We start from the raw sequence: 219224 nt of genomic DNA, 5'->3' as shown, positions 1-219224 counted from the left end.
CAGTCGGCTCGCGAGCGCGCGCACCAGCTTGTCGCAGAAGTCGGCCTGCGCGAGCTTGAGCATGTTGCCCACGCCCAGGTAGTGGATGTGGCTGCGCTCGATCTGGCTGAGCTCCTGCTCGAAGCCGCTGAGGTCGGGCTCGGCCGGCGCCTGCAGGGTGAAGCCCTGCTCGGCATTGAGCTGGCGGAAGGTGGCATGCAGCATCGACTGGATCTCGGCCGTGGTCGCCTGCACCTCGCGCAGGTTGTTGCGCAGCGAATCGAAGGTCTCACCGTACACCTTGCGCACGTTGAACTTGACGCCGGGCCGCTTGAGCGCGGCCGACAGCCGCACCATGTCGGCCTTGAGCGCCGTGCGGCCCAGCACCGCGTAGACCTCGCGCAGCAGCTTGCCCTGCACCGAGCGCAGCGCCAGGATGCGCGCGTTGCTGCCCTCGAACTCGTTCTGTTCCTGGTCGATGCGCGCGCGCATGTGCCGGATCACCGACACGTTCTTGCCGCGCAGCCCCTGCAGCTCGAGCGCCTGCTCGGCCAGGTCGCGCTGGCGCACCTTGAGGATGCGCTCGGCCTCGGTCCGCAGCGCGGCCATGCCGGCATCGACGGCCAGCCGCAGCATGGTCTCGCGCTTGCCGAGCACGCCCTGGCCCAGCAAGGCCTCGAGCGCGGGCAGGCGGCTGGCCTCGAGCAGCCGCGCGTCGCGATGCACCTTGGCCTGCAGTCCCTTCTGCGCCGACACCGGCAGCACCTGCGCGAGCGGCACGTCGAGGTGCTTGGCGGCGACCTGGCGCTGCTGCTCGATCTGCTGCTCGATCTGCGCGTGGGTGCTCAGCGTGTCCCACAGGGTGTCGATCTTGTTGAGCACCACGAAGCGCGTGTCGCTGCCCTCGTTCTCGGTCACCAGGTGCTCGCGCCAGATCGACAGGTCGGAGCGGGTGACGCCGGTTTCGGCGCCGAGGATGAAGACCACCGCATGCGCCTGCGGGATCAGGCTCACCGTCAGTTCGGGCTCGGCGCCGATCGCGTTGAGACCCGGGGTGTCGAGGATCACCAGCCCCTGCTCGAGCAGCGGATGCGGCATGTTCAGCACGGCATGGCGCCAGCGCGGGATCTCGACCCGGCCCTCGGCGTCCTGCACCGGGTTGTCGTCGGGCGTTTCCTCGTTCCAGAAGCCCAGCGCGCGCGCCTCGTCCTGCGAGACCCAGCGCACCTCGGCCACCTTGGCCATGGCCTGGGCCAGCCGCTCGGCATCGCCGACGTCGATCGCGATCTCGGTCCAGCGCGCGGGCTGGTCGCGCCAGTAGGCGAGCGAATGCGGCTCCAGGCGGGTTTCGATCGGCAGCAGGCGCAGCTTGGGCGCCAGCGTGGCGTCGTAGCCGAGCTCGGTCGGACACATGGTGGTGCGGCCGGCGCTCGCCGGCATGATGCGCCGCCCGTAGCCGGCGAAGAAGATCGCGTTGATCAGCTCCGACTTGCCGCGCGAGAACTCGGCCACGAAGGCCACCATGACCTTGCTGGTGCGGATCTGCGATTCGAGCCCGCGCAGCCGCTCGGCCACCGCCTGGTCGAGCAGCTCGTTCTCGGTCAGCCAGCGGGACAGCCACTGCAAGCGGTGGGCGAAGTTGCTCCGCCACGCACCGTGCTGGTCGAGTTGTTGGTTGAAGGAGCGGCTCAAGGTGGAAATGTAAAAACTTTCTTACAAATATAACATCGCAATCTGAAAACCGGGTGACCCGCGTGCATTGACCTGCGGCCGGGCTGCGGCACTGCGCCCCTTCATCCGGGCTACTTCTGGCACACCGGACAGTAATAGGTCGAGCGCTGCCCCTGGCGCAGCAGCCGGATCGGCGTGCCGCAGACCCTGCACGGTTCGCCGGCGCGGCCGTAGACCGTGGCCTCGAGCTGGAAGTAGCCGTTCTGGCCGTCGATGGAGAAGTCGCGCAAGGTACTGCCGCCCTTCTCGACCGCCCGCGCCAGGATCTCCTTGACCGCGGCATGCAGCCGCGCGGCGCGCGGCCGGCTGATGCGCGCGGCCGACAGCGTGGGACGGATGCCGGCCTGGAACAACGCCTCCGAGGCGTAGATGTTGCCCACGCCCACCACCACGTCGCCCGCGAGCAGCACCTGCTTGATCGCGGTGCGGCGCTTGCGCAGGCCGGCATGGAAGGCATCGAGGTCGAAGGCCTCGCCCAGCGGCTCCATGCCCAGGCCGCCGAGCAGCTTGATCGCCCAGGGCGCGGCCTCGTCGTCGACGTAGACCACGGCGCCGAAGCGGCGCGGATCGTTGAGCCGCAGCGTGCCGCGGTCGGTGACCAGGTCGAAGTGATCGTGCGCACCGGGCTCGGGCAAGGCGGCATCGAAGCGCAGGCTGCCCGACATGCCCAGGTGCAGCAGCAGCAGGCCTACGTCGAGATCGATCAGCAAATACTTGCCGCGCCGGCGCACCTCGCGCACGCGGCGGCCCACCAGCAGCTCGGGCGCCACCATCAGCGCCCAGCGCAATGGCTTGCCGATGCGCACCGCGTCGATGCGCGCGCCGGCGATGCGGTCGGCGATTCCGCGCCGCGTGACTTCGACTTCGGGTAGCTCGGGCATGAGGCTCCAACAACTGCGTGACACGAAGCCCCACGCGGTGCTCGTTCAAATGCATGGATTATTATGGTTCGATGATTCCATCGCCCCGCCGACACCGCCTTGCGGCGGCCGCGTCACTCGTGCTCCTGGCCTGCGCCGCCCACGTCCACGCGCAGTCCTCCGACCCCGCCGCGCCGGACAGCCCGGCCCCCATCATCGAACGCAGCGCGCCGCCCAAGCCGGCAACGCCCGCGAGCCCGCAGCCCGCCAAGCCACCCGCGCGCACGACGCCCGCGAAGCCTGCTGCAGCGGCCGCCGCGGCCGATCCCGCGCCGCAGCCCTCGGCCCTGAGCGCCGACATGTTCTACGAGATCCTCATGGGCGAGCTCAGCGCGCGCTCGGGCGATCCCGGCTCGGGTTACCAGTACGTGCTCGATGCGGCGCGCAGGCTGCGCGACGGCAGGCTGTTCCAGCGCGCGATCGAGATCGCGCTGCAATCGCGCTCGGGCGATGCCGCCCTTGCCGCGGCACGCGCATGGCAGGACACGGTGCCCAATTCGCGCGACGCGCGCCGCTTCGAGCTGCAGATCCTGATCCTGCTCAACCGCATCGGCGACACCACCGAACTGCTGCGCGCCGAGATCGCGGCCAGCCCGCAGGTCGAGCGGCCGCTCCTGATGGCCGTGATCGCGCGCAACTACTCGCGCGCCACCGACAAGAAGCTCGCCGCCTCGGTGGTCGAGCAGGCGCTGGCCGACGAGCTCAAGAATCCCGCGACGGCGGGCATGGCCTGGGCCACGGTGGGCCGGCTGCGCCTCAATGCCGGCGACAACGCGGGCGCGCTCGAGGCCGCGCGCAAGGGCCAGCAGGCCGATCCGGCCTCCGATGCGCCGCCTGCGCTCGCGCTCGAACTCATCGATCCGGGCCAGCCGCTGGCCGAGCCGATCGTCACGCGCTACCTGGCCGGCAATCCGAAGGCTTCGCCCGAGCTGCGCGTGGCCTATTCGCGCGTGCTGGTCGAGAACCGCCGCTACGCCGACGCCTCGAGCCAGCTGCAGTCGCTGACCGTTGCGCGCCCCGAACTCGCCGAACCCTGGCTGCTGCTCGGCAGCCTGCAGGCCCAGGCACGCCAGGACGCCGCGGCCGAGACCTCGCTCAAGCGCTACCTCGAGCTGACCAGCAGCCAGCCGGCCCCCGCGCAGGCCGAGGCCGTCGACCGCAACCGCGGCGTGACGCAGGCCTACCTGCTGCTGTCGCAACTGGCCGAGCGGCGCAAGGATTTCACCGGCGCCGAACGCTGGCTCGCGCGCATCGACAACACCGACGACCTGGTGATCGCGCAGACCCGCCGTGCCGGCCTGCTGGCGCGCCAGGGCAAGCTGCCGCAGGCGCGCGAGATCGTGCGCGGCCTGCCCGAGCGCACGCCCGAGGACAAGAAGCAGAAGTTCCTGGCCGAGGTGCAGCTGCTGCGCGATGCCAAGCAGTTCCAGGCCGCCTACGACATGCTGGCCCAGGCCTCGGCCGCCGCACCCGACGACACCGACCTCGTCTATGACCAGGCCATGATGGCCGAGAAGCTCGACCGCCTCGACGAGATGGAACGGCTGCTGCGCCGGCTGATGCAGCTCAAGCCCGAGAACCAGAACGCCTACAACGCCCTCGGCTACTCGTTCGCCGATCGCAAGATCCGGCTCGAGGAAGCCCGCACGCTGATCCAGAAGGCCGTGCAGCTCGCGCCCGAAGACCCGTTCATCGCCGACAGCCTGGGCTGGGTCGAGTTCAGGCTCGGCAACACCGCCGAGGCCATCCGCATCCTCGAGGCCGCCTACAAGACGCGCCCCGATCCGGAGATCGGTGCCCACTTCGGCGAAGTGCTGTGGAGCATCGGCCAGAAGGAGCGCGCGGTCACGATCTGGAAGGAAGCGCTGCTGAGCGACGCCGACAACGAGACCCTGCAGGAAACGCTCAAGCGCCTGCGGGTCAAGCCTTGATGGTGGCGCTCGCAGCCCCCGACGGCCGCCGGCGCCTGCTGCTGACGGCACTCGCGGCTTTCTCGGTGACGGGATGCGCGCAGTTCACGGGCGGCTCGAAAGCCTCCGCGCCGCGCGCCACGAACGCCTGGAGCGGCCGCATGTCGCTGCGCGTGGACAGCGAGCCGGTGCAGACCTTCTCGGCCCTGTTCGAGCTGCGCGGCTCGCCCGAGGCCGGCGAGCTCTCGCTCACCACGCCGATCGGCAGCACGCTGGCCCAGTTGCACTGGTCGCCGGGCGAAGCCCTGCTCAAGAACGGCAACGACACCCGCCGCTATGCCTCGCTCGACGCGCTGATCGAGGCCGCCACCGGCGCCGCGATCCCGGTCGCCGCGCTGTTCGGCTGGCTCGACGGGCGCAACGACCCCGTGCCCGGCTGGCGCCCCGACCTCGGCCAGCTCGCGAGCGGCCGGCTGCAGGCCGTGCGCGAAACGCCGGCGCCGCGGGCCGACCTGCGCATCGTGTTCGAGCGCATGCCGGCGTCATGAAGGCGATCTACGACCTTCCCGCGCCGGCCAAGCTCAACCTCTTCCTTCACGTCACCGGCCGGCGCGAAGACGGCTACCACCTGCTGCAGTCGGTCTTCATGCTGATCGACTGGTGCGACACGCTCCACGTCGAGCTGCGCGGCGATGGCCAGCTGAGCCGCGAGGACCTGACCGTGCCGCTGCCGGCCGACGACCTCGTGCTGCGCGCCGCGCGCGCGCTGCAGGCCCATGCGGCGCCGGGCCAGGGCGCGCACATCGGCGTCGCCAAGCAGGTGCCCGCGCAGGCCGGCATGGGCGGCGGCTCGTCCGATGCCGCGACCTGCCTGCTGGCGCTCAACCGGCTCTGGAACCTGCGGCTGCCGCTCGCGGAACTCGCGCGCATCGGCCTGTCGCTGGGCGCCGACGTGCCTTTCTTCCTCTCGGGCCACAACGCCTGGGTCGAAGGCATCGGCGAGAAAATCCGCCCGATCGAACTGCCGTCGGCACGCTTCGTGGTGGTCAAACCACCCGAGGGACTCGATACCCGTTTAATTTTTTCTGCGGATGATCTGCAACGGGCCAGTCCTGTTGCTATAATCACGGGCTTTGCTGCAGTACGCGAACAGCACGACGATCAAAACCCCTTACGCCTCGGCGAGGAAGTTTTCGATTTCGGCCACAACGACCTGCAGCCGGTTGCCCAGCGGCTCTGTCCCGCGATCACCGAAGCCATCGATTGGCTCGGCGCTCGAGGACTTCAAGCCAGGATGACCGGCTCCGGAAGTTCGGTGTTCGCCAGAATGCAGCAGGAACCGCAAAACGCGGAACTGCTTTCGGACCCCACGGGCTGGCAGGTTCGCCAATGCAACAATCTGGCTGCTCATCCACTCCGGGGTTGGGCAGACTGAGAAACTGATCGGAGCGCCCAGGCGTTTCGATGCGACATATATCGGTAGGCGGTGCAAACCGTCGACCTGTGTAGGGGAGTCGCCAAGCTGGTTAAGGCACTGGATTTTGATTCCAGCATGCAAAGGTTCGAATCCTTTCTCCCCTGCCAAATCTTTCAGACACTACGGCCCGCGGGCCGTAGTTTCTTTTTGAAGCCGCGGTCCCTGGACCCGGCACTTCGTTTGCGGCCGACCCGCTGCAATAATCGGCGGCCCCAGGGTCGCCAGGACTCGTAACTCTTTGGCGGCTTTCCCAAGCCAAATCGCTCAGCCGGGACGCGCTCATGCAGGCTCACCATCCTGATTTCATGGTTTTCACCGGCAATGCCAATCCGGGCCTTGCCGCAGAAATCGCGAGCAACCTGGGCACCACCCTCGGTGCCGCCCGCGTCGGCCGCTTCTCCGACGGTGAAGTCACCGTCGAGATCAACCAGAACGTCCGGGCACGCGATGTGTTCGTGGTGCAGTCCACCTGCGCCCCGACCAACGAGAACCTGATGGAACTGCTGATCATGGTCGACGCGCTCAAGCGCGCCTCGGCCGAACGCATCAGCGCCGTGATCCCCTATTTCGGCTATGCCCGCCAGGACCGCCGCCCGCGCTCGAGCCGCGTGCCGATCTCGGCCAAGGTCGTGGCCAACCTGCTGGAAACCGTGGGTGTCGAGCGCGTGCTCACCATGGACCTGCACGCCGACCAGATCCAGGGCTTCTTCGACATTCCGGTCGACAACATCTACGCCTCGCCGGTGCTGCTGGGCGACCTGCGCGCCAAGAACTACGAAGACCTGATCGTGGTCTCGCCCGACGTCGGCGGCGTGGTCCGTGCCCGCGCGCTGGCCAAGCAACTGAATTGCGACCTCGCGATCATCGACAAGCGCCGCCCCAAGGCCAACGTCAGCGAAGTCATGAACGTGATCGGCGAGATCGACGGCCGCAACTGCGTGATCATGGACGACATGATCGACACGGCCGGCACGCTGGTCAAAGCAGCCGAGGTGCTGAAGGAACGCGGCGCCAAGAGCGTCTACGCCTACTGCACGCACCCGATCTTCTCGGGTCCCGCGATCGAACGCCTCAGCAAGGGCACGGCCCTCGACGAAGTGGTCGTGACCAACACCATTCCCCTTTCCGACAGCGCCAACGCCTGCGGAAAGATTCGCCAGCTCTCCGTGGCACCGCTGATCGCCGAGACGATCCAGCGCATTGCCAAGGGCGAGTCGGTGATGAGTTTGTTCTCGGACCAGGACAATCTCTTCTGAGATTGCGCTCCTGCCGTTCGGGCAAAAAGCCGGCTTCCCCGATCGGGAAGTCATTTTGAAACCGGCGCCGCACTGGTCGCGGTCGGCGCTCAAGAAGCGAAATGGCCGTCGTGCCTTCGCTCCAAGGAGTTAACCATGAAATTCGTCGCTTACGAGCGCGCCAAGCAGGGCACGGGTGCGAGCCGCCGTCTCCGCATTTCGGGCAAGACGCCCGGTATCGTCTACGGTGGCGAAGGCCAGCCGCAACTGATCGAGCTCGATCACAACGCGCTGTGGCACGCCCTGAAGAAGGAAGCCTTCCACGCCTCCGTCCTCGAGATGGAACTCGGCGGCAGCGTGAGCAAGGTGCTGCTGCGCGACGTGCAGTACCACCCGTTCCGCCAGCTGGTCCAGCACATCGACTTCCAACGCGTCGATGCCAAGACCCGCCTGCACATGAAGGTGCCGCTGCACTTCAAGGGCGAGGAAGAGTCCGATGCCGTCAAGCTCGACCACAACCTCGTGAACCACGTGATGACCGAACTCGAAGTCAGCTGCCTGCCCAGCGACCTGCCCGAGTTCATCGAGATCGACCTCTCGGGTCTGAAGAAGAACGCCACGCTGCACGTCAACGACATCAAGCTGCCCAAGGGCGTGAAGTTCGTGAGCCATGGCAAGACCAACCCGGTCGTGGTCTCGGCCGTGCCGCCGCTGGTCGCCGAAGAGCCGGCACCCGCCGCCGAAGGCGCCGAAGCAGCTCCCGCAGCGGCTCCTGCCAAGAAGTCCGGCAAGAAGTAATTCTTCTCGGCTTCGCGCTGCAAACCAAAGGCCCGCCTCGCGCGGGCCTTTTGCATTGCGCGACCGCCCGATAATCCCGCCCCATGATCAAACTGTTCGTCGGCCTCGGCAATCCCGGGCCTGAATACGAAGCCACGCGCCACAACGCCGGCTTCTGGTGGATCGACGCCCTCGCGCGCGACTGGAAGCTCAACCTCGTGCCCGAGCGCAGCTACCACGGCCTCGCGGCGCGCGCCAACATCGGTGGTCAGAGCATCTGGCTGCTCGAGCCGCAGACCTTCATGAACCTCTCGGGCAAGTCGGTCGCCGCGCTTGCGCGCTTCTTCAAGATCGCGCCCGAGGAGATCCTCGTGGCGCACGACGAGCTCGACGTGGTGCCCGGCCAGGCCAAGCTCAAGTTCGGCGGCAGCCATGCGGGCCACAACGGCCTGCGCGACATCCATGCGCAGCTCGGCACCGGCGATTACTGGCGGCTGCGCCTGGGCATCGGCCATCCCGGCGTGAAGTCGGAGGTGATCAACTGGGTGCTCAAGAAGCCGCTGAAGGAACAGCGCGATGCGATCGACGACGCGATCGTGCGCAGCCTGCATGCCCTGCCCGCGCTGCTCGCGGGCGAAATGGAAAAAGCCACGGCCACCATCCACACGAGCAAACCGCCCCGGCCCAAGCCGCCGCGGCGCGAGCCTGGCGACGGCAGCGCGCCCGCCGCACCCTAGCCAGCGTTCATCGCGGGAAGCGCCGACAGAGCGCGAAGCAAGAGGGAGAGAAGAACGATGTCGACAACGAGGGAGAGAAGAAGAAGCACGCACGGCATGCACCGGACCATCGTCGCGAGCGCGATGGCCATCGGCGCCTGTGCGCTGACGAGCGCATTCGCGCAGCAGCCGGGCACGTCGACCTGGCGCTGCGGCAACAGCTACAGCGACCGCCCGTGCGCGGGCGGAACGACGGTGAAGGTGGACGACGCGCGCAGCGACGACGACCGCCGGGCCGCCGACGAAGCCACGCAGCGCAACGCGAAGCTCGCCGACCGGCTCGAGCGCACGCGACTGTCCGAGGAGAAGCAGGCGCACCAGCGCGACCAGAGCGCTGCGCAGGAGGCCCATCGCGCGGCGCTCGCGCAACGCAGGCTCGAAGCCCAGGAGCGCCTCGAGAAGATGCGCGCCGCCAAGCTCGCGGCCGAGCCGCGCAAGGCCACGGCGAGTTACGGAGAGAGACCGGGATCGAAGCCTGGCGAGGACGGCGGCGCGAAGAAGAAGCGCCGCAAGCCCGCGGCCTCAGACGCCGGCTGAGGGCGCGGACGGAGGCTGCGGCAGCGCGGCCTTCGTTGCCGTGAGACGCTCGTACTTCTGCAGCAGCGTCTCGCGGCTTTCCACGTGGGCCGGATTGATCGGGATGCAGGCCACGGGGCAGATCTGCACGCACTGCGGCTCATCGAAGTGGCCCACGCATTCGGTGCACTTGTGCGGATCGATCTCGTAGATCGCCTCGCCCATGTAGATCGCATCGTTCGGGCACTCCGGCTCGCAGACATCGCAGTTGATGCATTCGTCGGTGATCATGAGGGCCATGCCGCGATTATCCCCGCAGGCGGAGTCCCCGGCGGCAACGTGGGAGAGCGATCCCCTCGGGGATCCGGTGCTACGGCACGCTTGTTGCAGTTGTCGGGTTATGCTGCGCCCCGCCCCATGAGCCTCTTCTTAATCAAGCGCCTTGCCACGCTGATCGGCACGCTGATCGGCGCCTCCATCATCGTCTTCCTGGTCCTGGAGATCCTGCCCGGCAATGCCGCGCAGATGCTCATGGGCCCGGACGCCGCCCCCGAAGCCGTCGCCGCCCTGGCCACCAAGCTCGGCCTCGACCAACCCGCCTGGACCCGCTACTGGCACTGGATCGCGGGCCTGCTCACCGGCGACCTCGGCGACTCCTACGCCTACAGCTCCCCCGTGCTCGACCTCATCCTCGAGCGCCTCGCACTCACCGTCCCCCTGGCCCTCTTGGCCATGGCCTTCACCACCGTGCTCGCCCTGCTCGTGGGCGTCACCGCCGCCGCGCGCCACAACAAGCTCGGCGACGTCGGCCTCATGGGCCTCACCCAGGTCGGCATCGCCATCCCCAACTTCTGGTTCGCCATCCTGCTGATCCTCGTCTTCTCCGTGCAGCTGCAGTGGTTCTCCGCCGGTGGCTTCGACGGCTGGGGCGAAGGTGTCTTCGCCGGTTTGAAGTCGCTGCTGCTGCCCGCCCTGTCCCTGGCCGTCGTGCAGGCCGCCATCCTCGCGCGCATCACCCGCTCGGCCGTGCTCGAGGTCATGCGCGAGGACTTCGTGCGCACCGCGCGCGCCAAGGGCGTGACCCAGCGCGCCGTGCTCTGGACCCACGTGCTGCGCAACGCCCTGATCCCCGTCATCACCGTCATGGGCATGCAGTTCTCCGAGCTGCTCGCCGGCACCATCGTGGTGGAGAACGTGTTCTACCTGCCGGGCCTGGGCCGCCTGATCTTCCAGGCCATCAGCAACCGCGACCTCATCGTCGTGCGCAACTGCGTCATGCTGCTCGCAGCCATGGTCGTCATCGTCAACTTCGTGGTCGACGTGCTCTATGCCGTCATCGACCCGCGCATCAAGGCGAGCGACATATGAGCGCCACTCCCGCCTCCCTGGCCGCGCCTTCGGCCGCCGCCCTCAAGCTGCCCGGCTTCTGGCAGCGCGCGCGCCATCACCGCAGCTTCGTCATCGGCGGCGTGCTCGCCGCCCTGCTGCTGCTCGCGGCCCTGGTCTCCTACCTCTGGACGCCCTACTCGCCCTACGCCATGGACATGGCCAACAAGATGCAGGCGCCCTCGGCCAGCCACTGGCTGGGCACCGACGCCTTCGGGCGCGACGTGGCCTCGCTGCTGCTGGTGGGCGCCCGCGCCTCCATCCTGGTGGGCGTCATCGCCGTGGGCATCGGCCTGGTGGTCGGCACCGCCCTGGGCCTGCTGGCCGCGGCCAAGCGTGGCTGGGTGGAAGAAGCCATCATGCGTTTCTCCGACTTCTCGCTGGCCTTCCCCGCCATCCTCTCGGCCATCATGATGACGGCCGTCTTCGGCGCGGGCATCGTCAACGCCATCATCGCCATCGGCATCTACAACATCCCCACCTTCGCGCGCATCACACGCGCCTCGGCCAACGCCATCTGGTCGCGCGAGTACGTGGCCGCCGCGCGTGCCTGCGGCAAGGGATCATTCGCCATCACCATGCAGCACGTGCTGCCCAACATCTCGGCGGTGCTGATCGTGCAGATCACCATCCGCTTCGCCATCGCGATCCTGGCCGAGGCCGCCCTCTCCTACCTCGGCCTGGGCACGCAGCCGCCGCAACCGTCCTGGGGCCGCATGCTCAGCGAGGCGCAGACCCTGATGTTCCAGCAGCCCCTCTTGGCCGTCTTCCCGGGCATGGCCATCGCGCTGGCGGTGCTGGGCCTGAACCTCTTGGGCGACGGCCTGCGCGACCTGCTCGATCCGCGCCTGGCGCGTGCGAGGTGAGCGACATGGCCACCAACAATCCCATGCCCCTCCTCGAAGTCGACAACCTCCACATCGGCCTGCAGACCCAGCGCGGCCCCGCCCAGGCCGTGCGCGGCGTCTCCTTCTCGCTCGAGCGCGGCCAGACCCTCGGCATCGTGGGCGAGTCGGGCTGCGGCAAGTCCATCACGGTCATGTCCCTCATGGGCCTCTTGCCCGCCACCGCCAAGGTCACCGGCAGCATCCGCCTGGACGGCCAGGAGCTCATCGGGCAGCCCGAGTCGGCCCTGTGCCGGATCCGCGGCAACCGCATCGGCATGATCTTCCAGGAGCCGATGACGGCCCTGAACCCGGTCCACACCATCGCGCGCCAGGTCGGCGAGCCGCTGCGGCTGCACCGTGGGCTGACAGCGAAGCAGGCCCGCGCCGAGGCGCTGAACCTGCTGCAGCGCGTGGGCATTCCCGACGCGGCCTCGCGCCTGGATGCCTATCCGCACCAGTTCTCGGGCGGCCAGAGGCAGCGCATCGGCATCGCCATGGCGCTGGCCTGCGGGCCGGATCTCTTGATCGCCGACGAGCCCACCACCGCCCTGGACGTGACGATCCAGAAGCAGGTGCTCGACCTGATCCAGAACCTGGTGGCCGAGATGGGCATGGCGCTGATCCTGATCTCGCACGACTTGGGCGTGATCGCCAACAGCGTGCAGCGCATGCTCGTGATGTACGGCGGCAGCGTGGTGGAGAGCGGGCCGACGCGCGCACTCTTCGCGAACCGGGCCCATCCTTACACCAAGGGGCTGTTCGCGGCGCGGCCGGTGATCGGGGCGCCGAAGGGCCAGCGGCTGGCGACGATTCGCGGCAGCGTGCCCGAACTGGTGGACCTGCCTCCTGGCTGTCCGTTCGCGGGGCGCTGCAGCTACACGGTCGATGCCTGCCAGTCGACGCGGCCGCCGGCGGTGATGCTGCCAGATGACCATGCGGTGCGCTGCATCCGACTCGACGAGATCGAAGCGGAGGCCGTGGCATGAGCACGACCACCACCAACACACCGCTGCTGCAAGTCACCGACCTCGTGCGCCACTACGCGCTGCCGCGCGAGAAGCTGCTGGGCCCACCGCCCACGGTCAAGGCCCTCAATGGCGTGAGCTTCGAGGTGCAGGCCGGGCGCAGCGTGGGGATCGTCGGGGAGTCCGGGTCGGGCAAGTCGACCATCGCGCGGCTCGTGATGGCGCTGGACAAGCCCACCTCGGGCAGCGTGAAGCTCGAAGGGCGTGAGTTGCATTCCTTGAGCAAGGACGAACTTCGCACGGCCCGGCGCGACTTCCAGATGGTCTTCCAGGACCCCTACGGCTCCCTCGACCCGCGCCAGACGGTCGCGCGCATCGTGGCCGAGCCGCTCGAAGCGTTGGCCCAGGTCTCGAAGAAGGAGCAGCGCGAGCGCGCCGCCGAGTCCCTCGCCGCCGTGGGCCTGCGCCCCACCGACCTCGACAAGTACCCACACGAGTTCTCGGGCGGCCAGCGCCAGCGCATCGCGATCGCCCGCGCCCTGATCACCCGCCCCAAGCTCATCGTCGCCGACGAGCCGGTGAGCGCCCTGGACGTCTCCGTGCAGGCCCAGGTGCTCAACCTCATGCAGGACCTGCAGCAGCAGTTCGGCATCAGCTACCTGCTCATCAGCCACGACCTCGCCGTCGTCAACCACCTGTGCGACGAAGTCTGCGTGGTCTTCAAGGGGCAGATCGTCGAGCGCGGCACGCCGCAGGAGCTCTTCGCCAACGCCCAGCATCCCTACACGCGCACACTGCTCGGCGCCGTGCTGCAGGCACCGGGGCACTGAGCGCGCCCGTCATGCAACCAGGGCATAAGCATCTGGTTGCGCACCGGGCCTCTCCTCGCGGATGATGCGGCGCGCCCGGAGGGCGCATGCCCCCTGTCACCGCTCAAAGGACCGCCCGCCCATGCTTCACAGACGCACCCTCCTCGCCACCGGCGCCGCCGCGCTCGCGCCCCTCGTGCTGCCGACCGGCGCCCTCGCGCAGGCGCGCCGCAAGGACACGCTGGTGCTCGGCCTCACGCTCGAACCCACGGGCCTCGATCCCACGGCCAAGGCCGGCGCCGAGATCGCCGAGGTGGTGCTCTACAACGTGTTCGAGACGCTGACCAAGATCAACTCCGATGGCAGCGTCACGCCCCTCCTGGCCGAGAGCTGGGAGGTCTCGCCCGACCTGCGCACCTACACCTTCAGGCTCAGGCGCGGCGTGAAGTTCCAGAACGGCGAGGCGTTCGACGCGAACACGGTCAAGTTCTCGTTCGACCGCGCCTCGGCCGCCAACAGCACCAACAAGGACAAGCGCTTCTTCGCCAACTTCACGACCCAGGCGCTCGACGCGAACACGGTGGTGCTGATCGCCAAGGAGATCGAGCCCGACCTGCTGTTCCAGCTCGGCCAGGCCTCGGCGATCGTGGTCGAGCCCAAGTCGGCCGAGGGCAATGCCACCAGGCCCGTGGGCACCGGCCCCTACCGGCTCGAGAACTGGGCCAAGGGCTCATCGATCGTGCTCGCGAAGTGGGACGGCTACCGCCATGCCGATGCGGTGCAGATCCGTCGCGCGAGCTTCCGCTTCGTCTCGGAGCCGGCCGCGCAGACCACCGCGCTGCTGTCGAACGACATCGACCTGTTCCCGCATGCCTCGGTCTCGCGCAGCCTCTCGCAGTTCCAGAACGACAAGCGCTTCCAGATCCTGTTCAACGCCTCGCGCGGCAAGTCCATCCTCGCGATCAACAACAAGCGCAAGCCGCTCGACGACGTGCGCGTGCGCCGCGCGATCGCGGCCGCGATCGACCGCAAAGCGGTGATCGACGCGGCCGTCGACGGCCGCGGTATCCCGATCGGCAGCCACTACGTGCCGACCGCGCCGGGCTACGTCGACACCACCGGCATCAATCCCTACGACCCCGCGAAGGCCAAGCGCCTGCTGGCCGAGGCCGGCGTGAAGCTGCCGCTGCAGCTCGACCTGGTGTTGCCGCCCCCGCCCTATGCGCGCCAGGGCGGCGAGCTGATCGCCGCGCAGCTCGCGCAGGTCGGCATCGTCGCGAAGATCCAGAACGTGGAGTGGGCGCAGTGGATCAGCGGCACCTATGGCAACAAGAACTACGACCTGTCGGTGATCCTGCATGTCGAGCCCTTCGACCTCGTGAACTACACGCGACCCGAGTACTACTGGGGCTACCAGTCGGCGAAGTTCAACGAGGTGTTCGAGAACGCGCGCAACGCGCCGCGCGAGGCCGACCGCCTGCGCCTGCTGGGCGAGGCGCAGCGCATCCTGGCCGAGGACTCGGCCAACGTGTTCCTCTACCAGCCGCAGCTCATCACCATCGCCGCGCGCGGGCTGCGCGGCCTGTGGAAGGACGCGCCGATCTTCGCCAACGACATCGCCGCGATGTCCTGGGCGTGAGTGGCCGCTGACCTTTCGCGGCGCCCCGCATCCGGGAACCTCCCGAGGAAAAAGCGCCGCGCCGCGGCATCGGCGGCGAGCGCGCTGCGCGAGAATGCTTTTGGCTGCACGGCGTGGCATCTTTCCTGCTGCGCTGCTGGTCTTTCGCGGCATCGCGCCTTGATTCGGGGCGCCCTGCCCCTGGGCGCAGCCCTTTGCCTTTCCAGACGTTTTTCCGGAGATCACCACGTATGTTGAACCGTCGCACCCTCCTCACCACCGCTGGCGCCACCGTGGCCCTGGCCACACCGCTGGCCGGCCTGGCCCAGGGACGGAAGGACGCCATCGTGATCGGCATGGCGCTCGAGCCGCCGGGCCTCGATCCGACCGCGGGCGCCGCGGCCGCGATCGCCGAGGTGGTGCAGTACAACATCCTCGAGACGCTGACCAAGATCAATGCCGACGGCAGCGTCACGCCGCTGTTGGCCGAGAGCTGGGAAGTCTCGCCCGACCTCAAGACCTACACCTTCAAGCTGCGCCGCGGCGTGAAGTTCCAGAACGGCGAGCCCTTCAACGCGGCCACGGTCAAGTTCTCGTTCGACCGCGCCGGTTCGGACAAGAGCACCAACAAGGACAAGCGCACCTTCGCCAACCTCAGCACGCAGGCGACCGACGACTACACGGTGGTCGTGATCAACAAGGAGATCGACCCCGACCTGCCCTTCGTGCTGGGCCAGGCCACCGCGGTGATCGTCGAGCCCAAGAGCGCCGACGGCAACGCCACCAAGCCCGTGGGCACCGGCCCCTACAAGCTCGACAACTGGGTCAAGGGTTCCTCGATCACGTTGAGCAAGTGGGACGGCTTCCGCAACCCCGGCAGCGCGAAGATCAACAAGGCGACCTTCCGCTTCATCTCCGACACCGCGGCCCAGGCTGCGGCCATGCTCTCGGGCGACGTCGACATGTTCCCGCGCATCGGCACGCGCGTGGTGCCGCAGTTCAAGGCCAACCCGCAGTTCCAGACCATCCTGGCCGGCTCGCGCGCCAAGACCATCCTCGCGATCAACAACCGCAAGAAGCCGCTCGACGACGTGCGCGTGCGCCGCGCGATCCTCGCGGCCATCGACCGCAAGGCCGTCATCGAGGGCGCGGCCGACGGCTTCGGCGTGCCGATCGGCAGCCACTACGTGCCCGGCGCGGCCGGCTATGTCGACACCACCGGCATCAACCCCTTCGACATCGAGAAGGCCAAGAAGCTGCTGGCCGAGGCCGGGGTGAAGACCCCGCTCGAGCTCAAGCTGACCCTGCCGCCGCCGCCGTACGCGCGCCAGGGCGGCGAGGTGATCGTGGCCCAGCTCGCAAAGATCGGCATCGTGGCGAAGGTGCAGAACGTCGAGTGGGCGCAATGGCTCAGCGGCACCTACGGCAACAAGGACTACGACCTGTCGATCGTCTCGCACGTCGAGCCCTTCGACCTCGGCAACTACGCCAAGTCGGACTACTACTGGGGCTACCAGTCGAAGGCCTTCGACACGCTGTTCGACAAGATCAAGACCACCGCCAACACCGCCGAGCGCAACAAGCTGCTGGGCGACGCGCAGAAGATGCTGGCCACCGACGCGGCCAACGGCTTCCTCTACCAGCCGCAGTTCCCGACCGTGGCGAAGAAGAACGTCAAGGGCATCTGGAAGGAAAACCCGATCTTCGTGAACGACCTGTCGGCCCTGTCCTGGGGTTGACGACGAGCCTCCTCCGAGCGCGGCGGTAGCACCCGCCGCGCAACGCAGCGCCCCTCGTGCACGGGGCGCCAGCAAGGAACTCACCCCAGCTGCACAGCCAGCATCTCCCGCACCCGCGCCACGAATTCCGTCTCCCCCCTGCGCCCCGGCAGGAACTGGAAGGCCACGCGCGGCAAAGCCGGCAATCCATGCGGCGCCGCCAGCCGCGCCACCCCCTCGCCGATCGCCGACTCGTTGAGACAGGCCACCCCGAGCCCCGCCGCCAATGCCGATTGCAGCCCCGCCACGCCCGAGGCCACGTGCGCGAGCACGTAGGGCACATGCCGGCGCCGCAGCAACGCCACCGTGAACTGGTGCAGCGAGCAGGTGTCGGGCAGCACCAGCAGCCGCACCGGCTCGCCGCGCACCACCCGCATGCCGGCCGCGCCCAGCCAGGCCAGCGATTCGCGCCGCAGCACCGCCGGACTGCCCGGCGGCGGCGTCGACACGCCCGCGATGTGCATCGCCAGCGCCACGTCGAAATCGCCGCGCGCATAGGCCGCGCGCAGCTCGTCGCTCTTGAGGATGCTCACGTGCAGCCGCACGCGCGGATGGCCCTGCGCGAGCCGCGACAGCAATTGCGTCAGGTCGCCCGGGCGGAAGTAGTCGGTGACCGCGAGCCGCAGCTCGCCCGCCAGCGTCTCGCCATGCAGGTCGCGGAAGGCCTCGTCGCTGAGCGCCAGAATGCGCCGCGCATGCACCAGCAGCCGCGCGCCGGCCTCGGTCGGCGACACCCCGGCCTTGCTGCGCGTGAGCAGCGACTGGCCCGCGCGCTCCTCGAGCTTGCGCATCTGCTCGCTGACCGAGGACTGCGAGAGGAAGACCCGCGGTGCCGCGGCCGTGAGGCTGCCCGCGTCGACCACCGCCACCAGCGTTCGCAGCTGTTCCAGATCGAATCCCTGCATGGCTCACCCATCCGATATTCCGATGGTTTTCATCATATCTTCCCGCTTTTCCGATGACGAGGCGCTGCCCACAATCACCCCATCGACCACCCAAACCTTCCAAGGAGTCCGCCATGCCCCACATCGTCGTCCACCTCTCCGGCCAACCCGATGCCGACCTCACGCGCCAGACCGTCGACGCCGTCGCCGAGCTCACCCAGAGCGTGCTCGGCAAGCAGTTGCCGGTGATCGCCATCACCGTGCAGTACATCGCCGCCGAGACCTGGTTCATCGGCGGCCAGTCGCTGGCCGCGCTCGGGAAGTCGGCCTTCCACCTCGACATCAGCATCACCGACGAGACCAACACCAAGGCCGAGAAGGCGCGCTACCTGCGCGAGGTCCATGCGGCCATGGCCAGGCTGCGGCCGAACCTGCACGAGGTCTCGTACATCCACGTGATCGACGCGCGCGGCGCGGCCTACGGCTACGGCGGCAAGACCCAGGAGTACCGGCACCAGCAGGCCGGCGTCTGAAGACGGCGCGTTGAAGCCGCCGCGGGGGCATGGCACGATGCGCCATGCCTTCCGCCAGCCCCACGTCGAACACCGTCCGCCACGCCGACAGCCTCGGCAATCCCCTCACCCTCGACCACGCCACCAGCCTGCCGCTGGTCGACGATTTCGTCATGGGCTTCATCTCGAGCGAGGCCCGCGCCGTCAACCTGCTCGCCGCCACCGAACACGACGCGAGCCCCATCGTGCAGGCCTACGGCGCCACGCTGCACCTGTTCGCCGAATCGCGCGAGGCCGTGGCCAATGCGCGTCCCTTCCTCGCCAGGGCGCGCGAGCAGGCCGCGCGCGCCACACCGCGCGAGCAGCGCTACATCGCCGCCATCGAGGCCTGGGCCGACGGCGACATCGCGCGCGCCATCGCGCTGCATGGCGAACAGGCGCGCGAGCATCCGCGCGACCTGGTGTCGCTCAAGCTCGGCCAGTACCACTGCTTCAACACCGGCGACTGCCCCGGCATGCTGCGGCTCGCGCTCGCCGTGCTGCCGCATGCGGCCGAGGTGCCCTACGTGCACGGCATGGCCGCCTTCGGCTACGAGCAGTGCCACCTGATGCGCGAGGCCGAGGCCAGCGCGCGCCATGCGATCGCCCTGTGCCGCAAGGAGCCCTGGGCCCACCATGCGCTCGCGCACGTGATGCTCACCGAGGGCCGGCTCGCCGAAGGCCTGGCCTTCATGGAGAGCGTGAGCGACACCTGGGTCGGCCTCAACTCCTTCATGGTCACGCACAACTGGTGGCATGTGGCGCTGTTCCTCATCGACCTGGGCCGCGGCGACGAGGCGCTCGCGGTCCACGACCGCCACGCCTGGGGCGTGGTCAAGGAGTATTCGCAGGACCAGATCGGCGCCGTCTCACTGCTCGCGCGGCTCGAGCTCGCGGGCGTCGACGTCGGCGATCGCTGGGACGACGTGGCGACGCACCTGCTGCAGCGCCAGGCCGACCATGTGCTGCCCTTCCTCGACCTGCAGTACCTCTACGGCCTGGCGCGCGCGGGCCGGCCCGAGGCCGACACGCTGCTGGCCAACATCGAGGCCTTCGCGCCGCATGCGCCGGCCTCGACGCGCGCGGCTTGGCAGCGCGTGTGCGTGCCGGCCGCGCACGGCCTGCGCGCCCATGCGCGCGGCGACCTGGCCGCGGCGATCGACGGCCTCGGCACCGCGCTGCCGCGCATGATCGAGATCGGCGGCAGCCATGCGCAGCGCGACCTGTTCGAGCAGGTCTACCTCGACGCGCTGGTGCGCAGCGGCACCGAGGCCACGCTGACCGGCGCGCAGGGCATCCTGCAGCAGCAGCTCAACGGCCAGCCCGAATCGCTGCGGCTGCGCCGGCAGGCGGCCGAGGTCTACCGCCAACTGGGCCTGCCGGAGATCGCCGCGCGCTCATAAGTTCAGGACATGGGGCGTGCCGCAAAAGGAATTGGCGGCATGCGCGGGGCGACTCCACACTGGCTGGCGTTTCCACCCGTGCCCACATCGCCCCATGAAGACCTCCCTCATCGCCCTGGCCGCGCTCGCCTTCCTCGCACCCTCGCTCCACGCCCAGCCGGCCGACGCCCCGATCGAGCTCGACCTGCTGCTGCGCGGCGGCACCGTCTACACCGGCGACGATGACCGGCCCGTGGTCGGCGACGTCGGCATCGCGGGCGACCGCATCGTGTTCGCGGGCCGCGCGATGCCCGAGCAGTTCAAGGCGAAGCGCACCATCGACGCCACCGGCATGGTGGTGGCGCCGGGCTTCATCGACGCCCACACGCATGCCGACACCGACCTGCATTCGAACGATGCGCGCAAGCGCCTCAACATCCCGTTCCTGACCCAGGGCGTGACCACCGCCGTGATCGGCAACGACGGCTTCGGCGGCTGGGACATCGCCGCCCAGGCGCAGCGGCTGCGCGCCGTGCCGGTGGGCACCAACGTCGCGATGTACGTCGGCTTCGGGCCGGTGCGCACCAGCCAGCTCGGCGAGGCCAACCGCCAGCCCACGCCCGAGCAGCTCGAGGCCATGGGCCGCCACGTGAGCCAGGCCATGTGCGAGGGCGCGCTGGGCCTGTCGACCGGGCTCTTCTATCCGCCGCAGAACTTCTCGAAGACCGAGGAGGTGATCGCGCTCGCGAAGGTGGCGGCGCGCCACGGCGGGCTCTACGACAGCCACATCCGCGACGAGTCCATGTACAACATCGGGCTCAAGGGCTCGATCGACGAGGTGATCCGCATCGGCCACGAGGCCAAGCTGCCGGTGCACGTGGCGCACATCAAGGCGCTCGGCGTCGACGTGCAGGGCCAGAGCGGCGACATCATCGAGCGCATCGAACGCGAGCGCGCGAAAGGCCTGGACATCACGGCCGACCACTACCCGTGGACCGCCTCGAGCACGCGCTTCTCGGCCGCGCTGATCCCGCCCTGGGCCATCGATGGCGGCCGCGCCGCGCTGCTGCAGCGCTTCGACGATGCCGCGGTGCAGGAGCGGCTGCGCGGCGGCATGCGCGAGAACCTTCGGCTGCGCGGCGGGCCCGACGCGATCCTGTTCTCGGCCGGCAGCACGAAGTACGTGGGCAAGACGCTGGCGCAGGTCGCGAAGGACACGAACGCCGACCCGGTCGACGCCGCCATCGCGGTGCTGCGCGACGGCGACCTGATGATCGCCTCGTTCAACCAGAGCGACGACGACGTGCGCGCCTTCATGAAGCGGCCCTGGGTCATGACCTCGTCGGATTCCTCGCAGGGCCATCCGCGCGCCTACGGCACCTTCGCGCGCAAGTACGAGCAGTACGTGGTGAAGGAACACGCGATCTCGCTCGCGCAGTTCGTCCGCAGCAGTTCCTCGCTCACGGCCGACACGCTGGGGCTGGTGCAACGCGGCCACCTGCGGCCCGGCTACTACGCCGACGTGGTGGTGTTCGATCCCGCGCGCTTCGCCGCGCGTGCCACCTACACGCAGCCGACGCTGCTGTCGGAGGGCGTGCGCACGGTGCTGGTGAACGGCCAGCTCGCGGTGGACCAGGGCCAGCCGACGGGCGTCGGCGCGGGCCGGCCGCTGCTGCGCACGCCGAAGGCGGGCAGTTGCGGCTGAGCCGTTTCAGTCCTTGCGCTGCAGGTGCCGCGTCTGGTCGTAGGTCGGCTGCGGCGGCAGGTCGGCCAGGTGCCGCGTGTCGGCCCACTCGACGATCTCGATCGCCTCGGGCGCCGCGGGATCGGCGATGCGGATGCGGTTGAAGCCCGCGTTGGGAATCTCGCTGCGGCGCGGGCCGCTGAGGCTCAGGCCGTGCGCGGTGCGCCACACCATGTCGAGCACGCCGCCGTGCGTGACCACGATCAGGTGCTGCCCGCGGTGCGCGCCGGCGATGGTGCCGAGCGCCGCGACGATGCGCGCATGGAACTCGCGCGGCGTCTCGCCCTCGGGCATGGCGTGGTCCTCGCGGAACTCCAGCCACTCTTCCCAGGCGCGCGGATGCAGGGACTGGATCTCCTCGGAACGCATGCCCTCGGCGATGCCGAAGAACTGCTCGCGCAGCGAGGCCGTGGTGGCGATCGGCAGCGAAAGCTGCGAGGCGCCCGGCGCCGCCGTCTGCTGCGCGCGCAGCAGGTCGCTGCTGATCACGTGCCGCACCGCGGTTTCCTGCGCCAGCCGCAGCCCGATGCGGCGCGCCTGCTCGTGGCCCATGTCGTTGAGCGGCACGTCGGCGTGGCCCTGGAAGCGCAGCTCGCGGTTCCAGGCGGTCTCGCCGTGGCGGATGAGGATGATGTCGGTGGTGGTGTCGGGTTTGGGCGTGGGCATCGACCGCCATTGTCCCACCACCGGCACCCGCGCAGGGTGCGCTTTCAGGCCAAGGCCAGCGGCAGTGCACCCAGTCGCAGCGCCGGCGAGGGCGTGAGCAGCGAGAGCACCCAGGCGATCGTGAAGCCGCCGACGATCGCGCAGACCACCACCACCGCGGTGTAGGGCAGCGCGCGGTCGGCCGGGCACTTCATCAGCACCGGCAGGCCGAGGTAGATCAGGTAGATGCCGTAGAGGCCGCACAGCGCGCCCAGCACCGACAGCGAGGGCAGCAGGCTGAAGACGCCGCCGACCAGCGAGGCGGTGGAGGCATAGACCGCGAGCTTGAGCGCGGCGACCGGGCTCTGCACGCCGTCGAAGGTGGGCGCGAGCGCATCGACGATGAGGCCGACCACGAACACCACCACGAGCGACAGCACGTAGCCCACCACCATGTTGACCAGCCCCGCGAGCAGCGGCACGCGGAAGCTGACGCCGAAGGCGCCCATGCCGATCACCGACAGGCCGATGAAGCCGGCCACGGCCGGGATCAGCGCGAGGATCATCAGGTAGTTCTTGTAGAGCGAGGCGGCGTCCTCGGGCTCGGCGTCGATCACCGGCCAGGTGGCCTTGGGCTTGAGCAGGATGTCCTGCACGCGTTGAACCAGGTTCATGGCAGTCGAAAGGAAAAGGAGAAGGGGTGGCGGCGCGAGTATGTCGAGCCGCGGCGCGTCTGGCTGCTGGCCAGGAAGCCTATGTCGATGCGCCGACATCGGGTCCTCGCGCAGAATCGCGGCATGCCTGCCACCCTCGTACTTCTTCCCGGCCTCGCGTGCGATGCACGCCTGTGGGACGCCCAGCTCCCCGCCCTCCCCTCCTCGCTCTCGCCGCGCGTGAGCGACGTCCAGCTGCGCCACGCCACCATCGAAGGCATGGCCGCGGCCGTGCTGGCCGAGAACCCCGGCCCGCTGGTGCTGTGCGGCGCCTCGATGGGCGGCATGGTCGCGATGGAGGCCGCGCGCCAGGCGCCCGGGCGCATCGCGGGCCTGGCGCTGCTGGGCACGAGCGCGCGGCCCGAGACGCCCGACATGCGCGCGCTGCGCGAAGGCGCGATCGAGTACTTCGCGCGCGGCGAACTGCGCGAGGTGATCGAGCCCAACGTGTTCTTCGCCTTCCACCCGGCCCAGGCGGCCGACCCGGTGCTGGTGCAGCGCTACCTCGACATGGTGCTGGGCGCCGGCGCCGAGCAGCTCACGCGCCAGAACCGCGCCGTGATGGCCCGGCCCGATGCGCGCACGCACCTCGGGTCGCTGCGCGCGCCCGTGCTGCTGATGTGCGGCGACGACGACCGCCTCGCGCCGCCGGAATGCACGCGCGAACTGGCGGCGCTGCTGCCGCAGGCGGAAGTGGTCTGGGTGCCGCAGTGCGGCCACATGCTGACGATGGAGAAGCCGGCCCTGGTCAACGACGCGCTCAACGGCTGGCTGGCGAAACTCTTCGCCGCCTGAACGCCGGGGTCAGTGCAGCTGGCCGCCGGTCTCGGCGATGTCGCGCTCGACCTCGAGCGCGGTGCGCACCGCGATGCGCAGCGCTTCGACCAAGGTCGCGAGCGCCATGCTCGGCGCGCCCGGAAAGTTCGCCGCCTGCTCGGGCAGGTAGGGGATGTGGATGAAGCCGCCGCGCACGCCCGGCTTCGCGCGGCGTGCGAGCTCGTGCATCAGCCCATAGAAGAGGTGGTTGCACACGAAGGTGCCGGCCGTGTTCGACACCGAGGCCGGCACGCCCGCGGCGCGCAGGTCGCGCACGATGGCCTTGATCGGCAGCGTCGAGAAATAGGCCGTGGGGCCCTCGGGCACCACCGGCACGTCGACCGGCTGCTGCCCGGCGTTGTCGGCGATGCGGCCGTCGTCGATGTTGATCGCCACGCGCTCGGGCGTGACCTCGGCGCGGCCGCCGGCCTGGCCGATGCACAGCACCAGCCGCGGCTCGAGTTCGTCCATTGCCTCGGCCAGCGACTCGATGGCCGCGCCGAAGACGCAGGGCATCTGGCGCGCATGCACCAGCGCGCCGGCGTGCGTCCAGCCGTCGAGCGCGCGCACCGCTTCCCATGAAGGATTGATGGCCTCGCCGCCGAAGGGCTCGAAGCCGGTCAGCAGCACGGACGAAGGCGGCGGTTTTTTCGGCGATGGCATGGCGGCGACGCGCGGGACGGGACCGCGAAGGGTACCGCAGGCACGCGCGCCGTGTCCTGCTAGCGCTGCGGCTTGGGCGCCAGGTCGAGCGGGCTGGCCGGCAGGTCGGTGCGCGCCGGTGCCGGCTTCTGCTCGACCTTGCACGCCGGGTCCTGGTAGGGGCCGGCCTGCTTCACCCAGTCGGGGCTGATCGGGTTCTGCGAGCAGACCTGCTTGCCGCTGACCGTGCTGCGGTAGAGATGGAAGCCGCCGCTGGGCTGCGCGAGGACCGGGCCGCCCGCGAACAGCAGGGCCAGGGCGAGCGGAAGAAGCTTGGATGTCATGGCAGTGTTCCGTGAGCGTCAGGGGGCGGGCGGCGACACGAGGCTCCTGGCCACCGCGAACACGAGGTTGCGGGCCTGGGCCACGATCGAATCGCGGTAGCCCTCGAAGGTGGCATCGGTGATCTTGCCGTCGCTGCCGGCGCCGAAGTTGGTCATGACGGGCGTGTGGATGTGGCCAGCGGGAATGGCGAGGCCGAAGGTGTCGCGCATCAGGGTGTTGCGGTAGGCGCTGGCGTTGGAGAGGTAGTTTCCGCCGCCGCCGTTGTCGGCGCAATTCGTTTCGAGCGGGCTGGGCGGCGTCAGCTTGTTGAAGGCCTCGTTCGCGGCCTGGTACTCCTGCAGCAAGGCTTTCAGGTCAGTACCCGGCATCTGGAGGCCGGCGAAGTAGTCGGCCAGCGCCTTGTCGGCCACGGCCCTCGCCTTGTCGAGCGCGGCCTTCGCCGCGTCGTAGGCACCGCTCGCGTCGCTCGCGGCCTTGGTGCAGGCCCTCACGTCGTAGCTGTCGCGGCGCACCACGCTCCAGCCGCCGGTCGCGCCGGTCTCGCGGTTGACGACGCCCTCGCCGGTCTTGGCATCGATCATCTGCTGGAACGGCAGGCTCGCCTGGGTGAACTGCGGCGGCGCATCGCGGCGCCAGGGCTTGGCCGCGAAGCCGAGCCAGCGCTCGGGCGGCGAGATGTCGCAGTCGAGCGCGGCCGGGAAGCCGCCGCCGTCGGCGCAGGGCGGATTCAGGTTGTCGTTGCCCGGGAAGTTCGCGAAGTGGTAGCGGCCGTTGTAGTGCTCGAGGTGGAAGGCACCCCCGCCCTGGCTCATGCTGATCGAGGCGTCGACGCGCTTCGGTCCGGGCTTGAACCACGGTCCAAGCGCGTCTTCCTGCATGCCGTCGATGAAGGGGCCGTAGTTGACCGGCAGGATGAAGGTCCGGATCACGGCCGTGCCACCGCCGGGCAGCGCCACGGTGTTGCCGTCGAGGGACAGGATCGTGGCGCCCGAGGGATTGCCGATGCGGATGCTGGGATCCCCGTCCTGGCCGGCGGCGCCGAGCGTGAAGGGATCGAAGCCGCTGACCAGGATCCGCTTGCTGCCCGCCCCTTCGGGGAAATCGATCGAGAGCTGCCCGCGCGAGGCGCGCTCGAACTCTTTCTGCAGCCCGGCGCGCTGCTCGTCCGTCAGCGCGAACTCGGGCTTCCACTGGCGCAGCGCGAGCGTCATCGTCAGCCGCGCCCAATAGAGCATGCGGTCGTCGCTCTTCGGCAGCGTGCCCTGGACCGACCGGCCCTGCACGCGATCGAGCGCCGCCTGCCAGAGCTTTTGCCCCTCGGCATGCAGCAGCGCCACCGCCTCGTCGTAGCTCGAGGCGCCCGCGAGGCCGTCGCTGCAGAGCTTCGCGGCGAACTCGGGGCCGAAACGGTCGAATCCGCTGGCCTGCAGCAGTTGCTGCGAGAAGCTCAGCGCGTCGCTGGCCGAGAGCTTGTTGGGCAGGCGTTGCTCCTCGTAGGAAGCCGCCACGGTGCTGTCCATCGCGCACTTGGCCCGCACGGCCGGTGGCGGCGCGGGCGGCGGCGGTGCCGGTGGAGCGGGCGGCTGCGCGCCCGCGGCGGCGGCCATCGCCGCCAGCACGGCGGGGTCGACGCCCCCACCCCCGCCTCCGCCGCCGCAGCCGGCGACCGCCAGCGCGCAGGCGCCAAGGGTGGCGCCGATCCGCAGGCGCCGCTTCGCTTTCGATCCCTTCATTCGATCTCTCCCTGCCTGTGTCTGACAGCAATGAAAACAAAAAGTGAACCCACTGGCACGACTTCTGCAGCGATCGACCGGAGCCAGCGCCGCCGCCGCCGGGGGCGGGTTGCACCGCTTACGTGTGCGACAACTTGATGAAAACATGATCGATTGACTGCGTCGAACGAGTTTTTGTTAAACAATCCGATAACAAAAGTTCAACGATGCTCGATTCAGGGAGATGCAGAAGATGAACACCCGATTCCTCGAGACCCTGGTCATGCTCGACCGGCTCAAGAGCTTCCGAGAGACGGCGCAGATGCTCTGCGCCACCCAGGCCGCGGTGTCCAAGCGCATCGAGGCGCTGGAGGAAGAGCTCGGCGTGCAGCTGGTCGACCGTTCGCAGCGCTCGCTGCGGCTCACGCGCATCGGCGAGCAGGTGGTGGCGCAGGCCGAGCAGATCCTGGCGCTAGAGAAGCAGCTCAAGCGCTCGGTGCAGCCCGACGCGCCGCCCTCGGGGCGCGTGCGCATCGGCGTGATCGAGACGGTGGTCCACACCTGGCTCACGCCGCTGATCCACCTGCTGAGCGAGCGGCTGCCCGCGGTCGAGCCCGACATCACGGTCGATACGGCGCACAACCTGCGCGAGCAGTTCCGGCAGCGCAAGTTCGACCTGCTGATCCAGAACGACGACGTCTCCGAGCTCGCGCGCAGCGGCGAGTCGGTGCTGCTGCCGCTGTGCAGCTTCCCGATGCGCTGGGTGGCGCGCCCGGCGCTGCTGCCGCACGCGCGCACCCTGCGGCTCGAAGACCTCGAGCGGGTGCCGCTCCTGACCTTCTCGCGCACCTCGGGCCCGCGCGCGCACGTGAAGGCGCTGTTCGCCGGGCGCGCCGCGGAACCGCGCGTGTGCAGCTTTCCGTCGGTGCAGTCGATCATCCAGCTGACCAAGGGCGGCTTCGGCGTGGCCGCGATCCCGCCGGTGTTCGTGCGCCAGGAACTGGCCGCGGGCGAACTCGAGGTGCGCGACGGCCCCGCGCTGCCGCCGATGGCGATCAGCCTCGCGCATGCCGAAGGCACGGCGCCCGCGGTCCAGGCGGTGGCGCGGCTCACGCGCACCGTGGTGGCCGACTACTGCGAAGAGATCGGGCCGCGCTGGGTTGGCGCGGCCGCCTGCGAGGAAGCGCTGCCCGCCTGAGCGGCGAAGGCAGCGCTCGCCTCAGTCCGCGCGCACCTCGATGCCTTCGGACAGCAGCCGCTCGCGGATGCGGCGCGCGAAGGCCAGCGCATGCGCGCCGTCGCCATGCAGGCAGACGGTCTGCGCATTGACGGGCACGATGCTGCCGTCGATCGCCTTCACGTGGCGCTCGCGCACGAAGGCCAGGGTCTGGGCGATGGCCTGCGCGTCGTCCTCGATCAGCGCGCCGGGCTGGCTGCGCGGCACCAGGCTGCCGTCGGGCATGTAGCCGCGGTCGGCGAACACTTCCTCCACCGGCACGAGGCCGGCGCGGCGCGCGGCGTCGATCATGCCGCTGCCCGCGAGGCCGAAGAACTTCAACGCGGGATCGAAGCGGCGCACGGCCTCGCACAGCGCATCGGCGAGTTCGGGCTCCTTCACCGCCTGGTTGTAGAGCTGGCCGTGCGCCTTCACGTGCGCGAGCCGGCCGCCCTCGGCCTTGACGATGGCCGCGAGCGCGCCGACCTGGTAGAGCACGTTGGAGACGATCTCGTCGGGCGGCAGGTGCATGGTGCTGCGGCCGAAGTTCTCGCGGTCGGGAAAGCTGGGATGCGCCCCGATCGAGACACCCTGCGCGACGGCCCAGCGCACGCACTGGTGCATGGTCTTCGCGTCGCCCGCATGCCAGCCGCAGGCGATGTTGGCCGAGCTCACGAGCCCGAGCAGCGCTTCGTCGCTGCCGGCGCCTTCGCCGAGGTCCGCGTTGAGGTCGATGTGCATTGGGAGGACTCCTGGAGCGATGCGGCGGATGGAAAGACCGCAGTCTATGCCGGGGTCGGCCAGCCCGCCGCCGCGAGGCCTTGCGCCACCTGCGCGACGTAGCGCTGCTGCGCGGCCCAGGCCTCGAGCGCGGTGGCGGCATCGACCGGCACCAGCCGCAGGCTGCCGTCGAGCGGCGCCTGCGCGAGCTTCCAGAGGTCGGCGCGGATCACCACGCCGATGCGCGGATAGCCGCCAGTGGTCTGGGCGTCGCCCATCAGGATGATCGGCTGGCCCGAGGGCGGCACCTGGATCGTGCCGGGGATCACGCCCGAGGACAGCATGTCGGTGGCACGCTTGCGCCGCAGCTCGGCGCCGTTGGCGCTCGCGAGCCGGCTGCCCATGCGGTTGCTCTGCGGCGTGATGCGCCAGCGCTCGCTCCAGAGCTGATCGCGCGAGGCGACGGTGAATTGTTCGAACTCGGGGCCAGGCAGCACGCGCAGGGCGATGGCGCCATCGGCCGCGGCATCGCGTTCCCACTCGGGACCGCGCACCCCGAAGGCGCGCCGCGCGCGCTGCGCCTCGGCCAGCGCCGACTCGCCCAATGGCAGCCGGTCGCCCTTGCGCAGCGCGCGGCCTTCGTGGCCGCCGAAACCGGCCTTGAGATCGGTGCTGCGCGAGCCGAGCACCGGCGGCACGTCGATGCCGCCCGCCACCGCGAGCCAGCTGCGCAGGCCGGCCTTGCCGCCGCCCGCGTTGGCGCTCGCGTTTGCGCCAGCGAGCCGCAGCGTCTGTCCGGCCGCGACCGGCACGCTCCAGCACGGCCACAGCGGCTGGCCGTCGAGCGTGGCGCCGAAGTCGTCGCCCACCAGCGCGATGCGCGTGTCGGTCTCGAAGCGCAGCACGCTGCCGCCCAGGGTCAGCTCGAGCCCGGCCGCGCCGGTGGCGTTGCCCACCAGCCGGTTGGCGATGGACAGCGCCAGCGTGTCGAGCGCGCCGCCCGGGCAGATGCCGAGCTGGCGATGGCCGTGGCGCCCGAGGTCCTGCACCGACGCCAGCGGGCCGGGCTTCTCGATCAGGAGCGTCATGGCTGCAGGCTTTCGACAACGAAGCGCACGCAGTCGCCGGGCCGCAGCAGGGTCGGCGATGCGGCCAGCGGATCGAAGAGCGCGACCTCGGTGCGCCCGATCAGATGCCAGCCGCCCGGCGAGCGCAGCGGATAGATCCCGGTCTGCTCGCCGCCGATGCCGACCGAACCCGCGGGCACGGCCGTGCGCGGCACGGCGCGGCGCGGCGTCGCGAGTGCAGTGGGAAGTCCGCCGAGAAAAGCGAAGCCCGGCAGGAAGCCCAGCAGGTAGACCACGTACTCGGCCGCGGCATGGCGGCGCACCACCTCGGCGGCCGACAAACCGGTGTGGGCCGCCACGTCCGCGAGGTCCGGGCCGTGCTCGCCGCCGTAGGCGACGGGAATCTCGATGTCGCGGCCCTCGATGCCGCCGGCCTCGAGCCGCGGCCAGGCCTCGAGCACGCGCGCGCTCAGCGCCTCGAGGTCGACCGACGTCGGATCGAAGGTCAGCGTGAGGTTGTTCATGCCCGGCAGCACCTCGCCGACGCCGCTCCAGCGGCCGGCCTCGCGCGCCAGCGCCCAGATCTTCTGCTGCTGCGCGAGCGTGGCGGGACCGGGCAGGTCGCACAGCAGCGCCGCGTCGCCCAGCAGGTGCAGACGGGGCGCCGGGGCGCCGCTCATCGGCGGCGCCTACTCTCTGCCGAGGCTTCGGACCTTGGCCGCGAGCTGCTGTTCGACGTTGGGCGAGACGAACTTGTGCACCTCGCCGCCGAGCATCGCGATCTCGCGCACGAAGGTGCTGGAAATGAACTGGTACTTGTCGCTGGGCGTGAGGAACACGGTCTCGACGTCGGGCATCAGCGAGCGGTTCATGCCCGCGAGCTGGAACTCGTAGTCGAAGTCGGTGACGGCGCGCAGGCCACGCACCATGGCCTTGCCGCCGCGCGCCACGACGAAGTCGCGCAGCAGGCCCGAGAAGCTCTCGACCGAGACCTGGTCGCTGTAGGGCTTGACGGCTTCGCGCGCCATCTCGATGCGTTCCTGCAGCGTGAAGAGCGCCTTCTTGTGGTGACCGGCCGCCACGGCGACGATCACCTTCGAGAACAGTTGGGTCGCACGCCGCACCACGTCCTCGTGCCCGAGGGTGATGGGGTCGAAAGTGCCGGGATAAACCGCGATCACGTTGCTGGCCATGGTTGCTACCTCCTCATGCAGCCGATGCGGCTTGGGTCGGCGGATTATGCAGTGCCGTGTGCGGCATGCATCAAAAGGTGTGCATGCACCGCGCCGGCCTTCAAGTGACGGAACACGACGAGGCCGAGCGCGGCCGCTTCCTCGTCGCTCCAGCGGCGCGGTGCCTCGAGATAGATGGCACCGCCCGCGCGTACCGCGCGCGCGGCGGCGCGCAGTGCGGGTTCGTAGAGCGTGGTGCTGTCGAAGGGCGGGTCGAGGAAGACCACGTCGAAGCTCGCGGCCGGCGCGCGCTCGAGCGCCGTGACGCCGTTGCCGCGCTCCACGCGCACCGCCTCGGCGGAGAGCTTGGTCTTGGCGGCCTGGATCTGCGCGACCAGCGCGGCGTCCTGTTCGCACAGCAGCACGCCGGCCGCGCCGCGCGACGCGGCCTCGAGGCCGAGCGCGCCGGTGCCCGCGAAGGCATCGAGGCACTGCCAGCCCGGCAACTCGCCGCCACCGGCGCCGGCCAGGCTCGCGAGCCAGTTGAACAGCGTCACGCGCACGCGGTCGGGCGTGGGCCGCAGGCCGGGCTTGTCGGCGACGGCGAGGCGGGTGCGTTTCCACTGGCCGCCGATGATGCGCACCTCGTGCGCGCGCGCCGGACGCGCGGGGGAAGAAGTCGTTGGGGTGCGCGAGGGCGCGGCGGCGGGCTTGCGGGGCATGCGGCGAGCTTAACGCGCTCGCCGGGGCTCAGAAGCCCGCGACGGCGCGCCGCGCGAGCAGCGCCGCCAGCACCAGCATCGTGCCGCCGATCAGCGCGTCGAGCATCTGCCAGGCGCGCGGCCGCGCGAACACCGGTGCCAGGAGCCGCGCGCCATAGCCGAGGGCCGAGAACCACAGCGCGCTCGCGAGCGCCGAGCCGGCCACGAACCATCCCTTGAGCGAGCCCGCGTACTGCGCGCCGGTGCTGCCTACGAGCAGCACGGTGTCGAGGTAGACGTGCGGATTCAGCAGCGTGAAGCCCGCGGCCTGGGCCAGCACCGCGGTGCGCGACAGCGAACCGCCCTGCGTGACCGTGCGCAGCGCACCGGCCGCGCGCGAGCGCCACAGCGCGCGCAGCCCGTAGCCGGCGAGGAACAGCGCGCCGAAGCCGGCGAGCGCGGTGGCCAGCATCGGCCGGCCCTGCAGCGCCTGCGCCATGCCGGCCACGCCGGCCGAGATCAGCACCGCGTCGCTCACGGCGCAGAACAGCACGACCGCGCTCACGTGCTCGCGGCGCAAGCCCTGGCGCAGCACGTAGGCGTTCTGCGCGCCGATGGCGACGATGAGCACCAGGCTCATGAGGAGCCCGTTGAGGAAGGCGGTGGTGACGAGTTCGGCAGACATGGTGCGAGCTTGCCGCCGTCTCGGAATTAACTCAAACTAAACTTCCTTAAGCCAATTCAGTTTTGCTTCATTTCCATGCTCGACTACGCCGCCCTCAACGCCCTGGCCACCGTGGTGCGCGAAGGCAGCTTCGAGCGCGCGGCCCGCGCGCTCAACGTCACGCCCTCGGCGGTGTCGCAGCGCGTGAAGCTGCTCGAGGAACGCATCGGCGGCGCGCTGCTGGTGCGCGGCCAGCCCTGCGTGGCGACCGAGGCCGGGCTGCAGCTGTGCCGGCATGTCGAGCGCGTGGGCATGCTCGAGCACGAGCTGCGCGATGCGCTGCCGGTGCTGGGCGCCGGCGAGGCCGGCGAACGGGTCACGGTGCGGGTGGCGGTCAATGCCGACAGCCTCGCGACCTGGTTCATCGCCGCGGCGGCCGCCTTCTCGCAGCAGCACGGCGCGCTGCTCGACCTCACGGTCGACGACCAGGACCACACGGCCGAGCGCCTGCGCAGCGGCGCGGTGCTGGCGGCGGTCACCGCGCTCGCGCAGCCGGTGGCCGGCTGCAACAGCGAGGCGCTGGGCACCATGCACTACGTGGCGGCCGCCAGCCCGGCCTTCGTGCAGTCGCATTTCGCCACGGGCGTGGGCGCGCGCACGCTGGCGCGGGCGCCGAGCCTGGTGTTCGACCGCAAGGACGCACTGCAGGCGCGCTGGGTGCGGCGCATCTGCCATCGCGAGGTCGAGACGCCGCGCCACTGGCTGCCCTCGCCGCAGGCCTTCGTCGAGGCCGCGCGCGCGGGCATGGGCTGGGGCATGCATCCGCTGAGCATGGTGGCGCAGGCCTTGCGCGACGGCTCGCTGGTCGAGCTGGTGCCGGGCTCGCGGCTGCCGGTGCCGCTGTACTGGCAGCAGGCGCGCGCGGCGCCGCGGCTGCTCGCACGGCTCGGCGATTGCGTGCGCGCTGCCTCGCGCACGGGGCCGCACGCGCTGGCCTGAGGAGGCCTACTTGCCCTGCGGCCTGGCCTGCGGGTCGCTGCCCACCACCACCGTCACCATGCGGTCGGGCTGCAGCTTGCGTGCGAACGCGGCCTTGATGTCGGCGGCGGTCACGGCATTCATGCGCGCGGTCCAGGTGTCGAGGTAATCGAGCGGCAGGTCGTTCCAGGCGATGTTGGCGACGTTGCCGATCAGCTTGCGGTTGCTGTCGAGCAGGAGCGGGAAGCCGCCGATCAGGTTGTCCTTCGCGGCCTTGAGCTCGTTCTGCGTGGGCCCCTCGGCGACGAACTTCGCGAGCACCTCGCGCGCCACCTTCACCGCCTCGGCCGCCTGGTCGGGCCGGGTCTGGAAGCCGACGCGGAACGCGCCCGCGTCGAGCCCCGGCGCGAAGCCGCTGTAGACGCTGTAGGTCAGGCCGCGCTTCTCGCGCACCTCGTCGGTCAGGCGCGAGACGAAGCCGCCGCCGCCGAGGATGTAGTTGCCGAGGTTGAGCGCGAAGTGGTCGGGGTCCTTGCGCGGATAGCCGGGCTGGCCGATGTAGACATGGGTCTGCGCCGACTCGAAGGGAATGCGCAGCTCCTTCGACGCGGCCAGCGCCGGCACCGGTGCGATCGCGGGCAGCGGCGTGCAGGCCTCGGGGCCGGGCAGCCGCGACAGCATCGCGTTGGCGATGCCTTCGGCCTGCGCGCGCGTCACCGCGCCCACGATGCTGAGCTTGGCGCGGCACGGCACGATCAGTTGCTGGTAGCGCTGGCGCATGGCCGCGGTGTCGATGCGCGCGAGCGTGGCCTCGGTGGTCTGCTGGCCATAGGGATGGCCGCCGTAGACCGCGGTCGCGAAAGCGCGCGCCGCGACCGTCGCGGGCTTGGTGTTGCCCTCGCGGATCGAGGCGGAAAGGCGCTCGCGTTCGCGCTGCCAGATGTCGTCGGGGAAGGTGGGTTCGCCGATCACGCGCGCGGCCAGCGCCACCGCCTTGTCGAGCAGCTGGGGGTCGGCGAGGCTGCGCAAGGTGTAGCTGGTGCGGTCGTTGCTGGCGCTGACGTCGAACTCGGCGCCCAGATCGGCCCAGGCCTCGCCCAGCGCGTTCTGGTCGAGCGCGGGCTCGCCGTTGCGGCCGGCGCGCACGCCCTTCTCGACCATGGTCGAGCTCACGCTCGCGAGGCCGGCCTGGTCGGCGGGATCGCGCCGGCTGCCGGCATCGAAGTCGACCTCGACGTCGACGATCGGCAGCGCCTGCGAGGACACCAGGTAGATCTTGGCGCCGTTGGCGAGCGTCCAGTGTTCGATCGGCAGCGCGGCCTGCGCGGCCAGGCCGGCGAAGCCGAGCATGGCCAGCACGCCGGTACGCAGCAGGCGGCCGGCGGCGGCCGGCTTGGAAAGGAAGAGGGACATGGGGATCGAACCTTCGAGCGATGCGGCGGCGTTCAACGCAGTTCTCCCGCGGGAGCGGCGAAGCCGCGGGCACGGGGCCGCGCATCGGGCGGCAGCGGAACCAGGGTGGCCACGGTGAGCTGGTCGTCGCCGAAGTACCTGGCGGCCACCGCCTGCACCTGCGCGGCGGTCACGGCCTGCAGCTTCGCGATCATGCGCGGGTCGGCATCGAGCGGCAGGCCCTGCACCCAGTTGCTGCCGAGTTCGCGCGCCTGCGCCATCACCGAATCGCGCTTGTAGGTCTCGCTCGCCACCCACTGCGTCTTGACGCGCGCGAGCTCGGCCTCGCCCACGCCTTCCCTGGCGATGCGCGCGACCTGCGCGCGCAGCGCGGCCTCGACCTGCGCGGCGGTCTTGCCGGCCGCGGGCACGCCCGCCAGGCCGAACAGCTGCGGGCCGCGCCCGATCAGCCCCGAATAGGCACCGGCCGAATCGGCCACGCGCTCGGGTCCCTGCGTGAGCGCGCGGTCGAGCCGCGCGCCGGTGTAGCCGTCGAGCACGGCCGACAGCACCTCGAGCGCCCAGGCGTCGCTCTCGGCATCGATGCTCTCGAGCTGCGGGATGCGGAAGGCCAGCGAGACGTAGGCCTGCTCGGCCGGCGCCTTGAACTCGATGCGGCGGATGCCGCGCTGCGGCGGCTCGATGCGCGGCTTGCGCACCGGCACCGCGCGCGCGGGAATGCCGCCGTAGTACTTCTCGGCCAGCGCGCGCACCTTGTCGACGTCGACATCGCCGGCGATCACGATCGCGGCATTGGCGGGCACGTACCAGCGGCGGTGGAACTCGCGCACGTCCTCGGGCGTCATCGCGTCGAGGTCGCTCATCCAGCCCACCACCGGCCGGTGATAGGGCGAGGCGGTGAAGACGGCCGCGCTCTGCTGCTCGCCGAGCAGGGCGCGCGGCTGGTCCTCGGTGCGCATGCGGCGCTCTTCCTTGACCACCTCGATCTCGCGCTTGAACTCGTCGTCGGGCCACTGGTTGTTGGCGAAGCGGTCGGATTCGAGCTTCATCACCTGCTCGAGGCTGCCGACCGGGATCTGCTGGTAGTAACCGGTGTAGTCGCGCGTGGTGAAGGCGTTCTCCTGCCCTCCCAGCGCCGCCACGCGGCGCGAGAACTCGCCGGGCTTGATCGACTTCGTGCCCTTGAACATCATGTGCTCGAGCGCATGGGCCACGCCCGAGGTGCCGTCGACCTCGTCGATCGAGCCCACGCGCACCCAGACCATCTGCACCGCGGTCGGCGAGCGCCGGTCGGGCTGCACGATCAGGGTCATGCCGTTGGAGAGGGTGAACTGCTGGGGACCGGGAGCCGAAGCGGTGGCGGCGGTGGCTGGGGGCGATGGCTGTTGCGCCTGCGCGGGCAGGCCCCAGGGCGCCACGAACGCCAGGGCCAGCACCGCACCAGACGCAGCGCGGCGTGGCGAGGGGTGTTTCATAGAATGGCTCCGATTCTAAAAAGCGCCCGATGTTCAGTTTCTTCAAGAAAAAACCACCCGCGGAAACGCCCGAAGCACCGGCCCCGCAGGCGCCAGCGACCCCGCCGGCCGAACCTGCCCCCGCCGCGGAGAGCGCGCCCTCGCGCTCGGTGTTCTCGCCCTCGAGCTGGTTCGGCGCGAAACCGGCGGCGAAGGAAACGCCGCCTCCCGCACCGGTGGAACCGCCCGCCGCACCGCCGGCGCCGGTGGCCGCGCCTCCGGTGCAACCCGTGGCGCCGGCCCCCTCCCCGGCCCCCGTCGCGGCACCGCCCGCCGTCGACCTCCCGATCCTCGCGCCGGCCCCCGCGCCCGTGCCCGCACCGGTGCTCGAGATCGCCCCCCGCCCGCGCCCGAGCGCCGAGGCTGGCTCGACAAGCTCAAGACCGGCCTGCGCAAGACCGGCACCGGCATCCAGGCGGTGTTCGTCAATGCCCAGATCGACGACGCGCTCTACGAAGAACTCGAGTCGGCGCTGCTGATGGCCGATGCCGGCGTGAAGGCGACCGAATACCTGCTCGACGACCTGCGCCGCCGCGTGAAGAGCCAGATGGCCACCGACGCGTCGCAGGTCAAGCGGCTGCTGGCCGAGGCCATCGCCGACCTGCTGCGCCCGCTCGAGAAGCCGCTGGAGATCGGCCGCCACACGCCCACCGTGATCATGGTCGCGGGCGTGAACGGCGCGGGCAAGACCACCTCCATCGGCAAGCTCACCAAGCACCTGGCCAACGAAGGCGCCTCGGTGCTGCTGGCCGCGGCCGACACCTTCCGTGCCGCGGCGCGCGAGCAGTTGCTGGTCTGGGCCGACCGCAACACGGTGGAGATCGTGAGCCAGGAAGGTGGCGACCCTTCCGCCGTGAGCTTCGACGCGGTCAACGCCGGCAAGGCGCGCGGCAAGGACGTGGTGCTGGTCGACACCGCCGGGCGGCTGCCGACGCAGCTGCACCTGATGGACGAGCTCAAGAAGATCAAGCGCGTGGTCACCAAGGCCGACGCCACCGCGCCGCATGAAGTGCTGCTGGTGATCGACGGCAACACCGGCCAGAACGCGCTGGCGCAGGTCAAGGCCTTCGACGAGACGCTGGGCCTGACCGGGCTGGTCGTGACCAAGCTCGACGGCACGGCCAAGGGCGGCGTGCTGTGCGCGATCGCGCGCGAGCGGCCGATCCCGGTCTACTTCATCGGCGTGGGCGAGAAGCTCGAGGACCTCGAGACCTTCGACGCGCGCGAGTTCGCGCAGGCGCTGCTGGGCAACTGAAGGCCCGCCGCTTCAGCCGGCGCGCACCGCCTCGCTCATCGCCTCGAGCAACCGGTCGGCCACCACCGGCTTGAACAGCACCGGCACGCGCGACTCGCGCACGCGCTGCAGCCGGTCGGGCGAGGTCTCGCCGGTGATCAGCAGCAGCGGCGTGGCACGCCCGCCGTTGCGGCTCAGGCGCAATCCCACGTCGAGGCCGTCGACGCCATCGGCCAGCCGGTAGTCGCACAGCAGCAGCTCGAAGGGACGGCCCTCGCCGCGCGCCTGTGCCAGCGCCCGCGCGGCCGCCGCCTCGTCGTCCACGGCCCGCGCCTCGACCGCGTGCGAGCGCAGCAGGCCGGTCATGGCCTCGCGGATCTCCTGCTCGTCGTCGAGCAGCAGCACGCGCGCGGGCAGCCGCGCCGCGCCGCGGTGGCGCTGCTCCCCGGCATCGGTCGCCGCGGCTTGCGGCGAGAAGGGCCCGGCCAATGCGCCGGCCTGCGCGTTCGCGGCCTGCACCACCAGCCGGAAGTGCGTGCCGCGGCCCAGGCGCGAATGCATCTGCACCGGATGGCCGAGCAGGCGCGAGAGACGCTGCACGATCGACAGCCCGATGCCCAGCCCGCGCGAGCGGTCGCGGCCCGGGTTGTCGACCTGGTAGAACTCCTCGAAGATCCGGCCCGACTGCTCCGGCGCGATGCCGATGCCGGTGTCGCGCACCTCGATCCACACCGTCTCGCCGCGGTCGCGCGCGATCACCGTCACGCCGCCGCTGGCGGTGTACTTGAGCGCGTTGTCCATCAGGTTCGACAGCATGCGGTGCAGCAACTGCGGATCGCTGCGCACCCACAGGCCGCTGGCGCGCACGCGCAGCTGCAGCGACTTCTGCTCGGCGCGCGCTGAGAAAGTGTGGTTGAGCGGCAGGAACAGCGCGTCGAGCTGCACCGCCTGCACCTCGGGCACGACCACGCCGGCATCGAGCCGCGACACGTCGAGCATGGTGTCGAGCGAGGCGCCGAGCGCATTCACCGCGCGCATCAGCCGCTCGGCGTTGCGGCCCTCGGGACGGTTGCGCAGTTCGTTCTCGAGCGCCGCGCCGAACAGCGCGATCGCATGCAGCGGCTGGCGCAGGTCGTGGCTGGCGGTGCCGAGGAAGCGGGTCTTCTCGAGGCTGGCCCGCTCGGTGGCCGCGATCTGCTCGCCCAGGCGCGCGGCCAGTGCCTCGTTCTCGAAGCGCAGCATCAGCGAATCGGTCAGGAGCCGGTGCTGGCGAATGCCCGCGTGCAGGGTCAGCATCAGGTAGGCCGCGCCGGCCGCGGCCAGGAACAGGTGCAGACCGTCGCCCTGCCAGGCCAGCGCGGTGATCATGCCCAGCGACATCGGCAGCGTGTAGCCGAACAGCGCGGGCTTCAGCGGCCACAGCGACTGCGAGGCGCGCGCACAGCTGCCGACGATGACCGCCATCAGCAGCGAGGTCATCGGCAGGTTGCCGGCCGGCACGACCAGCCAGGGCACGACGGCCGTGACCATGCTGACCAGCGTGACCAGGCGCGAGATCTTGCGCGCCCAGTACGGGCTCTCGACGGCCGGCCGCGCCGGGTACCAGCGCGGCGTGAAGAACACGTAGACGTCGGCCAGCACCATGCCGGCCATCCAGAACAGCAGCCGCGGGTCGTGCAGCTGCGCATAGAGGATGGCGCCGAACACCGCCACGAAGCACAGGTGGGTCAGCGTCGAGGCGCTGTAGGTGTCGTAGACCGAGGCGACGTGTTCGCGCAGCACGCGCTGGCCGAGAACGACGTCGGCGGCCGGGTCGTTCAGCACCGCGCGCCGTTCAATGCAGGGTGCTGATCAACTGGGCCCGCGAGCGCATGCCGAACAGCAGCAGGATGGTCGACACGTGATTCTTCACCGTGCCTTCGCTCAGGTTGGCGAGCTGGGCGATCTCCTTGTTGGCCTTGCCTTCGAGCACCCACTGCAGCACCTGCATCTGGCGCGGCGTGAGTTCCTGCCAGGCGCTGGCATGGGCGAACTCGGCATAGCCCGTGAGCGCCTTCGGCACGGCCGGCGGCGGCGACTGGGCGGCATCGGGGTCGAGCAGGCCGCAGGCGCGGATGAAGCTCACCACTTCCTTCAGGTCGGCCGACTTGGGCAGGAAGGCGCTCGCGCCCAGCGCCAGCACGCCCTGCGCCAGGGTGCTGTTGCCGGTGCCCGAGAGCACCACGATGCGGGCCTCGGGATAGCGCAGGCGGAACTCGGCCAGGCCGCTCAGGCCATGGGTGTCGGGCAGCGCGAGGTCGAGCAGCACCAGGCCGATGGCGTCCTGGTGCGCCTCGTAGAGCTTGAGCGCGTCGGCGACGTTGCCGGCCTCGTAGACCTCGATCGCGGCGCCCGAGGAGGTCGCCTGGGCCTGGACCAGCGCGCAGACGCCGAGTCGCAGCAGGTCGTGGTCGTCGACCACCAGGATCGCGGTACGGCCGCGCGGCGCGATGCCGGCCTGCGCCGCCGAGGACGGGGGAGTGGAGGAGGAAGAGGGATCGAGCGGAGCCACGCGCCGCATCTTAGCGATGCCCCCAGGGGGCGACAGTGCCGGAAGTCATGCTGGTCCCAGCGGCGGCCGCTCGATGTAATGCTATTGTTTGTATAGCACTTGCCAGCGAGGCCGGCGCGGGGCACCATCGGCGGATTCCATCGCGGGCCGCGACGAACGGCCCGCACGAGCCACGGAGACACGCCATGCCGCACACCGCCACCGCCCACGCGCCCGAGGCCGCCAGCGACCGCAAGGTCGATCGCCTGCTGGCCCACTACGAACAGAGCCACCGGCACCCGACCAACGAACTGATCCACTTCGTGGCGATCCCCGCGATCATGGTCAGCCTGGTCGGGCTGATCTTCGCGATCCATCCCTGGGCTGCCTATGCCTTCCTGCTGGCCAGCCTCGTCTACTACCTGACGCTGCGCTCGCCGGTCTTCCTGCTCGCGATGGGCCTCCAGACCGCCATCCTGCTGGCGCTGGTCCATGCCATGGGCAGCCTTGTGTTGCCGATTTCCGCCGCCATCTTCGTGGTGGCGTGGATCTTCCAGTTCATCGGCCACAAGATCGAGGGACGGAAACCTTCGTTCTTCGAAGACATCCAATACCTCTGGGTCGGGCCGCTGTTCGTGGTGTCCAAGCTGCTGCTGAAGCTGGGCATCCGCTGGTAAGTACCCGCTTACGGGGCTTTGCCGGCCGCAAGTCGGACAAGACCGCGGTCCTTCGGGGCCGCCGGCCGACAGTCCCTGCCTATCGGCCCGATAGAGACTTTAGGGGAACCCTTGCCTTAGCACTCCCTCTAACCGAGTGCTAATATGGCCAATACGAAGGAGTTTCCCCTGATGACATCCCTGTCTGGAGCCTCTGCCAACCAGCTCGCCGTCGCCAACCCCTGGTCGATGGTGCCCCCGCTGGGTAACCTGGATGCTTATATTTCGGCCGCCAACCGACTGCCGCTGCTCACCCTCGAGGAAGAGCAGGGCTTCGCCCGCCGTTTGCGCGACCACAACGACCTCGAAGCGGCCGGTGCGCTGATCCTCTCGCACCTGCGCCTCGTGGTGTCCATCTCCCGCCAGTACCTGGGCTACGGGCTGCCGCACGGCGACCTGATCCAGGAGGGCAACGTCGGCCTGATGAAGGCCGTGAAGCGTTTCGACCCCGACCAGGGCGTGCGGCTGGTGAGCTACGCCATGCACTGGATCAAGGCCGAGATCCACGAGTACATCCTGAAGAACTGGCGCATGGTCAAGGTCGCGACGACCAAGGCCCAGCGCAAGCTGTTCTTCAACCTGCGCTCGATGAAGCAGGGCTTCAAGGCCGACTCGGCCGCGGCCGACACCGGCACGCACCGCGAAACGCTGAGCGCCGACGAGGTGACGCAGATGGCCGCGCGCCTGAACGTGAAGCCCGAGGAAGTGCTCGAGATGGAAACCCGGCTCTCGGGCGGCGACGTGCTGCTCGACCCGAGCCCGAACGACGACGGCGAGGAAGCCTTCGGCCCGATCGCCTACCTGGCCGACGCGACGCAGGAACCGACCGCGCTGCTCGAATCGCAGCAGCGCGACCGCCTGTCGAGCGACGGCATCGCGACCGCGCTCGAGGCCCTCGACGCACGCAGCCGTCGCATCGTGGAAGAGCGCTGGCTCAAGGTCAACGACGACGGCTCGGGCGGCATGACGCTGCACGACCTGGCCGCGGTCTATGGCGTGAGCGCCGAGCGCATTCGCCAGATCGAAGTGGCCGCGATGAAGAAGATGAAGAAGGCGCTGGCCGACTACGCCTGATCGGCTTCTTCCGCCCCTTCGAACGAGCCCGGCCCCGCGCCGGGCTTTTTCTTGGGGCATTCAGCCCGAGGTCTTGGCGAGGGTGCGCAGCGCGCGCTTGGCGATGTAGCGCGTCTCGGCCATGTTCGATTCCTTCACCCAGCGCGCGCACACGCCGTCGACCCACTCCGCCTGCGTCTTGCTCGCGTCATTGAGCCAGTTGGCGACCGAGTTCTGCACGTAGCGGCTGCCGTCGGCGCGCAGCGGCTCCAGCAGCGGCAGCGCGCGCCAGGGCTCGGCCTTCAGCGCCTCGATCTGCGCGCACCACACGCCGCGCGGACGCGTGAGTTCGCTCGCGAAGCGGCGGATGTTGGGATCGTCGTCGCGCACCCACGGCTGCAGCAGCGCGAGCGCCTCGTCGAGCGAGCCGACGACCGCGTCGCGCACCGCCATCCAGGCGATCTCGCGCACGCCGAAGTGCGGATCGGCCGCGAAGCGCCGCACCGCCTCGAGCTGGCCGGCCAGCGGCAGTTGCGACAGCGTGACCCACTGCGCCGCCCAGCAGCGCGCGACGTCGCTGGCATGGGTGGCGAGCCGGTGCGCAACGGCGTCGCGTTCGTCGTGCAGCGCGGCGAGGTCGTACAGCGCCCGCGCGATGTGGCCATGCCGCTGCATCGGCTTGAAGGCACTCAGCATCGCGAGCGTGTCGACCAGCCGCTCGCTCGCCGCGTCGAGGCCGATGTGGCCCGCCACGCTGCGCGCCAGCTGCGGCAGTTCGAGCGCGAGGAATTCGTTGAGGTTGACGGTCTCGATCAGCCCGTCGTTGAGGGCGCGCAGCACCTCGGGCGGAATCAGCGCGATGCGGAACGCGCCCTTGCGCGCCTTCAGGTGCGCGACCGCCGCGATGGCCGCGGCGAGGCTCTCGGCCTCCGTGCCGCTCGCCATGGCCTCAGGCCGCCAGCAGGGTCTTGATGTCGGCCACCATCGGCGGCACGCCGGCGCCGTAGCGCGCGTACAGCCGCAACCGGCCCTGCGGGTCGTAGACGAAGCTCGCGGCCGAGTGGTCCATCGAATAGCTGGTGGGCGTCTTGCCGTCCACCTTCTTGTAATAGACCTTGAAGTCCTTGGCGGTGGCGACGAGCTCGTCGGCGGTCGGGATCAGCGCGACGAAGCTGGGGTCGAAGGCGCCCATGTAGGCCTTCATCACCTCGGGCGTGTCGCGCGCCGGATCGACCGTGACGAACACCACCTGCAGCTTGTCGCCGTCGGCACCGAGCTGCTGCTTGACCTGCGCCATCTCGGTCATGGTGGTCGGGCAGACGTCGGGGCACTGCGCGTAGCCGAAGAACAGCACGACCACCTTGCCCTTGAAGTCGGCCATGGTGCGCTGCTTGCCGTCGGCGTCCTTCAGCGAGAAGTCGCGCGCGTAGTCGGCGCCCGTGATGTCGACCGCATTGAAGCTCTGCTTGGGTTCGCTGCAGCCCGCGAGGCCCAGCCCCACGGTGGCGGACACGGCCGTCCAGCCCGCGCCGGCGGCGATCAACTTCAGGGCATTGCGCTTGTTCATGGGGTCAGCGGAGGTAATGGTCGACGAGCAGCGCCGCGAACAGCACGCTCAGGTGGATCAGCGAGAACCGGAAGGTCTTGCGCGCCAGGGCGTCGGAGTAGTTGCGCCACAGCGCGAAGGCGTAGCCGGTGAAGCCCACGCTCACGGCCACGGCCACCACGAGGTAGAGCCAGCCGCTCATGCCGTAGGCGAAGGGCATCAGGCAGGCCGCGAACAGGATGAAGGTGTAGAGCAGCACCTGCAGCCGCGTGAACTCGTTGCCGTGCGTGACCGGCAGCATCGGCAGGCCGGCCTTGCGGTAGTCCTCGACGCGGTAGAGCGCCAGCGCCCAGAAGTGCGGCGGCGTCCACAGGAAGATGATGAGGAACAGGATCAGCGCCTCGGGTCCGACCTCGCCCGTCATCGCGGCCCAGCCCAGCACCGGCGGCATCGCGCCCGAGGCGCCGCCGATCACGATGTTCTGCGGCGTCAGCGGCTTGAGGATCACGGTGTAGATCACCGCATAGCCGACGAAGGTGGCGAAGGTCAGCCACATGGTGAGAGGGTTGACGGTGAACCACAGCAGCACCGAACCGGCCGTGCACAGCGCCGCCGAGAACAGCAGCGCCTGGCGGTCGCTGAGCTCGCCGCGCGCGGTCGGGCGCCAGGCGGTGCGCTTCATCTTGGCGTCGATGCCCTTCTCGACCAGGCAGTTGAACGCGGCCGCCGCGCCCGCCACCAGCCAGATGCCGATGCAGGCCAGCACGGCGCGCTGCACGTCGAGCCACGAAGGCGCGCCGGGCACGGCGAGCACCATGCCGATCAGCGCGCAGAAGACGATCAGCTGCACCACGCGCGGCTTGGTGAGCGCATAGAACTGCCGCAGCACGCTCGCGCCATGCGCCTGCTGCAGGGGAATCGGGGTGCTCATCGGGGGACCTCCGCGCCGCGCAGGGGGGCGCCAGGTGGAACGGCGGGCTTCGCGCGCGACAGGCGGGCGCCGGCCGCCTGCTCGCGCCGGCTCTCGCACAGCGCCCAGACCAGCACCACCGCGAGCGCCGCGGCGCCGCCCGTGTGCAGCAGGGCGGCCGCGAGCGGCCAGCCGAGCAGCACGTTGCCCAGGCCGGTCGCGAGCTGCAGCAGCGCGAGGCCGGCGAGCCAGGCGGCCTGCGGGCGCAGGCTGTCGATGCGGCGCATGCGCCAGGCCAGCAGGCCGAGCGCGACGAACACGAGGTAGGCCATGAGCCGGTGCGCGTAGTGGATCGCGGTGAGCGCCGCGAAATCGAGCGGCACGCCCTCGCCGGTCACGCCGAGGTGGCGCCAGATCTCGAAGCCCTGCGCGAAATTCATCGGCGGCCACCAGCTGTCCTGGCAGGTCGGGAACTGGGTGCAGGCCAGCACCGCGTAGTTGGTGCTGACCCAGCCACCGAGCGCGATCTGCAGCACCAGCAGCACCGAGGTCGCGATCAGGCCGTTGCGCAGCGCCGGCGACACCGGCGTGGGCAGGCGCTGCGCGGCCACCTGGCGGTAGCGCACGGCCTGGATGCACAGCAGCGCGAGCAGCACCACGGCGCCCAGCAGGTGCAGCGTGACGATGGCGGGGAAGAGCTTCCAGGTGACGGTGAGCGCGCCGAAGGCCCCCTGCAGGCAGACCCAGACCAGCGTGGCCGCGGGCCACCAGGCGCTGAGCGCGGCATGGTCGCCCTCGCGCCGCGCCGACGACGGTGCCGCCCTCGCCTGCTGGCGCTGCCGCGCGCGCACCACCCAGGTCGCGACCGCGAGCACGGTGATCAGCGCGCCAACGCCGGTGGCAAGGTAGCGATGGACCATCTCGACCCAGGCCTTGCTGTGCGTGACCGGGCCGGTGGGCTGCGCGGCCTGCGCCATCGCGATCTCGTGGCGCGCGCCGACCGGGCTCGCATTGCCGTAGCAGCCGGGCCAGTCGGGGCAGCCCAGGCCCGAATCGGACAGGCGCGTGAAGGCGCCGAACAGCGTGAGGTCGAAGGTCAGGAACAGCGTAAGCACGGTCAGCGCATGCAGCCGCCGCGCCGGGCCCGCGCCCGCGTTGCGCCGCCACACCCAGACCAGCGGCCCGAGCGCGATCAGCGCGCCGGCCGTCAGCAGCCAGGCGATCGGCGTGAGGTCGTAGAGCGAGCTGGTGTCCATCTTGATTGAAATCGTCGTGCGTCTTCGTCGTCGCGAGCTCAGCGGCCCGGCTCGTCCCACGAGGCGGAGGCGCGCAGCAGGCGGTCGAGGTCGCGCTTGGCGCGGCCCGCGCCCTTGGCATCCATGCGCGCGGGGAAGCGCATCATGAAGTTGCCCATCGGGTCGACCACGAACAGGTGCTCGGCCAGCGTGTGGCCGGTTTCGGGCGTAAGCCACCTGGCGAGCTGCTCGGGCGGCAGGCGCAGCACGGTGGCGCTGCGCAGGCCGTTCTCGAGGCGCTCGGGCACGGGCGCGGCATCGCTGACCAGCCAGACGCGGTCGAGCCGGTCCTTCTCGCGGCCCAGCACCTCGCGCAGCTGGCGCTGCAGGTAGAGCTGCTGCTCGCACAAGGCGTCGCAGGCGGCATCGGCCACCGCCACCAGCAGCCACTGGCCCTTGAGCGTCTGCAGGCTGACCGGCGCGCCCGCGCGGTCGGCGGCGGTCAGCGCCGGCATCTCGTGCTGCGGATCGATCAGTTGGCCATAGACGCTGCGGCCCTCGGGCCGGATCACGTAGTAGGTGAAATACGAGGCGATCACGGGCGCCGCGCACATCAGCATGACGGCGATCATCTTCCAGCGCCCGACGACCGTGCGGCGGCCCTCCGCGCCGTCGAGCGCCTGGGTCGGCGACGGCATCGAGTGCACGGTCAGCCCCAGCGGCTCGTCAGAGGCCTGCATCGCGGCGTGCGCGGCGCGAGCGCCGGAGGGGGGCAATGAATTGGAACCAGACATAGAGGATCACCACGAGGGCCGACAGGCCGAACCACTGGAATGCATAGCCATAGTGTTTCTCCAGGCCCAGCGCGGGCGCCGGCCAATCGCGCTGCAGGCCCTCGGAAGCGGGCCCGGTCTGCTGCAGCGACACGTCGGTGCGCAGCGGCAGTTGCGTTTCGGCACGGAAGCCTTCGAGGTCGAGATTCTGCCGGATGGGCGAAGACCCCTCGCCAGCCGGTGCCGAGGCCGGCGCGGCGGGCTTGCCGAGCTCGAGCAGGTGGCCCGGCGGCGGCTCGATCAGGCCGGTGACGTCGACGAGGCCGGCCGGCGTCTCGACCGCGCCCAGCTGCGTGCGGTCGTTGAAATTGCGCTGGATCCAGCCGCGCTGCACCATCACCGTCTGGTTGCTGCCCTCGAGCGCGAGCGGCGTCAGCACGTAGAAGCCGGGCACGCCGTGCATCTGGCGGTTGTCGAGGTAGACCGATTGCGCCGCGAGCCACAGCCCGCGCAGGTGCACGGGGCGGTGCAGCATCTCGGCGGGACGCTCGAGCGCGAGGAAGTCGGCCTGCTCGAGCGGCGGCTTGAGCTTCTGGGCCTCGATCTCGGCCTGCAGCGCCTCTTTTTGCGCCGCGCGCGAAAGCTGCCAGCGGCCCAGCGAGATGGTCGACGAGACGGTGACCAGCGCGGCGATGGTCATCAGCCAGAAGCGGGCCCAGGTCCAGCCGCGGTCGCTGCGCTGGCGGGAGGAGGCGCGGTCCGGCGCGGGGGCGGGGTCAGGGGATCGGGAGTCACTGGAGCGCGGGTGGCAGGCGGCCGATAATGCGGGTCATGAAATACTTCGTTGCCCTGTTGTTCGTGGGCATCTTCGCGAGCCTGGCTTTCGCGCTCTTCTACATGTTGAAGGACGGTCGCAACGGGCGCGCCAAGAGCGGCGGCATGGCGCGCGCGCTCACCTTTCGGATCGGCCTCTCGGTCTTTTTGTTCCTCTGCATGCTGCTGGCCTGGAAATTCGGCTACATCCAGCCCACCGGGCTCCCTCTCGGCAAGTAGGTGGTGCTCGTTCCACGAGAACCATGAAAAAGGCGCCTGACGGCGCCTTTTTTCTGGAATGCCGCGAGGTGCTTCGCTCAAAGCCAATAGACCAGCATGTAGAGGCCCAGCCACACCACGTCGACGAAGTGCCAGTACCAGGCGGCGCCCTCGAAGCCGAAGTGGCGCTCGGGCGTGAAGTGGCCCTTCTGCAGGCGCAGCGTGATGAACAGCAGCATCAGCATGCCGATGAACACGTGCAGGCCGTGGAAGCCGGTCAGCATGAAGAAGGTCGAGCCGTAGGTGCCCGAGCTGAGCTTGAGGTTCAGTTCGGTGTACAGGTGGTGGTACTCGTAGCCCTGCACGCCCAGGAAGATCACGCCGAGCAGCACGGTGAGCCACATGAAGCGGATGGTCTGCGCGCGATGGCCGGCACGCAGCGCGTGGTGGGCGATGGTCAGCGTCACGCCCGAGCTCAGCAGCAGCGCGGTGTTGATCGTGGGCAGCCAGAACGGGCCGACGGTCTGGAACGGCTCGACGATGCCGGCCGGCGAACCGGTCGCGCCGGCCGCGACGCTGGGCCACACGGCCTTGAAGTCGGGCCACAGCAGCGCGTTGTCCAGGCTGCCGAGGTTCGGCAGCGCGTGGGTACGGGCCCACCACAGCGCGGTGAAGAAGGCGCCGAAGAACATCACCTCGGAGAAGATGAACCAGCTCATGCTCCAGCGGTACGAGAGGTCGATCTTGTGGCCGTACTGGCCGCTCTCGCTCTCGCCGATGGCGGCGCGGAACCACACGAACAGCGTGCCGAGCCAGATCAGCATGCCCAGCAGCAGCGACCACGCACCCCACTGGTGGCCGTTGATCCACTGCCCCGCGCCGAGGATCACGAAGAACAGGCCGATGGCGGACACGACCGGGTAGGCCGAGGGTCCTGGCACGAAGTAGTAAGGCGTGGTGCCGTGGGTGGTTGAACTCATATCAGCTCCTGGCTTTCTTTCTTCTCTCGATTCGATGGGTTCTGGGTGTCGTGGGTTCGTTCGGGTCTCAGGGCGCGACCACGAAGCGCACCACCAGCACGAGGCCGACGATGAACGCGATCACCATCACGAAGGCGACCGCGATGATGTGCAGCGGGTTCAGCTTGGCCAGGTCGTCCTGGTAGGCGCTCTTCTTGCGAATGCCGAAGAACGACCAGGCCACGGCCTTGAGCGTCGCGAGCAGCGAGCCCTTGCGCTGCGTGGCGGGGGTCGGGGTGGGCGGCGAATCGACCATCACGAACGCGGCTCGGCGGCGGTGGCGGGCGCGACGGCGACCGGCGCCGCGGGCGTCTTGCCGCCGACCTCGAAGAAGGTGTACGACAAGGTGATCGTCTTCACGTCCTTCGAGATCTTGGGATCGATCACGAAGGCGACCGGCCACTGCTTCTTCTCGCCCGCGTCGAGCGTGTACTGGTTGAAGCAGAAGCACTCGAGCTTGTTGAAATAGGGCGCGGCCTGCTGCGGCGCGTAGCTCGGGATGGCCTGCGCGGCCATGCGGCGGTTCTGCACGTTCTGGAACTCGTACATCACCGTGTTGAGCTCGCCCGGGTGCACTTCCATCGTGCGCTCGGCCGGCTTGAAGTCCCAGAGGCCGCCGCGCACGTTGGAGTCGAACTCGACCTTGATCGTGCGGGTCATGTCGATCTGCGTGTTGTCGGGCACGCGCACGTTCTTGCCGCCGCTCGCGCCACCCGGCACCTCGAGCTCGGAGAGCGCGAGGATGTTGATGCCGGTCATCTCGCAGATGGCGCGGTACAGCGGCACCAGCGCGTAGCCGAAGGCGAACATGCCGCAGGCGACCACGGCCAGCTTGCCGACCATCTGGACATTGGCGCGCCGGATGCGTTGACCGAGGCTCATGTGCGTGTGCTCCCGTGCCTGGAAATTGATGGAGGCGTCAGCGGCCGCTGAACCAGACCATGCGCACGACGAAGCCGATGAAGAAGATCAGCGCGATCGAGGCCAGCGTGAGCCCCATGCGGCGGTTGCTTCTTCTCTGTTCGGGCGTCATCGCGTGGCGGTCTCGGTCGTCGGGGTTGCGTGGGGCGGTGCGGCGCTCAGCCGATCACCTTGGTGGCGGTCGCGTCGAGCTTGGGCGGCGTCTCGAAGGTGTGGAACGGCGCCGGCGACGGCACTTCCCACTCGAGGCCCTCGGCGGCTTCCCACGGTTTCTGCGGTGCCTTCTCGCCCTTGCCGAGCATGGTCGGCAGCACGACGAAGAAGAAGAAGTACACCTGGGCCAGGCCGAAGGCGAAGGCGCCGACCGATGCCACCGCGTTGAAGTCGGCGAACTGCATCGGGTAGTCGGCATAGCGGCGCGGCATGCCCGCCAGACCCAGGAAGTGCATCGGGAAGAAGGTGATGTTGAACGAGATCAGCGACCACCAGAAGTGGATCTTGCCGCGCGTTTCGTTGTACATCACGCCGGTCCACTTGGGCGCCCAGTAGTAGTAGCCCGCGAACATCGCGTAGAGCGAGCCGGCCACCAGCACGTAGTGGAAGTGGGCCACCACGTAGTAGGTGTCCTGCAGCTGGATGTCGATCGGCGCGATCGCGAGGATCAGGCCGGTGAAGCCGCCCATCGTGAACACGAAGATGAAGCCCACCGCGAACAGCATCGGCGTCTCGAAGGTCATCGAGCCCTGCCACATGGTCGCGATCCAGTTGAAGATCTTCACGGCCGTCGGCACCGCGATCAGCATGGTCGCGTACATGAAGAACAGCTGGCCCGTGACCGGCATGCCGGTCGTGAACATGTGGTGCGCCCAGACGATGAACGACAGGATCGCGATCGACGAGGTGGCATACACCATCGAGGCGTAGCCGAACAGCTTCTTGCGCGCGAAGGCCGGCACGATCTGGCTGATGATGCCGAAGGCCGGCAAGATCATGATGTAGACCTCGGGGTGGCCGAAGAACCAGAAGATGTGCTGGTACATCACCGGGTCGCCGCCGCCCGCGGGGTTGAAGAAGCTGGTGCCGAAGTGGCGGTCGGTCAGCGTCATCGTGATGGCGCCGGCGAGCACCGGCATCACGGCGATCAGCAGGTAGGCGGTGATGAGCCAGGTCCAGCAGAACATCGGCATCTTCATCAGCGTCATGCCGGGGGCGCGCATGTTGAGGATGGTCACGATGATGTTGATCGAGCCCATGATCGACGAGGCGCCCATGATGTGCATCGCGAAGATGCCGGCGTCCATCGAGGGGCCCATCTGCAGCGTGAGCGGCGCGTAGAGCGTCCAGCCCGCGGCCGGTGCGCCGCCGGGCATGAAGAACGAACCGACCAGCATCAGCGCCGCCGGGATCAGCAGCCAGAAGCTGAAGTTGTTCATGCGCGCGAACGCCATGTCCGAAGCGCCGATCTGCAGCGGGATCATCCAGTTCGCGAAGCCCACGAAGGCCGGCATGATCGCGCCGAACACCATGATCAGGCCGTGCATGGTGGTGAACTGGTTGAACAGCTCGGGGTTCACGAGCTGCAGGCCCGGCTGGAACAGCTCGGCGCGGATCAACAGCGCGAGCACGCCGCCCACCATCAGCATCGTGAAGCTGAACAGCAGGTAGAGCGTGCCGATGTCCTTGTGGTTGGTCGCGAACACCCAGCGGCGCCAGCCGGTGGGCGCGTGGTGGTCATGGTGGTCGTCGTGCGCGTGGTCGCCATGGGCGTGACCGTGGGGGTCGAGGACTGCACTCATTTCATCGTTCCTTGAATATCTCGTCGCTGGGCGCTGTTCGCTGTGTTGTTCCGGTCAACCGATCACTTGCCGCGCAGGGCAAGGACTTCGGCCGGCTGCACGATCTGGCCCGTCTTGTTCGACCAGCTGTTCTTGGTGTAGGTGGCGACGGCCGCGAGGTCGGTGTCGCTCAGCTGCTTCCAGGACGGCATCGCGCCGTTGTTCTGGCCGTTGAGCAGCACCATCAGCTGCACCTTGTGGTCGGCGTCGAGCACCTTCGGGTCGCCGTCGAGCGCCTTGATCGGGCCCGCGCCCTTGCCGTTGGCCTGGTGGCAGGCCGCGCAGTTGGCGGCGTAGACCTTCTCGCCGCGCGCCATCATGTCGGGCAGGGTCCAGACCTTGGTCGGGTCGTCGAGCTTGGCGGCGGCTTCCTTGCGCTTGGCGGCGACCCAGGTCGTGTAGTCGGCGGCCGAGACCACCTTCACGTGGATCGGCATGTAGGCGTGTTCCTTGCCGCACAGTTCCTGGCACTGGCCGTAGTAGTCGCCGACGGTCTCGGCGCGGAACCAGGTGTCGCGCACGAAGCCGGGGATCGCGTCCTGCTTGATGCCGAGCTGCGGCACCGCGAAGGCGTGGATCACGTCGTTGGCGGTGGTGATGATGCGAACCTTCTTCTGCACCGGCACGACCATGGGGTTGTCGACCTTGAACAGGTAGTCGTCGGGAATCGCGCCCTTGGCGCCGGCGTCGGACATCGCGCGCTGCGAGCTGTCGAGCGTGGAGATGAAGGCCAGGCCCTCGCCTTCGCCGTTCAGGTAGTCGTAGCCCCACTTCCACTGGTAGCCGGTGGTCTTGATCGTGAGGTCGGCGTTGGTGGTGTCCTTCTGGGCCACCAGCACCTTGGTGGCGGGCAGCGCCATCGCGATCACGATCAGGAAGGGAACGATGGTCCAGATGACTTCGACCACCACCGATTCATGGAAGTTGGCGGCCTTGTGGCCCACCGACTTGCGGTGCTTCCAGATCGAATAGAACATGACCGCGAACACGGCCACGAAGATCACCGTGCAGATGATCATCATCACCGTGTGCAGGAAGTGCTGCTCCTGCGCAATCTTGGTCACACCGACCGGAAGATTCAACTGGCGCACCGAGGGGCCGCCGGGCAGATCGTTGACTGCGTGCGCCGCGCCGCTGAAAGCCGCGCCGGCCGCCAGCATCGCCGGCATGAACTTATTGCGCCAAATGCTCTTCATCGTGTTCACGTTTCTTCAAATTTTCAACAAACCCAACCGTGCGGCACCGCGCGAGCCCCCTCAGGCGCCGCGCAACGCCATCCGGATCTCGCGCGCCAGTGCGGCCCTCAACTCCGGCCGCACATAGCGTCCCACCCTGACCGACCGACCCTGGCCCGACAACTCGATCAGCGATCGGTCGCCGGTCTGCGGCTCGATCCGCACCCGGTGCGGAAGAAATTCCGTGCGCTCGTAGCTCCCGCCGTTCTCGAGTTCGACCACGAGCCGACCTGCCTGCAACATGATCCTCTCGCCGTCGGTCGCATGCCGCGCGTAGGCCATGAACGCGAACCCCACGGCGGCCAGTTCGAGCCAGGCGAACGGCAGCACGAGCGGCGCGCCATGCAGCCAGAAGACCGTGCCTATACCGAGCGATACCACGCACAGCGAAGCGTAGAGCCAGCCGAGCTGGCTCGGCGTCACCGAGCAGTTCCGCTTCAGGAACCAGTGGATGTTCTGGCCTGAAACGGTGGCAAATCGAAACACGGAATTCGACACGGGCGAGTTCAGCAAATCGGTCAATCGGCGCCCGCCCGAACCCTTGTCTTCCACGGGTTCCGACGGACCTCGATCGCGGGCATGTACCCACGAGTTTCACGCAACGGCGGATTGTAGCGGGTAGATACCAGCGGCCGTGTACCGAATGCGGCACGCGCGGGCCGCTCGACAACCGGCTTCAGTGGGCCGGCGGGCGCCCGCGCTGCAGCATCGCGCGCATCTCGCGCAGCGAGACCGCGCTCTCGGCCGACAGCGAGACCCGCGGGGTCGGCTTGAAGGCATGGCCGTAGATGATCTCGAAGGTCAGCGCGATCCGGCCCTCGCCGCCCTCGGCCGGCGCGAGCTCGGGCAGCGCCTTTCGCAAGGCCGCGTGCCAGGCCCGGCCGCGCAGGGCCGGAAAACGCGCCGGATGCAGGTTGCGTCCGAGCGTGCGCAGCTCGGCCAGCGCGGCCTCGGGCGTGGCCCAGGTCAGCACGATGCGCTCCATGTCCATCACCGGCTCGGCGAAGCCGGCATGCACCAGCATGTCGCCCCAGTCGTGCATGTCGGTGAACTCGTGACTGGCGGCCGGCCAGCCCAGGCGCGCATGCAGGGCGCGCAGTTCGCGCAGGGTGTCGGGGCCGAAGCACGAGAACATCAGGAAGCCGTCGGTGGCGACCTGCCGGTGCCAGTGCGCGATCAGCGCCTCCGGGTCGGCCGCCATGTGCAGCGCCATGTTGGCCCAGAGCAGGTCGACGCCCTCCTCGGGCAGTCCGTCGAAGCGCAGCTTGCCGCCCTGCCAGCGGCGCGCGCTCCACCAGGGCGCGGCCAGCGCGGCCGAGGTCGCGGCGGCCAGCGCGGGTTCGGGCTCGATCACGAAGGCCTCGGCCTCGCGGTAGCGGCGCGCCAGCAGCTCGTGCGCCTCGAGGCCGCCGCGCAGCGGCGCCCAGTCGGCCCAGTGGCGCGGCCTGGCCTTGATCCATTGCAGGCGGTCTTCCATGCGCCGCCCGATCTCCTCGTGCAGCCAGGGCGAGCCGTCGGCGGGCGCCAGCCGGCGCCAGCGGGCGGCCGCCGCGGCATCGATGGTCGGCGGTCGTCGTTGGGGGTCGGTGGCCATGGGGGCGTGAGTATATTGAGCCCATGCTCAGCCGCTGGACCGCACGCCCTTTGACCTCGCTGTTGGCACGGCTGCCCAGCCAGTGCGCGCTGTGCCGCGACTGGCCGTCGCGCCCGGTGTGCGAGGCCTGCGCCGCGCGCTTCGCCGCCAGCGCGCCGCGCTGCCAGACCTGCGCGCTGCCGCTGCCCGCGGGCGTGGCGCGCTGCGGCGACTGCGTCGTGCACCCGCCGCCGCTCGATGCCTGCCTCGCGGCCTGCGACTACGCTTGGCCCTGGCCGGACTGCGTCGCCGACTTCAAGTTTCGCGGCGACACCGGCTGGGCCGGCCCGCTCGCGCAGCTGCTGCGCGCCATCCCGCAGGCGGCGGCGCTGCTCGATGCCTGCGACCGCGTGCTGCCGATGCCGCTCGCGCCGGGCCGGCTGCGCGAGCGCGGCTTCAACCAGGCGCTGGAACTGGCGCGCCGGCTCGCGCCCGCCAGGACCGATGCCACGCTGCTGCTGCGCACGCGCGAGACGCCGGCCCAGCGCGGCCTCTCGCGCGCCGAGCGCATGCACAACCTCCAGGGCGCCTTCGCGGTCGAGCCGCTGCGCGCCGATGCGTTGGCCGGGCGGCGCGTGGTGCTGGTCGACGACGTGATGACCACCGGCGCCTCGCTGTTCAGCGCGGCCCAGGTGCTGCGGCGCGCGGGCGCGGCGCATGTCGCTGGCATCGTGCTGGCGCGCACCGGCAAGCCGCACTGAGCGTGGCGACAATCGGGGCCATGTTCCATATCGTCCTGGTCCACCCCGAGATTCCGCCGAACACCGGCAACGTGATCCGCCTGGCCGCCAACACCGGCTGCACCCTGCACCTGGTGGAGCCGCTGGGCTTCTCGATGGACGACAAGCTGCTGCGCCGCGCCGGCCTCGATTACCACGAGTACGCCGAGGTGCGCCGCCATGCGAGCTGGCAGGCGCTGGTCGACCGCGAACGGCCGGCGCCCGAGCGCCTGTTCGCGCTCACCACGCGCGGCACCCGCGCCGTGCACGACATCCGCTTCGCGCCCGGCGACTGGCTGGTGTTCGGCTCCGAGACCAGCGGCCTGCCGCCCGCGATCCGCGAGAGCTTCGATCCCGCGCAGTGGCTGCGGCTGCCGATGCGCGAGGGCCAGCGCAGCCTGAACCTGTCGAACGCGGTGGCGGTGACGGTGTTCGAGGCCTGGCGGCAGAACGGATTCAAATGAGGCTTCGCGACCCCTCGCGCGATGGGGTCGCATCCGAACGGCGGAATCCCCCGTATGGAAAGCATGCCGGCTCGATGCATTCCGGCATGCCGATCCACCCACGCTCCACACGGGGCACGAGGAGTTCCACCATGCAAGCCAAGTCCATCGCCTTCGCCGCCCTCGCCACCCTGGTCCTGAGCCACGGCGCCCAGGCCTTCCAGGGCGAACAGAATCCGCTGCCCGCGGCACCGTTCCAGTCGACGCTGTCGCGCGCCGAGGTGCAGGCCCAGGCCATGCGGCCGCTGCGCATCACCAATGGCGGCACCGGCGTGGCCCGACCGACCGACGGCATGACCGACCGCGCCGCGGTGCGCGCCAGCGCGGTCGGCATCACGCGCCAGGGCGCGGCCGCCTATGGCGAGATCAGCGACCGCCGCATGTAAGAAAAGAAGGGGCCGCCCGCGTCAGCGGTAGCGGCGCACCACCGACTCGGCCACGCAGGCGGGCTTGGCCGCGCCTTCGAGCTCGATGGTGGTTTCCCAGGTCATCTGGATGCCGTCGTCGGCAATGGGTTCGGCGGTCAGCAGCTTCATGCGCGCGCGCAGCCGCTTGCCCACCGGCACGGGCGACATGAAGCGCACCCGGTTCAGGCCGTAGTTCACGCCCATGCGCGACTCCACCACGTCGAGCGCGGTCTCGTAGAAGCGCGGCAGCAGCGACAGGGTGAGGAAGCCGTGGGCGATCGGCCCGCCGAAGGGACCGGCCTTCGCGCGCTCGAGGTCGACGTGGATCCACTGGTGGTCGCCGGTCGCCTCGGCGAACTGGTTGACCTGCTCCTGGGTGATGGTGATCCAGTCGCTCACCGCGACTTCCTGGCCGACGCAGGCGGCCAGATCCTGAAGGGTCTGGAAGGTCTTCTTGGTCATGCGCCGCACTCTAGCGGCAAGGCCGCGGCCGCGGGTGTCGGCACCGCGACAAGCGGCCTCAGGGAATACCTGGGGCGCCCAGACACGCGGCGGCTCAGCTTTCGAGCCATTGGCAGATCGGCTGCCATTGCTCGAGGTCGCGCTGCACCCGTCCCGGCGCGATGTCGAACACGGTGAGTCCGCGCGCCGCGAGCTGCACGTAGTTCTGCGTGTCGCGCAGCTCGCCGACCACCGGCACGCCCAGCCCCGCGATGAATTCGTTGAGCCGGTCGGCCGCCAGCGTGCGGGCGTTGACGCGCATGCCGACCAGGCCGATCTGCGTCTTCTCGGCGCGGCGCTGCTCGAGCAGCCGGTCGATGAATTCGCGCGTGGCGTAGATGTCGAAGATGCTCGGCTGCAGCGGCACGATGAGCTTGTCGGCCAGCCCGATCACATCCTTGAAGCGCCAGCCGTGCAGGCCGGCCGGCGTGTCGAGCACCGCATGGGTGGTGCCGCGCGGCGGGCGCACCACGCTGTTGTCCTCGGTGGCGTCCCAGGTCGAGATGGTCCGCGCCTGCGGCGGGCGCAGCCCGAGCCAGAGCCGGGAGGACTGCTGGCGATCCACGTCGCCGAGCATCACGGCGTGGCCGCGGCTTGCAAAGTAGCCCGCGATGTTCGTCGCGAGCGTGGATTTGCCAACGCCACCCTTGGGATTGGCGACCAGAACCACCGGCATGGAAATCTCCTCCAGAAGGGACAGTCCGCCATGGTAGTGGCTGGCGCCCAAAATCCCGGGACTGCGCTATGTTCGCGGGATGACGACAACAACATCCACGGGAACCCCTCAGGGTGGAGGCACCTACGTGCTCGCCGCCCATCCGCACTGGCGCGATTCGCGCGTGAACCGCCGGCTGCTGGCCGCGGCGCGCGCGGTGCCGGGCGTCGATGTCAACGACCTCTACGGCACCTACCCCGACTACGCGATCGACGTCGAGGCCGAGCAGCGGCGCCTCGAGCGCGCGCAGCTGGTGGTGCTGCTGCATCCGATCCAGTGGTATTCGATGCCGGCGCTGCAGAAGCTCTGGGTCGACGAGGTGCTGGCCTACGGCTGGGCCTACGGGCCGGAGGGCATCGCGCTGCAAGGCAAGGACCTGTGGCTGGTCGCCACCACCGGCAGCCCCGAGAGCAGCTACCACCCGCAGGGCTACCACCGCTATTTCTTCGACGCCTTCCTGCCGCCCTACGAGCAGACCGCCGCGCTGTGCGGCATGCGCTTCCTGCCGCCGCTGATCTTCCATGGCGCGCGCAGCGCCCCCGAGGCCGAGGTGGCCGCGCATGTCGAGGTCTTCGCCCAGCGCCTGGGCAGCTACCCCGACTGGCCCGAGATGGACGAGCTCGACGCCTGCGTGGCCTGCCCGGTACCAGAGAGCGACCGGCCGGCCGAATCGGACGACATCGGCAAGGTGGTCGAGCGGGTGTTCCACACCACCATGAGCCGCCGGCTGGCCGCCACGACCGGCGGGAGCGCCTGAATGGAGCACGCGCCCGCCTGGCTGACCAACAGCCTGATCTACCTGAGCGCCGCCGTGCTGGTGGTGCCGCTGTCCAAGGCCCTGGGCCTCGGTTCCATCATCGGCTACCTGGTGGCCGGCATCGCCATCGGCCCGTGGGGGCTGGGGCTGGTGTCGCGCGTGGAGGACGTGCTGCACTTCGCGGAATTCGGCGTGGTGCTGATGCTGTTCCTGGTCGGCCTCGAGCTCGAGCCCAAGCGGCTGTGGAACCTGCGCCGGCCGATCTTCGGCTGGGGCACGGCGCAGGTGCTCAGCTGCGCCGCGGTGCTGTTCGCCATCGGCTGCGCGGTCGGCGCGCCCTGGCGCGTGTCGCTGGTGGCGGCGCTGGGGCTGGCGCTGTCCTCGACCGCGATCGCTCTGCAGGTGTTCGGCGAACGCAACCTGCTGCGCACGCCGAGCGGCCAGGCCGGCTTCTCGATCCTGCTGTTCCAGGACGTGGCGGCGATCCCGATCCTCGCAATCCTGCCGCTGCTGGCCGGCGCCACCGCGGCCGAGCAGTCGATGGGCGGCCTCGACCGCCTGCTCGAGGGCCTGAAGATCTTCGGCGTGATCGGCGGCATCGTGCTCGGCGGCCGGCTCGCGCTGCGCCCGGTGCTGCGCTGGATCGCGCGCAGCGACACGCCCGAGATCTTCACCGCCGCCGCGCTGCTGCTGGTGGTGGCGATCGCGGCGCTGATGCAGTTCGTGGGCCTGTCGATGGCGCTGGGCGCCTTCCTCGCGGGCGTGCTGCTGGCCGAGAGCGAATACCGGCGCGAGCTCGAGACCGACATCGAGCCCTTCAAGGGCCTCTTGCTCGGGCTGTTCTTCATCGCCGTGGGCATGACGATCGATTTCGGCGTGCTGCTCGCGAGCCCCTGGATCATGGCGATGCTGGTGGTCGGCTTCATGGCCATCAAGCTGGTGGTGATCTACGCGCTGGCCAAGGCGATGGGGCTGGCCTACCAGGAGCGCCCGGTGTTCACGCTGCTGCTGGCGCAGGGCGGCGAATTCGCCTTCGTGGTGTTCCAGTCGGCCGGGCCCGACGTGCTGCCGCCGCAGGTCACCTCGCTGCTGATCGGCGCGGTCGCGCTGTCGATGCTGCTGTCGCCGCTCCTGCTGGTGCTGCTCGACCGCTACCTGCTGCCGCGCTACAGCCGTTCCGGCGGGCCGCAGCTCGAGGAGATCTCGGAGCAGCAGGACGCCAAGGTGCTGATCTGCGGCTTCGGCCGCTATGGCCAGATCGTGGGCCGCATGCTGATGTCGCAGGGACTGCAGGTGACGGTGCTCGACCACGATGCCGACAACGTCGAGGGCCTGCGCGAATTCGGCTTCCGTGTGTTCTACGGCGATGCCACGCGCCTCGACCTGCTGCGCACCGCGGGCGCCGGCACGGCCAAGGCCGTGGTGGTGGCGGTCGACGACATCGAGCAGTCGCTGGAGATCGTCGACCTGTTCCGCGAGAACTTCCCGCAGACGCGGATCATCGCGCGGGCGCGCAACGTGAGCCACCTGTTCCAGCTGCGCGACCGCGGCGTGACGCTGGTCGAGCGCGAGGTCTTCGAGTCCTCGCTGCGCAGCGCGCGCTCGGTGCTCGAGGTGCTGGGCTGGCCCGCGCACGAGGCGCGCGAATCGAGCATGCGTTTCCGCGAGCGCAACCTGAAGCTCACCGACGAGATCTACCCGCACTACAAGGACCGCGCGAAGCTGATCGCGGTCAACAAGGCGGGCCGCCAGCAGTTCGAGGAGCAGATGGCGCGCGAGCGCGAGGAGCGCAAGCGGCGCGCCGGGAACGACTGGGACCGGCAGGAGGAGGACGAGGAGCGGGTGCCTTAGACCGGCACCGTCAGGTACACGCCCTCGCGGCCCACCAGCGCCGCGCGCGTGGGCATGAAGACCGTGCAGCCGTCGCAGGGCGAGCGGATCTCCTGCCCCGCGTCGACCGCGATCAGCTCGCCCCGGTCGAAGGTCTCGAAGCCCAGCAGCGGCCGCGTGAAGGCGAAGCTCTCGGTCTTCACCATGTGCACCTCGAGCAGGCGGAAGCGGCGCGCGGGCGCGGCGGGCGCCTGCGGGGCCACCGGATCGACCAGCCCGAGATGCGCGAGAAAACGCTGCGTCACGTCGACCGCGAGCTCGGCGGCCGAGCGGCTGAAGTGCTGGCCGCACTCCACCACGACGGCTGCGCCATTTCCCTCGACTTCACCGTGGCGGCCGTAGCCGATCACGCCGGTGCCCGGCGCCGCGCCCGCGGGCATCACCAGGTGCACCAGCGGCGCGCCCACGGCCAGCGCCAGCCGCGCATTGCGCTCGAGCTCCGGATAGACCCAGAAGGGCTGCACCGGCGCGCGCGTCGAATGGATGTCGAGCACGTAGTCGGCCGCATCGAGCACCGGCCTCAGTTCGCGCGCGCGGCGCAGCTCGGGGCTGTCCTCGTTGCCGTCGAGCAGCGCGGGCGTCCAGATGCGGTTGAGGTTGTGCACCAGCTGGCGGTTCTCGTAGGGCCGCTCGATGTCGAAGGCCTCGTAGGCCTCGACGTTCGCGAAGCTCACGGTCAGCGTGCCGATCTTCGGGCGCACGCCGCGGTCGAGCAGGTCGGTCGCCGCCACCATGCCGCAGATCTCGTTGCCATGCGTCAGCGCATTGACCAGCACATGCGGCCCGGGCCGGCCCGATTCGAAACGATGGACGTAGTCGATGCCGGTGTTGCCCGCGCGGTAGGCCGAGAGGTCGCGCGGCAGCACCTCGAGCGGCGCGGTGTCGGGGATGAACGAGGACGCGCTCATTCGCCGCGGATCCCCGCGCGCTTCACCATCTCGCCGTACAGCGCGAGACGCTCCGACATCATGGCCGTGAACTGTGCGGGCGACTGCGGCTCGGGCGTGAGCGAACCACGCGACTCCAGCGCCTCGACCATGGAAGGCTGGTCGGCCACCGAGCGCACGGCCTTGTGCAGGGTGGCGATCACCTCGCCCGGCGTCTTCGCGGGCGCGGCCAGGCCGATCCACGAGGTGGTGTTGAGCACCGGATAGCCGAGCTCCGCGAAGGTCGGCACGTCGGGCAGCGCCGCGACGCGCGCCGGCGCGGCCACCGCAAGCGCGCGCAGCTTGCCGGCCTGGATGTGCGGCAGGAAGGGCGCGAGGTTGTCGAGGCCGAACTGCACCTCGTTCGAGATCAGCGCCGTGACCAGCGGCCCGCCGCCGCGGTACGGCACGTGCGTGGCATTGAGCTGCAGCTGCGACTTCATCAGCTCGACGTTGAGCTGGCCCATGCTGCCGGGCCCGGCGCTGCAGAAGTTGAGCTCGCCGGGGCGGGCCTTCAGCAGCGCGACGAATTCCTTGAAGTTCTTCGCGGGCACGGCCGGGTTCACCAGCAGCACGTTGATCGAGCGCGCGAGCTGGCTGATGGAGGCGAAGTCCTTGATCGGGTCGTAGCCGGGGTTGGCCTGCGTGAGCGGATTCGCGAGGTGCGAGCTCTGCGACGAGACCACCAGCGTGTAGCCGTCGGGCTTGGCGCGCGCCACCTGCGCGCTGGCGATCGAGCCGCCCGCGCCGCCGCGGTTGTCGATCACCACCGGCGCGCCCAGCGCCTTGGCGAGCGGATCGGCGTAGAGCCGCGCGATCAGATCCACCGAGCCGCCGGCCGGAAACGGCACCACCAGCGTGACCGGACGCGACGGATAGGCCTGCGCATGCGCCGCCAGCGGCAGCGCGGCCGCGAGACCCGCGCCCAGGAAGGTGCGGCGGCGCAGCGCGGAGGCGGAAAGGGGGAAGGTCATGGAAGCGTCCTGGAATCGGGAAGGGATGGGGCCTGAATGTGCGTGCATTCTTGCAAGGTCGTCACATTTTTGCAATAACCATTGCAAAATCGAAGCCCATCGCGACCCCTGCGCGGGCAGAATGCCCGGCTACCATGAACCTCAACCAACGCATCTCGGGCTACGGCCGCAAGCTCACCAAGAGCGAGCAGCGGCTGATCGAGGAACTGCAGACGCGCTATCCCCAGGGCCTGCTCGAATCTGCAACGAGCCTTGCAAAGAAGGTGGGCACCAGCGCCTCGACCGTGGTGCGGCTGCTCGCCAAGCTCGGCTATCCCAGCTACGCGGAAGCGCAGCTCGAGGCCCGCTCCGAGGTCACGGCGCGGCTGGCCTCGCCCGCCACGCGCGCCGATGCCGTGATCGTCGACGACGCCTCGGTGCGCACCTGCCTGGCCAATGCGCTGCTGCACGACCAGCACAACCTGAGCTCGACCTTCGCGGCCATCGATCCCGTGGCCTTCGAGGCCGCCGTGCGGCTGCTGGTGCAGCGCAAGGCGCGCGTGCACGTGCTGGGCCACCGGCATGCCGCCGCCATCGCGGGCCACCTGGCGCTGCACCTGAACCTGTGCCTGCCCGAGGTGCGGCCGCTGGCCGGCACGGCGGCGCTGCCGCTCGAGGACCAGCTGCTGTGGGTCGGCGAGAACGACGTGCTGCTGGCGGTCACCTTCAGGCGCCACTCGCTGGCCACGGCGCGCGCGGCGGCCTACTTCCGCGAACGCGGCGCGAAGGTGATCGTGATCACCGACAGCCCCTCGGCGGCCGCGGCCGCCTCGGCCGACCATCTGATGCTGGTGCGCACCTCGAGCGCCTCGCCCTTCGATTCCTACACGGCCGCCTTTTCGCTGTGCAATGCGCTGGTCACCGCGGTCGTGCAGCGGCGCAGGAAGGAGCTGGGCGCCGCGCTCGAACGCGGCGACGCCCTGTGGGAGCAGCACTGGAACGACGCCGCCGCGCCGGCGGGCCCGGCGCGCAAGGCGGACTGATCAGGCCGCAGCGGCGGCGTCGAGCCGCAGCAGCCGCACCGCGTTGCCCTTCAAGATGCCCGGCATCACCTCGGGCTTGAAGCCCGCGACCTCGAAGTCCTTCATCCAGCGCTCGGGCGTGATCAGCGGGTAGTCGCTGCCGAACAGCACGCGGTCCTTCAGCAGCGTGTTGGCGTACTGCACCAGCTGCTTCGGAAAGTACTTGGGGCTCCAGCCCGAGAGGTCGATCCAGACGTTGGGCTTGTGCGTGGCCACGCTCAGCGCCTCGTCCTGCCAGGGGAAGCTGGGGTGCGCCATCACGATCTGCATGTCGGGGAAGGCGATCGCCACGTCGTCCAGGTGCATCGGATTGCTGTACTCGAGCCGCAGGCCGCCGCCGCAGCGCATGCCCGAGCCGATGCCGCTGTGGCCGGTATGGAAGATCGCGGGCATGCCGTACTCGGCCACCACCTCGTAGAGCGGCCAGGCCATGCGGTCGTAGGGATGGAAGGCCTGCACCGTCGGGTGGAACTTGAAGCCCTTGACGCCGTGCTCCTCGATCAGCCGCCGCGCCTCGCGCGCGCCCATCTTTCCCTTGTGCGGATCGATGCTCGCGAAGGCGATCATCATGTCGGCGTTCTTCTGCGCCGCCTCGGCGATCTCCTCGTTCGGGATGCGCCGCCGGCCCATGTTCGACTCGGCGTCGACCATGAACATCACCAGCCCCAGCTTGCGCTCGCGGTAGTAGGCCACCGTCTCCTCGATCGTCGGGCGGCGGTTCGAGCCGAAGTACTTGTCGGCCGCGCGGTCGTACTCCTCGCCGTAGTTGTCGAACGGGTTCCAGCAGCTCACCTCGGCATGGGTGTGGATATCGATCGCGATCAGGTTCTGGTGGTCCACTTCATCGTCTCCTTTACGGGAAAGTCCCTAGTCCGCGGCATCGTCGAATGCCTTGAATTGATTATTTCACATAACCATAATCCGCTTCAATCCAGAACGCAACATGACCTCTTCCGACCTCCACATCGAACTCCGCGACGACGTCGCCATCATTCGCCTGACGCGCGGCGCCAAGCGCAACGCGCTGTCGGACGGCCTGATCCTCGCGCTGCGCGATGCCTTCCAGAACCTGCCCGCCAGCGTGGGCGCGGCCGTGATCGACGGCGAGGGCCCGCACTTCTGCGCCGGCCTCGACCTGAGCGAACTCAAGGAGCGCGACGCGGGCCAGGGCCTCGCCCATTCGCGCCTGTGGCATGCGGCGCTGGACTGCATCGAGAAGGGCCCGGTGCCGGTGATCGCCGCGCTGCACGGCGCGGTGGTCGGCGGCGGGCTCGAGCTCGCGAGCGCCTGCCACATCCGCGTGGCCGACCGCAGCACCTTCTATGCGCTGCCCGAGGGCTCGCGCGGCATCTTCGTGGGCGGCGGCGGCTCGGTGCGCATCCCCCGGCTGATCGGAGTGGCGCGCATGACCGACATGATGATGACCGGCCGCGTCTACAACGCCGAGGAAGGCGAGCGCGCCAACTTCGCGCAGTACCTGGTCGACGAGGGCACGGCCTTCGACAAGGCCTTCGAGCTCGCCAAGCGTGTGGCCACCAACGCGCCGCTCACCAACTACGCGCTGATGCACGCGCTGCCGCGCATCGCCGAGCAGCCGGCCGACCACGGCTTCTTCACCGAGGCGCTGATGTCCGGCATCGTGCAGGCCGCGCCCGAGGCCAAGCAGCGCGTGCGCGACTTCCTCGAAGGCCGCGGCGCCAAGGTCAGCAAGGGCTGAGGCCCTCTTCATTCACTCATCCACTCACGCACGGGCGCCCCGATGACGGCCATCCAATACCGACCGCTCGCCTTCGGCGTCACGCGCGCGCTGCTGCGCGACGGCGCGCCGGGCACGCAGTACCTGCGCGCGGAAACGCCGCTTCGCCCCTACCGCGAGCGCATGACCGACCGGCTGCACCACTGGGCCGAGGCCGCGCCCGAGCGCACCTTCATCGCGCGCCGCGCGCGGCTGCCCGACGGCGGCACCGGCGACTGGCTGCGCGTGAGCTATGCCGAGGCGCTGCACAAGGCGCGCGCGATCGGCCAGGCCCTGCTCGCGCGCGGCCTCGATGCCGAGCGCCCGGTGGCCATCCTCAGCGAGAACGGCATCGAGCACGCGCTGCTCGCGCTCGGCTGCCTCTACGCGGGCGTGCCCTATTGCCCGGTCTCGCCGCCCTACTCGCTCGTGAGCCAGGACTTCGACAAGCTGCGCCATGTGCTGGCCACGCTCACGCCGGGCCTGGTGTTCGCGGCCGACGCCGCGCGCTATGCCCGCGCGATCGAGGCCACGCTGCCGGCCGATGCCGGCGTCGAGATCGTGCTGGCCGAAGGCGAGCTGCCCGGGCGCGCCACCACCTCGTTCGACGCGCTGGCGGCGACGGTGCCCACGCCGGCCATCGACGCCGCGATGCAGGCCACCGGCCCCGACACCATCACCAAGTTCCTGTTCACCTCGGGCTCGACCAAGATGCCCAAGGCGGTGGTCAACACGCACCGCATGTGGTGCGCCAACCAGCAGCAGCTGCGCCAGTCGATCCCGGCGCTGGGCGACGAGCCGCCGGTGCTGGTCGACTGGCTGCCGTGGAACCACACCTTCGGCGGCAACCACAACGTGGGCATCGTGCTCGACAACGGCGGCACGCTCTACATCGACGAGGGCAAGCCCACGCCCACCGGCATGGCCGAGACGCTGCGCAACCTGCGCGAGATCGCGCCCACCATCTACTTCAACGTGCCGACCGGCTTCGAGGCGATCGCGCAGGCGATGGAGACAGACCCGGTGCTACGGCGCAACCTGCTGTCGCGCGTGAAGATGTTCTTCTACTCGGGCGCGGCGCTGTCGCAGCCGGTCTGGGACAGCCTGCACCGCACGCAGGAGGCCGAGGTCGGCGAGCGCATCGTCATGGGCACCGGCCTGGGCATGACCGAATCGGGCCCGTTCGCGCTCTACGTGACCGGCCCCGACGTGAAGTCGGGCGACGTCGGCCTGCCCGCGGCGGGCATCGAGCTCAAGCTGATCGAGGTCGACGGCAAGACCGAGGTGCGCTATCGCGGTCCCAACATCACGCCCGGCTACTGGCGCGCGCCGGAGGCCACGGCCGAGGCCTTCGACGAGGAAGGCTTCTTCTCGACCGGCGACGCGGTCAAGTGGATCGACGACGCCGACATCCACCGCGGCCTGCGCTTCGACGGCCGCATCGCCGAGGACTTCAAGCTCGCCACCGGCACCTTCGTGAGCGTGGGCCCGCTGCGCGCGAAGATCGCGACGGCCGGCTCGCCCTATGTGCAGGACGCGGTGCTGACCGGCATCAACCTCAAGGAGGTCGGCGCGCTGGTCTTCCCTACGCAGAAGGTGCGCCAGCTCGCGGGCCTCGACGCCGGCGCGAGCATGCGGCAGGTGCTCGAGAGCGCGCCGGTGCAGGCGCACTTCCAGCAGGTGCTGGACCAGCTCGCGGCCGCGAGCACCGGCAGCGCCAACCGCATCGCGCGGCTGCACCTGATGAGCGAGCCGCCCTCGATCGACAAGGGCGAGGTCACCGACAAGGGCTCGATCAACCAGCGCGCCGTGCTCAAGCACCGCGCCGCGCTGGTCGAGGCGCTGCACGACGGCACGCTGCCCTTCACCTTGCGGCCGCGCTGAGGCTTTTTTTCCCATCTCTGGAGACGAACCCATGAAGATCGAAGGACAGGCCGCGCTCGTGACCGGCGGCGCATCGGGCCTCGGCGAGGCCACCGCGCGCGAACTCGCGCGCCTGGGCGCGAAGGTGGCGCTGCTCGACCGCAATGCCGAGCTCGCCGCGAAGGTCGCGGACCAGATCGGCGGCGTCGCCTGCGCCTGCGACATCACCGATGCCGCGAGCGTGAGCGCCGCGCTCGACCGGGCCGAGGCCGCGCACGGCCCGGCGCGCATCCTGATGAACGTGGCCGGCATCGGCAGCGCCAAGCGCATCGTCGGCAAGGACGGCAACCCGGCGCCGCTCGAGGACTTCGTGCGCGTGGTCAACGTCAACCTGATCGGCAGCTACAACATGGCGCGCCTGTTCGCCGCGCGCTGCGCGAAGCTAGCGGCGCTCGCCAACGGCGAGAAGGGCGTGATGCTGTTCACCGCCTCGGTCGCGGCCTTCGACGGCCAGGTCGGCCAGCAGGCCTACAGCGCCTCGAAGGGCGGGCTGGTCGGCATGACCCTGCCGATGGCGCGCGACCTCGCGCAACACGCGATCCGCGTCTGCACCGTCGCGCCCGGGCTGTTCGCCACGCCGCTGCTGCTCGAGCTGCCCGAGCCGGTGCAGCAGTCGCTCGCGGCCTCGATCCCGTTCCCGCCGCGGCTGGGCCAGCCCTCGGAATTCGCCGAGCTGGCCTGCCACGTCGTGACCAACGGCCACCTCAACGGCGAGGTGATCCGCCTCGACGGCGCACTGCGCATGGCGCCGCGATAAGCCCCAGCAACACCACCGGAGACAAGACCATGACCAACCGACGTCAGTTCGTGACGGCGCTCGGCGGCGCAGCCGCGCTCGGCGCCCTGCAGCATCCCCTGGCCGCGCTGGCCGAGATCGTCGCCCAGCAGGTGAAGATCTACTACGGCTTCCCGGCCGGCAGCGCGGGCGACAGCGTGGCGCGCCGCGTGGCCGACAAGCTCGGCGGCACCGACTTCACCAAGCTCAATCCCGTGGTCGAGAACAAGCCCGGCGCGGGCGGGCGCATCGCGCTCGACTCGCTCAAGAGCGCGCCGGCCGACGGCTCGGTGCTCGCGCTCTCGCAGGCCTCGGCGCTGTCGACCTATCCCTACATCTACAGCAAGCTGAGCTACGGCCTGGCCGACTTCGCGCCGGTCTCGATCGGCGCGGTGATGACGCACGGCCTGGCGGTCGGCCCGATGGTGCCGGCCAGCGTGAAGACGCTGAAGGACTACGTGGCCTGGGCCAAGGCCAACCCGGGCCAGGCCAGCTACGGCTCGCCGGGCGCGGGCTCCACGCCGCACTTCCTCGGCGCGCTGCTGGGCCTCAACAGCGGCGCCGACCTGCGCCACGTGCCCTACCGCGGCTCGCTGCCGGCGGTCAACGACGTGGTGGGCGGCCAGATCGCCTCGAGCCTCACGCCCAGCGGCGACTACCTGCCCTTCGTCAAGGCCAACAAGCTGCGCGTGCTCGCCACCTCGGGCGCCCAGCGCGCCGCCTACCTGCCCGAGGTGCCGACCTTCGCCGAGCAGGGCTTCCCCGAGCTGGTGGCCGACGAGTGGTTCGGTTTCTTCGCGCCCGCGAAGACGCCCGCGCCGGTGATCGCCGCCGCGAGCGGCGCGATCCAGGCCGCGCTCAAGGACAAGGCCGTGGCCGACGGCCTGCTGTCGGTGGGCCTGATCGCGCAGGGCTCCACGCCCGAGGAGATGCGCCGGTCGCTGCAGTCCGAATACGAGCGCTGGGGCCCGCTGGTGAAGAAGATCGGCTTCACCGCGGAGTCCTGAGCCGGCGCCGGGCTGTCGCCAAGTCGCCACCGGCCCGGCCCTTCGGGGCCCCGCTCGCGGTTACGCTTGCGGCATGCCCACCTCCCCGAAATCCGCCAACCCCAAGGGCGCGAAGAGCGACGCGGCCGCCGCGCCGCTCGGCAGGACGGACCGCCTCGACGCGCGCGTGCTCGAGACCCTGGTCGGCTACAACGCGCGCCGCGCCTGGCTGGTGGTGAGCGCGCTGTTCGCCAAGCGCATGGCGGCCTTCAAGCTCAAGCAGATCGACTTCTCGGTGCTCTCGCTGCTGGCGCACAACCCGGGCGCCACCTCGCGCCAGATCTGCAGCACGCTCGACATCCTGCCGCCCAACCTCGTGAGCCTGGTGGCCGAACTCGACGCGCGCGCGCTGATCGAGCGCAAGCCGCATCCGCACGACGGCCGCGCGGTCGGCCTGCATCTCACGCCGGCCGGCGAGGCGCTCGTGCGCGAGGCCGAGCAGGCCGTGATCCAGCTCGAGCTCGATGCCAGCGCGCGGCTCAGCGCGCGCGAGCGCGAGACGCTGATCAAGCTGCTGCAGAAGGTCTATCTCTGAGCCTCTGAGCGCCGCGCCTACTGCAGGCCCAGCTCCACCATCTCCAGCAGCCGCAGCGTCAGCGGCTCCAGCACCGACGGGTCGGCCTCCTTGAGCGGGCCCTCGATGATCAGCAGCGCGAGCCCGTGCACCGCCGACCAGGCCAGGTACTCGGCATTCGGGCGCCGCGCCGGATCGAGCGCGCCGGCCTCCACCAGCCGGTCCAGGCCCGAGCCCAGCAGCTGGAACGGGTCCATGCCGCTCGCGCCCGCGCTCGAGGGGCCGATGGTGCCGCGCGCCTCGTCGGAAGAGATCACGAAGGCGGTGCGGAACAGCCCCGGCTCGTCCTGCGCGAAACGCAGGTAGCCCGAGCCGATCGCCCGCACCCAGGCGCGCGCGTAGTCGGCCGGCGGCTGGTCGTGCGAGATCGCACCGAGTTCCTTCTCCATCGAACGTGCCGCGGCCGACAGCGCGGCGCCGCGCACCGCCAGCAGCAGTTCGTGCCGGCTCGCGAAGTGGCGGTAGGCCGCGTTGGGCACCACGCCCACGCGGCGCGTGGCCTCGCGCAGCACCACGGCATCGGGGCCGCCGTCGCGCGCCAGTTCGATGCCCGCGTCCAGCAAGGCCCGGCGCAGGTCGCCGTGGCGGTAGGTGGAGCGCGAGGGCGGCGCGGATTCGGCGGCGATGGCGGCGTTGCGGACCATTTCCTTCTTTCTCGGACTACGATTTTTCGATGTGGACAGTGTCCATTATCTTTGCTATTCTTTGTGGACGGTGTACACAAAGTAGTGCCATCGTATTCGCCAGGGCCTTTTTCGCCCAACGGCGCCCACGGAATAACCGCACCAGCGAAAAGGAATTGCCATGAAAGTCCAGTCCTATCTCTCGTTCGAAGGCCGCTGCGACGAGGCCATCGCGTTCTATGGGAAGGCGCTCGGCGCCGAGGTCGTGCAGCTCATGCGCTACAGCGACGCCCCCGCCGACATGCCGCCCGACGCGGACGGCTGCGCCGGCGCCATGCCCGGTCCCGACAAGGTCATGCATGCGGTGCTGCGCATCGGCGAGACCGAGCTCATGGCCTCCGACGGCCGCTGCTCGGGCCAGGCCGAGTTCAAGGGAATCATGCTGGCGATCACCGCGCCGACCGAGGCCGATGCGCGCAAGTGGTTCGACGCGCTGGCCGACGGCGGCCAGGTGATGCAGCCGCTGATCGCCACCTTCTTCTCGCCGGGCTTCGGCATGGTCGGCGACCGCTTCGGCGTGGGCTGGATGGTGGTGGTCGGCCACTGAAGCCGCGCCCCGCAAGACCCCGCGCCCTTTCCTCCCGGATCTCCATGTTCAAGAAAATCGCCCTCCTCCTCGTCGTGCTGATCGCCGGCGTCCTGCTGTACGCGGCCACGCGCCCCGACAGCTTCCGCGTCGAGCGCAGCGCGCGCATCCAGGCACCGCCCGAGCGGATCGCGCCGCTGGTCGCCGACTTCCACCGCTGGAACGAGTGGTCGCCCTACGAGAAGCTCGATCCGGCCATGAAGCGCAGCTTCGGCGGCGCCGCCAGCGGCCCGGGCGCGACCTACGCCTGGGAAGGCAACGACAAGGCCGGCGCCGGCCGCATGGAGATCCTCGAGGCCTCGCCCACCAAGGTCTCGATCAAGCTCGACTTCCTCAAGCCCTTCGAGGCCCGCAACACCGCCGACTTCAGCTTCCAGCCGCAGGGCGACGCGACCCAGGTCACCTGGGCCATGCACGGCCCGGCGCCCTACATCTCCAAGCTCATGGGCCTCGTCTTCGACATGGACACCCTGATCGGCAAGGACTTCGAAGCCGGCCTCGCCAACCTCAAGACCGCGGCCGAGAAGCCGGCGGGATCCTGAGCCTGTCCCCCTCCCGTTCTCCCATCCACCCACTCACGAAGGAACTCCCATGTCGCTCCTCAACGCCTATCTCACCTTCGACGGCAACGCGGCCGAGGCCATGCGCTTCTACGAGAAGACGCTCGGCGGAAAAATGGAAATGCTCATGACCGTGGGCGACAGCCCCGAGGCCGCCAACATGCCGCCCGAGGCCGCGAGCCGCCTGATGCACGCCAGCCTCGTGGTCGGCGACAGCACGCTCATGGCCTCCGACAGCATGCCGGGCATGCCGTACGAAGGCATGAAGGGCTTCGGCGTCGCGCTCAACTACCCGACGGTCGCCGAGGCGAAGCGCGTGTTCGACGCCTTCGCCGAAGGCGGCCAGGTCGGCATGCCGTTCGAGAAGACCTTCTGGGTCGAGGGCTTCGGCATGGTGACCGACCGCTACGGCACGCCCTGGCTGATCAACGGCGGCGCCTCCCTCGTCTGACGAAGAACGCCACAACCATCCGCCGGGCGGCGCGCCGCCCGGCCCCTGAGGAATCCTTTCCATGACCGAATCCCTCGACAACCGCAAGCGCTGGCTCGCCCTGATGGTGCTGTGCCTGGGCGTGCTGATGATCGTGCTCGACACCACCATCGTGAACGTCGCGCTGCCCTCGATCCGCACCGACCTCGGCTTCACCGAGACCTCGCTGGTGTGGGTCGTCAATGCCTACATGCTGACCTTCGGCGGCTTCCTGCTGCTGGGCGGGCGGCTCGGCGACCTCTACGGCCACCGCCGCGTCTTCCTCGCCGGGCTGGTGCTGTTCACGCTGGCCTCGCTGGCCTGCGGCATCTCGACCACGCAGGGCCTGCTGATCGCCGCGCGCGCGGTGCAGGGCCTGGGCGGCGCGATCGTGTCGGCCGTCTCGCTTTCGCTGATCATGAACCTCTTCACCGAGCCGGCCGACCGCGCCAAGGCAATGGGCGTCTACGGCTTCGTCTGCGCCGGCGGCGGCAGCATCGGCGTGCTGCTCGGCGGCCTGCTCACCAGCTCGCTGAGCTGGCACTGGATCTTCCTGGTCAACCTGCCGATCGGCGTAGCCGTGTACGCGCTGTGCATCGCGCTCTTGCCGAGCGCGCGCGGCCAGGCCCATGGCGAGAAGCTCGACGTGGCCGGCGCGGTCACGGTCACGCTCTCGTTGATGCTCGCGGTCTACGGCGTGGTCAACGGCAACGAGGCCGGCTGGCGCTCGGCGCAGACGCTGGGCCTGCTCGGCACCGCGGTCGCGCTGCTCGCGATCTTCATCGCCATCGAGGCCAGGGTGAAGCATCCGCTGATGCCGCTGGGCCTGTTCCGGCTGCGCAGCGTCTCGGTCTCGAACGTGGTGGGCGTGCTGTGGGCCGCGGCGATGTTCGCCTGGTTCTTCATCTCGGCGCTCTACATGCAGCTGGTGCTCGAATACACGCCGATGCAGATCGGCCTGGCCTTCCTGCCGGCCAACGTCATCATGGCCGTGTTCTCGCTCGGGCTGTCGGCGAAGATCGTGATGCGCTTCGGCATCCGCCGTCCGCTCGCGGCGGGCCTGTGGCTCGCGGCCATCGGGCTGGCGCTGTTCGCGCGCGCGCCGGTCGACGGCCGCTTCGCGATCGACGTGCTGCCCGGCATGCTGCTGCTGGGCCTGGGCGCCGGCATGGCCTTCAATCCGCTGCTGCTGGCCGCGATGAGCGAGGTGAGCCCTAGCGAATCGGGCCTGGCCTCGGGCGTGGTCAACACCGCGTTCATGATGGGCGGCGCGCTGGGCCTCGCGGTGCTCGCGAGCATCGCGGCCGCGCAGACCGGCTCGATGCTCGCGGCCGGCGCGAGCACGCCGCTCGCGCTCACCGGCGGTTACCAGATGGCATTTCTCGTCGGCGCCGTGTTCGCGGCGGTGGCGGGTTTGTTGGGCGCCCTGCTGCTTCGCTCCGCCATGCCGGGGCAGATGCACAACAACGAGGAAGCGGCGGGCCCCGGGAGCGCGGCGAATGGCGCGGCAACGTCCTGACGGGCTGCTGCTGGGCCGGCCGCCGTTTCTGTTTCTCTTTCCCTTCTTTTCAAGGAGTGTTCCCATGGCTCGCTATGTCGACGGTTTCATCGTGCCGATTCCCGCCAAGAACGTGGAGGCCTACCGCAAGGTGGCGCGCAAGGCCGGCAAGGTCTGGATGGAGTACGGCGCGCTCGAATACGTGGAGTGCGTCGCGGACGACGTCAAGCCCGGCAAGCTGACCTCGTTCCCGCAGAGCGTGAAGCTCAAGGCCGACGAGGTGGTCGCGTTCTCGTGGATCGTCTACAAGTCGCGCAAGCACCGCGACACGGTCAACGCCAAGGTGATGGCCGACCCGCGCATCGCGGCGATGGACCCGAAGACCATGCCCTTCGACGCCAGGCGCATGATCTTCGGCGGCTTCAAGTCGATCGTCGAATTCTGAGCGCCGCGGCGGGGACTCAGGCCGCCACGAAGCCGTCGTAGACGAGCTTGAGCCCCGTCAGCAGCATGCCCAGGTAGACGAAGCGGTAGAACCAGGTGGCGTCGATGCGCCGCGCGATGCGGATGCCGACCCACACGCCCAGCGGCGCGAAGGGCATCAGCGCCAGCGAGGTGGCCAGCGTGCGCAGGTCGATCAGGCCCAGCCATGCGTAGGGGATCCACTTGCTGAGGTTCACCACGAAGAAGAAGTAGGCCATGGTGGCCGTGAACACCACCGGCGACAGCCGCAGCGGGATCACGTAGGCATTGATCGGCGGCCCGCCCGCATGCGCGATGAAGCTCGTGAAGCCCGACACCGTGGTCAGCGCGGCGCCGATGCCGCGCGAGGGCAGCGGATCGTCCGGCTTGGGCGGGAACAGCACGCGCTGCGCCAGGAAGAGCAGCGTGAACACGCCCACGATGCCCGCCACCGTGTGCGCCGACAGCGCGCGGAACAGCAGCGTGCCGATCACCGTGCCCAGCAGGCCGAAGGGGATCAGGAACTTCAGCAGCGAACGGTCGAAGTCGCGCCGGAAGGCCGCGAGCCCCAGCAGGTCCATCAGCAGCAGCAGCGGCATCAGGATCGCCGCGGCCTGCGGCACCGTGACCGCCAGCGCCATCAGCGGCACCGCGAGCGAGCCGAAACCGGCGCCGAAGCCGCTCTTGCTGATGCCGAGCAGCAGCACGGCGGGAATGGCGACCGCGTAGAAGTGCGGGTCGGTGATGAGGGGGAAGACCATGGGCAGGAAGGGCGCGCGAAAAAAAGCCCGTCGTCGCGGCGGGCCCCGGCGAGCGTAGCAGGAAGGCGCTCGGGCCGCTGCGGCCCCGATCCGGCCCGGCTCAGCCCTCGAGCACGCCGCCCGCGAGCCAGCGCGCGCCGCGCTGGTAGAGCGCCTCGACCGCCGGGCCCTTGAGCATCGGCATGTCGAGCTTCACCGTGTAGCCGATGCGCTGCTGGATGTAGGCCAGGTGGCGGTAGCCCTCGGGCAGCTCGGCCAGCTTCGCGGCATCGAGCGTCACGCTGGCGGCCGGGTCGATCGGGTCGATGCGGTCCTTCTCGTAGATCGGCTGGCGGTGCAGCAACTTCCACTGCCCCTCGTGCAGCACCACGAAGTCGTAGAAGCGGCCGGTGCACACCACGTCGCAGGGCACGCCCTCGACCGGGCCGCGCTGCGAGATCGTCATCTTGGTCTGCACGATGGCGCGCTCGCCCGCCAGCTCGATCGCCGAGCCGCCGAGGAAGTGCAGGATGCTCACGCCCTTGGCCCAGCCTTCCCGCGTGACGCGGATGAACTCGGCGAACGGCCCCTGGAACCAGGTCGCCATCATCACGCCCTCGGGATGCCACACGGTGGCGAAGCGCTCCCAGTCGCCGGCATCGCGCCAGACGGCCCAGCGTTCGATCATGCGGCGGATCAGCAGCTCCTGCTGCAGCGTGTCGTTCATTCCCTGCGTCTCCTGTCGGGGGGTGGATGTCATGCGGGCTGGGCCACGGCCTTCGCCGCACCGGTCGCCGGCGACGGCGCCAGCGGGTTCAGCACGAAGTCGAAATCGAGCCGCCAGCGACCATCGGCCTGCCGCGTCCAGGGCGCCACCAGCGATTCGCGCACCGCGAACACCGCATCGGAATCGAGCCATTGGTCGCCCTCGCGGAACACGTGGGTGATGAGCCGCTCGTAGCCCGGCGCCTGGATCATGAAGTGCAGGTGCGCGGGCCGCCACGGATGGCGCTTCGTGGCATCGAGCAGCTGGCCCACCGGGCCGTCGGTCGGGATCGGGTAGGCCTCGGCCAGCACGCTGCGGAAATGCAGCGCGCCGTCGGGCCCGGTGTGCAGGCGGCCGCGGTTCTCGGCATGGCCGAGCTCGGGATGCTGCACGTCGTAGTGCCCGCCCGCGTCGGCCTGCCACACGTCGACCACGGCACCGGCCACCGGCGCGCCGTCGAGGCCGCGCACGGTGACGCTGACGTCGCAGGGCTCGCCGGCCGCGCCGTTGGCCACGTCGTCGCCGTGCGCGTACTCGGGCGCGCCCTCGACGTAGAAGGGCCCGAACACCGTCGCCTCGGTGCAGCCCGCGGGCTTGTCGTTGTTCATCGCGATCGTGAGCATCGACAGCCCCAGCACGTCCGACAGCAGGATGAACTCCTGGCGCGTGTCGTCGCACATCCGGCCCGTGGCCGTCAGGTAGTCGATGCCCTGCTTCCACTCCGCCTCGGTCAGCTTCACCTCGCGCGCGAAGGCGTGCAGGTGCTGCACCAGGCTGGTCACGATCTCGTGCAGCCGCGGGTTCGGGGTGTCGGCGAAGCGCGCGAGCACGGCCTGGGTGATGTTGTCCTGGTTGAGATTGCGCATGGCGGCTGTCTCCATTCGTTCGAGGGGTTCGCCGACTCTAGGCGTCGGACCGATGGGCGCAAAGCACCTTGGCGCAAATGATTTTTCCGCCCAGCGGAACGGTCGACCCATCGCCTGGCACAAAATCGCGCAGCCCGAAAAAGACGCTCGCCGGAGACACCCATGGACCGCTGGACCGAAATCGCCCTGCTCGTGCAGATTGCCGACGCCGGCAGCCTGAGCCGCGCCGCCGAGGCGCTGGGGCTGTCGAACGCGGCCGCGAGCCGCCACCTGAGCGCGCTCGAGGCGCGGCTGGGCGCCCGGCTGGTCGAGCGCAACACGCGCCGGCTCTACCTGACCGACACCGGCCGCGAGTTCTGCGGCCGCGCGCGCACCATCCTGTCGGACCTCGAGGATGCCGAGACGGCCGTCAACGCCACCGCGCTGCAGCCCACGGGCACGCTGCGCATCACGGCCTCGCTGTCGTTCTCGATCCACCACATCGCGCCACTGCTGCGCGAGTACACCCAGCGCTACCCCGGCGTGAAGGTGCACGTGGAGGCGGCCAACCGCTACTTCGACCTGATCGACAACAACATCGACGTGGCGATCCGCACGCGCGAGTACGAGCCCGATTCCAACGTGACGATCCGCCGCCTCGGCGAGACGCGGCGCATCCTCGCGGCCTCGCCGCGCTACTTCGCGCAGCACGGCTTCCCGAAGACGCTGGAGGAGTTGCTGCAGCACAAGCTCCTGATCTACACCTACGCCAACAACCCCAACGAGCTGCGCTTCACCGGCCGCGACGGTGAAGTCCGCACGGTGGCGGTGCAGGGGCTGCTCGAATCGAACGACGGCCAGGTGCTGCGCGCCGCGGCGCTCGACGGCATGGGGATCCTGGTGCAGCCCACCTACATCGTCTACGACGACATCGTGGCCGGCCGGCTGGTGCCCACGCTCGACGACTGGGACCTGCCGCACCTGCGCATCAACCTGGCCTACCCGAGCCGCAAGCACCTGTCGGCCAAGGTGCGCAGCTTCATCGACTTCATGGCCGCGCACTTCCACAAGATGGACTACGAGCGCAAGTGGACCGGGCATTTCCTGGGCCGCTGATCCGCTCGCCCGAGCCGCTTTCTCGAAAAAAGGTGCGTAAACGCACCGACCGGCCCGCCGCCTCCTGCGCACACTGGAAACGGACCTGCCCGCATCCCGCGGGCGGGCGCAGTCCTTTCCTATCCTGACCGCTCGAGGAACCGCCATGAACACCCAGGCCGCCACCACGCATGCGCCGATCGCTTCGTCGTTCGCCGCCCCCACCCTCGCCAACGGCGACGACGCCGGCAAGCTGCTGCTGCGCGTCGCCATCGGCGTGCTCGTACTGCTGCACGGCATCTTCAAGCTCTCGGCCGGGGTCGGCTTCATCGCCGGCATGCTGGCCAAGTCCGGCCTGCCCGGCGGCCTGGCCTACCTGGTCTACGTGGGCGAGATCGTCGCGCCGCTGCTGCTGATCGCTGGCTTCTGGACCCGCGCCGCGGCCGCCGTGGTGGTGGTCAACATGCTGTTCGCCTTCGGCCTGGTGCACATGGGCGACTTCTTCGCGCTGACCAAGCAGGGCGGCTGGGCGCTCGAACTGCAGGGCCTGTACCTGTTCGGCGCGCTCGCCGTGGTGCTGCTGGGCGCGGGCCGCTTCAGCGTGGGCGGCACGACCGGCCGCTGGAACTGATCTCGCGCAGGCTCAGGACGCGTCGCCGCGCACCTGGGCCACCATCCGCTCCAATCGGCCGGCGTCTTCCAGCACCAGCGCGCGGCCGTCCTTGCGCAGCACGCCGCTGCGCACCAGCGCATTGAGCTCGCGCGTGACCTGCTCGCGGTTGGTGCTGATCTGGCTGGCCAGGGCCGCGTGGCGCGGCGCGGGCTCGAGCCGCGCCTGGTTGCCGTCGAAGCCGGCGCCGCGTGCCAGCCGCAGCAGTTCGGCATGCAGCCGGTTCTGCACGCCCAGGGTGCTCAGGTCGATCACGCGTTCGCTGAGCTGGCGCACCAGCGCGGCCAGCCGCTGCATCACGCGCTCGGCCACCAGCGGCTCGTCGCGCAGCAGGGCCAGGAAGGCGGCGCGGTCGAGGCTGGCGACCACGCAGGGTTCGAGCGTGACCACGTCGGCCGAACGCGGCCCGCCGTCGATGGCGGCGATGTCGCCGAAATGCTCGCCGGCCTCGGAATCGCGGAAGGTCACCTGGCGGCCGTTGGCCGAATAGGTGGTCACGCGCACGCGGCCCGAGACCAGCAGGAACACCTCGCCCTGCTGCTCGGCGCGCAGCAGCAGCGGCTTGCCGGCCGCCACGCTGTGCCACAGGCACTGCTGCGCGAGCTGGTCCAGGCGCTGGTCGGACAGCCCCGCGAGCAGCGCGATCTGGCGCAGCGCGAGGCTGGAACGCGGGGCGGCCGAAGCCGGGGCGGAAGACGGGGAAGGTGTGGTGGAGGCCATGCCGGGTCGGTGGGCGCCGCGCATTATGCTCGGGTGCCCTTCCGACCCGCCGCATGCAAAGACGTTCCCCATCCGCCCTGAGAACGCCCACGCGGCGCAACCTGCGCTGGGCCAGCGGGATCGTGCTGATGGCCTACGTCACGCTGCACCTGCTCAACCATGCGCTGGGCATCGCCTCCTTCGCCCGGGCCGAGGCGGTGCTCGACCAGTTGCGCGCCTTCTGGCACAGCCTGCCCGGCACCCTGCTGCTGTATGGCGCCGCGCTGGCGCACCTGGCGCTGGCCGTGGTCGCGCTGTGGGAGCGGCGCACGCTGCGCATGCCGCCGCTCGAGGGCCTGCGCGTGCTGCTGGGCTTCTCGCTGCCGCTGTTGCTGGCCGCCCACCTGACGGCGATGCGCGGCGCCCACACCCTCTACGGCATCGATGGCTCGTACGCGCGCGTGGTCTGGGGCCTGTGGGACCTGCCGGGCGCGAGCGCGCAGTTCGCGCTGATGCTCGCGGCCTGGGCGCACGGCTGCCTGGGCCTGCACTTCGCGCTGCGCGTGCAGCCCTGGTACCGCCGCTTCTCGCACCTGCTGCTGGCCATCGCCGTCGTGCTGCCGCTGCTGGCCGCCCTGGGCTTCGTCTCGATGGGGCGCGAGTTCCAGTGGACCGGCGTGCCGCCGACGGTGGTCCCGACTGCCGAGCAGTCACGCGCGCTCGGCGCGATCGAGCGCAACATCAAGCTCTTCTATGCACTGGCGCTGGCCGCGTTGCTGCTCGCGCGCTGGGGCCGCACGGCCTTCTATCGCTGGTCGGGCCGGCCCTCGGTCGCGCTGCGCTATCCCGAGCGCACGGTGCACGTGCCGCGCGGCTGGAGCGTGCTCGAGGCCAGCCGCTCGCACGGCATCGCCCACCTGTCGGCCTGCGGCGGCCGCGCGCGCTGCTCGACCTGCCGCGTGCGCGTGAACGGCCCGGCCGGCCACGTCGACCCGCCGGGCCGCGACGAGCAGCGCACGCTCGAACGCGTGCGCGCGCCGGCCGACGTGCGCCTGGCCTGTCAGCTGCGCCCGCGCGGCGACATCGAGGTCACGCCGCTGTTCGCGCCGCGCCCCAACGAGGGCCGGCCCGCGCCCGTGGGCAGCTTCGGCCACGAGCGCGACGTGGCGATCCTGTTCGTCGACCTGCGGCGCTGGTCGGGGCTGTCGGAACGCCAGTGGCCCTTCGACCTCGCCTACGTGCTCGACCGCTACTTCGCCACCGTGGGCGCCGCCGTGCGCGAGGCCGGCGGTGTGCCCAACCAGTTCATCGGCGACAGCGTGATGGCGATCTTCGGCCTCGAGACCGACCTCGCCACCGCCTGCCGCCAGGCGCTGCGCGCCACCACGCTGATCGGCGAGCGCATGGACGCCTGGAGCGAGGGCTTCGAGGCCCAGTTCGGCCAGCGGCTGGACTTCGGCATGGGCCTGCACGCGGGCCGCGCCGCGGTCGGCGAGGTCGGCTACCTCGAGACCACCACCTTCACGGCGATCGGCGAGGTGGTCAACACCGCGAGCCGGCTGCAGGACCATTCGAAGAAGGCCTCGGCGCGGCTGGTGCTCTCGCTGTTCGCGGCGCAGCAGGCCGGCGCGGCCGAGGCGCTCGGCGCGCCCGAGATGCTCGCGGTGCGCGGGCGCACCGAGCCGCTGGCGGTGCTGTACGCGGTGCGAACGGCCTGAGCCCTCATCCCCGTTTCTCCCCACTGCCAGTGGGGTTCACGGCCCGCGCGCGATCGATCGAAAGCAGTGCGCAAACGCACAGCGCAAACCACGATGCGGTTTCACACTGCATCCCGTGGCAACGACGAATGTCCGCCGCCCACACAGACATCCGAAGGGACTCTCACCATGAACACCAAGCAACTCATCGCCCTCTCCGCTCTCGCACTCGCAGCCGGCGCCGCCTCGGCCCAGACCGTGCCGGCCGAAGCCTGGGTGGGCGCGCCGATCGCCACCACCGGCAGCGCGCTGAGCCGCACCGACGTGCGCGCCGACCTGGACCGTTCGAAGACCGTGGCCCAGGCACCGCAGGAAGCATGGGTCGGCAGCGAAGCCGGCGAGAACGTGGCCGCGGGCGCGCTGAGCCGTGCCGAAGTCAAGGCCGACCTCGCGCTGTGGACCCGCGCCGGCCTCAACCAGTACGCGCGCATCGACGGCATCGACAGCACCAACCCCGATTTCCGCCAACGCACGGCCGCCTACGAGCGCCTGCGCAACAGCCCGGCCTACCTGGCCGAAGTGCAGCAGCTGCAGGGCGTGCCCTCGGTGGCCAGCACGCAGCCCGCGGGCGGCGAAGCGGCCGCGAACTGAGAGCGGCAGACGGACCTCGCGCGCAAGGCGCGAAGGTCCCGCCGCTCAGGGCCGCGCGCCTTCCCAGGCGTTCTGCAGCAGCGCGCGGATCGCGTCGCGCTCCAGCGGCCGCGGATTCGGATACTGGTTCTGCAGCGCCTGCGCGCAGGCCACGTCGAGATCGGCTTCCTTCATGCCGATGTCGCACAGCGCCACCGGCGCGCCGTTGTCGCGCGCGAGCTCGTACACGGCCTGCGCCGCGCTGCTGCCGCCGAGCGCGCCGGCGATGCGTTCCATGGCGCGCGGCGCCGCCGCGGCGTTGTAGGCCAGCGCATGCGGCAGCACGATGGTGTGGGTTTCCGCATGCGGCAGGTTGAAGCTGCCGCCGAGCGTATGGCAGAGCTTGTGGTGCAGCGCCATGCCGACGTTGCCGAGCACGGTGCCGCACAGCCATGCGCCGTACAGCGCATCGCCGCGCGCCGCCACGTCCTGGGCCGAGGCACGCAGCACGGGCAGCGCACGGCCCAGCGCGGCGATGCCCTCCACCGCCATCAGGTCCATGATCGGATTGGCATCGACCGCGTAGAGGCCCTCGGCCGCATGCGCGATCGCGTTGATGCCGCTGGTCACGCTCATCGCCACCGGCAGGCTCAGCGTGAGCTCGGGGTCGTAGATCACGGTGCGCGGCAGCACGCGCGCGTCCTTGCCGGTCTTCTTGAGGCCGGCCTCGGTGATGCCGTAGATCGGCGTCATCTCGGAGCCCGCATAGGTGGTGGGAATGGCGAGGATCGGCAGCCCCGAATCGAGCGCGATCGCCTTGCCCAGGCCGGTGGTCGAGCCGCCGCCGATGGCCACGGCGCAGTCGGCATCGAGCCGCCGCGCCACCTCGCGCGCCTCGCGCGCGGTCTCGATCGGCACGTGCATCACGGCGCGGTCGAACACGCCGGCCGCATGGTCGCCGAGCAGGGCCGCGATACGCTCGGCCTGCGGCCGCTGCTCGGGCGTGGACAGCACCAGCGCGCGGCGCGCGCCGAGCGCCTCGATCTCGCGCGCCAGGTGCCGCAGCGCGCCGGCACCGAAGACCACGCGCTGGGGCGCGCTGTTGTAGACGAAGGAAGAATGGGTCATGGGGTCGGGCTTTCGGATTCGGGACGCGAGGCGCCCGCCGCGAGTCTCCCGCGCGCCAGTGCGCGCTGCCATGCCGCCAACGGAAAGCAGTTTTCCGCTCAGCGCACAGTGTCCCTGGCGCGGGCCTGCACGATCAGCAGCAGGAAGCCACCCGCCATCGCGACGTTCTTGAGGAAGTTGTTGAGCTGCGCATTGAACTGCGCCGCGTCGGCCGCCCAGAAGGCATGGGCCGCGAAGGCGGTGGCGAGGGTGAAGAGCGCGAGCGCACCCGCCACCCACTTCACGCGCCAGCCCGCGACCAGCAGCAGGCCGCCGCCGATCTCGAGCGCGATGGTCAGCGGCAGCACCACGTCGGGCAGCGGGATGCCGAGCTTGGCGAAATAGCCGAGCGTGGCGCCATAGGTCATGAGCTTGCGCACGCCTGCGATCAGGAAGATCGCGGCCATCAGCACGCGGGCCGCCAGCACCGCCGCGCCGCCATCCATCGGCCTCGTCGCCGTTCCATTCGTCATGCTCTCTCTCCTTCGCGCACCGTGGCGCTATTCGTGAATCCAGTCCGCCCCATGCAGAACACCATCGCGCACGACAGCAGCGCGGGCAGCGCCGCCGCCACGAACAGCGCGCCGTTCGACCAGTGCAGCCCGATCAGCCAGCCCGCCACCAGCGGTCCCGCGATCGAGCCCGCGCGGCCGATGCCGAGGCTCCAGCCCATGCCGGTGGCGCGCACCGTGGTCGGGTAAACGCTCGAGGCCAGCGCGATCAGCGCCGGCTGCGCGCCGACGATGCAGAAGCCGCTGACCACCACCGCCGCCAGCATGGCCGCGAGCGGCAGCGCGGGCTGGCCGATCAGCGCGATGGTCAGCACCGCGAGCGCGAACACCGGCACCAGCACGCGGTAGAAGCCCACGCGGTCGATCAGCGGCCCCATCGCCACCGTGCCCACCACGCCGCCCACCTGCAGCAGCGTTCCGGCGGCCACCGCCACGTTCGCGCTGTAGCCCGCGTCGACCGCCAGCGTGGGCAGCCAGTTGGCGAGGAAGAACAGGTTCAGCAGGTTGAGGAAGTTGATGCCCCACAACAGCAGCGTGGCGCGCGCGCGGCCGCCGCGGAACAGCTCGGCCACCGGCGCGCCGTCCTGCTTCGCCTCGTGCACCACGTAGCGGCTGGCGGCATCCACCGGCACGCCGGGCGCGATGTGGCGCAGCCATTGCTGCACGCGGTCGAGCCTGCGTCCGCGCAGCACCAGGAACTGCATCGATTCGGGCATGTAGCGCAGCATCAGCGCGGCGATCACCAGCGGCACCACGCCGCCGAACACGAACACCGCGCGCCAGCCGCCCAGCGGCAGCAGCAGCGCGCTGATCGCGCCGCCAAGCACCGCGCCGCCGGTGAAGCCGCACGAGACCCACATCATCAGCGTCACGCGCCGTCGGTGCGGGCTGTACTCGCTGGCCAGCGCGCTGGCGTTGGCCATGATGCCGCCCAGCCCGATGCCGGTGACGAAGCGCATCGCGAGCAGCTGGCCCAGCGTGTGGACCCCGGTGGTCGCGAGCATGCACAGCGCGAAGAACACCGTGGCCGCGATCAGCACCGGCCGGCGGCCGAAGCGGTCGGCGCAGATGCTCAGCACCAGCGAGCCGACCAGCATGCCCAGCAGGCCGGCGCCGAACACCGGGCCCAGCGCGGCCTTCTCGATGCCCCATTCGTGCACGATCGCGGGCGCCACGAAGCCCATCGCCTGCACGTCGAAGCCGTCCATCACCACCGCGCAGCCCACCAGCACCAGGATCCAGCGCTGGAAGCTGCTGACCGGATGGCTGTCGATCAGCGCGGGGATGTCGATCGGCGCGCGCACTTCGGCGGCACCGCCCGTGCCCGCGGATTCGGCGATGGCTCTCACGCGAGCGCCTCGTCGAGATCCAGGCAGTGCTCGGCGCTCCAGCCGTAGAGCCATTCGAGCGCGTCGTGGAAGCGCTCCTGCGGCCGGCCCTTCCACATGCTGTTGCGCACCTGCCGTTCCACGCCCTTGGCGTGATAGATGCGCCCCATCTCGCGCGCCGACAGCACCACGCGCGCGGTGCGCGCCACGCGCGAACGCTCGTACAGCGCGAGCGCGCGCGGCCAGTCGCCCTGTTCGCGGCGCAGCGCGAGGCCGAGCGTGACCGCGTCCTCGCAGGCCGTGCAGGCGCCCTGCGCGAGGTACTGCACCATGGGGTGCGCGGCATCGCCCAGCAGGGTGGCGCGGCCGAAGGTCCATTGCTCGATCGGGTTGCGATCGGCCGTCGAGTAGCGCTTCCAGGCCCTGGGCACGCGCAGGATCTGCTGCACCCGCTCGCAGGTGCCGGCGAAGAAGCGCAGCAGCTCGGCCGGGTCGCCGTCCATCGAGCCCCACTCCTCGGGCCGGTCGCTGTGGAAGGTGGCGGCCAGGTTGAACTTGTCGCCGCCCTTGAGCGGGTAGTGCACCAGGTGGCAGTTGGGGCCGACCCAGATGCACGGCGCGGTGAAGCGCAGCGCCTCGGGGAACTCGGCCGTGTCGACCACCGCGCGGAACACCACGTGGCCCGACACCCGGATGCCGTCGCCCACGTACTGCTGGCGCACCACCGAGCGCACGCCGTCGCAGCCGATCAGCGCCTGGCCTTCGTGGCGCCCGCCCTGCGCGTCGATCAAGGTCACGCCCTCCGCGTCCTGTTCGATCTTCACGCCTTTGGTCGAGGTCAGGAACTCGATCTGGCCGTCGCGCGCCGACTGCACGCCGTCGAGCAGCGCGCCGTGGATGTCGGCGCGATGGATCACCGCATAGGGATTGCCGAAGCGCTCGCGGAAAGCGTCGGCCAGCGAGATGCCCGCCACGCGCCGCGCATCGAGCGCATCGAACATCACCATCTCGTCGGTGTAGACCGCCTTGGCGCGCAGCTGCGCGCCCACCCCGAGGGCATCGCAGGCCGCGAAGGCGTTCGGGCTCAGCTGGATGCCGGCACCGATCTCGCCGATCCGGCCGGCCTGCTCGATCACCTTGACGCGGTAACCCTCGCGCACCAGCGCGAGCGCCGCCGCCAGCCCGCCGATGCCGCCGCCGGCCACCAGCACCGGCCGTGTGTCTTTCGCAGCGCCCATCTCAGTTCAGCCCGAACAGCCGGCGCGCGTTGTCACGGCCGATCTTGCGGCGGTCGTTCTCGCTGATCTCGCAGCGGTCGAACCAGCGTGCCGCGTCCTCGTGCTTCTCGAACGGATAGTCGACCGAATACATGATGCGGTCCGATCCCACCTCGAGCAGGGTCGACAGCAGCGTGGGCGTGCGGAAGTTGCCGCTGGTCGTGATGTGCACGTTGCTGCGCAGGTAGTCGCCGATCTCCCTGTCGCAGGGCATGCCGCGGCGGCCCTTGCGCAGGATGTGGTCGACGCGCCAGATGTTGAACGGGATGCCCTCGCCGAAGTGGCCGAGGATCATCTGCAGCTCGGGATGGCGGTCGAACAGGCCGCTCGACAGCAGGCGCAGCGCATGGATGCCGGTCTCCACCGCGAAGGCCCAGGTCGGGCCGGTGAGCCAGTGCGCGCCTTCGTAGATCGGCTCGCGCGGCAGCAGCGGGTCGCGCGGATGCATGTAGAAGGGCTTGCCCAGCGCCGCGGCGGCGCGCCAGAAATCGGCGAAGCGCGGATCGTCGTAGTAGACGACCGTCTGCTCGTCGCCCACCTGCGAGAAGCCGTTGACCAGGAAACCATGGAAGCCCAGCTCCTTCACGCAGCGCTCGAGTTCGCGCGCCGCCGCCTCGGGGTCCTGCAGCGGCAGCGCCGCGAAGCCGCCGAAGCGCGCGGGATGGCGGCGCACCTGCTCGGCCAGCACGTCGTTGGCGCGCTTCGCGACTTCCACCGCGCGCTTCGCGTCGGGAATGCCCTGCACCGCGGGCGAGTTCAGCGAGAGGATCGAGAAGGCCGTGCCCCACCGGTCCATCTGCTCGAGGCGCTGCTGCTCGAAGTCGAGCAGGTTTCCCTTCAGCGTCTGCCACACCTCGGGCCGTGCGTAGACCTGCGAGTCGGCGATCGTCAGGTCGATCGCGAAATGCTCTTCGAGCGCAATCTTGTCTTTCATGGGGTGTTCACTCCGGTTTGATGTTCAGCTTGTCGAGCACGTCCTGCCAGGTCTTGCGGTCCTCGGCGATGTAGCGCGCCAGTTGTTCGGGCGTGCCGGGGCGCGGATAGGTGCCGAGCTCGCGCGACTTGGCGACCACCTCGGGCAGCAGCAGCGCTTCGTTCATGTCCTTGTTGAGCTTCGCGAGCACCTGCGCGTCGACGCCCTTCTTCGCGATCACCGCGAACCAGCCGTGCGCCACCGCGCCGGGCACGGTCTTGCTCGCGAGCGGGAAGGCCTCGAGGCCGGGCTCCACGCGGTCGCCCATGCTGGCCAGGATGCGCATGCGGCCGCCCTGCACGTTGCCCGCGACCACGTTGTAGGTCTCGACCATCATCTGGGTCTGGCCGCCGAGCGTGGCCTGCATCGCCTGCGCGCCGCCCGGGTAGTGCACCTCGAGGAACTGCGCGCCCGACTGCAGCCCGAGCAGCGCCGATGCCAGGTGCGGCGCCGTGCCGCGGCCGTTGTCGGCCACCTCGACGCCCTGCGGTCTGGCGCGCGCGGCCGCGATGAAGTCGGCCAGCGTCTTGTGCGGCGAATTGCCGGGCACCGCGAGCATGAAGGGCGCCACAGCCGCGAGCGTGACCGGCACGAAGTCGCGGTTGAAGTCGTAGCTCACGCCCTTGATCGTGCTCGGCGCCACCGAGATCGCCGAGCCCTGCACGAAGCCGAAGCTGTAGCCGTCGGCGGGCGCGGCGAGGATGCCGTTCATGCCGATCACGCCGCTGCCGCCGGGCCTGTTGTCGACGATCACGCCCTGGCCCCACTTCTCGCCGAGCTTCGCGCCCACGAGGCGGATCAGCACGTCGGGCGCCGAGCCGGCCGGGAACGGCACGATGAAGCGCACGGCCTGGGCGGGCCATTTCGCCGCCGTCTGCGCCTGTGCGGCCGGCAGTGCCGAAACGAGGGCCAGCAGGGCCGCGACGGCGTGCCTGCGCGAGTGTCCGAGGCTCATCTTTTTTGTCTCCATTTACTTGATTATTCAAATAAGTGGGCGGACTATATACTTGAACAATCAAGCATGTCTAGATGAAAACCCTGAGCCAAGAACACGACCTCGAGAAGGCCATTCCCTTCCTGCTGGCACGCGCCGGCGCGCGCATGGGCAATGCCTTCGCCAAGGCCCTCAAGCCCTATGGGCTGAGCCTCAGCGAGTGGCGCGTGTGCGCCTCGCTGCAGCACACGCCGCGCCAGACGCTCTCGGAGCTGGCGACGCACGCCTCGACCGACCTGTCGGCGCTGTCGCGCATCGTCGACCGGCTGGCGGCCAACGAGCTGGTGATGCGGGAGAAGTGCGACACCGACAAGCGCGCGGTGCGCATCGCGCTGACCGAGCGCGGGCTCGCGCTCACGCTCGAGCTGATCCCGCTCGCGCAGCACTACGAGGCGGTCGCGATCTCCGACTTCAGCCCGGCCGAAGTCAAGACCCTGCGCGCGATGCTGCTGCGGCTGTACGCGAACGCGACGCCGCTGGCCTGAGGGGTTGGCTCAGGCCGGCTCGACGCGCACCGTCGAGGCCGCGCGCGCCTGTGCGATCGCGAAGCGCACCGGCAGGAAGCGCTCGATCACCGCGCAGTTGGTGCGCGTGTGCTCGGTCACCTCGCTGCAGGTGAACGCCGCGCCGCGGCCGCTCTGCCAGGTGGCCAGCGCCAGCAGCAGCGCGAGCTGGTCGGCCAGGTGCGGTCCGACCGCCGCCTCGCTCTTGAGGAAGCCGCGCAGTTCCTTCACCAGCGCATGCGCCACCTGCTCGGCGCTCAGCGTCTTCTCGCCGAAGGCCGTGAACACCTCGGTCACCTCGGCATGCGCGAGCGTCGCGATCAGCGCATTGCCCGGGCCCTCGTTCTGCCGCGTGGCGCCGTAGCGCAGCTGCTCGCCGGTCCAGCCCATCGCCGCGCCCAGGGTCTCGAGTTCGCGCGTCATCACATGGCGCGCGATGCCCGGCGCCAGGCACTCGGCATGGCGCTCCAGCGCCTCGCCGCGCGAGAGCAGGTCGAAGGGCTGCAGCGCGCCGGCCGCCGGCACGATGTCGGCCTCGACCTCGCCGCCGCCGGCCGGATAGAAGCCATGGCGGCGCAGCTGCAGTCGCAGGTCGGCGCCGAGGCGGCGCACCAGCGGCGCAAAGGCGCGCTCGAGGAAATGGAACGGCGGCGCCATCGGGTTGTGCGTGCCGCCGCTCAGGTGCAGCCGGCTCGCCGCGCCGGCCAGCAGCAGCGGCGGCAGCACGGTCTGCAGCACCAGCATGCAGCTGCCAGCGCCCGAGATCGCGAAGCGGTACTCGCCCGCGCGCACCGGGCCCGGCGCGAAGCGCAGCGACTGCGAACCGAGTTCGGCGCCCTCGACGGCCGCGCCGCTGATGGCGGCGGCCGCGTTCACGCACGCGAGGTGCTGGCGCATCAGGCCCGGCTTGGCACGGCCGGCGCGAATCTTCTCGATGGCCATGGGCTGGCCCGTGACCATCGACAGCGCGAGGCTGGTGCGCAGGATCTGGCCACCACCCTCGCCTTGGGAGCCGTCGAGCACGACGGTCTGCAACGGCGCCGCAGGCGCCTGTTCTCGTTGGATTTCTTCTTTCATGGCTGTTCTTCTTGTCATGGGCGCGGTCATCGCACGCCCCTGTTCCCCGTTGTCCTTGCTACGTCTCAGCCGCAACCCTGCGACTCGTGGCGCACCGCGCTCTTCGCATCGCTAGCCCCGAAGCGCAGCACCGTCTCGCTGAGAAAGGCATCGAGCCCCGACGCATCGGCCGGCGGCAGCGCCGTCACGGGCTCGGCCGCATGCGCCGCCAGCTCCGCCTCGATGAAGGCATGGATGCCCGGCCAGCGCGGGCTGGTCGCGGCCTCGCCCGCGCGCATCTTCACCTCGAGCAGCGCGTTGATCTCGTCGATCAGCGCGGCATCGCGCACCGCATCGAGCGTGTGCTGCGCGAGGTCGGCGAAGCGCATCGGCGGCACGCCGGGCCGCATGCGGATCCAGCGCGCGGCCAGCAGCGGGCGCAGCACGTAGAGGTACTTCTTGTAGCGAACCGTCTCGGCCTGCAGATGCTCGCGGAAGTTCTTCTTCGCCATCGAGGCGTAGTGATGCCAGCCGCGCGCGTTGGAGAACACCGCCTCCGACAGCGCGCGAAAGCGCGGCATTGCCTGTGCGTCCTCGCGGTAGACGATCGGCGAGCGCAGCCACTCGAGCAGCGTCGGGTTCGATTCGCGCATCAGTCCCAGTGCCTTGCGCAGGTCCCAGCCGTTGATGTCGAGCTCGCCGCTGATCGGCAGCTCGATCACGTCGCGCCGCGGCGTCACCGTGAGGTACCACGGCAGGCGGTTCACGTAGATGAAGCGTACGTCGTAGTCGCTGTCGGGCGAGGCAAAGCCCCAGCCGCGGCTGCCCGATTCGCAGGCGAACAGCACCGTGACCTCGTGCCGGGCCTCGATGGCGGCGAGTTCCTCCATGATCTGCGCGCGCATGGCGGGCTCGACCGGGTGGGCCGAGCGGATGCGCTCCTCGTTTCGTTGCGGTTCCATCGTTGTCCTTTCCCTCTCGTTCGTCATTCAATCCGTCGTGCTCGCCATCACCGCGGCCAGCGTGCCGCGCCGCGGATTCCACACGGTGAAGCACCAGATGCCCCACCACTCCTTGCCGTCCTCGAAATACGCGCTCCACGTGCTGCGCTCAGGCTCGCGCTCCGGATCGCCGACCCAGTCGAGCAGCACCAGGCCATCGTCCGGCAGCAGCCCGATGGCCTCGCAGAAGCGCGGGAACAGCGAGGCCCGCTCGGCTTCATCGGCCACGGTCAGCGGATAGGGCGGATCGCCGAAGGCCTGGCAGAACCACTCGAACCAGTCCACCTCGTCGAGCTCGCGCGTGTGCGCGATGCGATGGTTCGGTGGATAGCTGTCGGCCGCGACCACCGCCGCCGCGTCGAGCCGCGTCGCGCTTGCGCTCGCCACGTCGAAGGCCCGTTGCGCATCGAAGCTGGCCGGCTGCAGGGACGGGTTCTTTTCCATGGCCTCGCGCCAGTGGCGTTCGGCCCGCGCCATCGTTTCCTCGCCCAGCCGCCGCAACACCTCGCGGTGATGCGCTTCGCCCACCACCGGTGCCTCGCCGGCCACGCGGCAGACGCTGAACTCGAACACCACGCCCACGCGCTGCAGCGTGGCGCGCAGCGCGTCGTGGGCGACCGCCGCCTCCGATGCCATCGGCACGACCTCGTCCTTCGATGCGCTCATTCCGGCTTTCTCCCGAATCGTTGGGCCCACTGGCGGACCTCCTTGTCCGCATGGGCGTTCAAGGCCGCGACCTGCGCCGGCCCGGGCGCGAGACCCAGGCAATGCGCCACCGCCAGCCATCGCAACAGCCGATGATGCCCTTCGCCGCGCCGCGCGAACTCCGCTTCGCCGCATGCCGCAAGGCGCGCCGATGGAATGGCAGCCAGAAAGGCACGCCAGTTCCACGGGTTCGCATGGCCGCGCAGGCAGGCTTCGAGTGCCCAGTCCTCGTCGGCGGGATGGCGCAGCTTCGCGGCCAGCGCCTCGACCGCCGCCTGCGCGCCCTGCCGCTCCCAGCTGTTCCACGACGGTTGCCAGGCATCGACCAGCGCGCGCAGCCGCGCGAGATCGGCCGCCGAACCCCAATGGCCCAGTGCCTCGACCGCCAGCGTGCGCAGGCCCCACCACTTGCTCTCGAGCGCGGCGTCGACTTCGGCGCGCGCCGCGGGCGTAGCAGGTGCTTTGGCGAACGCGCGCAGCCGTTGCGACATCTCGCCCAGCAGGTTCGCGCCCTCGCCTTCGCGCGAGGCGGACCGCGCCGCGCGCAACGCCCGCCGGCATGGCAGGCAGCGCACCGCGCGGCTGTCGATGCTGGCGTGCATCGTCTCGTACCACCACTTCTGCTGCTTCGCCGTCCACACCTGCTCGGCACCGCAGTCGCGGCAGGTGAAGGCACGGTCGACGTAATAGGTGGGCAGCGCGCCGTAGGTGTTGTTGTGGCGTGCCAGCACCGCCACGTCGGCAGGCTCAAGGCCCGGCGCGCGCCGCGACAGCAGGTGCCGCTGGTCGGGCAGGCGCAGTTGCGCCTCGATGCGCGCCGCGCGCTCGAGGCGGCGGCCGCGGATCTCGGCGCGGCGTTGCTTGTTGCTCTTCATCTCGTCGTCCTCGTCCGGTCTCTCTGAAAAAGGGAGGCCGATCGGGACGACCTCCTTGCACTAACCCTTCACGCACACCACCTGCTTGAGCGTGTAGACCACCTCCACCAGGTCCTTCTGCGCGTCCATCACCGCGTCGATGTCCTTGTAGGCCATCGGGATCTCGTCGATCACGTCGGCGTCCTTGCGGCATTCCACGCCCTCGGTCGCGGCGATCTGGTCGGCGATCGTGAACAGCTTCTTCGCCTTGGTACGGCTCATCTTTCGACCGGCGCCGTGGCTGCAGCTCATGAAGCTCTCGGGGTTGCCCTTGCCGCGCACGATGTAGCTCTTGGCGCCCATGCTGCCGGGGATGATCCCGAGCTCGCCGGCCTTCGCACTCACCGCACCCTTGCGGGTCACGAGCACGTCCTCGCCGAAGTGCGTTTCGCGGCTCACGTAGTTGTGGTGGCAGTTCACCGCTTCCACGTGCGCCTCGAAGGGCTTCGCGATGACCTTGCGCGCGGCCGCGACCACGCGCTGCATCATCACCTCGCGATTCGCACGCGCGAACTTCTGGGCCCAGCCCACCGCGCGCACGTAGTCGCCGAAGTACCGGGCGCCTTCCTCGAAGTACGCCAGGTCCTGGTCGGGCAGGTTGCGCTGGTGCAGCTCGGCGTCCTTCTTCGCGAGTTCGATGAAGTGCGTGCCGATCGCGTTGCCCACGCCACGCGAACCCGAGTGCAGCATGAACCACACCGAACCCGCCTCGTCGAGGCAGACCTCGATGAAGTGGTTGCCGGTCCCCAGCGTTCCCAGGTGCTTGTGGTTGTTCGTGTTCTTGATGCGCGGGTAGTCCTCGCAGATCGCATCGAACTCATCCACCAGCTTGGCCCAGGCAGCGTCGGTTTCGTCGGGCGGCGTTTCCCACGAGCCCTTGTCGCGGCCCATGCGCTTGGGGTTCGAGCCGTGCGGCACGGCCTTCTCGATCGCCGAGCGCAGCGGGCCCAGGTTGTCGGGCAGGTCGTTGCCATGCAGCGTGGTCTTGCACGCCATCATTCCGCAGCCGATGTCCACGCCCACCGCGGCCGGGATGATGGCCTTGAAGGTCGGGATCACCGAACCCACGGTCGCGCCGATGCCGTAGTGCACGTCGGGCATGGCCGCGATGTGCTTGAACACGATCGGCAGGCGAGCCGCGTTCTCGAGCTGCTTGCGCGCCTCGTCTTCCACGGGCACGCCGCGGGTCCACATCTTCACGGGCACGCCGTTGGGGACTTCGTGCAGGTTGTAGTTCTGTTCTTTCATTTTTCTCTCCGTCTATCTGTTCTTCACGATCATTCTGGTGGACACGGCGGGATTCGAACCCGCATCAATACGGCGACCGTGGTGCTTGAATCCAGCGGCCCAGTCGACGATTGGAAACGCGCGCCAGTGACAGACCCGTCATCGGAGCCAGCACCTGCATCCTCAACCTTGCTCGTCGACCGACTTGCCCGCCGTACCTGGTCTTACCCAGGCTGCCGGCAACATCAACATTTTTGGCAGTGGCGCTCCCTTCAATGCCTGCGTGCCCTTAACCCTCATCTCCCGTCGCTCAAGCCCCGTTCGGCCGCAGCGTCACGAGCCCGTTGAGCACCTGGTCCAGGCCGCCGACCACCGAAATCTTGTCGATCCGCTCGGCCACGCGTTCCAGCGTCTCGAGTTCCTTCATCCGCAATGCGACAGGGTTGCCCTCCATCACTTTCGCGGTGTTCAGCAGCGAGCGCGTGGCCGCGGTTTCCTCGCGGCGGCGGATCACGTTGGCCTGGGCCGATTTCTCGGCCTCCACCACCTGCGCGAGGATGGTCTTCATCTCGCCCGGCAGGATGATGTCCTTCACGCCCACGCTCTCGAGCACGACACCCGAACCCTCGAGCCGCTCGCGCACCTGCGCCAGCACCGTCTGGTCGATGGCCGCCTTGTTCTCCAGCAGCGCATCGAGCGTCTGTTCGCCCACCGCGGCGCGCAGACCGAACTGCAATTCGCGGTAGACATGCTCGGCCGGCTTCGGCATCTGGGCCAGGGCCTGCCGCACGTCGGCGAAGCGCCACACCGCCGACAGGTTCAGCCGCAGCCCCACCTTGTCGCGGGTCAGGATCTCCTGGCCGCTCACTTCCGCGATCTGCGAACGCAGATCGATGCAGCTCACCGCCACCTGGCGGTTGAAGCGCCAGAAGCCGTGGTTGCCCGCCGGCAGCAGCGCCTGCATCTGGCCCTCGAGCGTCAGCACGCCGACGTGGAACTCGGGCACCTGCACCAGCAGCACGCCTTCGAGGCCCTGCACCGCACGCGGACGCAGCGCCACGCTCTGCAGCTTCGAGAGCAGATCGGCCGGCAGGCGCGCATCGACCGCCACGTCGACCACGTCGACGCGCTGCTCGCGCAGCCCGCGCCAGTACAGCTTGCGCGTTGCGGGCGGCAGGATCTGCACCAGCACACCGTCCTCGTGGCGCAGGCCCACCTGGGTCTCGCCCAAGGAAACCTGCACGAACTCGCGTGCCACCAGTTCGGGCTCGCGCGCCAGGAAGTAGTCGGCCAGCTCGTGCTCGAACACCGGCTCGCCGAGCGCGAAGCGCTCGAGCTTCACGGTATCGAAGCCCGCGAACACGCGATGCTTTCCCGGGCCGAGCAATTGCTCGAAATCGCCGTTGCGCAGCAGCAGCGCGCGCTCGTTCTTCTTGATGGTGATCTGGTGGAAGCCCAACATTTCTTCTCTCCTACTTCGCTTTTCGTTCGTTTCGTCGTCTTGTTCCTGGCAATGAATCCAGACCCTCGAAAGGGCAGGCGGCGGGCCTCGCGGTCGCCAGGGGCTGCAGCGCGGCGCTCGCGCGGTCCGGTGGTGACTCCTGTCGTCGCGATCGCAACGCCCTCCTCACCTTCCTCGCCGTCGATGGCCGCGCGCAGTTCCCTGACGCACGCACGGTGCGCAAGCCGCCTGCGCTTGGCACGGTGTCGCGCGCCGCAGGGCCGGGGCCCTGCGCCATCGCTCCGGTGTGCCGGGGCGGGGGGCTTTCGCCCCATCAGATGGCGGTGCACGCACCGCCGGGTGTTTCGCGGGAATCGAACCCGCAACGCCATGTGATCCACACGGTGCTCAACCATGAGCAAACTGGATCGAGTCCAGTCGCCAGGCAGTTCGACAGCGGCATACCGCCGACCCAAGACAGGTCTGGCCTGCGGCACCGGACCGCTTTCATGCGGTACCTGCGAGCGGATGAACTGCATCCGGACGGGTTCTTCATTGCAGGCCGCGTGCCAGGTCGCGGCAATCCGTGGCACGGAGCGATCGGAAGCGTGCAAGTCATTGATATTCCTGGGAAAAACTTCTTGCCCTTCTTTGACATCTCGCCGCTCATCCGGCTAGCATCCAGATAAACTTATAAATTGAGCTAGTTTCTTATCCATGAAACCCATCGTCGTCATCGGCTTCCTCGGCACCCAGCTCGACGCCGGCCAGGGCGCCGGCCGCTGGAGCAAGTGGCGCCCCACCGTCTCGCTCGCGCAGCACGAGGACATGGTGGTGGCGCGCATGGAGCTGCTCTACACGCTCAAGCACAAGACGCTGGCCGAGCTCGTCAAGGCCGACATCGCGGCCGTCTCGCCCGAAACCACGGTCAACCTGGTGCCGATGGACCTGGCCGACCCCTGGGATTTCGGCGAGGTCTACTCGCGCCTGTACGACTGGGCACGCACCTATCCCTTCGACACCGAGCGCGAGCAGTACTGGTCGCACATCACCACCGGCACCCATGTCGCGCAGATCTGCATGTTCCTGCTGTCCGAGTCGCGCACCATCCCTGGCGTGCTGGCCCAGACCTCGCCGCCGCGGCGCCAGCGCGAGGGCGAGGCCGGCAAGTGCGTGCTGATCGACCTCGACCTCTCGCGCTACGACGTCATCGCGCGCCGCTTCGATGCCGAGCAGCGCGACGCGGTCGCCTTCCTCAAGAGCGGCATCGCCACGCGCAACGCGCGCTTCAACGCACTCATCGACGAGATCGAGCGCGTGGCGGTGCGCTCGCGCGCGCCGATCCTGCTGGTGGGCCCGACGGGCGCGGGCAAGTCCTTCCTCGCGCGGCGCATGTTCGAGCTCAAGCAGTCGCGCCACCAGGCCACGGGCGCCTTCGTCGAGGTCAACTGCGCCACCCTGCGCGGCGACGGCGCCGCCTCCACGCTGTTCGGCCACAAGAAGGGTTCGTTCACCGGCGCCGCGAGCGAGCGCGCCGGCCTGCTGCGCACCGCGCACCAGGGCGTGCTCTTCCTCGACGAGATCGGCGAGCTGGGCCTCGACGAGCAGGCCATGCTGCTCAAGGCGATCGAGGAGAAGCGCTTCTTCCCCGTCGGGGCCGACAAGGAGGTCGAGAGCGACTTCCAGCTCATCGCCGGCACCAACCGCGACCTGCGCAGCGACGTGGCCGAGGGGCGCTTCCGCGAAGACCTGTTCGCGCGCATCAACCTCTGGGCCTACGATCTGCCGGGCCTGGCCCAGCGCCCCGAGGACATCGAGCCCAACGTCGACCACCTGCTGGCGCTGCATGCGGCCGAGAACCACCGCGTGGTGCGCTTCAACGCCGAGGCGCGCGCCGCCTACCTGCGCTTCGCGCAGAGCCCCGAGGCGCTGTGGAGCGGCAACTTCCGCGACCTCTCGGCCAGCGTCACGCGGCTGGCCACGCTGGCCGATGGCGGGCGCATCCCGGTCGCGCTGGTCGAGGCCGAGATCGCGCGATTGCGCTGGCTATGGAAGCGCGCGCAGCCGGCGCTTTCCGCAGGCGAGTCGCGGGCCGTCGACCTCGACGCGCTGCTTGGCGAGGCGCGCGCCGCCTCGCTCGACCTGTTCGACCGGCTGCAGCTCGAGGCCGTGCTGCGCGTGTGCCGGAAATCGCGCAGCCTGTCGGACGCGGGGCGGCAGCTGTTCCAGGCCTCGCGGGCGCAGCGCAGCGTGGTGAACGATGCGGATCGGTTGCGCAAGTACCTCGCGAAGTTCGGGCTGGAATGGGGCACCATGACGAGCGCATGAACAAAGCATCGAACCCATGACCGAGATCTACATCAGCACCGACGTCGAATCCGACGGCCCCATCCCCGGCCCGCATTCGATGCTGAGCTTCGGCTCGGCCGCCTACACGGCCGACAAGAAGCTGGTGTCCACCTTCAGCGCCAACCTGCACACCCTGCCCGGCGCCGAGGCCGACCCGAAGACCGCCGCGTGGTGGCGGACGCAGCCCGAAGCCTGGGCCGCCTGCCGCAGCGACCCGCAGGAACCCGCGCACGCGATGAAGAACTACGTGGCCTGGCTCAAGGGCCTGAAGGCGCGGCCGGTCTTCGTGGCCTACCCGGCGGGCTTCGACTTCCTGTTCGTCTACTGGTACCTGATGCGCTTCGCGGGCGAGAGCCCGTTCAGCCATTCGGCGCTCGACGTCAAGTCCTTCGCCATGGCCCTGCTGAAGACCGACTACCGCGACAGCACCAAGCGCGCGATGCCGCGGCGCTGGTTCGACCCCGGCCTGCCGCACACCCACGTGGCGCTCGACGATGCGATCGAGCAGGGCGCGCTGTTCTGCAACATGCTGGCGGAAAGCCGCGCCGCCACGCCATGAGCGTTCCACGCCGTCTCGCACGCCTGGCCGGCCGCGCGCTGCTCGCGCTGCCCCTGCTGCTGCTCGGCGGCTGCGTCGAGTCGATGTTCTATTACCCCGACCGCGTGCGCTACGAAACGCCCGACGCGCTGGGCCTGCGCTACGAGCGCGTGCGCTTCCGGAGCACCGACGGCACGGCGCTCAGCGGCTGGTTCATTCCGGCCATGGGGCGCGCCGATCCGCGCGAGGCCAAGGGCACGGTGATCCATTTCCACGGCAATGCGCAGAACATGTCCTCGCACTGGCGCTTCGTCGCCTGGCTGCCGAAGCAGGACTTCAATGTCTTCGTGTTCGACTACCGCGGCTACGGCGATTCCGAAGGCAAGCCCGAGCCCCGCGGCGTGTTCGAGGACTCGGGCAGCGCCATCGACCACGTGCGCTCGCGCGCCGACGTCGATCCCGCGCGCTTGCTGGTGTTCGGCCAGAGCCTCGGCGGCACCAACGCGATCACGGCCGTGGGCGCGGGCAACCGCACCGGCGTGCGCGCGGTGGCGATCGAGTCGACCTTTTATTCCTACGCGTCGATCGCCAACGACAAGGTCTCGGGCGCCGGCCTGCTCGTGGGCGATCGCTACGCCGCCTCGAAGTACGTGGCCGCCCTCTCGCCGATCCCGCTGCTGCTGATCCACGGCACGGCCGATGCCGTGATCCCCGTCGACCACTCGCGGCGCCTGCTGGCCGATGCGCGCGAGCCCAAGCGGCTGATCGAGGTGCCCGACGCCGGCCATCTCGAGCCGATGAACGAGGCCCGCTTCGGCACCACCTACCAGCGCGCGCTCGCCGAGTTCTTCGAAGCCGCGCTGGCGACCGCCCCCATCGCACCCACCCCGCCCGCCCGATGAAGCACTTCGACGCCATCGCCACCCGCGCCCCACTGGGCTTCGAGCGCCTCGTGCCCGCGCTGCGCGCCGCCTTCGCGGCCGAGGCCCAGGTGCCGCCGCGCCACGTGCACGCCATCGACAACGCGAGCGGCGACAAGGGCACCGTGCTGATCATGCCGGCCTGGAGCGAGGCCGGCTTCCTCGGCATCAAGACCATCAACATCTTTCCGGGCAACGGCGCGCGCGGCCTGCCCGGCCTGCATGCCACCTACGTGCTGTACGACGCGCGCACCGGCGTGCCGCTGGCGCTGATGGACGGCGACGAACTCACGGCCCACCGCACCGCCGCCGCCTCGGCGCTCGGTGCCTCGTTCCTGGCGCGCGGCGATGCGCGTCGGCTGCTGGTGCTGGGCACCGGCCGCATCGCGCGCATGCTGCCCGCGGCCCATGCGAGCGTGCGCCCCATCGAGGAAGTGACGGTGTGGAACCATCGCATCGAAGGCGCCGAGGCGCTGGCCGCGCAATGGCGCGCGCAGGGCTGGGCCGGTGCGCGCGCGGCCGCGCCGGGCCCCGCGGGCCTCGAGGCCGCCGTGCGGCAGGCCGACATCGTCAGTTGCGCCACGCTGGCCACCGCGCCGCTGGTGCGCGGCGAATGGCTCGCGCCGGGCTCTCACCTCGACCTGATCGGCAGCTTCACGCCCGCCATGCGCGAGGCCGATGCACGGTGCTTCGAGGACGCGCGCACCTTCATCGACACGCCCGAGGCGCTGACGAAGGCCGGCGACCTGCTCGACGCGATCGCGGCCGGCACGCTGCGCGCCGAGGCGGTGCAAGGCACTCTGGCCGCGCTGTGCCGTGGCGAACGCGGCGGACGCACGCAACCCGACAGCGACGAACGCACGGTCTTCAAGGCCGTCGGCAGCGCGCTCGAGGACCTGACCGCCGCCACGCTGGTGTGGCAGTCCTCGTCGGCCGCGGCGCCGCTGTAGACCTATGACTGCATGGCACGCCTAGTGCTTATGGCCAGTCGGCGCCCCGCGACGGCGCGCGCATACGTCAAGCGACGGATGGCGCTTCGCGGGGGAGGCCGTTAATCTGGCACGGCACACAGGGAGACCCACGCATGCTCACCATCGTTCAGAAAGCCGCCATCCTCGGCAAGGCCGGCATCGACGTGCCCGCGCGCCCCGAGGACGACCTGTCGACGCATGGGCTCACGGGCTCGCCGGTGCAGGCCGAGGGCGTTTCGCAGCAGGCCCATGACTGGGGCCGCGCGGTGGAGACGCTGTACGTGAGCTACGTGGCGGCGCGCGCCGCCAAGAGCCTGCGCGACGCCGAGGAGGCACGGCAGAACGCGATGCTGAGGCGCATGGCATCGGGTTCGCCGCCGCGCACCTCCTTCGCCTGAGCAGGTCCCGGAGCGCCGCGGGCCGCTTGCCGCTTACTTGCCCTGCGCCGCGGTCAGTGCAGGGTTCTGCATCGTCGAGATCACCTTGCTGTTCACGCGCGAGCCGCTCACCACGTTCTGGTCGGGCGCCGCGGCGGCCGCCACGGCTTCGTTGTAGACCTTGGCCGGGTCGGCCATCGGCTTCACCGTTTCGGGGCCGCGCGAGCCACGGGTCACGTTCTGGTCGGCCGCGTGGGCGGTGGCCACGGCCTGCTGGTACATGGCATCGGCGTCGGCCATCGGCTTCACCGTTTCGGGACCGCGCGAGCCGCGGACCACGTTCTGGTTGGGCGCATGGGCCGTGGCAATGGCTTCGGCTTCGACGGCTTCGCGGCTGCGGCCGCTCGTGGTCTGGGCCTGGACGGAGGCCGCGGCCATCACGGAAAAAGCGGCCGCGAGGGCGAGTTGGTAGGAGGTCTTCATGTCGGTTGGATGTCGGAGGAGTTGTTTGGACAGGGTTTTTCTCTAGGGAAAACCCTGGATCACGGTAGTCCTCCTGTAAGGCGAACTGATGACGCCCCCGGGCGCGTGCCGGTTGACGAGGAGTGCGCCAGCAGAGTCGGGCGGTTTCTGCCAGGGCGGGGCGCGAGTGCGCCGTACGCCCTTTCAGCCGCCGACTTTGGGCCGCTCCCCGATGCCCAGGCCCTTGTTCGGATCGACCGACCGCGGCGCCAGCCGATCGCGATACGCGCCCCGGCTTCCATATTCCACCTTGGCCCGATCCACCTCCTTCTGCGGCAGCAACTGCAGCTTCCTGCAGTTCGCGCATTGGTACAGCCGCATCCAGGGAAAGAACCGCATCCAGCCCGAACGCTGGACCCGGCCGAGGTAGTGGATGCTGCAGTTGCAGGCGGAAAAGATGGAACTCATGAAAGCCTCGAAAGGTGCGCAATCGGTGGTTGCGGCGAGGGTCCGAATCGCACGGATCGCCGCGTGGTCTCGATGCTAGGAATCGATCCTTGTCGATGCACCTTCGATCGCATCGCAACTGTGTGGCGGTTCACAGCTCGTGCCAAACAGCGCGCGAAAACAACGCGAGCACGCGGCATCACTTCGCGCTCGATCCGCGCTCGCCCAGTGCCTTGAGCAGATCGAGATCGTCGAACGGCGCAGCCTCGTCGCGTTCATCGCCGGGCACGCGCGGCTCGAGCGACTCGAAACTGCCATGGTCGGTCGACGCGAAATCAGCCACCACGTGGATGCCGTGCTCGTCCTTCCACAACAGGCCGCGGCTCTCCATCTCGCGCATGGTCTTGTTGACGACCTCTCGCGACAGGCCCGCGTACGACGCGATCACGGCCTGCGAGATGCGCTTGTCGAAGCCGCCGGTGTCGGCCGGCGCGAGCTGGGTCAACTCATAGAGCACGCGCGCGACCAGGGTCTCAGAGGTCAGCGAGGAGATGCGGCGCAACTGGCTGCGGATGATCGTCATGCGCTTGACGGTGAGCTCGAGCAGCTCGAGCGCCACCGACGGATGCCGGGCGCAGATGTCGTGCAGCGCCGAGGCCGGAATGAGGTAGACCGAACTCGGCAGCGCGGCCACAAGGTTGGCCATCGACTGGTAGCGCGCCTCGTCGAGCGTCGGACTCAGGAACAGGTCGCGCGGGCGCACGAAGTCGGTGGTCACGCCCGCGCTGCCGCCATTGCCGCCGACCACCACGCGCAGCAGTCCCGAGGCGACGAAATAGACCTTGTCGGTCCACTCGTCCATCCGCAGCACGGTCTCGTTGCGCCGGAAGGAACGCAGTTCGCTGCGCGCGACCAGCGCCGCGCGCTCCGCCGCCGGAACGTTTCGAAAAAGGGAATGCAGATACATGGTCGGAAACAGGCTCCATCCGATTCGCTTTCTCCGGGCGGGACATGCAGGGGAACGTGCGCGGCCGACGTGGACGGCAGCGCGCGCCGACCAACGGATGCGGCGCTCGGCGCCACGGACGGGCCCTAGGCGATGGAGTCGGACACGCCACGAGATCGCGAGCCATCGGCGTCATCGGCGCGATCGGGCATCGCAGCCGCGGACGGCGCCTGCGCGCCCGCCGCGCAAGCCGCGCACACCGAGCGCACGGCACGCAGCGCTGGCGAATCGCGCAGCTCCTGCTCGCGGATCGCGGCCTCGAGCGCCAGGTACTGGTCGCGCGCCAGCAGCTTCTCGCGCGCGCCGTCGCCATGCAGCAGGACGCCGTGGCGCATGACCTCGTGCAGGGTGCGCTGCAGGCTGTCGATCTGCGCGCCCAGGCGGGCAAGCTGCAGATGGAAGTCGGGCGAGGGATTCACGCGCGCCCTCCGGGGCCGCGCGCCGGCGCGCCATCGTGCAGCGGCACGCCGCAGCCCTGCAGCCATTCGGCGCCGGCCTCGAGCGCCACGCGGATGTCCTCCTCGCGCTCGATGCCGTCGACCACGATCGAGGGCGCGAAGCTGCCGCACAGCGCGAGCATCTCCTCGAGCAGCTCGCGGCCGAAGCGGTCCTCGCGCGCACGCCGGATGAACACCGGGTCGAGCTTGATGATGTCGGGCCGGCAGACCTTGGCGGCGGCGAGGTTGCCGGAGTCGCCGCCGAAATGCTTGATGGCGACGCGGCAGCCGCAGAGTTGCAACTGCAGGCAGAAGTCGCGCACCGATTCGAGATCGGGCAGCGTGGGCTCGCCGGCGATCTCGACCACGAGGCGCGCCGCCAGCTCGGGCTCGCGCCGCAGCAGCACCATCAGCGAGGCCCACCAGTGGTCGCGCCGCGCGCTCTGCGCCGAGATGCTCAGGCCCAGGCGCACGGTGCCGCCCAGACGCAGCTGCCGCACCACGCAGCCGGCCGCGAGGTGGTCGAAGGTGCGCACCAGGCCCAGCCGCTGCAGGCAGGGCATGAAGAGTTCGGAACGCAGCGAGGCGGCGTGCGGTTCGCCCTCGGTGTGGAAGCGCGCCTCGTGATAGAGCGGCGCCGCGAAGGCGGCGGCCTGCGCCGGGGCGCCCACCACGGGATGCCATTCGATCGCGAGACGGCGCGCATGCAGTGCGTCGCCGACCTGCAGCGCAACCGCCATGTCCTCGCGGTAAAGCTGCTGCCAGCCTTCGGCCCGCACGAGCTGGAAGTCTGGCGCGGGCTGCGCGGCCCACAGGCGCAGCTCGACCTCGGACTGGCTCATGCGCCCGGGGCTGGGCGCGTCGCTCCAGCCCACGTGCAGCTGCACCAGCGCGCGCGTGTCGCGCAGTTGCACCGGCGTGCCGCCGAGGCCGGTGAGCAGACTCTCGAGCCGGGCCGAGGCGCCCTGGCGCGCCTGCGCGTCCTCGACCGGAAACGCCGGGTTGCTCCACAGCAGGAAGCAGTCGTGCCGCAGCATCGCGAGGTCGGCGTCGGCCACGCTGACGAAGCCGGTCAGCAGGCGGTACTTGATCTCGATGCTGGCATGCAGCGCGAACTCGGCGCCGTAGACCTCCATGAGCTGCGGCAGGTTCGCGATGAAGACGAAGGCACAGGCCCGCACCGGCACGCCGGCGCCGGGGACGGTCGGCACGGCCATCGAGGCCGCGGGTCGCGGCATCGGCGCATGGCGCGGCGCGGCCGGACTCCGGCGGCGCATGCCATCGAAGCCCGCCCGCAGGCGCGCGACCACGGGCGCGACGAAGGACCGCACGACATGACCGGGCCCTGGCGTCGGCAAGGCAAGCGCCACGGGGCTGGTGACGCGATCACGTACGGCCATCTGGTTTCCTCCGCTAGGTAAGTTCGCCGAACCGCAACACGCTGGGTGGTTCCACTGCCGACGCCGAGGTCGGCCGCTGCACGTTCGAGAACGGGCCGTTATGCGGATTGCGCATGGAATGCTTAAACCGAAATGAATACTACGGATCCCGGTAGCAACCCGCATTAACTTTCTGGTGACAAATGTGTCCTAGCTCACAGGCGCTGTAACGCAGGGACTCAAAAAACGCGCCGAACGGCCGAAAACGCCTGGCCGGCGCGTGGCGCCGAAACCGGCACCCGCCACGGCCCGCGGCGGGCTGGCGCGATCCGCCGTTCGATTGGCGCGATCGGATTGGCCAGCGCGCGCCGTGCCGCGCACACTCCCGCCCATCGCGGCCCTCCGAAGCCGCCCGGAGTTCGCCCCATGCCCGCCCTCAAACGCCGCCATTTCCTGCTCGGCACGGCCGCCACCCTCGGCGCGCTGGTCGTCGGCTGGTCCGCCTCGCCCACGCGCCAGCGGCTGACCACCGCCGAGCCGCTGCCGGCCACGGCCAGCGGCCAGGTGGCTCTGAACGGCTGGGTCAAGGTCTCGAGCGACGACACGGTCACGCTGATGATGGCCGCGGCCGAGATGGGCCAGGGCATCCATACCGGGCTGGCGATGCTGCTGGCCGAGGAGATGGATGCCGACCTCGCCCAGCTGCGGCTCGAGCAGGCCGGCTACGACCCGATCTACAACAATCAGGCGGCGCTGCTCGACAACCTGCCGATGTTCAAGCCCGACGACGACGGCGCGCTCAAGCGCGGCACCCGCCACGTGGTCAGCAAGCTGCTGCGCGAGGTGCCCGGGCTCTGGGGCAGCGGCGGCTCGTCGGGCATCGTCGACCAGTGGTTGCCGCTGCGCGAGGCCGGCGCCTCGGCGCGCGCGATGCTGGTGGGCGCCGCGGCGGCGGCCTGGGGCGTGCCGGCGGCCGAATGCGAGGTGGCGGCCGGCCGAGTGTCGCACCCGGCCTCGCAACGCAGCGCGCGCTTCGGCGAACTGGCGGCACGCGCGGCGACGCTGCCATTGCCCGCGCAGCCGACGCTCAAGGATCCCTCGCGCTACACGCTGATCGGCCGTCCGGTGCACCGCCTCGACAGCGCCCCCAAGCTCGACGGCTCGGCGCGCTACGGGCTCGACGCGCTGCCGCCCGATGGCTTGCTCCACGCCACGCTCGCGATGTGCCCCACGCTGGGCGGCCGCGTGGCGCGCTTCGACGACACGGCCGCGCGCGCGATGCCCGGCGTGCGCAAGGTGGTGGCGCTCGCGCCGGTGGCCGGCGGCCTGGGCTCGGGCGGCATGACCTCGGGCGCGGTGGCGGTGATCGCCGACACGCCCTGGCATGCGATGCGCGCGCTCGACAAGGTCGCGATCGACTGGGACCACGGCGCGGCCGCCAGCCTGTCGAGCCGCGCGCTGATCGACCAGCTCGCGCAGAGCCTCGATGCGCCGGACCAGGCCGACGTGCACCTCGAGACCGGCGACGCCGACGCCGCGATGAAGAGCGCCGAGCGCACCATCGAGGCCGAGTACCGCGTGCCCTTCATCGCGCACGCCACCATGGAGCCGATGAACTGCACCGTGCAGTTCAAGGACGGCGCGGCCACCGTCTGGGTCGGCGTGCAGGGGCCCGGCATGCTGCGCGGCCGCATCGCCAAGGTGCTGGGCATCGAGGCCGCGAAGGTCGACATCCGGCTGGCCTACCTCGGCGGCGGCTTCGGGCGCCGCTACCTCGGCGACTTCGTGATGCAGGCGGCGGCGCTGGCGCGCGAAACGGACGGCATGCCGGTGCAGCTGATGTGGTCGCGCGAGCAGGACATGGCGCACGACTACTACCGCCCGGCCTATGTGGCGCGCAGCAAGGCCGGCTTCGATGCGCAGGGCCGGCTGGTGGCCTGGCGCGTCGACACCGCGGGCTCGAGCCTGGGCTCGCCGGCCTTCCTGAGCGCGGCGGCCGAGGGCACGGCCACCACCGCCTACCGCTTCGCCAACGCGCGCGTGGCGCATCGCACGATGGAGTCGGCGGTCACGGTCGGCATCTGGCGCTCGGTCAACCATTCGCAGAACGGCTTCTTCACCGAGAGCTTCATCGACGAATGCGCGCATGCCGCGGGCCAGGACCCGGTGGCATTTCGCCGCGCGCTGCTGGCGGGCAGCCCGGCCGAGGCGCGGCACCTGGGCGTGCTGCAGCGGGTGGCGGCGATGTCGGGCTGGGGCACGCCGCTGGCGCCCGAGGCCGACGGCACGCGCCGCGCGCGCGGCCTCGCGCTGCACCGCAGTTTCGGCAGCGTGGTGGCGCAGGTGGCCGAGGTCTCGCTGACGCCCGAGCGGCAGATCCGCGTGCGGCGCATGTATTGCGCGGTCGACTGCGGGTTGGCCGTGAACCCGAACCTGGTGCGCCAGCAGATGGAGAGCGCGATCGTGTTCGGCCTCTCGGCCGCGCTGCATGGCGAGATCACCATCGAGCGCGGCCAGGTGCAGCAGAGCAACTTCCACGACTACGCGCCGCTGCGCATGAACGAGTGCCCGCAGATCGAGATCGCGATCGTGCCGAGCAGCGCGCCGCCCACGGGCGTGGGCGAGCCAGGCACGCCGCCGGTGGCGCCGGCCGTGGCCAACGCGGTGTTCGCGCTCACCGGCCAGCGGCTGCGTTCGCTGCCGCTGCGCCTGGCCTGAACGCACGGCCCGATAGAAAAGGAAGGAAGCCCATGACCACCACGCTCCAGATCAACGGCCGCCCCGTCGCCGTGACGGCCGAGGACGACACGCCCCTCCTGTGGGTGCTGCGCGGCGAGCTGCGCATGACCGGCACCAAGTTCGGCTGCGGCAAGGCGCTGTGCGGCGCCTGCACCGTGATGCTCGACGGCGAGGCGGTGCGCTCCTGCGCCACGCCGCTGGCGGCCGTGCAGGGCCGCGCGGTGTCGACCATCGAGGACGTGCAGGGCCCCGAGATCGACGCGCTGCGCCGCGCCTGGACCGAACTCGACGTGGTGCAGTGCGGCTACTGCCAGAGCGGCCAGCTGATGTCGGCCTGCGCGCTGCTGCGCCACACGCCGAAGCCCAGCGACGCCGACATCGACGCCGCGATGAGCGGCAACATCTGCCGCTGCGGCACCTATCCGCGCATCCGCGCGGCGATCCACCTCGCGGCGGGCGACGACCGGCGATGACCCAGCGCCCGCCCGACCTGATCGTCGTGCCCGCCGTGATGCAGCAGCGGCTGCGGCTGCTGGGCTTCGACACGCAGTCGATGCTGCGCCGCGCGGGCCTGCCGGCCGACCTGTTCGCGAGCGGCAAGGCGCGCATCACGACGCGGCAGATGTTCGCCGTATGGGACGCGCTGGCCGCGATGAACCCCGACCCCGCGCTGGGCCTGCGCATCGGCGCCGAGGGCGCGACCGAGCACTACGACATCGCCTCGATCGCGGCGCTGCACTCGCCGAACTTCGACGAGGCGCTGCAGCGGCTGTCGCGCTTCAAGCGGCTGACCTGCCCCGAGGTGATCCGCATCGAGCGCGGCGACGGCGAGGTGCGCGTGCGCTTCCACTGGTTCCTGGCCGAAGGCCATTCGCCGCCGCTGCTGACCGACGGCACCTTCGCGTCGGTGCTCGAGCTCGCGCGGCGCGGCACCGGCACCCGGGTGGTGCCGCGCCGGGTGGAGCTGGTGCGCGCGCACACGAGCACGCAGGCCGCGATGCTGGGCGCGCACTTCGGCTGCGCGCCGCGCTTCGGCGCCGCGGCCGATGTGATCGTGTTCGACGAGGCCTTGCTCGCGCAGCCCTTCGTCACCCACAACCAGGACCTGCTCGCGGTGCTGCTGCCCGGCCTCGAAGCCGCGCTGGCCGCGCAGGTGCCTGCCACCTCGCTGGTCGACCAGGCGCGCGCCGTGCTGGGCCGCACGCTGCGCGGCGAGCGCCCGAGCATCCAGGCCGTGGCGGCCGAGCTCTGCGTGAGCACGCGCACGCTGCAGCGCCGGCTCGAGGAGGCCGGCACCAGCTACCAGCGGCTGCTCGACGAGGTGCGGCACCAGGCCGCGCGGCAACTGCTCGAGGACACGCAGCTCGAAGCCGGCGAGATCGCCTTCGTGCTGGGCTTCGAGGAGCTGAATTCCTTCACGCGCGCGTTCCGCGGCTGGGAGGGCACCACGCCCGCGCGCTGGCGTATGGCGCAGGCGGTGCCGGAGCGCCCCTAAACTCCGCGCACCATGACATCGACCCTGCACTCCTTCAAAGCCTGGCTCGCCCTGCTGGCCGTCACGGTCCTCGCCGGTTGCGCCCATCCGATCGCCGTCGTTCCCGATCAGGCGCGCCTCGCGCGCAGCGCCGACGCGCCCGCGCCGATGCCTCTGCGCGTGGGCTATCACATCCCCGCGGCTCTCGCCGACATGGAAGTCACGACACCGGGCGGCGGCGGGGACAACATCCGGTACTTCCCCTACCGCGACATCGATGCGGGCTTCGAGAAGATGCTTTCGAACGTGTTCTCGGACATCGTGAAACTTCCGTCCATTGCCAACCCCGCGGAAACGGCGAGCAGCGGCGTCCACTACGTCATCGTGCCCACGATCGTCACGACCTCGGGTGGCTCGGGGCTGTTCACCTGGCCGCCCACGAGCTTCTCCGTCGACCTGACGAGCCAGGTCCGCGATCCCGCGGGCACGCTGGTCGCCAGTCCCCGCGTGGTGGGTTTCGGCAGCGCCGAGACCTCCGAACGGATCTTCGACCACGGTATCGCCGGCCGGCGTGCCATGGAGGACGCACTGCTGCGCATGCAGGCCGCGTTGCGCGAAACTTCCTTTAGCGGAGCGCCCGCGCAACGGCAGCGGGGCACGACCTCCGAGCGGCTCGATCAGCTCAAGGCGTTGCGGGAGCGCAAGGACATCACCGAGGAGGAGTACGAGAAAAAACGCAAGGAAATCCTCGACGCCCTGTAGACCCGGTATCCCGGACGGCCGCTCAGAGCAGCCGTCCGCCCTCTCCGGGCGGCGTCACCAGGTCCCGCCGCAGGCTCCAGACACAGGCCGCCAGCTTGAGCAGCCGCTCGACCTTGCTGTCGTAGAGCTCGTCGGCGGGATCCTCCTGCGCGATCAGTTCGGCGATCTGCTCGATGGCGAGCGCCGGCGGGAAGCCCAGCCCTTTTCTCGCCATCTCCATCGCCGTCGCCATCACTTCTGTCTTTTTCATGGGCATGCGTACGCAACGGCCGCGTGGCCGGATTCGAAAAGTCCGTGTCCCGGGGCGGTTCGATGCGGCATCAGGCGCGGCGCTTTCGCACCGCCGTGCCCGAGGGCGTGAGCATCGCGGGTTCGGTGTCGAGGTCGGCCGCATCGGTCACCCGGCCTTCGCGGTCGTGCTGCACCAGCAGGCGCCGCGCGCGCTGCCACAGCGTGAGGCGCTGCGGCGCGAGTGAAGTGTATTCGGCGAGCTGGGCCACCGTGCTGTCGGGCGAGCGGCCGCGCGTCTCCTCGTCGGCGATGGCGCGCCGGCGCACCGGCGCGAGCAGCAGCATCAGCGCGAAGATGCCGAGCACCGACAGGGCGTAGAGCGTCAGCAGGTTCGCGCCTTCCGCGGGCCGCCAGACCTGGAAGAAGTGGTGCCAGGCGTAGAACACGACCCCGACCCAGAACGCGGCCAGCAGCAGCGGCCGCGCGATGCGCAGCCACACGAACATGAGCAGCGCGCCCTGCGGCGTCTTGTGGCGCATGAAGGCGCTCAGCGGCATGCGCGCGGCATCGAGCACCGGCACCTCGCCCTCGGGCTCGGCCCACTCCCGCTCGCGCGGCGGCGCCTTGCCGTTGGGCAGCGGCGGCGCGGCGCCAGGGCCCAGGCCCAGGTCTTCATTCATGCTCGATGGCACGGACGGATGCAGTCGATCGTTCATTCGCAATCACTCCTCTGTCGGGGCTGGTCCACCGGGCGCGCTTGCCCTTGCGCCGCAGGATCGTGGCCGGCAAGGCCACGACCGTGGTGAACATGTTGATCATCCAGAAGGCAAGCGGGTACCAGATGGTCCAGACCAGGTAGCGCAGGATGTCGCGGTCGTAGTGGCGGTCGATCCACAGGCTCACGCCCATCTGCAGCATGCAGGTGATGCCCAGCAGCATCCCGTGCCACTCGGGCCAGAAGCCGACGTACTGCCACTCGGGCGGCAGGAAGCGCCGCACCAGCGCGAGCACCAGCACCGCGAACATGGCGTAGGCCCAGACCACGCTGGCCAGGTACTCGAGGAACACCGGCCACATCATGAAGTTGCGCGGCCTGATCACCTGGGCCGTGTAGCGCAGCAGGGTCTGGATGCCGCCGGTGGCCCAGCGCTGGCGCTGGCGGTAGAGGCCGCGCACGGTCTCGGGCATCAGGATCCAGCACAGCGCGCGCGGCTCGTAGCGCACGCGCCAGTCCTTGAGCTGCAGCTTCCAGCTGATGTCGATGTCCTCGGTCATGACGTCGGGACTCCAGAAGTCGACGTCGAGCAGCGCGTTGCGGCGGAACATCGACAGCACGCCCGAGACGGTGAACAGCCGCCCGGCCAGCTGCTGGGTGCGCTTGATGAGGCCGATGTTCGAGGAGAACTCGCCCACCTGCATGCGCCCGAGCAGGGTGGTGCGCCCGCGGATGCGCGGATTGCCGGTGACGGCGCCCACGCGCTCCGAATGCAGCATGTGGGTCAGCATCCAGGCGATGGCATCGGGGTCGACCAGCGCATCGCCGTCCACGCCGAGGATGTACTCGCCGTTGGCCAGCACCGCCGCCGTGTTGAGCGCGACCGCCTTGCCCTGGTTGTTGGCGTGGTGCACCACGCGCAGCTGGCCGTAGCGCGCGGCCAGCGCGTCGAGGATGGGGCCGGTGTCGTCGCTGCTGCCGTCGTTGACGGCAATGATCTCGTAGTTCGGATAGCGGCTGCGCATCAGCTGCTCGATCACCTCCTGCACGCGCTCGCCTTCGTTGAAGCAGGGCACGATCACGCTGACCAGCGGTTGCTCGGGCAACAGCGGCAGCGGATCGATCCGCCGGTGGCGGCCGCGCTCGAACACCAGCGCATGCGCGATGCCGCCGGCCATCCAGACATAGGCCGCGAGGAAGGGGTAGTAGAAGACGTAGTTGAGCAGCACCCGCACCAGGTCGGCGCCGAAGAAATCGGGGTTCATCGCGCGGCTCCCGGTGCGGTCGGCGCGGAGGCGGCGGCCGGTTTGGTGGGCGCGAGCGCCGGCGGCGTCTCGAGGCCGTCGACCTTGCCGCCCGCGAGGTTGGCGCGCACCGACAGGATGTCGCGCACGGTCACCAGCGGCGGCTCGCCCGCGAGGAAGTCGTCGGGGTAGAGCGCGACATGGCGCGCGCCCAGCCGGTGCAGCAGGGTCCACTGCGCGGCCAGGGTGTCCTTGTCGACCATGCGGCCCGTGCGCCAGTCGCGCGCCTGCAGCTCGAACACGGTGCGCGCCAGGCCCTGCGGCTGCGCCGCCACCTGGCGGAACAGCGCCGCTAGCCAGGCCTGCGGATCGGCCGCCTGCTCCATGAAGGGCATCGCCATCACGGCGGTGTAGTCGTAGGCCTGCAGCGACTGCGCGAGGTCCTGCGCGAACCACTCCTGCGCGGCGGGCTCGAGCACCGGGCGCGCATAGAGGTTGCGCGCGGTGAGGATGCGCGGCTGCCAGTCGCGCACGCGCTGCGCGAGCTCGAGCGTGAAGTCGGTGAGCTGGCGCGTCTTCCACGCGGTCCAGCGCGCGCGCAACGCGGGATCGGCGCGCACCGCGGCCAGGTCGGGCGGCAGGCCCTGGGCGGCCAGTTCGCGCAGCGCGGCCGGGCTCGCATCCTCGTCGTCGCTGTAGGTGGCGTCGTCGTGGAACAGCAGGCCCGCGATCGGCGCGTTCTTCGCGAGGTCCTCGTAGATGTCGCCGATCAGGGCGCGCACGCGCGCATCGGCCGGCGAGAGCCGGTGGTAGCGCGTCTGGTCGCGCGCCGCGGCCGACGCGGGCGCGAGGTGCGTCACGCGCACATCGGCCAGCGGGTTGTTCGCGGGCAGCTGGAACGCCAGCACCGGCATCCACGCATAGACCTCGACCCCGGTGCGCGTGCGCAGTTGCCAGGCGACGCGGTTGAACAGGTCGGCGCGCATCGGCAGGTGCCGGTTCGGAAAGTACAGCGCATCGGCCGCGCCGTCGCCGTCGGGATCGGCGAAGGCCTGCAGGTAGACGGCCGAGGGGCCGACGGCCTGCACCCGGTCGAGCAGGCGCGAGAGGTTGGCCTCCTGCTGCGCCGGATCGGGGTCGTAGACGTGGTCGAGGTCGATGTGCATGGCGCGGTGCAGCGCGCGCGGATCGGGCCGCGCGGGCGCGCGCAGCAGGCTGAAGTCGGGCACGGACATGTCGTAGGTGGCGAGGCCGCGGCGGATGGTCTGCAGCGGCACCTCGGGCGTGTTGGCGCCCTCCTCGAGCGTCAAGGTGATCGGCATGCCGGCGCGGTCGGCCGCGCGCAAGGTCTGCTTGTTGTAGGCGCCGTAGGGCCAGACCATGGCGCGCACGCGGGTGCCGGTCTGCGCCTCGATCAGGCCGCGGCTGCGGCGCAGGTCGGCCTCGACGCGCGCGATCCAGGCCGCGTCGTCCTCGTAGCGGCCGGTGGCGCTGTCGTAGCGGTGGGTGACGGCCGCGGGCTGCAGGTTGCCCTGCGGATTGCCAGGCACGCCGGTGTGGATCGCGTCGCCATGGCTCGCGAACTCGACCAGGCCCGAAGCGCCCATCTCGCGCGCCTGGCTCCAGGTGATGAAGGCCTCGCGCTTCAAGGGATTGCGCGCGCCGTAGCCCTCGACCACCTGGCCCGGCGGCACCTCGAGCCAGCCGGTGACCAGCGCCATCACGGCCGGATAGCCGAACTGCTTCAGCAGCGGATAGACCTTGGTGTAGAAGCTCTCGTAGCCGTCGTCGAAGGTCAGCAGCACGGCCTTCGAGGGCAGCGGCCGGCCGCCGGCGCGCGCATCGACGATCTGCTGCAGGCTCACCGGATGGTGGCCCGAGCTGCGCAGCCAGGCGAAGAAGTCGGCCACGGTGCGCTCGTCGAGCGCGGTGGGTTCGGGCTCGTCGACGAAGCTCTCGCGCACGTTGTGGCGCACGTCGTGCAGCGCGATGGCGCGGAAGGTCTTGCCGTCGTCGGCATCGGGCGCCGGCAGCGCGGTGGCGCGCGGCAGGCCCTGGGCGAGCGCGGTGCCGGCCAGCAGCGCGGCGAACAGCAGCGCGGCCAGGCGCAGCGCCATCGGGATGGACGTCTTGTTCTTCATTGGAACGGCACCGACAGATTGAGATAGACGAAGCGGCGCCGCTCGCGCACGCCGTCGTAGGGATGGCTCGCGATGCCCAGGCCGTAGGCCAGGGTGGCCGAGCGGCCGAACACCCATTCGTGGCCGTAGCGCAGCGACCAGAGCGCGCCGCCGCCGAAGCCCTGCTGGCGATAGCTGCCGGCCTCGATGCCGAAGACATGCGAGAAGCGGCGGTCGTCGCGCTTCCAGCCCAGGTACTTGCCGGTCAGGCCGACCTGCAGCGCGCTCTCGCGGCGCGGCGCGAAGTAGTCGACGTCCTGCCGGTCGTAGCGCCCGGTCTCGCCGGAGAGCGTGCCTTCGAGCTGGAAGCGCGGGCCGCTCACGAGGCGCTCGCGCCAGCGCAGGCCGAAGCCGTCGCGCGCATTGCCGTCGCTGAAGTCCATGCGCTGGTAGCGGGCCTCGAAGGCGCGCGACTCGTTGACCACGTAGGTGGCGCCGAGTTCGGCCGAGCGCGCGCCGACGTTCGCCAGCCGCGCCTTCCAGGGCGTGTCGAGGCTGTTCGAGTCGAAGCGCGCCGAGAAGCGCCAGCTGTCGCTGGCACGCCAGTCCACGCCGAGCGCGAGGCCGGTGCGGTAGCGGCCCTTGTCGGCCTGGTGCAGCTCGGCGCTGGCGCGCCAGCGGCCCTGCAGGTATTCGACGCCGACGCCGGTGCGCGACAGGTTGATGTTGCCCAGCGAGGTGTCGCCGCGCGCGAACACCTGGCGGAAGAACAGGCGCCAGCGGTCGTCCCACAGCGGCGACGAGAGCTTCGAATCCACGCGCCAGTCGCGGTCGGCCAGCACGCTGCTGCCGTGGCCCTGGCCGTAGTCGGCCTCGACGTCGAGCCGCGCCGCGTAGAGCGTGTCGCGCTGCGCGACGGCATTGCGCACGGCGATCGATTCGGGCGCCTCGGCCTGCAGGTTCTCGGTGAGTTCGCGGCCGGCGCGCATCTCGCCGGCATCGAACAGCGCGCCCGCGTAGCCGGCGCGCGCGGCCACGTCCCAGGGATGGTCGACCAGCGTCTCGCGGTAGCGGCCCAGCGCCTCGTCGGGCTTGTCGCGCAGCTTCATGGTCTCGGCCAGTCCCGAGCGGAAGCCCGCGTTGAGCGGCGCGAGCGAGGTCAGGCCGCGGAAGCTGGTCTCGGCCTGCCAGGGCCGTTCGGTGTAGAGCTGGTAGAGCGCGCGCAGGTTGCGCACCTCGGCGTACTCGGGATTGGGACGGCCCTGTTCGGGCGTGAGCCGCAGCATCGGCGGCGTGGCCTGCTCGAGCTTCTGCAGCAGGGCCTCGGCGTCCTCGAAGCGCGCGGTGTCGAGGTAGGCATAGACCAGGCCGGTGTGGGTGTCGCTGGGCACGGGGATGGCATCGCCGCCACTGCGCAGCGCCTCCTCGTAGATCGGCACGGCGAGGTCGGAGCGGCGCTGCTGCTGGTAGGCACCGGCCACGTCGGACAGCGCGTAGTAGGGCAGCGGCTCTTGCGGATGCTCGGCCTGCCAGCGCTCGTAGGCCGCGGTCACTTCGGGAAAGCGGCCGCGCGCGGACACGGCGAGCAGGTGGTCGGCATAGAGGCGCAGGTACAGCGCCTTCCAGCGCTCGAGGTCGTCGGCTTCGTTGGCCTGCGTGGCGCGCTGCACGGCATCGGAAGCACCCTGCAGTTCGTTCGGATAGAGCGGCAGCAGTGCGTCGATGGACTCGAAGCGCTCGGGGCCCTCGCCACCGCGCTGGTCGCGCTCCGAGATGGCCCAGCGCAGGCGCTGGCCCAGCGCCTGCTGGCGCAGGCTCGCGAGCTCGAAGGCACTGAAGCTGCCGGGCGTGGCGCGCTCGGCGGCCTCGGCCTGCGCCAGAGCCTCGGTCAGCGAGCCCTGGTCCTCGAGCGCGAAGGCGTTCTCGCGCCGCACGATGCGCTGCGTGGGCTTCAGCGCGCTCAGGTGCAACTGCAGGATGCGGTCGTCGACACGGCGCGCGGCGACGAACGCCGACTCGAAGGCATAGCTCGCGAGACGATCCAGCGGCACGGCCTGCGCCCACCCCACGGATTCCCGTGGGTTATCGGCCTGCAGTGCCCATACCACGCCATCGGACGCGATGCGCTCGCGCTGGGCCGCGGTCGCGGCGCGCGGGAACCAGGTACGCAGCGCATCGAGCGCTTCGGCCGGCGTCGCGCTGCCGGCACGCACCCGTTCGACGAGCGCGTCATGGGCGGAGGCTGCGTAATCCGCTGCGACGGCGTCAGCCGAAGGGCGAGAAGAGGAAGGCGAGACACCGGGCCGCTCCACCTGTGCCCTGACCTGCGGGCTCGCACCGGCCCACACCGCTGCGACAAGCAATGCCGCGGCGGAGAGAGGGAAGGTGGAACGAAGGAAGGTTGGGTGAGGTTGAGCGAGTGCGGGGTGTGTGACAGCGTGGCGGCGTTGCTTTCTCAAGATCGGGTTGCGATTGGTTATTTGCTTGAACCATATCGCCCGACCTCGAAGCCACGCTGTAGGAAATAGTCAAAAGACCTCGTCGATCCGTAAGGGAGCGTAAAAAGCCGCGCCCCCTGAATCCAGGGGCTGCCACGCTGCGTACGCCATGGGCGTACGCAGCGTCGCGCGGCCCCGGTGCGGCGATACGTTCGCTTTCCGAATGACATCCATGAAACGGGAGGTGTCGACTGCGACGAAGCCTTTGGTTTGACAGCGCCGGGACACTTCCGTCGCGCCCAGGTGTCCTCCAGTCGAAAAAAAACCATCGGGCCGCGGGTTGCGGCAGCCGATGGCTTCAGGCTGGACGCGGGATCAGACGCGCTCGAGGATCAGCGCGATGCCCTGGCCGACGCCGATGCACATGGTGCACAGCGCATAGCGGCCGCCGCTCTTGTGCAGCTGGTTGACCGCGGTGGTCGCGAGGCGCGCGCCGCTGGCACCGAGCGGATGGCCCAGCGCGATCGCGCCGCCGTTGACGTTGACGCGCGCGTCGTCGTCCGAAAGGCCCAGCAGGCGCAGCACCGCGAGGCCCTGCGCGGCGAAGGCCTCGTTGAGCTCGATCACGTCGATCTGGTCGAGCCTGAGGCCGGTGAGCGCCAGCACCTTCTGCGTGGCCGGCGCCGGGCCGATGCCCATGATGCGCGGCGCGACGCCGGCGGTGGCCATGCCCACGATGCGCGCGCGCGGCGTGAGGCCGTGCTTGGCGGCGCTGGCCTCGTCGGCCAGGAGCAGCGCGCAGGCACCGTCGTTCACGCCGCTGGCATTGCCCGCGGTGACGGTGCCGTCGGGCCGCACCACGCCCTTGAGCTTGGCCAGCGCTTCGAGGCTGGTCTCGCGCGGATGCTCGTCCTTGGCGACGACGATCGCATCGCCCTTCTTCTGCGGCACGCTCACCGGCACGATCTCGGCGTCGAAGAAGCCGGCCTTCTGCGCGGCCACGGCGCGCAGCTGCGAGTTCAGCGCCATCCGATCCTGTGCCTCGCGCTCGATCTTGTAGTCGGTGGCCACGTTTTCGGCCGTCTCGGGCATCGAGTCGACGCCGTACTGCGCCTTCATGAGCTTGTTGACGAAGCGCCAGCCGATGGTGGTGTCGTAGACCGCGTTGGCGCGGCTGAAGGCGCTCTCGGCCTTGGGCATCACGAAGGGCGCACGGCTCATGCTCTCGACGCCGCCCGCGATCATCAGGCCGGCCTCGCCGGCGCGGATGGCGCGCGCCGCGCTGCCCACGGCATCGAGGCCCGAGCCGCACAGGCGGTTGATGGTGGCGCCCGGCACCTCGATCGGCAGGCCGGCCAGCAGCGAAGCCATGCGCGCGACGTTGCGGTTGTCCTCGCCGGCCTGGTTGGCGCAGCCGTACAGCACGTCGGTCACTGCTTGCCAGTCGACGTTCTTGTTGCGCTCGATCAGCGCCTTGAGCGGCACCGCGCCGAGGTCGTCGGTGCGCACGCTCGACAGCGCGCCGCCGTAGCGGCCGAAGGGGGTGCGCACGGCGTCGCAGATGAAGGCTTGGTTGGTCATGGTGTGTCTCTATGAAGGTGGAACGAATTCGGGATGCCGGACGCAGAGGACGCGAAGGTTCCGCGAAGGACGCGAAAGAAAGACAAATTATTTCTGAAGTTCTTTCGCGCTCTTCGCGCAACCTTCGCGTCCTTCGCGTCCGGAAGTCCGTATCAGACGGCGATCGGCAGGCCCAACAGTTTCTCGAGCTCCGCATGCTCGAGCCCGTCGACCTTGTCGACCAGCTTCAGGCCCTGCGGCGTGCATTCGAGCGTGGCGAGGTCGGAGTACACGCGCTTCACGCAGCCGATGCCGGTCAGCGGGTAGCTGCAGGTCTCGACGATCTTGCTCTCGCCCTTCTTGGTCAGCAGGTCCATCATGACCCAGGTCTGCTTGGCGCCGATCGCGAGGTCCATCGCGCCGCCCACCGCGGGAATGGCGCCGGCCTCGCCGGTGCTCCAGTTCGCGAGGTCGCCGGTGGCCGAGACCTGGAAGGCGCCGAGCACGCAGATGTCGAGGTGGCCGCCGCGCATCATCGCGAAGCTGTCGGCATGGTGGAAGAAGGCGCCGCCGGGCAGCAGCGTCACCGGCTGCTTGCCGGCGTTGATCAGGTCGTAGTCCTCCTCGCCGGCCTCGGGCGCGGGGCCCATGCCGAGGATGCCGTTCTCGCTGTGCAGGATGACCTCGCGGCCGGCCGGCAGGTGGTTGGCCACCAGCGTGGGCTGGCCGATGCCGAGGTTGACGACGGCGCCGTCGAAGATGTCCTGTGCCACGCGGGCGGCCAGCTGGTCCTTGGTGCGACGGGTGTAGCTCATGGTCATGCCTCCTTCTTGAAGCCGCCGGCCTGCGTGGCGACGCGCTCGATGCGCACCACCTTGTGCACGAAGATGCCGGGGGTGACGATGGTCTCGGGGTCCATGGTGCCGAGCTCGGCGATGTCGTGCACCGTGGCGATGGTCTTCTTCGCGGCCATGGCCATCACCGGGCCGAAGTTGCGCGCGGCCTTGCGGTAGACCAGGTTGCCCCAGCGGTCGCCGCGCTCGGCCTTGATCAGCGCGAGGTCGCCGTGGATCGGGTACTCGAGCACGTACTGCTTGCCATTGATCTCGCGCGTCTCGCGCTTGCCCGCGAGCTCGGTGCCGTAGCCCGTGGGGCAGAAGAAGGCGCCGATGCCGGCACCGGCCGCGCGGATGCGCTCGGCCAGGTTGCCCTGCGGCACCAACTCGAGCTCGAGCTGGCCGCTGCGGTAGAGCCCGTCGAAGACGTGGCTGTCGGCCTGGCGCGGAAAGCTGCAGATGATCTTGCGCACGCGGCCGGCCTTGAGCAGCGCGGCGAGGCCGGTGTCGCCGTTGCCGGCGTTGTTGTTGACCACCGTCAGGTCGCGCGCGCCCTGCTCGATGAGCCCGTCGATGAGCTCGCCGGGAATGCCGGCGGTGCCGAAGCCGCCGATGAGAACGGTGGCGCCGTCGGCCACGCCCGCGAGGGCGTCGGCGATGGAGGGCGCGATCTTGTCGATCATGGATCTGTCTCCGAAGAAGGATAGTGGAGAGGCGGGAAGACGCTTGTCGCGGTGCGTCCTGGTGAACTCTATTTTGTTCGTATATCGAACTTCTGTTCGTATAATGAATTCTAGAGAGGATCCACACCCATGGCAACCCGCCCCCTTGCGCCCACCGGGACGCCCGCCCCCGGCGACAGCTACGTGCAGTCCTTCGCGCGCGGCCTGCAGGTGATCCGCTCGTTCAGCGCGAGCGCGCCGCACCAGACGCTCAGCGAGGTGGCGGCCGCCAGCGGCCTCACGCGCGCGGGCGCGCGCCGCATCCTGCTCACGCTGCAGACGCTGGGCTACGTGGTCACCGACGGCAAGCTGTTCACGCTCACGCCGCGCATCCTCGACCTGGGCTTCGCCTACCTGTCGTCGATGCCGATCTGGAACCGCGCCGAGCCCGTGATGGAAGCGCTGGTGCAGCAGGTGCAGGAGTCGTGCTCGGCCGCGGTGCTCGACGCCACCGACATCGTCTACGTGCTGCGCGTGCCGACGCAGAAGATCATGCGCATCAGCCTCGGCGTGGGCTCGCGGCTGCCGGCCTACTGCACCTCGCTGGGCCGGCTGCTGCTGGCCGACCTGCCCGACGAGGAGGTGCGCGCGCGGCTCGAGGCCTCGGCGATCGAGCCGCTGACCAAGCACACCGTGACCGACATCGACGCGCTGCTGGCCAAGGTGGCGCAGGCGCGGCGCCAGCAGTGGTGCCTGGTGAACCAGGAGCTCGAGGAAGGCCTGATCTCGGTGGCCGCGCCGATCGTCGACCGCGCGGGCCGCATGGTGGCCGCGCTCAACATCAGCGGCCAGGCCAACCGCACCAGCGCGAAGGTGATGCAGGACAGCATGCTGCCCGCGCTGCGCGAGGCGGCGCGGCGGATCTCGAGCCTGCTGTGAGCGGGCACCGCAGCCTCAGCTGCCGCCGTCCTCGATCTCGAAGGGCGCGACCTGCCGCCCGTCGATGTCGGTGAAGCCGTACTCGCGCGCCAGGTCGCCCACGCGCAGCGCGCGGCCGGTCTTGTCCATCACCGCGGCATCGCCGGCCAGCGCCACGATGGCACGCCCGATGTAGCGCGGCGACTCGGTGCGCGCGAGCGCGGGCCGCTGGTGCCAGTGCGCCTCGTCGGTCTGGTGGCCGGCCAGCACGAACTCGGTGCGCATCCAGCCCGGCGACACCGCGACCGATGCCACGCCATGCGCGCGCAGGTCCTGCGCCATGCCGAAGGCCAGCCGCGTCATCGAGGCCTTGGCGAGGTCGTAGAACAGGCTGCCGCGCAGGTAGCGGTCGCGGTCCCAGAAGGTGGTGGTGGCGATCAGGCCCCGGCCCTGGCGCACCAGCAGCGGCGCGGCGCAGCGGCTGGCCACGAGGTGGTTGCGCACGCCGCGGTCGAACATGGCCTCCCAGTTCGACAGCGGATGCTCCCAGAACGGCGCCTCGAACACGCCGTTGAAGCTCTCGTGGCCGCCCCAGGCGTTGTTGACCAGCAGGTCGAGCCGGCCGGCCTCGCGTTCGACGCGCGCGAACAGCTCGCGCACCTGCGCCTCGTCGGTGTGGTCGCAGCGCACCGGCACGCCCTGCCCGCCCAGGCGCGTGACCTCCTCGGCCGTGTCCTCGATGCTGCCGGGCACGCGCTGCAGGCCCGACAGCGCGAGGATCTGGCCGTAGCTGTCCGCGGGCTCGGCGCGCGTGCTGCGGCCCGTGACGTAGACGGTGGCGCCGGCCGCGCCGAGTTCGAGCGCGATGCCGCGCCCCGCGCCGCGGCTCGCGCCCGTGACCACGGCCACGCGGCCTTTCAGGGAGGGCAGTGCATTCGCACCCGTGGGCTGGTCGGTCATCGTTCGGCTCGCTGCAAGGGAAGAAGACGCCGAAGGTAGCGCTGCCTTAAACCAGCGTCTTGGAAGAATCCGCAATCGCACGGCCCAGGAACTCCGTGGGCGTGACGCCGCACAGCGCGCGGAACTCGTTGGCCAGGTGCGACTGGTCGTAGAAGCCGTGCTCGACCGCGACCTCGGCCCAGGCCGGCGCCGATTGCTCGCGCAGCGCGCGCAGGCAGCCGTGCATGCGCGCGAGCCGGCGCCAGGCGCGCGGCGAGAGGCCGACCTGCGCATGGAACAGCTGCTGCAGCCGGCGCTCGCCGAGTCCCACCGCCTCGGCCACCTCGCGCAGCGGACGACGACCGGCCGAAGCGGCGATCAGCTGCGCGGCCTGCAGCGCGCCCGGATGCGGGCCGAGCCGCGCCCGTGCGCGGCCGTCGGCCTCGGCGAGGCGACGGCACAACGCGGCGTCGAGCAGCGCGACGCGCGCGGCGTCACCGGGAGCTTCGGCCATGCGCTCGAGCAGCTGCGCGCCGGCGCCGCGCCAGAGTTCGTCGAGGTGCAGCACGCGGCCCGCGAGTTCGCCCGCGGGCAGGCCGAGCAACAGGGCCGCGGCGCCGGGCCGCAAGGTGATCGACAGGCCTTCCATGCGCTTGCGCAGCCGCACCAGCACGGCCTCGGCCGAGGCGCCGATGGCCTCGATGGCCAGCCCCTCGGCGCCATTGGCCGAGGGCGCGTCGCCGAGGTTGAAGACCAGCCGCGCGGCGCCGTCGGGCAGCACGCGCTCGAGCACCTCTTCGCCCTCGGCGAAGCGCTCGCGGTACACGAGGATGTTGGCGACGTGCGGACGCAGCGGCGCACTGGCGGCGAAGGAGCGCACCGTGCCGCCGGGCGCGTCGATCGGCGGCCCGAGCAGGGGGCCGTCGTCGAGATGGAGGAAAAGGCGCTCGCTCATGCCGGGTCGGTCCGGGAAAGGACCGGCCAGCATGCCACAGGCACCGCTCAACCCTCGGCGTGGATGCCCTTCATCAGGATCACGCCGCCCAGCCGCGCGGTGTCGGCGCGCATGCGGCGCGCCAGCGCGTCGGGCGAGCCGGGCTGGGCCTGCCAGCCGGTCTTGAGCAGCGCCTCGCGCACTTCGTCCGTACTGATGACCTCGACCAGCGCGGCATTGAGCCTGGCCAGCGCGGTCTTGTTCATGCCCGCGGGCGCGGCCAGCGCGGTCCAGATCTCGAGGTCGGCGCCGCGCACGTCGGCGTCGCGGATGGTCGGCAGCTCGGGCACCAGCGGACTGCGCTCGGGCGAGGTCACGCCGATGGCCTTGAGCTTGCCCGAACGCACGTGCGGCATCGCGAGCGCGGGCGGCAGCAGCGCGAGCTGGATCTCGCCCGCGAGCAGGCCCGCGATCACCTGCGGATTGCCGGTGTAGGGCTTGTGCTGCGCGGTGATGGCCGAGCGGCTCTTGAGCAGTTCCATGCCCAGGTGGCCCACCGTGCCCACGCCCGGCGTGCCGTACTTGCCGCCGCTGCCGAGGTTGCGCACCCACAGCAGGTGATCGGCCGCGGTCTTGCCGGTGGCGTTGCCCGAGACGGCCAGCACCAGCGGCGCGGTGCCGACCATGCCGACCGGCGCGAAGTCCTTCTCGGGATCGAAGGAGAGCTTGGGATTGAGCAGCTTCGCGATCGTCAGGTTGCCGTTGATCAGCGCGCCGATGGTGTGGTCGTCGGTGGCCTTGGCGACCTGGTCGGCCACGATGTTGCCGCTCTCGCCGGGCTTGTTCTCCACCAGCACCGGCTGGCGCAGCAGCTTCGCGAGCGGCTCGGCGATGGCACGCGCCAGCAGGTCGGGCGAGGCGCCGGTCGGAAAGCCGACCAGCAGTTTCACGGGCTTGGTGGGCCAGGCGGCTTCGCCGGCGCGCGGCTTGTCCTGGGCGCGGGCGAACGGAGGGAGGAGCGAGGCAGCCAGCGCGGCGGCGCCGCCCTCGAGCAGGCGGCGTTTGGTGATCGTCACGGGAGGAACTCCGGATGGAAGCGGCGGAGCCCTAATTGTAAACAGATCGTTACATCAATGCTGCGGCGCAACGTGAAATCACGGCTTGCTGGCGACCAGCCGGCGCTGCGTGGGAAACAGCGACCAGCCCCAGCGCTTCTGCGCGAAGCCCCACAGCCCCTGCTTGAAGAACAGCGTGGCCACGATCGCGAGCAGCCCGAGCCCCAGCAGGTACCAGGTGCCGTAGTCGCTGAGGAACTTGTTGAGCGCCCAGAAGACGAGCGCGCCCACCAGCGGTCCCTCGATGCGGCCGATGCCGCCGATCACCACCATGAAGATCGCGAACGCGCTCCAGTTGACGCTGAAGGCCGCGTCGGGGCTGATGCGCAGGTTGCCGACGAAGTACAGCGCGCCCGCGAGCCCCGCGCCGAAGGCCGCGACCCCATACACGGCGAGCTTCATGCGCGCCACCGGCACGCCCTGCGATTCGGCCGCCACCTCGTTGTCGCGGATCGCCAGCAGCGCGAGGCCGCGCTTGCTGCGCAGGAACAGGTAGACCAGCGCCACCGCCGCCACAACGCAGCCCAGCGCCATCCAGTAGGTGACGCTCTCGCGCGTGGCCTTGTCGATGCCGCGCAGCGCGGTGAGCGTGGTGCCCGAGCCGCCGCCCACCGCCGACACGTTGGCGAAGCTCAGGCGGAACACCTCGGCGATGACCCAGGTGCCGATCGCGAAGTAGCCGCCCGAGAGCCGGAACGCGATGAAGGACACCGGAATCGCGACCAGCCCCGCGGCCAGCGCGCCCAGCGGGATGGCGACGAAGGGATTGAGCCCCGCGAAGTTGCCGAGCACCAGCATCGCGTAGCCGCCGAAGCCGAAGAAGGCCTGCTGCCCGATGCTGACCATGCCGCCATAGCCCGCGAGCAGGTTCCACATCATCGCGAAGATGAAATAGCAGGCGATCTCGACGAACTCGCGCATCCAGCTCGACTCGCCCCAGAAGGGCAGGCTGGCGGCGACGAGCACCAGCGCGGTGCCGGCGGCGAGCGCGCCGCGGCTGGCGGCGGTGGCGCGCTCGACCTCGAAGGAGGAGTGCATGGCCATGGCAGGCACCGTTCAGTCGAGCTGTAGCTGGATGCGCTGCGCTACCGCGCCCCAGCGCGCGTTCTCGGCACGCAAGCGGGCCGCCGCCTCGGCGGGCGTGTTGGCCAGCGGCTCGAGATCGATCGTGGCGAGGCGCTCGCGCACCTCGGGCGCGGCCAGGGCCTTCGCGACCTCGTTGCGCAGCCGGTCGACCACGGGCGCGGGCGTGCCGCGCGGCATCGCCATCATCTCGGCGAAGACGGCCTCGTAGCCGGGCACGCCGGCCTCGGCCGCGGTCGGCACCGCGGGCTGGCTCGCGAGCCGGTGGCGGCCCGAAACCACGATCGGCACCAGCCGGCCCTCGCGGATCAGCGGGCCGACCACCGGCGACGCCAGGAAGCCGCAGGGCACGGCATTGCCGAGCACGTCCTGCATGGCCGGGCCGGGGCCGCGGTAGGCCACGTGCTGCATCGAGACACCGGTGCTCGACAGCAGCAGCTCCATCGCCATGTGGCCCGGCACGCCCTGCCCGCCCGAGGCATAGCTCATCGGCGTCTTCTTCGCCGCCGCCAGCAGCTGCGCCAGCGTCTTCACGCCGGCCGCGGGATGGCACACCAGCTCCTGGCTGAAGGCCGCGAGCTGGGTGACGGGCACGAAGTCCTCCATCGGCCTGAAGGCCATCTTGCGGTAGAGGTGCGGGTTGATGGTGAACATGGTGTCGGGCCCGACCAGCACCGAGTGGCCGTCGTTGGCGCGCAGCACCTCCTGCATGCCGATGTTGCCGCCCGCGCCGGGCCGGTTGTCGACCACCACGGGCTGGCCCAGCGCCTTCTGCAGCGCGGGCTGGATCAGGCGCGAGACGATGTCGCCGGGCGCGCCGGCCGGAAAGGCCACGACCAGCCGCAGCGGGCGGACCGGCCAGGCCACCGCGTCGACGGTGTCCGTGGCGGCCATGGCCGGCGGCGCCAGCATGCCCAGGCTCAGTGCCAATGCCGCGCCGAGGCGCCGGGGAAAGGGGAGGAAAAATCGCATGCAGTCTCCTTGCTCGTCAGTCTTTTTTGGGGGGCGCCGAAGTCACCAGGCGCCGATCAGGATCCCCGCCTCGCGCTCGCGCCGGTTCCAGGCCTCGACGGCCGCGGGCGCGATGGTGGGAAAGCGGCGGCGCTCGCGCAGCCAGTCGAACATGCGCGCCAGCATGCGCTCGCGCACCCAGGCGAAGGCCGGGTCGCGGCCGAGGTCGACCAGTTCCCCCGGATCGGCCTCGAGGTCGAACAGCATCGGCGGCAGGTCCTCGACGTGCACGAACTTCCAGCGCGCGTCGCGCAGCATCGTCATGTGGCAGCGCTCCACCGGCTGGCCCAGCGGCAGCCGCACGCTGTCGCGAAAGGCGTAGCTGTTCTCGCACACCACGAAGTCCTTGCCCGCGGCGCGCGGGTCGGCGCGCACCAGCGGCAGCAGCGAGCGGCCCTCGAGCCATTGCGCGGGCTGCGGCAGCCCGAGCGCGTCGAGCACGGTGGGCACGATGTCGATGCACTCGACCAGCGCCGCGCTGGCGCCGCCGCGCGTGGCATCGGCGCGCTCGCGCGGATCGACCACGATCAGCGGCACGCGCACGATCGGTTCGTGGAACAGCTCCTTCTCGCCGAGCCAATGGTCGCCGAGGTAGTCGCCGTGGTCGCTGGTGAAGACGACCAGCGTGTCGCGGTCCAGCCCCTGCGCGGCCATGAAGCCGAACAGGCGCCCGAGCTGGTCGTCGAGCTGCTTGACCAGGCCCATGTAGGTCGGGATCACGGTCTCGCGCACCTCGTCGCGGCTGAAGCTGCGGCTGGCGGTGTCGTCGCGGAAGCCCGCGAGCACCGGATGCGCGTCCCGCCGCTCGGCCTCGCCGCGCACCGCGGGCAGCACGTCGCGCGGCCCGTACATCGCGTGATAGGGCGCGGGCGCGACGTAGGGCCAGTGCGGCTTGATGTACGACAGGTGCAGCACCCAGGGCCGGTCGCCGGCCTCGCGCATGAAGTCGATGGCGCGATCGGTGGTGTAGGGCGTCTCGCTGTGCGGCTCGGCCACGGCCGCGGGCAGCCCGGCCCAGCGCATCTCCCAGCCGCTGCGGATCTCGCCGCCCGGGCCGCGGCCCGAATTGGCGAAGTCGTGCCAGGGGTTGTCCGATGCATAGCCGCGCTCGCGCAGCCAGTCGCAGTAGGCGTTGCCGCTGACCTTGAAGCCCGGCGGCCAGATGCCGTCGTCGCGCGCATAGGGCTCGAAGCCGCCGTGCATCGCGAGCAGGCCCGCGCCCTGCGAGACGTCCAGGCCCAGGCGCGCCGCGCCTTCGGTGTCGGGCTCCACGTGCGTCTTGCCGACCAGCGCGCAGCGCACGCCGTGCGCGCGCAGATGGTCGCCGAGCGTCTTCTGGCCCACCGACAGCGGCACGAAGTTCCACATCGCGCCGTGGCTGCTCACGTAGCGCCCGGTGTAGGTCGACATGCGCGAGGCGCCGCAGACCGCGCCCTGCACGAAGGCCCGGTCGAAGCGCAGGCCGCGCGCGGCGAGCGCGTCGATGTGCGGCGTGTGCAGGCGCGGATGGCCATAGCAGGACAGGTAGTCGGCGCGCAGCTGGTCGCACATGACGAACAGCACGTTGCGCAGCGGCCGGGCGGAAGAACGGCTCATGCGGACCTCAGCGGGTGCGTGGAAAAAGGCCCTGCGGCCGGAACACGAGCACCGCGAGGAACACGATGTGCCCGAACCAGATGCCCCAGCCCGGATCGAGGCGGAAGCCGACCTGCTGCGCGATGCCGAGGATCATGGCGCCGGCCAGCGTGCCCCAGAACGAGCCCATGCCGCCGATGATCACGGCCTCGAAGGCGAACAGCAGCAGCAGCGGGCCGTCCGAGGGCGACACCGTGGTGCGCATGCCCTGCAGCGCGCCCGCGACGGCGATCAGCACGAAGGCGATGGCGGTCGCGAAGGCATAGACCTTCTTCGCATCGAGCCCCATGAGCTCGGCGATCTCGCGGTCGTCCGACACGGCGCGGAACGACCGGCCCAGCGCCGTGTGCGCGAACAGCCATTGCAGCGCGCCGGTGGCCGCGAGCGCCACGGCCAGCACGATCAGCGGCAGCACGCCGAGCGAGAGCGACTCGCCGAGCGCCAGGCCGCGCGTGCCCAGGCCGCCGGTGTCGATGGCGCGCGGGTCGGCCGAGAACAGCTCGAGCAGCAGGTTCTGGATCACGATCGACAGGCCGAAGGTGACGACCAGCGAGGGCAGCGGGTCATTGCCCAGCGTGCCGTTGAGCACCCAGCGCTGCAGCGCGTAGCCGAAGCCGAAGGCCACCGGCAGCACCGCGAGCGCGACCAGCCACGGCGCCGCCGCGCCGGCCAGCGACACGCCCGCGATCACCGCGAAGGCGCCGAGCACGATGAAGTCGCCCTGCGCCGTGTTGGTGAGCCGCATGACGCCGAACATCAGCGACTGACCGAGCGCGAACAGCGTGTAGAGGCCGCCGAGCAGCACGCCCTGGAGCAGGGTCTCAAGCATGGGCCGCCTCGATGCCGAAGTAGGCCTGCGCGATCTGCTCACGCGTGAGCTCGGCCGACAGGCCCTCGAGCGACACCCTGCCTTCCTGGAAGCAGTAGACGCGGCGCGAGACCTGGCGCGCCATCGTCACGTCCTGCTCGACGATCACCATCGCCATGCCCTCGGCCGTGATGCCGGGCATGGCCGCGTAGATCTCGCGGATGACGACCGGCGCGAGGCCCAGCGAGAGCTCGTCGCACAGCAGCAGCTCGGGATTGCTCATGAGCGCGCGACCCAGCGCCACCATCTGCTGCTGGCCGCCCGACAGCGAGGTGCCGGGCTGGCGGCGCTTCTCGGCCAGGATGGGGAAGAGGCCGTAGAGCCGCTGCAGGTTCCACGGGCCCGGGCGCCTGGCGGTGGCGCCCATCAGCAGGTTCTCTTCCACGCTGAGGCTGGGAAACAGCCGGCGGCCCTCGGGTACCAGCGCGAGGCCGCGCCGCACGATCTCGCCGGGCGGCAGGCCGCCGATGGACTCGCCCTTGAAACGGATCGCCTCGCGCGGCGCGCGCACCAGGCCCGCGAGGCTCTTGAGGAAGGTCGACTTGCCCGCGCCGTTGGCGCCGATGACGGCGACGAGTTCGCCGGCGGCGAGCGCGAAGTCGATGCCGAACAGGGCCTGGGCGTCGCCGTAGAAGGCCTGCAGGCCGTGGGTGGTGAGCAGCGATGCGCTCATGCGTCCATCCCCATGTACACGCGCCGCACTTCCGGATCGTTCATCACCGCGCGCGGCTCGCCCTCGGCCAGCTTCTGCCCGAAGTTGATGACGAACAGCCGGTCCGCGAGCGACAGCAGCGCATGCACCACGTGCTCGATCCAGATCATGGTCACGCCGCGCGCCTTGATGCGCCGCAGCTCGCCCACCAGCACCGCGGCCTCGGGCTCGGTGAGCCCGCCCGCGATCTCGTCGAGCAGCAGCAGCCGCGGCTTCGTCGCGAGTGCGCGCGCGAGTTCGAGCCGCTTGCGGTCGAGCAGCCGCAGCCCGCCGGCCGGCGCGTTAGCCTGCGCCATCAGCCCGGTCTGCGCCAGCACCTCGTGCGCCGTGCGCCAGGCCTCGCGCTCGGTCTGCTGCCCGCCGAAGCAGGCCGCGGTCACGAGGTTCTCGAACACGCTCATGTGCCCGAAGGGCTGCGGCACCTGGTAGCTGCGGCCGATGCCGGCGCGGCAGCGCTGGTGCGGACGCAGCCGCGTCACGTCGCGGCCGTCGTAGTCGACCCGGCCCGCGTCGGCGCGCACGTCGCCCGAGATCAGGTTGAACAGCGTGGTCTTGCCCGCCCCGTTGGGGCCGAGGATGCCCAGCGTCTCGCCCTCGGCCACCGCGAGCGTGATGCCGTCGGTGACCTTGAGCGCGCCGTAGGACTTGCTCACGCCATGCAATGCCAGCAGCGCCATGGCGGTCAGAGCGCGCGCAGCTTGCCGCCGGTGGGAATGGCCGGCGCGGCTTCGTTGTTCACGAGGGTGAGTTCCACCTTGTACTTGGTGCCCTTGCCCCACTGGCCGAGCACCAGCGGTGTCTTGCTGACGTTCCTGAACGGCCCCTGCCCGCCCCACTTGACCGGGCCGACCACCGACTGGATCGAGGTCGCGGCCACCGCATCGCGCACGTCGGCGGCCTTGAGCGACTTCGCGCGGCCCAGCGCATTGGCCGCCACCTCGAACAGCGCATGCGCGAAGCCGATCGGCTGCGTCCACTGCTTCTTCGTGCCGGCCTCGTAGGCCTCGGCCAGCGCCTTCGCGCTCTGCTTCGTGAGGCTCGACGCGAAGGGATGCGAAGGGCTCCACCAGACCTCGGTCGAGAGGCCGTCGCCGATTTCGCCCAGCGCCTCGATCGCACCCGGGAACAGCAGCGCCTTGCCGAGCGTGATCGCCTTCGGTTTGAAGCCCTGCTGCCGCGCCTGCGTGAGGAAGGTCTTGGCATCGGGCGGGATCACCACGCCGGTCACGATCTCCACGCCCTCCTTCTTGAAGGCCGCGATCTGCGCGCTGAAGTCCTGCGTGCCGTTCTGGAAGCGGCCCGGGTCGGTGAGCGTGAAGCCCATCTGCGCGAGCGGCTTCGGAAAGCCCAGCTCCTTGTCGCCCCAGGCGTTGCCGTCGCCGTCGTTCGGGAACAGGCCGCCCACCTTCTTGTTGGTGGCCAGCGTCTTCCAGCCGCTGGTGAAGTTGGCGATGACGTCCTCGAGGCCCCAGAACAGGTGGTAGGTCCAGTCGAAGCCCTTGGCCGGATCGCCCTTGCGGCCGAAGAACCAGGGCTGCCACGGCACCACGCTCGAGATGCAGGGCACCTCGTTGAGCTCGCAGGCATCGCTGACCGGGTTCGCGGTCTCGGGCGTGCCGGCCGTGAGCACCAGTGCCACCTTGTCCTTGAGGATCAGGTCGTTCGCGACCTCGCCCGCGCGGTTCGGGTTCGACTGGCTGTCCTTGAGCACGATCTGCACCGCGTACTTGCGGCCGCCGACCGCAATGCCGTCCTTGAAGGCGGCTTTCATCTGGTCGATGACCCACTTGTCGGCCTCGCCGAAGGGCGCGAGCGGGCCGGTCTGCGGCGACACGTAGCCAATCTTGAGCGTATCGGCCGCGAACGCCAGCGGTGTCGCGCCCGCGGCGACGAGGGCCGCGGTGGCCTGGGTGAATTGCCTGCGATTGAATGTCATGCCTGTCTCCTGTTCTTGTGTCTGCGGATGCCGCTCTGCCGAAACTCAGCGCGCGAAATGCGGCGGTATCCGCGCGTCGACGTTGACCCACACGCTCTTGACCTGCGTGTACTCGCGCATCGCGTCGAAGCCCATCTCGCGGCCGTAGCCGCTCTGGCCCACGCCGCCGAAGGGCGAGCCGGGGTTCACGCGCTTGTAGCTGTTGATCCAGACCATGCCGGCGTGCAGCTCGCGCGCCACCTTGTGGGCGCGCTGCAGGTCCTTCGTCCACAGGCCCGAGCCCAGGCCGTAGTCGGTGCCGTTGGCGATGCGCATCGCCTCCTCGTCGTCCTTGAAGGTCAGCACGGTGACGAAGGGGCCAAAGACCTCTTCCTGCGCGACGCGGTCGCGGTACGACTTCGCGCGCATCACGGTGGGCTCGACGTAGCAGCCCTTGGCGAGATCGCCGCCCGGCGACCGACCGCCCGCGAGCAGCTCGCCGCCCTCGCCTCGTGCCACTTCCACGTAACTCAGCACGCGCTCGCGGTGCTGGGCGCTGGTCAGCGGGCCCATCTCGGTGGTCTCGTCGAGCGGGTTGCCGAGGCGGATCGACTTGGCGAGCGGAACGAACTGCGCGAGGAATTCGTCGGCGATCCGCTCGTGCAGCATCAGCCGCGAACCCGCGATGCAGGCCTGGCCCTGGTTGTGGAAGATGGCCCAGGCGCTGCCGTTGACGGCGGCCTGCAGGTTCGCGTCCTCGAACACGATGTTGGGGCCCTTGCCGCCGAGCTCGAGCTGCACCTTCTTGAGGTTGCCCGCGCTGGCCTGCACGATGCGCCGGCCGGTGGCGGTGCTGCCGGTGAAGGCGATCTTCGCGATCTCCGGATGCTCGGCGATGTACTGGCCCGCCACGCTGCCCAGGCCCGGCAGCATGTTGACCACGCCGGGCGGCAGGCCCGCCTCGGCCATCAGCTCGGCGATGCGCAGCGAACTCAGCGGCGTGATCTCGGCCGGCTTCATCACGATGCAGTTGCCGGCCGCGAGCGCGGGCGCCATCTTCCAGCTCGTGAACATCAGCGGGAAGTTCCACGGCACCACCTGGCCGACGATGCCCACGGGCTCGCGCAGCGTGTAGTTGAGGAAGCCCTCCTCGACGGGAATGGTCTCGCCCTGGAACTTGTCGGCCATGCCGCCGAAGTAGCGGAAGCACGCGGCCGTGCGCGGCACGTCGAGCCGGCGCGAATCGCGGATCGGATGGCCGGTGTCCAGCGATTCGAGGCGCGCGAGCTCCTCGGCGTTGGCCTCGATCAGGTCGGCGAGCCTGAGCAGGATGCGGCCGCGGTCGGCGGCGGCCATGCGGCTCCACGCCGGGAACGCGCGCTTGGCGGCGGCGACGGCCTTGTCGACGTCGGCCTTGCCCGCGAGCGCGACATCGACGATGGGCGTGTTGTCGTGCGGGTTCAGGGTGGCGAGGGTCTCGCCCGATTCGGCGTCGACGAAGCGGCCGTCGATGAAGAGCTGGTGGCGGATGGAAGCAATGGGCATGAGCATTCCTCTCCCTCCCCCTTTGGGGGAGGGTTGGGGTGGGGGCTTCTTCGAAGAGGGCGCGGGCTCGCGGAGCCCCCACCCCGGCCCTCCCCCAGCGGGGGAGGGAGACAGGCAGGTCAGAACTGCACGGGAATCTCGGGCGACTCGCCCTTCTGGATCTCGTACACCAGGCTCGGCGAGCCGTTCTCCCACACCAGCAGCATCGAGCGCTTGGGGCTGAAGCCCTGGTGGCGGCAGTAGGCGGGCATGGCGGCCATGTCGCCGGCCTTCATGATCACGCGCGCCATGGGCTTGCCGGTGTTCTTGTCGCCGCAGTCCCAGTGGATCTCGTCGGTCATCTGGAAGAACCACTCGACGCGGTCGTTGCCGTGGATGATCGGCAGGATGTGCTCCTCGGTCGTCGGGCACATGTAGCTGTGCTTGACCACCGAGGTGAAGCTCGGGTTCCAGGTCACCTGCGAGCGGCTCAGGAAGCCGAAGAGGTTGAAGGCATGCACCTCGTTCTCGAAGCCGGGCTCGGGATGCAGCTCGGGCTGGTCCTGCGGCACGTCGGCGAAGGCGCGGTTGACCGGCGCGCCGCGCTCGTCGCTGCGCAGGTCGAGGTCGTCCTTCAGGCCCACGCAGCGCTTGGCGAGCTCGCGCGCCCGCGTGATCTTGGCCGTGTTGTTGCCGTTCTTGCGACCGTAGGGCGAGCCGGTTTCCTGCGGCGCGGCGAAGGGATCGAAACTCGCATTGGTCCAGTCGTCGAGCATGGCCTCGAAGGTGGCGCGGATCTGCGCGGTCGGGAAGTTCTCGAGCAGGTCGATGCCCGCGTCCTTCATGGTGCCGTTGAAGCTGCCGGCATAGAGGTCGACCGAGTCGTAGTGGTTGACGGTGCCGAACACGCTGTCGAAGTTGACCCAGCCGTAGAAGAAGCCCCAGGCCACGTCGCGCATCAGCGCGCGCAGGTAGTTGCCCGCATCCATGGTGTGGCTCATCGGCCGGCCGTCGCGGGTCTGCCAGCCGATGTGGACGAAATACTCGTCGCGGCGGAAGCGGAAGCTGCCGAGCGAGAAGTCCTTGTAGCCGAGCGTGGCGTCGGGTTGCGAGGCGATGACTCGGGCGAGTTCGGCGGGTGCGTTCATGGCATGTGCTCCTGGTTCAGTGCTGTTCAGTGCGATTGGCAGATCTCGGCCCACTTCTCGACCGACAGCTCGCCCTTGCAGGTCTGCAGCACGATCACGCCGGGGCGCGCGCTGCGGAACTGGTAGGCGGTGTTCTTCGGCAGCAGGCCCTGGTGGCCGCGCGAGAGCTTCATCCAGCCCATCTTCTTGCCGCGCGGCTCGCCCTCGACCCGCACGGCGCCGTTCTTCTCGGGGTCGGCCACGGCCTGGGCCGCGTCGAGCCGCACCAGGTGCACCTCGACCTCGCCATCCATCACCAGCGCGAACTCGTCGTGCGCGCAGGTGAACCAGGGCGAGTGGCCCTCGGCGCGCAGGGCCTCGAGCACGTAGATCTGGTTCTGGCCGAACACCACCTTCTCGTAGGGCCGGCTGTTGTTCGCGATCTCGAAGCAATTGGAGAAGGCGTAGTGGCGCACGTCGTCGGCGATCGGCTCGACGTGGCCTTTCTCGTAGTGGGCGAGCGAACCGAAGCGGGTGCGGTAGGCGGGCGCGTCCTGGGTCTGGGCGGTCTGGGTCATGGCGGTCTCCTTGGTTCTGGCTTGGACCGAACTCTAGGAAACAACCGGGACCGCCGGTAGGGACCAGATTGGAAGAGGATTATTCGCAGACTCCGAATAATCGCTGGGGTTTACCCGGGAACGCGCGCCCTCACTCGATCAGTTCGGCCGGGATCATTCCGCGCTCGATCAGGGTGGCGTCCCAGGGCGGCACGCGCGTGAAGCGGGTCGCGATGTGCTCGATGAACAGCCGCAACTTGAGCGCGTTGCGCGAGGTGCCCGCATAGACCGCGCTCAACGAGAACGACGAGAGCTGGTGCTCGGGCAGCACCACGCGCAGCTCGCCGCGCGCGATCGCGTCGCCGGCCACCAGCGTGGGCAGGCAGACGATGCCCGCGTGCTCGAGCGCGTACTCGCGCAGCAGGTGCACGCTGTTGGTCAGCAGCGCGGCCGCGAGGTAGATGGTGGTCTGCTCGCCCTGATGGTGGAAGGTCCAGCGGTCGCGCGTGGGATAGCCCGAGTACAGGCCCAGCTTGTGGCGGTGCAGCTCGCGCGGGCTCGCGGGCGTGCCGTGGCGCTCGAGGTACTCGGGCGTGGCGCACAGCAGCCGGCGCACCGGGAACAGCGGGCGCGACACCAGTTCCTCGGAGGCGGCCGGGAAGATCTGCAGCGCGCAGTCGACGCCGGCCTTGACCGGATCGACCACCGCGTCGCTCACGATCAGCTCGAGGTGGATGTCGGGGTAGATGGTGTGGAACTCGTGCAGCAGCGAGGCGAAGCGCCCGAGCACCATGCCCGTGAGCGCATGCACGCGCAGCACGCCCGAGGGGGTGCCGCGCGCATCGCGCATCTGGTCGACGATGTCGTTGGCGCGGCCCACGAGTTCCACGCAGTCGCGCAGGAAGGCCTGGCCCACGTCGCTGAGCCGCACCACGCGCGTGCTGCGGTGGAACAGCGGCGCGCCGAGGAACTCCTCGAGCTGCTTGACGCGCGTGGTGACCACCGAGTTCGCCACCCGCAGCTGGCGCGCCGCCTCCGCGAAACTCTGCGTCTGCGCGACGCGCACGAAGGCTTCGATGCTCTGAAGGCGGTCCATGGCGGGACTGTACTGTGCGAGCGCCGCGGCCGGACCCCGGGGCGACGCGGGGGCGCACTTATGATCGCCGCCCTCAGACGGGAGAACACAACGACATGGCAACGGACTCCACCGCGCCCACCCTCGCCTCGCGCACCGCCGCCGAGGAACCCACGCTGCGCCGCGCGCTCGGCACGCGCCACCTGACGATGATCGCCATCGGTGGCTCGATCGGCACCGGCCTGTTCGTGGCCTCGGGCGCCACGGTGTCGCAGGCCGGCCCGGGCGGCGCGCTCGCGGCCTACCTGCTGATCGGCGCGATGGTCTATTTCCTCATGACCAGCCTCGGCGAGCTCGCGGCCTGCATGCCGGTGTCGGGCTCGTTCGCGACCTATGGCGCGCTCTACGTCGACGAGGGCTTCGGCTTCGCGCTCGGCTGGAACTATTGGTACAACTGGGCCGTGACCATCGCGGTCGAGCTCGCGGCCGCGCAGCTGGTGATGCAGTACTGGTTCCCGGGCACGCCGGCCGTGCTGTGGAGCGCGCTGTTCCTCGGGCTGATGTTCCTGCTCAACGCGATCTCGGTGCGCGGCTTCGGCGAGGCCGAGTTCTGGTTCGCACTGGTCAAGGTGGTGACGGTGATCGCCTTCGTCGCCATCGGCCTCTTGATGATCTTCGGCATCCTGCGCGGCGACCGGCCCGCCGGCTTCGGCAACCTCACGGTCGGCGACGCGCCCTTCGTGGGCGGCCTGCCCGCGATGATCGGCGTGGCGATGATCGCGGGCTTCTCGTTCCAGGGCACCGAGCTGATCGGCGTGGCGGCCGGCGAATCGGCCGACCCCGCGAAGAACATCCCGCGCGCGGTGCGCCAGGTGTTCTGGCGCATCCTGCTGTTCTACGTGCTGGCGATCGGCGTGATCGGCGTGCTGATTCCCTACACCGACCCGAACCTGATCAAGACCGACCTCCACGCGATCGGCGTGAGCCCGTTCACGCTGGTGTTCCGCCACGCCGGGCTGGCCTTCGCGGCCAGCGTGATGAACGCGGTGATCCTCACGGCCGTGCTGTCGGCCGGCAACTCGGGCATGTACGCCTCGACCCGGATGCTGTTCAACCTCGCGAAGGACGGCCGCGCGCCGCGCTGCTTCGCGCGGCTCACGCGCGCGGGCGTGCCGCTCAACGCGCTGCTCGCGACCACCGCGGTCGGCGCGCTGTGCTTCCTGACCTCGCTGTCGGAAAGCCAGGGCGTGTACCTGTGGCTGCTGAACCTCTCGGGCATGACCGGCTTCGTGGCCTGGCTCGGCATCGCGGTGAGCCACTACCGCTTCCGCAAGGGAATGATGGCGCAGGGGCTGGATCTCTCGCTGCTGCCCTACCGCTCGCCCTTCTTCCCCTACGGCCCGCTGTTCGCCTTCGGCCTGTGCCTGGTGGTCACGCTGGGCCAGAACTACGCGGCCTTCACGGGCGGGCGCATCGACTGGATCGGCGTGTTCTCGACCTACATCGGGCTGGTGCTGTTCGTGGCGGTCTGGTGGGGCTACCGGCTGGCGCGCGGCAGCCGCTTCGTGGCCTACCGCGACATGCACTTCCCGGCCATGCTGCGGCCGGCGCCGGGGCACGGGCTGGCGGATGCCGCCGGCGAACCGGAGCGCGGCGCCGCCTGAACGCAGACCCCACCGGTTTCGGTGGGAAGGGCGCCGGCCAGTTGCCTCGAGGAATGGAACGGCGTTGCAGCCACGCCGCAGTGTGTCTGGAGGTTAACCGCCCCACTTACAATCCCGGGCGCATCCCCTTTCCTCTCCTCTCTCACGAGGCCTCGCCGCCATGCCCAAGAGCCCCCTGCGCACTCCCCTCAGCCTGACGCCCGTCGTGCGCGCCCTGTTCCTGGCCGCCGCGGTCGGCGCCACGGCCCTGCCCGCGCTGGCGGCCCCCGAGCACGAGGAAGTCGACCGCCTGATGCAGGCCGGCAAGCTCGACGAAGCCTCGGCCAAGGCCGACGCCTTCCTCAAGGACAAGCCGCGCGACCCGCAGATGCGCTTCCTCAAGGGCGTGATCCAGCTCGACACCGGCAAGCGCGCCGAGGCGATCGCCGCCTTCACCCAGCTCACGCAGGACGCCCCCGAGCTGCCCGAGCCCTACAACAACCTCGCGGTCATCTACGCGAGCCAGAACCAGTTCGACAAGGCGCGCAACGCCCTCGAGAGCGCGATCCGCACCAATCCGAGCTATGCCACCGCCCAGGAAAACCTCGGCGACCTCTATGCGCGGCTCGCGAGCCAGGCCTACAGCAAGGCGCTGCAACTCGATCAGAACAACACCGCGGTCGCGCCCAAGCTGGCGGTGATCCGCACGCTGTTCGTGCCGGCCGTGCCGGGCGCCAAGCCGACGATGTTGGCGGCGGCGCCCGAGGCACCGCGCCCGGCACCGGCGGCTCCAGCTCCGGCACCCGCACCGGCACCGGTCGCGAAGGCGCCCGCTCCCGCACCGGCACCCGCCGCCGCCCCCGTGCCGGCGCCCGCGCCCGCACCGGTGGCCAAGGCCCCCGCGCCCGCCCCAGCACCGGCACCCGCCGTGGTCGCCAAGGCACCCGAGGCTTCGCCGCCGGCCGCCGCACCGGCCGCGCCCGCCGCCTCGTCCAGCGCCAACGCGGAAGTCGAATCGGCCGTGCGTGGCTGGGCCGCCGCCTGGGCCGGCCAGGACATGGATCGCTACCTCGCCGCCTACGGCAGCGACTTCACGCCCGGCGGCGGCCAGAGCCGCAAGAACTGGGAAGAGGAGCGCCGCGCGCGCATCGTCGGCAAGTCCAGCATCAGCGTGAACCTCGAGAACCTCGTGATCCAGGTCAACGGACAGTCGGCCACCGCCAAGTTCCGCCAGGTCTACCGCGCCGACAACCTCAACATCTCCAGCCGCAAGACGCTGGAACTGCAGCGCTCCGGCGGCCAGTGGCACATTCGCAAGGAAAGCGTCGGCGGCTAGTGGCAGACATCGTCCGGCGGGGCCGGCCCCAGATCCCAGAACTGCGGCGCGGCGGGAGCCTGCTGGCCGCGCTGATGGCCGCCTCGGCCCTCGTGCTCGCCATGCCCGCCGGCGCCGCCGGCAGCACGAGCAAGACCTCGCATGCCAAGACGACCGGCGCCAAGTCCGGCAAGGCTGCCGCCGCTGGCAGCCGTTCGGCGCAGAAGGAAAAAGCCGGCGCCAAGGAAGCGCGCGGCGGCCGCGAATCGCGCAGCGTGCGCGAAGCCCGGGAGGCACGCGAAGCCCGTGACGCCAGGGGCGGCAAGGCCCAGGCCCGCCTGAAGAAGGGGGCCGTGGCAACCGCGGCCGCCGCGGCGGCCGGCACCGCCGCCGCTTCTTCCGAAGCCCGCGGCGCGCGCAAGGCGCCGAGCGCGGGCGCGATCCAGGAAGCCGGCAATGCCGAGGCGCGGCTGATCGCGATCTACGAACTCTTCGGCCGCGGCCAGGCGCGGCCCGCGCTGGCCAAGGCGCGCGAACTGGTGCGCGACTACCCGAATTTCCAGCTCGCCCAGCTCGTGTACGGCGACCTGCTCGCCTCGCAGGTGCCCGCTGCCCACAGCCTGTCGGACGCCGCCAGCGTGGCGCGCCTGAAGGGCAATCCGGCCATGGCCGAGCTGCAGGAAGAATCGCGCCGCCGCCTGCAGGCGCTGCGCGAACGGCCGCCGCCGAACACCGTGCCCTCCCAGTTCCTCGAGCTGTCCACGCGCAGCCGCTACGCGATCGCCATCGACGCCTCGCGCTCGCGCCTGTACCTGCTCGAGAACGGCGACAAGGGCCTGAAGCTCGTGGCCGACTACTACATCTCGGTCGGCAAGTCGGGCATCGACAAGGCGTCCGAAGGCGATGCGCGCACGCCGCTGGGCGTGTACTTCATCACCAGCAGCCTCGACCCGAAGTCGCTCAAGGACTTCTATGGCGCCGGCGCGCTGCCGATCAACTATCCCAACGCCTACGACCAACGCCGCGGCAAGACCGGCAGCGGCATCTGGCTGCACGGCACGCCCTCGCAGCAGTACGCACGCGCGCCGCTGGCCAGCGACGGCTGCGTGGTCATGGCCAACCCCGACCTGCGCCAGCTGCTGCGCAAGGTGCAGATCGGCGCCACGCCGGTCGTCACCGCGCGCAGCCTGCAATGGATTTCCCAGCCCCAGGCCGAAAAGGACGCCCAATCCTTCACCAGCGCGATCAATGCCTGGAAAGACGCCCGGACCCAGGGAAATGAAGCGCAATTGAAAAAATTCTATTTGCCCGATTTTCAGCGCCAGGCGAAAAAATCGGCCGACGGAATTTCAATTGTTCGCGATGAAGTCGAATACGCCCAGGGCAGGCGTATTCAGTTAAAGGATGTTTCCTACCTCCATTGGCGCGACAGCGAGGACACCATGGTCGCCACCTTCGGCGAGGTGTTCGAGGGGGAACGCAGCGGTCGCATGCGCCGTCAGTACTGGCTGCGCCAGGGCGGCGAGTGGAAGCTCTTCCACGAGGAAATCCTGGGCTGATCCCCCTTCGCGAGCAGGGTCAGACCCCTGAACTTGTGATTTTTTGCGCACGGTCCAACCCTTTCTGGACTGTTACATTTTTGCCGTTCCGGGTCGCGTCACGTAACGCGTAACACGCTCGTACCCGTAACGCGCCCCTGGTGCGCACCCCTGTTCCGTAACACGCCCTCCCGTCTTCATGGGATGTCGGTGCACGCCTACAGAGGGAAAAATTCGTTTCCGAACTGTTACCCAGCGTCCTTGACCGACTGGTCAACCGATGTCCGTGGGGGTTGGCAGCCATCGTGCTAGTAGGTTCGGACTAGCACAGCGGAACCTCCCTCCATCGGGTTTGCCTTGTTGATACACAGAGTTACGCCGGATAACATTCGTACCGCCAGCCCTTGTTAACGACTTTTTCCGAAAGGTTAATCATGCTCAACGCTATTGCCCGTTTTATTCGTGACGAAGAAGGCGCGACCGCCATTGAATATGGCCTCATCGCAGGCCTGATTTCCGTCGCCATCGTCGCAGTTCTTCCCGGTATCGGCGATAAATTGGAGGTCGTATTCACCAAGATCTCGACTGCGCTGACCGGCCCCGGCACCCCCTGATTCGTAACTGCACTCCAAATGGCATTGGCAGGTGCGTGTCTGATTTGGCTCTCGGTCGTGGCTGTCTATGACTTCTGGCAACGCCGGGTTCCGAACTGGCTGGTGCTCGCGGGGGCTCTCGTGGCTCTCGGGGCACTGGCCGCAGGCGCACAACCATTCGATGTCACCTGGGGCTCGGCGCTCCTCGGCGGGGCAGCCGGCTTTCTCGCATTGCTGTTGTTTCATCTGGCCGGTCTCATGGGGGCAGGCGACGTGAAGCTCGCAGGCGCTCTTGGACTGTGGGTAGGGCACACGGCCTTGCTGCCGATCTGGGTTGCAGCCACCTTGCTGGCCCTGGGTCACGGTTCACTTTGGCTTCTTCTCCAGCGTTGGCCGGTTTCGCTGCGGCTGGGGCAGGTGCTGTTCGGACCGCAACCGGTCGCTCGCGAAACCTCGGCACGACGCGTCCGCTTCATTCCTTATGCGGCCTACCTGGCCGTGGCTACGGCGGTGTGGATGGTGTGGGGCCGACAGAACCTGTAGTCACACCGAGCGAGCTTTTCATCGACGGTTCCCGATGGTCCGCCCCCTTTTCCGAACACCGCCCATGATCAATCTCACCAAAATCATCGCCGCCATCCTCGTCCTGCTGGCTCTCGCGCTCGGCGGCTATGCATGGGTACTCAGCCGTCAGGCGCCCGCAGCCCCATCGCCAGCCGCGGCGGCGTCTTCCGCTGGTGCCGGCAAGACAGCACAGGCCAGGACATTTCCCGTGGTGGTGGCTTCACGGCTGCTGCCTGCAGGTCAGGTCATCCCCGCGGATGCGCTGCGCGTCGAGCAATTGACGATCAATCCCTCCGGTGCCTTCCAGGACACGTTGCCCGTGGCGGGACGCGTTCCGGTCATCGATCTCGGCGAAGGTTCGCCGCTGCTCGAAGGCCAACTGGTATCGGGCCTTGCCTTGCGGGTGGCCGAAGGCGAACGCGCGGTGGCCGTGCGGGCCGACGAAGTGATGGGCGTGGGCAACAAGGTCCAGCCGGGCGATTTCGTCGACGTGTTCCTGATGCTCAAGTCCGACAACAAGGATGTCGATCGCAGCCAGGCGCGTCTGCTGCTGTCGCGCAAGCGTGTGCTTGCATTCGGCAATGCGTCGGTCGACGGCATGCAGTCCAAGGCGGACAAGAATGCCAATGCCCAGACGCAGCGCAACGACCCGGCGCGCACCACGGTACTCGCGGTGCCGGTGGAGGACGTCAACCGGCTGACGCTGGCCGAGAACAGCGGGCGACTGCTGCTGGCGTTGCGCAATCCCGGCGACATGTCGCTTCCCGATCCCAAGCTGTTCGCCGAATTGCCGACCGCGCTGCAACCCGCGCCGGCAAAGCCGGGCGAACCACGGCGCCCGCCACTCGAGGGCCTGGATCGTGCTCAAGCCGGTGTCACCGCCGTCGATTTCGTGACCGGCGGCAAGCCGGTTCCGCTCCAGACACCCACCGTCGCGGCGAGGGCACCTGCGGCCCGGACCGGCGGCAGCCGCAGCGGCCTCCAGGTCGAGGTCATCCGCGGCGACCGCAGCGAAACCATCCAGTACTGAGCCAGAGATCGGCGCCCAGCCATGCATATCCCGCAGGAAAAGAACACCATGACGCACCCCCCTCGCGCGACGTCGTCGGGCCCGGCACTTCCCTCGCGCCCCACGCTCGTGGCGCTGTGCCTGATGGCACCCGGCGCATGGCCTCTGGCATCCGCTGCCGATTCCCCGCCGGCCGCCCCCCCTAAAGCGGCGGCGCAGATGGCGTCGACCCAGGTACGGCTCGAAGCTGGAACGCAGCGCGAACTGCTGATCACCAAGGGCATCGACCGCATGGCCATCGCGGACGAGACCGTGGCCGGCGTGACGCTGACGCGCCAGACGCCGAACTCGCCCGCGGCCCGGCTGATCGTCACAGGCAAGGCTGCCGGACGAACCACGCTCATGGTCTGGGAGAAGGGCAGTGCTGCAGCCACGGTCTACACCTTGGAAGTGCGCCGCCGCGGCGGGGTTCTGGCAGGCTCGTTCGACAGCATGACGGCGCACCAGGATGCCCGCGATGCCGCCATGGCTTCGGGGGGCGACAAGGCTGTCCTCAGCGACCGATCGGCTGTCAACGTGCGCAGCAACACGGTGCAGGTGGAAGTGAAGGTCGTCGAGTTCAATCGAAGCGTGCTGAAACAGGCTGGCTTGAACATCTTCAGCACGCGCGCCAACTCCCACGGTTTCAGCTTCGGGGTGTTCTCGCCGGCATCGCTGAAATCGGTGACCTTCCCCACCACGGGAGGCCTCAGCGCGGAATACAACAGTCCGCTGGCGGAGGCATTCAACCTGCTCTTCGCCTTCAACAAGGCGGGCATCGGACTGGATGTCGGCTTCCTGGAAGGCAACGGCATGGCCAGGGTGCTCGCCGAACCGACCCTGGTTGCGCTTTCGGGACAGAGCGCCAGCTTTCTCGCCGGCGGCGAGTTGCCGGTGCCCGTGCCTCAGGGCCTGGGCACCACGAGCATCGAGTACAAGCCTTTCGGCATCGGACTGACGCTGACGCCCACGGTGTTGTCGAACGAACGCATCGTTCTCAAGGTCGCGCCGGAAGCCAGCGATCTGGACTACACCAATGCACTGAGCATCAGCGGCGTCGCGGTGCCCGCGATCACCACACGCCGCGCCGATACCACGGTGGAACTCGGCGATGGCGAGAGCTTCGTCATCGGCGGCCTCGTGAGCCGCACCACGACATCGAATGCGGACAAGGTGCCCCTGCTGGGTGACATTCCCGTGCTCGGCACCTTCTTCAAGCAGAACAAGTACCAGATGAACGAGAAGGAACTCGTGATCCTGGTGACGCCACACCTCGTCAAGCCGATCGCGCGCGATACCGACCTTACGCCTTATCTGCCTGGCGGCGCCGAACAGCGCGATGGTCCGGTATGGCGTGCGCACCTGCTGGGACCGGCGTCGGGCACTACCGTGCCAGGCTTCTCCCGTTAACCGATTCCAGCCGCACACGCCCAGTGGCCGACGCCATGAACGCCCCCCGCGACAGCCTCCCCGAAACCGGCGCGGAAACCTTCCTCTTCGCTTCGGCGAACGTCGGCCACATCACGTGGCTGACGGACGCGCTAGGCAAGCTGGGGACGGTGGTGGTGCTGTCGCCCGATATCAAGTCGATCGACGAACGCATCGCCCTGCTCGGCCCGGTGGCCGTCTTCCTCGATTTCTCCGGTGATCATGCACAGGCAGCGAGCGAACTGCACCAGCGGCTGAAACGCGATTGGCAGGCGCTGCCGGTGCTGGCCACGGGCGTGTCGGCGGAGCCGGCATCGATGCTGGCCGCGCTGCGCGCCGGCGTCGACGACTTCGTTGACATGGCCGCCCCTCCCGATGACGCAGTCAACACGCTGCGCAAGCTGCTCGACCGCCGCAGCAGCCTGCAAAGCGGCATGCGCGGCTGCACGCTCGCGCTGCTTGGCGCACGGCCGGGGATCGGCGTGACCACGCTCGCGACCAGCCTGTCGCTGATGCTCAACGACCTGCTGACACAGGCGCCCGCCAAGGCGCCGGGGCGCAGCGCGCGCCATGGCGTGGCGCTGCTCGACCTCGGCCTGCCCGCGCGCGACGGGCTGCTCTACCTCGACACGCAGAGCGGCTTCAGCTTCGTCGAAGGCGTGCGCAACCTGCGTCGCCTCGACCAGACCCTGCTGCACACGGCACTCGCGCACCACACCAGTGGCGTGGCGGTGCTGCCGCTGCCCGCGAATCTCGCGCAGGTGCGCGAGATCTCGCACGCCGACTCTGTCGCGCTGATCAAGCGGCTCGGCGACTTCTTCGATTTCCAGATCGCCGATCTCGGCGGCTTCTCGACCATCGACTTCGTGGCGCAGACCGCGAAGGAAGCGCAGCGCTGCTGGGTCGTCTGCGACCAGAGCATCGGCGCCATCGTCTCCACCGCGAACATGCTCAAGGAGCTGCGCACGCGCGGCCTCGAGACCGACCAGATGTCGCTGGTGGTCAACAAGTTCGACAGTCACGTCGGCCTCGCGGCCAAGGACATCGCGGAGCGGCTCGAACTGCCGCTGCGCCATGTGTTGCCGGCGCGCGGCACCCAACTGCTGGCGGCCTCGAGCCGCGGCGAGATGCTGGTGCGCACCGCGCGCAACGACCCGTACTCGCAAGCCATCGCGGGCCTCGCACGCGGCCTGCATCAGGAATACACCTCTGGCTCCAGCCCGCAACCGGCGAAGGATCCACGCTGGACGGCGCTGATGTCGAAAGTCACCGGCTTCCGCAAGAGCCCCACCCAAGGTTGAACAGCCCATGTCCACCGATATCGAATTCGCCGACGACGACCAGGCGTTCATCACATCCCAGCAGTTCCAGGACATCAAGAGCTGGACGCACGATCACCTGCTCAGCCGCATCGAGGAGCTGGGCGCGGAGTTCGGCCGCTGGTCGCGCGCCTCGATCCAGCAGTTCGTCGAGCTCGAGGTCGACAGCTTCGTTCGCCTGCGCCGCGTGCCGATCAACGACCGCGAGATGCAGCTCATCTCGGATGCGCTCACGAAGGAACTCGCGGGCTTCGGCCCGCTGGAGGATCTGCTCAACGATCCCGCGGTCGAAGACATCCTGATCAACGGCTACCAGAACGTCTACGTCTCGCGCCACGGTATCCTGGAGCGCGAGACGCTGCGCTTCGCCGACTCCGAGCACGTGATGCGCATCGTGCGCCGCATCCTCGCGCCGCTGGGCCGCCGGCTCGACGAAGCCAATCCAATGGTCGACGCGCGTCTGCCCGATGGCGGGCGCATCAACGTGATCATCGAGCCGCTCGCGATCGACGGCCTGTCGGTCTCGATCCGCAAGTTCCGCAAGGAGCCGCTCACGCCAGCCGACCTGGTCAAGCTCGGCACCTTCGACGCCGGCATGGCGCAGTTGCTCGAGATCGCGGTGCGCGCACGCTGCAACGTGCTCGTGAGCGGCGGCACCAGCTCGGGCAAGACCTCGCTGCTCAATGCGCTGGCCAGCTTCATCCCCGCGCGCGAGCGCGTGATCACCATCGAGGACACGGCCGAGCTCTCGCTGAGCACCAGCCACGTGGTGCGCCTGGAGAGCCGTCCCGGCGGCTTCGACGGCCAGGGCGTGGTGTCGATCCGCGACCTGCTGCGCAACAGCCTGCGCATGCGGCCCGATCGCATCATCGTGGGCGAAGTGCGCGGCGCCGAAGTGATCGAGATGCTGCAGGCGATGAACACCGGCCACGAAGGCTCGATGGGCACGATCCACGCGAGCTCGCCGCGCGAATGCCTCTACCGGCTCGAGATGCTCGCGGGCTTCGCGGGCTACCAGGGCAGCGAGGTGAGCCTGCGCCGGCAGATCGCGAGCGCGATCGACTTCATCGTGCAGATCGGCCGCTTGTCGAACGGACAACGTCGCATCGTTTCGCTGAGCGAAGTCACCGGCGTCAACGACAACGTGGTCGCGATGCAGGAGCTGTACCGCTACGACCCCATCGTCACGCCCGATGGCGAGGAGAAGGATCGCTGGGTATCGCTGGGCATTGCGCCGCATTCGCCGAAGATCACGCGATTCCGGCAATCCTTTGCCCGGAACTCGCAAGGAGGCCAGCGTGCGTGACGTCGTGCTGCTTGGCATCGCCATGGTCGCGCTGCTGCTGGCAGCGGGAGGGCTGATCCTCTGGCAATGGGCCAGGAAACGGCAGACCCGCGAAGCCATGGGCCGCCATCTCGAGCAACAGATCCAGGGAGGAGCCGCGCCGGGCTCGAGCGCGTCCGCCATGCCTTCGTCGCTGCCGCCTTCCCGCGACGGCGCATTGACGGATGGCCTGGTTTCCGGGCTCACGTCGGACCCCTGGCTGGAGACGGATGCGGTGCCACCGGCCGCCGGGTCGAGGGACTGGCTTTGGGGCGCGATGCCCGGCTGGTTGATCGGCGTGATCTCCCCACGCACACTCGCAATGGGCATCGTGGCCATCTTCGTGCTGTCGCTCGTCGCGGGCCTGCTGGGCGGCCCGGTTGCGCTGTTCGGCACGCTGTTCCTGCTCCTGCTGGGCGGCACGTTTACCGTCTGGCTGCGCCTGCAGAAGGCGCGCCGCAAGCTCATCGGCCAGTTGCCTGGCTACATCGATGCGATGGTGCGGCTCATCACGATCGGTAACTCCACGCAGGCGGCTTTCCAGCTCGCCATTGGCAGCACCCAGGAGCCGTTGCGCCCGCATCTGGAGCGCTCGGCTTCGCTGGTGCGGGCTGGCGTCGATCTCGACAGGGCGCTGCACCAGACCGCGACCAACGTCCGGATCGAGGAGATGTTTCTGCTGGCATCGATCCTGGGCCTGGGCGTCCGCTATGGCGGCCGCGCGGATCTGCTGCTCGAACGGGTGAGCAACTTCATGCGCGACCGCGAACAGGCGGAGCATGAGCTGATCGCCATGTCCTCCGAGACACGTCTATCCGCATGGGTGCTCGGGCTTCTACCGCTCGCCGTCGGGGCGTTCATGATCATGAACAACCCCAACTACTTCATCAGCATGTGGCAGGACGACACGGGTCGCATGCTCGTCTACGCGGGAGCAGGCCTGCAGGTACTGGGCGGCCTTCTGCTCTACAGGTTGGCGAGGCTCGCATGACGATGACACCTGGCAACCTGACCGCCATCAGCCTCATGCTGCTGGCACTTGGTCTCGCCATCCTGGCGGCAGTGATGATTGCGTCCGAATTGCGGCGCGCGCGCAGCGGCAGGGCTATCGGCAAGGCGATCCAGCATGGAAGCCTGGTGCTGCCGCAAGACCCTGCAACCGCCTCGGCCGACCTCGATGAACCCTACAGGCAGGACGCCGAACTGCCGTTGCACTGGCTCGATTCGCGTCTCGGCCGGGCGCTGGTCGCGGACGAGGATCGCAGGCTCATCGATCAATGCGGGCTGCCATCGCAGAAGTCGCAGCTGGTCTTTCTCGTGACCCGGATTTCGCTGGCGATCGCGTTGCCGCTCACGGCACTCGTCACCTGGAGCGAAGGTCACAAGCAGGGCACCGTGGTTGCCGTGCTCGCCGCGCTTTTCGTCGTCGGCTTCATGGGGCCCAAGTGGATCCTGGGCCGCTTCGCCGCGAGCCGCAGGACTCAGGTGGCCAGGGAACTTCCCCTCTTCGTGGACCTGCTGAGACTGCTCCAGGGCGTAGGCCTGAGCCTCGACCAGAGCCTGCAGATCATGGCCACCGACTTCACGCACGTGCTGCGCGTACTGGGCCACGAACTCACGCTGGCCAACCGGCAATACTCGCAGGGACGCACACGAGAGCACTCGTTGCAGCGCCTGGCAACGCTCCATGGCAACGAGAACCTGCGCGGCCTGGTTGCCCTCCTGGTGCAAGTCGACCGCCACGGCGGCGCGGTCCAGGAGCCGATGCGTGTCTTCAGCGATCGCCTGCGCGAACATCGACGCTCGGAAATGAAGGAGCGCATCGGCAAGATCACCGTCAAGATGACCGGCATCATGGTCTCCACCCTGCTGCCCGCGCTGGTGATCGTGACGGCGGGGCCGGGCTTCATCGCCATCTTCCGTTCGCTGGGAGCGATTGCCAAATGAATCCAGAAGCGATCAATGCATCGGGCAGCCTGCGCCGCATCGGCGCAGCCCTGCTCTGGGGCGCCTTGTTGGCGGCGATGGCGGGATGCTCGGCGACGAAGGATCGCTACGCCGCCACGGAGGACGCTCGCCAGCGGCAGGCTTTCGAGAACGAGGCGGAAACCAAGGCCGGCAGCAACATCGATACGCAAGCCACCTATCTTCGTCTGGTCGACCAGATGCAGCAGCAGGGCCTGTGGTTCGCCTCGCTGGCGCATATCGACGCACTCGAACAGCGATGGGGCGTGACGCCGGATTCGACGCGGGTCCGCGCGGACGCGCTGCGGCAGACCGGACAGACAGCCCTTGCCGAAGCAGCCTACAAGCGCCTGCTCGGAACGCCGCAGGAGAGCGCTGGATATCGCGGCCTGGGACTGCTCGCGGGGGCACGCGGCAACTACGCGGAAGCAGTGCAGCAGTTGCGGCAAGCCCAACGTCGAACGCCCACCGATGCGCTGCTGCTGAGCGATCTGGGCTACGCGGCCCTGCGGGCGGGCCAGTTCGATGAAGCCAGGCTTCCGCTGATGCAGGCGCTGCAGTTGCGCGCCGACAGCACCCAGGCCCAGGCCAACCTGGCGCTGTACTTCGAGGTCACGCAGCAGCGCGAGCAGGCCACCGCGCTGATGGAGACGCATCGCATGCCCGAGGCCTCGCGCCAGGCCGTGCGCGAGGCTGCACTCCAGATTCGCGCGCAAGGCGGTCGCCCTTCCGCGCCGACCATCGCCACCTCGGTGCCTGGACCGGCCGCCGTGCAGCGGGTCGAGGAGACGCAGCCCGCCGCGAAGAGCAATGAAGCGGCCCTCGAGCCGCTTGCCCTCAAGCCATCCCGCTGGGCCGGCATGGCCGGCAGCCGGCTCACCGCCAATCCATTGAACCCGCCGGCAGCCACGTCGGACGCGCCTTCATCCAACCCGCCCCCCCGAGGTACCCCATGATCAACGAATCGGTCGGCCGCTTCGCGGCCCTGTCCACCCGCGCCGCCGTGGCGGCTTTCGCCTTCGCCGGCACTTGCGTCTGCGCCCAGCAGGTTTCCGCCACGGCGACGCCGGAGCCTGCCTCCGTCAAGGTGACGCCCGTCGTGGCGCCCGCACCTGCAGCCGGCGCGCAATCCCCGGCGCCCGTCGAGGCCGCGAACTCCCCCGACCCGCTGGAGGAGCCGGTGGCCATGGAAGAGGACGAATTCGACGTTCCGCCGCTGCAAGTCGGCGATGCCACCTTGAACCTGCTCGCCTGGCAGCGCAGCGGAGAAATTGCTTCGGCCGTGCCGCGTCCGATCTCCGGCAGCGTTGCGAACCGCAGCTACGAGCGATACCTCAAGAGCTTCGATTACCCGATCCCGGAGCGACTGGGTTCGACGGTAGGCCGCTCGGGCAGCTCCGGCAGCGGCTCCACCGCGCGCTGAGCGCAAACGCAACCGATCCGGCAGCTTCCATGACCCACGCACGCAGGCAACAGACCCGCGGTCACGCGCAACGAGGCGCGTACGCCGTGGAGTTCGCCTTCGTGTTCCTGCTGTCGTTCGCCCTGCTCTACGCCATTCTTTGCATCGGCATCGTCGCCTCCTTCCGTCTGGCACTGCAGAACGCAGCGGAAGACGGTGCACGCGCTGCGCTGCGCTATCAGGTCAGCTTTCCCGAGCGCGCGACGCAGGCGGTCACGGTGGCGACCGCGCGCGTCAACTGGCTGCCCACCGCCGCCACGCGAAGCATCGCTGCCCAGATCTGCCAGGTGGTCGGGAACAATTGCGCCACCCCGACTTGCGGGCCGACGTGGGACGAGCGCTGCCAGATGGTCGTGACAGTGCGCCTGACGAACGTCCAGGCACTGCTTCCACCCGTTCCGGGATTTGCCGCGCCGACCCAGCTCGTCGGACAGGCCAGCATGGTGCTGGACGGGAGGGCACCATGACGAATGGCAAGCGCCGTCCCGCCCGCCTGCGCAAACAGCGCGGCCTCGCGGCGATCGAGTTCGCGCTCGTGTTCACGGTGCTTTTCATCCTGCTGTACGGACTCACCACGCTGGGTGCCGTGCTCTACACCCAGCAGGCGGTCTCCCGTGCCGCCGAGGAGGGAGCACGCGCCGTGATGATGCTCACGCCACAGCCAACCTCGGGCGACACGCGCGTCAAGGACGCCGTCTACGACGCACTGGCCGGCTCGCTCATCGTCCCGCCCTCGGTGGGCTCCAGCCTGTCGGCGCGCCGCAGCTGGATCGTCGGCAAGGTCACCGTCAACGTCGATCGCGGCAGCCCCTCCGGCGGCATCGCACAGGTCGCCGTGTCGGTCAGCTATCCCTACAACGATTCCAGCCGCATCCTGCCGGCCATTCCGCTGGTCGACAGCGCATGGGTACCGCAGCAGCTGCGGAGTCGAACGACAGCACCGCTGAAGTCCTCGTGAGGTGCCGCATGAGATTCGCATCCAGACTCCTTCCATCCCGCATCCGCCGGTCGTCCCCTCGCAGTGCTTCGCGCTCGCGGGGTTCCGTGGTCGTGAACACGACCATCGCGCTCGCACTGATCATCATCACGCTGCTGGGTGTCGAGCTCGGCTACCGCTTCTTCCTGAAGCGGGAATTCCAGAAGGCTGCCGATCTTGCGGCGCTGGCAGGCGCGCAGCAGGTCCGGGCCGGCTGCAGCGTCGGCATCTCGGCCGCTCTCGCCAATGCCAACGGCAGCGGAAGCAATGACGTGCAACGCAACCTGCCCGTGGGTTTCTCGCTGTCCGCCAATGCGGTCCAGTGCGGCTTCTGGGATGCTACCGGCGGCTTCCGTGCGCCCACCGGCACGCAGATCGCCAATGCGATCCGCGTGAACATGCAGCAGACGCCGGTCGCGATCGTTTCATTCTTCGGCAGCGATCGGAACATCGGTGTCAGTGCGGTCGCCGCGCTCGGCGCGCCGATCGCCTCCTTCTCGGTCGGCAGCAAGCTGATCACCGTCAGCGGCAACAGCTCCCTGCTCGGCCCGCTGCTCAAGGGCATCGGCCTGGACCTCTCCGGCACCTCGCTGCTGGCCTATGATGGCCTGGCGCAGGCCAAGGTGACGCCGGGAGGGCTGCTGAAGGCACTCGGCATCCCCGTTTCGGCCGACATCGGCGTCGGTGAACTCAATACCCTGCTGGCCGGCCGCACCGTCACGCTCGGCTCCCTGCTCGACGCCATCGTCACCGCTGCCGGCCAGAACCAGCTGCTGAGCGCCAACCTCGCGCTCCTGCAAGCCATACAGGCCAAACTCGGCCTGTCGAACCTCAACGTGCAGTTGGGCACCCTGACCGGCTCGAACGGCCTCTTCGCTCAGATCATCGCGCCGGGCGGCAGCGGTCAGAGTGCATTGAACGTCGGCGTCAATGCGCTCGACCTGATCTACACCGCGATCGGCGTGGGCACGTCGCGCCATGCGGTCGAGACCGGGCTGAACATCGACCTCCTGTCGCTGGCCAAGATCACCACGCAAGTGACGGTGATCGAGCCTCCGTCGATCGCCATCGGCGGCATCGGTGCCCGGGCATACACCGCGCAGGTGCGAACCTATATCCGGGTGAAGACCGACAGTGGCCTGTTGGGCACGCTGCTTTCGGGTCTGATCAAGCTCGATCTGCCGATCGTCATCGATGTGGTCAGCGGAACGGGCGAGGTGACCGACATGTGCCGCCCCGAATTGCAGGCGAACGGGAAGGACAGGGCGAACATTCTCGTGACCAGCTCGCTGCTGCAGATGTGCGTGGGGCAGATCGCGGCTTCCGATCTTTTCTCCGCGAAGGATGCATGCACCTCTTCGAAGCTCTCGTCGATGGAACTGGTCAATGTGCTCGGGCTCCTGAAGGTGAACAACAAGCTGGCCGTAAACGGCCTCCAGGGAACACCACAGCAGGTGCTCCTGGCAGAGGGTGAAACGAAAACGACGGATGTGAACAACCTGCCACTGGGCACGCTGGTGGCCGACCTCGTCGGACAGATCTCGAACCTTCTGTTCGGCAATCCCCCGACCGGGGCTCCTACCGGCGCGCAACTGGATGCTTTGACCAGCCAGATGTGGGACAACACGGCTTCCCTCTGCACGGCGGACACTCCCGCTTGCCGAGGCCAGCGCTACAACAGCGTGATCACCTCCATTCGGCAGCAGAGCAATCAGAGCGGCCTTCTGACAGGCCTCCTCAACGGTGTGACCGACCTCTTGAGCGGAGTGCTCAACGACTGCACGGGATTGCTCGGCCTGGGCGGGAGCACCACCGGTTGCAAGAACATGATCAAGAATTCGCTGTCTTCCAGCAGCAACTCGGGCGGGAACGCCATATCCAACGCGCTTTCCGTGCTGGTCGGCCTGCTCAAGCCACTTCTGAACGCCGTGGGCGCGCAGGTCCTCACCCCGCTGCTCCAGAATGCACTGGGCATCAACGTCGGCCAGATCGACGTCAACCTGAGGTCCCTGGATTGCAAGGCCTCCCCCATGCTGGTGTACTGACCGCAGTGAAAACGCACCGAATGAATTTCAAGGGCTCCCCACGCAGATGAGCGCCTCCCCCAATTTCGACGAACTCGACCTCTTTGTCTGGGAAGGAAAGGCCGACATCCTCGACCGCATCGCCCGCTGCATGGCGAGCTTCGATGTCGAGGTGATCCGGGCCGACGGCATGCCGCCGCCCTCGCAGGACCGCACGGCGGCGATGCGGCCGTCGGTGGCGATCATCAGCGTCACTGTCATCGATGGCGGCGGGTTGCCGCAGGCGACCGAGCTGCTCCAGGGCATGCCGGTGATCTGGGTCGCGGCCGCTTCGCGCGAGCGCGACTCGCGCACCTATCCGCCCGAGTACCTGCACGTGCTGCCCTACGACTTCACCTGCGCCGAACTGCGCACGATGGTCGCGAAGCTGGTGCGGCAGCTGCGCGCGCGCGACGTGGCGCCGCAGCCGCTCGACGAGCTGGTGGCGCACTCCGAAGCGATGAAGTCGCTGCTGGCCGAGGTCAATGCCTTCGCCGATTGCGACCACAGCGTGCTGGTGCGCGGCGAGACCGGCGTGGGCAAGGAACGCATCGCGCAGCAGCTGCACCTGGGGCACCAGAACTACAGCAAGGGCGCGTTCGTGGCGGTGAACTGCGGCGCGATTCCCGACGGGCTGTTCGAGTCGCTGTTCTTCGGCCACGCCAAGGGCTCGTTCACGGGCGCGGTGCATGCGCACCGCGGCTACTTCGAGCAGGCCACGGGCGGCACGCTCTTCCTTGACGAGATCGGCGACCTGCCGAAGTACCAGCAGGTGAAGCTGCTGCGCGTGCTCGAGGACGGCGCGGTCACGCGGCTCGGCGCGACCTCTCCGATCCGGGTCGACTTCCGGCTGGTGGCGGCGACCAACCGCAACCTGCGCGAGATGGTGGCCAGCGGCGAATTCCGCGCCGACCTGTTCTACCGCCTCGCGGTGATCGAGCTGCATGTGCCCAGCCTCGAGGAGCGCGGCGAGATCGACAAGATCGCGATCTTCAAGGCACTGCTGGCCAACGTGCTGGGCGACCAGCTCGAGGCGCTCGGCGAAACGCCGCACTGGCTCAGCGACGCGGTGGCCGAGACCTACTTCCCCGGCAACGTGCGCCAGCTGCGCAACCTCGCGGAACGCGTGGGCGTGATCGCGCGGCAGCTGCACAGCTGGGACCAGCACCTGATCCAGCGCGCGATCGCGCTGACCCGCGGCACGCCCTCCACCGGCGCGGGCGGCGGCATGGGCCTGGGCGCGAACGCGGTGGGCACGAGCAGCGCCTTCGATGCCGCCGGCGGCGATCAACGCAAGGGCTGGAACGGCAGCGAGCGCAACCGCATCATCGCGGCGCTCGAGATCAACGACTGGAAGCGCCAGGACACGGCGCAGCACCTGGGCATCAGCCGCAAGGTGCTGTGGGAGAAGATGCGCAAGTACCAGATCCTCGACGGCGAACCGGGCATTCCGGAAGACGCCTGAGCCGCGGCGCGCCCAGCGCGCCGCGCACCCCTTCTTCTCTGTTCGTCAGTTGCCGGCCGGCAGGCGCTCGGCGCGCCGCAGGGTCACGGTCTGCGCGTTCTCCGAGCGATCCACGCGCGCCTCGCTCGCGCAGGTCGAATTGCTCGCGAGGCACGGGCCGCTCAACAGGCCGTCCTCGGTCAGCACGGTGCGGCTCGGCGCGCCGAAAACGCGGTCGACCCATTCGTTGCCGCCCTCGGGGTCGATGCGCAGTTCGCCGGTGGTGCGCGCCAGGCGCAGCTCGTTGACGCGCAGGTCGAACACGGCATCGACGTAATCGAACAGCAGGTTGTAGTACTCGAGCTGGGCATCGAGCACCTGCGGCAGAGTGTCGCGGCCGAACTCCAGCAGGCGGCGGCGGCCGCGGAAGGCCTGGCCCGAGGTGCTCACGGCCTCCATCAGCTGGCGCTCGCGCTCGCGGCCCGACACGGTGCGCGACCACGAGGCGCTGGTGAGCTCGAACAGGTTGAGCTTCACGCCCTCGAGCTTGGCCTCCTGGTTCTCGACCTCGGCCATGGCGGTGCGCACGCGCAGCTGGCGGTCGAAGCCGCTGCCGAAGTTCCAGCTCAGCTCGAGCGCGGTGCGCGTGGGATCCTGCGGCGACACGCCGCGTGGGTCCTTGCTCTTCACGATCACGGCCTCGACGGTGGGCCAGATGCTGGCCTCCTGCTGCTCGACCAGCGCCTTGGCCTTGTTGATGCGGCCCTGGGCCTCGGCGATCTCGGTGCTGCGCTCCTCGGCGCGGCGCAGCGCCTCGGCCTGCGAGTCGATGCGCCACTGCGGCGGCGCGGCCAGCACCGGCAGGTTGCGCGTGATGGGCGTGAACTTGAAGTAGCTGCGGAACTTGGCGATGGCCTCGTCGCGCTGGGCCTCGAAGTCGGCTTCGCGCGCGGCCACGCTGGCGCGGCGCGCGCTGGCCATGTTGAGGTCGTTCTCGCCGGTGGCGCCGAGCGCGACGCGGCGCGCCTCGGCCTTCGAGAGCTCGGCCACGATCTCGGTGGAGCGGTGCGCGATCTCCTTCTTGAGGTCGAAGCGCTGCACCTGCAGGTAGGCGGTCAGGGCATCGAGCACCACCTTCTGCGAGGTGGTGGTGACAGCCTGGCCGTCGGCCTCGTTGCCGGCCTCGGCGGCGCGGATCGAGGCGCTGATCGCGCCGCCGTCGAGCAGGCTCATGCGCGCCTCGGCGGTGATCACGTTGTAGCTCTGGGTCTGCGCGTTGGCGGCGCCGCTGTTGTAGTTGCCCGATGAGGTGCCGACCTTGAAGCGCGGATAGCGCGCCTTCTTCGCCTGGTCGATCTGGAAGCCGCTGGTGTTGGCGGCGGCCTGCGCGGTCTGCACCTCGGGGTATTCCTGCGACAGCGCGACCAGTGCCTGCTTCACGCGCTGCACGTAGCCGGCGGTGCCGATCGAGGGCTGCGACAGGCGCCGCGCGAGCACCAGCGAGGGCGGCGGATCCTGCTGCTCCTGCGCCATCGCGGCGGGCGGCAGCGCGAAGCTGGCGGCGAGCGCCGCGCACAGCACGCCGGTGCCCGCGGGGCGCCGGCCATTGGTCATGCGGCGCTTCATGGTTCGCGGAAGGCTTCGCGCCGAAGCTTGAGCACGGGACGCAGGATGTACCAGATGAAGGGGTCGGTGCCGACCTTGAGGTCGACCTCGGACTCCATGCCGACGGTGATGCGGTTTTCCTTGTGGCCGACGAAGGACTTGTCGGTGCTGATCAGGAGCCGGTAGTACGGCGCGCCGTTCGAGATCGCGGGGTCGCGGTCCGCGTCGGCCGCCACCAGCGTGACCTTGCCCTCGACGGCGCCATAGCGCAGGTAGTCGTAGGCGGTGATCTTGACGGTGGCCGCCTGGCCGATCTCGACGAAGCCGCGGTCGTTCGGGTTGAGCCGCGCCTCGACCATGATCTCGTCCTTGTCGGGCACCACCTCGAGGATGGCCTCGCCGGGCTTCACGACCCAGCCGGGACTGCCGCTGCGCAGGCCCTTGACGATGCCGTCCGAGGGCGCCTTGACCTCGGTGCGCGAGCGCTGCGTGCGTGCGCGCGCGAGGTCCTCGCTCAGGCTCGCGAACTGGCGCTCGACGGTGGCGAGTTCGTCCGACGCGCGGCGCCGGAAGCGCCCTTCGGCCTCGGCCATCTTGGCCTGCGCCTCGGTGATGGCGGCGTTGGCCGAGATCACGCCCTGTCGCGCCACCGCGAGTTCGCTGCGCGCGGCCTCGGCCTGGCGGCGCTTCTCGAGCACCTCGACCTGGCCGACCAGCTTTTCCTTCAGCAGCTGCTCGGACACCTCGAGTTCCTTCTGCATCAGGTCGAGCCGGTCGCTCAGGCCCTTGACCTTGGCCTGCTGCTCGAGCTGCCGGCTGCGCGCGGCCTCGAGGCCGGAGATGGCCCCGGCCATCACGCCGCGCTGCTCGAGCGCGCGCGCGTCGTAGGCGCCGGTCTCGCCGGCGTACACGCCCTCGTCGATGTCCTTGGCGAAGCTGTCGCGCTTGAGCGGCTGGCCGCGGCTCTCGGCCAGCAGGCGCACGCGCGTGGCCTGGGTGGCGGCATAGCGCGCGGTCAGTTCCTCGAGGTTGAGGCCGCTGCCGCCGAGGTCGATCTCGACCAGCGACTGGCCCTGCTTGACGTGGTCGCCTTCCTTCACGAGCACGGCGCTGACGATGCCGCCTTCCAGATGCTGGATCGACTTCACGCGGTCGGAGGGGATCACGCGCCCGGGCGCGACCACGACAGTCTCCATCGGGAAGCCCAGGCCGACCAACGCGAAGACGCCGATCAGGCCGCCGAGCAGCCATTGGCGCCGGCGGCCCTGGGGCGTGACCTGGGCGGCGCGCCTCTGTTCTTCGGTCTGCAGGACCTGCGGCAGATCGGCTTTCAAGATCTCGCCTCCCTTGCGGTCACTCGGTCGTCGCACTCGGTCATCGGTCGATCGGTCCAATCCATAAACAAAGTCGAAGCTCAGGCGATCGAGCGCGCGGAGGACTCGCCGTCCTCGCCACCTTCGGGCAGCGCCACCAGCGCCTTCTTCACGCCGAACAGCTTGGGCACCATCGCCGCGGCCGTGCCCTGCTCCACCGTGCCCTCGCCGGTCACGTGGTAGACATGGCTGGCGGCCGAGACGATGCGCAGCGAATGCGTGACCACCACCACGGTGCGCACCTTGGCCACCGCCAGCAGCGTGGCCAGCAGCGCGCGCTCGCTCTGGAAGTCGAGGTCGTTGCTGGGCTCGTCGAGCACCAGCACCGAGGGCTTGCGCAGGAAGCTCATGGCCAGCGCGAGCTTGCGGCGCTCGCCCACCGACAGACCGGTGCCGCCCTCGCCCACCATCGAGCGGTAGCCGTCGGGCAACCGCGAGATGAACTCGTGCGCGCCCGAGAGCTTGCAGGCCGCGACGATCTGCTCGTCGCTCTGGCCCGGCGCGGTGCGGCGCATGACGTCGATCAGCGAACCGCCGAACCAGTAGACCTCCTGCGAGAGGTAGCTGATCCAGCGCGACAGCTCCTCGCGGCCGAACTGCGAGAGGTCGTACTCGCCGATGCTGACGACGCCGTGCGTGGGCGTGTACAGGCCCGACAGCAGCTTGACCAGCGTGGACTTGCCGGCGCCGTTGCGCCCGACGATGACGTGCAGGCCGCCGGGGCCGATGTCGAGATCGAGGTTCTCGATGACCGCCTTCTGCGCGTTCTCGGTGAAGCTGAAGCTCACGTCCTTGAGCGTGATGCGGCCCAGCGGCTGCGGCAGCGCCATGCCCACCGGCGGCTTCTCCACCGGCTCGCCGAGCACGGTCTCCAGGCGCTTGGCGGCTTCCTTGGCGGTGGCCAGCGAACGCCAGTTCGACACCAGGCCGGCGATCGGCTGCAGCGCGCGCAGCGCGAGCATGTTGGAGGCCACGAGGCCGCCGACCGTCATCCACTGCTCCATCACCGAGATCGCGCCCACCGTGACCACGATCACCGAGAACACCGTCAGCAGCACCGTGGTGCCGTCGCGCGCGGTCTCGATCTGGCCGTTCTTGGTGAAGCTCTCGGTGAGCCAGTCGTTGTAGGTCTTCTGCCACATCTCGATGATGGGGCCGTCGTTGGCCTGCGACTTGAGCGTCTCGCGCGCATGGCAGATCTCGGCCGTCATGCGGTCGAGGCCGCGGCCGCGCTGCACTTCCTCGACGCGGCCGGCGCGCACTTCGTCGGCCCACCACCAGGCGAGGAACGAGAGGATGGCGAGGAAGGCCACCACCACCGGCAGCACCGGCAGCGCGACGATGCCGATCACCACCAGCCCGAACACCGCCATCGGCAGGTCGAAGATCGATTGCGCGAGGCCGCCGGTGACGGTGCCGCGCACCGAGCCGACGTCGCGGAAGTACAGGTGCCACACCGAGGCCGGCCGCGCCTCGAGCGCGCGCAGCGGACGACCGAGCATGGAGCCCATCAAGGCGCCCGAGACGCCGTGGTCGATGATCGCGCCCGCGTTGCGCAGCAGGCGCGAGCGGCGCGTGCGCAGCCAGAACTCGATGCACAGGAAGAACAGGATGCCGCTGACCAGCGCCGCGAGCGTCGAGACGCCGCTGCGCGAGAGCACGCGGTCGTAGACCTGCAGCAGGAAGATCGAGGGCAGCAGCCCGAACAGGCTGATCGGAATGGAGCGCCAGGCCGCGCTCTTGATCAGCGGGTAGGCATCACGGAACGCGGCGTGGAGGGCGCCCGCGTAGGGACTGGCACCGGGCTCCACGGGCCGTTCGGCGACCAGTTGAGTGGGCAGGAGAAACTTGATCATGGGCGAAAGCCGATCCCGTCAGGCGATGACGCAACGGCTTCATTATCAACTGTTACCCGACTGTTACAAGGCAATATTTCACTCTAGAAAGCAGTGCAATTCGAGGCTTTGGTCAGGGGTCGGTCAGTCCCTGTCGCCGCTCGGTGCGAGACGGTTTCGGTGGGCAGCACGATGCCGGCGCAAGCCACCGTCCTGCGTGCCTGCGCGGGTTCGTCGTCTCCGAAGAAACCCCGATCCAGCAGGATCGCGACGTTGACGCACAGCAGCATGCAGACGACCCACGCGCACAGCAGCTGGGCCCAGCCCGTCCACCACCGGCGTGCCGGGGCGGCTTCCTGCTGCGCGGGCAGATGAAGGAGTGCATCCAGTCTGGTCATGGCAGTGCTTTCAGAACCCGGGCCAGCCGGGACAGACCCACGCCCGCGGAGCTTTTCGCGAGCACCCAGTCGCCCGGCTGCAGCAAGCTGCCCAGCGCGGTCGACAAATCGGAGACGTCGACGAACCAGTGCGAACGCACCTTCGAGCTGATGCGCGCATGCAGGGCCCGCATCAGCGGTCCGCACAGCAGCACGCGGTCGGCCTGCGTGGCCAGCAGCTCGGGTTCGAGGTCGAGGTGATGGCGCTGGGCCGCGGGGCCCAGCTCCTGCATGTCGCCGAGGATCGCCACGCGGCGCGCGGGCTCGCACGGGGCCTGCGCCAGCAGCTCGAGCGCGGCGCGCATCGAGCTCGGATTGGCGTCGTAGGTCTCGTCGATCAGCTTGAAGCTGCCGCCGCCGATGTGGATGGTGTGCAGCGCGCCGCGGCCGCCCGGCGGCTCGAACTGCGCGAAGGGTTCGACCGCCGCGGCCAGCGGCAGGCGCAGCGCGGTCAGCGCGGCCAGGCCGGCGACGGCGCTCATGCCCATGTGGCGGCCCGGCGCGTTCAGCCGCAGCTGCAGCGGCTCGCCGGCCACCACCGCCTTCACCTCGCCATGGTCGAAGGAGACCAGCCGCACGTCGGCCGCGCGATGCTCGCCGTAGCTCACCACCTGCAGCTGGCGTTCGGCCGCGACCTCGGCGAAGACCGGGTACTCGAGCATGTCGCGGTTCAACACCACGCTGTCGCCGGCCGTCATGCCGAGGAAGATGCGCGCGTCCTGCCGCGCGGCGGCCTCGGCCGGGCCGCGGTGCTTCTGCGCCGCGGCCGAGGGACCGGCGATCACCGCGAGCGTCGGGCGCACCAGCTGCGTCGACGCGGGCAGCTGCGACTGGCTCATGTCGAGCACCCAGTAGGCGGCGTGGCGCGGCAGGCAGGTGAGGTTCCAGGCGATGCCGGACGGCAGGCTGATGCTGCCCTCGGGCTGGCCGACCTCGCCCCACACGGTGAGCGCACTGGCCATCATGGCCGCCACGGTCGAGCCCGTGACGCCCTGCCCCACCACCGCGCAGACGCCGCCGTCGAACTCGGCGCGCGCATGGGTGCCGAGCTGCAGCACGGCCTGCGGCAGGTCGGCCACCTTGAGCACGGGCACGCGCTTGTCGAGGTGCGGCTTGGGATCGACGCACAGCACGGCGGCCGCTGGCTGCAGCACGCCCTTGAGCGCGACGGCCGCGAGCGGGGCCTTGGCATTGCGGGTCTGGTTCTCGAACACCACGCGGCCCTTGCGCAGGAAGGAGCGCTGCGCGACGCCGCTGGCGCGCCAGCCGTCCTCGGGCTTCACCACCCACTCGCCGCCGGTCACGCGCGCCATCTCGCTCGCGGTCCAGGTGCCGCCGTCGTCGCGCGGTCCGCCCTGGCCGACCGAGATGCCGCCGCCGGCCACCGCGCCGGCACCGGTGCCGTGCAGCGTGCGGCGCTCCACCAGGTAGCGGTGGAAGGCCACGAAGCCCGAGACGTACTGCTCGACATCGTCGATGCGCACGCGGAAGGCGTGGTGGCGGATGAAGAACGAGCCGACGATGGTCGAGGGACGGCGGAAGTACATCGCCATCTCGGGCCAGAAGTAGCCGTTGAGCAGGTAGTGCGCGCGGTAGTCGAGCGCGCGGTAGAACTTCTCGACGTCGAGCTCGTCGAGCAGGTGCCGCATCGCGGGCATGCCCTCGAGCCGCTGCAGCATCTGCTGCGCGGCGAGCATCAGCTCGAGCAGCGTCGGGAAGGTGGTCTTGCGGTCGAGCACGAAGTCGAGGTAGCCCGCGACGTTCTGCAGCCCGAAGCGGAAGTAGCGCTCCTGCGGGCTCCAGCGCGCGAGCTCGTTGACGCAGCAGCTCAACCAGTGGTCGTGCGCCTGCCAGTGCTGGCTGGCGATGAAATGGTCGAAGGCCTTCTCCACCACCGCGAGCCACTGGGGATCGCGCGTGAGGCCATAGAGGCGCAGCAGGCCGTACGAGGCCTGGCCGTCGTAGTAGATGATCCGCGAGGCCTGCTTGAGCGTCAGGTCGTTCGCATGGATGACGTGGTTGAAGCGGCCGGTCGCCGGGTCCTGCAGCGAGGAGATGCCCAGCGCGAGCTTGTCGAGCAGCGGCAGCCAGCGCCGCGTGTCCATGGCCTCGCAGTACTTCACGAGCGCCAGCACGCAGGCCGCGTTGCCGCCGAGGCGGATCTCGCCGCCGGTGTCGACCAGGAACGAGATGTCGCGGCCGTCGGCGAGCTTGTAGTCGCGGATCAGGTGGTGCACCAGGCGATCGAGCGCGCGCTCGATGGCCGCGCGCAGCGTCTCGTCGCGCGTGATCTCCCACGCCTCGATCATGGCGTAGAGCGCGCTCGCATGGCGCATCGCGTCGTAGGTCGGGATGCGCCGGTCGAAGCAGGGGAAGTAGCCGTAGACGAACAGGCCGTCGGCCTGCACCTGGCGCGCCAGGTACGAGGCGCCGCTGCGCACCAGGTCGAGCGTGGACTGCGGATTGAGCGCGGGCAGCTGGCGCCGCCCGGCATCGAGCCCCGTGCCCACGAGCTTGTGCACCACGCCGTCGGGCTGGCAGAACAAGCCCACAGTTGCTAGCAGGAACACCGGCTGGTCGCCCGGCAGGTCGAGCGAGAGCCGGCGGCCGAAGCGCTCGTCGGCATAGAGCTCGAAATTGCGCGGATTCACCACCGCGTGCGCGATGGTCGAGTCGCCGCTGAGCATCGCGTTCGCATTGAGCTCCTGCTCGGTGAAGGCGAGCTCGAAGTCCTTGTCGAAGGCCAGGCCGAGGCGGAAGTAGTTGCGCTTGACCGAAGCGAGCTGTCCCTTGAACTGGGTCCAGTCGATCGGGCTCGCGCCCTCGACCCAGTCGATGCGCAACCAGGGCGTGGCGATGCCGTGCTCGCGCACCCAGCGTTCGACCTGTTCGGCGCCTTCGCGCCAGGCGGTCTCGAGCACGGCCGCGCGGGTGTGCACCACGTGCGCCCGCTGCGTGCCGTCGCTCACCGAGAAGAACAGCGTGAAGGCCGGGTAGGGCGCCGGCAGCGCCGCGCACACCGAGACGAGTCGCTCGTGGCAGGCGTGGAGCTGATCGGAAAAGGACATCATTCGGCCCCGGTCGAAAACGGGCAACCGGTCGTCTTCGTCATGCGTTGCCGCGATGACTCGGAAGACCGGGAGCTGCCATCGAAGGCATCGCAGTTCCCTGGTTCAGCGGTAGCTGAATTCGGCGCGGCGATTGAGCTGGTAGCCCTCCTCGGTGTTGGCAAGCGACGCGGGTTTTTCCATGCCCCAGCTGATGGCTTCGAGCCGTTCGGCGGGCACGCCCAGCTGCGTCAGGGCGCGCTGGACGGCTTCGGCACGGCGCTGGCCCAGCGCGAGGTTGTATTCGCGGCCACCGCGCGAGTCGGTGTGGCCTTCGAGCACGACACGGCTCGTCGGGCGGTTGCGCAGGAAGCTGGCGTGCGCCTCGACGATGCCGCGATATTCGGGCTTGATGTCGTATTTGTCGAAGTCGAAGTAGACGATCTTCGACACGCCGGCCGGGCCGTTCTGCACCGGCGGCGGGGGCGGCGGCTCGACCTTGGCGACCGCGCTCGCGCCCTTGTTGGAGTAGTAGTAGGTCGCGTCGTCGCGACCCGGCTTGGGCGCGGTGCCACAGGCCACCAGGCTGGCGCCGAGCGCTGCGATGGCCAGTATCCGGAAACTCGTCTTCATACCGTTCCTTTCAGAGGACGGACCGTCGCCGGTCCGTCCTTTCTTCTGCTGCTCGTTCTCTTTTTTCCGTCCACTGTTCGCGTGACCGGATCAGCCCAGCAGGCCGTGCAGGATGTTGGTGACCGGGGTCACCACGTTGCCCACCGTGTGCTCGACCTGGCTGGTGATCGGGGTCACGGTCTGGGTCAGGTTGGTACCCAGGGCGTGGTCCACGCTGTCCAGCACGTTGGCCACCGGCTCGACCACCGGGGCCGCGGCACCCGAGGCGCCGGCCAGGATGTCGGTCACCGGAGCCAGGGCGCCGGAGCCTGCACCGGTCAGCGTGTCGACCACCGGGGCGAGCGTGGTGCTCAGGCCGCTGGCGACATCGGTCACCGGCTGCAGGATGTTGGCCACGGGGCCGTCGCCGCCGAGCGAGCCGAGCAGGCTGCCGACCAGGCCGTCGTTGCCCAGGAGGCCGCCGACGAGACCGTCGTTGCCGAGGACGCCACCGAGCAGGCCGCCTTCGCTGCCGCCGAGGACACCGCCGAGCAGGCCGCCGTCGCCACCGAGCACGCCGCCCAGCAGGCCGTCGTTGCCCAGCACGCCACCCAGCAGGCCACCATCGCTGCCGCCAAGGACACCGCCGAGCAGGCCACCGTCGCCACCGAGCACGCCACCCAGCAGGCCGTCGTTGCCCAGCACGCCACCCAGCAGGCCACCGTCGCTGCCGCCGAGGACACCGCCGAGCAGACCGCCGTCGCCACCGAGCACGCCACCCAGCAGACCGTCGTTGCCGAGGACGCCGCCGAGCAGACCGCCGTCACCGCCAAGCACGCCACCCAGCAGGCCGTCGTTGCCGAGGACACCGCCGAGCAGGCCGCCGTCACCGCCGAGCACGCCACCCAGCAGGCCGTCGTTGCCGAGGACACCGCCGAGCAGGCCGCCGTCACCGCCGAGCACGCCGCCCAGCAGGCCGTCGTTGCCGAGGACGCCGCCGAGCAGGCCGCCGTCACCGCCGAGCACGCCACCCAGCAGGCCGTCGTTGCCGAGGACACCGCCGAGCAGGCCGCCGTCACCGCCAAGCACGCCGCCCAGCAGACCGTCGTTGCCGAGGACGCCGCCGAGCAGGCCGCCGTCACCGCCGAGCACGCCACCCAGCAGGCCGTCATCGCCCAGGACACCGCCGAGCAGGCCGCCGTCACCGCCAAGCACGCCGCCCAGCAGGCCGTCGTTGCCAAGGACGCCGCCGAGCAGGCCGCCGTCACCGCCGAGCAGACCGCCCAGGAGACCGTCGTCGCCGAGCACGCCTCCCAGCAGACCGCCGTCGCCACCGAGCACGCCGCCCAGCAGGCCGTCGTCTCCCAGCACGCCACCCAGGAGGCCGCCGTCGCCGCCGAGCAGACCGCCCAGCAGGCCGTCGTCACCCAGGACACCGCCCAGGAGGCCACCGTCGCCGCCGAGCAGACCACCCAGCAGGCCGTCGTCACCCAGGACACCGCCCAGGACACCGCCCAGGAGGCCACCGTCGCCGCCGAGCAGACCACCCAGCAGGCCGTCATCACCCAGCACGCCACCAAGCAGGCCGCCGTCGCCGCCGAGCAGACCGCCCAGCAGGCCGTCGTCGCCCAGCACGCCACCAAGCAGGCCACCGTCGCCGCCGAGCAGACCGCCCAGCAGGCCGTCGTCACCCAGGACACCGCCCAGCAGACCACCGTCGCCACCGAGCAGACCGCCCAGCAGGCCGTCGTCACCCAGCACACCGCCGAGCAGGCCACCGTCGCCGCCAAGCAGACCGCCCAGCAGGCCGTCATCGCCCAGGACACCGCCCAGCAGACCACCGTCGCCGCCAAGCAGACCGCCCAGCAGGCCGTCGTCGCCCAGCACGCCACCCAGCAGACCACCGTCGCCGCCAAGCAGACCGCCCAGCAGGCCGTCGTCGCCCAGGACACCGCCCAGCAGGCCACCGTCGCCGCCAAGCAGACCGCCCAGCAGGCCGTCATCGCCCAGGACACCGCCCAGCAGGCCATCGCCGCCAATCAGATTCGCCACGCCATCGGTCAGGAAGTCGACCTGCGTGCCCACCGCGCCCAGCAGCGCGTCGGTCGTGCCGGCGCCCAGCAGCTGGTCGGTCAGCGGGCTCAGCAGGCCGCCCACGCCATCGGTGACCTGGCCCACGAGGTCGTCCACCGGGTCCAGCACGTTCGGGTCGTTCGGCGTGAAGCTGTCGCCGAGCACCGGGCCCAGCAGGCCGCTCACGGTGTCGGTCAGGCTGTCGGTCAGGCCGACCACCGGGGCGAGCACGTCGCCCAGGCCGAGCTCGCCGAGCAGGCCGTCGTTGAGGCCGTCGACCAGGCCGCCGACGATGCTGTCGGTCGGGTCGAGCAGTTGCGCGCCCGTGCCGCCACCGCCACCGCCGATGCCGTCGAGCAGGCCGCCGAGCAGACCGCCCACCAGGCCGTCATCGCCGAGCAGGCCACCGACGAGGCCGTCGTCGGCCAGCAGGCCGCCAACGAGACCGTCCGGACCCACCAGGCCCTGCACCAGGCCACCGTCGCCAAGCAGGCCGCCGACGACGCCGTCGCTACCCAGCAGGCCACCGACCAGGCCGTCGTCGCCCAGCAGGCCGCCGACCAGGCCGTCATCGCCGAGCAGGCCGCCCACGAGGCCGTCGCCGCCGATCAGGCCACCGAGCAGGCCGTCGTCGGCCAGCACGCCGCCGAGCAGGCCATCGTCGCCCAGCAGGCCACCGACCAGGCCGTCATTGCCGAGCAGGCCACCCAGCAGGCCGTCGTCGCTCAGCAGGCCGCCCAGGGGACCGCCGGCACCGAGCAGACCGTCGTCGCCGAGCACGCCACCGAGCAGGCCGCCGTCGCCGAGCAGGCCACCCAGCAGGCCGTCGTCGCCCAGCAGGCCGCCGAGCAGACCGTCTTCACCGCCGAGCAGGCCACCCAGCGGGCCGTCGGCCAGCAGGCCGCCGACCACGCCATCGGGGCCCAGCAGGCTGTCCACGAGGCCGCCTTCGCCGAGCAGGCCGCCGGTGAGGCCCGCGCTGCCCAGCAGGCCGCCGAGCACGCCGTCGGAACCGAGCAGGCCACCGACCAGGCCGTCGTCGCCGAGCAGGCCGCCGAGCGCGCTGTCGTCGCCGATCAGGCTGCCCAGCAGGCCGTCCGAACCGAGGGCCGGGCCGAGCAGGCCGCTCAGCAGGCCGCCTTCGCCACCCACGCCGCCGAGCAGGCCGCCGTCACCCACCAGGGTATCGAGCAGGCTGCCGACCGCGGTGCCTTCGCCGATCAGGCCGCCGACCAGGCCATCGTCGCCCAGCAGCTGGCCCACGACGCCGTCTTCGCCGAGCGCGCTGCCCAGCAGGCTGCCTTCGCCGAGCAGGCCATCGACCACCTGGCCGATGGTGCCGTCGGTGCCCAGCAGGCCGTCGACGACGCCATCGATGCCCAGGCCGGTGGTCACGCCACCGAGCAGGCCATCGCTGCCCAGCACGTTCTCGAGCCCATTCGCCAGGGCGTCGGTCACGTAGTCGACCTGGCCGTTGAGCGAGCCGATCAGCGCATCGGTCACGCCGTTGCCCAGCAGGGCATCGACGACCGGGGCGACCGCGCCGCCCACGCCGTTGGTCAGGTTGTCCACGGCCGTGTCGACCGGGTCGAACTCGTTCGGATCGTCGGGCGTGAACTCTTCGCCGACGATCGGCGCGAGCACGTCGTCGAGCAGGTCGGTGACACCATCGACCACCGGCTTCACCGGGTCGAGCGCGCCACCCAGGCCGAGGGTGTCGTCCACGGCGTCGATCACATGGTCGACGAGGCCGTTGCCCGGGTCGAGGAGGTGGTCTGCGTCAGCATCGGCGTCTGCATCAGCGTCCGCGTCGGCGTCGGCGTCGGCATCAGCGTCCGCATCGGCATCAGCGTCCGCATCGGCGTCAGCGTCCGCATCGGCGTCAGCGTCCGCATCGGCGTCAGCGTCCGCATCGGCGTCAGCGTCCGCATCGGCATCGGCATCGGCATCGGCATCAGCGTCGGCATCAGCGTCCGCGTCGGCATCAGCATCCGCGTCGGCATCTGCGTCCGCGTCGGCATCAGCGTCCGCGTCGGCATCAGCGTCCGCATCGGCATCAGCGTCCGCATCGGCATCGGCATCGGCATCGGCATCGGCATCGGCGTCGGCATCGGCGTCGGCGTCGGCATCCGCGTCGGCATCGGCGTCCGCATCCGCATCAGCGTCCGCATCCGCATCCGCATCCGCATCAGCGTCCGCATCCGCATCAGCGTCCGCATCGGCATCCGCATCGCCATCGGCATCGGCGTCCGCATCGGCGTCCGCGTCGGCATCGGCATCCGATTCACCGGTCCCGCCAGGAACGAGGAAAGGAATGAAACCGCCATCGCCGCCACCGCCGCCGCTCAGCGCGGCACCCAGTGCGGCGGCGCCCAGCGCGCCGAGGGCGAACTCGCCCAGGCCGATGCCGCTGCCGGCAGCCAGCTTCTTGGTCACGGCCAGCGCGGCGGCATCCGCATCGCTGTCGGGCGGCGTGACCTGCAGGTCGCCCGAGGCCACGTCGACGTTGACCTGCTCGAGGCCGCCGGGCAGCTTGGTGGAACCCACCGTGGCATCGGTGCCGCCGGTGAAGACGCCGGCCAGCGGCGCCTTGTTGCCGGCCGATCCGGGGAACAGGACGTTGGCCTGGCCACCGTCGGGAACGATCACGCGATCGCCGGCCATCAGCGAATGGCCGCCGTCGACGGGAATCGACACGCCATCGCGCATCACGACCGTGCCCGGCGTAGCATTGGATAGCGATCCGATGCTGGCGGGCGCCGTCGCGGCGGGCGCTGCGGGTGCGACCACCGGTGCCGAGCCCATGGGAGCGATCGGCGTTGCGGTGGCCTGGGCGATGACCACTGGAGCAACGCCGTTATCGGCAGTTCCTGCGGTCGAGGGGGACGATGCTTGTGGTGCAGTCATGGCGGCCTCTGTGACAAAAGATGGAACTACAGGGGCAACTTGCGTGCCGCTTTTTCCAGGCCTTGCACCCACTGCCCATCGACCGCCGCAACTCATTGATTTGCTTGGTTTTTTCTTCCAAATCAGTCCTTCGCGAAACGGTTCGCGAGGGCTTTCACCGAGGTCTTTTTTCGATTCGTTACGTAACGATGTAACGTGTGTGTCCCGGAACGCCGGCCCGACCCCAGGGGTCTTCGGCCGACACGCGCAAGCGCCACGGACCTGCGTTACGCGTCATCGCCGCGCACGTGGCCACGGCCTCGCGGCCTGCGTCCCTTCCGCTTCTTTCTCTGCCTATCTATATATGTTCAACCCCACCCAGGAAGAGGTGCGCCGCTTCTTCTGCGACGTCTACGCCAAGCACCGCCAGGGCCTGCCGATGGAAGCGCTCGAAACCATCGCCGCCGGCTGGATCGAGGCACACCCCGAATACCACGAGGACCTGGTCGACGCCGACGCGGCGGTGGCGCGCGTCTACGACGGATCGAACGGCCGCGAGAACCCGTTCCTGCATCTGTCGATGCACCTGTCGATCAGCGAACAGTGCTCGATCGACCAGCCGCGCGGCATCCGTCAGGCGGTCGAGCTGCTGGCCGCGCGCCGCGGCTCGCTGCTCGATGCGCACCACGAGGCGATGGAATGCCTGGGGCAGATGATGTGGGAGAGCCAGCGCGCGGGGCGCCCGCCCGATGGCGAAGGCTATGTCGCCTGCGTTCAACGCCGCGCGACGAAGGACTAGCCAGTCCCCCTACCCCGCCGACGCCCCGCGCCGCCGCGCCGGCAGCGAGCCCTGCGGCTTCGCGGCCTCGCGCAGCAGCCCCGTCATCGCGGTACGCAGTGCCGAGGGCTCGGCATCGCTGCGCAACAGCAGGCCCACGGGTTCCTCGGTGCCGGCGGTGTCGATGCGCAGCCGCACCATGCGGCCGTCGGCCAGCTCGCCGCGCGCCGCGCCCAGCGGCGTGATCCACACGGCATCCGACAGCGCGACCAGCGCGCGCGCCAGCGCGACGTCGAGCGTCTGCAGCGTGTTGGCCGGCAGCGCGAGGCCGCGCGCCGACAGGAAGCTCTCGGTGTTGTGGCGCGGGATCGTGCCCTCGCCGTAGACCATCAGCGGATAGTCGAGCACCGATTGCACCGACACCGGCCGGTGCGCGAGCGCATGGCCGGTGCGCACCGCGAACACCAGCGGCTCGGTGTGCAGCAGCTCGAAGCTCAGGCCGCCCATCTGGCGCGGATCGCTCATGCGGCCGACCACCAGGTCGAGCTCGCCGGCGCGCAGCTCGTCGAGCAGCACCGGGTTGGCCGCGCTCTTCACCACCACCTGCACCGCGGGCCAGAGGCCGCGCAGCCGTGCCAGCGCGGCCGGCAGCAGCGCGGGCGCGACGCTGGGCAGCGCGCCGATGCGCAGCCGCTCGACGCGCCCCGCGGCCGTGGGCGCGATGGCCTCGGCGCTGGCATCGAGCGCCTCGAGCACCTTCCGTGCATGCGCGAGCAGCTGCTCGCCGGCCGGCGTGAGCCCCTGCACGCCGCGCCGCCCGGCGCTGCCGCGCTCGACCAGCCGCGTACCGGCGATGCCTTCGAGCTCCGACAGCGTCTTCGACACCGCGGGCTGGCTCAGCGCCAGCCGCTCGGCCGCGCGCGCCAGGTGACGCTCCTGCGCCACCGCCACCAGGCAGCGCAGGTGGCGCAGTTGCACGTTGCGCACGAAGTCCAGCCGCAGGTCGGTCGTCATCGCCTCTTTAATTACCATTGGTTATTGAAATCGAATCAATCTTCAATTTACATCATCGAAGCGCGATTCCAGAATTCGCCCATCCGGACCCGGTCCGTCCCACGATTCAGGAGACAACAGGCATGTTGACCAAGACCCAGCCCCAGCTCACCCCGCGTGACTGGGACGCCCATCCCAGCTACGTCTACCCCGGCTACAAGTCGACCGTGAAGCGCGGTCCGCAGAAGCCGCTGATCCCGCTCAAGGCCTCGCTCGGCGAGCTGCAGCAGCCGGTCTACGGCCACGAGAGCATCGGCGAGTTCGACCACGACCTCACGCGCAACGCGCGCCGCAACGGCGAGCCGCTGGGCGAACGCATGATCCTCACGGGCCAGGTGCTCGACGAGCGCCGCCGCCCGGTGGCCAACACGCTGGTCGAGCTCTGGCAGGCCAATGCCTCGGGCCGCTACGTGCACAAGGTCGACCAGCACGATGCGCCGCTGGACCCCAACTTCCTCGGCGCGGGCCGCTGCCTGACCGACAGCGAGGGTCGCTACCGCTTCCTCACGATCAAGCCCGGCGCCTACCCCTGGGGCAACCATCCGAACGCCTGGCGCCCGCAGCACATCCACCTGTCGCTGTTCGGCCAGAGCTTCGCGAGCCGCCTGGTCACGCAGATGTACTTCCCGGGCGACCCGCTGCTGCAGTACGACCCGATGGTCACCGGCACGCCCGAGCGCTACCGCAACCGGCTGATCGCCGACTTCAGCCTCGACATCACCGAGGAAGGCTACGCGCTGGGCTACCAGTTCGACATGGTGCTGCGCGGCGCCGACGAGACGCCGTTCGAGAACCGCTGAGCGAAGAAGGAAAGAGACACGCCATGAGCAAACTGATGAGCGCCCAGGAAGCCGACTTCGGCCAGACGCCCTCCCAGACCGTGGGCCCCTACTTCGCCTACGGCCTCACCGCCACGCAGTACGGCTACGACTTCGACCAGCCCTTCGACGCGGTGCTGGCGCTGGACGACGCCGCCGGCGAGCGCATCCGCCTCGAGGGCCGGGTGATCGACGGCGACGGCAATGCCATCAACGACGCGCTGGTCGAGATCAGCCAGCCCGATGGCGAGGGCCGCTATCCGCAGACGCCGGCGCAGGCGCGCGAACTGGGCTTTCGCGCCTTCGGCCGCGTGGGCACGGGCACCGACGCGCAGAACCGCTTCGTGTTCCACACCGTGAAGCCCGGCGCCGAGTCGCCCGGCGAGGCGCCGCACATCAACGTGATCGTGCTGATGCGCGGCCTGCTGCTGCATGCCTTCACGCGCGTGTACTTCAGCGACGAGGCCGAGGCCAACGCCAGGGACGCGGTGCTGCAGAGCGTGCCGGCCGAGCGCCGCCACACGCTGGTGGCGCAGCGCATCGAGCGCGGCGGCGCGGTCAGCTACCGCTTCGACATCCGCATGCAGGGGGCGGAGGAAACCGCCTTCTTCGACGTCTGAGCCCCTGAACCCGAAGCCGGCCACCGCGCCGGCTTTTTCGTACCCGGACTTCTTCTTTACAGCGCGGCAGCCGCAAGGCGGCCGCGCGCTCGCCGCTGCGCAACGCAAAACCATTCCAACACGGAGCAACGCATGTCATCCCCCTCGGCTTCCCTGGACGTCCAGTCCTTCCTCGACCGGCATCCCTTCTCGGCCTTCCAGTGGCGCATCTTCGCGCTGAGCTTCCTCGTGGTGCTGCTCGACGGCTTCGACACCTCGGCCATCGGCTACATCGCACCCTCGCTCGCGAGCGAATGGGGCGCCAGCAAGATGGCGCTCGCGCCGGTGCTCAGCGCGGCGCTGTTCGGGCTCGCGGCCGGCGCGCTGCTGGCCGGCCCGCTGGCCGACCGGCTCGGCCGCAAGCGCGTGCTGGTCGGGGCGGTGCTGGTGTTCGGCCTGGGCTGCCTGGCCTCGGCCTTCTCGCAGAACATGCCGCAGCTGGTGGGGCTGCGCTTCGTCACCGGGCTCGGCCTGGGCGCGGCCATGCCCAACGCGGTGACGCTGATGAGCGAGTACTGCCCGAGCCACCGGCGCGCCACCATCACCAACACCATGTTCTGCGGCTTCCCGCTGGGCGCGGCGCTCGGCGGCTTCCTCGCGGCCTGGATGATCCCGCACCTGGGCTGGCGCAGCGTGCTGGTGCTCGGCGGCATCGCGCCGCTGCTGCTGGTGCTGCTGATGGCGGTGCTGCTGCCCGAATCGGCGCGCTACATGGTCGCGAAGAAGTACGCCGCCGAGCGCATCCGCGCCGTGCTGCGCCGCATCTCGGAGAGCGCCGCGCAGGCGCGCGCCTTCACGCTGACCGAGGCCGGCCCGGCGCCCGCGGACGGCAGCGGCGGCGGCCTCGCGCTGGTGCTCTCGCCGCGCTACCTCGTGGGCTCGGCCATGCTGTGGATCGCCTACTTCATGGGGCTGGTGATCTTCTACGCCATGATCAACTGGATGCCGATCCTGTTCCGCGAGGCCAGCGTGCCGCCGCAGACCGCGACCGTGATCTCGGCGCTGTTCGCGCTCGGCGGCGTGGGCGCCATCTTCTTCGGCTGGCTGATGGACCGCTTCAACGCCAACCTGGTGATCGCCACCGGCTATGCGCTGACCGCCGTCAGCGTCTACCTGATCGGCCAGTCGCTCGGCAGCCTCGCGGCGCTGGTGCTGACGGTGCTGCTGGGCGGCACGCTGATGAACACCGCGCAGTCCTCGATGCCGGCGCTGGCCGCGGCCTTCTACCCGACGCAGGGCCGCGCCACCGGCATCGCCTGGATGCTGGGCCTGGGCCGTTTCGGCGGCATCGCGGGTTCGTTCCTGGTGGCCGAGCTGGCCAGCCGGCAGCTGGGTTTCGCCCAGATCTTCGCGGTGCTGGCGGTGCCGGCGCTGATCGCGGCCGTGGCGCTGCTGGTCAAGCAGGTGGTGCACCCGCATGCGGCGGACGCCGGCCGGGGCGCCGGGGCGGTGGCCGGGCACTGAGCACGCCCGCCTCCCGGACAGCAAAAAGCCCGCGTCCGCGGGCTTTTTGCTTCTTGCGCAGGGCCGGCGAGCCGGCTCGCCCGCTGTTACTTCTCGGCGTGGTGGATGCGCGACTCGGGCACCGTCTTGAGCTCGCCCGGCACCGAGGCGATGTAGCTCGCGAGGGTCTTGAGCTCGGCGTTGCTGAACTTCTTCGGCTCGACCTGGCCGGCCATCACGGCGTTCGAGCGGCCGAGGTGGACGTTGTTCTTCACGCGGTAGGACTTCAGCGCCACGAACAGGTAGTCGGCATGCTGGCCGGCCAGCTTGGGCACGGTGCCGTCGTTCGGGGTGTTGAAGTTGGCGCCGTGGCACTTGGTGCAGCTGTTGTCCTCGCCGTTCTTCTTGATCAGCGCCTGGATGTTCTCGGGCATCGGCTTGGCCAGCGCGGCCGGGGGAGCGTCGCCTTCCTTCACGCCGAGCTGGCTGTAGTAGGCGGCGAGGTCGGCGATGTCCTGCTCGGTGAGCGTGTCGGCGATCGCGCGCATGGTCGGGTGCTTGCGGTCGCCGCCCTTGTAGGCGGTGAGCGCCGCCGTGATGTACGTGGCGCTCTGGCCCGCGATCATCGGCACCTTGTGGATCTCAGGGAAGCTGGCCTGGTAGCCGATGATGCCGTGGCAACCCACGCACATCTGGACCTTCTTGGCGCCGTCCTGGGGCTTGCCAGTGACTTGCTGGGCTTGTACCGACACCGTCCCGCAAGCGACAGCAAGGGCAAACATCGTGGTCAACAACTTGTTCATTTTGCGCGCACAATCTCGTGGAGATACCGTTTTTCGAACCAACTTTCGATTATATGCAAGGCTCTCGCGGGAGCCGGTGCGGGCCGACCCGAACGACGCACCTTGCCGATCGAGTGTGTTCTTTTCTCCACCACTGCCTCCCGTTCACGCATGAAATTCAAGGGCTCAGACAACTACGTCGCGACACAGGACCTGATGCTCGCGGTCAATGCCGCCATCACCCTCAAGCGCCCGCTGCTCGTCAAGGGCGAACCCGGCACCGGCAAGACCATGCTGGCCGAGGAGGTGGCCCAGGCGCTGAACCTGCCGCTGCTGCAGTGGCACATCAAGTCGACCACCAAGGCGCAGCAGGGCCTGTACGAGTATGACGCGGTGAGCCGCCTGCGCGACTCGCAGCTCAAGGACCTGGACGGCGGCGAGCGCGTGCGCGACATCCACAACTACATCGTCAAGGGCGTGCTGTGGCAGGCCTTCACGGCCGAGCAGCCGGTGGCGCTGCTGATCGACGAGATCGACAAGGCCGACATCGAATTCCCGAACGACCTGCTGCGCGAACTCGACCGCATGGAGTTCTACTGCTACGAGACGCGCGAGCTGATCCGGGCCAAGCACCGTCCGCTGGTCTTCATCACCTCGAACAACGAGAAGGAACTGCCCGACGCCTTCCTGCGCCGCTGCTTCTTCCACTACATCAAGTTCCCCGATGCCGAGACCATGCGCAGCATCGTCGACGTGCACTTCCCCGGCCTCAAGCAGGAACTGCTGGCCGCGGCCATGAAGACCTTCTACGACGTGCGCAACCTGCCCGGCCTGAAGAAGAAGCCCTCGACCTCCGAGCTGCTCGACTGGCTCAAGCTGCTGGTGGCCGAGGACATCCCGCTCGAGGCGCTGCAGAGCAAGGACGACAAGGTCGCCGTGCCGCCGCTGGTGGGCGCGCTGCTCAAGAACGAGCAGGACGTGACCCTGTTCGAGAAGCTGGTCTTCATGCAGCGCAACAACCGCTGAGGCGGCGCCGGTCATGCCTGTGCGGCCATCGCCTCCCGTCGGCCAGCTGCTGGTGCTGGGCGTGGCCCAGGCCGTGCTGTTCGTCGCCGGGGCGCTGCTCGGCCGCTGGGTCGGCCTGTACTTCGGCCTCGATGCCTTCGGCCCCAATGGCTACGGCAACCGCGAGATCTTCGGCATCCTGCTGATCGGCCTCGGCGGCGGCGCGGGCGTGCAGCTCGCGCGCGCCTGGTACGACCGGCGCTACGGCAAGCCGGCCCCCTGAACGACACGAGACACCGCGCAACCATGGCTTTCGTCGAACCCGTCACCCTGAAGTCGCGCGGCCTCGCGCTGGTGCCGCTCGCCCTCGCGCACGAGGACGGCCTGCGCGCCGCGGCCGCCGATGGCGAGCTCTGGAAGCTGCGCGTGACCTCGGTGCCCGAGCCGCAGGACACGCGCGCCTACATCGAGACCGCGCTCAAGACCGCCGACCGCTTCGCCTTCGCCGTGACCGAGGAAGCCACCGGCACCGTGCTCGGCAGCACCAGCTTCCACGACATCCTGCCGGCCGTGAAGCGCGTGGAGATCGGCTACACCTGGTACGCCAAGCGCTGCCAGCGCACCCACGTCAACACCACCTGCAAGCTGCTGATGCTCACGCATGCCTTCGACACCCTGGGCTGCAACGTGGTGGGCTGGCGCACCGACAACTTCAACCACGCCTCGCAGCGCGCGATCGAGCGGCTGGGCGCGAAGAAGGACGGCGTGATCCGCGGCCACGCGATGCGCCGCGACGGCACCATCCGCGACACCGTGATGTACAGCCTGCGCGCGGGCGAGTGGCCCGAGGTCAAGGCGCAGCTGCTCTACCTGCTGGCCAAGCCGGGGAACTGACCGGAACAACGATGTCTTGCCCAGCGTCGTAGACTGATTCGCGTCCTTTTAGGGAAGCCCGACATGAATGCACTTCTGGAAAACATAGCGGCCCTCGGCGTGCACGAAAAACTCCAGCTCGTCGAAGACCTCTGGGACAGCATCGACCAGGAACTCCTGCCTGCATCGAGCGCCGAGCTGAAGGCCGAGCTCGACCGCCGGGCCGCCTGGGCCGACGCGCACCCCGGCAGCAGCCGCTCGCTCACCGAGATCGCCGCATCCCTCGGCGTTCGACTCTGAGACCGTGAGCTTCGAGGTTCGGTTTGAAGCCCCTGCCCAAGACGACCTGCGCACCGCATTCGAGTGGTACGAAGTCCGGCAAACGGGCCTGGGAACGGAGTTCCTGCGCAGCGTCGCGGCAGCCTCGGAGTTGCTGGCCCGCGATCCCGAGCGTCACCCCTTCGCCAATGCCCCCTACCGCAGCGCCAAGCTGCGTCGCTTTCCCTATGCGCTGCACTACCGTTTCGATGGGCAGCACGTTTCCATTCTTGCGTGCCTGCACTATCGCCAGAGTCCGGCACGGTGGCCGAGGGCCTGAACCATGCTGATCGATTTCTTCTACACCCTGCGCTCGGCCAAGCTGCCGGTCTCCGTCAAGGAATACCTGACCCTGCTCGAGGCGCTGCAGGCCGACGTGGTGGGCCCGAATTCCGACGACGCCTACGGCCTCGACGACTTCTACTACCTCTCGCGCACCGCGCTCGTGAAGGACGAGAAGCACTACGACAAGTTCGACCGGGCCTTCGCCGCCTACTTCAAGGGCGTGGAGATGCTGACCGACTTCACCAAGGAAGTGCCGCTCGACTGGCTGCGCAAGACGCTGGAGCGCGAGTTCTCGGCCGAGGAGAAGGCCAAGATCGAGAAGATGGGCTGGGACGAGCTCATGGAGACGCTCAAGAAGCGCTTCGAGGAGCAGAAGGAGCGCCACGAGGGCGGCAGCAAGTGGATCGGCACGGGCGGCACCTCGCCCTTCGGCCACGGCGGCTACAACCCGCAGGGCATCCGCATCGGCGGTGCCGGCAAGAACAAGAGCGCGGTCAAGGTCTGGGACCAGCGCGCGTACAAGGACTACGACGACACGCAGGAGCTCGGCACGCGCAACATCAAGGTCGCGCTGCGCCGGCTGCGCAAGTTCGCGCGCGAGGGCCACGAGGAAGAGCTGGACCTCGACGACACCATCCACTCGACCGCAGCCAACGCCGGCTTCCTCGACATCAAGATGCGGCCCGAGCGCCACAACAACGTCAAGGTTCTGCTGCTGATGGACGTGGGCGGCACGATGGACGAGCACATCCAGCGCGTGGAGGAGCTGTTCTCGGCCGTGAAGACCGAGTTCAAGCACCTGGAGTTCTACTACTTCCACAACTGCGTCTACGACTTCATGTGGAAGAACAACCGCCGCCGCTTCTCGGAGAAGTTCGCGACCTGGGACATCCTGCGCAAGTACAACAAGGACTACAAGCTGATCTTCGTGGGCGACGCGACCATGAGCCCCTACGAGATCCTGCAGCCCGGCGGCAGCGTCGAATACAACAACGAGGAAGCCGGCGCCGAGTGGATCCAGCGCCTCACGCACGCCTTCCCCAAGTTCGCCTGGATCAATCCCGAGCCCCAGGGCGTGTGGCAGTACCGCCAGAGCATCTCGGTGATGCAGCAGCTGATGTCCAACCGCATGTACCCGCTGACCCTGCGCGGCCTCGAAGAGGCGATGCGGCTGCTCTCCAAGTAGCCGAAAAGACCTGCCGGCATACCGGGCCTTGACGGCCCCCGAGCCCCGGCCGCGCGGGCTCCTCGGCCCGCACATCCATGTATCCGAACGCGTCCGACATGGACGCGCCGGGTCATGCTGTCAGAATCGTCGCCCATGGTCAGGGTGGTTCGTGTCGTCTTGCCGGCGTTTTGGCCGGCATTGCTTTTTTCCGGGGTCCTGCTTCTGCAAGGCTGCAGCCTGCTGCCGAAAAAGGACGCGGGCGACTCGGCCGCGTCCACCCCCGCGCTGGTCAGCGACGGCGGCGACCGCGCGGCCAGCGCGTCCACGGACAGCGAGAGGGAGGGCAAGGACGGCAAGCGCCGCGATGCCTTCTCGGTCGACGTGCGCGGCCCCGACAGCGTGCGCGAGTACCTCTCGCTGCATCTCGAGATCCAGCGCTACAAGACGCTCGACGATCTCGGCGCGACCGAGATCTCGCGCCTGATGGTCGCGGCCGAGGCCAATGCGCGCGAGCTGCTCGCCACGCTGGGCTACTTCACGCCCGCGCTCACGCTCGAGCTGCACGAGACGCCCGCGAGCGACAAGGCGCCGCGCGAGATCGTGGTCACCGTCGAGCCCGGCGAGATCACGACCGTGAGCAACGTGCAGATCAGCTATGCCGGCCCGATCGCCGACGACCCGGCCGCCGAGTCGCAACGCGACACCATCCGCACCGCCTGGGCGCTGCGCGCCGGCCAGCCCTTCACCCAGCAGGCCTGGGACGATGCCAAGGGCGTCGCGCTGCGCAGCCTCACGGCCAAGCGCTTTCCCACCGGCAACATCGAGATCAGCCGCGCCGAGGTCGACGCCGACCGCCACGAGGCGCGCCTGAGCGCCACCTACCAGTCGGGCCCGGCCTACAAGTTCGGCCCGCTGCTGCTGCGCGGCAACCAGCGCTATGGCGCCGACGGCATCCGCCGCATCGCGCAACTGCCCAGCGGGGCCGACTACGACCAGCAGAAGCTGCTCGATGCCCAGCAGCGCCTGGCCAGCAGCGGCTACTTCGACTCGGTGTTCCTCACGCTCGACACCGAAAGCGGCACGCCGCTGGCCGCGCCCGTGATCGCGCAGCTGCGCGAGGCACCGCTGCAGAAGGTGGTGCTGGGCGTGGGCTTCACCACCGACAACGGGCCGCGGCTGTCGATCGACCACATCCACAACCAGCTGCCGCTGCTGGGCTGGCGCGCGGTGTCGCGGCTGTCGGTGGACCGCGACATCCAGTCGCTGGGCACCGAGTGGAAGGCGATCCCCGGCGACGACGGCTGGCGCTGGTTCTCGGGCGCCGAGCTCAAGAGCGAGCAGTCGGGCAGCTACGTGGTCGACAGCGGCCGGCTGCGCGGCGGGCGCAACAAGACCAGCGACCACATCGACCGCAGCTACTTCCTGCAGTACGACTACGCGACCAACCGCGGCACCGACGCCCCGCCCTCGGCCTCGGCCGTGACCGCCAACTGGGGCTGGACCGGACGCTACTTCGACGACAACGGCTCGCCGCGGCGCGGCTGGGCCCTCGCGCTCGAGCTGGCCGCGGGCTACACGCTGACCGGCCAGCAGTCGCCGTTCACGCGCACCTACGCGCGCTGGCTCGGCATCGTGCCGATCGGCCGGGCCGACGACAAGGACGCCGCCACGCTGGCGCGCCGCAGCCGGCTGCAGCTGCGCGCCGAGGCCGGCGCGGTGGTCGGCAAGGAGTCGGCGCAGATCCCCTCCACCCTGATGTTCCTGACCGGCGGCGACACCACCGTGCGCGGCTACGGCTATCGCGACATCGGCACCGTGCGCACCGACGGCCAGACCGTGGCGGGCCGCTACCTCGGCGTCCTGAGCCTCGAGTGGCAGCGCCCCTTCGTCTACAAGGACAAGCTCACCGACTTCGAGAGCGTGGTGTTCGTCGATGCCGGCGCGGTGGCCGACAAGCCCAGCGAGCTCAAGCCCAAGGTCGGCGTGGGCGTGGGCACGCGCTGGCGCAGCCCGGTCGGGCCGGTGCAGGCCGACCTGGCCTATGGCGTGGACACGCGCAAGTTCCGGCTGCACGTGCGGCTGGGCTTCACCTTCTGAGCACGATGGCGAGCGCAGCGACCGAGACCCCCACTCCACCGACGCCGCCGGCCCGGCGCTCGCGCACCCGCCGCGCCCTGCGCGCGCTGGCCTGGACCATCGCCGGCCTGTTCGTCGCGCTGCTGCTGGTGCTCGGCGCCGCCTGGTGGTGGCTGGGCTCGAACCAGTCGCTGGCCTTCGCGCTCGCCAAGGCCGCGGCCTACCTGCCGGCCGGCCAGACGCTCGAGAGCCGCGAGGTCACGGGCTCGCTGCGCACCGGCGGACGCATCGGCTGGCTGCGCTGGCAGAGCGAGAGCCTCGCGGTCGAGGTGCGCGAGGCGAAGATCGGCTGGCAGCTCGCGCCGCTGTTCGAGCGCAAGGTGCAGCTCGGCGAGGTGCATGCGGCGCAGTTGCTGATCGAACGCCGCGGCCCACCGAGCGACAAGCCCGCCGAACCGCTCGAGAAGATCGTGCTGCCGGTCGAGGTCGACCTGCCGTTCCGCATCGACGACCTGCGCTGGGCCGGCCCGCCCGCGCTGCAGGCGCAACGGCTCGCGGGCCACTACCGCTACACCGGCGGCGAACACAAGCTCGACGTCGACGGCGTCGACATCGCCGAGGGCCACTACAGCGCGCGCGTGAAGCTGCAGGGCGCGGCGCCGATGGCCATCGAGGCGACGCTCGACGGCCGCGTGAAGGCGCCGCTGCCCGAGGAACGCAGCCTCGAGGTGCTGGCCAAGGCCGGCATCCAGGGCACGCTCGCGGGCGCCGACGCGCGCCTGAACGTCCAGGCCGAACTCGCGCCGGCCGAGCCCGATGCCGACGCCCCGATGGAGGCCAAGCTCGCGGCCACCATCGCGCCCTGGCAGCCGCAGCCCGTGATCGCGGCCAAGGCCGACCTGCGCAACGTCGATGCGTCGAGCCTGTGGCCCGGCGCGCCGCAGACGCTGCTCACCGGCAGCGTCGCGCTCGAACCCGATGCCGCCACCGGCCCCGCCGCCTGGAAGGCCCAGGCCGACCTGCGCAACGCGCGGCCCGGCCCGTGGGACCAGGGCAAGCTGCCGCTCGAGCAGCTGCAGGCCCAGGTCGGCTACGACGGCACCCACTGGGACATCCCGCAGGCCACGCTGCGCGCGGGCGGCGGCCGCATCGACGCCGCGGGCCGCTGGAGCCCCGCGCCCGCGCCCTGGCAGGCGCGCGCCGACGTGCAGGGCGTGCGGCTGGGCGCGCTGTACAGCGAACTCTCGGGCGCGCCGATCAGCGGCCGCGTCACCGCGCAGCAGCGCGATGGCGACAACGGCGGCATCGGCTTCGACCTCGCGCTGCGTGCCGAGGGCGGCGCCGGCAGCAAGGCGCTGCCGGGCTTCGGGCTCGACCGCGTGCTGGCCCAGGGCCAGTGGAAGGACCAGGTGCTGGACCTGCGCACGCTGCGCGTCGACGCGCAGCGCGCCAGCGTCGAAGGCAAGCTGCAGGTGCGCGTGGCCGAGCAGGCCGGCAGCGGCAACCTCAAGCTCGCGATGCCCGGCGCCGAGGCGCAGGTCGACGCCCGCATGGCGCCCACGCAGGGCACGGGCGAACTCAAGGCGCGCATCGACGACACCGAGGCCGTGCAGCGCTGGATCGAGAGCCTGCCCGAGATGGCGGGCCTGTTCGCGGGCCGCGCCGCGAAGGGCTCGGCCCGGCTCGACGCGAGCTGGCAGGGGGGCTGGCAGAACTTCCAGCGCCGGCTGCAGAACCCCGCCGCGCCGCTCGCGCGCGGCAACGCCGAGCCGAGCCTGAAGGCCAGCCTCACGGTGCCCAGGCTCGACCTGCAGCTGCCCGCGGCACAGGCCGGCGCCGCCGCAACCCAGGTGCAATTGAGCGCGCTGCGCGCCGAGCTCGCGGGCAGCATCGCGCAGGCCACGCTGTCGCTGCAGGGCGAAGCCGCCACCGGCACGCAGAAGCTGGTGCTCGACACGCGCGCCAGCGGCGGCCTCGCGGGCGCCGGCCAATGGCGCGCCGCGCTCGCCAGCCTGCGGCTGCAGGCTCAGGACAGCGCCCAGCCCGCCACGCAGAAGTCGCCCTGGGTGCTCGAGCTCGGCCGCGAGGTCACGGCCACGGTGCGCACCGGCGGCGACCGCCTCGAGGTCGAGGCCTCGGCCGCCGGCGCCACCCTGCGCGGGCCCGTGCCCGGCACGGTGCGCATCGACTGGCAGCCGCTGCGCTTCAGCCAGAGCGGCGCCGCCGCCAACCGCGTGTTCCGCGTGCAGTCGAAGGGCGAGCTCAAGGGCCTGCCGATGTCCTGGGCCGAGGCCTTCGGCGCCAGCACCACCTTCGGCGAGCTCGGCATCAGCGGTGACCTGGTCTTCGACGGCGACTGGGACATCGATGCCGGCGACACGCTGCGCGCCCAGGCCCGGCTCGCGCGCCAGAGCGGCGACATCCGCGTGCAGGCCGGCGAGGCCGCGCTGATCACGCGCATCGAGAGCCGCGGTACCGGCACCGCGAGCGAACGCAAGATGAATTCCAGCGAGGCCGGCCTGAGCCCCAGCACGCCGGCCGGGCTGCGGCGTGCCGAGCTGCGGCTCGACGCCCAGGGCGAGGCGGTGCGCGCCACGCTGGCCTGGGACAGCGAACGCGCGGGCCAGATCGATGCCGAGGCCGGCACGCGCTTCCAGCAGCGCGCCGGCGGCTGGCAGTGGGCGCCCGATGCGCCGCTCACGGGCCGCGTCGCCGCCAGGCTGCCGAACCTCGGCGTGTGGTCGATGCTCGCGCCGCCGGGCTGGCGCGTGGCGGGCACGCTCGACGCCAACGCCACGCTCTCGGGCAGCCGCGCGGCGCCGCGCTGGAACGGCACGCTGGGCGCCGACAAGCTGGCGCTGCGCGCGCCGGTCGAGGGCCTGGACCTGCGCGACGGCCGGCTGCGCGCCAACCTATCGGGCGACCGCGTCGAGATCGCAGAGTTCACGCTCAAGGGCGGCGCCGGCAGCACGGCCCGCATCGCGGGCCAGAGCGGCAACCGCAGCACCGCGGCCAGCGAGGCCGGCGCCGATGGCGGCACGCTGAGCGCGCGCGGCGAGCTCAACTGGTCGGGCGCTGGCACCACCGCCGGCGCGCCCGGCATCCGCATGGCGCTGCAGGCCGAGCTGCGCGCGCTGCGCGTGCTGGTGCGCACCGACCGCCAGGTCACGCTGTCGGGCGACCTGCAGGCGCGGCTCGAGAACCGGCAGTTCATCGTGCGCGGCAAGCTCAAGACCGACCGCGCCGTGATCATCCTGCCCGACGAGACCGCGCCCAGCCTCGGCAGCGACGTGGTGGTGCGCTCGGCCGCCAAGGACCGCGAGGCGGCCGAGGCGCGCGAGCGCGAGGCCGCGCGCAGCGATGCGCAGGCGGCCCAGGCCGCGAAGCCGCAGACCGCGAAGCCGCCCGACATCTCGGTCGAGTTCGACCTCGGCGACGACTTCGCGGTGCAGGGCCGCGGCATCACGACCCGGCTCGAGGGCCAGCTCGACATCCGCAGCACGCGGCTCGACGCGCCGCCGCGCATCACCGGCGAGGTGAAGACCGTGAAGGGCCAGTACCGCGCCTACGGCCAGCAGCTCGACGTGGAGACCGGCATCGCGCGCTTCAACGGCCCCTACGACAACCCGCAGCTCGACATCCTCGCGATCCGGCCCAACATCACGCAGCGCGCCGGCGTGCAGATCAGCGGCAGCGCGCAGTCGCCGCGCGTGAAGCTCTATTCGGAGCCCGCGCTGTCCGACGCCGAGACGCTGTCGTGGGTGGTGCTGGGCCGCGCCTCGGCCACCAGCGGCGGCGAATCGGCGCTGCTGCAGCAGGCCGCGCTCTCGCTGCTCGGGCGCATCAGCAAGGGCGCCAGCGGCGGCAGCCTGGCCAGCCGCTTCGGCCTCGACGAACTGGGCTTCAAGGGCCCGGGCAGCGGCGGCGACGTGCGCGATTCGGCCGTCACCTTCGGCAAGCGGCTGTCGAAGGACTTCTACGTCACCTACGAGCGCAGCATCGGCGGCACCTTCGGCACGCTGTTCATCTTCTACGACCTCACGCAGCGCCTCACCTTGCGCGGCCAGGCCGGGCAGACCAGCGGCCTCGACCTGATCTACACCGTGAAGTACGACTGAGGTTCGCATGCGGCGCGCGCGTCATGCGCGAAGCCGCGTTTCGTACGGGACTTCGATCTTGACCCCGCGATGGCGCGTGATAAGAATCATCGAAGACGCCTTCCAAGGAGCCGACGATGAACGAGCACGGAGACAAAGGCGGGAGGAACACGGCATCAGACCGTCCGGCAGACGATGCACCGCAGGGTGACGAAACCCGCATCGCCTGGTTGCGCGGCGCTTTCCGCGCCGCGATCGCGGTCGTCGCGGCCATCGCCGCGGCGGCCTCCGTTCCCCACTGGGGCGGCGACAGCTTCCCCATCGCCAGCCTCGTGATCTACGTCGCGGGCATGGTGTTCGTGGCGATGCCGCTGGGCCTCTATTACGAAGCGCTGCTGCAGGCGCATGAGCGGCGCCGCGCGCGCAATGCCGAGCGGCGCGAGGCGAAGGCCTTGTCGCACGCGGCGGTTTAGCGGGGTTTCAACCGGCGTCGCCGCCGCCCTGCGGATAGAGCAGCTTCGCCTCCGCCACCATGTGCCCGCCGTCGGGCATGAGCTTGGCGCGGTGGTCGCGCACGGCCGTGGCCACGATCGGCAGCATCGCCTGCGCCTTGCCCTGGTCGAAGCTCTCCACCAGCGCCAGCCGCATGCTCGGCGCCCAGAAGGACTTGAGGTGCGCCGCGATGGCCTGCGTGGCCGCGCCGGCGTCCGACGGGGTCTGGGCCTCGAAGAAGGTGCCGATCTGGTTGGCCATCTTGATCAATTGCACCGACTGGTCATGCATGCGCTGTGTCTCCGCTCGTTGTCGTCGTGAGGTTGTTCGTCATCAATGCGGGCGCTGCCCGTTCGCCGCAGCCGGCACCGTGTCGGCCGGCAGGCGCTGCGGGTGGCAGTAGACCACCAGGTCCTCGCGCCGCGCGAAACCCACCAGCGTGAGCCCGGCGCGCTGCGCGGTCTCGACCGCGAAGGAGGTCGGCGCCGACACCGCCGCCAGCAGCGAGACGCCGGCCATCGCGGCCTTCTGCACCATCTCGAAGCTCGCGCGGCTGGTCACGGCGATGAAGCCCGCCGCGGCATCGACCTCGTTGGCCGCGAGCGCGCCCACCAGCTTGTCGAGCGCGTTGTGGCGGCCCACGTCCTCGCGCAGCCACGACACCTCCCCGTCGGCCGAGCACCAGGCCGCGGCATGCACCGCGCCCGTGGCTTCCTGCAGGGTCTGCAGCGACTGGAACTGCGCCATCGCGCGACCGATCGCGGCGCGCTCGAACGACGGCCCCGCGGCCAGCACCGGCAGCTCGCGCGCCACCTGCGCCAGGCTCTCGGTGCCGCACAGGCCGCAGCCGGTGCGCCCGGCCAGCGAGCGGCGCCGCTGCTTGAGGCGCGCGAACGCGGCCGCCGAGACCTCGAGCCGCACCGTGATGCCGCGCTCGGCGCTCTCGATCTCGCTGCCGTAGAGCTCGTGCGCCGCATCGAGGATCCCCTCGCTCAGCGAGAAGCCGAGCGCGAAGTCCTCCAGGTCGAGCGGCGTGGCCAGCATCACCGCGTGCGAGATGCCGTTGTATTCGAGCGCCACCGGCACTTCCTCGGCCACCCAGTCCTGCACCGCGAACGGCTGGCCGCCGCGCACGCCGCGCACCGGCAGCAGCCGCGCGCCTTCGCAGAAAGCGGCCGTGTCGGCGCTCGCGAGCGGCAGGGTGGCGATGTTCATGGCGCTGCGCTCTCCTGCCCTACTTCGCGGGCACCGTCTCGTTCGAGGGCGAGGGCGCCGAGGCCGCATTGAGCAGCTCGTTCTGCACCCGGTTGAAGCGGCTGTACTCCTGCTGCCAGGCCGAAGGCTGCATCACCGGCATCACCTGCACCGCCGTCACCTTGTACTCGGGGCAGTTGGTGGCCCAGTCGGAGTTGTCGGTGGTGATCACGTTGGCGCCCGACTCGGGGAAGTGGAAGGTGGTGTAGACCACGCCCGGCTGCATGCGCTCGGACACCGTCGCGCGCAGCACCGTCTCGCCCGCGCGGCTCTGGATGCCGACCCAGTCGCCGTCCTTCACGCCGCGTTCCTCGGCGTCGTGCGGATGCAGCTCGAGCCGGTCCTCGCCGTGCCACATGTTGTTGTCGGTGCGCCGCGTCTGCGCGCCCACGTTGTACTGAGACAGGATGCGCCCGGTGGTCAGCAGCAGCGGGAAGCGGCGCGTGACCTTCTCGTCGGTCGGCACGTACTGCGTGACGATGAAGCGCCCCTTGCCGCGCACGAACTTGTCGATGTGCATGGTCGGCGTGCCTTCGGGCGCCGCGTCGTTGCAGGGCCACTGGATGCTGCCGAGCTCGTCGATGCGCTTGTAGCTCACGCCATGGAAGCTCGGCGTCAGCGCGGCGATCTCGTCCATGATCGCCTCGGGGTTCTTGTAGTTCATCGGATAGCCGAGCGCGTTCGCCAGCTTCACCGTGACTTCCCAGTCGGCCAGGCCGGCCTTCGGCGGCATCACCTTGCGCACGCGCGAGATGCGGCGCTCGGCGTTGGTGAAGGTGCCGTCCTTCTCGAGGAAGGAGGAGCCCGGCAGGAACACGTGCGCGTACTTGGCGGTCTCGTTGAGGAAGATGTCCTGCACCACCACGCATTCCATCGCCATCATGGCGGCGGCCACGTGCTGGGTGTTGGGGTCGGACTGCACGATGTCCTCGCCCTCGCAGTACAGGCCCTTGAAGCTGCCGCCGATCGCGGCGTCGAACATGTTGGGAATGCGCAGGCCCGGCTCGGGATCGAGCTGCACGCCCCAGGCGGCCTCGAAGGAACCGCGCGTGGTGCTGTCCGAGACGTGGCGGTAGCCCGGCAGCTCGTGCGGGAACGAGCCCATGTCGCACGAACCCTGCACGTTGTTCTGGCCGCGCAGCGGGTTCACGCCCACACCCTCGCGGCCCACGTTGCCGGTGACCATCGCGAGGTTGGCGATGCCCATCACGGTGGTCGAGCCCTGGCTGTGCTCGGTCACGCCCAGGCCGTAGTAGATGGCGCCGTTGCCGGCGGTGGCGAACAGCCGCGCGGCGGCGCGCATCTCGGCGGCCGGCACGCCGGTGAAGGCTTCCGTGGCCTCGGGCGACTGCTCGGGGCGCTCGACGTAGGCCTTCCATTCGGCGAACGAGGCCGTGTCGCAGCGCTCGGCCACGAATTCGTCGGCCATCAGGCCTTCGGTCACGATCACGTGCGCCAGCGCCGTGACCACCGCCACGTTGGTGCCGGGGCGCAGCTGCAGATGGTGCGCGGCGCGGATGTGCGGCGACTTCACGATGTCGATGCGGCGCGGGTCGACCACGATCAGCTTCGCGCCCTGGCGCAGCCGCTTCTTCATGCGCGAGGCGAACACCGGGTGGCCGTCGGTCGGGTTGGCGCCGATGACCATGATCACGTCGGACTTCTCGACCGACTGGAAGGTCTGCGTACCGGCCGATTCGCCCAGCGTCTGCTTCAGGCCGTAGCCCGTGGGCGAATGGCACACGCGGGCGCAGGTGTCGACGTTGTTGTTGCCGAAGCCCGCGCGCACCAGCTTCTGCACCAGGTAGGTTTCCTCGTTGGTGCAGCGCGAGGAGGTGATGCCGCCGATGGCATTGCGGCCGTACTTCTGCTGCAGGCGCTTGAACTCGCCGGCCGCGTAGTTGATGGCCTCGTCCCAGCTCACTTCCTGCCACGGGTCGGTGATCTTCTGGCGGATCATGGGCTTGAGCATGCGGTCCTGGTGCGAGGCATAGCCCCAGGCGAAGCGGCCCTTCACGCAGGAGTGGCCGTCGTTGGCCTTGCCGTCCTTCCACGGCACCATGCGCACCACCTCGTTGCCCTTCATCTCGGCCTTGAAGGCGCAGCCCACGCCGCAGTAGGCGCAGGTGGTGATCACGCTGTGCTCGGGCTGGCCGAGCCAGATCACCGACTTCTCCTGCAGGGTGGCGGTGGGGCAGGCCTCGACGCAGGCGCCGCAGCTCACGCACTCCGATTCCATGAAGGGCTGGTCCTGGCCCGGCGACACGCGCGACTCGAAGCCGCGGCCGCTGATGGTCAGCGCGAAGGTGCCCTGGGTTTCCTCGCAGGCGCGCACGCAGCGGTTGCACACGATGCACTTGGAGGGGTCGTAGGTGAAGTACGGGTTCGACTCGTCCTTCTCGCTCTTGATGTGGTTGGCGCCGTCGAAGCCGTAGCGCACGTTGCGCAGGCCGGTCACGCCCGCCATGTCCTGCAGCTCGCAGTTGCCGTTGGCCGAGCAGGTCAGGCAGTCGAGCGGATGGTCGGAGATGTAGAGCTCCATCACGCCCTTGCGCAGGTCCTGCAGCTTCGGCGTCTGGGTGCGCACCTTCATGCCGGCCTCGGCCGGCGTGGTGCACGAGGCCGGGAAGCCGCGACGGCCCTCGATCTCGACCAGGCACAGCCGGCACGAGCCGAAGGGCTCGAGGCTGTCGGTGGCGCACAGCTTGGGCACCTGGATGCCGGCGTCGACGGCCGCGCGCATCAGCGAGGTGCCGGCCGGCACCGTGACCTCGGTGCCGTCGATCTCCAGCGTGACCTCGCGCTCGGATTCGCGCTTGGGCGTGCCGTAGTCGGTTTCCTTGAGATGGTTCAACATGTCTTTGCTTTCTCTGGGGGCTCAGGCGGCCTTGCGGTCGGGTGCCTCGATGCCGAAGTCCTGCGGGAAGTGGTCGAGCGCGGAGAGCACCGGGAACGGCGTCATGCCGCCCATCGCGCACAGCGAGCCATGGACCATGGTGTTGCACAGGTCGCGCAGCAGGATCACCTGCTGCGGCCGGTTCTGGTTGCCGCGGATCTTGTCGATGACCTCGACGCCGCGCGTCGAGCCGATGCGGCAGGGCGTGCACTTGCCGCACGACTCGAGCGCGCAGAACTCCATCGCGTAGCGCGCGAGCTTCGACAGGTCGGCCGTGTCGTCGTGCACCACGATGCCGCCGTGGCCCACGGTGCCGCCGACGGCCGCGTAGGCCTCGTAGTCCAGCGGCAGGTCCCACTGCGACTCGGGCAGGTAGGCGCCCAGCGGGCCGCCGACCTGCACCGCCTTGATCGGCCGGCCCGAGGCCGAGCCGCCGCCGTAGTCGTAGAGCAGTTCGCGCAGGGTCACGCCGAAGGCCTTCTCGACCAGCCCTCCGTGCTTGATGTTGCCGGCCAGCTGCATCGGCAAGGTGCCGCGCGAGCGGCCCACGCCGTAGTCGCGGTAGAAGGTGGCGCCGCGCGCCAGGATGATCGGCACGCTGGCCAGCGTGATCACGTTGTTGATCAGCGTGGGCTGGCCGAACAGGCCCTCGATGGCCGGCAGCGGCGGCTTGGCGCGCACGATGCCGCGCTTGCCCTCGAGGCTCTCGAGCAGCGCCGTCTCCTCGCCGCAGACGTAGGAGCCGGCGCCCTTGCGCACCGCGAGCCGGAAGCGCTTGCCCGAGCGCAGCACGTTGTCGCCGAGGAAGCCCGCGGCCTCCGCGTGGCGGATCGCCTCGTTGAGCGCGGCGATCGCATGCGGGTACTCGGAGCGCACGTAGATGTAGCCCTGCGTCGCGCCGGTGGCGATGCCCGCGATGGTCATGCCCTCGATCAGCACGAAGGGGTCGCCCTCCATCGTCATGCGGTCGGAGAAGGTGCCCGAGTCGCCCTCGTCGGCATTGCAGACGATGTACTTCTGTTCGGACGGCGTGTTGAGCACCGTCTTCCACTTGATGCCGGCCGGGAAGGCCGCGCCGCCGCGGCCGCGCAGGCCCGAGTCGAGCACCTGCTGCACGATGTCGGCCGGCGCCATCGCGAGCGCGGCGCGCAGGCCCGCATAGCCCTCGTGCGCCTGGTAGTCGGTCAGCGACACGGGGTCGGTGATGCCGACGCGCGCGAAGGTCAGGCGCTCCTGCTTCTTCAGGTAGGGAATCTCGTCGGTGGGACCGAGCGACAAGGGATGCGAACGCGCGCCCGTGGCCAGGCCGGCGTCGAGCAGCGCCGGCACCTCCTCGACCGTGACCGGGCCGTAGGCCATGCGGCCCGCGGGCGTTTCGACCTCGACCAGCGGCTCGAGCCACAGCATGCCGCGCGAGCCGTTGCGCACCAGCTCGATCGCGAGGCCGCGCGCGGCGGCTTCCTGCGCGATGCGCTGGGCCACGGCATTGGCGCCGACCGCGAGCGCCGCGGAATCGCGCGGCACGTAGATCTTCACGGCGGCGTTCATGCGCAATCTCCCGCCTGTGCGACCAGCGTTTCGAAACGGATCGGCGTGACGCGCGCATGCGGCTCCTCGTCGAGCGTCATCGCGGGCGAGGAGGCGCACAGGCCGAGGCAGAACGCCGGCTCGAGCGTGAAGGCACCGTCCTTGGTGGTGCCGTGCACCGCGCAGCCCAGGTGCTTCTCGGCATGCGCGAGCAGCGCATCGGCGCCCATCGACTGGCAGGCCTCGGCGCGGCAGATCTGGATCACGTGCCGGCCCGGCGGCTCGGCGCGGAAGTGGTGGTAGTAGGTGATCACGCCATGCACCTCGGCGCGCGAGAGGTTCTGCGCGTCGGCGATGGTCTGCACCGCATGCGAGGGCACGTAGCCCAGCGTGTCCTGCACCTCGTGCAGGATCGGCAGCAACGCGCCCTGTTCGTCCGCATGCGCGGCGAGCACGCGGCGCACCTCGGCCAGTTCGTCGGCCGCGGAAAGTCGCAGGGCCTCGCTCATTGGCCAGCCTCCACGCGCGATGCGCGGATGGCCGGCTGCCGTGCTACGTACGCGTTCAGCGCTTCTGTTGTCATGGTCCCGTCCGATCTGGTGCCGTTACCGGTCCGCCGCTGTCTGCCTGCCGGCGGATCCGTTGTCATCGTGGCGTCGATTCGCGCTCGCCTCCCTGTGCGGGGACCGGAAGCCGCGCGCGGTCATCTGCCTCGGGATTCACTGTCGATGAATCGCGCGCGGATGACCTTGACGCAGGTCAATTTCCATCGAAACAGGGGTGGTGTCAATGCGAGCGAGCCCTGTGAAAAGGCCTCTTTCGCTGGGCCGCGGCCGGAATATCCGGGGGCCTTTCGGGGATGCGTGCGAACCGTTCGCAACACCGAGATATTCCGCGCGCGAATCCGTCGCGGTGCGCGGGAACGGAAAGGGAAGAACGCGGGGCCGTTCGCGCCGGCGGCCCCGCGCGGATCAGCGCGCGACCAGTTCGCGCGCGCGCTGCACGAGGCGCGCGGCCTCGGCATCGTCGACCTGGCCCGTGACCTTGGCCGGGCGGCCCGAGATCAGAGAGCGGTCGGGAAAGACCTTGCCCTCGGTCAGCAGCGCGCCGGTGGCGACGATGCATTCGCGCCCCACCACCGCGCCGTTGAGCGCCACGGTGTCCTCGCCGACCACCGAACCGTCGCCGATGGTGCAGCCGTGCAGCATCACGTGCCGCTCGACCGTCACGTCGGCGCCGATGGTCATCGGGAAGCCGGGGTCGGCATGCAGCATCACGCCGTCCTCGAGGTGGCTGCCCGCGCCCACGGTGATGGGCTCGTTGTCGCCGCGCAGCACGCAGCGCGGCCCGATGCTGCTGCGCGCGCCGAGCACGACCTGGCCGATCACGCTCGCCGTGTCCGCCACGCGCGCGCTGGCGTCGATGGACGGTTCATGCTCGTCGAGTCTGTAGAGGGTCACGCCGTTCTCCTGGACAAAGGCGTCGATGGTAGCGGCTCGCGACCCGTCGGCGCTCAGTGCGGGAGTTCGCTGCGTTCGATGTGCTTGCGGCGCATCGGGCGCAGCACGAACCAGGCCATCAGCGCGGCAACGGCATTGACGCCGCTCGCGACGAAGAACACCGCCTCCCAGCTGCCGGTGCTCGCGGCCAGCACGCTCGACAGCGGCACCAGCAGCGAGGCCGTGCCCTTGGCGGTGTAGAGCATGCCGGCGTTCGAAGCCGCGTACTTGCCGCCGAAGGTGTCGGCGCAGGTCGAGGGGAAGAGGCTGTAGATCTCGCCCCAGGCGAAGAACACCATGCCGGTCAGCACCACGAACAGCAGCGGGTTGTGGCCGTACTTGTAGAGCATCAGGATGCCGACCGCCTCGATCGCGAAGGCGATGAACATGGTCTGCTCGCGGCCGATCTTGTCCGACACCCAGCCGAAGAACGGCCGCGTCAGGCCGTTGAGCACGCGGTCGATCGCCAGCGCGAAGGTCAGCGCGGGCAGCACCAGGCCCATGATGTTCACCGGCACGTCGATGATCTTGAAGTCCTTGGCGATCGGCGCGAGCTGCGCGGTCGCCATCAGGCCGCCGGCGGCCACCATCACGAACATCGCGTACATCACCCAGAACACGGGCGAGCGCAGCACCTCGGAGGGCGCGTAGTCGCGGCGCGACTGCTGCACGTTGCGGGTGTTCACGGCCTTCGAATGCTCGGGCGCGCGCGTCAGCATCCATGCGAGCAGGAACACGATCAGTCCCTGCCCGATCCCAAAGTACAGGAAGGCGGCCTCGTAGCCGCTGTTCTTGATCATGGCCGAGATCGGGATGATGGTGAGCGCCGAGCCCGCGCCGAAGCCGGCCGCGGTCATGCCCGCCGCGAGGCCGCGCCGGTCGGGGAACCACTTGAGCGCATTGCCCACGCAGGTGCCGTAGACCGCGCCCGCGCCGATGCCGCCGATGGCCGCCGCGATGTAGAGCACCGGCAGCGAGGCCGCGAAGGAGTTCATCACCCAGCCGATGCCGCAGAGCACGCCGCCCACCAGCACCACGGGACGCGGGCCGAAGCGGTCGACCAGGTAGCCCTCGATCGGCACCAGCCAGGTCTCGGTGAGCACGAAGATGGTGAAGGCCACCTGGATCGCGGCGCGGCTCCAGCCGTGTTTCTCCGCGATCGGGTTGACGAACAGGGTCCAGCCGTATTGGAGGTTGGCGATCATCGCCATGCACACGATGCCGATCAGGAGCTGCCCCCATCGGTAGCTCTGCGAGCGCTGCGCCGCCGCGGCGCCATGGTGTCCCGAGGGGGAGTAGATCGCGGGGTTCGCACCCGCGATCGTGGTCGTTTGCCGAGTCATTGAATGTCCTTCATCTTTGTGTTTGAGTTGAAGTCCGGCGGATCGCATCGAGGCGCCGCCGGTTTCGTTTCGAGTCACCGGTCCCCGAAGCGGAGATGCGAACAAGTACGGCGTCGCATCGCGCAATCGACACGCTTCGGCTGATCCTCCGGTCCCGTCGGCCCCGCTGCGCGGCACCTTCGACCCGCAGCCTCCTGCGTGCGGATGACTGTCGGATGGAGCGACCCAAAAACTCTTGACCCTCGTCAAGTTCCCTCGAAGGGAGCCCGCTCGGGACCCCCGTGAATTCCCTAGCATGGCCGTCTTAGCGCGCGATGAGATCGCGTCGCTTGATGCAAGTCGGTGGCGTCTTCGGCATGCCCCTCGCGATCAGGTCGACCGCATCGCAGCCCACTCTGGAGTGCCTCCGCGTGCCCTGCTCGCGAAATGGGCATGTCACTCGTGGTTTGCCCTAATCCAGGGTAAACCCTATAATTCAGAGGTTCGCATTCCCACCCACCCCGTCACTCACCCGCATTCGGAGCACATCCATGAACAACACCGCACTGAATTCCACCGCCCTCAAGGCCCCCTCCTTCGCCTCGAACGGCGTGCTGCGCGACCTGATCGCCGCGCTGCCGATCGTGATCTTCGCCAAGGCCGTGCGCGCCGCGCTGCAACAGCGTTGAGAGCCGGAGCCCTCGAGGCTCCACCTCCAAAAAAAAGAGCGCTCTCGGCGCTCTTTTTTTTCGCCTTCAGATCGCCGGATCGAAGGGCACGATCTGCGAGATCAGCGCGGTGCCGTCGTGCAGCAGGAAGTCCTTGAAGGCCTGCGCCACCGGCGGCAGCCGCTTGCCGCGGCGGTGCACCACGTACCAGTTGAGCATCAGCGGAAAGCCCTGCACGTCGAGCACCCGCACGCTGCCCGCGCGCAGCTCCTGGCTGATGGTGTGGGCCGACACGAAGCTCACGCCCATGCCCGCGATCACCGCCTGCTTGATGGTCTCGGTGCTGCGGATCTCCATCGCGATGTTGATCTCGCTCAGCGCGGCGCCGAAGCCCTCCTCCATCGAATGCCAGGTGTCGGACGCGCGCTCGCGCACCACGAAGGGCTCGCGGATCAGCCGCTTGAGCGGCACGCCCTTCACGCCCACCAGCGGATGCGTGGGCGCCGCGATGATCACGTAAGGGTGCGGCGCGAAGGGCTGGTTCAGTGTGTCGAGGTCGGTGGGCGGCCGCACCATGATCGCGAGGTCGGTGAGGTTCTCGGCGATGTGCGTGAGCAGGCCCTCGCGGTTGTGCACGGTGAAGTTCAGGGTCACGCCGCGGTGCCGGCCCGCGAACTCCACCAGCAGGCGCGGAAAGAAGTAGTCGCCCGCGCTGATCACGCCCACGTTGAGCTTGCCGCCCGAGATGCCCTTGAACTGCAGCATCGCGTTCTCGGCCGCCTCGAACTGCTGGATGATCGCGCGGCTGAGCTGCAGCAGCTCGGTGCCCGCGGCCGTGAGATAGACCTTCTTGCCGAACTGCTCGAACAGCGTGTTGCCGGCGTGGTCCTCGAGCTTGCGCACCTGCGTCGACACCGCGGGCTGCGTGAGGTGCAGCTCCTCGGCCGCGCGCGAAAAGCTCAGGAGCCGCGCCACCGCCTCGAAAACCTTCAACTGGCGCAGGGTCGCGTGCTTCATGGGGATTCCTGGAGAACTGCTTCGTTCGGAAGTCCCATGCTATGGCCGGCGGCGCGCGCGCCGCATGACCGCGGTCAAGTATTCGCGATCAGGAATGGTTTGGAATACGCGCGACGTGCAGCAGGTTGGTGGTGCCCGACTTGCCGAAGGGCAGGCCCGCCACCACCACCACCTTCTGGCCGGGCTGCGCGAAGCCCTCGGCATGCGCGGTGCGGCAGGCGCACTCGATCATCTCGCCCACGTCGTGCACGTCGTCCACCAGCACCGCATGCACGCCCCACACCATCGCCATGCGGCGCGCGGTCGCCATGTCGGGAGTGAGGCTCAGGATCGGCACCGCGGGCCGCTCGCGCGCCGCGCGCAGGCTGGTGAAGCCCGAGGAGGTGTAGGTCACGGTGGCGGCCGGCGCGAGCAGCGCGGCCACCTGGCGCATCGAGGTGCAGACCGCGTCGGCGGTGGTCGACTGCGCGCTCTCGTGCGTGGCGTCGATGCCGGTGCGGTACGAGGGATCGGCCTCCACGCGCGCGACGATGCGGTCCATCATCGCCACGGCCTCGAGCGGGTACTTGCCCGAGGCCGACTCGGCCGAGAGCATCACCGCGTCGACGCCGTCGTAGACCGCGGTCGCCACGTCCGACACCTCGGCGCGCGTGGGCACCGGCGCGGCGATCATCGACTCGAGCATCTGCGTGGCCACCACCACCGGCTTGCCGCGCAGCCGGCAGGCGCGCACGATCTGGCGCTGCAGCTCGGGCACGCGCTCGGGCGGCAACTCCACGCCGAGGTCGCCGCGCGCGACCATGATGCCGTCGCAGCGCTCGACGATGGCGTCGAGGTGCTCGATCGCCGCGGGCTTCTCGAGCTTGGCCATGATGGCCGCGCGCGTGCCGATGATCTCGCGCGCCTCGTCGATGTCCTCGGGCCGCTGTACGAACGACAGCGCCACCCAATCCACGCCCATCGCGAGGCCGACGTCGAGATCGTCGCGGTCCTTCGGCGTCAGCGGCGAGATCGGCAGCAGCACGCTGGGCACGTTGACGCCCTTGCGGTCGGAGATGGGGCCGCCCACCAGCACGGTGGTCTCGGCGAAGTCGGCGCCGTGGCGGTCGACGCGCAGCCGCAGCTTGCCGTCGTCGAGCAGCAGCTCGGTGCCTTCCTGCAGCGCGGCGAAGATCTCGGGATGCGGCAGCGGCGCGCGGCGGCCGTTGCCGCTCGCGCGGTCCATGTCGAGCCGGAAGCGCGCGAGCGCCTCGAGCTGCGCACGGCCGCCCTCGAAGGTGCCCAGCCGCAGCTTCGGCCCCTGCAGGTCGAGCAGCACGCCGATCGGCCGACCGAATTCCTTCTCGAGCCGGCGGATGGTCTCGAGGCGGCGCGCATGGTCGTGCTGCGTGCCGTGGCTGAAGTTGAGGCGGAACACGTCCACGCCACGCTCGAACAGCGCGCGGATCGCGGGCTCGTCGGAAGTGGCGGGACCGAGCGTGGCCACGATCTTGGCGCTGCGAAGGCGTCGCATGGTGTCGGTGTCCTCAGGCGAGTTCGCGCAGCCGGACCTGGCCGCGCTGTTCTTCCATGGTTCGCGCGAGCAGCTTCACGAGCGAATACACGGTGTCGATGTGGGGGGTCGAGGTCTCGGTGAGCCGCGCGAGCTCGACCACCGCGCCGACCAGCGCGTCGATCTCGGGCGCGCGGCCGGCTTCCACGTCCTGCAGCATCGAGGTCTTGTGCTTGCCGACCTTCTCGGCGCCCGCGATGCGCTTCTCGAGCGTGACGCGGAACTCGATGCCGAGCTTGTGCGCCACGGCCTGGGCCTCGCGCATCATCGCGGCCGCGAGTTCGCGCGAGGGCGGGTACTGGCAGATGTCGACCAGGGTCGAGTGCGAGAGGCTGCTGATCGGGTTGAAGGTCAGGTTGCCCCAGAGCTTGAGCCAGATCTCGGCGCGGATGTTGTCGAGCACCGGTGCCTTGAAGCCCGCGTTGGCGAAGCAGGCCGCGATGCGCTCGACGCGCTCGGTGGTCGTGCCGTCGAGTTCGCCGACCGGGAAGCGGTCGCCCTCGATGTGCTTGATGACGCCGGGCGCGATCAGCTCCGAGGCCGGATAGACCACGCAGCCGATCACGCGCCGCGGCGGGATCTTGGTGTTGAGCACGCCCTGCGGATCGACGCTGCGCACGGTGGTGCCCTCGAGCACGCCGCCGTGCTTCTGGAAGTACCAGTAGGGAATGCCGTTCTGCATGGTCACGACCGCGGTCTCGGGCCCGAAGAGCTTGGCCACGTCGTCGGCCACGGCCTCGACCTGGTGCGCCTTCATCGCGAGGATCACGAGGTCCTGCGGCCCCGCCTCGTCGTAGCGGTCGGTGGCCCGCACGTTGCGCGCCACCTGCTCCTCGCCCTCGGCCGACACCAGCTTGATGCCGTTGGCGCCGATGGCCTGGAGGTTGGCGCCGCGCACGATGAAGGTCACGTCCTCCCCGGCCAGCGCGAGTTTGGCGCCCACCAGGCCGCCGATGGCCCCCGCGCCGATGATTGCTATCTTCATGTCGATCCCCAAGAGTTGAAATTCTTCGCGTCAGCCGAAGCGATTCGAGAGGCGGCCAATGCCGTCGATCGCCACTTCGACCAGGCTGCCGGGCTTCATCGAGCCCACGCCCACGGACGTGCCGCACAGGATCACGTCGCCGGGATGCAGGCTCATGTCCTGCGAGATGAGGCTGACCAGCCGCTGCACGGAAAAGCGCATGTCGCTTACGGGATAGTTCTGCCGCTCCTCGCCATTGAGCACGGTGCGCACCACCAGCGTGGCGGGATCGAGGCCGGTGGCGATGGCCGGGCCCATGGGGCAGAAGGTGTCGAAGCCCTTGGCGCGCACCCACTGCGCGAACGAGGCATCGCGGTTCAGGATGTCGGCCACGGTGACGTCGTTGGCGCAGGTGTAGCCGAACACGTGCTCGAGCGCGCGTTCCTCGGAGACGGCGGTGGCGGTCTTGCCGATGACGATGCCGAGCTCGCCCTCGAACACGACCTTGCCGTCGCACAGCGGCTTGCGGATCGGCGCCTCGTGGGCCGAGAAGGAGTTCGGTGCCTTCAACAGGTAGAGCGGCTCCTCGGGCACGGCGAGCTTGAGCTTCTCGCCGAGCGCGTGGAAGTTGTTCCACAGCGCGATGACCTTGGTCGGCTCGCTCGGCGACAAGAGGCGCAGGCCGGCCAGCGCGAACACGCGGCCGGTGGGCTCGGGCGTGCCGTACATGTCGCCGCGATACTCGCGCACGGCGTCGTCCTCCAGGGTGCCGAAGGCGGCTTCTCCGGCGTGTTCGAAACGGACCCAACGTTGTGGCATGTTGTGCTTTCTTTTGATGCTGTGAATGCGGGTGGGCCGACAGGCGCTGCGCGGGTGCGCGGCCTAGGGCCTGTTAACACTATGCAAGGGGTCGCGTTGCCCCGCAAAGGGGCTGGATGCAAGGCGCCCGCGCGCAGCAAGGCTGATGCCTTGCAAGCGCGGGCAACGCCGCAGACGGCCCCTTTGCGGGGCAACCCGAAGGAAGCTCGCCAAAGCCCGCCCCTCGGCGTTGCGCTCCTAGCGTGTGCGGACGCACACGCGTCGTCACGCGCCTTGATGGGCGGGCTTTGGCGAGCTTCGCGACCCCTTGCATAGTGTTAACAGGCCCTAGTCGAACGGCAGGTAGTCGGGGACGACCAGCGAGGCCAGCAGCTTCCCCATGTCGGCCGGGTTGTCGGTCACGTGGATGCCGCAGGCCCTCATGACGGCGAGCTTCTCGTGCGCCGTGCCCTTGCCGCCGGAAATGATGGCGCCCGCATGGCCCATGCGCTTGCCGGGCGGCGCGCTGGCGCCGGCGATGAAGCCGACCACGGGCTTGCGCATGTGGGCGTGGATCCAGTGCGCGCACTCTTCCTCGGCATCGCCGCCGATCTCGCCGACCATGATGACGGCGTCGGTGCGCGGGTCGTCGTTGAACATCTTCAGCACGTCGATGTGCCGCAGCCCGCCGACCGGATCGCCGCCGATGCCGACCACGGTCGACTGGCCGATGCCGAAGCGCCCGAGCTGGCTCGCGGCCTCGTAGGTCAGCGTGCCCGAGCGCGAGACCACGCCGATGCGGCCGCGCTGGTGGATGTGGCCCGGCATGATGCCGATCTTGATCTCGTCGGGCACGATGAGGCCGGGGCAGTTGGGCCCGAGCAGCAGGGTCTTGCGCCCTTCCATGCGGCGGCGGGTACGGATCATGTCGCGCACCGGAATGCCTTCGGTGATGCAGATCACGAGATCGAGTTCGGCATCCACGGCTTCATCGATGGCGGCGGCGGCGAAGGCCGGGGGCACGTAGATGACCGAGACGGTGGCGCCGGTGCGTGCCTTGGCTTCCTTCACGGTGCCGTAGATGGGAATGCCGGCCATGGCCTGCCCGGCCTTGGTCGGATGGACGCCGGCCACGAAGCAGCGGCGCCCGTGGCCGTACTCGAGGCAGGCCTGGGTGTGGAACTGGCCGGTCTTGCCGGTGATGCCCTGCGTGATGACGCGGGTGTGGCGGTTGATGAGGATCGACATCTTTTTCCTTTACCGCTCTGGGGGGCCTGTTCTTGTTTTGCTGGAACTGCTGTTCGGGGCGCGTGCACAGGACAGCGGGTACTTCCCTCCGCGAATGTCCCCCGCCTTCGGCTCCTCCTTTATTTCGCTGCGGGAAGCACCCACTGCCCTGTGCACGGAGGCGCTCGGGTCGTGCCGGCCGATCAAGCGCAGCGCGTCTGGCGCGCGCCGATGGGGTGCTCCTCGCAGCGAAATAAAGGAGGAGCCCGAAGGGCGGGGGACATTCGCGGAGGGGAGTACCCCGTCGGCGCGAGCCCGCAACGAACGACAAAAAGCCCGTTGAAAAAAGCAGCAGCAATTCATCGCTGCCCCTTGGGAACCCGAGCCACGACAACCGCCTGCCGAGCCGCCTCGCCGATGTCCTCGGCCCCGATGATCTGAAGCTCCGACTGCGCGAGGATGGTCCGCCCCAGGTCCTCGTTCGTGCCCTTCATGCGCACCACCAGCGGCACCGAGAGGGCCGTTTCGCGTGCCGCGGCGACGATGCCGTGGGCGATCACGTCGCAGCGCATGATGCCGCCGAAGATGTTGACCAGCACCGCCTTCAGGCGCGGATTGCGCAGCATCAGCTGGAACGCCGCGGTGACCTTCTCCACGCTCGCGCCGCCGCCCACGTCGAGGAAGTTGGCCGGCGATCCGCCATAGAGCTTGATCGCGTCCATCGTCGCCATCGCGAGGCCCGCGCCATTCACCAGGCAGCCGATGTCGCCGTCCAGCGAGATGTACGACAGGTCGAACTTCGAGGCTTCGATCTCCGTCGGATCCTCCTCGTCGAGGTCGCGCATCGCGGCGATCTCGGGCTGGCGGAACAGCGCGTTCGGATCGAAGCTGAGCTTGGCGTCGAGCGCCATCAGCCGGCCGTCGCGCGTGCGCACCAGCGGGTTGATCTCGGCCAGCGAGGCGTCGCTCGCGTCGAAGGCCTGGTAGAGCTTCTGCATGAACTCGCGTGCCTGCACCACGTCGCGGCCCGCGAGCCCGATCGAGCGTGCGAGCGCATCGGCCTCGACCGCCCTGATCCCCGTCTCGGGGTCGATGAACAGCGTGTGGATCTTCTCGGGCGAACGCGCGGCCACCTCCTCGATGTCCATCCCGCCTTCGCTCGACGCCATCAGCGCCACGCGCCGCGCACCGCGGTCGACCACCATCCCGAGGTAGAACTCCTGGTCGATCTCCACCCCCTCCTCGACCAGCAGTTGCCTCACCACCCGGCCTTCGGGTCCCGTCTGGTGCGTGCGCAGCGTCATGCCGAGCAGCGCCTGCGCATGGCGGCGCACTTCCGCGCCCGACCAGGCCAGCTTCACGCCGCCGCCCTTGCCGCGGCCGCCCGCATGGATCTGCGCCTTCACCACCCACGAACGCCCGCCGAGCCGGGCCGCGGCATCGGCCGCCTCGTCGCTCGTGCGGCAGACGAAACCGCGCGGCGTCGCCACGCCATGGCGGCGCAGCACTTCCTTGCCCTGGTATTCGTGGATGTTCATCGAATCAGCCGTTGTTTGATCTATTCAATTCAATTGCAATTCAGGCGCCGAGTTCGGCACCGCGGCATTCGGCCCAATTAAAATGGCGCCTGGAAAGCGGCGCGGAACCTTCGCCTTCGCGGCGCTTGTAGGCTTCCTTCTTCTGTTCGATCGCATCGGCCAGGAATGCGGCGTCGTAGGCGCGCAGCAGATGCGGATGATTCGCCTCGAGATAATGGCCAATGCGCTTTTCGGGTTCCTGCGCCGTGCCCATCAGGTCGCAATAAGTTTGACGATCCCAGTGCCAGCGCAGCCCCAGTTCGTAGAAGGCGGCGTTGTAGGCATTGCGTTCGGTTTCATCGAGCCAGTATTGAACGGGCGTGAGGTTCTGCATGGTCTGCTCCTTTCGAATGACTGCCGTGCGGTGAATTGAATGACTTGCCGGCATGTTCAAACTGTAGAAGTGCAGAACGATAAATAACAGTCAAACTATTTTATTGAGAGCATTCATTTGGAGTTATGCATGGCTCCAATTCAATTGAATAGAGAAGACGAACGAATCCCTTCGCCGCCGGCAATGCCATCGGCGAATCAATTGCGGATTCGTTCGAATTGGCGCGGAATTACCGCGCCGCGTTCTTCGTCGTCAGATCACGCGTTCGGCGCGCAGCGCCGCCACGTCTTCCAGGCCGTAGCCCAGCTGCATCAGCACTTCCTCGGTGTGCTCGCCCAGGAGCGGCGAGCGCTTCACCTCGGTGGGGCTGTCCGACAGCTTGATCGGATTGCCCACCGTCAGGTACTTGCCGCGCGTGGGATGGTCGACCTCGACGATGGTCCCGGTCTCGCGCAGCGATTCGTCGGCGGCGATCTCCTTCATCGAGAGGATCGGCCCGCACGGAATGTCGTACTGGTTCAGGATGTCCATGGCCTCGAACTTGTCCTTGGTCATGGTCCATTGCTCGATGCGCGCGAAGATCGGCTTCAGGTGCAAGAGGCGCGCGGCCGGCGTGGCGTAGGCCTCGTCGGTGATCCAGCCTTCCTCGCCGATCACCTTGCACACCGCCGGCCACACGGCCGCCTGCGTGATGAAGTAGATGTAGGCGTTGGGGTCGGTCTCCCAGCCCTTGCACTTGAGGATCGAGCCGGGCTGGCCGCCGCCCGAGGCATTGCCCGCGCGCGGCACCGCGTCGCCGAACTTGCCGTCGGGATATTGCGGATATTCGTGCATGGTGCCCGTGCGTTCCAGCCGCTGCTGGTCGCGCATCTTCACGCGGCACAGGTTGAGCACCGCGTCCTGCATCGGCGCCAGCACCTTCTGGCCGCGGCCGGTGCTGTTGCGCTGGAACAGTGCCGCCAGGATGCCGAGCGCGAGGTGCAGTCCGGTACCGCTGTCGCCGATCTGGGCGCCGGTCACCATCGGCGGGCCGTCCTCGAAACCGGTGGTCGACGCCGCGCCGCCGGCGCACTGCGCCACGTTCTCGTAGACCTTGCAGTCGGCGTACTTGCCGGGGCCGAAGCCCTTGACCGAGGCCACAATCATGCGCGGGTTGAGCTTCTGGATGTGTTCCCAGGTGATGCCCATGCGGTCGAGCGCGCCGGGCGCGAAGTTCTCGACCAGCACGTCGCAGGTCTTGATCAGCTCGTCGAGCACCTGGCGACCCTTGGGGTTCTTGGTGTCGAGCGTGATCGAGCGCTTGTTGTGGTTCAGCATCGTGAAGTAGAGGCTGTCCACACCGGGAATGTCGCGCAGCTGGCCGCGCGTGGCATCGCCTTCTCCGGCGCGCTCGACCTTGATGACGTCGGCGCCGAACCAGGCCAGCAGCTGCGTGCAGGTGGGGCCGGACTGCACGTGGGTGAAATCGAGGATGCGGACACCCTCCAGCGCTTGACTCATCGACTGTCTCCTTCTTTGATCGTGGTTTCCGCTTCTAGCAGACGAGCGCGCAGTTTGCGCTCTTCCGCGAATCGGGCTGTCTCGTCGCGGACGATGGCGACGATGCCCGAGACCTGGCGTTCCGGCGAAAACAGCATCGACACCGTGAAGGCGATCGACAAGGTGCGGCCGTCCTTGTGCAGGGCCGGCACGCGCAGCAGATCGGCACCGTATTTGGTGATGCCGGTGTCCATGGTCTTGTGGTAGCCGTCCCAGTGGCGCTGCCGCTGGCGCTCGGGAATGATGAGGTCGAGCGAGCGACCCAGCGCCTCGGCTTCGGTGAAGCCGAAGATGCGTTCGGCCGCGGGGTTCCACAGAACGATGGCCCCGGCCGCATCGCACACCATGATGGCATCGCCAGCCCCTTCGACGAGCTGCCTGAAATCCACTGAAGCTTGCATGCTGGCCTCCCGCCTCGACGCATCCGAAATACCGCGCCCCCCGGCGCTTCGTGGACTGGAAAAGCCCCGGGGGAACGCCTGGCTCAGACTGCCTTCGCTTCGTGCAGCGCGGCGATCTGCTGTTGGCTGTAGCCGAGCTCGGCCAGCACGTCGTCGGTGTGTTCGCCCAAGAGCGGCGAACCGGTGATCTCGGGCTTGAGGTCCGAGAACTTGATCGGGCTGCCCACGGTGAAGTAGGTGCCGCGCTCCTTGTGCGGCACTTCCACGATCGAGCCGCTCTTGCGCAGCGATTCGTCGTTGAGCAGTTCCTTCATCGTCAGCACCGGCGCGCACGGGATGTCGAACTTGCGCAGGATGTCGACCGCCTCGAACTTGGTCTTGTCGGCCAGCCAGCCCTCGATGGTCGCGAAGATGTCGGTGATGTGCGGCTGGCGCGCCTTGGCGGTCATGTAGTCGGGATCGGTCTTCCACTCGGGCTTGCCGATGGCGTCGCAGATCGGGGCCCAGGCATGGCCCTGCACGGTGAAGTAGATGTAGGCGTTCGGGTCGGTCTCCCAGCCCTTGCACTTGAGCACCCAGCCCGGCTGGCCGCCGCCGCCGGCATTGCCGCCGCGCGGCACCACGTCGCTGAAGGTGCCGTGCGGGTACTGCGGGTATTCCTCGAGGTAGCCCAGGCGGTCCAGGCGCTGCTGGTCGCGCATCTTCACGCGGCACAGGTTGAGCACGGCGTCCTGCATCGAGCAGGCCACGCGCTGGCCCTTGCCGGTCTGCTCGCGGCCGATGATGGCCGTGAGGATGCCGATCGCCAGGTGCATGCCGGTGTTGCTGTCGCCCAGCGCCGCGGCGCTCACGGTCGGCGGGCCGTCCCAGAAGCCGGTGGTGGAGGCGGCGCCGCCCGCGCACTGCGCGACGTTCTCGTAGACCTTCAGGTCGTCGTAGTGGTGGCCGTCGCTGAAGCCCTTGACCGAGGCGACGATCATCTTCGGGTTCAGTTCCTGGATGCGTTCCCAGCTGAAGCCCATGCGGTCGAGCGCACCGGGGCCGAAGTTCTCGACCAGTACGTCCGATTCCTTGATCAGCTTCTCGAGCACCACCTTGCCCTCGGGCTGCTTGGTGTCCAGCGTCAGCGAGCGCTTGTTGCTGTTGAGCATGGTGAAGTACAGCGCGTCCACGTCGGGGATGTCGCGCAGCTGCGAGCGCGTGACGTCGCCGGCGCCGGGGCGCTCGACCTTGATCACGTCGGCGCCGAACCAGGCCAGCAGCTGGGTGCAGGCGGGGCCGGCCTGCACGTGCGTGAAGTCGATGATCTTGATGCCGTTGAGAGGTTTGTTGCTCATGTCGAATCTCCTGGAATGAAAGAAATCACTTCTTCTTGGCCGTGGCCGGGTTGAGACTGGTGATGCGGCCGCTCTCGGTGCCCGCGGTCTCGTCGATGACGGCATTGATCAGGGTCGGGCGACCGGTGGCGACGGCCTCGGTCAGGGCCTTCTGCAGCTCGTCGGCGGTGGTCGCATGGACGCCCACGCCGCCGAAGGCTTCCATCAGCTTGTCGTAGCGCGCGTTCTTCACGAACACCGTGGGCGCCACGTCGGGCGTGCCGCTGGGGTTCACGTCGGTGCCGCGGTAGACGCCGTTGTTGTTGAACACGATCACGCAGATCGGCAGGTTGTAGCGGCAGATGGTCTCGACCTCCATGCCGCTGAAGCCGAAGGCGCTGTCGCCCTCGATCGCGATCACCGGCTTGCCCGTGACCACGGCCGCAGCCACGGCGAACCCCATGCCGATGCCCATGATCCCCCAGGTGCCCACGTCGAGGCGCTTGCGCGGCTCGTACATGTCGACGATGCTGCGCGCGAAGTCCAGCGTGTTGGCGCCTTCGTTGACGACGATCGCATCGGGCCGGGCCTTGACCTGGTCGCGGATCACGCTGAGCGCGCTCTGGAAGTTCATCGGCGAGGGACGCGCGGCGAGCGTGGCGGCCATCTTCGACAGGTTCTTGTCCTTGCGCTCGGCGATGGCGCCGGTCCACTCGGTCGGCGGCTTGGCCCACCTGGCGTCGATGCCCGCGAGCAGCGCGGCCACGCAGGAGCCGATATCGCCGATCACCGGCGCGGCGATCGCCACGTTGCTGTCGATCTCGGTCGGCGCGATGTCGATCTGGATGAACTGCTTGGCGCCCTTGTCCTGACCCCAGGTCTTGCCCTTGCCGTGCGAGAGCAGCCAGTTCAGGCGCGCGCCCACCAGCAGCACCACGTCGGCTTCCTGCAGCACGTAGGAACGCGCGGCGGCGGCCGACTGTGCATGCGTGTCGGGCAAGAGGCCCTTGGCCATCGACATCGGCAGGTAGGGGATGCCGGTCTTCTCGACCAGCGCGCGGATGTCGGCATCGGCCTGGGCGTAGGCGGCGCCCTTGCCCAGCAGGATCAGCGGCCGCTTCGCGCCCTTGAGCAGGTCGAGCGCGCGCTGCACGGCATCGGCGGCCGGGATCTGGCGCGGCGCGGGGTCGATGACCTTGATCAGCGAGTTCCTGCCCTTGATGGCGTCCATCGTCTGCGCGAACAGCTTGGCCGGCAGGTCGAGGTACACGCCGCCGGGGCGGCCCGAGACGGCCGAGCGGATGGCGCGCGCGATGCCCACGCCGATGTCCTCGGCGTGCAGCACGCGGAACGCGGCCTTGCACAGCGGCTTGGCGATCGCCAGCTGGTCCATCTCCTCGTAGTCGCCCTGCTGCAGGTCGACGATCTCGCGCTCGCTGGAGCCGCTGATCAGGATCATCGGGAAGCAGTTGGTGGTGGCGTTGGCCAGCGCGGTCAGGCCGTTGAGGAAGCCGGGCGCCGACACCGTGAGGCAGATGCCGGGCTTCTGCGTGAGGAAGCCGGCGGCAGCGGCGGCATTGCCGGCGTGCTGCTCGTGGCGGAACGAGATCACGCGCATGCCCTCGGCCTGCGCCATGCGGGTCAGGTCGGTGATCGGGATGCCCGGCAGCGCGAAGATGGTGTCGATGTCGTTCAGCTTCAGCGCGTCGATCACCAGGTGGAAACCATCGGTGGTTTCCGCTTCCGGCGCTTCCTGCGTCATCTGCTGGAGGGCGCGCGCGACGAGTTGCTGGTCGTCGGCGGCGCCGTTGGCTGGCCGGCTCTTGGGCTTGATCGCCTCGTCGAGCGTCGTGGCCGCCTCTTTGGCTGTGCTAACTGAAGACATGTCTCTCCTTCTGCTGGGGTGAATGGCCGAGGCCCGAGCCGCGACTATGATTCGGGCCATCCTTTCGGCCGTTGACCTCGGTCAACTTTCCCGAAAACGGCGCCGACCCCCGATGAAGCGGCGCCGCAGGCGACGAAATCGAGCAAGACGGTGACCATGACGTTGTTGGAAAACCACCCGGAGAAGAACATCATTCGCGCCCAGCTCCGGCAGAACATCCTGCTCAAGGACCTGAACGAGGGCGAGCGCGCCGAGCTCGAGGATCACCTGGTGATCGTCGACGGCAACAAGGGCGATTTCCTGCTGCACCAGGGGGTGCGGGAGATGGAGCAGTACTTCATCCTCGACGGCATCCTCAAGCGGGTGGTGAGCAACCCGGAGGGCAAGGAGATGATCCTGCGCTTCGCCGACGAGAACGACATGGAGACCAGCTACGCGGCCATGCGCCTGGGCACGCCCACGCCCTACGGCATCGTCTGCGTCACCAAGGCCCGCGTGGCGAGCCTGCCGCTGAAGGAATGGACCACCTTCCTGGCGCACCATCCCCAGACCAAGGAACTGTTCGAGTTCCTCGTGATGCGCGGCATGAGCGAGATCATGGCGCACACCATCACGCTGCACCTGCTGGACGCGCCGGGCCGGGTGCACCGTTTCCTGCGCAAGCACCCCGAGCTCGTGGACCGCATCCCGAGCAAGGAGCTCGCGTCCTACCTCAATCTCTCCGCGGAAACCCTGAGCCGGCTGCGCAAGCGCGGGAAGATCTGAGGCCGCTCAGGTCTGCTTCGCCGACGCGAAGCGCCGGGTCGTCGCCATCAGCCGCAGCTGGTTGTCCACCGCGCCCACGCCCTCCACCGCGGCCGTGACGGCCTCGGTCTGCGCGCGCTCGTCCGCGTCGAGCACGATGCCGCGCAGGCTCACGCGGCCATGGTCGGCCTCCACCGTGACGCGGATGTCGGCCGTGGCCGCTGCGTCCTTGAGCGCCGCCTTCACGCGTGCCGCCAGCGCCATGTTGGCCAGCAGCGCGCGCGAACGCGCGGTCTCGGCGAACTCGGGCCGCGCCGCCAGCGCGCGGATCTGCGCCACGCAGCTGTCGACCGTGAGGCGGTCGGTGTTCAACACCAGGTCGTAGAGCACCGGGTCGCCCCAGCTCACGCCGAACTGCGCATGCATGCGCGCGGCATGCGCCTCGTCGCTGCGCCGGATCTCGGCCTCGGCGAACTCGGCGTCATCGGTCTCCAGGTGCGTCATCAGCCAGTCGATGCGCTTCTTGAGCGAGCGCGTGATGCGCACGCACACCACGTGCGGCACCGGCCGCAGCAGGCAGGTGGCGCCCCAGCCGCGCAGCACCACGTTGCCGCGGTCGGCCAGCGCGAACAGTTCCTCGGCCGTGTAGAGCGCGAGGCTGCGCCGGTCGGCGGTGAGCCGCTCGACGAAACCGGCCTTGCCGCCGCGCAGGCGGCCGATCAGGCTGGTCGAGACCTGCATGCGGTCGGCGACGCGCTCGATGACCTCGTGGCGCATCAGTTCGAGCCCCATCTCCTCGGCGAGCTGAACCGACACGTCCTTGGCGAGCGAGCCCATTTCCTGGGTCAGTGCGATGACGGGCATGGCGTGGCCTCCGTGCTCAATCGACCGGCCGCTCGACGGCGAACTCGTCGGGCTTCTTCGGCTTGAAGAGCGCCAGCAGCTTGGCGATCAGCGGCCAGAACAGCAGCGTGAGCGCCAGGGTGGTGATGCCGCCGACCAGCGGGTTCGAGAACATGATCATCACGTCGCCCTGCGACACCAGCATGGCCTGGCGGAACGAGTCCTCGGCCTTGTCGCCGAGCACCAGCGCCAGCACCAGCGGCGCGAGCGGGAAGTCGAGCTTCTTGAACAGGTAGCCGATGACGCCGAAACCCAGCATGAACCAGATGTCGAGCATCGCGTTGTGCACCGTGTAGGCACCGATCGCGCAGATCACGATGATCACCGGCGCGATGATCGAGAACGGGATGCGCAGGATCGAGGCGAACAGCGGCACCGTGCTCAGCACCACGATCAGGCCGACGATGTTGCCCAGGTACATGCTGGCGATCAGGCCCCAGACGAAGTCCTTCTGTTCCACGAACAGCAGCGGCCCGGGCTGCAGGCCCCAGATCAGCAGGCCGCCCAGCAGCACCGCCGCGGTCGGCGAGCCCGGGATGCCGAGCGCCAGCATCGGCAGCAGCGCGCTGGTGCCAGCCGCGTGCGCCGCGGTCTCGGGCGCGACCACGCCCTCGGCCTCGCCGGTGCCGAACTTCGAGCCGCGCTTGGACATCTTCTTGGCCAGGCCGTAGGCCATGAACGAGGCCGGCGTGGCGCCGCCCGGCGTGATGCCCATCCAGATGCCGATCAGCGAGCTGCGCAGCGAGGTCATCCAGTACTGCGGCAGCTGCTTCCAGGTCTGCAGCACCACCTTCGGATCGATCTTCGCGCTCTTGCCCGAGAACTTCAGGCCTTCTTCCATCGACAGCAGGATCTCGCCGATGCCGAACAGGCCGATCACCGCGATCAGGAAGTCGAAGCCGCGCATCAGCTCGGGCTGGCCGAAGGTCAGGCGCAGCTGGCCCGTGACCGTGTCCATGCCCACGCTGGCGAGCGCGAAGCCCAGCGCCATCGAGGCCAGGATCTTGAACGGCGAGCCCTTGCCCATGCCCACGAAGCTGCAGAAGGTCAGCAGGTAGACCGCGAAGAACTCGGGCGAGCCGAACTTCAGCGCGAACTTCGCGACCAGCGGCGCGAGGAAGGTGATCATCACCACCGCGAGGAAGGCGCCCACGAACGACGAGGTGAAGGCCGTGGTGAGCGCGGCGCCCGCGCGGCCCTGCTGCGCCATCGGGTAGCCGTCGAAGGTGGTGGCCACCGACCACGGCTCGCCCGGGATGTTGAACAGCACCGAGGTGATGGCGCCGCCGAACAGCGCCCCCCAGTAGATGCACGACAGCATGATGATCGCCGAGGTCGGCGACATCGTGAACGTGAGCGGCAGCAGGATCGCGACGCCGTTGGCGCCGCCCAGTCCGGGCAGCACGCCGATCAGCACGCCCAGGATGATCCCGACGAACATCAAGCCGATGTTGGTCGGTGTCAGGATCACCGAGAAGCCCTGCATCAGGGCACCGATTTCTTCCATTTCGCTTGTGCTCCGTGAGGTGTCAGTAGCCGAGGAACGAGAGCGGATCCAGGGCGCCCTTGAACAGCGGCACCTTGAACCAGACCTCGAACATGAAGAAGAACAGCGTGTTCACGGCCAGCGCCGCGATCGCGGCCTTGACCCAGGAGTACTTGCCCAGGATCACCATGAACAGCGCGATGTAGACCGCCGAGGCCACATACAGGCCGAGCAGCGCGATGCCCAGCACGTAGACCAGGGCCGGCAGCAGCACCGAGAGCACGCGCTTGAGCTGCTCGCGGTCGACGAAGACCTCGGTGTTGCGGTTCTTGCCCAGCAGCGACTGGTAGAGGATGCCGATGCCCGAGATCGTGATGATCAGGCCGATGAAGAACGGGAAATAGCCTGCGCCCGGACCGTCGCTGGTCCAGCCCGCGCCGAGCCGGCGGCTTTCGAAGACCACCACCAGGCCGGCCACCAGCAGCAGCAATGCCACCACCGCCTCGACCTTGTTCGTGGCCACGCCCGTGCGCGCGGCCGGGTCGGATACGTTGTCGTCGTGCTCCATGGAGCCCCCATCGTGTTGTTGTCTGGACACAGAGAGAAAGAACCGGGCGCGACGGCACGCGCCCGCGCGGGCGCATGCACACGTCGAACGAGGCATCGCGGCGGCGCGCCCGGCCGCCGCTGCCCGCTGGCCTACTTGCTGGCGGCCAGGAAGCCGGCCTCGGTCATCAGCGTCTTGTGCGTGATCTCCGCGCTGGCGAGCCACTTCTCGAAATCGGGGCCGGTCATGAAGGTCGGGTTGAAGGCGCCCTTCTCCATGTATTCCTTCCACTCGGGCGTGGCGGCCACCTTGGTCAGCAGGTCCTTGTAGAAGGCCAGCTGCTCGGGCTTGACGCCCGGCGCCATGAAGATGCCGCGCAGCATCGTGTACTTGGCCGGCACGCCCGCTTCCTTGCAGGTGGGCACGTCGTTCCACGACTGCGTGTCGGTGACCTTGGCCTTGAAGGGCATGCGCTCGTCGTCGAACACGCACAGCGGGCGCAGCTTGCCCGCGCGCCATTGGGCCACCGCCTCGATCGGGTTGTTCACGGTGGAGTTCACGTGGCCGCCCACCAGCTGCACCGCGACTTCGCCGCCGCCCTTGAAGGGCACGTAGATGAACTTGGTGCCCGTGGCCTTCTCGAGCGCGACCGTGATGATCTGGTCTTCCTGCTTCGAGCCGGTGCCGGCCATCTTGAACTTGTTCGGGCCCGCCGCCTTCACCGCGGCGATGTACTCGCCGGCCGTCTTGTAGGGCTGCTCGGCGTTGGTCCACAGCACGAACTGGTCGAGCGCCAGCATCGCCACCGGCGTCATGTCCTTCCAGTTGAAGGGCACGCCCGTGGCCATCGGCGTGGTGAAGAGGTTCGACAGCGAGATGATGATCTTGTGCGGATCGCCCTTGGCCTCCTTCACCGAGAGAAAGCCTTCGGCGCCCGCGCCGCCCGACTTGTTGACGACGATCAGCGGCTCCTTCATCAGCTTGTACTTGATGACGATGCCCTGCAGCAGCCGGCCCATCTGGTCGGCGCCGCCGCCGGTGCCGGCGGGGATCACGAACTCGACGGGCTTGGCCGGTTCCCAGGCCTGTGCGGGGGTGGCGATGGCCATGACCGCGGCGGCGGCGACGGTGGCCAGGACTCGTGCGCGACACGCGCCGAAGCGCGCAATGAAATGCTTCATCTGTTGTCTCCTGCTGTAGAGGTGCGCTCTCTTTTGTAGTGAGTCTGAGCCGGATCCGAACAGCGCCGATGGTGCGCGTGCGCGAAACGCGCCGGCTTGATCGCGGTCAATTTTTTGAAGATTCCGTATCGGGGTAAGCCCACCCCGCGAGCGGTCGCGGCACCGGCACGAGGCGCGCCGCGAGGGCCGGGCCCGACCTCCTCGGGAGGCCTCGGGTTAACCCTATAAAATCGACACCCCCGTCCACCGTGCCTCTCTTCCCAGGAGCTTCCCGCCATGCCCAGCCTCGACCGATCGTCCGTCCCCGCGAAGCTGCTGCGTCGCGCCACGGTCGTGCTCAGGAGGCTGGCCTACGAGGCCGACATGCTGCTGGGCACCCTGCTGAGCCCCAACAAGGTGATCGCCGAGGTCGAGCAGATGCGCGCCCTGCAACGCCGCGCCGACCGCATCGAGGCCACCGACCCGGCCCGCGCCGCCGCCCTGCGCTGGCACGCCTCGCGCGTGGGCCTGCGCTGAACCAAGTCCCGCCGTCACGGGAAGGAGCGGCCGAACTGGTAAAGTCCAGCCGCCCAGCGTCTTCGTAGTTCAATGGATAGAACGGGGTCCTCCTAAGACTCAGATACAGGTTCGATTCCTGTCGAAGGCACCACCAAGCCGTTGATCTTCAACGGCTTTTTTTCGACCGGGACAAACGTGGGACAAAACAGCCCGCCCCGCGCGCTGCCGGCCCCTATCGGGCGTCCCAGCCCCGCATGCGCTCCCACGCCCCCCGCATGCCGTCAACCAGCGCATCCATCTGCTCCCCCACCGTGGTCTCCCGCTCGATGCCGAACACGCTCTGGCCGGCCGCCTCGTAGATCAGCCGCGCGTCGTCGAACTCGTGCATCGAGGCGAACACGTCGCCCGTGAGCGCCTGCTGCTGCGGCATGCCCAGCGGCGCGGGTGCGCCGGGCTCGTTCCAGGCATCGATCCAGTCGCTGCGCACCACGCGGCAGGGCTTGCCGCTGTGGGCCCGCGTGATCAGGGTGTCCTCGCTGCCGCTGGCGATGAGCCGCCGCAGCAGCGCGGGCGGCGTGTGGTTCTCCTGCGCGCCCATCCACAAGGTGCCGAGCCACGCGCCCTGCGCGCCCATGCCCAGCACGCCCAGCACCTGCGCGCCGGTGGCGATGCCGCCCGCCGCCAGCACCGGCACCTCGCCGGCTTCGGCGATGACCTGCGGCAGCAGCGAGAGCGTGCCGACCGTGCCCGTGTGGCCGCCCGCGTCGTAGCCCTGCGCCACCAGCACCTCCACGCCCATGTCGAGCGCCTTGCGCGCATGCCGCACCGAGCCGACCAGCGAGAAGGTGAGCTTGCCGCGCGCCTTCGCGCGTTCGATGAGGTCGGCGCGCAGGCCGATGGCCGTGGCCACGCCGCGCGCGTCGGAGTCGAGCACGGCCTCGATCTGCGCGTCGAACAGCGCCCGGGTGCGCACCTGGCTCGTGAAGAAGCTGGGCCGCCGTGGCGGCTTCACCTGGAAGCGGTCGCGCAGACCGTCGACGAAAGCCAGGTGCCGCTCGGGCAATTGCGCGCGCACGCTCTCGATGCTCGCGGCCTCGTCGGGCACCTGCGAGGGCAGCATCAGGTCGATGCCCCAGGGCAGGCCCGCCATGCGCTCGCTCGCCTCGGCCAGGATGTGCGGGATCTCGTGCGGCAGCTCGCGCGCGAGTCCCAGCACCGGGAAGCCGCCTGCCCGCGCGATGGCCGCGCACACGTCCACCGAGTGCGAGAAGCCGAAGATCGGATGGCGGATGCCCAGCCGCTCGCACAGCGGCGGCCGCACGGGCGATGGGCTCGCGGCGCTCATTGCGCCTCGATGCCCGCCGTCTTGATGACCTTGCTCCACTTGTCGTATTCGCTCGCGATGAAGGCATCGAACTGCTTCGGGCCCTGCGGTGCCACCTCGAGGCCGAGCAGGTCGAGCTTGGGCTTCATCGCGGGATCGGCCAGGATCTCGGCCACGTCGGCGGACAGCCTGGCGACGATGGCATCGGGTGTCTTCACCGGCGCGACGAAGCCGAACCACGTGCCCACGTCGTAGCCCTTCAGCCCCGTGGACTCCGCCACCGTGGGCGTGTCGGGCAAGGCGCCGGAACGCTTGCTCGTGGTCACGGCCAGCGGCCGCAGCTTGCCCGACTTGATGTGCGGCACGGCCAGCGCCACGGTGAGCGGCATCATCGTCACGCGACCCGCGAGCAGATCGCCGAGCGCATCGGGCTGGCCGCGATAGGGCACGTGCGTGAGCTTGAGCTCCGCGCTCTGCGCCAGCAGTTCGCCCGACAGGTGATTGGACGTGCCCACGCCGGCCGTCGCATAGGTCAGCGGCGGATTGGCCTTCTTCGCCATCGCGACCAGTTCCGCCATGGTCTTCGCGGGCACCTCGGCCGGCACCACGAACACGTTGGGGATCACGCCGAAGCCCTCGATGGCGCGGAAGTCGCGCACGGGATTCCACGCCACGCCCTTGATCAGGCTCGGCGTGACCGCATGGCCGGGGCTCACGCACAGCAGCGTGTAGCCGTCGGGCGCGGCCTTGGCCACGTAGTCGGTGCCGATCGAGCCGCCGGCACCGGTCCGGTTCTCGACGATGACGGGCTGGCCGTACTTGGACGACAGCCGTTCGCCCACCAGCCGCGCGATCGAATCGACCACGCCCCCGGCGGTGAACGGCACGATGATGCGGATCGGCTTGCTCGGGTAGTCGCCCTGCGCGAACGCGGGTGCGGTCATTGCCAGCGACTGGACGGCGAGGAGCGCGGCCAGCAAGGTGCCTTTGAGGGTCATGGGTTGTCTCCGTTGATGATGGCTGGCGCGCGCCGCCGGCTCACACCTTGTCAGGTCTGGTGCCCGGCTCGTGCCATGGTGCGGCGCGCGATGTTGGTGAGGTGGATCTGGCTCGTGCCTTCGTAGAGGCGGAACAGCCGCACGTCGCGGTAGAAGCGCTCGGCCACGTTGTCGTTGATGTAGCCGCCGCCGCCGAAGACCTGCACCGCGCGGTCGGCCACGCGGCCGCACATCTCGGAGGCGAACAGCTTGCACATCGAGGCCTCCATGGTCACGTCGGCGCCGTCGTCGCGCTTGCGCGCCGTCTCCAGCAGCAGCGCGCGCGCGGCATGCACTTCGGTGTTGCTCTCGGCGATCATCTGCTGCACCAGCTGGAACTCGCCGATGGGCTGGCCGAACTGCCGGCGCGAGGCAGCGCGCGCCACCATCTCGTCGACCAGCCGGATGGCCGGCCCGATGCACAGCCCCGCGAGGTTGATGCGCTGCTTGTTCAGCGCCTTCATCGCCGTCTTGAAGCCCAGGCCCGGCACGCCGCCGACGATGGCCGACTCGTGCACGCGGCAGCCCTCGAGGATCACCTCGCCGACCGGCGAGCCGTGCTGTCCCATCTTGCGATAGCCCGCGGGCGCCGAGAGGCCGGGCGTGTCGCGCTCGACCAGGAAGGCCGAGATGCCGGCCGCGCCCCTGGCCTGCGGATCGGTGCGCGCGAACACGGTGAACAGGCCGGCGATGGGCGCATTGGTGATGAAGCACTTGCGGCCCGTGATGCGGTAGTGCTCGCCGTCGCGCACGGCCACGGTCCGCTGCGCGGTGGCGTCGGAGCCGGCCTCGGGCTCGGTGAGCGCGAAGCAGCCCGTGAGGCGGCCGCTGGCCAGCTCGGGCAGCCAGCGCTGCTTCTGCTCGGGCGTGCCGTCGACCACCAGCGACTCGGACGCGATGCCCGTGTTGCCGCCGAAGCGCGCGCGGAAGGTGGTGGCGGCCTGCGAGACCTCCATGTTCACCAGCGACAGCTCCTCGCTCGTGAGACCCGCGCCGCCGTACTGCTCGGGAATGCTGTGGCCGAACAGGCCCAGCGCGCGCATGCGCTCGACCACGGGCTCGGGGATGAGGTCGTCGCGATCGACCTGGGCCTCGATGGGCATGCATTCGTTGCGGATGAAGTCGCGGACTTCGGCGAGCAGGGCATTGAACTTGTCGGGGCTGCGGATCATGGGTTCGAGGTTCCGGTTTCTGGTTCAGCGCAGGCCCTGCGCGGTTTCGAGCTGGCGCACGGCGTCGAGCAGCAGCGGCGCGACCTTGCGCTCCATGCGCTCGCCGGGCGAGCGGTAGGTGGCGAGCGTGCAGTTCATCGCCAGCGGCGTTTCGCGCGGCGGCACGCGCACGGGCACGGCGACGGCATGGATGTCCTTCTTCCAGTCGCCGCGCGAGTGGCAGAAGCCGCGCGCGGCAAAGAGCTTCTGGTCGGCTTCCCACGCGGGGCGCAATTGCTGGAACAGGGCCGAGTCCTGCAGCCGCAGCCGGTTGAGGATGGCCGAGCGTTCCGGCGCGGTGCAGGCCAGCATCAGCGCACGGCCGATCGCGGCGGCCAGCAGCGGGCGCGTGCTGCCGATGTCGGGCATGTGGGTGTTGGTGTTGTCGGTGCGGATGGTGTCGACGTAGACCACGTCCGAACGGTCGCGCATGCCCAGGTTCACCGAGCAGCCCGTCTCGCGCGCCAGCCTTTCCATGATGGGACGCGCGACCTGGCGCACCTGCATGCTGGCCAGCAGCGGGTAGCCCAGCGACAGCACGCCGGGCCCGAGTTTGTATTTCTGCGTGGCGCCGTCGCGGCTCAGGTAGCCCAGCAGGGTGAGCGTGTAGGTGATGCGCGAGACCGTGGGCTTGGGCAGGCCGCTGCGGTCCGAGATCTCGCGGTTGCCGAGCACCGGGTCGGCGCTGGTGAACACGCGCAGCACTTCCATGCCGCGCGCCAGATTCATCGAGAACTGGCGGTCGGCGGTGAGGTCGTGCGGATCGACGAGACCCGGGAGCGCGATGCTTGTCATGCGTGAAGTGGTGCGCGTTGGTGTGGGCATGATTGGTCGTTCGAAATGGGGCGTCAATGAAACGCGGAGGGTGTTTCGCTGTGCGAAACAGCGATTGTTGGCCCGCGTGGCGTCTGGCAAAACCGGCGCGAACCCGGAGCCCTTCGCCCCGGCCTTGGAGCCACGTTTGCATTCCCCCGACGACACCCAACGACGACCCGCGCGCGGCGCCCTTTCCGGCGTGCGCATCCTCGACATGGCCACCGTGCTGGCCGCGCCGCTGGGCGCCACGCTGTGCGCCGACCAGGGCGCTGAAGTGGTGAAGCTCGAGCTGCCCGGCGGCGGCGACGCGCTGCGCGGCCTGCAGCCCGTGAAGGACGGCAAGGCGCTGTGGTGGAAGATCGCCAACCGCGGCAAGCGCGGCATCACGCTCGACGTGCGCCAGCCCGCCGGCCGCGCGCTGCTGCTCCGGCTTGTGACGCAGTTCGACGTGCTGGTGGAGAACTTCCGCACCGGCACGCTCGACCGCTGGGGGCTGGACCTGGCCACGCTGCATCGCGCCAACCCGCGGCTCGTGGTGGTGCGGCTCACGGGCTTCGGCCAGACCGGCCCCTACAAGTCGCGGCCGGGCTTCGCGCGCATCTTCGAGGCCATGAGCGGCTTCACCAACCTCACGGGCGAAGCCGGCGGCTCGCCGCTGCACAGCAATTTCCCGGTGGGCGACGCGGTGGCGGGGCTGTTCTGCGCGTTCTCGATCGCCTCGGAAATGGCGCGCCTGCGCGGCGACCCGCAGGCGCTCGGCTGCGAAGTGGACCTGGCCGCCACCGAGGCGCTGTTCCGCCTGCTCGACCCGCTGCCCGTGGAGCACGAGCAGCTCGGCACGGTCCGCATGCCCGCGGGCAACTGCGCGAGCTACACCGCGCCCTCGAACATGTACCGCAGCCGCGACGGCATCTACTTCTCGGTGGTCGCGTCGTCGGACCCGATCTTCCAGCGTCTGTGCGCGGCCGTCGACAAACCCGAGTGGGCGAACGACCCGCGCTTTGCCAGCAACCCCGCGCGCGTGCTGAACCTCGTGGCGCTCGACGAAGGGCTCGGCGCGTGGTTCGCCGCGCACGACTACGACGCCATCGAACGCCGGCTCGAGGACGCCGGCATTCCCTTCAGCAAGATCTTCACCATCGCCGACATCGAGCAGGACCCGCACTACCGCGCGCGCGAGGCGATCATCCGGCTGCCCGACCCCGACTACGGCAGCCTGCCCGCACCCTGCGTGGTGCCGCGCGTGCCGGGCCGCGAACTGCCGATCCCGCGCACCGGGCCCGACACCGGCGAGCACAACGCCGAGGTCTATGGCGAGTTCGGCCTGGACGCCGCAACGCTCGATGCGCTGCGCGCGGAGAAGGTGATCTGAGCCTTCAGTAGTCGGTGAGCGGCCCGTCGCGCAGGCAGGGGTTGCGCTCGGCCAGCGGCGCGCGGCGCATCACATCGCGGCCGATGACGGTCTTGTGCACCTCGCTCGCGCCCTCCCCGATCTGGTTGAGCTTGGCGTCGCGGAAGAAGCGCTCGAGCGGAAAGTCGCGCAGGTAGCCGCGCCCGCCCGTGAGCTGCAGCGCATCGGTCACGACCTTCATGCACAGGTCGGTGGCCTGCAGCTTGGCCATGGACGCGAAGATCGACACGTCGCTCGCGCCCGCGTCGTACTTGTCGGCCGTGAGCGCGAGCAGCGCGCGGCTGGCCTCGATCTGCGTGACCATGTCGGCCAGCATCCACTGCACGCCCTGGTGCTCGCCCTCGCGCCTGCCGAACACGGTGCGTTCGCTCGCATAGCGGCTCGCGATCTCGACCGCGCCGATGGCACGGCCCAGCGCCATCGCGGCATGCCCGATGCGCGCGCGCAGCAGCGCGTCCTGCGCGAGCGAGAAGCCATCGCCCTCCGCGCCGAGGCGGTGCGAGGCGGGCACCTCGACCGCGTCGAACTCGAGCGAGGAGATCGGCACGCCGAACCAGCCCAGCTTGCCGGCCTCCGTGCCGATGCGGAAGCCCTCGGCGTCGCGCGGCATCAGCACCGCGATGAACACCGAGGGATCGTCCTCGGCGCGGCCCACCACCGCGAACCAGTCGGCCGTGCTCGCGCGCGTGATGAACTTCTTGCGGCCCGTGACGAGGTAGCGCCCGCCCTCGCGTCGGATCGTGGTCGCGAGGCCGCGCACGTCGGAGCCCGCGCCGGGCTCGGTCAGCGCGAAGGCCGCCTGCAGCTCGCCGGTGCACAGCCGCGGCACGATCTCGCGGCGCAGCGCCTCGCTCGCGCCCGCGACGATGGCGCGGCTCGACAGGTCGGTGCCCGTGATCATCGAGGCCGAGGTGCTGCACACGCGGCCCAGCTCCTCGATGAGGCGGATGCGCAGGGCCTGGCGCGCATCGGTGCCGCCGTACTCGCGCGGGAACGCGGTGGCGATCACGCCTTCGCGCGCGAGCGTGCGGAAGGTGTCCCAGGCGAACAGGTCCTCGCGCGAGACGGCGTCGGCCCGCGGCCCGAGCGTGTCGCGGCACAGGTCGCGCACGCGTCGGACGGTGGCCTGCTCGTCGGGTTGCAGGCGTTCGAGAAAGTGATCGCCGAACAGTCGGGCGGCATGTGTGCCTGTCGTCATCGGGTAGGTCTCCAGTCGGGGGGCCTGCATGGTGGCGCCGCGCGGCGCGCGCGGTCGAGTCGTGTTTCGACAGGCGAAACACCGGCTTGCGGATGCGGTCCGCGGCTGGTCAGATGGCCCCATGCCCATACCCCAGACATTCGAAGCCCTTCGCACGCACCAGACCGCCGAGGGCCAGGTCCGGAGCCGGCTGGAGACCCTGCGGCTCGACGATCTGTCCGCGGGCGAGATCGTGGTGCGCAACCTGTATGCGGGCGTGAACTACAAGGACTGCCTCTCGCTGCACGGCCGCGCGAAGATCATCGCGTCGTACCCGCGCGTGGCGGGCATCGAGCTGGTCGGCGAGGTGCTCGCGTCATCGGTGGCGGCCTTCGAGCCCGGCCAGGCCGTGCTCGTGCACGGCTTCCAGACCGGCATCGCGTTCGATGGCGGCTTCTCCGCCTGCGTGCGCGTGCCCGCCGCGCACGTGCAGGCCGTGCCGCAGGGACTCACGCCGCACGAGGCCGCCGTCATCGGCGTGCCCGGCTTCACGGCCGCGATGGCGCTCGAGCGCTTCATCGAACTCGGCATCGCCCCCGACGCGGGCAGCGTGGCGATGAGCGGCGCGGGCGGCGCGGTCGGCCTGCTGGGCACGGCCCTCTTCGCGCGCGCCGGCTATCGCGTGGCGGCCATCACGCGCCGCATGGCGCAGGAAGAGCGGCTGCGCGCCATCGGCGCGCACGAGGTGATCGACGCCGCCGTGCTCGATGCGCCGCAGCGCCCGCTGGAGAAGCCGCGCTTCGCGGCCGCCATCGACAACGTCGGCGGGCCGATGCTGTCGTGGCTGCTGCGCTCGCTGGCCGACGGCGGCGCCGTGGCATCGGTGGGCAACGCGGCCGGCAACAGCTACGAGGGCAGCGTGCTGCCCTTCATCATGCGGCGCGCGCAATTGTTCGGCATCGTGGCGAATGCGCCCGTGGAGCAGCGGCGGCGCCTGTGGGCGAAGCTCGCGGCCGAATGGAAACCCGACATGGCGGCCGTGCTGCCGCATGTGCGGCACATCCCGCTGGGCGCGTTGATGGAGCACAGCGCACGGCAGCTCGATGGCGCGAGCTCGGGCCGCGTGCTCGTCGATTTCTCGCGCTGAAGGACCTCGGCCATGGGACCGCTGCACGGCCTTCGCGTGCTGGAATTCGACGCCATCGGCCCCGTGCCCTGGGCCGCGATGATGCTCGCGGACATGGGCGCCGACGTGCTGCGCATCGCACGGCCCGCGCCGGCCGGCATGGGCATCGCGCGCGACGCGCGGCACGAGACGGTGTTGCGCGGCCGGCGCGGCGTGACGGCCGACCTCAAGGCCCCGGCCGCGCGCGATGCCGTGCTCGCGCTGGCGCGCAACGCGCACGTGCTGCTCGAAGGCCACCGCCCCGGCGTGATGGAACGGTTGGGCCTCGGGCCCGAGGCCTGCCTGGCGGCATCGCCCGCGCTGGTTTACGGGCGCATGACGGGCTGGGGCCAGCACGGGCCGCTCGCGCGGGCCGTGGGCCACGACATCAACTACATCGGCCTCACGGGCGCGCTGCATGCCACCGGCACGGCCGACAGGCCGGTGCCGCCGCTCAACCTCGTCGGCGACTTCGGCGGCGGTGCGATGCTGCTGGCGCTCGGCGTGATGGCGGCCGTGCTGGAGGCGCGCACCAGCGGCCAGGGGCAGGTCGTCGACGCGGCGATGGTCGACGGGTCGCTGCTGCTGATGGCGCCGATCCTGGGTCGCGTGGCCACGGGCGAATGGCTGGACCGCCGCGAGGCCAACCTGCTCGACGGCGGCGCCCCCTTCTACGGCGTGTACGAGACCAGCGACGGCCGGCACCTGGCGGTCGGTGCCATCGAACCCGCGTTCTATGCCGCGCTGCTCGCGGGACTGGGCCTGGCGCCCGATGCGCTGCCGCCGCAGCACGACCGCGCGGCCTGGCCCGAGACGCGGCGCAGGTTCGCCGACCTCTTCGCCACGCGCACGCGCGATGCGTGGTGCGCGGTCTTCGACGGCACCGAGGCTTGCGTGACGCCCGTTCTGTCGCTCGGCGAAGTGCCGGGCCATGCGCACCACGTGGCGCGCGAGAGCTTCGTGCACATCGATGGCGCGCGCCAGCCCGCGCCGGCGCCGCGCTTCTCGCGCACCGCGAGCGTCGCCGGCCGTGCGCCGGCCGAGGCGCGCGGCGGTGGCGACGAGGCCTTGCGCGACTGGGGGTTCGATCCCGCGGATCCGCGCCTGTCGGCGCTCGACCGGCGCTGAGCGCGGGCGGCGCCGCTCGGGTCGGAACGAGGCCGGCGCGGTTGTCCACGAACCTGCGCGCGCATGCATCGGGCATGAGGCCTCTCCATCCCATGCGACGCTTGTGCCCGCGAAGCGACAGGACCCGACACTAGAATCGCGCCGACCCCACGAAACGACAAGGTCTCGCGAAGGCACCCGGCCGGCATGCGAAGCGCGCCGGGGCCCGAGCCATCCAATGACGACGCCCGCGCAGGGAAAGATCGCCTTCGCCAACCAGTTGCGCGGCCTGGCCGTCCTGCTGGTGATCGCCAGCCACTATGCGCTGGCCTACTGGACCGAGCGCGACCTGGTCGCGCAGTACATCTTCGCGCCACCAGCCACGGGCCCCATGCCCGCATCGCAGCGATGGCTCTCGATTCCCACGCTGAGCCTCGGGCCGCTGGGCGTGGCCCTGTTCTTCCTCGTCAGCGGCTTCGTGATCCCGTTCTCGCTGCACAAGCTCGGCCGCGCGCGCTTCGTGATCGCGCGGCTGCTGCGCATCTTCCCGACCTACTGGGCGGCCAGTGCCGTCTCGCTGCTCGCGGTGTGGCTCTCCAGCCTCCACTGGGGACTCGCCTTCCACGTGGATCCTGCCCAGCTGCTCGCGAACCTGCTGCTGGTGCAGGGCCAGACCGGACACCTGACGACCGACCTCGTCAACTGGACGCTCGCCGTCGAGCTCAAGTTCTACCTGGTGGCGATGCTGCTGTGGCCACTGCTGCGGCGCTGGCCGACCTGGACCATCGCCGCCTTCGCGGTGGTGCTGTACATCGCGCTGCGCAGCGTGCCCAAGGGTTGGAACGTGGTGCCGATCGGGCATTGGCAGCTCTTCGTCGCGGGCATGAGCGCGGACCTCATGTTCCTGCCGTTCATGCTGATCGGCACGCTGTTCCACTTCGCGTTCGCGGGCCGGACCCCGGCGCGCGCACTGGTGGTGTCGGCCATCGTGGTGATGTACGTGTTCCTGGAGACCTGGAAGAAGACCCCGCGCTTCGAGCAGCATGCGAGCGCGGTCTCGAACTACAGCTACGCGCTCCTGATCTTCGCGGCGGCCTATCTGCTCAGGGACCGCTTCCGGCCCCGACGCCTGCTGGACTTCTTCGCCGACATCTCCTATCCGCTCTACGTCCTGCATTCGCTGGTGGGCTACGTTGCGATCCGCTGGCTGATGGCCCACGGCGCAGGGTCGGCCGCCGCGACGCTGCTCGCGCTCGCGCTGGCGATCGGGCTCGCCTGGGCGATCCATCGCACGGTGGAGCTGCCGACGGCGGCGCTCGGCCGGCACCTGGGCGGCGCGCCGCGGTCCCCGCTCACTTGGGCTCGTAGGTGATCTGCGTCGGCGCGAAGGTCGCGAGGACGTCGCCGGTACGCACCGCGAGCTTGAGGTCCTGGCCGCGATAGGGGCCTTCGGCCGCGATCCAGTTCTCCTGGACCTGCGTGAGCTCCGAGCCGTCGATCTGCCGGAAGCGCACGGTGGCCGAGAACCTGCACGTCTGGAAAGTCCCCACAGCCGTCTCGAGGCTCTCGCGCCCGACGTAGGTCCGCGTGCCGGAGACCCGCTGTTCGTTGCGGATCTCGCCCTCCACGCTCCAGACCACGTAGTTCTCGTCGATGGTCTGGCCCGGCGTCATCACGGGTGTGCGGATCGTCGGATCGTTGTAGGCATAGGCGCTCGTGCCCGTGCCGCCGTTGCGGGTGCCGTAGCGCACGATGTTGCCGTCGACGAAGTCCAGGTACAGCCGGTCCTGCGCCTCGCTGCTGTTGAAATAGTTGAAGACGGTGCGCAACTGCTCCACCGCGCTCGCATCGCGGAAAACCTCGCGGCCGCGGGTCAGGCGGGTCACGCGCTGCTTCTGGGTCTGGTCGCCGGAAGTGATGGTCTGCTCCACCACCAGCTTCGTGCCTTCGCGCAGGTCGGCCTCGTTGAAGCAGGCGGCCGAGCTGTTCGCGGGATTGGGTTCCGGGTTCGGCTCGGGAGGATTGGGCTCGGGGTTCGGTTCCGGATTGGGCTGCTGCCCGGGAAGCGGCGTGGCGGTGAACGGCAGCGCGACGCCGCCACCGCCTCCTCCGCCACCGCACGCGGCCAGGCTCGCCAATGCCACCGCGGCCCACAGAAATTTCGTCTTCATCGCGTTCTCTCCCTTCGTTAACAAGCGATCCCGGCTTTCGCCAGAGCGCGCGAAGTTAACGAAGGCCCGTCGAGGGAACCAGTGCCTAAAGTCATGGCCCCTCCATCGGAAGGAGGACCCGGGCGCGACGAACTCAGGCCACCGTGTATTCCTCCACGACGAAGGCCGTGATCTCCGCCAGGAAGCTCTTCGCATGCGCCATCGTGCGCTGCCCCTGCGCCGAGCCGAAGGCGGCGTTCAAGGTGTCCGTGTTCTCGAACCACAGCTCGACGATGCCGTCGATCGGCAGCGTCTCGTAGCCGCAGGGCGTGCCCTTGTCGAACTCGCGCGCAATCACGACGTTCTGGCGGTAGCCGCCCACGCCGGGCATCTGGCGCACATGGTCGGCATGCACCTTCCACTCGCGGCGGAAGTCGTCTTCGGAGATGTCGGTGCGGCGGCGCAGTGTCGAAATGCGCTTGAGCAGGCGGTGTGGTTCGGCCGGCGGCGCGATGACGGTGCTCTGCGCGACGCTCACGATATGCAGGCCGCCGAGGAAGTGCCGCTCGTCCTCGCGGATGCGCGCGGCGAGTTCGCCGTCGGTGAAGGCGGCATTCGCCTGCGCCGCGGCATCGAAACCCAGTTGCGAAAAGCCGTCGAAGTCCCACGGGCCGCGCGCGAAATCGATGCCGCGCTGCAGCCGGTCGGTCACGAGGTTCTGGCGGTAGCTTCGCAGCCCGGGCAGCGTCGCCACCAGCGGGCCATGGCTGTGGCGCCAGTGGTGGCGGAAGGCTTCGTCGGTCCAGTCGGGCTTCTTGCGGATCAGGCCCATGCGCAGGGGGATGGTGGCGTCGGTCATGGTGTGGAGGTCTCCTTGTCGTTGGATGCGGCGGCC

The 219224-nt window shown here is 69.7% G+C and carries 211 protein-coding genes, 2 tRNA genes and 1 pseudogene (2 of these 214 cut by a window edge); 93 read left to right on the top strand and 121 right to left on the bottom strand.

The window, feature by feature from the left end; genetic code table 11:
* Positions 1–1671 carry the 5' portion of a dynamin family protein gene (locus ACEN9J_RS25780; RefSeq protein WP_413762413.1) on the bottom strand. It extends 297 nt beyond the left edge of the window, so the window shows 1671 of its 1968 coding nt (coding positions 1–1671); the start codon lies at positions 1669–1671; its stop codon lies off the left edge, out of view.
* A 110-nt stretch (positions 1672–1781) separates the two neighbouring features.
* On the bottom strand, positions 1782–2591 hold the full coding sequence (gene mutM / locus ACEN9J_RS25775; protein WP_057595149.1) for a bifunctional DNA-formamidopyrimidine glycosylase/DNA-(apurinic or apyrimidinic site) lyase: 810 nt from the start codon (positions 2589–2591) through the stop codon (positions 1782–1784).
* Positions 2592–2662: 71 nt separating this feature from the next.
* Between mutM and ACEN9J_RS25770 the strand changes: the two genes are divergently transcribed.
* From ACEN9J_RS25770 to ACEN9J_RS25735, 8 genes are all read left to right on the top strand, one after another.
* A complete protein-coding gene (locus ACEN9J_RS25770; protein ID WP_413762412.1) occupies positions 2663–4561 on the top strand; it encodes a tetratricopeptide repeat protein in 1899 nt (632 codons plus the stop codon).
* Positions 4561–5088, top strand: coding sequence for a lipoprotein insertase outer membrane protein LolB (locus ACEN9J_RS25765; RefSeq protein WP_413762411.1), 528 nt, complete (start codon positions 4561–4563; stop codon positions 5086–5088). The genes ACEN9J_RS25770 and ACEN9J_RS25765 overlap by 1 nt, the downstream gene beginning before the upstream one ends.
* Positions 5085–5975 (top strand): 4-(cytidine 5'-diphospho)-2-C-methyl-D-erythritol kinase, encoded by an 891-nt coding sequence (gene ispE / locus ACEN9J_RS25760; protein WP_413762410.1) that lies wholly within the window; start codon positions 5085–5087, stop codon positions 5973–5975. Before ACEN9J_RS25765 ends, ispE begins: the two co-directional genes overlap by 4 nt.
* Positions 5976–6047: 72 nt before the next feature.
* A tRNA-Gln gene (locus ACEN9J_RS25755) sits at positions 6048–6124 on the top strand.
* A gap of 174 nt (positions 6125–6298) precedes the next feature.
* On the top strand, positions 6299–7273 hold the full coding sequence (locus ACEN9J_RS25750; protein WP_057595146.1) for a ribose-phosphate pyrophosphokinase: 975 nt from the start codon (positions 6299–6301) through the stop codon (positions 7271–7273).
* Positions 7274–7408: 135 nt separating this feature from the next.
* A complete protein-coding gene (locus tag ACEN9J_RS25745) occupies positions 7409–8050 on the top strand; it encodes a 50S ribosomal protein L25/general stress protein Ctc (protein ID WP_057595145.1) in 642 nt (213 codons plus the stop codon).
* Between the two features lie 83 nt (positions 8051–8133).
* The gene (gene pth, locus ACEN9J_RS25740) at positions 8134–8766 is read left to right on the top strand and encodes an aminoacyl-tRNA hydrolase (RefSeq protein WP_057595144.1); all 633 of its coding nucleotides are present in this window, start codon (positions 8134–8136) and stop codon (positions 8764–8766) included.
* Positions 8767–8862: 96 nt separating this feature from the next.
* Positions 8863–9342: a hypothetical protein gene (locus ACEN9J_RS25735; protein WP_057595176.1), complete on the top strand. Its 480-nt coding sequence runs from the start codon at positions 8863–8865 to the stop codon at positions 9340–9342.
* Here ACEN9J_RS25735 and ACEN9J_RS25730 read toward each other — a convergent pair.
* Positions 9328–9621 (bottom strand): YfhL family 4Fe-4S dicluster ferredoxin, encoded by a 294-nt coding sequence (locus ACEN9J_RS25730; RefSeq protein WP_057595143.1) that lies wholly within the window; start codon positions 9619–9621, stop codon positions 9328–9330. The genes ACEN9J_RS25735 and ACEN9J_RS25730 overlap by 15 nt on opposite strands.
* A 117-nt stretch (positions 9622–9738) precedes the next feature.
* On the opposite strand from ACEN9J_RS25730, the gene ACEN9J_RS25725 reads away from it, so the two are divergent.
* From ACEN9J_RS25725 to ACEN9J_RS25700, 6 genes are all read left to right on the top strand, one after another.
* Entirely contained in the window at positions 9739–10689 is a 951-nt protein-coding gene (locus ACEN9J_RS25725; RefSeq protein WP_057596054.1) for an ABC transporter permease, read from the top strand.
* Positions 10686–11573 carry an ABC transporter permease gene (locus ACEN9J_RS25720; protein WP_413762409.1) on the top strand — a complete coding sequence of 296 codons (888 nt, stop codon included), beginning with the start codon at positions 10686–10688 and terminating at the stop codon, positions 11571–11573. Before ACEN9J_RS25725 ends, ACEN9J_RS25720 begins: the two co-directional genes overlap by 4 nt.
* A 23-nt stretch (positions 11574–11596) precedes the next feature.
* On the top strand, positions 11597–12580 hold the full coding sequence (locus tag ACEN9J_RS25715; protein ID WP_413762408.1) for an ABC transporter ATP-binding protein: 984 nt from the start codon (positions 11597–11599) through the stop codon (positions 12578–12580).
* Positions 12577–13389 (top strand): ATP-binding cassette domain-containing protein, encoded by an 813-nt coding sequence (locus ACEN9J_RS25710; protein ID WP_413762407.1) that lies wholly within the window; start codon positions 12577–12579, stop codon positions 13387–13389. Before ACEN9J_RS25715 ends, ACEN9J_RS25710 begins: the two co-directional genes overlap by 4 nt.
* Before the next feature lie 121 nt (positions 13390–13510).
* Positions 13511–15007 (top strand): ABC transporter substrate-binding protein, encoded by a 1497-nt coding sequence (locus ACEN9J_RS25705; RefSeq protein WP_413762406.1) that lies wholly within the window; start codon positions 13511–13513, stop codon positions 15005–15007.
* Positions 15008–15237: 230 nt separating this feature from the next.
* Positions 15238–16725 (top strand): ABC transporter substrate-binding protein, encoded by a 1488-nt coding sequence (locus ACEN9J_RS25700; RefSeq protein WP_057596059.1) that lies wholly within the window; start codon positions 15238–15240, stop codon positions 16723–16725.
* Between the two features lie 80 nt (positions 16726–16805).
* Here ACEN9J_RS25700 and ACEN9J_RS25695 read toward each other — a convergent pair whose 3' ends face one another.
* Complete coding sequence (locus ACEN9J_RS25695) at positions 16806–17669, bottom strand: LysR family transcriptional regulator (protein WP_261213534.1); 864 nt, start codon at positions 17667–17669, stop codon at positions 16806–16808.
* A gap of 113 nt (positions 17670–17782) precedes the next feature.
* Between ACEN9J_RS25695 and ACEN9J_RS25690 the strand changes: the two genes are divergently transcribed.
* The 3 genes from ACEN9J_RS25690 to ACEN9J_RS25680 all read left to right on the top strand — a co-directional run bounded on the left by ACEN9J_RS25690 (position 17783) and on the right by ACEN9J_RS25680 (position 21286).
* Complete coding sequence (locus ACEN9J_RS25690) at positions 17783–18181, top strand: tautomerase family protein (protein ID WP_208509943.1); 399 nt, start codon at positions 17783–17785, stop codon at positions 18179–18181.
* A 44-nt stretch (positions 18182–18225) separates the two neighbouring features.
* Positions 18226–19602: a tetratricopeptide repeat protein gene (locus tag ACEN9J_RS25685; RefSeq protein WP_413762405.1), complete on the top strand. Its 1377-nt coding sequence runs from the start codon at positions 18226–18228 to the stop codon at positions 19600–19602.
* Positions 19603–19696: 94 nt separating this feature from the next.
* On the top strand, positions 19697–21286 hold the full coding sequence (locus ACEN9J_RS25680; protein ID WP_413762404.1) for an N-acyl-D-amino-acid deacylase family protein: 1590 nt from the start codon (positions 19697–19699) through the stop codon (positions 21284–21286).
* A 6-nt stretch (positions 21287–21292) separates the two neighbouring features.
* Here the strand turns inward: ACEN9J_RS25680 and ACEN9J_RS25675 are convergent, their stop codons facing one another.
* Both ACEN9J_RS25675 and ACEN9J_RS25670 read right to left on the bottom strand, forming a co-directional pair.
* Positions 21293–21991: a histidine phosphatase family protein gene (locus tag ACEN9J_RS25675; protein ID WP_057596064.1), complete on the bottom strand. Its 699-nt coding sequence runs from the start codon at positions 21989–21991 to the stop codon at positions 21293–21295.
* Between the two features lie 44 nt (positions 21992–22035).
* A complete protein-coding gene (locus ACEN9J_RS25670) occupies positions 22036–22644 on the bottom strand; it encodes a Yip1 family protein (RefSeq protein ID WP_413762403.1) in 609 nt (202 codons plus the stop codon).
* A 123-nt stretch (positions 22645–22767) separates the two neighbouring features.
* Between ACEN9J_RS25670 and ACEN9J_RS25665 the strand changes: the two genes are divergently transcribed.
* The gene (locus ACEN9J_RS25665) at positions 22768–23478 is read left to right on the top strand and encodes an alpha/beta fold hydrolase (RefSeq protein WP_261213524.1); all 711 of its coding nucleotides are present in this window, start codon (positions 22768–22770) and stop codon (positions 23476–23478) included.
* 9 nt (positions 23479–23487) lie between these two features.
* Here the strand turns inward: ACEN9J_RS25665 and pcp are convergent, their stop codons facing one another.
* Genes pcp through ACEN9J_RS25650 form a run of 3 tightly spaced genes read right to left on the bottom strand, consistent with a single transcriptional unit; the run spans position 23488 to position 26219 of the window.
* Positions 23488–24162, bottom strand: a complete 675-nt coding sequence (gene pcp, locus ACEN9J_RS25660; protein WP_413762402.1) for a pyroglutamyl-peptidase I — start codon at positions 24160–24162, stop codon at positions 23488–23490.
* 59 nt (positions 24163–24221) lie between these two features.
* Positions 24222–24485, bottom strand: coding sequence for a hypothetical protein (locus tag ACEN9J_RS25655; protein ID WP_261213520.1), 264 nt, complete (start codon positions 24483–24485; stop codon positions 24222–24224).
* 18 nt (positions 24486–24503) lie between these two features.
* Positions 24504–26219, bottom strand: a complete 1716-nt coding sequence (locus tag ACEN9J_RS25650) for a hypothetical protein (protein WP_261213519.1) — start codon at positions 26217–26219, stop codon at positions 24504–24506.
* A gap of 232 nt (positions 26220–26451) precedes the next feature.
* Here ACEN9J_RS25650 and ACEN9J_RS25645 point away from each other — a divergent pair, with 232 nt between their 5' ends.
* A complete protein-coding gene (locus ACEN9J_RS25645) occupies positions 26452–27396 on the top strand; it encodes a LysR family transcriptional regulator (RefSeq protein WP_057596078.1) in 945 nt (314 codons plus the stop codon).
* Positions 27397–27417: 21 nt separating this feature from the next.
* Here the strand turns inward: ACEN9J_RS25645 and pxpA are convergent, their stop codons facing one another.
* From pxpA to ACEN9J_RS25615, 6 genes are read right to left on the bottom strand one after another with little or no spacing between them, the layout of a single operon-like run.
* A complete protein-coding gene (gene pxpA / locus ACEN9J_RS25640) occupies positions 27418–28155 on the bottom strand; it encodes a 5-oxoprolinase subunit PxpA (RefSeq protein ID WP_261213516.1) in 738 nt (245 codons plus the stop codon).
* Positions 28156–28199: 44 nt separating this feature from the next.
* The gene (locus tag ACEN9J_RS25635) at positions 28200–29222 is read right to left on the bottom strand and encodes a biotin-dependent carboxyltransferase family protein (protein ID WP_261213514.1); all 1023 of its coding nucleotides are present in this window, start codon (positions 29220–29222) and stop codon (positions 28200–28202) included.
* Complete coding sequence (pxpB, locus tag ACEN9J_RS25630; RefSeq protein ID WP_413762401.1) at positions 29219–29881, bottom strand: 5-oxoprolinase subunit PxpB; 663 nt, start codon at positions 29879–29881, stop codon at positions 29219–29221. The genes ACEN9J_RS25635 and pxpB overlap by 4 nt, the downstream gene beginning before the upstream one ends.
* Before the next feature lie 9 nt (positions 29882–29890).
* Entirely contained in the window at positions 29891–30394 is a 504-nt protein-coding gene (coaD, locus tag ACEN9J_RS25625) for a pantetheine-phosphate adenylyltransferase (protein WP_057596071.1), read from the bottom strand.
* A 44-nt stretch (positions 30395–30438) separates the two neighbouring features.
* Positions 30439–31095 (bottom strand): RsmD family RNA methyltransferase, encoded by a 657-nt coding sequence (locus ACEN9J_RS25620; protein ID WP_413762400.1) that lies wholly within the window; start codon positions 31093–31095, stop codon positions 30439–30441.
* A gap of 28 nt (positions 31096–31123) precedes the next feature.
* A complete protein-coding gene (locus ACEN9J_RS25615) occupies positions 31124–31759 on the bottom strand; it encodes a LysE/ArgO family amino acid transporter (RefSeq protein WP_413762399.1) in 636 nt (211 codons plus the stop codon).
* Positions 31760–31834: 75 nt separating this feature from the next.
* On the opposite strand from ACEN9J_RS25615, the gene ACEN9J_RS25610 reads away from it, so the two are divergent.
* Positions 31835–32737, top strand: a complete 903-nt coding sequence (locus ACEN9J_RS25610; RefSeq protein WP_413762398.1) for a LysR family transcriptional regulator ArgP — start codon at positions 31835–31837, stop codon at positions 32735–32737.
* A 6-nt stretch (positions 32738–32743) separates the two neighbouring features.
* Here the strand turns inward: ACEN9J_RS25610 and ACEN9J_RS25605 are convergent, their stop codons facing one another.
* Positions 32744–34066, bottom strand: a complete 1323-nt coding sequence (locus tag ACEN9J_RS25605) for a M16 family metallopeptidase (RefSeq protein ID WP_413764616.1) — start codon at positions 34064–34066, stop codon at positions 32744–32746.
* A gap of 95 nt (positions 34067–34161) precedes the next feature.
* The gene (locus ACEN9J_RS25600; protein WP_057596075.1) at positions 34162–35604 is read right to left on the bottom strand and encodes a M16 family metallopeptidase; all 1443 of its coding nucleotides are present in this window, start codon (positions 35602–35604) and stop codon (positions 34162–34164) included.
* A gap of 29 nt (positions 35605–35633) precedes the next feature.
* On the opposite strand from ACEN9J_RS25600, the pseudogene ftsY reads away from it, so the two are divergent.
* A pseudogene (ftsY, locus tag ACEN9J_RS25595) lies at positions 35634–36898 on the top strand (signal recognition particle-docking protein FtsY).
* Between the two features lie 12 nt (positions 36899–36910).
* Here ftsY and ACEN9J_RS25590 read toward each other — a convergent pair.
* Positions 36911–38701: an ATP-binding protein gene (locus ACEN9J_RS25590; protein WP_413762397.1), complete on the bottom strand. Its 1791-nt coding sequence runs from the start codon at positions 38699–38701 to the stop codon at positions 36911–36913.
* A gap of 10 nt (positions 38702–38711) precedes the next feature.
* Positions 38712–39437: a response regulator transcription factor gene (locus ACEN9J_RS25585; protein ID WP_057597537.1), complete on the bottom strand. Its 726-nt coding sequence runs from the start codon at positions 39435–39437 to the stop codon at positions 38712–38714.
* A gap of 176 nt (positions 39438–39613) precedes the next feature.
* Between ACEN9J_RS25585 and ACEN9J_RS25580 the strand changes: the two genes are divergently transcribed.
* On the top strand, positions 39614–40084 hold the full coding sequence (locus ACEN9J_RS25580; RefSeq protein ID WP_057597536.1) for a DUF962 domain-containing protein: 471 nt from the start codon (positions 39614–39616) through the stop codon (positions 40082–40084).
* Between the two features lie 171 nt (positions 40085–40255).
* The gene (rpoH, locus tag ACEN9J_RS25575) at positions 40256–41197 is read left to right on the top strand and encodes an RNA polymerase sigma factor RpoH (protein WP_057597535.1); all 942 of its coding nucleotides are present in this window, start codon (positions 40256–40258) and stop codon (positions 41195–41197) included.
* Between the two features lie 60 nt (positions 41198–41257).
* Here the strand turns inward: rpoH and ACEN9J_RS25570 are convergent, their stop codons facing one another.
* The 6 genes from ACEN9J_RS25570 to ACEN9J_RS25545 are packed head-to-tail and all read right to left on the bottom strand — an operon-like array spanning position 41258 to position 46340.
* Positions 41258–42121, bottom strand: coding sequence for a DNA alkylation repair protein (locus tag ACEN9J_RS25570; protein WP_413762396.1), 864 nt, complete (start codon positions 42119–42121; stop codon positions 41258–41260).
* 4 nt (positions 42122–42125) lie between these two features.
* Entirely contained in the window at positions 42126–42743 is a 618-nt protein-coding gene (locus ACEN9J_RS25565; protein ID WP_057597533.1) for an SCO family protein, read from the bottom strand.
* A 4-nt stretch (positions 42744–42747) separates the two neighbouring features.
* Positions 42748–43653: a heme o synthase gene (gene cyoE / locus ACEN9J_RS25560; protein ID WP_057597532.1), complete on the bottom strand. Its 906-nt coding sequence runs from the start codon at positions 43651–43653 to the stop codon at positions 42748–42750.
* Positions 43650–44888 (bottom strand): COX15/CtaA family protein, encoded by a 1239-nt coding sequence (locus tag ACEN9J_RS25555; protein ID WP_413762394.1) that lies wholly within the window; start codon positions 44886–44888, stop codon positions 43650–43652. The genes cyoE and ACEN9J_RS25555 overlap by 4 nt, the downstream gene beginning before the upstream one ends.
* A gap of 38 nt (positions 44889–44926) precedes the next feature.
* Positions 44927–45607, bottom strand: a complete 681-nt coding sequence (locus ACEN9J_RS25550) for a hypothetical protein (RefSeq protein WP_413762393.1) — start codon at positions 45605–45607, stop codon at positions 44927–44929.
* The gene (locus tag ACEN9J_RS25545; RefSeq protein ID WP_057597540.1) at positions 45594–46340 is read right to left on the bottom strand and encodes an SURF1 family protein; all 747 of its coding nucleotides are present in this window, start codon (positions 46338–46340) and stop codon (positions 45594–45596) included. Before ACEN9J_RS25545 ends, ACEN9J_RS25550 begins: the two co-directional genes overlap by 14 nt.
* A gap of 122 nt (positions 46341–46462) precedes the next feature.
* Between ACEN9J_RS25545 and ACEN9J_RS25540 the strand changes: the two genes are divergently transcribed.
* Positions 46463–46693 (top strand): twin transmembrane helix small protein, encoded by a 231-nt coding sequence (locus ACEN9J_RS25540; RefSeq protein WP_057596471.1) that lies wholly within the window; start codon positions 46463–46465, stop codon positions 46691–46693.
* A gap of 77 nt (positions 46694–46770) precedes the next feature.
* Here the strand turns inward: ACEN9J_RS25540 and ACEN9J_RS25535 are convergent, their stop codons facing one another.
* From ACEN9J_RS25535 to ACEN9J_RS25500, 8 genes are all read right to left on the bottom strand, one after another.
* Positions 46771–47652 carry a cytochrome c oxidase subunit 3 gene (locus ACEN9J_RS25535; protein ID WP_057596470.1) on the bottom strand — a complete coding sequence of 294 codons (882 nt, stop codon included), beginning with the start codon at positions 47650–47652 and terminating at the stop codon, positions 46771–46773.
* Positions 47653–47719: 67 nt separating this feature from the next.
* Positions 47720–47947, bottom strand: a complete 228-nt coding sequence (locus ACEN9J_RS25530; protein WP_057596469.1) for a DUF2970 domain-containing protein — start codon at positions 47945–47947, stop codon at positions 47720–47722.
* The gene (locus ACEN9J_RS25525; protein WP_057596468.1) at positions 47947–48573 is read right to left on the bottom strand and encodes a cytochrome c oxidase assembly protein; all 627 of its coding nucleotides are present in this window, start codon (positions 48571–48573) and stop codon (positions 47947–47949) included. The genes ACEN9J_RS25530 and ACEN9J_RS25525 overlap by 1 nt, the downstream gene beginning before the upstream one ends.
* 37 nt (positions 48574–48610) lie before the next feature.
* The gene (locus ACEN9J_RS25520; protein WP_216087408.1) at positions 48611–48724 is read right to left on the bottom strand and encodes a cytochrome oxidase small assembly protein; all 114 of its coding nucleotides are present in this window, start codon (positions 48722–48724) and stop codon (positions 48611–48613) included.
* A gap of 46 nt (positions 48725–48770) precedes the next feature.
* A complete protein-coding gene (ctaD, locus tag ACEN9J_RS25515) occupies positions 48771–50408 on the bottom strand; it encodes a cytochrome c oxidase subunit I (RefSeq protein ID WP_057596467.1) in 1638 nt (545 codons plus the stop codon).
* Positions 50409–50470: 62 nt separating this feature from the next.
* Positions 50471–51643 (bottom strand): cytochrome c oxidase subunit II, encoded by a 1173-nt coding sequence (coxB, locus tag ACEN9J_RS25510; protein ID WP_261213491.1) that lies wholly within the window; start codon positions 51641–51643, stop codon positions 50471–50473.
* A 60-nt stretch (positions 51644–51703) separates the two neighbouring features.
* On the bottom strand, positions 51704–52180 hold the full coding sequence (locus tag ACEN9J_RS25505; RefSeq protein WP_057596472.1) for a DUF2244 domain-containing protein: 477 nt from the start codon (positions 52178–52180) through the stop codon (positions 51704–51706).
* Between the two features lie 178 nt (positions 52181–52358).
* Entirely contained in the window at positions 52359–53276 is a 918-nt protein-coding gene (locus ACEN9J_RS25500; RefSeq protein ID WP_057596465.1) for a hypothetical protein, read from the bottom strand.
* Positions 53277–53299: 23 nt separating this feature from the next.
* Here ACEN9J_RS25500 and ACEN9J_RS25495 point away from each other — a divergent pair, with 23 nt between their 5' ends.
* The 3 genes from ACEN9J_RS25495 (at position 53300) to ACEN9J_RS25485 (ending at position 54923) form a co-directional block, all read left to right on the top strand.
* Positions 53300–54016, top strand: a complete 717-nt coding sequence (locus tag ACEN9J_RS25495; RefSeq protein WP_057596464.1) for a ComF family protein — start codon at positions 53300–53302, stop codon at positions 54014–54016.
* A gap of 20 nt (positions 54017–54036) precedes the next feature.
* Positions 54037–54498 (top strand): tRNA (uridine(34)/cytosine(34)/5-carboxymethylaminomethyluridine(34)-2'-O)-methyltransferase TrmL, encoded by a 462-nt coding sequence (gene trmL, locus ACEN9J_RS25490; protein WP_057596463.1) that lies wholly within the window; start codon positions 54037–54039, stop codon positions 54496–54498.
* 131 nt (positions 54499–54629) lie between these two features.
* Positions 54630–54923 (top strand): hypothetical protein, encoded by a 294-nt coding sequence (locus ACEN9J_RS25485; RefSeq protein WP_057596462.1) that lies wholly within the window; start codon positions 54630–54632, stop codon positions 54921–54923.
* Between the two features lie 21 nt (positions 54924–54944).
* On the opposite strand, the gene ACEN9J_RS25480 is transcribed toward ACEN9J_RS25485, so the two are convergent.
* Entirely contained in the window at positions 54945–55406 is a 462-nt protein-coding gene (locus ACEN9J_RS25480; RefSeq protein WP_172705582.1) for a MaoC family dehydratase, read from the bottom strand.
* A 94-nt stretch (positions 55407–55500) separates the two neighbouring features.
* Positions 55501–56121 carry a ParA family protein gene (locus ACEN9J_RS25475; RefSeq protein WP_261213484.1) on the bottom strand — a complete coding sequence of 207 codons (621 nt, stop codon included), beginning with the start codon at positions 56119–56121 and terminating at the stop codon, positions 55501–55503.
* Between the two features lie 79 nt (positions 56122–56200).
* On the opposite strand from ACEN9J_RS25475, the gene ACEN9J_RS25470 reads away from it, so the two are divergent.
* Positions 56201–56917 (top strand): NAD(P)H-dependent oxidoreductase, encoded by a 717-nt coding sequence (locus ACEN9J_RS25470; protein ID WP_057596459.1) that lies wholly within the window; start codon positions 56201–56203, stop codon positions 56915–56917.
* Complete coding sequence (gene kefC / locus ACEN9J_RS25465) at positions 56918–58768, top strand: glutathione-regulated potassium-efflux system protein KefC (RefSeq protein ID WP_057596458.1); 1851 nt, start codon at positions 56918–56920, stop codon at positions 58766–58768.
* Here the strand turns inward: kefC and ACEN9J_RS25460 are convergent.
* The gene (locus tag ACEN9J_RS25460; protein ID WP_413762392.1) at positions 58765–59715 is read right to left on the bottom strand and encodes a succinylglutamate desuccinylase/aspartoacylase family protein; all 951 of its coding nucleotides are present in this window, start codon (positions 59713–59715) and stop codon (positions 58765–58767) included. The genes kefC and ACEN9J_RS25460 overlap by 4 nt on opposite strands.
* Positions 59712–60707 (bottom strand): Bug family tripartite tricarboxylate transporter substrate binding protein, encoded by a 996-nt coding sequence (locus ACEN9J_RS25455; protein ID WP_413762391.1) that lies wholly within the window; start codon positions 60705–60707, stop codon positions 59712–59714. Before ACEN9J_RS25455 ends, ACEN9J_RS25460 begins: the two co-directional genes overlap by 4 nt.
* Positions 60708–60841: 134 nt before the next feature.
* Between ACEN9J_RS25455 and ACEN9J_RS25450 the strand changes: the two genes are divergently transcribed.
* Entirely contained in the window at positions 60842–61729 is an 888-nt protein-coding gene (locus ACEN9J_RS25450) for a MurR/RpiR family transcriptional regulator (protein ID WP_261213479.1), read from the top strand.
* Here the strand turns inward: ACEN9J_RS25450 and ACEN9J_RS25445 are convergent, their stop codons facing one another.
* Positions 61730–62608 (bottom strand): amidohydrolase family protein, encoded by an 879-nt coding sequence (locus ACEN9J_RS25445; protein WP_057596454.1) that lies wholly within the window; start codon positions 62606–62608, stop codon positions 61730–61732.
* 103 nt (positions 62609–62711) lie between these two features.
* Between ACEN9J_RS25445 and ACEN9J_RS25440 the strand changes: the two genes are divergently transcribed.
* The 5 genes from ACEN9J_RS25440 (at position 62712) to ACEN9J_RS25420 (ending at position 67782) form a co-directional block, all read left to right on the top strand.
* Complete coding sequence (locus ACEN9J_RS25440; protein ID WP_057596453.1) at positions 62712–63485, top strand: crotonase/enoyl-CoA hydratase family protein; 774 nt, start codon at positions 62712–62714, stop codon at positions 63483–63485.
* Between the two features lie 42 nt (positions 63486–63527).
* A complete protein-coding gene (locus tag ACEN9J_RS25435; RefSeq protein ID WP_413762390.1) occupies positions 63528–65387 on the top strand; it encodes a feruloyl-CoA synthase in 1860 nt (619 codons plus the stop codon).
* Between the two features lie 31 nt (positions 65388–65418).
* Positions 65419–66183 carry an SDR family NAD(P)-dependent oxidoreductase gene (locus ACEN9J_RS25430; protein WP_057596451.1) on the top strand — a complete coding sequence of 255 codons (765 nt, stop codon included), beginning with the start codon at positions 65419–65421 and terminating at the stop codon, positions 66181–66183.
* Between the two features lie 29 nt (positions 66184–66212).
* The gene (locus tag ACEN9J_RS25425; protein WP_093347478.1) at positions 66213–67208 is read left to right on the top strand and encodes a Bug family tripartite tricarboxylate transporter substrate binding protein; all 996 of its coding nucleotides are present in this window, start codon (positions 66213–66215) and stop codon (positions 67206–67208) included.
* 73 nt (positions 67209–67281) lie between these two features.
* Positions 67282–67782: a MarR family winged helix-turn-helix transcriptional regulator gene (locus ACEN9J_RS25420; RefSeq protein WP_057596449.1), complete on the top strand. Its 501-nt coding sequence runs from the start codon at positions 67282–67284 to the stop codon at positions 67780–67782.
* A 17-nt stretch (positions 67783–67799) separates the two neighbouring features.
* Here the strand turns inward: ACEN9J_RS25420 and ACEN9J_RS25415 are convergent, their stop codons facing one another.
* Positions 67800–68465 carry a TetR/AcrR family transcriptional regulator gene (locus tag ACEN9J_RS25415; RefSeq protein WP_057596448.1) on the bottom strand — a complete coding sequence of 222 codons (666 nt, stop codon included), beginning with the start codon at positions 68463–68465 and terminating at the stop codon, positions 67800–67802.
* Positions 68466–68625: 160 nt separating this feature from the next.
* On the opposite strand from ACEN9J_RS25415, the gene ACEN9J_RS25410 reads away from it, so the two are divergent.
* The 5 genes from ACEN9J_RS25410 to ACEN9J_RS25390 all read left to right on the top strand — a co-directional run bounded on the left by ACEN9J_RS25410 (position 68626) and on the right by ACEN9J_RS25390 (position 72062).
* Entirely contained in the window at positions 68626–69051 is a 426-nt protein-coding gene (locus tag ACEN9J_RS25410; RefSeq protein ID WP_413762389.1) for a VOC family protein, read from the top strand.
* A 44-nt stretch (positions 69052–69095) separates the two neighbouring features.
* Complete coding sequence (locus tag ACEN9J_RS25405) at positions 69096–69632, top strand: SRPBCC family protein (RefSeq protein WP_413762388.1); 537 nt, start codon at positions 69096–69098, stop codon at positions 69630–69632.
* Between the two features lie 49 nt (positions 69633–69681).
* Positions 69682–70101 carry a VOC family protein gene (locus ACEN9J_RS25400; protein WP_057596445.1) on the top strand — a complete coding sequence of 140 codons (420 nt, stop codon included), beginning with the start codon at positions 69682–69684 and terminating at the stop codon, positions 70099–70101.
* 61 nt (positions 70102–70162) lie between these two features.
* Positions 70163–71638 carry a DHA2 family efflux MFS transporter permease subunit gene (locus ACEN9J_RS25395; RefSeq protein WP_296799158.1) on the top strand — a complete coding sequence of 492 codons (1476 nt, stop codon included), beginning with the start codon at positions 70163–70165 and terminating at the stop codon, positions 71636–71638.
* A 64-nt stretch (positions 71639–71702) separates the two neighbouring features.
* Positions 71703–72062: a DUF1428 domain-containing protein gene (locus ACEN9J_RS25390; protein WP_057596612.1), complete on the top strand. Its 360-nt coding sequence runs from the start codon at positions 71703–71705 to the stop codon at positions 72060–72062.
* 16 nt (positions 72063–72078) lie between these two features.
* On the opposite strand, the gene ACEN9J_RS25385 is transcribed toward ACEN9J_RS25390, so the two are convergent.
* From ACEN9J_RS25385 to ACEN9J_RS25375, 3 genes are all read right to left on the bottom strand, one after another.
* Positions 72079–72840 carry a sulfite exporter TauE/SafE family protein gene (locus ACEN9J_RS25385; RefSeq protein WP_057596611.1) on the bottom strand — a complete coding sequence of 254 codons (762 nt, stop codon included), beginning with the start codon at positions 72838–72840 and terminating at the stop codon, positions 72079–72081.
* Between the two features lie 100 nt (positions 72841–72940).
* Entirely contained in the window at positions 72941–73546 is a 606-nt protein-coding gene (locus tag ACEN9J_RS25380) for a nuclear transport factor 2 family protein (protein ID WP_413762387.1), read from the bottom strand.
* A 29-nt stretch (positions 73547–73575) separates the two neighbouring features.
* Positions 73576–74451 (bottom strand): intradiol ring-cleavage dioxygenase, encoded by an 876-nt coding sequence (locus ACEN9J_RS25375; protein ID WP_413762386.1) that lies wholly within the window; start codon positions 74449–74451, stop codon positions 73576–73578.
* A 162-nt stretch (positions 74452–74613) separates the two neighbouring features.
* Between ACEN9J_RS25375 and ACEN9J_RS25370 the strand changes: the two genes are divergently transcribed.
* Entirely contained in the window at positions 74614–75546 is a 933-nt protein-coding gene (locus tag ACEN9J_RS25370) for a LysR family transcriptional regulator (RefSeq protein ID WP_057596609.1), read from the top strand.
* Between the two features lie 145 nt (positions 75547–75691).
* A complete protein-coding gene (locus tag ACEN9J_RS25365) occupies positions 75692–76156 on the top strand; it encodes a DoxX family protein (RefSeq protein ID WP_413762385.1) in 465 nt (154 codons plus the stop codon).
* Between the two features lie 12 nt (positions 76157–76168).
* On the opposite strand, the gene ACEN9J_RS25360 is transcribed toward ACEN9J_RS25365, so the two are convergent.
* Positions 76169–76915: a Crp/Fnr family transcriptional regulator gene (locus ACEN9J_RS25360; RefSeq protein WP_057596614.1), complete on the bottom strand. Its 747-nt coding sequence runs from the start codon at positions 76913–76915 to the stop codon at positions 76169–76171.
* Between the two features lie 53 nt (positions 76916–76968).
* Between ACEN9J_RS25360 and ACEN9J_RS25355 the strand changes: the two genes are divergently transcribed.
* Together ACEN9J_RS25355 and ACEN9J_RS25350 are read left to right on the top strand one after the other, a co-directional pair.
* Positions 76969–78612 (top strand): adenylate/guanylate cyclase domain-containing protein, encoded by a 1644-nt coding sequence (locus tag ACEN9J_RS25355; protein WP_413762384.1) that lies wholly within the window; start codon positions 76969–76971, stop codon positions 78610–78612.
* A 168-nt stretch (positions 78613–78780) separates the two neighbouring features.
* Positions 78781–79242 carry a hypothetical protein gene (locus ACEN9J_RS25350; protein WP_057596606.1) on the top strand — a complete coding sequence of 154 codons (462 nt, stop codon included), beginning with the start codon at positions 78781–78783 and terminating at the stop codon, positions 79240–79242.
* A gap of 45 nt (positions 79243–79287) precedes the next feature.
* Here ACEN9J_RS25350 and ACEN9J_RS25345 read toward each other — a convergent pair whose 3' ends face one another.
* The 6 genes from ACEN9J_RS25345 to ACEN9J_RS25320 all read right to left on the bottom strand — a co-directional run bounded on the left by ACEN9J_RS25345 (position 79288) and on the right by ACEN9J_RS25320 (position 85433).
* Positions 79288–80349, bottom strand: a complete 1062-nt coding sequence (locus tag ACEN9J_RS25345; protein ID WP_413762383.1) for a maleylacetate reductase — start codon at positions 80347–80349, stop codon at positions 79288–79290.
* 98 nt (positions 80350–80447) lie between these two features.
* The gene (locus tag ACEN9J_RS25340) at positions 80448–80861 is read right to left on the bottom strand and encodes a DoxX family protein (protein ID WP_413762382.1); all 414 of its coding nucleotides are present in this window, start codon (positions 80859–80861) and stop codon (positions 80448–80450) included.
* Positions 80858–82249, bottom strand: a complete 1392-nt coding sequence (locus ACEN9J_RS25335; RefSeq protein WP_413762381.1) for an MFS transporter — start codon at positions 82247–82249, stop codon at positions 80858–80860. The genes ACEN9J_RS25340 and ACEN9J_RS25335 overlap by 4 nt, the downstream gene beginning before the upstream one ends.
* Entirely contained in the window at positions 82246–83466 is a 1221-nt protein-coding gene (locus tag ACEN9J_RS25330; RefSeq protein ID WP_413762380.1) for a 3-hydroxybenzoate 6-monooxygenase, read from the bottom strand. Before ACEN9J_RS25330 ends, ACEN9J_RS25335 begins: the two co-directional genes overlap by 4 nt.
* Before the next feature lies 1 nt (position 83467).
* The gene (locus ACEN9J_RS25325; protein WP_413762379.1) at positions 83468–84439 is read right to left on the bottom strand and encodes an amidohydrolase family protein; all 972 of its coding nucleotides are present in this window, start codon (positions 84437–84439) and stop codon (positions 83468–83470) included.
* A gap of 7 nt (positions 84440–84446) precedes the next feature.
* The gene (locus tag ACEN9J_RS25320) at positions 84447–85433 is read right to left on the bottom strand and encodes a Bug family tripartite tricarboxylate transporter substrate binding protein (protein ID WP_261213439.1); all 987 of its coding nucleotides are present in this window, start codon (positions 85431–85433) and stop codon (positions 84447–84449) included.
* A gap of 74 nt (positions 85434–85507) precedes the next feature.
* Here ACEN9J_RS25320 and ACEN9J_RS25315 point away from each other — a divergent pair, with 74 nt between their 5' ends.
* Positions 85508–85957 carry a MarR family winged helix-turn-helix transcriptional regulator gene (locus ACEN9J_RS25315; protein ID WP_057596600.1) on the top strand — a complete coding sequence of 150 codons (450 nt, stop codon included), beginning with the start codon at positions 85508–85510 and terminating at the stop codon, positions 85955–85957.
* A gap of 9 nt (positions 85958–85966) precedes the next feature.
* Here ACEN9J_RS25315 and rtcA read toward each other — a convergent pair whose 3' ends face one another.
* From rtcA to ACEN9J_RS25285, 6 genes are all read right to left on the bottom strand, one after another.
* Positions 85967–87052, bottom strand: coding sequence for an RNA 3'-terminal phosphate cyclase (gene rtcA / locus ACEN9J_RS25310; RefSeq protein WP_413762378.1), 1086 nt, complete (start codon positions 87050–87052; stop codon positions 85967–85969).
* Positions 87053–87117: 65 nt separating this feature from the next.
* On the bottom strand, positions 87118–87993 hold the full coding sequence (locus tag ACEN9J_RS25305; protein ID WP_413762377.1) for a nucleotidyltransferase domain-containing protein: 876 nt from the start codon (positions 87991–87993) through the stop codon (positions 87118–87120).
* 27 nt (positions 87994–88020) lie between these two features.
* Positions 88021–88698 carry a hypothetical protein gene (locus ACEN9J_RS25300; protein ID WP_413762376.1) on the bottom strand — a complete coding sequence of 226 codons (678 nt, stop codon included), beginning with the start codon at positions 88696–88698 and terminating at the stop codon, positions 88021–88023.
* Positions 88695–89612: a zinc-ribbon domain containing protein gene (locus tag ACEN9J_RS25295; protein ID WP_413762375.1), complete on the bottom strand. Its 918-nt coding sequence runs from the start codon at positions 89610–89612 to the stop codon at positions 88695–88697. The genes ACEN9J_RS25300 and ACEN9J_RS25295 overlap by 4 nt, the downstream gene beginning before the upstream one ends.
* Before the next feature lie 60 nt (positions 89613–89672).
* Positions 89673–90899, bottom strand: a complete 1227-nt coding sequence (locus tag ACEN9J_RS25290) for an RtcB family protein (RefSeq protein ID WP_413762374.1) — start codon at positions 90897–90899, stop codon at positions 89673–89675.
* 289 nt (positions 90900–91188) lie between these two features.
* Entirely contained in the window at positions 91189–92340 is a 1152-nt protein-coding gene (locus ACEN9J_RS25285) for a slipin family protein (RefSeq protein WP_413762373.1), read from the bottom strand.
* Between the two features lie 696 nt (positions 92341–93036).
* Between ACEN9J_RS25285 and rtcR the strand changes: the two genes are divergently transcribed.
* The 5 genes from rtcR (at position 93037) to ACEN9J_RS25260 (ending at position 97495) form a co-directional block, all read left to right on the top strand.
* The gene (gene rtcR, locus ACEN9J_RS25280; protein ID WP_413762372.1) at positions 93037–94647 is read left to right on the top strand and encodes an RNA repair transcriptional activator RtcR; all 1611 of its coding nucleotides are present in this window, start codon (positions 93037–93039) and stop codon (positions 94645–94647) included.
* A gap of 16 nt (positions 94648–94663) precedes the next feature.
* Entirely contained in the window at positions 94664–95227 is a 564-nt protein-coding gene (locus ACEN9J_RS25275) for an exonuclease (RefSeq protein WP_413762371.1), read from the top strand.
* Positions 95224–96108, top strand: a complete 885-nt coding sequence (locus ACEN9J_RS25270; protein ID WP_413762370.1) for an alpha/beta hydrolase — start codon at positions 95224–95226, stop codon at positions 96106–96108. The genes ACEN9J_RS25275 and ACEN9J_RS25270 overlap by 4 nt, the downstream gene beginning before the upstream one ends.
* On the top strand, positions 96105–97076 hold the full coding sequence (locus ACEN9J_RS25265; RefSeq protein WP_413762369.1) for an ornithine cyclodeaminase family protein: 972 nt from the start codon (positions 96105–96107) through the stop codon (positions 97074–97076). Before ACEN9J_RS25270 ends, ACEN9J_RS25265 begins: the two co-directional genes overlap by 4 nt.
* Positions 97077–97210: 134 nt before the next feature.
* On the top strand, positions 97211–97495 hold the full coding sequence (locus ACEN9J_RS25260) for a hypothetical protein (RefSeq protein ID WP_057596906.1): 285 nt from the start codon (positions 97211–97213) through the stop codon (positions 97493–97495).
* 33 nt (positions 97496–97528) lie between these two features.
* On the opposite strand, the gene ACEN9J_RS25255 is transcribed toward ACEN9J_RS25260, so the two are convergent.
* The 5 genes from ACEN9J_RS25255 to ACEN9J_RS25235 form a co-directional block, all read right to left on the bottom strand.
* Positions 97529–97957 carry a hypothetical protein gene (locus tag ACEN9J_RS25255; RefSeq protein WP_413762368.1) on the bottom strand — a complete coding sequence of 143 codons (429 nt, stop codon included), beginning with the start codon at positions 97955–97957 and terminating at the stop codon, positions 97529–97531.
* Positions 97958–98140: 183 nt separating this feature from the next.
* Positions 98141–98404, bottom strand: coding sequence for a hypothetical protein (locus tag ACEN9J_RS25250; protein WP_261213419.1), 264 nt, complete (start codon positions 98402–98404; stop codon positions 98141–98143).
* Positions 98405–98582: 178 nt separating this feature from the next.
* Positions 98583–99350, bottom strand: a complete 768-nt coding sequence (locus ACEN9J_RS25245) for a Crp/Fnr family transcriptional regulator (protein ID WP_057596903.1) — start codon at positions 99348–99350, stop codon at positions 98583–98585.
* Between the two features lie 125 nt (positions 99351–99475).
* Positions 99476–99808 (bottom strand): hypothetical protein, encoded by a 333-nt coding sequence (locus tag ACEN9J_RS25240; RefSeq protein ID WP_057596902.1) that lies wholly within the window; start codon positions 99806–99808, stop codon positions 99476–99478.
* Complete coding sequence (locus ACEN9J_RS25235) at positions 99805–101226, bottom strand: EAL domain-containing protein (RefSeq protein WP_412179392.1); 1422 nt, start codon at positions 101224–101226, stop codon at positions 99805–99807. Before ACEN9J_RS25235 ends, ACEN9J_RS25240 begins: the two co-directional genes overlap by 4 nt.
* A gap of 405 nt (positions 101227–101631) precedes the next feature.
* Here ACEN9J_RS25235 and ACEN9J_RS25230 point away from each other — a divergent pair, with 405 nt between their 5' ends.
* The 4 genes from ACEN9J_RS25230 to ACEN9J_RS25215 are packed head-to-tail and all read left to right on the top strand — an operon-like array spanning position 101632 to position 106180.
* The gene (locus ACEN9J_RS25230) at positions 101632–103923 is read left to right on the top strand and encodes a molybdopterin cofactor-binding domain-containing protein (protein ID WP_413762367.1); all 2292 of its coding nucleotides are present in this window, start codon (positions 101632–101634) and stop codon (positions 103921–103923) included.
* A gap of 32 nt (positions 103924–103955) precedes the next feature.
* Positions 103956–104417, top strand: coding sequence for a (2Fe-2S)-binding protein (locus ACEN9J_RS25225; RefSeq protein WP_413762366.1), 462 nt, complete (start codon positions 103956–103958; stop codon positions 104415–104417).
* The gene (locus ACEN9J_RS25220) at positions 104414–105439 is read left to right on the top strand and encodes an AraC family transcriptional regulator (protein WP_413762365.1); all 1026 of its coding nucleotides are present in this window, start codon (positions 104414–104416) and stop codon (positions 105437–105439) included. Before ACEN9J_RS25225 ends, ACEN9J_RS25220 begins: the two co-directional genes overlap by 4 nt.
* Before the next feature lie 12 nt (positions 105440–105451).
* On the top strand, positions 105452–106180 hold the full coding sequence (locus ACEN9J_RS25215) for a hypothetical protein (RefSeq protein ID WP_413762364.1): 729 nt from the start codon (positions 105452–105454) through the stop codon (positions 106178–106180).
* Between the two features lie 22 nt (positions 106181–106202).
* Here the strand turns inward: ACEN9J_RS25215 and ACEN9J_RS25210 are convergent, their stop codons facing one another.
* The 8 genes from ACEN9J_RS25210 to ACEN9J_RS25175 form a co-directional block, all read right to left on the bottom strand.
* The gene (locus ACEN9J_RS25210) at positions 106203–106430 is read right to left on the bottom strand and encodes a hypothetical protein (protein ID WP_057596909.1); all 228 of its coding nucleotides are present in this window, start codon (positions 106428–106430) and stop codon (positions 106203–106205) included.
* A gap of 70 nt (positions 106431–106500) precedes the next feature.
* Positions 106501–107127, bottom strand: a complete 627-nt coding sequence (gene pgaD, locus ACEN9J_RS25205; protein WP_296729896.1) for a poly-beta-1,6-N-acetyl-D-glucosamine biosynthesis protein PgaD — start codon at positions 107125–107127, stop codon at positions 106501–106503.
* Positions 107084–108391: a poly-beta-1,6-N-acetyl-D-glucosamine synthase gene (pgaC, locus tag ACEN9J_RS25200; protein WP_413762363.1), complete on the bottom strand. Its 1308-nt coding sequence runs from the start codon at positions 108389–108391 to the stop codon at positions 107084–107086. The genes pgaD and pgaC overlap by 44 nt, the downstream gene beginning before the upstream one ends.
* The gene (gene pgaB, locus ACEN9J_RS25195) at positions 108388–110511 is read right to left on the bottom strand and encodes a poly-beta-1,6-N-acetyl-D-glucosamine N-deacetylase PgaB (protein ID WP_413762362.1); all 2124 of its coding nucleotides are present in this window, start codon (positions 110509–110511) and stop codon (positions 108388–108390) included. The genes pgaC and pgaB overlap by 4 nt, the downstream gene beginning before the upstream one ends.
* The gene (gene pgaA / locus ACEN9J_RS25190) at positions 110508–112703 is read right to left on the bottom strand and encodes a poly-beta-1,6 N-acetyl-D-glucosamine export porin PgaA (RefSeq protein ID WP_413762361.1); all 2196 of its coding nucleotides are present in this window, start codon (positions 112701–112703) and stop codon (positions 110508–110510) included. The genes pgaB and pgaA overlap by 4 nt, the downstream gene beginning before the upstream one ends.
* A gap of 600 nt (positions 112704–113303) precedes the next feature.
* Positions 113304–114509 carry a 3-oxoadipyl-CoA thiolase gene (pcaF, locus tag ACEN9J_RS25185; protein ID WP_057596895.1) on the bottom strand — a complete coding sequence of 402 codons (1206 nt, stop codon included), beginning with the start codon at positions 114507–114509 and terminating at the stop codon, positions 113304–113306.
* A gap of 152 nt (positions 114510–114661) precedes the next feature.
* The gene (locus ACEN9J_RS25180) at positions 114662–115309 is read right to left on the bottom strand and encodes a 3-oxoacid CoA-transferase subunit B (protein WP_413762360.1); all 648 of its coding nucleotides are present in this window, start codon (positions 115307–115309) and stop codon (positions 114662–114664) included.
* A complete protein-coding gene (locus tag ACEN9J_RS25175) occupies positions 115306–116007 on the bottom strand; it encodes a 3-oxoacid CoA-transferase subunit A (protein ID WP_413762359.1) in 702 nt (233 codons plus the stop codon). The genes ACEN9J_RS25180 and ACEN9J_RS25175 overlap by 4 nt, the downstream gene beginning before the upstream one ends.
* Before the next feature lie 129 nt (positions 116008–116136).
* On the opposite strand from ACEN9J_RS25175, the gene ACEN9J_RS25170 reads away from it, so the two are divergent.
* Positions 116137–116925, top strand: coding sequence for an IclR family transcriptional regulator C-terminal domain-containing protein (locus tag ACEN9J_RS25170; RefSeq protein ID WP_413762358.1), 789 nt, complete (start codon positions 116137–116139; stop codon positions 116923–116925).
* Between the two features lie 15 nt (positions 116926–116940).
* Here the strand turns inward: ACEN9J_RS25170 and ACEN9J_RS25165 are convergent, their stop codons facing one another.
* From ACEN9J_RS25165 to ACEN9J_RS25100, 14 genes are all read right to left on the bottom strand, one after another.
* Positions 116941–117864 carry an SDR family oxidoreductase gene (locus tag ACEN9J_RS25165; RefSeq protein WP_413762357.1) on the bottom strand — a complete coding sequence of 308 codons (924 nt, stop codon included), beginning with the start codon at positions 117862–117864 and terminating at the stop codon, positions 116941–116943.
* A 46-nt stretch (positions 117865–117910) separates the two neighbouring features.
* Positions 117911–118798, bottom strand: coding sequence for a helix-turn-helix transcriptional regulator (locus tag ACEN9J_RS25160; RefSeq protein WP_057594354.1), 888 nt, complete (start codon positions 118796–118798; stop codon positions 117911–117913).
* A 47-nt stretch (positions 118799–118845) separates the two neighbouring features.
* Positions 118846–119853, bottom strand: a complete 1008-nt coding sequence (locus ACEN9J_RS25155; RefSeq protein WP_413762356.1) for a Bug family tripartite tricarboxylate transporter substrate binding protein — start codon at positions 119851–119853, stop codon at positions 118846–118848.
* Between the two features lie 78 nt (positions 119854–119931).
* The gene (locus tag ACEN9J_RS25150; RefSeq protein ID WP_413762355.1) at positions 119932–120936 is read right to left on the bottom strand and encodes a branched-chain amino acid ABC transporter permease; all 1005 of its coding nucleotides are present in this window, start codon (positions 120934–120936) and stop codon (positions 119932–119934) included.
* Positions 120937–120948: 12 nt separating this feature from the next.
* On the bottom strand, positions 120949–121947 hold the full coding sequence (locus ACEN9J_RS25145; RefSeq protein ID WP_413762354.1) for a Bug family tripartite tricarboxylate transporter substrate binding protein: 999 nt from the start codon (positions 121945–121947) through the stop codon (positions 120949–120951).
* 42 nt (positions 121948–121989) lie between these two features.
* Positions 121990–123582, bottom strand: a complete 1593-nt coding sequence (locus ACEN9J_RS25140; protein WP_057594350.1) for a sulfatase-like hydrolase/transferase — start codon at positions 123580–123582, stop codon at positions 121990–121992.
* Positions 123583–123589: 7 nt separating this feature from the next.
* On the bottom strand, positions 123590–124450 hold the full coding sequence (locus tag ACEN9J_RS25135) for a branched-chain amino acid ABC transporter permease (RefSeq protein WP_413762353.1): 861 nt from the start codon (positions 124448–124450) through the stop codon (positions 123590–123592).
* Positions 124443–125162, bottom strand: coding sequence for an ABC transporter ATP-binding protein (locus ACEN9J_RS25130; protein ID WP_413762352.1), 720 nt, complete (start codon positions 125160–125162; stop codon positions 124443–124445). Before ACEN9J_RS25130 ends, ACEN9J_RS25135 begins: the two co-directional genes overlap by 8 nt.
* Entirely contained in the window at positions 125159–125878 is a 720-nt protein-coding gene (locus ACEN9J_RS25125) for an ABC transporter ATP-binding protein (RefSeq protein WP_413762351.1), read from the bottom strand. The genes ACEN9J_RS25130 and ACEN9J_RS25125 overlap by 4 nt, the downstream gene beginning before the upstream one ends.
* Before the next feature lie 5 nt (positions 125879–125883).
* Positions 125884–127137 (bottom strand): ABC transporter substrate-binding protein, encoded by a 1254-nt coding sequence (locus tag ACEN9J_RS25120; protein WP_413762350.1) that lies wholly within the window; start codon positions 127135–127137, stop codon positions 125884–125886.
* 45 nt (positions 127138–127182) lie between these two features.
* Complete coding sequence (locus tag ACEN9J_RS25115) at positions 127183–128646, bottom strand: aldehyde dehydrogenase family protein (protein WP_057594356.1); 1464 nt, start codon at positions 128644–128646, stop codon at positions 127183–127185.
* Between the two features lie 134 nt (positions 128647–128780).
* On the bottom strand, positions 128781–129788 hold the full coding sequence (locus ACEN9J_RS25110) for a hypothetical protein (RefSeq protein WP_057594345.1): 1008 nt from the start codon (positions 129786–129788) through the stop codon (positions 128781–128783).
* A gap of 26 nt (positions 129789–129814) precedes the next feature.
* On the bottom strand, positions 129815–130345 hold the full coding sequence (locus ACEN9J_RS25105) for a hydroxyquinol 1,2-dioxygenase (protein WP_413762349.1): 531 nt from the start codon (positions 130343–130345) through the stop codon (positions 129815–129817).
* 130 nt (positions 130346–130475) lie between these two features.
* Positions 130476–131420, bottom strand: coding sequence for a LysR family transcriptional regulator (locus tag ACEN9J_RS25100; RefSeq protein ID WP_057594343.1), 945 nt, complete (start codon positions 131418–131420; stop codon positions 130476–130478).
* A 95-nt stretch (positions 131421–131515) separates the two neighbouring features.
* Here ACEN9J_RS25100 and ACEN9J_RS25095 point away from each other — a divergent pair, with 95 nt between their 5' ends.
* The 17 genes from ACEN9J_RS25095 to ACEN9J_RS25015 all read left to right on the top strand — a co-directional run bounded on the left by ACEN9J_RS25095 (position 131516) and on the right by ACEN9J_RS25015 (position 150102).
* A complete protein-coding gene (locus ACEN9J_RS25095) occupies positions 131516–133063 on the top strand; it encodes an amino acid permease (protein WP_057594342.1) in 1548 nt (515 codons plus the stop codon).
* Between the two features lie 160 nt (positions 133064–133223).
* Positions 133224–134378 carry a tetratricopeptide repeat protein gene (locus tag ACEN9J_RS25090; protein ID WP_413762348.1) on the top strand — a complete coding sequence of 385 codons (1155 nt, stop codon included), beginning with the start codon at positions 133224–133226 and terminating at the stop codon, positions 134376–134378.
* Positions 134378–135916 (top strand): L,D-transpeptidase family protein, encoded by a 1539-nt coding sequence (locus ACEN9J_RS25085; RefSeq protein WP_413762347.1) that lies wholly within the window; start codon positions 134378–134380, stop codon positions 135914–135916. Before ACEN9J_RS25090 ends, ACEN9J_RS25085 begins: the two co-directional genes overlap by 1 nt.
* A gap of 413 nt (positions 135917–136329) precedes the next feature.
* The gene (locus tag ACEN9J_RS25080) at positions 136330–136509 is read left to right on the top strand and encodes a Flp family type IVb pilin (RefSeq protein ID WP_413762346.1); all 180 of its coding nucleotides are present in this window, start codon (positions 136330–136332) and stop codon (positions 136507–136509) included.
* An 18-nt stretch (positions 136510–136527) separates the two neighbouring features.
* On the top strand, positions 136528–137031 hold the full coding sequence (locus ACEN9J_RS25075; protein WP_413762345.1) for a prepilin peptidase: 504 nt from the start codon (positions 136528–136530) through the stop codon (positions 137029–137031).
* Positions 137032–137095: 64 nt separating this feature from the next.
* Positions 137096–138082 carry a Flp pilus assembly protein CpaB gene (gene cpaB, locus ACEN9J_RS25070; protein WP_413762344.1) on the top strand — a complete coding sequence of 329 codons (987 nt, stop codon included), beginning with the start codon at positions 137096–137098 and terminating at the stop codon, positions 138080–138082.
* A 21-nt stretch (positions 138083–138103) separates the two neighbouring features.
* On the top strand, positions 138104–139510 hold the full coding sequence (locus tag ACEN9J_RS25065) for a type II and III secretion system protein family protein (RefSeq protein WP_413762343.1): 1407 nt from the start codon (positions 138104–138106) through the stop codon (positions 139508–139510).
* A gap of 35 nt (positions 139511–139545) precedes the next feature.
* Positions 139546–140829: an AAA family ATPase gene (locus ACEN9J_RS25060; RefSeq protein WP_413762342.1), complete on the top strand. Its 1284-nt coding sequence runs from the start codon at positions 139546–139548 to the stop codon at positions 140827–140829.
* Positions 140830–140836: 7 nt separating this feature from the next.
* Positions 140837–142153 (top strand): CpaF family protein, encoded by a 1317-nt coding sequence (locus ACEN9J_RS25055; RefSeq protein WP_413762341.1) that lies wholly within the window; start codon positions 140837–140839, stop codon positions 142151–142153.
* On the top strand, positions 142146–143162 hold the full coding sequence (locus ACEN9J_RS25050) for a type II secretion system F family protein (protein ID WP_413762340.1): 1017 nt from the start codon (positions 142146–142148) through the stop codon (positions 143160–143162). Before ACEN9J_RS25055 ends, ACEN9J_RS25050 begins: the two co-directional genes overlap by 8 nt.
* Entirely contained in the window at positions 143159–144118 is a 960-nt protein-coding gene (locus ACEN9J_RS25045; RefSeq protein ID WP_413762339.1) for a type II secretion system F family protein, read from the top strand. The genes ACEN9J_RS25050 and ACEN9J_RS25045 overlap by 4 nt, the downstream gene beginning before the upstream one ends.
* Positions 144115–145092: a tetratricopeptide repeat protein gene (locus tag ACEN9J_RS25040; RefSeq protein ID WP_413762338.1), complete on the top strand. Its 978-nt coding sequence runs from the start codon at positions 144115–144117 to the stop codon at positions 145090–145092. The genes ACEN9J_RS25045 and ACEN9J_RS25040 overlap by 4 nt, the downstream gene beginning before the upstream one ends.
* A complete protein-coding gene (locus tag ACEN9J_RS25035) occupies positions 145089–145559 on the top strand; it encodes a DUF3613 domain-containing protein (protein WP_413762337.1) in 471 nt (156 codons plus the stop codon). The genes ACEN9J_RS25040 and ACEN9J_RS25035 overlap by 4 nt, the downstream gene beginning before the upstream one ends.
* A gap of 29 nt (positions 145560–145588) precedes the next feature.
* A complete protein-coding gene (locus tag ACEN9J_RS25030; RefSeq protein ID WP_413762336.1) occupies positions 145589–146065 on the top strand; it encodes a TadE/TadG family type IV pilus assembly protein in 477 nt (158 codons plus the stop codon).
* Entirely contained in the window at positions 146062–146556 is a 495-nt protein-coding gene (locus tag ACEN9J_RS25025) for a TadE/TadG family type IV pilus assembly protein (RefSeq protein ID WP_413762335.1), read from the top strand. Before ACEN9J_RS25030 ends, ACEN9J_RS25025 begins: the two co-directional genes overlap by 4 nt.
* A gap of 92 nt (positions 146557–146648) precedes the next feature.
* Complete coding sequence (locus ACEN9J_RS25020) at positions 146649–148619, top strand: pilus assembly protein TadG-related protein (protein ID WP_413762334.1); 1971 nt, start codon at positions 146649–146651, stop codon at positions 148617–148619.
* A gap of 46 nt (positions 148620–148665) precedes the next feature.
* Positions 148666–150102: a sigma 54-interacting transcriptional regulator gene (locus ACEN9J_RS25015; RefSeq protein WP_057594326.1), complete on the top strand. Its 1437-nt coding sequence runs from the start codon at positions 148666–148668 to the stop codon at positions 150100–150102.
* A 45-nt stretch (positions 150103–150147) separates the two neighbouring features.
* Here ACEN9J_RS25015 and ACEN9J_RS25010 read toward each other — a convergent pair whose 3' ends face one another.
* From ACEN9J_RS25010 to ACEN9J_RS24980, 7 genes are all read right to left on the bottom strand, one after another.
* The gene (locus ACEN9J_RS25010; protein WP_057594325.1) at positions 150148–151707 is read right to left on the bottom strand and encodes a TolC family protein; all 1560 of its coding nucleotides are present in this window, start codon (positions 151705–151707) and stop codon (positions 150148–150150) included.
* The gene (locus ACEN9J_RS25005) at positions 151704–153020 is read right to left on the bottom strand and encodes an HlyD family type I secretion periplasmic adaptor subunit (RefSeq protein WP_057594324.1); all 1317 of its coding nucleotides are present in this window, start codon (positions 153018–153020) and stop codon (positions 151704–151706) included. The genes ACEN9J_RS25010 and ACEN9J_RS25005 overlap by 4 nt, the downstream gene beginning before the upstream one ends.
* A gap of 80 nt (positions 153021–153100) precedes the next feature.
* On the bottom strand, positions 153101–154915 hold the full coding sequence (locus ACEN9J_RS25000; RefSeq protein ID WP_057594323.1) for a peptidase domain-containing ABC transporter: 1815 nt from the start codon (positions 154913–154915) through the stop codon (positions 153101–153103).
* An 83-nt stretch (positions 154916–154998) separates the two neighbouring features.
* A complete protein-coding gene (locus ACEN9J_RS24995) occupies positions 154999–155292 on the bottom strand; it encodes a hypothetical protein (RefSeq protein ID WP_057594322.1) in 294 nt (97 codons plus the stop codon).
* Positions 155289–158402: a glutamate ligase domain-containing protein gene (locus ACEN9J_RS24990; protein ID WP_057594321.1), complete on the bottom strand. Its 3114-nt coding sequence runs from the start codon at positions 158400–158402 to the stop codon at positions 155289–155291. Before ACEN9J_RS24990 ends, ACEN9J_RS24995 begins: the two co-directional genes overlap by 4 nt.
* A 102-nt stretch (positions 158403–158504) precedes the next feature.
* Positions 158505–159011, bottom strand: coding sequence for a peptidoglycan-associated lipoprotein Pal (gene pal, locus ACEN9J_RS24985; RefSeq protein ID WP_057594320.1), 507 nt, complete (start codon positions 159009–159011; stop codon positions 158505–158507).
* 90 nt (positions 159012–159101) lie between these two features.
* The gene (locus ACEN9J_RS24980; RefSeq protein WP_413762333.1) at positions 159102–163970 is read right to left on the bottom strand and encodes a hypothetical protein; all 4869 of its coding nucleotides are present in this window, start codon (positions 163968–163970) and stop codon (positions 159102–159104) included.
* 343 nt (positions 163971–164313) lie between these two features.
* Between ACEN9J_RS24980 and ACEN9J_RS24975 the strand changes: the two genes are divergently transcribed.
* A complete protein-coding gene (locus ACEN9J_RS24975) occupies positions 164314–164748 on the top strand; it encodes a DUF1841 family protein (protein ID WP_413762332.1) in 435 nt (144 codons plus the stop codon).
* A gap of 9 nt (positions 164749–164757) precedes the next feature.
* Here the strand turns inward: ACEN9J_RS24975 and ACEN9J_RS24970 are convergent, their stop codons facing one another.
* A complete protein-coding gene (locus tag ACEN9J_RS24970) occupies positions 164758–165741 on the bottom strand; it encodes a LysR substrate-binding domain-containing protein (RefSeq protein WP_413762331.1) in 984 nt (327 codons plus the stop codon).
* 122 nt (positions 165742–165863) lie between these two features.
* Between ACEN9J_RS24970 and pcaH the strand changes: the two genes are divergently transcribed.
* The 3 genes from pcaH (at position 165864) to ACEN9J_RS24955 (ending at position 168721) form a co-directional block, all read left to right on the top strand.
* The gene (gene pcaH / locus ACEN9J_RS24965) at positions 165864–166580 is read left to right on the top strand and encodes a protocatechuate 3,4-dioxygenase subunit beta (RefSeq protein ID WP_057590882.1); all 717 of its coding nucleotides are present in this window, start codon (positions 165864–165866) and stop codon (positions 166578–166580) included.
* A gap of 23 nt (positions 166581–166603) precedes the next feature.
* Positions 166604–167218 (top strand): protocatechuate 3,4-dioxygenase subunit alpha, encoded by a 615-nt coding sequence (pcaG, locus tag ACEN9J_RS24960; RefSeq protein WP_057590881.1) that lies wholly within the window; start codon positions 166604–166606, stop codon positions 167216–167218.
* A gap of 132 nt (positions 167219–167350) precedes the next feature.
* On the top strand, positions 167351–168721 hold the full coding sequence (locus ACEN9J_RS24955; protein ID WP_057590880.1) for an MFS transporter: 1371 nt from the start codon (positions 167351–167353) through the stop codon (positions 168719–168721).
* A gap of 86 nt (positions 168722–168807) precedes the next feature.
* Here ACEN9J_RS24955 and ACEN9J_RS24950 read toward each other — a convergent pair whose 3' ends face one another.
* Positions 168808–169503 (bottom strand): c-type cytochrome, encoded by a 696-nt coding sequence (locus ACEN9J_RS24950; RefSeq protein ID WP_057590879.1) that lies wholly within the window; start codon positions 169501–169503, stop codon positions 168808–168810.
* A gap of 150 nt (positions 169504–169653) precedes the next feature.
* On the opposite strand from ACEN9J_RS24950, the gene ACEN9J_RS24945 reads away from it, so the two are divergent.
* The 9 genes from ACEN9J_RS24945 to ACEN9J_RS24905 all read left to right on the top strand — a co-directional run bounded on the left by ACEN9J_RS24945 (position 169654) and on the right by ACEN9J_RS24905 (position 179777).
* Positions 169654–170508 carry an AAA family ATPase gene (locus ACEN9J_RS24945; RefSeq protein WP_057590878.1) on the top strand — a complete coding sequence of 285 codons (855 nt, stop codon included), beginning with the start codon at positions 169654–169656 and terminating at the stop codon, positions 170506–170508.
* Positions 170509–170521: 13 nt separating this feature from the next.
* Entirely contained in the window at positions 170522–170770 is a 249-nt protein-coding gene (locus ACEN9J_RS24940; RefSeq protein WP_261217665.1) for a hypothetical protein, read from the top strand.
* A 23-nt stretch (positions 170771–170793) separates the two neighbouring features.
* Positions 170794–171381 carry a GNAT family N-acetyltransferase gene (locus ACEN9J_RS24935; RefSeq protein WP_413762330.1) on the top strand — a complete coding sequence of 196 codons (588 nt, stop codon included), beginning with the start codon at positions 170794–170796 and terminating at the stop codon, positions 171379–171381.
* Positions 171382–171444: 63 nt separating this feature from the next.
* Positions 171445–171660, top strand: a complete 216-nt coding sequence (locus ACEN9J_RS24930; RefSeq protein WP_296731354.1) for an addiction module protein — start codon at positions 171445–171447, stop codon at positions 171658–171660.
* A gap of 4 nt (positions 171661–171664) precedes the next feature.
* Positions 171665–171958 carry a type II toxin-antitoxin system RelE/ParE family toxin gene (locus ACEN9J_RS24925; protein ID WP_296731350.1) on the top strand — a complete coding sequence of 98 codons (294 nt, stop codon included), beginning with the start codon at positions 171665–171667 and terminating at the stop codon, positions 171956–171958.
* Positions 171959–171961: 3 nt separating this feature from the next.
* Positions 171962–173149, top strand: coding sequence for a vWA domain-containing protein (locus tag ACEN9J_RS24920; protein WP_057590875.1), 1188 nt, complete (start codon positions 171962–171964; stop codon positions 173147–173149).
* A gap of 135 nt (positions 173150–173284) precedes the next feature.
* On the top strand, positions 173285–175228 hold the full coding sequence (locus ACEN9J_RS24915; protein WP_057590874.1) for an autotransporter assembly complex protein TamA: 1944 nt from the start codon (positions 173285–173287) through the stop codon (positions 175226–175228).
* Positions 175229–175233: 5 nt separating this feature from the next.
* Positions 175234–179325 carry a translocation/assembly module TamB domain-containing protein gene (locus tag ACEN9J_RS24910; protein ID WP_413762329.1) on the top strand — a complete coding sequence of 1364 codons (4092 nt, stop codon included), beginning with the start codon at positions 175234–175236 and terminating at the stop codon, positions 179323–179325.
* 116 nt (positions 179326–179441) lie between these two features.
* A complete protein-coding gene (locus ACEN9J_RS24905) occupies positions 179442–179777 on the top strand; it encodes a hypothetical protein (RefSeq protein WP_057590872.1) in 336 nt (111 codons plus the stop codon).
* A 7-nt stretch (positions 179778–179784) separates the two neighbouring features.
* Here the strand turns inward: ACEN9J_RS24905 and ACEN9J_RS24900 are convergent, their stop codons facing one another.
* The 7 genes from ACEN9J_RS24900 to oxlT form a co-directional block, all read right to left on the bottom strand.
* Positions 179785–180087, bottom strand: a complete 303-nt coding sequence (locus tag ACEN9J_RS24900) for a formate dehydrogenase subunit delta (protein WP_261217677.1) — start codon at positions 180085–180087, stop codon at positions 179785–179787.
* Between the two features lie 42 nt (positions 180088–180129).
* Positions 180130–181011, bottom strand: a complete 882-nt coding sequence (gene fdhD, locus ACEN9J_RS24895; RefSeq protein ID WP_261217679.1) for a formate dehydrogenase accessory sulfurtransferase FdhD — start codon at positions 181009–181011, stop codon at positions 180130–180132.
* A 19-nt stretch (positions 181012–181030) separates the two neighbouring features.
* Positions 181031–183907: a formate dehydrogenase subunit alpha gene (fdhF, locus tag ACEN9J_RS24890; RefSeq protein WP_261217688.1), complete on the bottom strand. Its 2877-nt coding sequence runs from the start codon at positions 183905–183907 to the stop codon at positions 181031–181033.
* Between the two features lie 21 nt (positions 183908–183928).
* On the bottom strand, positions 183929–185494 hold the full coding sequence (locus tag ACEN9J_RS24885) for a formate dehydrogenase beta subunit (protein WP_413762328.1): 1566 nt from the start codon (positions 185492–185494) through the stop codon (positions 183929–183931).
* Positions 185491–185982 (bottom strand): formate dehydrogenase subunit gamma, encoded by a 492-nt coding sequence (locus ACEN9J_RS24880; RefSeq protein ID WP_057590867.1) that lies wholly within the window; start codon positions 185980–185982, stop codon positions 185491–185493. The genes ACEN9J_RS24885 and ACEN9J_RS24880 overlap by 4 nt, the downstream gene beginning before the upstream one ends.
* A 462-nt stretch (positions 185983–186444) precedes the next feature.
* Positions 186445–186933 carry a gamma carbonic anhydrase family protein gene (locus tag ACEN9J_RS24875; protein WP_413762327.1) on the bottom strand — a complete coding sequence of 163 codons (489 nt, stop codon included), beginning with the start codon at positions 186931–186933 and terminating at the stop codon, positions 186445–186447.
* Between the two features lie 53 nt (positions 186934–186986).
* On the bottom strand, positions 186987–188315 hold the full coding sequence (oxlT, locus tag ACEN9J_RS24870) for an oxalate/formate MFS antiporter (RefSeq protein ID WP_413762326.1): 1329 nt from the start codon (positions 188313–188315) through the stop codon (positions 186987–186989).
* 530 nt (positions 188316–188845) lie between these two features.
* Here oxlT and ACEN9J_RS24865 point away from each other — a divergent pair.
* Positions 188846–188983, top strand: a complete 138-nt coding sequence (locus ACEN9J_RS24865; RefSeq protein ID WP_172705325.1) for a hypothetical protein — start codon at positions 188846–188848, stop codon at positions 188981–188983.
* A gap of 66 nt (positions 188984–189049) precedes the next feature.
* On the opposite strand, the gene ACEN9J_RS24860 is transcribed toward ACEN9J_RS24865, so the two are convergent.
* The 11 genes from ACEN9J_RS24860 to oxc all read right to left on the bottom strand — a co-directional run bounded on the left by ACEN9J_RS24860 (position 189050) and on the right by oxc (position 201572).
* Entirely contained in the window at positions 189050–189979 is a 930-nt protein-coding gene (locus ACEN9J_RS24860) for a LysR family transcriptional regulator (RefSeq protein WP_261217699.1), read from the bottom strand.
* An 88-nt stretch (positions 189980–190067) separates the two neighbouring features.
* A complete protein-coding gene (gene pyk / locus ACEN9J_RS24855; RefSeq protein ID WP_413762325.1) occupies positions 190068–191492 on the bottom strand; it encodes a pyruvate kinase in 1425 nt (474 codons plus the stop codon).
* A gap of 13 nt (positions 191493–191505) precedes the next feature.
* Entirely contained in the window at positions 191506–192516 is a 1011-nt protein-coding gene (locus ACEN9J_RS24850) for a 2-dehydropantoate 2-reductase (protein ID WP_208513479.1), read from the bottom strand.
* Between the two features lie 30 nt (positions 192517–192546).
* Entirely contained in the window at positions 192547–193314 is a 768-nt protein-coding gene (locus tag ACEN9J_RS24845) for a fumarylacetoacetate hydrolase family protein (protein WP_413762324.1), read from the bottom strand.
* A gap of 327 nt (positions 193315–193641) precedes the next feature.
* Complete coding sequence (gene sucD, locus ACEN9J_RS24840) at positions 193642–194541, bottom strand: succinate--CoA ligase subunit alpha (protein WP_413762323.1); 900 nt, start codon at positions 194539–194541, stop codon at positions 193642–193644.
* A gap of 338 nt (positions 194542–194879) precedes the next feature.
* A complete protein-coding gene (gene sucC / locus ACEN9J_RS24835) occupies positions 194880–196058 on the bottom strand; it encodes an ADP-forming succinate--CoA ligase subunit beta (RefSeq protein WP_413762322.1) in 1179 nt (392 codons plus the stop codon).
* 40 nt (positions 196059–196098) lie between these two features.
* Complete coding sequence (locus tag ACEN9J_RS24830; RefSeq protein WP_413762321.1) at positions 196099–196431, bottom strand: hypothetical protein; 333 nt, start codon at positions 196429–196431, stop codon at positions 196099–196101.
* 252 nt (positions 196432–196683) lie between these two features.
* The gene (gene frc, locus ACEN9J_RS24825; RefSeq protein WP_057590857.1) at positions 196684–197931 is read right to left on the bottom strand and encodes a formyl-CoA transferase; all 1248 of its coding nucleotides are present in this window, start codon (positions 197929–197931) and stop codon (positions 196684–196686) included.
* Positions 197928–198371, bottom strand: coding sequence for a PAS domain-containing protein (locus tag ACEN9J_RS24820; RefSeq protein ID WP_208513482.1), 444 nt, complete (start codon positions 198369–198371; stop codon positions 197928–197930). Before ACEN9J_RS24820 ends, frc (ACEN9J_RS24825) begins: the two co-directional genes overlap by 4 nt.
* Before the next feature lie 83 nt (positions 198372–198454).
* Positions 198455–199708 carry a formyl-CoA transferase gene (frc, locus tag ACEN9J_RS24815; RefSeq protein ID WP_057590855.1) on the bottom strand — a complete coding sequence of 418 codons (1254 nt, stop codon included), beginning with the start codon at positions 199706–199708 and terminating at the stop codon, positions 198455–198457.
* 25 nt (positions 199709–199733) lie between these two features.
* Positions 199734–201572, bottom strand: coding sequence for an oxalyl-CoA decarboxylase (gene oxc / locus ACEN9J_RS24810; protein ID WP_261211467.1), 1839 nt, complete (start codon positions 201570–201572; stop codon positions 199734–199736).
* 156 nt (positions 201573–201728) lie between these two features.
* On the opposite strand from oxc, the gene ACEN9J_RS24805 reads away from it, so the two are divergent.
* On the top strand, positions 201729–202337 hold the full coding sequence (locus tag ACEN9J_RS24805; RefSeq protein WP_413762320.1) for a Crp/Fnr family transcriptional regulator: 609 nt from the start codon (positions 201729–201731) through the stop codon (positions 202335–202337).
* Positions 202338–202343: 6 nt separating this feature from the next.
* Here the strand turns inward: ACEN9J_RS24805 and ACEN9J_RS24800 are convergent, their stop codons facing one another.
* The 4 genes from ACEN9J_RS24800 to ACEN9J_RS24785 form a co-directional block, all read right to left on the bottom strand.
* Positions 202344–203180, bottom strand: coding sequence for a cytidylate kinase family protein (locus tag ACEN9J_RS24800; protein WP_261211471.1), 837 nt, complete (start codon positions 203178–203180; stop codon positions 202344–202346).
* A gap of 16 nt (positions 203181–203196) precedes the next feature.
* A complete protein-coding gene (locus tag ACEN9J_RS24795) occupies positions 203197–204726 on the bottom strand; it encodes a tripartite tricarboxylate transporter permease (RefSeq protein WP_057590851.1) in 1530 nt (509 codons plus the stop codon).
* A gap of 22 nt (positions 204727–204748) precedes the next feature.
* Complete coding sequence (locus ACEN9J_RS24790; protein WP_413762319.1) at positions 204749–205273, bottom strand: tripartite tricarboxylate transporter TctB family protein; 525 nt, start codon at positions 205271–205273, stop codon at positions 204749–204751.
* A 131-nt stretch (positions 205274–205404) separates the two neighbouring features.
* Entirely contained in the window at positions 205405–206433 is a 1029-nt protein-coding gene (locus ACEN9J_RS24785) for a Bug family tripartite tricarboxylate transporter substrate binding protein (RefSeq protein ID WP_082321838.1), read from the bottom strand.
* A gap of 276 nt (positions 206434–206709) precedes the next feature.
* Here ACEN9J_RS24785 and ACEN9J_RS24780 point away from each other — a divergent pair, with 276 nt between their 5' ends.
* Positions 206710–206949 (top strand): hypothetical protein, encoded by a 240-nt coding sequence (locus ACEN9J_RS24780; protein WP_172705324.1) that lies wholly within the window; start codon positions 206710–206712, stop codon positions 206947–206949.
* A gap of 58 nt (positions 206950–207007) precedes the next feature.
* Positions 207008–207082, top strand: a tRNA-Arg gene (locus tag ACEN9J_RS24775).
* Positions 207083–207163: 81 nt separating this feature from the next.
* Here ACEN9J_RS24775 and ACEN9J_RS24770 read toward each other — a convergent pair.
* From ACEN9J_RS24770 to ACEN9J_RS24755, 4 genes are read right to left on the bottom strand one after another with little or no spacing between them, the layout of a single operon-like run.
* Positions 207164–208276: an NAD(P)H-dependent flavin oxidoreductase gene (locus tag ACEN9J_RS24770; protein WP_413762318.1), complete on the bottom strand. Its 1113-nt coding sequence runs from the start codon at positions 208274–208276 to the stop codon at positions 207164–207166.
* Positions 208273–209253, bottom strand: coding sequence for a Bug family tripartite tricarboxylate transporter substrate binding protein (locus ACEN9J_RS24765; protein WP_261211475.1), 981 nt, complete (start codon positions 209251–209253; stop codon positions 208273–208275). Before ACEN9J_RS24765 ends, ACEN9J_RS24770 begins: the two co-directional genes overlap by 4 nt.
* Positions 209254–209303: 50 nt before the next feature.
* The gene (locus ACEN9J_RS24760) at positions 209304–210464 is read right to left on the bottom strand and encodes an acyl-CoA dehydrogenase family protein (RefSeq protein ID WP_057590847.1); all 1161 of its coding nucleotides are present in this window, start codon (positions 210462–210464) and stop codon (positions 209304–209306) included.
* 24 nt (positions 210465–210488) lie between these two features.
* Positions 210489–211298, bottom strand: coding sequence for an IclR family transcriptional regulator (locus tag ACEN9J_RS24755; protein WP_057590846.1), 810 nt, complete (start codon positions 211296–211298; stop codon positions 210489–210491).
* A 235-nt stretch (positions 211299–211533) separates the two neighbouring features.
* Here ACEN9J_RS24755 and ACEN9J_RS24750 point away from each other — a divergent pair, with 235 nt between their 5' ends.
* Positions 211534–212691 (top strand): CaiB/BaiF CoA transferase family protein, encoded by a 1158-nt coding sequence (locus ACEN9J_RS24750; protein ID WP_412179383.1) that lies wholly within the window; start codon positions 211534–211536, stop codon positions 212689–212691.
* A 4-nt stretch (positions 212692–212695) separates the two neighbouring features.
* On the opposite strand, the gene ACEN9J_RS24745 is transcribed toward ACEN9J_RS24750, so the two are convergent.
* Positions 212696–213928, bottom strand: a complete 1233-nt coding sequence (locus ACEN9J_RS24745; protein WP_057590844.1) for an acyl-CoA dehydrogenase family protein — start codon at positions 213926–213928, stop codon at positions 212696–212698.
* Between the two features lie 121 nt (positions 213929–214049).
* Here ACEN9J_RS24745 and ACEN9J_RS24740 point away from each other — a divergent pair, with 121 nt between their 5' ends.
* From ACEN9J_RS24740 to ACEN9J_RS24730, 3 genes are all read left to right on the top strand, one after another.
* A complete protein-coding gene (locus ACEN9J_RS24740) occupies positions 214050–215054 on the top strand; it encodes a YhdH/YhfP family quinone oxidoreductase (protein ID WP_413762317.1) in 1005 nt (334 codons plus the stop codon).
* 12 nt (positions 215055–215066) lie between these two features.
* A complete protein-coding gene (locus ACEN9J_RS24735; RefSeq protein ID WP_413762316.1) occupies positions 215067–216200 on the top strand; it encodes a CaiB/BaiF CoA transferase family protein in 1134 nt (377 codons plus the stop codon).
* Positions 216201–216417: 217 nt separating this feature from the next.
* Positions 216418–217551 (top strand): acyltransferase family protein, encoded by a 1134-nt coding sequence (locus tag ACEN9J_RS24730; protein ID WP_413762315.1) that lies wholly within the window; start codon positions 216418–216420, stop codon positions 217549–217551.
* Here ACEN9J_RS24730 and ACEN9J_RS24725 read toward each other — a convergent pair.
* From ACEN9J_RS24725 to ACEN9J_RS24715, 3 genes are all read right to left on the bottom strand, one after another.
* Complete coding sequence (locus ACEN9J_RS24725) at positions 217532–218350, bottom strand: hypothetical protein (RefSeq protein ID WP_057590840.1); 819 nt, start codon at positions 218348–218350, stop codon at positions 217532–217534. The two genes, ACEN9J_RS24730 and ACEN9J_RS24725, sit on opposite strands and share 20 nt — an antisense overlap.
* A gap of 133 nt (positions 218351–218483) precedes the next feature.
* Positions 218484–219188: an EthD family reductase gene (locus tag ACEN9J_RS24720; RefSeq protein WP_413762314.1), complete on the bottom strand. Its 705-nt coding sequence runs from the start codon at positions 219186–219188 to the stop codon at positions 218484–218486.
* A protein-coding gene (locus ACEN9J_RS24715) for an NADH:flavin oxidoreductase/NADH oxidase (RefSeq protein WP_413762313.1) crosses the window boundary here: on the bottom strand, positions 219185–219224 show its 3' portion. Its footprint extends 1145 nt past the window's final position; the window shows 40 of its 1185 coding nt (coding positions 1146–1185); the start codon falls outside the window, past its right edge; the stop codon is at positions 219185–219187. Before ACEN9J_RS24715 ends, ACEN9J_RS24720 begins: the two co-directional genes overlap by 4 nt.

It is taken from the genome of Variovorax sp. Varisp41 (assembly GCF_047325085.1).
Classification (GTDB): Bacteria; Pseudomonadota; Gammaproteobacteria; order Burkholderiales; family Burkholderiaceae_C; genus Variovorax.
The sequence above is the reverse complement of the archived record's forward strand: the minus strand, read 5'-3'. Positions and strand labels throughout refer to the sequence as shown.

What these genes read in the sequence shown, in the direction of transcription:
- mutM (WP_057595149.1), bottom strand. Translation starts at nt 2,591, where the DNA reads ATGCCCGAGCTACCCGAAGTCGAAGTCACGCGGCGCGGAATCGCCGAC.
- ACEN9J_RS25770 (WP_413762412.1), top strand. Translation starts at nt 2,663, where the DNA reads ATGATTCCATCGCCCCGCCGACACCGCCTTGCGGCGGCCGCGTCACTC.
- ACEN9J_RS25765 (WP_413762411.1), top strand. Translation starts at nt 4,561, where the DNA reads ATGGTGGCGCTCGCAGCCCCCGACGGCCGCCGGCGCCTGCTGCTGACG.
- ispE (WP_413762410.1), top strand. Translation starts at nt 5,085, where the DNA reads ATGAAGGCGATCTACGACCTTCCCGCGCCGGCCAAGCTCAACCTCTTC.
- ACEN9J_RS25750 (WP_057595146.1), top strand. Translation starts at nt 6,299, where the DNA reads ATGCAGGCTCACCATCCTGATTTCATGGTTTTCACCGGCAATGCCAAT.
- ACEN9J_RS25745 (WP_057595145.1), top strand. Translation starts at nt 7,409, where the DNA reads ATGAAATTCGTCGCTTACGAGCGCGCCAAGCAGGGCACGGGTGCGAGC.
- pth (WP_057595144.1), top strand. Translation starts at nt 8,134, where the DNA reads ATGATCAAACTGTTCGTCGGCCTCGGCAATCCCGGGCCTGAATACGAA.
- ACEN9J_RS25735 (WP_057595176.1), top strand. Translation starts at nt 8,863, where the DNA reads ATGCACCGGACCATCGTCGCGAGCGCGATGGCCATCGGCGCCTGTGCG.
- ACEN9J_RS25730 (WP_057595143.1), bottom strand. Translation starts at nt 9,621, where the DNA reads ATGGCCCTCATGATCACCGACGAATGCATCAACTGCGATGTCTGCGAG.
- ACEN9J_RS25725 (WP_057596054.1), top strand. Translation starts at nt 9,739, where the DNA reads ATGAGCCTCTTCTTAATCAAGCGCCTTGCCACGCTGATCGGCACGCTG.
- ACEN9J_RS25720 (WP_413762409.1), top strand. Translation starts at nt 10,686, where the DNA reads ATGAGCGCCACTCCCGCCTCCCTGGCCGCGCCTTCGGCCGCCGCCCTC.
- ACEN9J_RS25715 (WP_413762408.1), top strand. Translation starts at nt 11,597, where the DNA reads ATGCCCCTCCTCGAAGTCGACAACCTCCACATCGGCCTGCAGACCCAG.
- ACEN9J_RS25710 (WP_413762407.1), top strand. Translation starts at nt 12,577, where the DNA reads ATGAGCACGACCACCACCAACACACCGCTGCTGCAAGTCACCGACCTC.
- ACEN9J_RS25705 (WP_413762406.1), top strand. Translation starts at nt 13,511, where the DNA reads ATGCTTCACAGACGCACCCTCCTCGCCACCGGCGCCGCCGCGCTCGCG.
- ACEN9J_RS25700 (WP_057596059.1), top strand. Translation starts at nt 15,238, where the DNA reads ATGTTGAACCGTCGCACCCTCCTCACCACCGCTGGCGCCACCGTGGCC.
- ACEN9J_RS25695 (WP_261213534.1), bottom strand. Translation starts at nt 17,669, where the DNA reads ATGCAGGGATTCGATCTGGAACAGCTGCGAACGCTGGTGGCGGTGGTC.
- ACEN9J_RS25690 (WP_208509943.1), top strand. Translation starts at nt 17,783, where the DNA reads ATGCCCCACATCGTCGTCCACCTCTCCGGCCAACCCGATGCCGACCTC.
- ACEN9J_RS25685 (WP_413762405.1), top strand. Translation starts at nt 18,226, where the DNA reads ATGCCTTCCGCCAGCCCCACGTCGAACACCGTCCGCCACGCCGACAGC.
- ACEN9J_RS25680 (WP_413762404.1), top strand. Translation starts at nt 19,697, where the DNA reads ATGAAGACCTCCCTCATCGCCCTGGCCGCGCTCGCCTTCCTCGCACCC.
- ACEN9J_RS25675 (WP_057596064.1), bottom strand. Translation starts at nt 21,991, where the DNA reads ATGCCCACGCCCAAACCCGACACCACCACCGACATCATCCTCATCCGC.
- ACEN9J_RS25670 (WP_413762403.1), bottom strand. Translation starts at nt 22,644, where the DNA reads ATGAACCTGGTTCAACGCGTGCAGGACATCCTGCTCAAGCCCAAGGCC.
- ACEN9J_RS25665 (WP_261213524.1), top strand. Translation starts at nt 22,768, where the DNA reads ATGCCTGCCACCCTCGTACTTCTTCCCGGCCTCGCGTGCGATGCACGC.
- pcp (WP_413762402.1), bottom strand. Translation starts at nt 24,162, where the DNA reads ATGCCATCGCCGAAAAAACCGCCGCCTTCGTCCGTGCTGCTGACCGGC.
- ACEN9J_RS25655 (WP_261213520.1), bottom strand. Translation starts at nt 24,485, where the DNA reads ATGACATCCAAGCTTCTTCCGCTCGCCCTGGCCCTGCTGTTCGCGGGC.
- ACEN9J_RS25650 (WP_261213519.1), bottom strand. Translation starts at nt 26,219, where the DNA reads ATGAAGGGATCGAAAGCGAAGCGGCGCCTGCGGATCGGCGCCACCCTT.
- ACEN9J_RS25645 (WP_057596078.1), top strand. Translation starts at nt 26,452, where the DNA reads ATGAACACCCGATTCCTCGAGACCCTGGTCATGCTCGACCGGCTCAAG.
- pxpA (WP_261213516.1), bottom strand. Translation starts at nt 28,155, where the DNA reads ATGCACATCGACCTCAACGCGGACCTCGGCGAAGGCGCCGGCAGCGAC.
- ACEN9J_RS25635 (WP_261213514.1), bottom strand. Translation starts at nt 29,222, where the DNA reads ATGACGCTCCTGATCGAGAAGCCCGGCCCGCTGGCGTCGGTGCAGGAC.
- pxpB (WP_413762401.1), bottom strand. Translation starts at nt 29,881, where the DNA reads ATGAGCGGCGCCCCGGCGCCCCGTCTGCACCTGCTGGGCGACGCGGCG.
- coaD (WP_057596071.1), bottom strand. Translation starts at nt 30,394, where the DNA reads ATGGCCAGCAACGTGATCGCGGTTTATCCCGGCACTTTCGACCCCATC.
- ACEN9J_RS25620 (WP_413762400.1), bottom strand. Translation starts at nt 31,095, where the DNA reads ATGCCCCGCAAGCCCGCCGCCGCGCCCTCGCGCACCCCAACGACTTCT.
- ACEN9J_RS25615 (WP_413762399.1), bottom strand. Translation starts at nt 31,759, where the DNA reads ATGTCTGCCGAACTCGTCACCACCGCCTTCCTCAACGGGCTCCTCATG.
- ACEN9J_RS25610 (WP_413762398.1), top strand. Translation starts at nt 31,835, where the DNA reads ATGCTCGACTACGCCGCCCTCAACGCCCTGGCCACCGTGGTGCGCGAA.
- ACEN9J_RS25605 (WP_413764616.1), bottom strand. Translation starts at nt 34,066, where the DNA reads ATGCTCGGCTTCGCCGGCCTGGCCGCGCAGGCCGCGCTGCCGATCGAA.
- ACEN9J_RS25600 (WP_057596075.1), bottom strand. Translation starts at nt 35,604, where the DNA reads ATGAAACACCCCTCGCCACGCCGCGCTGCGTCTGGTGCGGTGCTGGCC.
- ACEN9J_RS25585 (WP_057597537.1), bottom strand. Translation starts at nt 39,437, where the DNA reads ATGCGGCGCGTGGCTCCGCTCGATCCCTCTTCCTCCTCCACTCCCCCG.
- ACEN9J_RS25580 (WP_057597536.1), top strand. Translation starts at nt 39,614, where the DNA reads ATGCCGCACACCGCCACCGCCCACGCGCCCGAGGCCGCCAGCGACCGC.
- rpoH (WP_057597535.1), top strand. Translation starts at nt 40,256, where the DNA reads ATGACATCCCTGTCTGGAGCCTCTGCCAACCAGCTCGCCGTCGCCAAC.
- ACEN9J_RS25570 (WP_413762396.1), bottom strand. Translation starts at nt 42,121, where the DNA reads ATGGCGAGCGGCACGGAGGCCGAGAGCCTCGCCGCGGCCATCGCGGCG.
- ACEN9J_RS25565 (WP_057597533.1), bottom strand. Translation starts at nt 42,743, where the DNA reads ATGAACAAGCGCAATGCCCTGAAGTTGATCGCCGCCGGCGCGGGCTGG.
- cyoE (WP_057597532.1), bottom strand. Translation starts at nt 43,653, where the DNA reads ATGAGCACCCCGATTCCCCTGCAGCAGGCGCATGGCGCGAGCGTGCTG.
- ACEN9J_RS25555 (WP_413762394.1), bottom strand. Translation starts at nt 44,888, where the DNA reads ATGGACACCAGCTCGCTCTACGACCTCACGCCGATCGCCTGGCTGCTG.
- ACEN9J_RS25550 (WP_413762393.1), bottom strand. Translation starts at nt 45,607, where the DNA reads ATGCAGGCCTCTGACGAGCCGCTGGGGCTGACCGTGCACTCGATGCCG.
- ACEN9J_RS25545 (WP_057597540.1), bottom strand. Translation starts at nt 46,340, where the DNA reads ATGACCATCGCCGCGCTGGTCACCGTCTCGTCGACCATCTCGCTGGGC.
- ACEN9J_RS25540 (WP_057596471.1), top strand. Translation starts at nt 46,463, where the DNA reads ATGCGGGTCATGAAATACTTCGTTGCCCTGTTGTTCGTGGGCATCTTC.
- ACEN9J_RS25535 (WP_057596470.1), bottom strand. Translation starts at nt 47,652, where the DNA reads ATGAGTTCAACCACCCACGGCACCACGCCTTACTACTTCGTGCCAGGA.
- ACEN9J_RS25530 (WP_057596469.1), bottom strand. Translation starts at nt 47,947, where the DNA reads ATGGTCGATTCGCCGCCCACCCCGACCCCCGCCACGCAGCGCAAGGGC.
- ACEN9J_RS25525 (WP_057596468.1), bottom strand. Translation starts at nt 48,573, where the DNA reads ATGAGCCTCGGTCAACGCATCCGGCGCGCCAATGTCCAGATGGTCGGC.
- ACEN9J_RS25520 (WP_216087408.1), bottom strand. Translation starts at nt 48,724, where the DNA reads ATGACGCCCGAACAGAGAAGAAGCAACCGCCGCATGGGGCTCACGCTG.
- ctaD (WP_057596467.1), bottom strand. Translation starts at nt 50,408, where the DNA reads ATGAGTGCAGTCCTCGACCCCCACGGTCACGCCCATGGCGACCACGCG.
- coxB (WP_261213491.1), bottom strand. Translation starts at nt 51,643, where the DNA reads ATGAAGAGCATTTGGCGCAATAAGTTCATGCCGGCGATGCTGGCGGCC.
- ACEN9J_RS25500 (WP_057596465.1), bottom strand. Translation starts at nt 53,276, where the DNA reads ATGGCCACCGACCCCCAACGACGACCGCCGACCATCGATGCCGCGGCG.
- ACEN9J_RS25495 (WP_057596464.1), top strand. Translation starts at nt 53,300, where the DNA reads ATGCTCAGCCGCTGGACCGCACGCCCTTTGACCTCGCTGTTGGCACGG.
- trmL (WP_057596463.1), top strand. Translation starts at nt 54,037, where the DNA reads ATGTTCCATATCGTCCTGGTCCACCCCGAGATTCCGCCGAACACCGGC.
- ACEN9J_RS25485 (WP_057596462.1), top strand. Translation starts at nt 54,630, where the DNA reads ATGCAAGCCAAGTCCATCGCCTTCGCCGCCCTCGCCACCCTGGTCCTG.
- ACEN9J_RS25480 (WP_172705582.1), bottom strand. Translation starts at nt 55,406, where the DNA reads ATGACCAAGAAGACCTTCCAGACCCTTCAGGATCTGGCCGCCTGCGTC.
- ACEN9J_RS25475 (WP_261213484.1), bottom strand. Translation starts at nt 56,121, where the DNA reads ATGCCGGTGGTTCTGGTCGCCAATCCCAAGGGTGGCGTTGGCAAATCC.
- ACEN9J_RS25470 (WP_057596459.1), top strand. Translation starts at nt 56,201, where the DNA reads ATGACGACAACAACATCCACGGGAACCCCTCAGGGTGGAGGCACCTAC.
- kefC (WP_057596458.1), top strand. Translation starts at nt 56,918, where the DNA reads ATGGAGCACGCGCCCGCCTGGCTGACCAACAGCCTGATCTACCTGAGC.
- ACEN9J_RS25460 (WP_413762392.1), bottom strand. Translation starts at nt 59,715, where the DNA reads ATGAGCGCGTCCTCGTTCATCCCCGACACCGCGCCGCTCGAGGTGCTG.
- ACEN9J_RS25455 (WP_413762391.1), bottom strand. Translation starts at nt 60,707, where the DNA reads ATGACCTTCCCCCTTTCCGCCTCCGCGCTGCGCCGCCGCACCTTCCTG.
- ACEN9J_RS25450 (WP_261213479.1), top strand. Translation starts at nt 60,842, where the DNA reads ATGAACCTCAACCAACGCATCTCGGGCTACGGCCGCAAGCTCACCAAG.
- ACEN9J_RS25440 (WP_057596453.1), top strand. Translation starts at nt 62,712, where the DNA reads ATGACCTCTTCCGACCTCCACATCGAACTCCGCGACGACGTCGCCATC.
- ACEN9J_RS25435 (WP_413762390.1), top strand. Translation starts at nt 63,528, where the DNA reads ATGACGGCCATCCAATACCGACCGCTCGCCTTCGGCGTCACGCGCGCG.
- ACEN9J_RS25430 (WP_057596451.1), top strand. Translation starts at nt 65,419, where the DNA reads ATGAAGATCGAAGGACAGGCCGCGCTCGTGACCGGCGGCGCATCGGGC.
- ACEN9J_RS25425 (WP_093347478.1), top strand. Translation starts at nt 66,213, where the DNA reads ATGACCAACCGACGTCAGTTCGTGACGGCGCTCGGCGGCGCAGCCGCG.
- ACEN9J_RS25420 (WP_057596449.1), top strand. Translation starts at nt 67,282, where the DNA reads ATGCCCACCTCCCCGAAATCCGCCAACCCCAAGGGCGCGAAGAGCGAC.
- ACEN9J_RS25415 (WP_057596448.1), bottom strand. Translation starts at nt 68,465, where the DNA reads ATGGTCCGCAACGCCGCCATCGCCGCCGAATCCGCGCCGCCCTCGCGC.
- ACEN9J_RS25410 (WP_413762389.1), top strand. Translation starts at nt 68,626, where the DNA reads ATGAAAGTCCAGTCCTATCTCTCGTTCGAAGGCCGCTGCGACGAGGCC.
- ACEN9J_RS25405 (WP_413762388.1), top strand. Translation starts at nt 69,096, where the DNA reads ATGTTCAAGAAAATCGCCCTCCTCCTCGTCGTGCTGATCGCCGGCGTC.
- ACEN9J_RS25400 (WP_057596445.1), top strand. Translation starts at nt 69,682, where the DNA reads ATGTCGCTCCTCAACGCCTATCTCACCTTCGACGGCAACGCGGCCGAG.
- ACEN9J_RS25395 (WP_296799158.1), top strand. Translation starts at nt 70,163, where the DNA reads ATGACCGAATCCCTCGACAACCGCAAGCGCTGGCTCGCCCTGATGGTG.
- ACEN9J_RS25390 (WP_057596612.1), top strand. Translation starts at nt 71,703, where the DNA reads ATGGCTCGCTATGTCGACGGTTTCATCGTGCCGATTCCCGCCAAGAAC.
- ACEN9J_RS25385 (WP_057596611.1), bottom strand. Translation starts at nt 72,840, where the DNA reads ATGGTCTTCCCCCTCATCACCGACCCGCACTTCTACGCGGTCGCCATT.
- ACEN9J_RS25380 (WP_413762387.1), bottom strand. Translation starts at nt 73,546, where the DNA reads ATGAACGACACGCTGCAGCAGGAGCTGCTGATCCGCCGCATGATCGAA.
- ACEN9J_RS25375 (WP_413762386.1), bottom strand. Translation starts at nt 74,451, where the DNA reads ATGCGCAATCTCAACCAGGACAACATCACCCAGGCCGTGCTCGCGCGC.
- ACEN9J_RS25370 (WP_057596609.1), top strand. Translation starts at nt 74,614, where the DNA reads ATGGACCGCTGGACCGAAATCGCCCTGCTCGTGCAGATTGCCGACGCC.
- ACEN9J_RS25365 (WP_413762385.1), top strand. Translation starts at nt 75,692, where the DNA reads ATGAACACCCAGGCCGCCACCACGCATGCGCCGATCGCTTCGTCGTTC.
- ACEN9J_RS25360 (WP_057596614.1), bottom strand. Translation starts at nt 76,915, where the DNA reads ATGGCCTCCACCACACCTTCCCCGTCTTCCGCCCCGGCTTCGGCCGCC.
- ACEN9J_RS25355 (WP_413762384.1), top strand. Translation starts at nt 76,969, where the DNA reads ATGCAAAGACGTTCCCCATCCGCCCTGAGAACGCCCACGCGGCGCAAC.
- ACEN9J_RS25350 (WP_057596606.1), top strand. Translation starts at nt 78,781, where the DNA reads ATGAACACCAAGCAACTCATCGCCCTCTCCGCTCTCGCACTCGCAGCC.
- ACEN9J_RS25345 (WP_413762383.1), bottom strand. Translation starts at nt 80,349, where the DNA reads ATGACCCATTCTTCCTTCGTCTACAACAGCGCGCCCCAGCGCGTGGTC.
- ACEN9J_RS25340 (WP_413762382.1), bottom strand. Translation starts at nt 80,861, where the DNA reads ATGACGAATGGAACGGCGACGAGGCCGATGGATGGCGGCGCGGCGGTG.
- ACEN9J_RS25330 (WP_413762380.1), bottom strand. Translation starts at nt 83,466, where the DNA reads ATGGGCGCTGCGAAAGACACACGGCCGGTGCTGGTGGCCGGCGGCGGC.
- ACEN9J_RS25325 (WP_413762379.1), bottom strand. Translation starts at nt 84,439, where the DNA reads ATGAAAGACAAGATTGCGCTCGAAGAGCATTTCGCGATCGACCTGACG.
- ACEN9J_RS25320 (WP_261213439.1), bottom strand. Translation starts at nt 85,433, where the DNA reads ATGAGCCTCGGACACTCGCGCAGGCACGCCGTCGCGGCCCTGCTGGCC.
- ACEN9J_RS25315 (WP_057596600.1), top strand. Translation starts at nt 85,508, where the DNA reads ATGAAAACCCTGAGCCAAGAACACGACCTCGAGAAGGCCATTCCCTTC.
- rtcA (WP_413762378.1), bottom strand. Translation starts at nt 87,052, where the DNA reads ATGAAAGAAGAAATCCAACGAGAACAGGCGCCTGCGGCGCCGTTGCAG.
- ACEN9J_RS25305 (WP_413762377.1), bottom strand. Translation starts at nt 87,993, where the DNA reads ATGGAACCGCAACGAAACGAGGAGCGCATCCGCTCGGCCCACCCGGTC.
- ACEN9J_RS25300 (WP_413762376.1), bottom strand. Translation starts at nt 88,698, where the DNA reads ATGAGCGCATCGAAGGACGAGGTCGTGCCGATGGCATCGGAGGCGGCG.
- ACEN9J_RS25295 (WP_413762375.1), bottom strand. Translation starts at nt 89,612, where the DNA reads ATGAAGAGCAACAAGCAACGCCGCGCCGAGATCCGCGGCCGCCGCCTC.
- ACEN9J_RS25290 (WP_413762374.1), bottom strand. Translation starts at nt 90,899, where the DNA reads ATGAAAGAACAGAACTACAACCTGCACGAAGTCCCCAACGGCGTGCCC.
- ACEN9J_RS25285 (WP_413762373.1), bottom strand. Translation starts at nt 92,340, where the DNA reads ATGTTGGGCTTCCACCAGATCACCATCAAGAAGAACGAGCGCGCGCTG.
- rtcR (WP_413762372.1), top strand. Translation starts at nt 93,037, where the DNA reads ATGAAACCCATCGTCGTCATCGGCTTCCTCGGCACCCAGCTCGACGCC.
- ACEN9J_RS25275 (WP_413762371.1), top strand. Translation starts at nt 94,664, where the DNA reads ATGACCGAGATCTACATCAGCACCGACGTCGAATCCGACGGCCCCATC.
- ACEN9J_RS25270 (WP_413762370.1), top strand. Translation starts at nt 95,224, where the DNA reads ATGAGCGTTCCACGCCGTCTCGCACGCCTGGCCGGCCGCGCGCTGCTC.
- ACEN9J_RS25265 (WP_413762369.1), top strand. Translation starts at nt 96,105, where the DNA reads ATGAAGCACTTCGACGCCATCGCCACCCGCGCCCCACTGGGCTTCGAG.
- ACEN9J_RS25260 (WP_057596906.1), top strand. Translation starts at nt 97,211, where the DNA reads ATGCTCACCATCGTTCAGAAAGCCGCCATCCTCGGCAAGGCCGGCATC.
- ACEN9J_RS25255 (WP_413762368.1), bottom strand. Translation starts at nt 97,957, where the DNA reads ATGAAGACCTCCTACCAACTCGCCCTCGCGGCCGCTTTTTCCGTGATG.
- ACEN9J_RS25250 (WP_261213419.1), bottom strand. Translation starts at nt 98,404, where the DNA reads ATGAGTTCCATCTTTTCCGCCTGCAACTGCAGCATCCACTACCTCGGC.
- ACEN9J_RS25245 (WP_057596903.1), bottom strand. Translation starts at nt 99,350, where the DNA reads ATGTATCTGCATTCCCTTTTTCGAAACGTTCCGGCGGCGGAGCGCGCG.
- ACEN9J_RS25235 (WP_412179392.1), bottom strand. Translation starts at nt 101,226, where the DNA reads ATGGCCGTACGTGATCGCGTCACCAGCCCCGTGGCGCTTGCCTTGCCG.
- ACEN9J_RS25230 (WP_413762367.1), top strand. Translation starts at nt 101,632, where the DNA reads ATGCCCGCCCTCAAACGCCGCCATTTCCTGCTCGGCACGGCCGCCACC.
- ACEN9J_RS25225 (WP_413762366.1), top strand. Translation starts at nt 103,956, where the DNA reads ATGACCACCACGCTCCAGATCAACGGCCGCCCCGTCGCCGTGACGGCC.
- ACEN9J_RS25220 (WP_413762365.1), top strand. Translation starts at nt 104,414, where the DNA reads ATGACCCAGCGCCCGCCCGACCTGATCGTCGTGCCCGCCGTGATGCAG.
- ACEN9J_RS25215 (WP_413762364.1), top strand. Translation starts at nt 105,452, where the DNA reads ATGACATCGACCCTGCACTCCTTCAAAGCCTGGCTCGCCCTGCTGGCC.
- ACEN9J_RS25210 (WP_057596909.1), bottom strand. Translation starts at nt 106,430, where the DNA reads ATGAAAAAGACAGAAGTGATGGCGACGGCGATGGAGATGGCGAGAAAA.
- pgaD (WP_296729896.1), bottom strand. Translation starts at nt 107,127, where the DNA reads ATGAACGATCGACTGCATCCGTCCGTGCCATCGAGCATGAATGAAGAC.
- pgaC (WP_413762363.1), bottom strand. Translation starts at nt 108,391, where the DNA reads ATGAACCCCGATTTCTTCGGCGCCGACCTGGTGCGGGTGCTGCTCAAC.
- pgaB (WP_413762362.1), bottom strand. Translation starts at nt 110,511, where the DNA reads ATGAAGAACAAGACGTCCATCCCGATGGCGCTGCGCCTGGCCGCGCTG.
- pcaF (WP_057596895.1), bottom strand. Translation starts at nt 114,509, where the DNA reads ATGACCAACCAAGCCTTCATCTGCGACGCCGTGCGCACCCCCTTCGGC.
- ACEN9J_RS25180 (WP_413762360.1), bottom strand. Translation starts at nt 115,309, where the DNA reads ATGACCATGAGCTACACCCGTCGCACCAAGGACCAGCTGGCCGCCCGC.
- ACEN9J_RS25175 (WP_413762359.1), bottom strand. Translation starts at nt 116,007, where the DNA reads ATGATCGACAAGATCGCGCCCTCCATCGCCGACGCCCTCGCGGGCGTG.
- ACEN9J_RS25170 (WP_413762358.1), top strand. Translation starts at nt 116,137, where the DNA reads ATGGCAACCCGCCCCCTTGCGCCCACCGGGACGCCCGCCCCCGGCGAC.
- ACEN9J_RS25165 (WP_413762357.1), bottom strand. Translation starts at nt 117,864, where the DNA reads ATGACCGACCAGCCCACGGGTGCGAATGCACTGCCCTCCCTGAAAGGC.
- ACEN9J_RS25160 (WP_057594354.1), bottom strand. Translation starts at nt 118,798, where the DNA reads ATGAGCGAGCGCCTTTTCCTCCATCTCGACGACGGCCCCCTGCTCGGG.
- ACEN9J_RS25150 (WP_413762355.1), bottom strand. Translation starts at nt 120,936, where the DNA reads ATGGCCATGCACTCCTCCTTCGAGGTCGAGCGCGCCACCGCCGCCAGC.
- ACEN9J_RS25145 (WP_413762354.1), bottom strand. Translation starts at nt 121,947, where the DNA reads ATGCGATTTTTCCTCCCCTTTCCCCGGCGCCTCGGCGCGGCATTGGCA.
- ACEN9J_RS25140 (WP_057594350.1), bottom strand. Translation starts at nt 123,582, where the DNA reads ATGAGCCGTTCTTCCGCCCGGCCGCTGCGCAACGTGCTGTTCGTCATG.
- ACEN9J_RS25135 (WP_413762353.1), bottom strand. Translation starts at nt 124,450, where the DNA reads ATGCTTGAGACCCTGCTCCAGGGCGTGCTGCTCGGCGGCCTCTACACG.
- ACEN9J_RS25130 (WP_413762352.1), bottom strand. Translation starts at nt 125,162, where the DNA reads ATGAGCGCATCGCTGCTCACCACCCACGGCCTGCAGGCCTTCTACGGC.
- ACEN9J_RS25125 (WP_413762351.1), bottom strand. Translation starts at nt 125,878, where the DNA reads ATGGCGCTGCTGGCATTGCATGGCGTGAGCAAGTCCTACGGCGCGCTC.
- ACEN9J_RS25120 (WP_413762350.1), bottom strand. Translation starts at nt 127,137, where the DNA reads ATGACATTCAATCGCAGGCAATTCACCCAGGCCACCGCGGCCCTCGTC.
- ACEN9J_RS25110 (WP_057594345.1), bottom strand. Translation starts at nt 129,788, where the DNA reads ATGAACGCACCCGCCGAACTCGCCCGAGTCATCGCCTCGCAACCCGAC.
- ACEN9J_RS25105 (WP_413762349.1), bottom strand. Translation starts at nt 130,345, where the DNA reads ATGACCCAGACCGCCCAGACCCAGGACGCGCCCGCCTACCGCACCCGC.
- ACEN9J_RS25100 (WP_057594343.1), bottom strand. Translation starts at nt 131,420, where the DNA reads ATGGACCGCCTTCAGAGCATCGAAGCCTTCGTGCGCGTCGCGCAGACG.
- ACEN9J_RS25095 (WP_057594342.1), top strand. Translation starts at nt 131,516, where the DNA reads ATGGCAACGGACTCCACCGCGCCCACCCTCGCCTCGCGCACCGCCGCC.
- ACEN9J_RS25090 (WP_413762348.1), top strand. Translation starts at nt 133,224, where the DNA reads ATGCCCAAGAGCCCCCTGCGCACTCCCCTCAGCCTGACGCCCGTCGTG.
- ACEN9J_RS25080 (WP_413762346.1), top strand. Translation starts at nt 136,330, where the DNA reads ATGCTCAACGCTATTGCCCGTTTTATTCGTGACGAAGAAGGCGCGACC.
- ACEN9J_RS25075 (WP_413762345.1), top strand. Translation starts at nt 136,528, where the DNA reads ATGGCATTGGCAGGTGCGTGTCTGATTTGGCTCTCGGTCGTGGCTGTC.
- cpaB (WP_413762344.1), top strand. Translation starts at nt 137,096, where the DNA reads ATGATCAATCTCACCAAAATCATCGCCGCCATCCTCGTCCTGCTGGCT.
- ACEN9J_RS25065 (WP_413762343.1), top strand. Translation starts at nt 138,104, where the DNA reads ATGCATATCCCGCAGGAAAAGAACACCATGACGCACCCCCCTCGCGCG.
- ACEN9J_RS25060 (WP_413762342.1), top strand. Translation starts at nt 139,546, where the DNA reads ATGAACGCCCCCCGCGACAGCCTCCCCGAAACCGGCGCGGAAACCTTC.
- ACEN9J_RS25055 (WP_413762341.1), top strand. Translation starts at nt 140,837, where the DNA reads ATGTCCACCGATATCGAATTCGCCGACGACGACCAGGCGTTCATCACA.
- ACEN9J_RS25045 (WP_413762339.1), top strand. Translation starts at nt 143,159, where the DNA reads ATGACGATGACACCTGGCAACCTGACCGCCATCAGCCTCATGCTGCTG.
- ACEN9J_RS25040 (WP_413762338.1), top strand. Translation starts at nt 144,115, where the DNA reads ATGAATCCAGAAGCGATCAATGCATCGGGCAGCCTGCGCCGCATCGGC.
- ACEN9J_RS25035 (WP_413762337.1), top strand. Translation starts at nt 145,089, where the DNA reads ATGATCAACGAATCGGTCGGCCGCTTCGCGGCCCTGTCCACCCGCGCC.
- ACEN9J_RS25030 (WP_413762336.1), top strand. Translation starts at nt 145,589, where the DNA reads ATGACCCACGCACGCAGGCAACAGACCCGCGGTCACGCGCAACGAGGC.
- ACEN9J_RS25025 (WP_413762335.1), top strand. Translation starts at nt 146,062, where the DNA reads ATGACGAATGGCAAGCGCCGTCCCGCCCGCCTGCGCAAACAGCGCGGC.
- ACEN9J_RS25015 (WP_057594326.1), top strand. Translation starts at nt 148,666, where the DNA reads ATGAGCGCCTCCCCCAATTTCGACGAACTCGACCTCTTTGTCTGGGAA.
- ACEN9J_RS25010 (WP_057594325.1), bottom strand. Translation starts at nt 151,707, where the DNA reads ATGAAGCGCCGCATGACCAATGGCCGGCGCCCCGCGGGCACCGGCGTG.
- ACEN9J_RS25000 (WP_057594323.1), bottom strand. Translation starts at nt 154,915, where the DNA reads ATGATCAAGTTTCTCCTGCCCACTCAACTGGTCGCCGAACGGCCCGTG.
- ACEN9J_RS24995 (WP_057594322.1), bottom strand. Translation starts at nt 155,292, where the DNA reads ATGACCAGACTGGATGCACTCCTTCATCTGCCCGCGCAGCAGGAAGCC.
- ACEN9J_RS24990 (WP_057594321.1), bottom strand. Translation starts at nt 158,402, where the DNA reads ATGATGTCCTTTTCCGATCAGCTCCACGCCTGCCACGAGCGACTCGTC.
- pal (WP_057594320.1), bottom strand. Translation starts at nt 159,011, where the DNA reads ATGAAGACGAGTTTCCGGATACTGGCCATCGCAGCGCTCGGCGCCAGC.
- ACEN9J_RS24980 (WP_413762333.1), bottom strand. Translation starts at nt 163,970, where the DNA reads ATGACTGCACCACAAGCATCGTCCCCCTCGACCGCAGGAACTGCCGAT.
- ACEN9J_RS24975 (WP_413762332.1), top strand. Translation starts at nt 164,314, where the DNA reads ATGTTCAACCCCACCCAGGAAGAGGTGCGCCGCTTCTTCTGCGACGTC.
- ACEN9J_RS24970 (WP_413762331.1), bottom strand. Translation starts at nt 165,741, where the DNA reads ATGACGACCGACCTGCGGCTGGACTTCGTGCGCAACGTGCAACTGCGC.
- pcaH (WP_057590882.1), top strand. Translation starts at nt 165,864, where the DNA reads ATGTTGACCAAGACCCAGCCCCAGCTCACCCCGCGTGACTGGGACGCC.
- pcaG (WP_057590881.1), top strand. Translation starts at nt 166,604, where the DNA reads ATGAGCAAACTGATGAGCGCCCAGGAAGCCGACTTCGGCCAGACGCCC.
- ACEN9J_RS24955 (WP_057590880.1), top strand. Translation starts at nt 167,351, where the DNA reads ATGTCATCCCCCTCGGCTTCCCTGGACGTCCAGTCCTTCCTCGACCGG.
- ACEN9J_RS24950 (WP_057590879.1), bottom strand. Translation starts at nt 169,503, where the DNA reads ATGAACAAGTTGTTGACCACGATGTTTGCCCTTGCTGTCGCTTGCGGG.
- ACEN9J_RS24945 (WP_057590878.1), top strand. Translation starts at nt 169,654, where the DNA reads ATGAAATTCAAGGGCTCAGACAACTACGTCGCGACACAGGACCTGATG.
- ACEN9J_RS24940 (WP_261217665.1), top strand. Translation starts at nt 170,522, where the DNA reads ATGCCTGTGCGGCCATCGCCTCCCGTCGGCCAGCTGCTGGTGCTGGGC.
- ACEN9J_RS24935 (WP_413762330.1), top strand. Translation starts at nt 170,794, where the DNA reads ATGGCTTTCGTCGAACCCGTCACCCTGAAGTCGCGCGGCCTCGCGCTG.
- ACEN9J_RS24930 (WP_296731354.1), top strand. Translation starts at nt 171,445, where the DNA reads ATGAATGCACTTCTGGAAAACATAGCGGCCCTCGGCGTGCACGAAAAA.
- ACEN9J_RS24920 (WP_057590875.1), top strand. Translation starts at nt 171,962, where the DNA reads ATGCTGATCGATTTCTTCTACACCCTGCGCTCGGCCAAGCTGCCGGTC.
- ACEN9J_RS24915 (WP_057590874.1), top strand. Translation starts at nt 173,285, where the DNA reads ATGGTCAGGGTGGTTCGTGTCGTCTTGCCGGCGTTTTGGCCGGCATTG.
- ACEN9J_RS24910 (WP_413762329.1), top strand. Translation starts at nt 175,234, where the DNA reads ATGGCGAGCGCAGCGACCGAGACCCCCACTCCACCGACGCCGCCGGCC.
- ACEN9J_RS24905 (WP_057590872.1), top strand. Translation starts at nt 179,442, where the DNA reads ATGAACGAGCACGGAGACAAAGGCGGGAGGAACACGGCATCAGACCGT.
- ACEN9J_RS24900 (WP_261217677.1), bottom strand. Translation starts at nt 180,087, where the DNA reads ATGCATGACCAGTCGGTGCAATTGATCAAGATGGCCAACCAGATCGGC.
- fdhD (WP_261217679.1), bottom strand. Translation starts at nt 181,011, where the DNA reads ATGAACATCGCCACCCTGCCGCTCGCGAGCGCCGACACGGCCGCTTTC.
- fdhF (WP_261217688.1), bottom strand. Translation starts at nt 183,907, where the DNA reads ATGTTGAACCATCTCAAGGAAACCGACTACGGCACGCCCAAGCGCGAA.
- ACEN9J_RS24885 (WP_413762328.1), bottom strand. Translation starts at nt 185,494, where the DNA reads ATGAACGCCGCCGTGAAGATCTACGTGCCGCGCGATTCCGCGGCGCTC.
- ACEN9J_RS24880 (WP_057590867.1), bottom strand. Translation starts at nt 185,982, where the DNA reads ATGAGCGAGGCCCTGCGACTTTCCGCGGCCGACGAACTGGCCGAGGTG.
- oxlT (WP_413762326.1), bottom strand. Translation starts at nt 188,315, where the DNA reads ATGACTCGGCAAACGACCACGATCGCGGGTGCGAACCCCGCGATCTAC.
- ACEN9J_RS24865 (WP_172705325.1), top strand. Translation starts at nt 188,846, where the DNA reads ATGAACAACACCGCACTGAATTCCACCGCCCTCAAGGCCCCCTCCTTC.
- ACEN9J_RS24860 (WP_261217699.1), bottom strand. Translation starts at nt 189,979, where the DNA reads ATGAAGCACGCGACCCTGCGCCAGTTGAAGGTTTTCGAGGCGGTGGCG.
- pyk (WP_413762325.1), bottom strand. Translation starts at nt 191,492, where the DNA reads ATGCGACGCCTTCGCAGCGCCAAGATCGTGGCCACGCTCGGTCCCGCC.
- ACEN9J_RS24850 (WP_208513479.1), bottom strand. Translation starts at nt 192,516, where the DNA reads ATGAAGATAGCAATCATCGGCGCGGGGGCCATCGGCGGCCTGGTGGGC.
- ACEN9J_RS24845 (WP_413762324.1), bottom strand. Translation starts at nt 193,314, where the DNA reads ATGCCACAACGTTGGGTCCGTTTCGAACACGCCGGAGAAGCCGCCTTC.
- sucD (WP_413762323.1), bottom strand. Translation starts at nt 194,541, where the DNA reads ATGTCGATCCTCATCAACCGCCACACCCGCGTCATCACGCAGGGCATC.
- sucC (WP_413762322.1), bottom strand. Translation starts at nt 196,058, where the DNA reads ATGAACATCCACGAATACCAGGGCAAGGAAGTGCTGCGCCGCCATGGC.
- ACEN9J_RS24830 (WP_413762321.1), bottom strand. Translation starts at nt 196,431, where the DNA reads ATGCAGAACCTCACGCCCGTTCAATACTGGCTCGATGAAACCGAACGC.
- frc (WP_057590857.1), bottom strand. Translation starts at nt 197,931, where the DNA reads ATGAGTCAAGCGCTGGAGGGTGTCCGCATCCTCGATTTCACCCACGTG.
- ACEN9J_RS24820 (WP_208513482.1), bottom strand. Translation starts at nt 198,371, where the DNA reads ATGCAAGCTTCAGTGGATTTCAGGCAGCTCGTCGAAGGGGCTGGCGAT.
- frc (WP_057590855.1), bottom strand. Translation starts at nt 199,708, where the DNA reads ATGAGCAACAAACCTCTCAACGGCATCAAGATCATCGACTTCACGCAC.
- oxc (WP_261211467.1), bottom strand. Translation starts at nt 201,572, where the DNA reads ATGTCTTCAGTTAGCACAGCCAAAGAGGCGGCCACGACGCTCGACGAG.
- ACEN9J_RS24805 (WP_413762320.1), top strand. Translation starts at nt 201,729, where the DNA reads ATGACGTTGTTGGAAAACCACCCGGAGAAGAACATCATTCGCGCCCAG.
- ACEN9J_RS24800 (WP_261211471.1), bottom strand. Translation starts at nt 203,180, where the DNA reads ATGCCCGTCATCGCACTGACCCAGGAAATGGGCTCGCTCGCCAAGGAC.
- ACEN9J_RS24795 (WP_057590851.1), bottom strand. Translation starts at nt 204,726, where the DNA reads ATGGAAGAAATCGGTGCCCTGATGCAGGGCTTCTCGGTGATCCTGACA.
- ACEN9J_RS24790 (WP_413762319.1), bottom strand. Translation starts at nt 205,273, where the DNA reads ATGGAGCACGACGACAACGTATCCGACCCGGCCGCGCGCACGGGCGTG.
- ACEN9J_RS24785 (WP_082321838.1), bottom strand. Translation starts at nt 206,433, where the DNA reads ATGAAGCATTTCATTGCGCGCTTCGGCGCGTGTCGCGCACGAGTCCTG.
- ACEN9J_RS24780 (WP_172705324.1), top strand. Translation starts at nt 206,710, where the DNA reads ATGCCCAGCCTCGACCGATCGTCCGTCCCCGCGAAGCTGCTGCGTCGC.
- ACEN9J_RS24770 (WP_413762318.1), bottom strand. Translation starts at nt 208,276, where the DNA reads ATGAGCGCCGCGAGCCCATCGCCCGTGCGGCCGCCGCTGTGCGAGCGG.
- ACEN9J_RS24765 (WP_261211475.1), bottom strand. Translation starts at nt 209,253, where the DNA reads ATGACCCTCAAAGGCACCTTGCTGGCCGCGCTCCTCGCCGTCCAGTCG.
- ACEN9J_RS24760 (WP_057590847.1), bottom strand. Translation starts at nt 210,464, where the DNA reads ATGATCCGCAGCCCCGACAAGTTCAATGCCCTGCTCGCCGAAGTCCGC.
- ACEN9J_RS24755 (WP_057590846.1), bottom strand. Translation starts at nt 211,298, where the DNA reads ATGACAAGCATCGCGCTCCCGGGTCTCGTCGATCCGCACGACCTCACC.
- ACEN9J_RS24750 (WP_412179383.1), top strand. Translation starts at nt 211,534, where the DNA reads ATGGCCACCGTGCTGGCCGCGCCGCTGGGCGCCACGCTGTGCGCCGAC.
- ACEN9J_RS24745 (WP_057590844.1), bottom strand. Translation starts at nt 213,928, where the DNA reads ATGACGACAGGCACACATGCCGCCCGACTGTTCGGCGATCACTTTCTC.
- ACEN9J_RS24740 (WP_413762317.1), top strand. Translation starts at nt 214,050, where the DNA reads ATGCCCATACCCCAGACATTCGAAGCCCTTCGCACGCACCAGACCGCC.
- ACEN9J_RS24735 (WP_413762316.1), top strand. Translation starts at nt 215,067, where the DNA reads ATGGGACCGCTGCACGGCCTTCGCGTGCTGGAATTCGACGCCATCGGC.
- ACEN9J_RS24730 (WP_413762315.1), top strand. Translation starts at nt 216,418, where the DNA reads ATGACGACGCCCGCGCAGGGAAAGATCGCCTTCGCCAACCAGTTGCGC.
- ACEN9J_RS24725 (WP_057590840.1), bottom strand. Translation starts at nt 218,350, where the DNA reads ATGAAGACGAAATTTCTGTGGGCCGCGGTGGCATTGGCGAGCCTGGCC.
- ACEN9J_RS24720 (WP_413762314.1), bottom strand. Translation starts at nt 219,188, where the DNA reads ATGACCGACGCCACCATCCCCCTGCGCATGGGCCTGATCCGCAAGAAG.